The sequence below is a fragment of the Xanthomonas sp. F4 genome (genome assembly GCF_011761895.1).
Window position 1 is genome coordinate 1 of sequence record NZ_JAASQX010000004.1, and the last position, 225,084, is coordinate 225,084.

204 protein-coding genes and 2 pseudogenes (1 of these 206 only partly in view) are annotated in these 225,084 nt (G+C 69.4%); 117 read left to right on the forward strand and 89 right to left on the reverse strand.

Annotated elements, in window-relative coordinates; translation table 11 throughout:
* Window positions 1–261, forward strand: a 261-nt coding sequence (locus FHR66_RS20935) for a hypothetical protein (protein WP_208417148.1), incomplete at its 5' end; no start/stop codon positions are given.
* A gap of 486 nt (window positions 262–747) precedes the next feature.
* On the opposite strand, the gene FHR66_RS14240 is transcribed toward FHR66_RS20935, so the two are convergent.
* The 9 genes from FHR66_RS14240 to FHR66_RS14280 form a co-directional block, all read right to left on the reverse strand.
* Entirely contained in the window at window positions 748–2,064 is a 1,317-nt protein-coding gene (locus FHR66_RS14240; RefSeq protein ID WP_237475209.1) for an alginate lyase family protein, read from the reverse strand.
* Between the two features lie 470 nt (window positions 2,065–2,534).
* The gene (locus FHR66_RS14245) at window positions 2,535–3,890 is read right to left on the reverse strand and encodes a substrate-binding domain-containing protein (protein WP_160964762.1); all 1,356 of its coding nucleotides are present in this window, start codon (window positions 3,888–3,890) and stop codon (window positions 2,535–2,537) included.
* 154 nt (window positions 3,891–4,044) lie between these two features.
* A complete protein-coding gene (locus FHR66_RS14250; RefSeq protein WP_160964760.1) occupies window positions 4,045–4,920 on the reverse strand; it encodes a methylglyoxal synthase in 876 nt (291 codons plus the stop codon).
* A 107-nt stretch (window positions 4,921–5,027) separates the two neighbouring features.
* On the reverse strand, window positions 5,028–6,083 hold the full coding sequence (locus tag FHR66_RS14255; RefSeq protein WP_160964758.1) for a glycoside hydrolase family 5 protein: 1,056 nt from the start codon (window positions 6,081–6,083) through the stop codon (window positions 5,028–5,030).
* A gap of 202 nt (window positions 6,084–6,285) precedes the next feature.
* Entirely contained in the window at window positions 6,286–7,338 is a 1,053-nt protein-coding gene (locus FHR66_RS14260) for a glycoside hydrolase family 5 protein (protein WP_160964756.1), read from the reverse strand.
* A gap of 261 nt (window positions 7,339–7,599) precedes the next feature.
* The gene (locus FHR66_RS14265) at window positions 7,600–8,658 is read right to left on the reverse strand and encodes a glycoside hydrolase family 5 protein (protein ID WP_160964754.1); all 1,059 of its coding nucleotides are present in this window, start codon (window positions 8,656–8,658) and stop codon (window positions 7,600–7,602) included.
* Between the two features lie 427 nt (window positions 8,659–9,085).
* Entirely contained in the window at window positions 9,086–10,576 is a 1,491-nt protein-coding gene (locus tag FHR66_RS14270) for an FAD-dependent oxidoreductase (RefSeq protein WP_160964752.1), read from the reverse strand.
* A 115-nt stretch (window positions 10,577–10,691) separates the two neighbouring features.
* Window positions 10,692–15,146 (reverse strand): glutamate synthase large subunit, encoded by a 4,455-nt coding sequence (gene gltB / locus FHR66_RS14275; protein ID WP_160964750.1) that lies wholly within the window; start codon window positions 15,144–15,146, stop codon window positions 10,692–10,694.
* A gap of 192 nt (window positions 15,147–15,338) precedes the next feature.
* Complete coding sequence (locus tag FHR66_RS14280) at window positions 15,339–15,734, reverse strand: I78 family peptidase inhibitor (RefSeq protein WP_160964748.1); 396 nt, start codon at window positions 15,732–15,734, stop codon at window positions 15,339–15,341.
* 290 nt (window positions 15,735–16,024) lie between these two features.
* On the opposite strand from FHR66_RS14280, the gene FHR66_RS14285 reads away from it, so the two are divergent.
* The gene (locus FHR66_RS14285) at window positions 16,025–17,254 is read left to right on the forward strand and encodes a DNA topoisomerase IB (RefSeq protein ID WP_167087891.1); all 1,230 of its coding nucleotides are present in this window, start codon (window positions 16,025–16,027) and stop codon (window positions 17,252–17,254) included.
* Between the two features lie 66 nt (window positions 17,255–17,320).
* Here the strand turns inward: FHR66_RS14285 and FHR66_RS14290 are convergent, their stop codons facing one another.
* Window positions 17,321–17,677 (reverse strand): hypothetical protein, encoded by a 357-nt coding sequence (locus FHR66_RS14290; protein WP_160964744.1) that lies wholly within the window; start codon window positions 17,675–17,677, stop codon window positions 17,321–17,323.
* A gap of 139 nt (window positions 17,678–17,816) precedes the next feature.
* Between FHR66_RS14290 and FHR66_RS14295 the strand changes: the two genes are divergently transcribed.
* Both FHR66_RS14295 and FHR66_RS14300 read left to right on the forward strand, forming a co-directional pair.
* Window positions 17,817–18,050, forward strand: a complete 234-nt coding sequence (locus FHR66_RS14295; protein WP_160964742.1) for a hypothetical protein — start codon at window positions 17,817–17,819, stop codon at window positions 18,048–18,050.
* Window positions 18,051–18,120: 70 nt separating this feature from the next.
* The gene (locus tag FHR66_RS14300; RefSeq protein ID WP_160964740.1) at window positions 18,121–19,152 is read left to right on the forward strand and encodes an SDR family oxidoreductase; all 1,032 of its coding nucleotides are present in this window, start codon (window positions 18,121–18,123) and stop codon (window positions 19,150–19,152) included.
* Window positions 19,153–19,359: 207 nt separating this feature from the next.
* Here FHR66_RS14300 and ligD read toward each other — a convergent pair whose 3' ends face one another.
* The 3 genes from ligD to FHR66_RS14315 all read right to left on the reverse strand — a co-directional run bounded on the left by ligD (window position 19,360) and on the right by FHR66_RS14315 (window position 24,700).
* Window positions 19,360–21,996 carry a DNA ligase D gene (gene ligD / locus FHR66_RS14305; protein ID WP_160964738.1) on the reverse strand — a complete coding sequence of 879 codons (2,637 nt, stop codon included), beginning with the start codon at window positions 21,994–21,996 and terminating at the stop codon, window positions 19,360–19,362.
* 19 nt (window positions 21,997–22,015) lie between these two features.
* Complete coding sequence (locus tag FHR66_RS14310; protein WP_160964736.1) at window positions 22,016–22,192, reverse strand: DUF3606 domain-containing protein; 177 nt, start codon at window positions 22,190–22,192, stop codon at window positions 22,016–22,018.
* 192 nt (window positions 22,193–22,384) lie between these two features.
* The gene (locus FHR66_RS14315) at window positions 22,385–24,700 is read right to left on the reverse strand and encodes a porin family protein (protein ID WP_202394536.1); all 2,316 of its coding nucleotides are present in this window, start codon (window positions 24,698–24,700) and stop codon (window positions 22,385–22,387) included.
* A 698-nt stretch (window positions 24,701–25,398) separates the two neighbouring features.
* Here FHR66_RS14315 and FHR66_RS14320 point away from each other — a divergent pair.
* Together FHR66_RS14320 and FHR66_RS21125 are read left to right on the forward strand one after the other, a co-directional pair.
* Window positions 25,399–25,785: a BlaI/MecI/CopY family transcriptional regulator gene (locus tag FHR66_RS14320; protein ID WP_160964732.1), complete on the forward strand. Its 387-nt coding sequence runs from the start codon at window positions 25,399–25,401 to the stop codon at window positions 25,783–25,785.
* A 3-nt stretch (window positions 25,786–25,788) separates the two neighbouring features.
* Window positions 25,789–26,958, forward strand: a pseudogene (locus FHR66_RS21125) (M56 family metallopeptidase); the annotation flags it as partial.
* Between the two features lie 1,399 nt (window positions 26,959–28,357).
* Here FHR66_RS21125 and FHR66_RS14330 read toward each other — a convergent pair.
* The gene (locus FHR66_RS14330) at window positions 28,358–29,467 is read right to left on the reverse strand and encodes a ribonuclease H-like domain-containing protein (protein WP_160964728.1); all 1,110 of its coding nucleotides are present in this window, start codon (window positions 29,465–29,467) and stop codon (window positions 28,358–28,360) included.
* Window positions 29,464–31,977 carry a DEAD/DEAH box helicase gene (locus FHR66_RS14335; RefSeq protein WP_160964726.1) on the reverse strand — a complete coding sequence of 838 codons (2,514 nt, stop codon included), beginning with the start codon at window positions 31,975–31,977 and terminating at the stop codon, window positions 29,464–29,466. Before FHR66_RS14335 ends, FHR66_RS14330 begins: the two co-directional genes overlap by 4 nt.
* Window positions 31,978–32,217: 240 nt before the next feature.
* Here FHR66_RS14335 and trhA point away from each other — a divergent pair, with 240 nt between their 5' ends.
* Both trhA and FHR66_RS14345 read left to right on the forward strand, forming a co-directional pair.
* Window positions 32,218–32,880 (forward strand): PAQR family membrane homeostasis protein TrhA, encoded by a 663-nt coding sequence (trhA, locus tag FHR66_RS14340; RefSeq protein ID WP_167087893.1) that lies wholly within the window; start codon window positions 32,218–32,220, stop codon window positions 32,878–32,880.
* Window positions 32,881–32,944: 64 nt separating this feature from the next.
* The gene (locus tag FHR66_RS14345; RefSeq protein ID WP_202394535.1) at window positions 32,945–33,460 is read left to right on the forward strand and encodes a hypothetical protein; all 516 of its coding nucleotides are present in this window, start codon (window positions 32,945–32,947) and stop codon (window positions 33,458–33,460) included.
* A 49-nt stretch (window positions 33,461–33,509) separates the two neighbouring features.
* Here FHR66_RS14345 and FHR66_RS14350 read toward each other — a convergent pair whose 3' ends face one another.
* The 4 genes from FHR66_RS14350 to FHR66_RS14365 form a co-directional block, all read right to left on the reverse strand.
* A complete protein-coding gene (locus FHR66_RS14350) occupies window positions 33,510–35,207 on the reverse strand; it encodes a peptidoglycan-binding domain-containing protein (protein ID WP_160964722.1) in 1,698 nt (565 codons plus the stop codon).
* 57 nt (window positions 35,208–35,264) lie between these two features.
* Entirely contained in the window at window positions 35,265–36,233 is a 969-nt protein-coding gene (locus FHR66_RS14355; protein WP_160964720.1) for a lysozyme inhibitor LprI family protein, read from the reverse strand.
* A 308-nt stretch (window positions 36,234–36,541) separates the two neighbouring features.
* Entirely contained in the window at window positions 36,542–37,105 is a 564-nt protein-coding gene (locus FHR66_RS14360) for a DUF1311 domain-containing protein (RefSeq protein WP_160964718.1), read from the reverse strand.
* Between the two features lie 98 nt (window positions 37,106–37,203).
* Window positions 37,204–39,027, reverse strand: a complete 1,824-nt coding sequence (locus FHR66_RS14365) for a family 43 glycosylhydrolase (protein WP_208417149.1) — start codon at window positions 39,025–39,027, stop codon at window positions 37,204–37,206.
* 161 nt (window positions 39,028–39,188) lie between these two features.
* Between FHR66_RS14365 and FHR66_RS14370 the strand changes: the two genes are divergently transcribed.
* From FHR66_RS14370 to FHR66_RS14400, 7 genes are all read left to right on the forward strand, one after another.
* Complete coding sequence (locus FHR66_RS14370) at window positions 39,189–40,094, forward strand: DUF4424 family protein (RefSeq protein ID WP_160964716.1); 906 nt, start codon at window positions 39,189–39,191, stop codon at window positions 40,092–40,094.
* 159 nt (window positions 40,095–40,253) lie between these two features.
* Window positions 40,254–41,648 carry an MFS transporter gene (locus FHR66_RS14375; protein WP_160964714.1) on the forward strand — a complete coding sequence of 465 codons (1,395 nt, stop codon included), beginning with the start codon at window positions 40,254–40,256 and terminating at the stop codon, window positions 41,646–41,648.
* A 109-nt stretch (window positions 41,649–41,757) separates the two neighbouring features.
* The gene (locus FHR66_RS14380; protein ID WP_202394533.1) at window positions 41,758–42,573 is read left to right on the forward strand and encodes an EcsC family protein; all 816 of its coding nucleotides are present in this window, start codon (window positions 41,758–41,760) and stop codon (window positions 42,571–42,573) included.
* A gap of 128 nt (window positions 42,574–42,701) precedes the next feature.
* On the forward strand, window positions 42,702–43,802 hold the full coding sequence (locus FHR66_RS14385) for an alpha/beta hydrolase fold domain-containing protein (protein WP_456361771.1): 1,101 nt from the start codon (window positions 42,702–42,704) through the stop codon (window positions 43,800–43,802).
* A 106-nt stretch (window positions 43,803–43,908) separates the two neighbouring features.
* On the forward strand, window positions 43,909–44,733 hold the full coding sequence (locus FHR66_RS14390) for an NYN domain-containing protein (RefSeq protein WP_160964712.1): 825 nt from the start codon (window positions 43,909–43,911) through the stop codon (window positions 44,731–44,733).
* Window positions 44,734–44,806: 73 nt separating this feature from the next.
* The gene (locus FHR66_RS14395; protein ID WP_160964710.1) at window positions 44,807–45,409 is read left to right on the forward strand and encodes a DUF938 domain-containing protein; all 603 of its coding nucleotides are present in this window, start codon (window positions 44,807–44,809) and stop codon (window positions 45,407–45,409) included.
* Window positions 45,410–45,884: 475 nt separating this feature from the next.
* On the forward strand, window positions 45,885–46,667 hold the full coding sequence (locus tag FHR66_RS14400) for a hypothetical protein (RefSeq protein ID WP_160964708.1): 783 nt from the start codon (window positions 45,885–45,887) through the stop codon (window positions 46,665–46,667).
* Window positions 46,668–46,976: 309 nt separating this feature from the next.
* Here FHR66_RS14400 and FHR66_RS14405 read toward each other — a convergent pair whose 3' ends face one another.
* Complete coding sequence (locus tag FHR66_RS14405; protein WP_317844295.1) at window positions 46,977–47,600, reverse strand: hypothetical protein; 624 nt, start codon at window positions 47,598–47,600, stop codon at window positions 46,977–46,979.
* A 276-nt stretch (window positions 47,601–47,876) separates the two neighbouring features.
* Entirely contained in the window at window positions 47,877–51,599 is a 3,723-nt protein-coding gene (locus FHR66_RS14410; RefSeq protein WP_160964706.1) for an indolepyruvate ferredoxin oxidoreductase family protein, read from the reverse strand.
* A 190-nt stretch (window positions 51,600–51,789) separates the two neighbouring features.
* Here FHR66_RS14410 and FHR66_RS14415 point away from each other — a divergent pair, with 190 nt between their 5' ends.
* The gene (locus FHR66_RS14415) at window positions 51,790–52,401 is read left to right on the forward strand and encodes a tetratricopeptide repeat protein (RefSeq protein WP_160964823.1); all 612 of its coding nucleotides are present in this window, start codon (window positions 51,790–51,792) and stop codon (window positions 52,399–52,401) included.
* A gap of 659 nt (window positions 52,402–53,060) precedes the next feature.
* Window positions 53,061–53,975, forward strand: a complete 915-nt coding sequence (locus FHR66_RS14420; RefSeq protein WP_160964821.1) for an AEC family transporter — start codon at window positions 53,061–53,063, stop codon at window positions 53,973–53,975.
* Window positions 53,976–54,192: 217 nt separating this feature from the next.
* On the opposite strand, the gene FHR66_RS14425 is transcribed toward FHR66_RS14420, so the two are convergent.
* Entirely contained in the window at window positions 54,193–55,686 is a 1,494-nt protein-coding gene (locus FHR66_RS14425) for an AAA family ATPase (protein WP_160964704.1), read from the reverse strand.
* Window positions 55,687–55,813: 127 nt separating this feature from the next.
* On the opposite strand from FHR66_RS14425, the gene FHR66_RS14430 reads away from it, so the two are divergent.
* The 9 genes from FHR66_RS14430 to FHR66_RS14470 all read left to right on the forward strand — a co-directional run bounded on the left by FHR66_RS14430 (window position 55,814) and on the right by FHR66_RS14470 (window position 65,185).
* The gene (locus FHR66_RS14430) at window positions 55,814–56,446 is read left to right on the forward strand and encodes a ParA family protein (RefSeq protein ID WP_017913046.1); all 633 of its coding nucleotides are present in this window, start codon (window positions 55,814–55,816) and stop codon (window positions 56,444–56,446) included.
* 15 nt (window positions 56,447–56,461) lie between these two features.
* Window positions 56,462–56,938: a SixA phosphatase family protein gene (locus FHR66_RS14435; RefSeq protein WP_010340932.1), complete on the forward strand. Its 477-nt coding sequence runs from the start codon at window positions 56,462–56,464 to the stop codon at window positions 56,936–56,938.
* Window positions 56,939–57,021: 83 nt separating this feature from the next.
* Complete coding sequence (locus FHR66_RS14440; RefSeq protein ID WP_425612935.1) at window positions 57,022–57,561, forward strand: YceI family protein; 540 nt, start codon at window positions 57,022–57,024, stop codon at window positions 57,559–57,561.
* An 11-nt stretch (window positions 57,562–57,572) separates the two neighbouring features.
* Window positions 57,573–59,567, forward strand: a complete 1,995-nt coding sequence (locus tag FHR66_RS14445; RefSeq protein WP_160964819.1) for a phospholipase D family protein — start codon at window positions 57,573–57,575, stop codon at window positions 59,565–59,567.
* Window positions 59,568–59,737: 170 nt separating this feature from the next.
* A complete protein-coding gene (locus tag FHR66_RS14450) occupies window positions 59,738–60,157 on the forward strand; it encodes a hotdog fold thioesterase (RefSeq protein ID WP_160964700.1) in 420 nt (139 codons plus the stop codon).
* A gap of 113 nt (window positions 60,158–60,270) precedes the next feature.
* On the forward strand, window positions 60,271–61,065 hold the full coding sequence (locus FHR66_RS14455) for a lysophospholipid acyltransferase family protein (RefSeq protein ID WP_160964698.1): 795 nt from the start codon (window positions 60,271–60,273) through the stop codon (window positions 61,063–61,065).
* Between the two features lie 67 nt (window positions 61,066–61,132).
* A complete protein-coding gene (locus tag FHR66_RS14460) occupies window positions 61,133–62,125 on the forward strand; it encodes a YheT family hydrolase (protein ID WP_160964696.1) in 993 nt (330 codons plus the stop codon).
* A 352-nt stretch (window positions 62,126–62,477) separates the two neighbouring features.
* Window positions 62,478–64,553: a tetratricopeptide repeat protein gene (locus tag FHR66_RS14465; protein WP_160964694.1), complete on the forward strand. Its 2,076-nt coding sequence runs from the start codon at window positions 62,478–62,480 to the stop codon at window positions 64,551–64,553.
* A 20-nt stretch (window positions 64,554–64,573) separates the two neighbouring features.
* Window positions 64,574–65,185, forward strand: coding sequence for a YbhB/YbcL family Raf kinase inhibitor-like protein (locus FHR66_RS14470; protein ID WP_160964692.1), 612 nt, complete (start codon window positions 64,574–64,576; stop codon window positions 65,183–65,185).
* A gap of 76 nt (window positions 65,186–65,261) precedes the next feature.
* Here FHR66_RS14470 and FHR66_RS14475 read toward each other — a convergent pair whose 3' ends face one another.
* Entirely contained in the window at window positions 65,262–66,053 is a 792-nt protein-coding gene (locus FHR66_RS14475) for an undecaprenyl-diphosphate phosphatase (RefSeq protein WP_048491647.1), read from the reverse strand.
* A gap of 225 nt (window positions 66,054–66,278) precedes the next feature.
* On the opposite strand from FHR66_RS14475, the gene glnA reads away from it, so the two are divergent.
* From glnA to FHR66_RS14510, 7 genes are all read left to right on the forward strand, one after another.
* Window positions 66,279–67,688, forward strand: a complete 1,410-nt coding sequence (glnA, locus tag FHR66_RS14480) for a type I glutamate--ammonia ligase (RefSeq protein WP_160964690.1) — start codon at window positions 66,279–66,281, stop codon at window positions 67,686–67,688.
* Between the two features lie 325 nt (window positions 67,689–68,013).
* A complete protein-coding gene (locus FHR66_RS14485; protein WP_160962503.1) occupies window positions 68,014–68,352 on the forward strand; it encodes a P-II family nitrogen regulator in 339 nt (112 codons plus the stop codon).
* Window positions 68,353–68,371: 19 nt separating this feature from the next.
* Window positions 68,372–69,811 carry an ammonium transporter gene (gene amt, locus FHR66_RS14490; protein WP_160964688.1) on the forward strand — a complete coding sequence of 480 codons (1,440 nt, stop codon included), beginning with the start codon at window positions 68,372–68,374 and terminating at the stop codon, window positions 69,809–69,811.
* 328 nt (window positions 69,812–70,139) lie between these two features.
* On the forward strand, window positions 70,140–71,177 hold the full coding sequence (locus FHR66_RS14495) for a two-component system sensor histidine kinase NtrB (RefSeq protein WP_425612893.1): 1,038 nt from the start codon (window positions 70,140–70,142) through the stop codon (window positions 71,175–71,177).
* 10 nt (window positions 71,178–71,187) lie between these two features.
* Window positions 71,188–72,618, forward strand: a complete 1,431-nt coding sequence (gene ntrC, locus FHR66_RS14500) for a nitrogen regulation protein NR(I) (protein WP_160964684.1) — start codon at window positions 71,188–71,190, stop codon at window positions 72,616–72,618.
* Window positions 72,619–72,864: 246 nt separating this feature from the next.
* Entirely contained in the window at window positions 72,865–73,440 is a 576-nt protein-coding gene (locus FHR66_RS14505; RefSeq protein WP_160964682.1) for a superoxide dismutase family protein, read from the forward strand.
* A gap of 79 nt (window positions 73,441–73,519) precedes the next feature.
* Window positions 73,520–74,146 carry a superoxide dismutase family protein gene (locus FHR66_RS14510; protein ID WP_160964680.1) on the forward strand — a complete coding sequence of 209 codons (627 nt, stop codon included), beginning with the start codon at window positions 73,520–73,522 and terminating at the stop codon, window positions 74,144–74,146.
* Window positions 74,147–74,287: 141 nt separating this feature from the next.
* Here FHR66_RS14510 and FHR66_RS14515 read toward each other — a convergent pair whose 3' ends face one another.
* The gene (locus FHR66_RS14515) at window positions 74,288–74,854 is read right to left on the reverse strand and encodes an NADAR family protein (RefSeq protein ID WP_160964678.1); all 567 of its coding nucleotides are present in this window, start codon (window positions 74,852–74,854) and stop codon (window positions 74,288–74,290) included.
* A 240-nt stretch (window positions 74,855–75,094) separates the two neighbouring features.
* Entirely contained in the window at window positions 75,095–75,982 is an 888-nt protein-coding gene (locus tag FHR66_RS14520; RefSeq protein WP_160964676.1) for a hypothetical protein, read from the reverse strand.
* A 106-nt stretch (window positions 75,983–76,088) separates the two neighbouring features.
* Here FHR66_RS14520 and FHR66_RS14525 point away from each other — a divergent pair, with 106 nt between their 5' ends.
* Together FHR66_RS14525 and FHR66_RS14530 are read left to right on the forward strand one after the other, a co-directional pair.
* Entirely contained in the window at window positions 76,089–77,369 is a 1,281-nt protein-coding gene (locus FHR66_RS14525; RefSeq protein WP_160964674.1) for an acetyl-CoA C-acetyltransferase, read from the forward strand.
* A gap of 188 nt (window positions 77,370–77,557) precedes the next feature.
* Window positions 77,558–78,127: a hypothetical protein gene (locus tag FHR66_RS14530; protein WP_160964672.1), complete on the forward strand. Its 570-nt coding sequence runs from the start codon at window positions 77,558–77,560 to the stop codon at window positions 78,125–78,127.
* 426 nt (window positions 78,128–78,553) lie between these two features.
* Here the strand turns inward: FHR66_RS14530 and FHR66_RS14535 are convergent, their stop codons facing one another.
* The 3 genes from FHR66_RS14535 to FHR66_RS14545 all read right to left on the reverse strand — a co-directional run bounded on the left by FHR66_RS14535 (window position 78,554) and on the right by FHR66_RS14545 (window position 81,685).
* Window positions 78,554–79,822 carry a heme biosynthesis HemY N-terminal domain-containing protein gene (locus tag FHR66_RS14535; protein ID WP_160964670.1) on the reverse strand — a complete coding sequence of 423 codons (1,269 nt, stop codon included), beginning with the start codon at window positions 79,820–79,822 and terminating at the stop codon, window positions 78,554–78,556.
* Window positions 79,819–80,799, reverse strand: a complete 981-nt coding sequence (locus tag FHR66_RS14540; RefSeq protein WP_160964668.1) for a uroporphyrinogen-III C-methyltransferase — start codon at window positions 80,797–80,799, stop codon at window positions 79,819–79,821. The genes FHR66_RS14535 and FHR66_RS14540 overlap by 4 nt, the downstream gene beginning before the upstream one ends.
* A gap of 112 nt (window positions 80,800–80,911) precedes the next feature.
* Entirely contained in the window at window positions 80,912–81,685 is a 774-nt protein-coding gene (locus FHR66_RS14545; RefSeq protein WP_456361765.1) for a uroporphyrinogen-III synthase, read from the reverse strand.
* A gap of 42 nt (window positions 81,686–81,727) precedes the next feature.
* On the opposite strand from FHR66_RS14545, the gene FHR66_RS14550 reads away from it, so the two are divergent.
* The 5 genes from FHR66_RS14550 to FHR66_RS14570 all read left to right on the forward strand — a co-directional run bounded on the left by FHR66_RS14550 (window position 81,728) and on the right by FHR66_RS14570 (window position 84,799).
* Entirely contained in the window at window positions 81,728–82,198 is a 471-nt protein-coding gene (locus FHR66_RS14550; RefSeq protein ID WP_160964664.1) for a YiiD C-terminal domain-containing protein, read from the forward strand.
* Window positions 82,199–82,243: 45 nt separating this feature from the next.
* Complete coding sequence (locus tag FHR66_RS14555) at window positions 82,244–82,663, forward strand: hypothetical protein (protein WP_167087895.1); 420 nt, start codon at window positions 82,244–82,246, stop codon at window positions 82,661–82,663.
* Between the two features lie 53 nt (window positions 82,664–82,716).
* On the forward strand, window positions 82,717–83,151 hold the full coding sequence (locus FHR66_RS14560; RefSeq protein ID WP_019797227.1) for a rhodanese-like domain-containing protein: 435 nt from the start codon (window positions 82,717–82,719) through the stop codon (window positions 83,149–83,151).
* Window positions 83,152–83,236: 85 nt separating this feature from the next.
* The gene (secB, locus tag FHR66_RS14565) at window positions 83,237–83,755 is read left to right on the forward strand and encodes a protein-export chaperone SecB (protein ID WP_017907745.1); all 519 of its coding nucleotides are present in this window, start codon (window positions 83,237–83,239) and stop codon (window positions 83,753–83,755) included.
* Between the two features lie 18 nt (window positions 83,756–83,773).
* Window positions 83,774–84,799, forward strand: a complete 1,026-nt coding sequence (locus FHR66_RS14570) for an NAD(P)H-dependent glycerol-3-phosphate dehydrogenase (protein WP_160964660.1) — start codon at window positions 83,774–83,776, stop codon at window positions 84,797–84,799.
* A 179-nt stretch (window positions 84,800–84,978) separates the two neighbouring features.
* Here FHR66_RS14570 and FHR66_RS14575 read toward each other — a convergent pair whose 3' ends face one another.
* Together FHR66_RS14575 and FHR66_RS14580 are read right to left on the reverse strand one after the other, a co-directional pair.
* The gene (locus FHR66_RS14575; RefSeq protein ID WP_048490709.1) at window positions 84,979–85,551 is read right to left on the reverse strand and encodes an OmpO family porin; all 573 of its coding nucleotides are present in this window, start codon (window positions 85,549–85,551) and stop codon (window positions 84,979–84,981) included.
* A gap of 247 nt (window positions 85,552–85,798) precedes the next feature.
* Entirely contained in the window at window positions 85,799–86,395 is a 597-nt protein-coding gene (locus FHR66_RS14580) for a TetR/AcrR family transcriptional regulator (protein WP_326520380.1), read from the reverse strand.
* A 94-nt stretch (window positions 86,396–86,489) separates the two neighbouring features.
* Here FHR66_RS14580 and FHR66_RS14585 point away from each other — a divergent pair, with 94 nt between their 5' ends.
* Window positions 86,490–87,179 carry a DUF1349 domain-containing protein gene (locus tag FHR66_RS14585; RefSeq protein WP_160964658.1) on the forward strand — a complete coding sequence of 230 codons (690 nt, stop codon included), beginning with the start codon at window positions 86,490–86,492 and terminating at the stop codon, window positions 87,177–87,179.
* A gap of 24 nt (window positions 87,180–87,203) precedes the next feature.
* On the opposite strand, the gene FHR66_RS14590 is transcribed toward FHR66_RS14585, so the two are convergent.
* The 4 genes from FHR66_RS14590 to FHR66_RS14605 form a co-directional block, all read right to left on the reverse strand.
* On the reverse strand, window positions 87,204–87,611 hold the full coding sequence (locus FHR66_RS14590; RefSeq protein ID WP_160964656.1) for a DUF2000 family protein: 408 nt from the start codon (window positions 87,609–87,611) through the stop codon (window positions 87,204–87,206).
* A gap of 56 nt (window positions 87,612–87,667) precedes the next feature.
* Complete coding sequence (locus FHR66_RS14595; RefSeq protein WP_160964654.1) at window positions 87,668–88,525, reverse strand: AraC family transcriptional regulator; 858 nt, start codon at window positions 88,523–88,525, stop codon at window positions 87,668–87,670.
* A gap of 185 nt (window positions 88,526–88,710) precedes the next feature.
* A complete protein-coding gene (gene trmL, locus FHR66_RS14600; protein ID WP_160964652.1) occupies window positions 88,711–89,190 on the reverse strand; it encodes a tRNA (uridine(34)/cytosine(34)/5-carboxymethylaminomethyluridine(34)-2'-O)-methyltransferase TrmL in 480 nt (159 codons plus the stop codon).
* A 41-nt stretch (window positions 89,191–89,231) separates the two neighbouring features.
* The gene (locus FHR66_RS14605) at window positions 89,232–89,708 is read right to left on the reverse strand and encodes a hypothetical protein (protein ID WP_160964650.1); all 477 of its coding nucleotides are present in this window, start codon (window positions 89,706–89,708) and stop codon (window positions 89,232–89,234) included.
* Between the two features lie 411 nt (window positions 89,709–90,119).
* On the opposite strand from FHR66_RS14605, the gene FHR66_RS14610 reads away from it, so the two are divergent.
* The 6 genes from FHR66_RS14610 (at window position 90,120) to FHR66_RS14635 (ending at window position 97,473) form a co-directional block, all read left to right on the forward strand.
* Window positions 90,120–92,996, forward strand: a complete 2,877-nt coding sequence (locus FHR66_RS14610; protein ID WP_160964648.1) for a M16 family metallopeptidase — start codon at window positions 90,120–90,122, stop codon at window positions 92,994–92,996.
* Window positions 92,997–93,117: 121 nt separating this feature from the next.
* The gene (locus tag FHR66_RS14615; RefSeq protein WP_017907737.1) at window positions 93,118–93,435 is read left to right on the forward strand and encodes a DUF4156 domain-containing protein; all 318 of its coding nucleotides are present in this window, start codon (window positions 93,118–93,120) and stop codon (window positions 93,433–93,435) included.
* Window positions 93,436–93,537: 102 nt separating this feature from the next.
* Entirely contained in the window at window positions 93,538–94,554 is a 1,017-nt protein-coding gene (locus FHR66_RS14620) for a 3-oxoacyl-ACP synthase III (RefSeq protein ID WP_160964646.1), read from the forward strand.
* A gap of 116 nt (window positions 94,555–94,670) precedes the next feature.
* The gene (locus FHR66_RS14625) at window positions 94,671–95,753 is read left to right on the forward strand and encodes a Fic family protein (RefSeq protein WP_160964644.1); all 1,083 of its coding nucleotides are present in this window, start codon (window positions 94,671–94,673) and stop codon (window positions 95,751–95,753) included.
* A gap of 84 nt (window positions 95,754–95,837) precedes the next feature.
* On the forward strand, window positions 95,838–96,743 hold the full coding sequence (locus tag FHR66_RS14630) for an alpha/beta fold hydrolase (RefSeq protein WP_160964642.1): 906 nt from the start codon (window positions 95,838–95,840) through the stop codon (window positions 96,741–96,743).
* Window positions 96,744–96,993: 250 nt separating this feature from the next.
* The gene (locus FHR66_RS14635; protein ID WP_160964815.1) at window positions 96,994–97,473 is read left to right on the forward strand and encodes a hypothetical protein; all 480 of its coding nucleotides are present in this window, start codon (window positions 96,994–96,996) and stop codon (window positions 97,471–97,473) included.
* Between the two features lie 308 nt (window positions 97,474–97,781).
* On the opposite strand, the gene FHR66_RS14640 is transcribed toward FHR66_RS14635, so the two are convergent.
* Entirely contained in the window at window positions 97,782–98,156 is a 375-nt protein-coding gene (locus tag FHR66_RS14640; RefSeq protein WP_167087935.1) for a YkgJ family cysteine cluster protein, read from the reverse strand.
* Between the two features lie 146 nt (window positions 98,157–98,302).
* On the opposite strand from FHR66_RS14640, the gene oleC reads away from it, so the two are divergent.
* Both oleC and FHR66_RS14650 read left to right on the forward strand, forming a co-directional pair.
* Entirely contained in the window at window positions 98,303–99,964 is a 1,662-nt protein-coding gene (gene oleC / locus FHR66_RS14645; RefSeq protein ID WP_160964638.1) for an olefin beta-lactone synthetase, read from the forward strand.
* Window positions 99,965–99,973: 9 nt separating this feature from the next.
* Entirely contained in the window at window positions 99,974–101,536 is a 1,563-nt protein-coding gene (locus tag FHR66_RS14650; RefSeq protein WP_160964636.1) for a winged helix-turn-helix transcriptional regulator, read from the forward strand.
* Here FHR66_RS14650 and FHR66_RS14655 read toward each other — a convergent pair.
* Window positions 101,520–102,644, reverse strand: a complete 1,125-nt coding sequence (locus FHR66_RS14655) for a serine hydrolase domain-containing protein (RefSeq protein WP_160964634.1) — start codon at window positions 102,642–102,644, stop codon at window positions 101,520–101,522. The genes FHR66_RS14650 and FHR66_RS14655 overlap by 17 nt on opposite strands.
* Before the next feature lie 195 nt (window positions 102,645–102,839).
* Between FHR66_RS14655 and oleD the strand changes: the two genes are divergently transcribed.
* The 7 genes from oleD to FHR66_RS14690 all read left to right on the forward strand — a co-directional run bounded on the left by oleD (window position 102,840) and on the right by FHR66_RS14690 (window position 110,181).
* A complete protein-coding gene (oleD, locus tag FHR66_RS14660) occupies window positions 102,840–103,850 on the forward strand; it encodes a 2-alkyl-3-oxoalkanoate reductase (RefSeq protein ID WP_160964632.1) in 1,011 nt (336 codons plus the stop codon).
* A gap of 62 nt (window positions 103,851–103,912) precedes the next feature.
* Complete coding sequence (locus FHR66_RS14665) at window positions 103,913–104,071, forward strand: DUF1328 domain-containing protein (RefSeq protein WP_003468167.1); 159 nt, start codon at window positions 103,913–103,915, stop codon at window positions 104,069–104,071.
* Window positions 104,072–104,258: 187 nt separating this feature from the next.
* A complete protein-coding gene (locus FHR66_RS14670) occupies window positions 104,259–106,214 on the forward strand; it encodes an alpha/beta hydrolase family protein (RefSeq protein WP_167087897.1) in 1,956 nt (651 codons plus the stop codon).
* 79 nt (window positions 106,215–106,293) lie between these two features.
* Complete coding sequence (locus tag FHR66_RS14675; protein WP_160964628.1) at window positions 106,294–106,935, forward strand: ubiquinone biosynthesis accessory factor UbiJ; 642 nt, start codon at window positions 106,294–106,296, stop codon at window positions 106,933–106,935.
* Window positions 106,932–108,590 (forward strand): ubiquinone biosynthesis regulatory protein kinase UbiB, encoded by a 1,659-nt coding sequence (gene ubiB, locus FHR66_RS14680; RefSeq protein WP_160964626.1) that lies wholly within the window; start codon window positions 106,932–106,934, stop codon window positions 108,588–108,590. Before FHR66_RS14675 ends, ubiB begins: the two co-directional genes overlap by 4 nt.
* 2 nt (window positions 108,591–108,592) lie before the next feature.
* A complete protein-coding gene (locus FHR66_RS14685; protein WP_202394532.1) occupies window positions 108,593–109,192 on the forward strand; it encodes an O-methyltransferase in 600 nt (199 codons plus the stop codon).
* Window positions 109,193–109,377: 185 nt separating this feature from the next.
* Window positions 109,378–110,181 carry a pseudouridine synthase gene (locus FHR66_RS14690; RefSeq protein WP_160964811.1) on the forward strand — a complete coding sequence of 268 codons (804 nt, stop codon included), beginning with the start codon at window positions 109,378–109,380 and terminating at the stop codon, window positions 110,179–110,181.
* 87 nt (window positions 110,182–110,268) lie between these two features.
* Here FHR66_RS14690 and FHR66_RS14695 read toward each other — a convergent pair whose 3' ends face one another.
* Window positions 110,269–110,793, reverse strand: a complete 525-nt coding sequence (locus FHR66_RS14695; protein ID WP_160964624.1) for a DUF2059 domain-containing protein — start codon at window positions 110,791–110,793, stop codon at window positions 110,269–110,271.
* A 163-nt stretch (window positions 110,794–110,956) separates the two neighbouring features.
* Here FHR66_RS14695 and arfB point away from each other — a divergent pair, with 163 nt between their 5' ends.
* Window positions 110,957–111,388 carry an alternative ribosome rescue aminoacyl-tRNA hydrolase ArfB gene (arfB, locus tag FHR66_RS14700; protein WP_160964622.1) on the forward strand — a complete coding sequence of 144 codons (432 nt, stop codon included), beginning with the start codon at window positions 110,957–110,959 and terminating at the stop codon, window positions 111,386–111,388.
* Between the two features lie 51 nt (window positions 111,389–111,439).
* Window positions 111,440–111,994: a lysophospholipid acyltransferase family protein gene (locus tag FHR66_RS14705; protein WP_160964809.1), complete on the forward strand. Its 555-nt coding sequence runs from the start codon at window positions 111,440–111,442 to the stop codon at window positions 111,992–111,994.
* Between the two features lie 521 nt (window positions 111,995–112,515).
* Here the strand turns inward: FHR66_RS14705 and FHR66_RS14710 are convergent.
* From FHR66_RS14710 to FHR66_RS14720, 3 genes are all read right to left on the reverse strand, one after another.
* Window positions 112,516–115,563 (reverse strand): TonB-dependent receptor, encoded by a 3,048-nt coding sequence (locus FHR66_RS14710; RefSeq protein ID WP_160964620.1) that lies wholly within the window; start codon window positions 115,561–115,563, stop codon window positions 112,516–112,518.
* Between the two features lie 102 nt (window positions 115,564–115,665).
* Window positions 115,666–116,715 carry a FecR family protein gene (locus FHR66_RS14715; RefSeq protein ID WP_160964618.1) on the reverse strand — a complete coding sequence of 350 codons (1,050 nt, stop codon included), beginning with the start codon at window positions 116,713–116,715 and terminating at the stop codon, window positions 115,666–115,668.
* Complete coding sequence (locus FHR66_RS14720) at window positions 116,696–117,268, reverse strand: RNA polymerase sigma factor (RefSeq protein ID WP_160964616.1); 573 nt, start codon at window positions 117,266–117,268, stop codon at window positions 116,696–116,698. Before FHR66_RS14720 ends, FHR66_RS14715 begins: the two co-directional genes overlap by 20 nt.
* A gap of 350 nt (window positions 117,269–117,618) precedes the next feature.
* On the opposite strand from FHR66_RS14720, the pseudogene FHR66_RS21130 reads away from it, so the two are divergent.
* The 5 genes and pseudogenes from FHR66_RS21130 to lepB all read left to right on the forward strand — a co-directional run.
* Window positions 117,619–118,191, forward strand: a pseudogene (locus FHR66_RS21130) (cyanophycinase); the annotation flags it as partial.
* 213 nt (window positions 118,192–118,404) lie between these two features.
* A complete protein-coding gene (locus tag FHR66_RS21135; RefSeq protein WP_237475215.1) occupies window positions 118,405–119,370 on the forward strand; it encodes an isoaspartyl peptidase/L-asparaginase family protein in 966 nt (321 codons plus the stop codon).
* Window positions 119,371–119,683: 313 nt separating this feature from the next.
* A complete protein-coding gene (gene dcp / locus FHR66_RS14730) occupies window positions 119,684–121,843 on the forward strand; it encodes a peptidyl-dipeptidase Dcp (protein ID WP_167087899.1) in 2,160 nt (719 codons plus the stop codon).
* 103 nt (window positions 121,844–121,946) lie between these two features.
* Window positions 121,947–122,486, forward strand: a complete 540-nt coding sequence (locus FHR66_RS14735) for a hypothetical protein (RefSeq protein WP_167087901.1) — start codon at window positions 121,947–121,949, stop codon at window positions 122,484–122,486.
* Window positions 122,487–122,725: 239 nt separating this feature from the next.
* Complete coding sequence (gene lepB / locus FHR66_RS14740; protein WP_160964610.1) at window positions 122,726–123,355, forward strand: signal peptidase I; 630 nt, start codon at window positions 122,726–122,728, stop codon at window positions 123,353–123,355.
* Window positions 123,356–123,531: 176 nt separating this feature from the next.
* On the opposite strand, the gene FHR66_RS14745 is transcribed toward lepB, so the two are convergent.
* Both FHR66_RS14745 and FHR66_RS14750 read right to left on the reverse strand, forming a co-directional pair.
* On the reverse strand, window positions 123,532–124,461 hold the full coding sequence (locus tag FHR66_RS14745; protein WP_160964608.1) for an oxidoreductase: 930 nt from the start codon (window positions 124,459–124,461) through the stop codon (window positions 123,532–123,534).
* A complete protein-coding gene (locus FHR66_RS14750) occupies window positions 124,458–125,510 on the reverse strand; it encodes an MBL fold metallo-hydrolase (RefSeq protein ID WP_160964606.1) in 1,053 nt (350 codons plus the stop codon). The genes FHR66_RS14745 and FHR66_RS14750 overlap by 4 nt, the downstream gene beginning before the upstream one ends.
* Before the next feature lie 96 nt (window positions 125,511–125,606).
* Between FHR66_RS14750 and FHR66_RS14755 the strand changes: the two genes are divergently transcribed.
* Both FHR66_RS14755 and FHR66_RS14760 read left to right on the forward strand, forming a co-directional pair.
* On the forward strand, window positions 125,607–126,239 hold the full coding sequence (locus tag FHR66_RS14755) for a TetR/AcrR family transcriptional regulator (protein ID WP_160964604.1): 633 nt from the start codon (window positions 125,607–125,609) through the stop codon (window positions 126,237–126,239).
* A gap of 68 nt (window positions 126,240–126,307) precedes the next feature.
* On the forward strand, window positions 126,308–127,021 hold the full coding sequence (locus tag FHR66_RS14760) for a DUF4365 domain-containing protein (protein WP_048490683.1): 714 nt from the start codon (window positions 126,308–126,310) through the stop codon (window positions 127,019–127,021).
* Window positions 127,022–127,154: 133 nt separating this feature from the next.
* Here the strand turns inward: FHR66_RS14760 and FHR66_RS14765 are convergent, their stop codons facing one another.
* Window positions 127,155–127,505 (reverse strand): VOC family protein, encoded by a 351-nt coding sequence (locus tag FHR66_RS14765; protein WP_160964602.1) that lies wholly within the window; start codon window positions 127,503–127,505, stop codon window positions 127,155–127,157.
* A gap of 189 nt (window positions 127,506–127,694) precedes the next feature.
* Here FHR66_RS14765 and FHR66_RS20945 point away from each other — a divergent pair, with 189 nt between their 5' ends.
* A complete protein-coding gene (locus tag FHR66_RS20945) occupies window positions 127,695–127,841 on the forward strand; it encodes a hotdog family protein (RefSeq protein WP_202394529.1) in 147 nt (48 codons plus the stop codon).
* A complete protein-coding gene (locus FHR66_RS20950) occupies window positions 127,835–128,083 on the forward strand; it encodes a PaaI family thioesterase (RefSeq protein WP_202394528.1) in 249 nt (82 codons plus the stop codon). The genes FHR66_RS20945 and FHR66_RS20950 overlap by 7 nt, the downstream gene beginning before the upstream one ends.
* A 127-nt stretch (window positions 128,084–128,210) precedes the next feature.
* On the opposite strand, the gene FHR66_RS14775 is transcribed toward FHR66_RS20950, so the two are convergent.
* The 3 genes from FHR66_RS14775 to FHR66_RS14785 all read right to left on the reverse strand — a co-directional run bounded on the left by FHR66_RS14775 (window position 128,211) and on the right by FHR66_RS14785 (window position 130,711).
* On the reverse strand, window positions 128,211–128,513 hold the full coding sequence (locus FHR66_RS14775; RefSeq protein ID WP_237475213.1) for a TfoX/Sxy family protein: 303 nt from the start codon (window positions 128,511–128,513) through the stop codon (window positions 128,211–128,213).
* Window positions 128,514–128,947: 434 nt separating this feature from the next.
* A complete protein-coding gene (locus FHR66_RS14780) occupies window positions 128,948–129,670 on the reverse strand; it encodes a helix-turn-helix domain-containing protein (RefSeq protein ID WP_160964598.1) in 723 nt (240 codons plus the stop codon).
* Between the two features lie 72 nt (window positions 129,671–129,742).
* Window positions 129,743–130,711 carry a LysR family transcriptional regulator gene (locus tag FHR66_RS14785; RefSeq protein ID WP_160964596.1) on the reverse strand — a complete coding sequence of 323 codons (969 nt, stop codon included), beginning with the start codon at window positions 130,709–130,711 and terminating at the stop codon, window positions 129,743–129,745.
* 108 nt (window positions 130,712–130,819) lie between these two features.
* Here FHR66_RS14785 and aceB point away from each other — a divergent pair, with 108 nt between their 5' ends.
* The 4 genes from aceB (at window position 130,820) to FHR66_RS14805 (ending at window position 137,810) form a co-directional block, all read left to right on the forward strand.
* The gene (gene aceB, locus FHR66_RS14790) at window positions 130,820–132,463 is read left to right on the forward strand and encodes a malate synthase A (RefSeq protein WP_160964594.1); all 1,644 of its coding nucleotides are present in this window, start codon (window positions 130,820–130,822) and stop codon (window positions 132,461–132,463) included.
* A gap of 118 nt (window positions 132,464–132,581) precedes the next feature.
* Window positions 132,582–133,877 (forward strand): isocitrate lyase, encoded by a 1,296-nt coding sequence (gene aceA / locus FHR66_RS14795; RefSeq protein WP_160961298.1) that lies wholly within the window; start codon window positions 132,582–132,584, stop codon window positions 133,875–133,877.
* A gap of 234 nt (window positions 133,878–134,111) precedes the next feature.
* Window positions 134,112–135,155 carry a GGDEF domain-containing protein gene (locus FHR66_RS14800; RefSeq protein WP_160964592.1) on the forward strand — a complete coding sequence of 348 codons (1,044 nt, stop codon included), beginning with the start codon at window positions 134,112–134,114 and terminating at the stop codon, window positions 135,153–135,155.
* A 27-nt stretch (window positions 135,156–135,182) separates the two neighbouring features.
* Window positions 135,183–137,810, forward strand: coding sequence for a putative peptide modification system cyclase (locus FHR66_RS14805; RefSeq protein ID WP_160964590.1), 2,628 nt, complete (start codon window positions 135,183–135,185; stop codon window positions 137,808–137,810).
* Here the strand turns inward: FHR66_RS14805 and FHR66_RS14810 are convergent.
* Window positions 137,762–138,085: an NHLP-related RiPP peptide gene (locus FHR66_RS14810; protein ID WP_255421793.1), complete on the reverse strand. Its 324-nt coding sequence runs from the start codon at window positions 138,083–138,085 to the stop codon at window positions 137,762–137,764. The two genes, FHR66_RS14805 and FHR66_RS14810, sit on opposite strands and share 49 nt — an antisense overlap.
* A 173-nt stretch (window positions 138,086–138,258) precedes the next feature.
* Here FHR66_RS14810 and FHR66_RS14815 point away from each other — a divergent pair, with 173 nt between their 5' ends.
* Entirely contained in the window at window positions 138,259–139,446 is a 1,188-nt protein-coding gene (locus FHR66_RS14815; protein WP_160964586.1) for a putative peptide maturation dehydrogenase, read from the forward strand.
* 18 nt (window positions 139,447–139,464) lie between these two features.
* Here the strand turns inward: FHR66_RS14815 and FHR66_RS14820 are convergent, their stop codons facing one another.
* Window positions 139,465–139,971 carry a cupin gene (locus FHR66_RS14820; protein WP_160964584.1) on the reverse strand — a complete coding sequence of 169 codons (507 nt, stop codon included), beginning with the start codon at window positions 139,969–139,971 and terminating at the stop codon, window positions 139,465–139,467.
* A gap of 149 nt (window positions 139,972–140,120) precedes the next feature.
* Window positions 140,121–141,743, reverse strand: coding sequence for a SulP family inorganic anion transporter (locus FHR66_RS14825; RefSeq protein ID WP_160964582.1), 1,623 nt, complete (start codon window positions 141,741–141,743; stop codon window positions 140,121–140,123).
* A gap of 298 nt (window positions 141,744–142,041) precedes the next feature.
* Here FHR66_RS14825 and FHR66_RS14830 point away from each other — a divergent pair, with 298 nt between their 5' ends.
* The 4 genes from FHR66_RS14830 (at window position 142,042) to FHR66_RS14845 (ending at window position 144,934) form a co-directional block, all read left to right on the forward strand.
* Window positions 142,042–142,461 (forward strand): hypothetical protein, encoded by a 420-nt coding sequence (locus FHR66_RS14830; protein WP_160964580.1) that lies wholly within the window; start codon window positions 142,042–142,044, stop codon window positions 142,459–142,461.
* 218 nt (window positions 142,462–142,679) lie between these two features.
* Window positions 142,680–142,880 (forward strand): hypothetical protein, encoded by a 201-nt coding sequence (locus FHR66_RS14835; protein ID WP_160964578.1) that lies wholly within the window; start codon window positions 142,680–142,682, stop codon window positions 142,878–142,880.
* A gap of 41 nt (window positions 142,881–142,921) precedes the next feature.
* Window positions 142,922–144,022 carry a DUF3182 family protein gene (locus tag FHR66_RS14840; protein ID WP_160964576.1) on the forward strand — a complete coding sequence of 367 codons (1,101 nt, stop codon included), beginning with the start codon at window positions 142,922–142,924 and terminating at the stop codon, window positions 144,020–144,022.
* 3 nt (window positions 144,023–144,025) lie between these two features.
* Window positions 144,026–144,934: an alpha/beta hydrolase family protein gene (locus tag FHR66_RS14845; RefSeq protein ID WP_160964574.1), complete on the forward strand. Its 909-nt coding sequence runs from the start codon at window positions 144,026–144,028 to the stop codon at window positions 144,932–144,934.
* Window positions 144,935–145,185: 251 nt separating this feature from the next.
* Here the strand turns inward: FHR66_RS14845 and FHR66_RS14850 are convergent, their stop codons facing one another.
* Window positions 145,186–145,515 carry a hypothetical protein gene (locus tag FHR66_RS14850; RefSeq protein ID WP_160964572.1) on the reverse strand — a complete coding sequence of 110 codons (330 nt, stop codon included), beginning with the start codon at window positions 145,513–145,515 and terminating at the stop codon, window positions 145,186–145,188.
* A gap of 311 nt (window positions 145,516–145,826) precedes the next feature.
* Between FHR66_RS14850 and FHR66_RS14855 the strand changes: the two genes are divergently transcribed.
* The 8 genes from FHR66_RS14855 to FHR66_RS14890 all read left to right on the forward strand — a co-directional run bounded on the left by FHR66_RS14855 (window position 145,827) and on the right by FHR66_RS14890 (window position 155,545).
* The gene (locus FHR66_RS14855) at window positions 145,827–146,657 is read left to right on the forward strand and encodes a p-hydroxycinnamoyl CoA hydratase/lyase (protein WP_160964570.1); all 831 of its coding nucleotides are present in this window, start codon (window positions 145,827–145,829) and stop codon (window positions 146,655–146,657) included.
* Window positions 146,658–146,737: 80 nt separating this feature from the next.
* Complete coding sequence (locus FHR66_RS14860) at window positions 146,738–148,600, forward strand: feruloyl-CoA synthase (RefSeq protein ID WP_160964568.1); 1,863 nt, start codon at window positions 146,738–146,740, stop codon at window positions 148,598–148,600.
* A gap of 79 nt (window positions 148,601–148,679) precedes the next feature.
* Window positions 148,680–150,086, forward strand: a complete 1,407-nt coding sequence (locus tag FHR66_RS14865) for an alginate export family protein (RefSeq protein ID WP_202394527.1) — start codon at window positions 148,680–148,682, stop codon at window positions 150,084–150,086.
* A 14-nt stretch (window positions 150,087–150,100) separates the two neighbouring features.
* Window positions 150,101–151,423: a spinster family MFS transporter gene (locus tag FHR66_RS14870; protein ID WP_160964566.1), complete on the forward strand. Its 1,323-nt coding sequence runs from the start codon at window positions 150,101–150,103 to the stop codon at window positions 151,421–151,423.
* A gap of 138 nt (window positions 151,424–151,561) precedes the next feature.
* Window positions 151,562–152,035: a MarR family winged helix-turn-helix transcriptional regulator gene (locus tag FHR66_RS14875; protein ID WP_160964805.1), complete on the forward strand. Its 474-nt coding sequence runs from the start codon at window positions 151,562–151,564 to the stop codon at window positions 152,033–152,035.
* Window positions 152,036–152,226: 191 nt separating this feature from the next.
* Window positions 152,227–153,240 (forward strand): transporter, encoded by a 1,014-nt coding sequence (locus FHR66_RS14880; RefSeq protein WP_167087903.1) that lies wholly within the window; start codon window positions 152,227–152,229, stop codon window positions 153,238–153,240.
* 30 nt (window positions 153,241–153,270) lie between these two features.
* Window positions 153,271–154,038 carry a coniferyl-alcohol dehydrogenase gene (locus FHR66_RS14885; protein ID WP_160964564.1) on the forward strand — a complete coding sequence of 256 codons (768 nt, stop codon included), beginning with the start codon at window positions 153,271–153,273 and terminating at the stop codon, window positions 154,036–154,038.
* A 37-nt stretch (window positions 154,039–154,075) separates the two neighbouring features.
* A complete protein-coding gene (locus tag FHR66_RS14890) occupies window positions 154,076–155,545 on the forward strand; it encodes a benzaldehyde dehydrogenase (RefSeq protein ID WP_160964562.1) in 1,470 nt (489 codons plus the stop codon).
* 301 nt (window positions 155,546–155,846) lie between these two features.
* Here the strand turns inward: FHR66_RS14890 and FHR66_RS14895 are convergent, their stop codons facing one another.
* The gene (locus tag FHR66_RS14895) at window positions 155,847–156,746 is read right to left on the reverse strand and encodes a helix-turn-helix domain-containing protein (protein ID WP_160964560.1); all 900 of its coding nucleotides are present in this window, start codon (window positions 156,744–156,746) and stop codon (window positions 155,847–155,849) included.
* Window positions 156,747–156,839: 93 nt separating this feature from the next.
* Here FHR66_RS14895 and pobA point away from each other — a divergent pair, with 93 nt between their 5' ends.
* Window positions 156,840–158,018, forward strand: a complete 1,179-nt coding sequence (pobA, locus tag FHR66_RS14900; RefSeq protein ID WP_160964558.1) for a 4-hydroxybenzoate 3-monooxygenase — start codon at window positions 156,840–156,842, stop codon at window positions 158,016–158,018.
* Between the two features lie 89 nt (window positions 158,019–158,107).
* Here pobA and FHR66_RS14905 read toward each other — a convergent pair whose 3' ends face one another.
* Window positions 158,108–158,437, reverse strand: a complete 330-nt coding sequence (locus FHR66_RS14905; protein ID WP_160964556.1) for a hypothetical protein — start codon at window positions 158,435–158,437, stop codon at window positions 158,108–158,110.
* A gap of 29 nt (window positions 158,438–158,466) precedes the next feature.
* Here FHR66_RS14905 and FHR66_RS14910 point away from each other — a divergent pair, with 29 nt between their 5' ends.
* Window positions 158,467–158,955, forward strand: coding sequence for a nuclear transport factor 2 family protein (locus tag FHR66_RS14910; RefSeq protein ID WP_160964554.1), 489 nt, complete (start codon window positions 158,467–158,469; stop codon window positions 158,953–158,955).
* Between the two features lie 90 nt (window positions 158,956–159,045).
* Here FHR66_RS14910 and FHR66_RS14915 read toward each other — a convergent pair whose 3' ends face one another.
* From FHR66_RS14915 to FHR66_RS14925, 3 genes are read right to left on the reverse strand one after another with little or no spacing between them, the layout of a single operon-like run.
* Window positions 159,046–160,029, reverse strand: coding sequence for a PDR/VanB family oxidoreductase (locus tag FHR66_RS14915; protein ID WP_160964552.1), 984 nt, complete (start codon window positions 160,027–160,029; stop codon window positions 159,046–159,048).
* A 51-nt stretch (window positions 160,030–160,080) separates the two neighbouring features.
* The gene (locus FHR66_RS14920; protein WP_160964550.1) at window positions 160,081–160,830 is read right to left on the reverse strand and encodes a GntR family transcriptional regulator; all 750 of its coding nucleotides are present in this window, start codon (window positions 160,828–160,830) and stop codon (window positions 160,081–160,083) included.
* A gap of 25 nt (window positions 160,831–160,855) precedes the next feature.
* On the reverse strand, window positions 160,856–161,932 hold the full coding sequence (locus FHR66_RS14925) for an aromatic ring-hydroxylating dioxygenase subunit alpha (RefSeq protein WP_160964548.1): 1,077 nt from the start codon (window positions 161,930–161,932) through the stop codon (window positions 160,856–160,858).
* A gap of 327 nt (window positions 161,933–162,259) precedes the next feature.
* On the opposite strand from FHR66_RS14925, the gene FHR66_RS14930 reads away from it, so the two are divergent.
* From FHR66_RS14930 to pcaC, 8 genes are all read left to right on the forward strand, one after another.
* On the forward strand, window positions 162,260–162,949 hold the full coding sequence (locus FHR66_RS14930) for a 3-oxoacid CoA-transferase subunit A (protein WP_160964546.1): 690 nt from the start codon (window positions 162,260–162,262) through the stop codon (window positions 162,947–162,949).
* Window positions 162,937–163,608, forward strand: coding sequence for a 3-oxoacid CoA-transferase subunit B (locus tag FHR66_RS14935; protein ID WP_184449893.1), 672 nt, complete (start codon window positions 162,937–162,939; stop codon window positions 163,606–163,608). The genes FHR66_RS14930 and FHR66_RS14935 overlap by 13 nt, the downstream gene beginning before the upstream one ends.
* A complete protein-coding gene (gene pcaF / locus FHR66_RS14940; protein WP_160964544.1) occupies window positions 163,605–164,813 on the forward strand; it encodes a 3-oxoadipyl-CoA thiolase in 1,209 nt (402 codons plus the stop codon). Before FHR66_RS14935 ends, pcaF begins: the two co-directional genes overlap by 4 nt.
* 85 nt (window positions 164,814–164,898) lie before the next feature.
* On the forward strand, window positions 164,899–165,618 hold the full coding sequence (gene pcaH / locus FHR66_RS14945; protein WP_160964542.1) for a protocatechuate 3,4-dioxygenase subunit beta: 720 nt from the start codon (window positions 164,899–164,901) through the stop codon (window positions 165,616–165,618).
* 4 nt (window positions 165,619–165,622) lie between these two features.
* Entirely contained in the window at window positions 165,623–166,180 is a 558-nt protein-coding gene (gene pcaG, locus FHR66_RS14950) for a protocatechuate 3,4-dioxygenase subunit alpha (protein ID WP_160964540.1), read from the forward strand.
* 67 nt (window positions 166,181–166,247) lie between these two features.
* Entirely contained in the window at window positions 166,248–167,600 is a 1,353-nt protein-coding gene (locus FHR66_RS14955) for a 3-carboxy-cis,cis-muconate cycloisomerase (protein WP_160964538.1), read from the forward strand.
* A 112-nt stretch (window positions 167,601–167,712) separates the two neighbouring features.
* Window positions 167,713–168,492, forward strand: coding sequence for a 3-oxoadipate enol-lactonase (gene pcaD / locus FHR66_RS14960; protein ID WP_160964536.1), 780 nt, complete (start codon window positions 167,713–167,715; stop codon window positions 168,490–168,492).
* A gap of 39 nt (window positions 168,493–168,531) precedes the next feature.
* Complete coding sequence (pcaC, locus tag FHR66_RS14965; RefSeq protein WP_152235697.1) at window positions 168,532–168,924, forward strand: 4-carboxymuconolactone decarboxylase; 393 nt, start codon at window positions 168,532–168,534, stop codon at window positions 168,922–168,924.
* Window positions 168,925–168,941: 17 nt separating this feature from the next.
* Here pcaC and FHR66_RS14970 read toward each other — a convergent pair whose 3' ends face one another.
* Window positions 168,942–169,388 carry a winged helix-turn-helix transcriptional regulator gene (locus FHR66_RS14970; protein ID WP_160964534.1) on the reverse strand — a complete coding sequence of 149 codons (447 nt, stop codon included), beginning with the start codon at window positions 169,386–169,388 and terminating at the stop codon, window positions 168,942–168,944.
* 105 nt (window positions 169,389–169,493) lie between these two features.
* Between FHR66_RS14970 and FHR66_RS14975 the strand changes: the two genes are divergently transcribed.
* Window positions 169,494–170,798 (forward strand): MFS transporter, encoded by a 1,305-nt coding sequence (locus tag FHR66_RS14975; protein WP_237475208.1) that lies wholly within the window; start codon window positions 169,494–169,496, stop codon window positions 170,796–170,798.
* On the opposite strand, the gene FHR66_RS14980 is transcribed toward FHR66_RS14975, so the two are convergent.
* The 3 genes from FHR66_RS14980 to FHR66_RS14990 form a co-directional block, all read right to left on the reverse strand.
* Window positions 170,692–171,561: an IclR family transcriptional regulator domain-containing protein gene (locus tag FHR66_RS14980; RefSeq protein ID WP_160964532.1), complete on the reverse strand. Its 870-nt coding sequence runs from the start codon at window positions 171,559–171,561 to the stop codon at window positions 170,692–170,694. The two genes, FHR66_RS14975 and FHR66_RS14980, sit on opposite strands and share 107 nt — an antisense overlap.
* A 562-nt stretch (window positions 171,562–172,123) precedes the next feature.
* Window positions 172,124–173,161, reverse strand: a complete 1,038-nt coding sequence (locus FHR66_RS14985; protein WP_167087905.1) for an MDR family NADP-dependent oxidoreductase — start codon at window positions 173,159–173,161, stop codon at window positions 172,124–172,126.
* Window positions 173,158–174,117, reverse strand: a complete 960-nt coding sequence (locus FHR66_RS14990) for an aldo/keto reductase (protein ID WP_160964528.1) — start codon at window positions 174,115–174,117, stop codon at window positions 173,158–173,160. Before FHR66_RS14990 ends, FHR66_RS14985 begins: the two co-directional genes overlap by 4 nt.
* Window positions 174,118–174,290: 173 nt before the next feature.
* Between FHR66_RS14990 and FHR66_RS14995 the strand changes: the two genes are divergently transcribed.
* The gene (locus tag FHR66_RS14995; protein WP_160964526.1) at window positions 174,291–175,148 is read left to right on the forward strand and encodes a class I SAM-dependent methyltransferase; all 858 of its coding nucleotides are present in this window, start codon (window positions 174,291–174,293) and stop codon (window positions 175,146–175,148) included.
* 84 nt (window positions 175,149–175,232) lie between these two features.
* Complete coding sequence (locus FHR66_RS15000) at window positions 175,233–175,769, forward strand: pseudouridine synthase (RefSeq protein ID WP_160964797.1); 537 nt, start codon at window positions 175,233–175,235, stop codon at window positions 175,767–175,769.
* Between the two features lie 194 nt (window positions 175,770–175,963).
* Here the strand turns inward: FHR66_RS15000 and FHR66_RS15005 are convergent, their stop codons facing one another.
* The 3 genes from FHR66_RS15005 to hrpB form a co-directional block, all read right to left on the reverse strand.
* The gene (locus FHR66_RS15005) at window positions 175,964–176,374 is read right to left on the reverse strand and encodes a hypothetical protein (RefSeq protein ID WP_017908157.1); all 411 of its coding nucleotides are present in this window, start codon (window positions 176,372–176,374) and stop codon (window positions 175,964–175,966) included.
* A 61-nt stretch (window positions 176,375–176,435) separates the two neighbouring features.
* The gene (locus FHR66_RS15010) at window positions 176,436–176,606 is read right to left on the reverse strand and encodes a hypothetical protein (protein WP_160964524.1); all 171 of its coding nucleotides are present in this window, start codon (window positions 176,604–176,606) and stop codon (window positions 176,436–176,438) included.
* 124 nt (window positions 176,607–176,730) lie between these two features.
* The gene (gene hrpB / locus FHR66_RS15015) at window positions 176,731–179,418 is read right to left on the reverse strand and encodes an ATP-dependent helicase HrpB (protein ID WP_160964522.1); all 2,688 of its coding nucleotides are present in this window, start codon (window positions 179,416–179,418) and stop codon (window positions 176,731–176,733) included.
* Between the two features lie 97 nt (window positions 179,419–179,515).
* Between hrpB and FHR66_RS15020 the strand changes: the two genes are divergently transcribed.
* Complete coding sequence (locus tag FHR66_RS15020) at window positions 179,516–180,313, forward strand: TatD family hydrolase (protein WP_160964520.1); 798 nt, start codon at window positions 179,516–179,518, stop codon at window positions 180,311–180,313.
* Window positions 180,314–180,654: 341 nt separating this feature from the next.
* Here FHR66_RS15020 and FHR66_RS15025 read toward each other — a convergent pair whose 3' ends face one another.
* From FHR66_RS15025 to FHR66_RS15115, 19 genes are all read right to left on the reverse strand, one after another.
* Window positions 180,655–181,158 carry a hypothetical protein gene (locus tag FHR66_RS15025; protein ID WP_160964518.1) on the reverse strand — a complete coding sequence of 168 codons (504 nt, stop codon included), beginning with the start codon at window positions 181,156–181,158 and terminating at the stop codon, window positions 180,655–180,657.
* Window positions 181,159–181,332: 174 nt separating this feature from the next.
* Window positions 181,333–182,277 (reverse strand): 2-dehydropantoate 2-reductase, encoded by a 945-nt coding sequence (panE, locus tag FHR66_RS15030; protein WP_160964516.1) that lies wholly within the window; start codon window positions 182,275–182,277, stop codon window positions 181,333–181,335.
* A gap of 172 nt (window positions 182,278–182,449) precedes the next feature.
* Window positions 182,450–183,553: an OmpA family protein gene (locus FHR66_RS15035; protein WP_343160647.1), complete on the reverse strand. Its 1,104-nt coding sequence runs from the start codon at window positions 183,551–183,553 to the stop codon at window positions 182,450–182,452.
* Window positions 183,554–183,608: 55 nt separating this feature from the next.
* Complete coding sequence (locus FHR66_RS15040) at window positions 183,609–184,217, reverse strand: hypothetical protein (protein WP_160964514.1); 609 nt, start codon at window positions 184,215–184,217, stop codon at window positions 183,609–183,611.
* Entirely contained in the window at window positions 184,217–184,891 is a 675-nt protein-coding gene (locus FHR66_RS15045) for a TadE family protein (RefSeq protein ID WP_160964512.1), read from the reverse strand. The genes FHR66_RS15040 and FHR66_RS15045 overlap by 1 nt, the downstream gene beginning before the upstream one ends.
* Entirely contained in the window at window positions 184,888–185,274 is a 387-nt protein-coding gene (locus tag FHR66_RS15050) for a DUF192 domain-containing protein (RefSeq protein WP_160964511.1), read from the reverse strand. The genes FHR66_RS15045 and FHR66_RS15050 overlap by 4 nt, the downstream gene beginning before the upstream one ends.
* Complete coding sequence (locus tag FHR66_RS15055) at window positions 185,271–186,161, reverse strand: type II secretion system F family protein (RefSeq protein ID WP_160964509.1); 891 nt, start codon at window positions 186,159–186,161, stop codon at window positions 185,271–185,273. The genes FHR66_RS15050 and FHR66_RS15055 overlap by 4 nt, the downstream gene beginning before the upstream one ends.
* Entirely contained in the window at window positions 186,158–187,006 is an 849-nt protein-coding gene (locus tag FHR66_RS15060) for a type II secretion system F family protein (protein WP_160964507.1), read from the reverse strand. The genes FHR66_RS15055 and FHR66_RS15060 overlap by 4 nt, the downstream gene beginning before the upstream one ends.
* Window positions 187,006–188,733 (reverse strand): ATPase, T2SS/T4P/T4SS family, encoded by a 1,728-nt coding sequence (locus FHR66_RS15065; RefSeq protein ID WP_202394526.1) that lies wholly within the window; start codon window positions 188,731–188,733, stop codon window positions 187,006–187,008. Before FHR66_RS15065 ends, FHR66_RS15060 begins: the two co-directional genes overlap by 1 nt.
* A gap of 30 nt (window positions 188,734–188,763) precedes the next feature.
* Window positions 188,764–190,146, reverse strand: coding sequence for a type II and III secretion system protein family protein (locus FHR66_RS15070; protein WP_160964506.1), 1,383 nt, complete (start codon window positions 190,144–190,146; stop codon window positions 188,764–188,766).
* Window positions 190,147–190,379: 233 nt separating this feature from the next.
* Window positions 190,380–191,213 (reverse strand): Flp pilus assembly protein CpaB, encoded by an 834-nt coding sequence (gene cpaB / locus FHR66_RS15075; protein ID WP_160964505.1) that lies wholly within the window; start codon window positions 191,211–191,213, stop codon window positions 190,380–190,382.
* Window positions 191,214–191,251: 38 nt separating this feature from the next.
* Window positions 191,252–191,446, reverse strand: coding sequence for a hypothetical protein (locus FHR66_RS15080; protein WP_160964504.1), 195 nt, complete (start codon window positions 191,444–191,446; stop codon window positions 191,252–191,254).
* Window positions 191,443–192,135 carry a hypothetical protein gene (locus FHR66_RS15085; protein ID WP_237475207.1) on the reverse strand — a complete coding sequence of 231 codons (693 nt, stop codon included), beginning with the start codon at window positions 192,133–192,135 and terminating at the stop codon, window positions 191,443–191,445. Before FHR66_RS15085 ends, FHR66_RS15080 begins: the two co-directional genes overlap by 4 nt.
* Window positions 192,132–192,959, reverse strand: a complete 828-nt coding sequence (locus tag FHR66_RS15090; RefSeq protein ID WP_237475206.1) for a TadE family protein — start codon at window positions 192,957–192,959, stop codon at window positions 192,132–192,134. The genes FHR66_RS15085 and FHR66_RS15090 overlap by 4 nt, the downstream gene beginning before the upstream one ends.
* Before the next feature lie 11 nt (window positions 192,960–192,970).
* A complete protein-coding gene (locus FHR66_RS15095; RefSeq protein WP_237475205.1) occupies window positions 192,971–193,723 on the reverse strand; it encodes a hypothetical protein in 753 nt (250 codons plus the stop codon).
* Between the two features lie 41 nt (window positions 193,724–193,764).
* Entirely contained in the window at window positions 193,765–195,273 is a 1,509-nt protein-coding gene (locus tag FHR66_RS15100) for a pilus assembly protein TadG-related protein (RefSeq protein ID WP_237475204.1), read from the reverse strand.
* Window positions 195,274–195,446: 173 nt separating this feature from the next.
* Window positions 195,447–195,722 (reverse strand): pilus assembly protein, encoded by a 276-nt coding sequence (locus FHR66_RS15105; protein WP_160964502.1) that lies wholly within the window; start codon window positions 195,720–195,722, stop codon window positions 195,447–195,449.
* Window positions 195,723–196,402: 680 nt separating this feature from the next.
* Complete coding sequence (locus FHR66_RS15110; RefSeq protein ID WP_160964501.1) at window positions 196,403–197,218, reverse strand: ABC transporter permease; 816 nt, start codon at window positions 197,216–197,218, stop codon at window positions 196,403–196,405.
* Window positions 197,219–197,237: 19 nt separating this feature from the next.
* Window positions 197,238–198,239 carry an ABC transporter ATP-binding protein gene (locus tag FHR66_RS15115; RefSeq protein ID WP_184449929.1) on the reverse strand — a complete coding sequence of 334 codons (1,002 nt, stop codon included), beginning with the start codon at window positions 198,237–198,239 and terminating at the stop codon, window positions 197,238–197,240.
* Window positions 198,240–198,376: 137 nt separating this feature from the next.
* Here FHR66_RS15115 and FHR66_RS15120 point away from each other — a divergent pair, with 137 nt between their 5' ends.
* The 7 genes from FHR66_RS15120 to FHR66_RS15150 all read left to right on the forward strand — a co-directional run bounded on the left by FHR66_RS15120 (window position 198,377) and on the right by FHR66_RS15150 (window position 204,918).
* Window positions 198,377–199,087, forward strand: a complete 711-nt coding sequence (locus tag FHR66_RS15120; RefSeq protein ID WP_237475211.1) for an FAD-binding oxidoreductase — start codon at window positions 198,377–198,379, stop codon at window positions 199,085–199,087.
* Between the two features lie 413 nt (window positions 199,088–199,500).
* Entirely contained in the window at window positions 199,501–200,079 is a 579-nt protein-coding gene (locus FHR66_RS15125) for a hypothetical protein (RefSeq protein ID WP_160964500.1), read from the forward strand.
* A complete protein-coding gene (locus FHR66_RS15130) occupies window positions 200,076–200,276 on the forward strand; it encodes a helix-turn-helix transcriptional regulator (protein ID WP_160964498.1) in 201 nt (66 codons plus the stop codon). The genes FHR66_RS15125 and FHR66_RS15130 overlap by 4 nt, the downstream gene beginning before the upstream one ends.
* A 90-nt stretch (window positions 200,277–200,366) precedes the next feature.
* Complete coding sequence (locus FHR66_RS15135) at window positions 200,367–201,881, forward strand: alpha/beta fold hydrolase (RefSeq protein ID WP_160964496.1); 1,515 nt, start codon at window positions 200,367–200,369, stop codon at window positions 201,879–201,881.
* Window positions 201,882–201,912: 31 nt separating this feature from the next.
* On the forward strand, window positions 201,913–202,659 hold the full coding sequence (locus FHR66_RS15140; RefSeq protein ID WP_160964494.1) for an ABC transporter ATP-binding protein: 747 nt from the start codon (window positions 201,913–201,915) through the stop codon (window positions 202,657–202,659).
* Complete coding sequence (locus FHR66_RS15145; RefSeq protein ID WP_167087907.1) at window positions 202,656–203,837, forward strand: ABC transporter permease; 1,182 nt, start codon at window positions 202,656–202,658, stop codon at window positions 203,835–203,837. The genes FHR66_RS15140 and FHR66_RS15145 overlap by 4 nt, the downstream gene beginning before the upstream one ends.
* Before the next feature lie 172 nt (window positions 203,838–204,009).
* On the forward strand, window positions 204,010–204,918 hold the full coding sequence (locus FHR66_RS15150; RefSeq protein ID WP_456361766.1) for a CPBP family intramembrane glutamic endopeptidase: 909 nt from the start codon (window positions 204,010–204,012) through the stop codon (window positions 204,916–204,918).
* Between the two features lie 94 nt (window positions 204,919–205,012).
* On the opposite strand, the gene FHR66_RS15155 is transcribed toward FHR66_RS15150, so the two are convergent.
* On the reverse strand, window positions 205,013–206,017 hold the full coding sequence (locus FHR66_RS15155) for an energy transducer TonB (protein WP_160964488.1): 1,005 nt from the start codon (window positions 206,015–206,017) through the stop codon (window positions 205,013–205,015).
* Window positions 206,018–206,188: 171 nt separating this feature from the next.
* Window positions 206,189–206,797 carry a TIGR00645 family protein gene (locus FHR66_RS15160; RefSeq protein WP_160963228.1) on the reverse strand — a complete coding sequence of 203 codons (609 nt, stop codon included), beginning with the start codon at window positions 206,795–206,797 and terminating at the stop codon, window positions 206,189–206,191.
* Window positions 206,798–206,910: 113 nt separating this feature from the next.
* Between FHR66_RS15160 and FHR66_RS15165 the strand changes: the two genes are divergently transcribed.
* From FHR66_RS15165 to FHR66_RS15180, 4 genes are all read left to right on the forward strand, one after another.
* Window positions 206,911–207,600: a glutathione binding-like protein gene (locus tag FHR66_RS15165; protein WP_160964486.1), complete on the forward strand. Its 690-nt coding sequence runs from the start codon at window positions 206,911–206,913 to the stop codon at window positions 207,598–207,600.
* 70 nt (window positions 207,601–207,670) lie between these two features.
* Complete coding sequence (locus tag FHR66_RS15170; RefSeq protein WP_160964484.1) at window positions 207,671–209,902, forward strand: S9 family peptidase; 2,232 nt, start codon at window positions 207,671–207,673, stop codon at window positions 209,900–209,902.
* Between the two features lie 47 nt (window positions 209,903–209,949).
* Window positions 209,950–210,531: a cytochrome c oxidase assembly factor Coa1 family protein gene (locus tag FHR66_RS15175; protein WP_160964482.1), complete on the forward strand. Its 582-nt coding sequence runs from the start codon at window positions 209,950–209,952 to the stop codon at window positions 210,529–210,531.
* A 248-nt stretch (window positions 210,532–210,779) separates the two neighbouring features.
* Complete coding sequence (locus FHR66_RS15180) at window positions 210,780–212,597, forward strand: DUF885 domain-containing protein (RefSeq protein WP_160964480.1); 1,818 nt, start codon at window positions 210,780–210,782, stop codon at window positions 212,595–212,597.
* A gap of 70 nt (window positions 212,598–212,667) precedes the next feature.
* Here FHR66_RS15180 and FHR66_RS15185 read toward each other — a convergent pair whose 3' ends face one another.
* From FHR66_RS15185 to FHR66_RS15195, 3 genes are all read right to left on the reverse strand, one after another.
* Complete coding sequence (locus FHR66_RS15185; RefSeq protein ID WP_160964478.1) at window positions 212,668–213,021, reverse strand: hypothetical protein; 354 nt, start codon at window positions 213,019–213,021, stop codon at window positions 212,668–212,670.
* Window positions 213,022–213,282: 261 nt separating this feature from the next.
* A complete protein-coding gene (locus tag FHR66_RS15190; protein ID WP_160964476.1) occupies window positions 213,283–213,759 on the reverse strand; it encodes a hypothetical protein in 477 nt (158 codons plus the stop codon).
* A gap of 161 nt (window positions 213,760–213,920) precedes the next feature.
* The gene (locus FHR66_RS15195) at window positions 213,921–214,286 is read right to left on the reverse strand and encodes a hypothetical protein (protein ID WP_160964474.1); all 366 of its coding nucleotides are present in this window, start codon (window positions 214,284–214,286) and stop codon (window positions 213,921–213,923) included.
* Window positions 214,287–214,922: 636 nt separating this feature from the next.
* Between FHR66_RS15195 and FHR66_RS15200 the strand changes: the two genes are divergently transcribed.
* Together FHR66_RS15200 and hemB are read left to right on the forward strand one after the other, a co-directional pair.
* Window positions 214,923–215,171, forward strand: a complete 249-nt coding sequence (locus tag FHR66_RS15200; protein WP_010340624.1) for a hypothetical protein — start codon at window positions 214,923–214,925, stop codon at window positions 215,169–215,171.
* A gap of 205 nt (window positions 215,172–215,376) precedes the next feature.
* Window positions 215,377–216,369 carry a porphobilinogen synthase gene (gene hemB, locus FHR66_RS15205; protein ID WP_160964472.1) on the forward strand — a complete coding sequence of 331 codons (993 nt, stop codon included), beginning with the start codon at window positions 215,377–215,379 and terminating at the stop codon, window positions 216,367–216,369.
* A gap of 199 nt (window positions 216,370–216,568) precedes the next feature.
* On the opposite strand, the gene FHR66_RS15210 is transcribed toward hemB, so the two are convergent.
* Window positions 216,569–217,558, reverse strand: a complete 990-nt coding sequence (locus tag FHR66_RS15210; RefSeq protein WP_167087911.1) for an NAD-dependent epimerase/dehydratase family protein — start codon at window positions 217,556–217,558, stop codon at window positions 216,569–216,571.
* A 91-nt stretch (window positions 217,559–217,649) separates the two neighbouring features.
* On the opposite strand from FHR66_RS15210, the gene FHR66_RS15215 reads away from it, so the two are divergent.
* Window positions 217,650–218,537 (forward strand): LysR family transcriptional regulator, encoded by an 888-nt coding sequence (locus FHR66_RS15215; RefSeq protein ID WP_160964470.1) that lies wholly within the window; start codon window positions 217,650–217,652, stop codon window positions 218,535–218,537.
* A 124-nt stretch (window positions 218,538–218,661) separates the two neighbouring features.
* Here FHR66_RS15215 and FHR66_RS15220 read toward each other — a convergent pair whose 3' ends face one another.
* The gene (locus FHR66_RS15220) at window positions 218,662–219,417 is read right to left on the reverse strand and encodes a DNA/RNA non-specific endonuclease (RefSeq protein ID WP_160964468.1); all 756 of its coding nucleotides are present in this window, start codon (window positions 219,415–219,417) and stop codon (window positions 218,662–218,664) included.
* 196 nt (window positions 219,418–219,613) lie between these two features.
* Between FHR66_RS15220 and FHR66_RS15225 the strand changes: the two genes are divergently transcribed.
* Window positions 219,614–222,121 carry a sulfite reductase flavoprotein subunit alpha gene (locus FHR66_RS15225; RefSeq protein ID WP_167087913.1) on the forward strand — a complete coding sequence of 836 codons (2,508 nt, stop codon included), beginning with the start codon at window positions 219,614–219,616 and terminating at the stop codon, window positions 222,119–222,121.
* Between the two features lie 227 nt (window positions 222,122–222,348).
* Here the strand turns inward: FHR66_RS15225 and FHR66_RS15230 are convergent, their stop codons facing one another.
* Complete coding sequence (locus FHR66_RS15230) at window positions 222,349–223,248, reverse strand: TolB family protein (RefSeq protein ID WP_160964464.1); 900 nt, start codon at window positions 223,246–223,248, stop codon at window positions 222,349–222,351.
* Between the two features lie 52 nt (window positions 223,249–223,300).
* Here FHR66_RS15230 and aroE point away from each other — a divergent pair, with 52 nt between their 5' ends.
* The 4 genes from aroE to dinG form a co-directional block, all read left to right on the forward strand.
* On the forward strand, window positions 223,301–224,149 hold the full coding sequence (aroE, locus tag FHR66_RS15235; protein ID WP_160964462.1) for a shikimate dehydrogenase: 849 nt from the start codon (window positions 223,301–223,303) through the stop codon (window positions 224,147–224,149).
* A 49-nt stretch (window positions 224,150–224,198) separates the two neighbouring features.
* Window positions 224,199–224,525, forward strand: coding sequence for a hypothetical protein (locus FHR66_RS15240; protein ID WP_202394525.1), 327 nt, complete (start codon window positions 224,199–224,201; stop codon window positions 224,523–224,525).
* Window positions 224,526–224,555: 30 nt separating this feature from the next.
* On the forward strand, window positions 224,556–224,921 hold the full coding sequence (locus tag FHR66_RS15245; RefSeq protein ID WP_160964459.1) for a hypothetical protein: 366 nt from the start codon (window positions 224,556–224,558) through the stop codon (window positions 224,919–224,921).
* 67 nt (window positions 224,922–224,988) lie between these two features.
* Window positions 224,989–225,084: the 5' portion of an ATP-dependent DNA helicase DinG gene (dinG, locus tag FHR66_RS15250; RefSeq protein WP_160964458.1), read on the forward strand. 2,034 nt of this gene lie beyond the right edge of the window; the window shows 96 of its 2,130 coding nt (coding positions 1–96); its start codon is at window positions 224,989–224,991; the stop codon falls past the right edge of the window.

Below are 225,084 nucleotides of genomic sequence, written 5' to 3' on the forward strand. Positions count from 1 at the left end.
TGTGGCTCAAGCCATGCGAGAGTAGGTCATCGCCAGGGGCTTTACCCCAAATCCCCGTCCCAAAAGGACGGGGATTTTTTATTGCGTGAGAAAAAAGCGATTGCGCGAAAAAAACTTCGATTCATGCGATTGCTGCGTCAGTCACGCGAACGCCGCCGCGTCGGCCGTAAACCACAGCACCAGCGGCGACCTCACGCCCTCTGCTGCGACCCTGATCCTGCGCCGATCATGCAACTGGCTTCCCTCGCTGCAACGGCATGACCGCGCCGTAGAATCGGCCCAACCGCCGGAGCCACGCAGACCTGCACCCACCCAATACCTGCGACTGCCGTCGCCATCGTGGCCGCTGCTGCGGTCACGTCGTCTTCTGCACCGTGCGTTTCACAGATCGCCCTGATGGCGTTGTAAGGCAGCCGGCCCGCCTCGATGGCAAGCGCTGAACCAGTGGGGTGCGCCGGCAGGGACGGATGCGGCAAGACATGCGACGGCATCCTGGGTGTCGGTTGCCGACAGGGGGGCTCTGCGGCCTACCGAACAGATCGCCAGGGCCACCCGGAATGCACAGCGCGACAGGCTGCCGGCTCAAGGTGCAGCGTTAAACAGCCTTGCTGCCCGGCACCAGGTCCCGTGCGATCCGCCGCCATTCAATCCCATCCGAACGCCACTGCATCCTGCCGCGTCTCGCGTCCAGCCGGGCGCCCAGCGAGTCGGCGCCCGGCGCAACCGCGGCGCCACGAGGGGGCCGCGCTACCGTGCCTTGTCCGGCAACAGGCTGATCCCCAAACGCCAGGACGATGTGCCGTGGCCGAGTTGTTGGGCCAGGCGCGCGCAGGCTGGATCGTAGGCCGCCGCAAGCACCAGCAACGGTACCGCGCCCTCCGCTGCGTACGGCGCACCGATTACGTGGCCGGCTTCGCCGTTGTCCGAGCGCGCCTTGTCGAAGGGCACCTGGCTGCCGACGAACTCGGCATGGCTGCGTTCGCCGCGCAGATACGGCAGCAGCCAGTCGACGCTGCGCGCCAGCGATGCGCCGTTCGGCGCGCGCCAGTGGTACAGATCCTCGCCGCGTTCGGAGAACAGCAGCGCCAGCGTCACCAGCGGGCGCAGGTCGTAGACGTGATAGGACAGCGCATCGCGCTCGACGAAATCGACGCTGCGGCCGTCGGGCAGCAGATTGTCGGCGATCTGTTGGCGAAAGCCGGTGCGGGCGTAGTCCAGCAAGCGGGTGTCGTCGAGCGCGGCGCCGATCATGCCCACGGTCTTCAGGCGGTGACTGTGCCAGTTGTTGGTGGCGGTCTTGCGCTTGAGATCGCGCGAGCCGATCTCGGCGTCGGCGATCTTTCGCATCCACGCGTCGATTGCGCGGCGTTGCGCGTCCGGCAGCGCCGGGCGGACGATGCGGTAGGCGAAGATCGCCGGTTCCAGCCCGGTCTCGTCGATCGGGTTGCCGTTGGGCACGTTGCGCGCGGCCCATTGCGCGAGTTGGTCGCCGGCGGCCAGTGCATCTGCGCGCTCGCCCTGCAGGGCGAAGCGTAGCGCCAGTGCCTGGATACGTGGCATGTCGCCCAGGCTGGCTTCGGTCGCCGCCTTCACCGGATCGCCATGCAGGCGGCCGCCGGTGCTCAGGTTGTCGAGCGGATGCGCGCCCTGTGCGCGTGCCGCATCGGCCAGCCGGGCCTGCGTCGCCTCGACTTCGCGCCAGGTTGAGTCGGTGGCTGCCGACGCATGCAACTGTTGCCATTGTGCTGTGGTCGGCCAAAGCCGCTGTACTGCAGCGGCCGGAGTGCTGTGCGTCAGCGCGAGTCCGGCAAGCACCATGCCGAGCATGGCGTGCGATGAGCGAGGCATGGCGATCTCCAGAGGCAGTTGCGCGAGCGTTGTTGGGCGACTGTAGGCGTCGTGCGGTGAACGCCGGATGGCCCGGGTGCGGGAGCACGGTGGCCAGCATGCTCGCCGGTTCGTGTATGGCGATTGGGCGTATCGGCGCCAGCGCGGTGTCATGCGCGCCAGGCTGCTTTCTCCCGACCTGAGGCGGCGTGCGCCGAATCGTTGTGGCAGCGCCATGCGTGGCGCTGCGCGGTGCGAGGACATGGAGCAGCAGGGGCTTCGGTCTAGGCGTGCCTGTCCTGTCAGGCCCGCCCGAAGCCGCTCTATGACCGGATCGTCCAGATGAGGCGTGCTGATCCCGTTCTCGGCAGCCGGCAGCCGGCGGCCGAGAAGGCGCCGTCATGCTGGATCACCACGTCGCTTGTGGGGTATCGCCGCATGGGCACGATGGCCATTGAATGCCTGCCAAGGCGCCAAGCCTCGCATCGTCCGCCAGCGAGGGCGCTTCGCGCCCCGTACCCTCACCCCAACCCCTCTCCCGATGGGAGAGGGGCTTTCGCGTTCCGTTCTCTTCCCGGGACCGCGGCCCTTTTCGGGGAGGCGCCTCCGAAAGGGCGGATGAGGGGGCGGGCGATGTCTCGTTCGATGTTTCGTTGCATCGATGTGCCCGATCACCAGCATCCATCCACGCTCTGCAACGCACCTCCCTACCGGGCCCGATCCAGCAACCAGAGTTCGACGCGCTCGTTGCGTGCCTTGGCCTCCGCGTCCTCGCCGCCGACCAGCGGACGCAGCGCGCCGAGGCCGCGGACGCGTTCCACCGCGACGCCACGTTGCACCAGGTACGCGGCGACGACGTCGGCGCGGTCGTTGCTGGCGATGGTCGGGTACAGGCGGTTGGCGCTGTCGGGGGTAGCGAAGCCGATCACCGCCAGGGCGCGCCCATGCATCGCCGGCTGTTGCATGAAGGCGACCAGCCGGTCCAGGTCCTGGGCGCTGCGCGCTTCGTACATCCCATTGAGCGACTGCAGGCTGAAACGCAGCGTAGTGGTCAGGCGCCGGGCGCCGGTGCTTGCCTGGACATAGGCAGCGTCCGCGCGGGCAGCAGCGGTCCCGGTTTGTAGCGTGGCCGTATCCACGTCGATCGCCAGGGAGATCGGGCCGAGCCGACGCACCAGCTGTTGCGCCTGGGGGCCGATCGCATACAGGGCCAGGCTGCGGCCGAGCGCCGACATCATCTGGCCGCCATACAGGCTGTAGCGCTGGACCAGCGGATAGTCCTCGCCGCGCACTGCGGCCGCGCTCGGGGCCACGGCGACACCGCCGTCGGCGATGGCCAGCGCTCGCGTGCCGGCCGGCACCGGCGTGGTCAGTCCGACGATCGCCAGTGCCTCGGGATGGCCGGCGACGGCGCGTGCGGCCTCGGTCAGGTCGGCATGCACGACATCTCCCGGCGCGCGCAGCGCGGGCAACTCCAGACGTTCGCGCAGGAAGTCGTCGAGCCCGCCGGGCGTGGCGCGACGATGCAGCGCGATCGGCAGGTCTGCGCCGCCGACTTGCGACCAACGGGTCGCGCGTCCAATCAGGATGTCGCGCAATTGCGCCACGCTCAGCGTGGCGATGGGGTTGTCGGCGGCGACCAGGACCCGCGCACCGTCCAGGGCCACGACGAACTGCTGGTCGGGCGAGGCGAGGTCGCCGAGCTGCCAGGCGGCCTCGCGTTCGCGCGCATCGGGCTGACGCGCCAGCATCGCCAGCTCGGCGTGGCCATGTACCAGGTCGGCGATGCCGGCGGCCGAGCCGGTGCCGGCGATCTCGACCACCAGCGGCGCATCGTCGCGCACCGCGGCGATCTCCAGCGTGGTCGCATCGACGCGACGACGTTGCAGTTGCCGGTAGCCCATGCTCTGCAGCCAGGATTCCACCAGCGCCGGCATCAGCCGCGCGCCGAGGCTGTTGGAGCCGTGCACGCGCAGGCGTTCGGCCGGTTGCGCAGACGCGGATGGAAGCGCGCACAGCATGGCCGCGCCGAGCAGCAGCAGGCGCAGGGTGAAACGCAACATGGGATCCCCCCTGGGATCTGGACAGGCGCGGCAGTGTTGGCGATCGGCGTGACATCGCGGTGACTGTGCGCGCGGTCACGCACGACAACGCGGCGTCACGGCGTGACCTGTCGGCGGTCCGCGCGTGCTGCGATCGCGCGGGACCGGAGGAACGTCAGGCAGACGCGAGGCGGCGGTCGGCGGCTTGCGCCCAGCGTGCGGCGATCGCCGGCGAGGTGATGCACACCGCGCTGTCGGTGACCGTGGTCACCGCGCGCTCCAGCAACTGGATATCGGCTTCGTGCTGGCGCGCGACATGCGGATCCTCGAAGAAGATCGCGCGGTGGCAGCGCCGTTCCAGCACGCGATCGGCGATCTGCGCGTCGCCGCCCATCGGGCCGCTCTGGTAGCGGTGCACCCAGGGCTGGCCCTGCGGCCAGCCGCGGCTCCAGGCCAGTTCGTTGAGCCGCTGTCCGGTGGTGCCGGTGGCCACGCGCTCGGCGAAGCGCGACAGCAGATCGAAATGTTCGCTGGCGAAGGCCAGCATCTGCGGCTTCATCGCATCGTGCGCGATCAGCGCCAGGGTCTGCCGTTGCAGCGCGTACAGATCGTCGGCGCCGCGGTCCGGAGCCAGCGCGGCGTGGATGCGTTCCATCTCCACCCAGTCGCGGGCGCTGGCCACGGTGGAGATGAACGGCTTGCCGTGGATCACGCACTGGCGCTTGAGTGCGATCGCCTCGGGAAAGATCGAGGACGGGTCGACCGGATCGATCAGGTAGATGGCGCCGTCGAGGGTGCGCTCGGCGCCTTCCAGGCCCACGACTTCGGCCACCAACTTCATCAGTCCGCCCTCGCGGCCGAACGGGTAGCGCTTGAGGCCGGCATAGCCGTACAACAACCCGGCACGCACGATCGCCTCGTGGGTGCGGCCGACCGCATGCAGGCCGAGCTGCAGCTCGCGGATGCCGGCCTCGCTGGCATGCAGCCAGCGGAACAGCGCGGCGTCCTTGCCCTGGTGGTGCAGTCGGTTGGCGGCCAGGCCCAGGCGCATGCGTCGATCCGTGCGGGAAAGGTGCGACAGTCTGCGCCCGATCGCGGCGCAGACTCAATCGCGATGCGATCGCCGTGCCGCCGCCGCCGATCGCGGCCCCGCTGGTGTCATTGCGTGACCTGCTGCGCACGTACCGCCAGCACGTCCATCTGCGGCTTGTCGGCGCCGCTCTTGTCCGGCTGCAGGTTGAATGCATAGTCGCTGCGCCACCAGGCGCCGCCGGCCCAGGCGGTCCAGCCCAGCCATACGTCGCCGTTGGCGTGGACGTAGTCGAGCATGGTGTCGAGTGCGGCCAGGCAGGTGGCGTCGCTGCTGCCGCCGAACTCGCCGAGGAACCCGCGATAGCCGTTGGCGCGCAACCACTGGGTGAACCCCTGCAGACGGTCCGCGCCGATGCTGCTGCCGACGCAGGCGGCGCTGGTGCCGGAGGAGTCGGGATCCAGGTACTGGTGCACTTCGAACGCCAGGTTGTCGGCGGGGTCGTGCACCGTCAGCAAGGCCTGCGCGTTGGACACGCCGTACCAGGTGCTGTTCCAGCTGTGCGCGCCACTGAAGGCCGTGCCGGGCACCAGGATCAGATTGTCGGCGCCGGTGCCGCGGATCGCGTCGATCGACGCCTGTGCGATGGCGGCCCAATCGCCCGAAGCGAGGCCGTTGGGTTCGTTCATCAGCCCGAACACCACGCTGGCGTCGTTGCCGAAGACCAGCGACAGGCGCCGCCACAGATCGGCCAGCGCTGCCGCCGGGACCGCGTCGCCGCCGATGCGCACGCCGTCGTACTTGGCGTAGTTGTGCACGTCCAGGATCAGCTGCAGGTCGTAGCGCTTGGCGCGTTCGACCGCGGTGCGCAGGGCGTCGAGCTGCACGGAGTCTAGCGGGCCGTTGGCCAGCGGCTGCAGCCGCTCCCACAGGAACGGCAGGCGCACGATGTTCATGCCCTGCGCGGCGGTGTACGCATAGTCGGCGTCGGTGGGATACACATAGTCCTTGAACAGCACGCCGGGCTTCTTCGCCGAATTGAACTCGGCACCGGCCAGGTTGATGCCGGCATAGCGCAGCGTCTGCTGCGCGTGGGCGAATGGCACGCAGGCGGCAAGGAGCAGGCATAGCGCGGCGCGACGCCGCCATTGCGAGGAACGGGAAACGTGGTCGATGCGTGGCATGACGGATCCTTCGTGGGGAAGAGCGACAGGCGCCGCCGCGATGCGGCGTGCGCGGCCATCGCACACCGCTGCAACCGCCATGCCAGAGCGATCGTGGTCGTCAAGAAAGTGCGACGCATTGCACGTCGCACGTCATGTGCCGGTGCGCGCGACGCTGTCGCGTGGGTCGTCGGATGCGTTCGTCGTTGCGCCGGCGCCGCGCTCAGCGTGTGATGCGCTGCGCCCAGGGCGCGAGGATCGTCATCTGCGGACGGTCATGGCCGTCGGCGTCGGGCTGCACGTTGAACGGATAGTCGGCGCGCCACCAGGCGCCGCCGGCCCAATAGCTCCAGCCCAGCCACAGCGTCGGATGCTGCGCGATGTCGGCGAGCATGCCGTCCAGCGCGCGGCGGCAGACCGGATTGTCGGCGGCGCCGAATTCGCCGAGAAAGCCGAGATGACCGGTCTGCTGCAGCCAGCCGGTGAAGGCGCGCAGGCGTTCGGCGCCGATGTCCGCGCTCACGCAGACCGGGCTGGTGCCGCTGGAATCGGCGTCCAGGTACTGGTGCACTTCGATCGCCACGCGTTGCAGCGGGTCGTGCAGCGTGGCCAGCGCATCGGCGTTGGAGGCGCCGGCCACCGGCGTGTACCAGCTATGCGCGCCGGTCCACAGCGCGCCCGGCACCAGGATCAGGTTGCTGGCGCCGGTGCCGCGGATCGCATCGACGGCGGCCTGCGCCACGGTGGCCCACGCGGCCGGGGTGATGCCGTGCGGCTCGTTCATCAACCCGAAGACCACTGCATTGTCGCTGCCGTAGGCGCGCGCCAGACGCTGCCACAGGTCGACGAAGGCGGCGACCGGCAGACCGGTGCTGCCGATGAGGCGGCCGTCGTAGCGCGCGTAGTTGTGGATGTCCACGATCACGTACATGCCCTGCGCCTTGGCCTGCTGCACGGCGTCGTCGATCAGTGCCAGTTGCGCGGCGTCGAGCGGACCGCGCGGTTGCGGCTGCAGGCGTTCCCAGCGCACCGGCAGGCGCAGCAGGTTCATGCCCTTGCCGGCGAAATAGGTGTAGTCGCTGCTGCGCGGATAGGTGTAGTCGACACCGACCACGCCGGGAATCTTCGACGGCGCGATCTCCGCGCCGGACAGGTTGACGCCGGCGAAGCGCAGCGCTTCCTGTGCGTGCAGCGACGCCAGCGGAACGGACAGGCAAAGCAGCAGTGCGGCACGCAAGGCGTGCCGCGAACGCCGCCGCAAGGTGCGCGCGATCATGGTGGGTCTCCTTCGGCATCAGAGGGGGAACCCGGCCGAGGGAGATGCCAGGTCGGGCTGATGACTACGGTGTGCGGACACCGTAGTGCATTGCCGAGGACGAGGCGATGCCTTGCATGCGCGCATGCATGGATCTGTGCGGCTATTGGCAGCGCGAACCGGTACTGGATCGCGCTGCACCACGCGTGCAGCGCGAACGCCGTGCGCCGTGCTGCGGTGATACGCGGGGTGTTGCCGGCATGCGGCGCCGGCAACGGCGCCTCACTTCTTGCCGGTGATCTCGCGGGCGTACTTGGACAGGATCGCCATCTGCGGCTTTTCGCTGCCGTCCTTGCCGGGCTGCACATTGAACGGATAGTCGGGCTTCCACCACGCGCCGGCCGCCCACCAGGTCCAACCCAGGATCACGTCGTCGTTCTTCTGCATGTAGCTGAGCATGTTCTCCAGCGCCTGGTTGCAGGTGGGCGTGTTGGCGGTGGCGAATTCGCCGATGAAGCCGACCTTCTTGTTCTCGCGCAGCCAGCTGACGAACCCGGCCAGCTTCTCGGCGCCGGCGGTGGCGCTGACGCACTCGCCCTTGGTGCCGCTGTTGTCGCGGTCCAGGTACTGGTGCGCTTCGAACGCCATGCGGTTGCGCGGATCCTTGAGCGGCTGCAGCGCCACTGCGTTGGATGTGCCGTAGGACGTGCTGCGCCAGCTGTGCGCGCCGGTGTAGGCGGTGCCCGGCACCAGGATCAGGTTGTTGGCGCCGGCCTTGCGGATGGCGTCGATCGCCGCCTGCGCCGCGCTGGCCCAGTCGGTCGAGGACACCGCGTTGGGTTCGTTCATCAGCCCGAAGATGACGTTGTCGTCGCCCTTGAACTCCTTGGCCAGGCGCCGCCACAGATCGGCGAACACCGCGTCCGGGGCGCCTTCGCTGCCGACCAGCGCGCCGTTGTACTTGGCGTAGTTGTGCGGATCCAGGATCAGGTACAGGTGGTTCGCCTTGGCCTGCTCCACCGACTTCTTCAACAATGCCAGTTGCGCCGGGTCGAACTCGCCCTTGGCGGTGGGCTGCAGGCGCTCCCACAGGAACGGCAGGCGGATGGTGTTCATGCCCTTGCTGGCGAAGTAGCTGTAGTCGGTCGCCGTCGGGTAGGTGTAGTCCTTGTACAGCACGCCGGGCTTCTTGCCGGAGTTGAACTCGGCGCCGGACAGGTTGACGCCGGCGTACTTGAGCACGCTGCGGCCTTCGGCGGCGGCGTTGCAGGCGACGGCGGCCAGCAGCAGCGCCAGCGGCAGGGAACGCCAGCGCGGGGAACACGACGAGGAAAGCGACATGGGGGAGCTTCCTGGGGTGAGGGGAGGCGCCGTCCGTGTCGGGGGAGTGCGGGCGGCACGCGCAAGGGTGCAAGGATCGCCCCCGTGATCGCCAGCCTGCATGCACCCGTGTTAGCCCGGCATTCACCTGGCGCAGACACGCCGCGCGCGGACGTTTGCTGCGTCACGACGCGTGCGTGGTGCAGCCTGCAGCGGCGGCGTGACCGCCGTCGCGGCAATGCGTCCACCGTCTGCGCGCCAGGGCGCAGCGAAGGTTGAGCGGTGGAGGGATGTTCGCTGGAGACCAGCGATGCCGCGCGCGTCACGGATCTCGGCGAATGCGTGACACAGCGGTCCGGCGAATGCCGCTTTCGCCGCATCCGCCAGTCCTGCAAGGTCTTGCCGCCGCCGAACTGGCCTAACGCTGCCGCGATCGCGGCAGCGTCGCTCAGGCAGCGGCCTGGGTCGTCACCGGCAGACGGTTGCCGATCCATTCGGCGATGCTGGCTGCGGCGTCGCGGCCTTCGGCCACCGCGGTGACCACCAGATCGGCGCCGCGCACCGCGTCGCCGCCGGCGAACAGTTTCGGGTTGGTGGTCTGGTACGGCAGGCGGCCGCTGCCATCGGGCTCGCTGCCGCCGGCGAGGATGCGACCGTTGACGGTGCCTTCCACGCCCTGCGCGGCCAGCCACTCGGGCACGCTCGGCGAGAAGCCGAAGGCGATGATGACCACGTCCGCGTCCAGCAGCGATTCGCTGCCTTCCACCGGGACCGCCGCCTGGCGCCCGCGCGCGTCCGGCTCACCCAGACGCGTCTGCACCACGCGCACGCCGACCAGGTTGCCGGCAGCGTCGGCTTCCACCGCCAGCGGCTGGCGATTGAACAGGAAGCGCACGCCTTCCTCGCGGGCATTGGCCACCTCGCGCGCCGAGCCGGGCATGTTGGCCTCGTCGCGCCGGTAGGCGCAGGTGACCTTGGCCGCGCCCAGGCGGATCGCGCTGCGCACGCAGTCCATGCCGGTATCGCCGCCGCCCAGCACGACCACGCGCTTGCCGCTGAGGTCGGGCAGCGCGATCTTGTCTTCCCAGCCGGCGATCGGCCGGCCCCAGGGATCGTTGCCGCCGACGATGCGGCTGTTCTGCACCAGGAACGGCAGCGCCGGCAGCACGCCGGGCAGATCCTGGCCGGGCAGGCCGCCATCGGTGTAGCGATAGGCGCCGGTGCCCAGGAACACCGCGTCGTACTCGCCGAGCAACTGCTCCAGGCTCACGTCGCGGCCGATCTCCACGCCCAGCCGGAACTGCACGCCCATGCCTTCGAGCACTTCGCGGCGCTTGCCGATCACGCTCTTGTCCAGCTTGAAGCTGGGGATGCCGAACTGCAGCAGCCCGCCGATCTGCTCGTAGCGGTCGTACACCACCGCCTGGATGCCGGCGCGGGCCAGGCGATCGGCGCAGCTCAGCCCGGCCGGGCCGGCGCCGATCACCGCCACGCGCTTGCCGGTGGGCTCGACCTGGCTCAGGTCCGGGCGCCAGCCGTTGTTGAGCGCGGTATCGACGATGTACTTCTCGACCGCGCCGATGGTGACCGCACCGAACTCCTCCAGCGTGCAGCTGCCTTCGCACAGGCGATCCTGCGGGCACACCCGGCCGCACACTTCCGGCAGCGGGTTGGTGCTGTGGCACAGCGCCGCGGCCTCTTCGATGCGGTTTTCCTGCACCAGCTGCAGCCACTGCGGGATGGCGTTGTGCACCGGACACTTCCAGCTGCAGTACGGGTTGCCGCAATCCAGGCAGCGCCCGGCCTGGTACTGCGCATCGGCCTTGTCGAACTTGCCGTACAGCTCGTTCCAGTCGCCGGAGGTGCGCAGTTCCACCGGAATGCGTTGCGGCATCTGCCGCGGCAGGTCGAGGAACTGGAAGGCGTGTTTGCGGCTCATAAGGCTGGGATTCGTAATTGGGGATTGGGGATTCGCGAACCCCGGGAGAGGGCGCTGGGGTGGGACGAATCCCGAATCCCCAATGCCCAATCCCGGCCGTTGCGGCGCGCCGCCATCAGGCGGCACGCCGCAGCGACTCCGTCAGCGACTCGATGCTCGCCGCCTTCGGTTTGACCAGCCAGAACTTGCCGACGTAGTCGCGGAATTCGTCGAGGATCTGCTGCGCCCAGATGCTGCCGGTCAGCTCGCGGTGGCGGCTGATCAGTTTGTGCAGGTGCTGGCGGTGGCTCTCGAAGCCTTCGGCGGAGATGCGGTGGATGTCGATCAGTTCGTGGTTGTAGCGGTCGACGAAGTCGCGGTCCACGTCGAGCACGTAGGCCAGGCCGCCGGTGAAGCCGGCGCCGAAGTTCAGCCCGACCTTGCCCAGCACCAGCACGATGCCGTCGGTCATGTACTCGCAGCAATGGTCGCCGGCGCCCTCGATCACCGCCAGCGCGCCGGAGTTGCGCACGCCGAAGCGCTCGCCGGCGCGGCCGGCCGCATACAGCTCGCCGCCGGTGGCACCATACAGGCAGGTGTTGCCGATGATCGCGGTGCTGCGCGCCTCGAAGCGCGCCCCGCGCGGCGGTCGCACCACCAGCCGGCCGCCGGCCATGCCCTTGCCGACGTAGTCGTTGGCCTCGCCTTCCAGCTCCAACTGCAGGCCGCCGGCGTTGAACGCGCCGAAGCTCTGCCCGGCCGAGCCGCGGAAGCGCAGGGTCAGCGGCGCATCGGCCATGCCATGGTTGCCGTGGACGCGGGCGATGGCACCGGACAGGCGCGCACCGATCGAGCGGTCGGTGTTGTGGATCAGGAAGCGATGATCGCCGCCGGTCTTCTTGGCGATGGCGTCGGCGAGCAGGCCGTCCATCTGCGTGGCCAGGCTGTCCGGCGATTCGTACAGGCGCTGCGCGGCGCAGTGGCCGCCGTCGTGGCGCACGTCCTTGAGCAGCCGCGACAGGTCCACGCGCACGCCTTCGCGCGGCGACACGTCCAGTTGCTGCAGCAGTTCGGTGCGGCCGACGATCTCGTCCAGCGAGCGCACGCCCAGGTACGACAGCCACTGCCGCACTTCCTCGGCCAGCAGGCGGAAGAAATTCTCCACGCGCTCGGGCAGGCCGACGAAGTGGTTGGCGCGCAGGCGCTCGTCCTGGGTGGCCACGCCGGTGGCGCAGTTGTTGAGGTGGCAGATGCGCAGGTACTTGCAGCCGAGCACGATCATCGGCCCGGTGCCGAAGCCGAAGCTGTCCGCGCCCAGGATCGCCGCCTTGACCACGTCCAGGCCGGTCTTCAGGCCGCCGTCGGTCTGCAGGATGGTGCGCGACCGCAGATCGTTGGCGACCAGCGCCTGGTGCGACTCGGCCACGCCCAGTTCCCACGGCACGCCGGCGTAGCGGATCGAGCTGACCGGGCTGGCGCCGGTGCCGCCGTCGTGGCCGGACACGGTGATCAGGTCGGCGCCGGCCTTGACCACGCCGGCGGCGATGGTGCCCACGCCGGCATGGCTGACCAGCTTCACCGACACCAGCGCGCTGGGGTTGACCTGCTTGAGGTCGTAGATCAACTGCGCGAGGTCTTCGATCGAGTAGATGTCGTGATGCGGCGGCGGCGAGATCAGGCCGATGCCCGGCTTGGCGTAGCGCAGCCGCGCGATCAGTTCGTTGACCTTGTGCCCGGGCAGCTGGCCGCCTTCGCCGGGCTTGGCGCCCTGCGCGACCTTGATCTGCAGCACCTCGGCGTTGACCAGGTATTCGGGGGTGACGCCGAAGCGGCCGGAGGCCACCTGCTTGATCTTGGATCGCTTCTCGGTGCCGTAGCGCGCCGGGTCTTCGCCGCCTTCGCCGGAATTGCTGCGCCCGCCGAGGCGGTTCATCGCGATCGCCAGCGCCTCGTGCGCCTCCGGCGACAGCGCGCCGAGGCTGATCGCCGCGGTGTCGAAGCGGCGCAGCAGGTCCTCGGCCGGCGCCACCTCGTCCAGCGGCGTCGGCGTCGCCGCGCGCTTGAGTTGCAGCAGGTCGCGCAGGGCCGAGGCCGGGCGCCCGTGCACCGCGGCGGCGTAGGCGTCCCAGTCGGCCTGCAGGCCGCTGCGCGTGGCGCGCTGCAGGGTCAGCACCACGTCCGGGTTGTACATGTGGTACTCGCCGCCGTGCACGTACTTGAGCAGGCCGCCCACTTCCGGCTTGAGCAGGTCGTTCCAGGCGCGCGCGGCCAGTTGCCGCGCCTCGGTGTCCAGCCGCGCCAGGTTCACCCCGCCGATGCGCGCGGCGGTGTCCGGGAAGCACAGCGCCACCACGTCCGGATCCAGCCCGACGATCTCGAACAACTGCGCGCCGCGGTAGCTGGCGATGGTGCAGATGCCCATCTTGGAGATGATCTTGGACAGGCCCTTGTAGATGCCCTTGCGGTACTTGCGGCCGATCTGGGTCTGCTCGCCGCCGCTCTTGAGCAGCAGGATGCCGCGCCGGCCCAGGTCGAACAGGGTCTGGTAGGCCAGGTACGGATACACCGCGGTGGCGCCGAAGCCGAGCAGGCAGGCCATGTGGTGCGGATCGCGCGCGGTGCCGGTCTCGATGATCAGGTTGACGTCGCAGCGCAGGCCGACCCGCGAGAGGTGGTGGTGCACCGCGCCGGTGGCCAGCAGCGCATGCGCCATCGGTCGTTCCGGCACCGGGTAGCGGTCGGTCAGCAGCAGCATGACCTTGCCGTCGCGCGCGGCCTGTTCGGCCTCGGCGCAGATGCGCTTGAGCCCGGCCTCCAGGCCTTCCTCGACGCTGTAGGACAGGTCGATCTGCGCGTTGCGGGTCTGGTACTGCTCCATCTTCAGCAACTGCCGCAGCTTGCGCTGGCTGAGCACCGGCGAGTTGAGGATGACGTGGTTCACCGTCTCCGGGCCGGCATGGAAGATGTTGGTCTCCTTGCCGAGCTGGGTGGTCAGCGACATCACGCAGTCTTCCCGCAACGGGTCGATCGGCGGGTTGGTGACCTGCGCGAACGCCTGGCGGAAGTAGTCGTACAGCGGCCGGGTATGGCGGCTGAGCACCGCCATCGGCGTGTCGTCGCCCATCGAGCCGGTGGCTTCCTGCTCGGTCTCGGCCAGCGGCCGCAGCACCTGCTCCACTTCCTCGGTGCTGAGCTGGAACAGCTTGTGGTAGCTGCGCAGGGTGCGCTCGTCGAACGGCTCCTCGACCAGCGAGGGATCGATCAGCTCGGTCTGCAGGTAGGTCACGCCCTGCTGCAGCCACTGCTTGTACGGCGCGCGGCCGCGGTTGATGCGGTCGATGGCGTCCGAATCGAGCAGGTCGCCGCGCTTGAGGTCGATGGCCATCATCTCGCCGGGGCCGAGCTTGCCCTTGCGGGTGACGCGCTCGGCCGGCAGTTCCCACACGCCGGCTTCGGAGGCGACCAGGAAATGCCGGTCGGAGGTCAGCATCCAGCGGGCGGGGCGCAGGCCGTTGCGGTCGAGCATGCAGGCGGCGTAGCGGCCGTCGCAGGCGACGATGCCGGCCGGGCCGTCCCACGGCTCGGTGTTGAGCCCGTAGAACTCGTAGAACGCGGCCAGGTCGGCGTCCTTGAACTCCAGCGACTGGGTGGCCGGCGGCACCAGGATGCGCAGCGCCTGCAGCAGGTCCATGCCGCCGGCGACCAGCAGCTCGAGCATGTTGTCCAGGCTCTGCGAATCGGAGCCGTGCATGGAGATCACCGGGTCGAACTCGGCGATGTCGAAGCGCGGGGTCTGCCACACCTTGCTGCGCGCCTGCGCCCAGTGCCGGTTGCCCTCGATGGTGTTGATCTCGCCGTTGTGCGCGAGCAGGCGGAACGGATGCGCCAGCGGCCAGCGCGGCAGCGTGTTGGTGGAGAAGCGCTGGTGGAACACGATGGCGCTGGAGGCCAGGTCGTTGCGCTGCAGGTCCGGGTAGAAGGTGCTGAGCTTGTCCGGCAGCACCATGCCCTTGTAGCTGATGCCGTTGGGCGAGAGCGTGGTCACGTAGAAATCGGCGACCTCGCGCAGGCGCTGCTCGGCGCGGCGGCGCGCCAGGAACAGGGCCAGGGCGAAGGCGTCCTCGCCCTGCTCGGCGCCGGCGTCGACGAACACCTGCTCGATGCGCGGCAAGGTGTCCTTGGCCAGTTGCCCGCACACCGCATCGTCGGTGGGGGTGAGGCGCCAGCCGCAGGGCTGCGCGCCGGCACGCCGCAGTTCCTCCTCCAGCACCTGGCGGCAGCGCGCGGCATCGGCATCGTCGCGCGGCAGGAACACGTTGCCGGCGGCGAAGCGCGCGCCGACGCTCAAACCGGCCTCGCGCGCCAGCGCGCGCAGGAACGGCTCGGGTTTGCGGATCAACAGGCCGCAGCCGTCGCCGGTGAGGCCGTCGGCGGCGACGCCGCCGCGATGGGTCATGCGCGACAGCGCGGCGATGGCGGTATCCACCAGCGCCCGCGAAGGTTGGTCGTCTAGCTGCGCGACCATGCCGAAACCACAGGCATCGCGCTCGTCTTGGGGGTCGTAGAGCCCGTGGCGGTTGCGGGGGGCCATGTCTGCCTCTGAAAGCGATCCGAAGGAACGCGGCGACACTCGCCCCCGCTCTGTCCTGGAGCGCTTCTTGAGGTCACCGGAATCCCGACTAAAACATAGTTGGTGCGGTGCCGCAATACACCGTTACACCTGCAACTTCAGTGCTGGCGGCGACGCTGCCACCGTTGCCGCACCGGGGTCCTGGCCGAGCGCTCAGCCGCAGCGCACGCCGGTGATCTGGTTCTTGTCGTCGACCTCGATGTTGAGCCGTTCGCCGTTGAACTCCATGGTCACCGCCTGGTTCGGCTTGAGCACGCGCGCCATCTTGGCGCCGGTGTCGCTGCGCGCCTGATCCAGCAGGTCCGGTGCGAAGGTCTGGCCGACCAGGCCCTGCGCCTGCGAGGCATCGCAGGTCCCCACCGGCGGTGCGTCCGGGGCACTGGCCGGGTCCGGCGCGGCGGCCTGCTGCGCGGCGGCCTGGGCCTTGGCGGTCACCTGTTCCTGCTCGTCCGGCGGCGGCGCGCCGCAGGCGGCCAAGGCCAGCGCCAGGCAGGCCGTGCCGAGCAGGCCGACACGCGTGGACGCACGGGAGGAAAGGGGTGTGCTCATCGGGGCTCCTATGGATGGAGGGAAGATGGGGTGAAGCATAGAACGTGCGCCGCGCTTTGAGACCGGCCGGGGCCATCGGCGGCGAACGGCACCGCCGACACGCCGACGGCCGTTGCGGTGTCTGCCGGCGCGACGCACGTTCCAACCCAGGCAGCATCGGACACGCCGCGTTCGCCACACGTTAAGCGGCACGACCCTGCCGACATCACGCGCCGTAGCCGCTGCGCTGCCGACAATCCGGGCTCGTGGAACCGGCGGCGCGGACCGCGGTTCCGGCTTACGGAGGTCCGATGTCCAACGCGTCCCGTTCCACTGCCGCCGCCGAGGCGGCGCGTGCCCGCCAGTCCCGCCAGGCCGCCAGCAGCGCGGGCCTGGTCTACGTCAGCGATCAGGAGCCGGGCATCGCCCGTCGCCGTGCCGGCAAGGGCTTCGGCTACCGCATGCCCGATGGCAGCGCCGTGCGCGACGCGGCCACCCTGCAGCGCATCCGCCAGCTGGCGATCCCGCCGGCCTATACCGAGGTGTGGATTTGCGCGCGCGACAACGGTCATCTGCAGGCCACCGGCCGCGACGCGCGTCGGCGCAAGCAATACCGCTACCACGCCGACTGGGCGCAGGTGCGCGGCGATGGCAAGTTCGAGCGCATCGTCGCCTTCGGCCAGGCGCTGCCGCGGCTGCGCCGGCGCCTGCGTCGCGACATGGCCCTGCCCGGCTACCCGCGCGACAAGGTACTGGCGATGGTGGTCGCGCTGATGGCCGAGACACTGGTGCGCGTGGGCAATGCCGAATACGCGCGCAGCAACCGCTCCTACGGCCTGACCACGCTGCGCAACCGCCACCTGGCCTTCGTCAAGGGCGGCCGCGCTCGGCTGCAGTTCCGCGGCAAGGGCGGCCAGGAGCACGACATCGAGGTCGACGACGCGCATCTGGTCAAGCTGATCCGCGGCTGCCAGCAGCTGCCCGGGCAGGCGCTGTTCCAGTACCGCGACGACGACGGCCAGCTGCAGCCGGTGGATTCGGGCGAGGTCAACGACTACCTGCGCGAGGCGATGGGCGAGAGCTTCACCGCCAAGGACTTCCGCACCTGGGGCGGTACCCGCGCCGCGCTGCAGCGGCTGGCGGCGCTGCCGCTGCCCGACAGCGGCGGCGAGCGCGCCCTGGCGCAGGCGCAGAACGCGGTGATCCGCGAGGTGGCCGAGGCGCTGGGCAATACCCCGGCGGTGTGCCGCAAGGCCTACATCGACCCGTGCGTGTTCGACGGCTGGCGCTGCGGGCGCCTGCACGGCCTGTGCGAGGGCGTGCGCGGCGAGCGGCAGTGGGACCTGATCACGCTGAAGTACCTGGGGCGGGCGCGCACCGCGGCGCGCAAGGCGGCGAAGGCCGCCGGCCGCAGCTCGGCGAAGGCGCCGCCGCTGCGCAAGGCCGCGCGTGCCACGCGCAAGGGCGTGGCGGCGAGTGCGCAGGGCAGCGGCAGCCGGGCCAAGCGCAAGACCGCGCCCGCTGCGCGCAAGCGCGCCTGAGCGCGTGACGCTGCCGCTGCCGCTGCGCTCAGGCGCGGCGGCGGCTAGAAGGCCTGTCGGCGCGAATCAGCCGCAGTACACGGTGGTGATGTTGTTGGTCGGGCCGATCTCGATGGTGAGGCGGTCGCCGCCGGTTTCGCGGGCGCCACGGTTGGCGCTGTCCACGCCGCTGGAGGTGGCGCCGTTGTCGCTGACGCTGCTCCTGACCACCTGCACCTTGAGGCTGTCGCTGTCGACCCGGGCGCGTTCGACGGTCATGCGCGAGGCGGCCAGGCCGACCGCGCCGCGGACCTTGTCGATATGGCATTGGCCGGAGATGACGCCGTCGATCGGCTGCACCTGCGCCACCTGGGTGGTACTGCAGGCGCCGAGCAGCAGCACGGCGGCGAACGGGGCGAGGCGGGCGAGTGGGTGGCGGATCATGGGGCGTCTCCTTCGATCGATGGCGCGAGCCTGTCGCGGCGCATGTTTGCGCCGCATGAAGAGATCGCGTCGGGGGTTTCACCGGTCGTGGCCGCCGGCGGGGCCAGACTTGGGATTCCCCCAGCAACCGGAGCCGATCATGGCCACCTGCGATGTCTGCGGAAACGACGACGACCAGGCCTTCACCCTGACCCAGGGCACGCGCAGCGGCACCTTCGATTCGTTCGAGTGCGCGATCCACGCCTTCGCCCCGCACTGCAGCCACTGCGATTGCCGCATCGTCGGCCACGGCGTGCAGGCCGGCGAGCGCATGTTCTGCTGCGCGCATTGTGCCCAGCACGCCGGCGTGAGCGGTCTCGCCGACCGCGCCTGACCGGGCCCCTTCCTTCCTCTCGAGGAGGTCAGCGCGACTGTGTCCTCCTCCCGCATCCGGAGTATTGCCGATGGCCTCCCGCAAGCGTCCTGCCGCCACCCCGTCCGCCCCATCCAAGCGCAGCAGCGCCTCCTCGTCCAGCGTCAAGACTGCGCAGCAGCAACGTGCGCTGCAGCGCGCGGTCGATGCCGGCGATGCCAAGCCCAAGCCCAAGCGCGCCAAGCCGGGCGACGCCGGCCAGGCCGGGCCGCGCAAGCAGCCGCAGCGCATGCCCAAGCAGCACCTGGCCAAGCCCGGCAACGAGCACGAACTGGCGCTGCAGCCACGCTTCGAGGCGCCGGAGTACGTGGGCAGCGGCAAGCTGCGCGGCATGAGCGCGATCGTGACTGGCGCCGACTCGGGCATCGGCCGCGCGGTGGCGGTGCTGTTCGCGCGCGAGGGTGCGGATGTGGCGGTGCTGTACCTGGACGAACACGAGGATGCGCAGGTCACCCGCCAGCACGTCGAGAACGAAGGCCGCCGCTGCATCACCATCGCCGGCGACGTGAAGGATCCGGCGTTCTGCGAGGATGCGGTGGCGCAGACCGTGCGCGCCTTCGGCGGGCTCGACGTCCTGGTCAACAACGCCGCCTTCCAGTTGCATTGCGATGCGCTGGAGGACCTGAGCGAAGAGCATCTGCAGGAGACCTTGCAGACCAACATCGCCGGCTATTTCCACATGGCGCGCGCGGCGTTGCCGCATCTCAAGCGCGGCGCGGCGATCGTCAACAGCGGCTCGGAGACCGGGCTGTTCGGCAGCAAGTCGCTGCTGGACTATTCGGCGACCAAGGGCGCGATCCATGCCTTCACCATGGCCCTGGCCAGCCAGTTGCAGCCGCGCGGCATCCGCGTCAACGCGGTCGCGCCGGGGCCGGTGTGGACGCCGCTCAATCCTGCCGACAAGTCTGCGGAGGACATGGCCGAGTTCGGCAAACAGAACCCGATGGGACGCCCGGCGCAGCCGGAGGAGTTGTCGCCGGCGTATGTGTTCCTCGCCTCGCCGATCACCGCCAGCTACATCAATGGCGCGATCCTGCCGGTGATGGGTGGGCCGACGGGGTGAGGTGCTGTCGGTGGGTGTTCTGGCGCCCGTACCCTCACCCCAACCCCTCTCCCGAGGGGAGAGGGGCTATGGCTTCTCCTTCTCCCGTCGGGAGAAGGTGCCCCGCAGGGGCGGATGAGGGTACGGGTCGCTCGTGTTCATTCCCAGCGAGTCGCTTCGCGCCGGACCCTCACCCCAACCCCTCTCCCGGAGGGAGAGGGGCTTCGCTTACTCCGCTTCGGCCCAACGCGCCAGGTTTTGCTTCAGCGCGTCGATGCCGGCCCACGGATCCTTGCGCCGGCGCTTCAGCTTGGCCGGGACGTCGCGCAGCTTGAAGGCGTCGGCGCGGTGCAGCTTGGGCAGGTCGCTCCAGGCCAGTGGCATCGCCACCGGCGCGCCGGCGCGGGCGCGTAGCGAGTACGAGGCCACCGCGGTGGCGCCGCGGCCGTTGCGCAGGTAGTCGACGAAGATGCGCTGGTTGCGCAGGCGCTTGCTGGCCGTGGCGAGGAAACGGTCCGGTTGCGACTGCGCCAGCGCGTCGGCGAAGCCGTGTGCGAAGCGCTTGGTCAGATCCCAGTCGCAGCCCGGCGCCAGCGGCACCACCACGTGCAGGCCCTTGCCGCCGGACACGCGCAGGAACGACTCCAGCTCCAGTTGCGCCAGCAGCTTGCGGATGTCGGTGGCCGCGCGCTTGACCTCGGCGAAGGGTACGTCCGGGCCTGGGTCCAGGTCGAACACCACGCGATCTGCTATGTCCGGGCGCTGTGCCTTGGCACCCCAGGGATGGAATTCCAGGGCGTTGAACTGCACCAGTTCCAGCAGCCCGGCCGCGTCGTCGACCACCAGATACTCGGCCTGGGTGCCGCTCTCCTCCTTCAGTTTCACCGACGACACCAGCTCGAGCCCGGCGGTGTGGTGTTTCTGGAAGAAGCACGCACGCTCGGCGCCGGCCGGGCAGCGGATGATCGACAACGGGCGGCCGGCGATCTCCGGCAGCAAGTGGTCCATCACCGCGCTGTAGTAGTCCCAGACCTCGCGCTTGGTCGCGCCGATGTCGGGGAAGACCACGCGGCCCGGGCTGGACAGTGTCGGCGGCGTGCGTGCGCTGTCGGCGTTTGCGACGTCGCGCTTGCCGCTTCCGGCCTTGGCCACTTTCGCCGCCGTTTTGGTCGCTTTAGTCGCTTTGGCCGTCTTGTCTGTCTTCTCTGTTTTGGCCTTCCTGGCGGCCGGCGTGGCGCGTGCTGCCGCCGCGCGCGGCGCCGGGGCGGCGCTATCGCCGCCGAGGTCGGTAATGTCCTTGTCGGGGCGCACCGCCTTCAGCGAGGCTTGGCGCAGCAACTGCTGGCCACCAATGCCGCGGTAGAACACCTCCACCACGAAGCGCGGCGCGAACCAGCGCGCGCTGCGCAGGTCCGTCTCGGTGGTCGGCACGTGCACGCTGGGCGTGGCGCTGCCGGCCTTGCCGATCAGCGCGGTCAGCTCGCGCAGCAGGGCGTCGGAGAAGCCGGAGCCGACCCGCCCGACGTACAGCCAGCCGTGCTCGGGATCCGGCCGTGCCAGCAGCAGCGAGCCGAAGCCGCTGCGGCTGCCCTTGGGCGCGGTGTAGCCGACCACGGCGAACTCGTCCGAGCGCAACTGCTTGGTCTTGCGCCAGTCGTCGCTGCGGCCGCCGTGGTAGCCGCGGTCGGCACGCTTGGAGACGATGCCTTCGAAATGCTGCGCGCCGGCGAGCTGAAATGCGGCGTCGCCATCGCCGTCGATGTGCGAGCTGAAGGCCAGGTGCGCATCGGCGCCCTGCAGCAGCCGCTGCAGCAACGCCTTGCGCTCGGACAGCGGTGCGGCAGCGATGTCGATGCCGTCCAGGTGCAGCAGGTCGAACAGGGCCAGCGCCAGCTTGCCCTGGCGCTCGCCGGACAGCACCGCCTGCAGCAGGTTGAAGTCTTCCTTGGTCCCCTTGCCGGCGATCAGTTCGCCGTCCAGCGCCGCCGAACGCAGGCCCAGCGCGGCGATGGCATCGCGGATCTCGGGGATCTTGTCGGTCCACTCGATCGCGTTACGCGACCACAGCCGCACCACGCCATCGGCGACGGTGGCCAGGATCCGGTAGCCATCCCACTTGATCTCGTGGATCCAGTGTGCCCCCTGCGGCGGCGCGTCGCCAAGCCGGGCCAGTTGCGCCGCGAACGGCCCATCCGGTGCCGCGGCCGGCACCGCGCTAGGCAGCGCCTGGGCGAGCTTGGCCCAGTTCGTCCGGCGGCCCTTGCGCACCGGCGCGGCGACGACCGTAGCCTTGCGTTTGTCGGGTTTGCCGGCGCCGGCGCGCTTCACGTCCTGCGCTGGCGCCGCGGTGACATCGGCCAGCAGATCGTCGGCCTCCAAGTCGCTGGCGAAGGCGTCGTTCTCCTTGAACAGCAGCCACTGCGGTTGCCGCGCCGGCTTGCCCGAGCGCACCAGGTGCCAGCCGCCCTTGAGCTTGTCGCCGAACAGTTCGAAGCGCAGATGGCCCTTGGCCAATTGCGCCTCCGGATCGTCCGCGCTGCTCCACACGCCGTGATCGAATTGGGCGACGTGGCCGCCGCCATATTCGCCCTGCGGGATCTCGCCCTCGAACGTGGCGTAGTCCAGCGGGTGGTCTTCCACTTCCACGGCCATGCGCTTGACCTTGGGGTCGTAGCTCGGCCCCTTCGGCACCGCCCAACTCTTCAGCGCATCGCCGACCTGCAGGCGGAAATCGTAGTGGCGGCGGCTGGCGTGGTGCAGTTGCACGACGAAGATCGGCCGCTGCCCGGCCGGCACCGGCTTGCCCGGCTCCGGCTCACGGGTCTTGTCGAAGCGGCGCTTGCGGCGGTAGTCGGCAAGGCTCATGGCGCGGGTCCGGCCCGCGTCACTTGCGCAGGTGCGCGCGGACCGCCGCGGCGCTGCTGCCCACGGCCTGCACCGCCGCGCGCAACTCTTCGGCGGAGACGCCCAGCGCCTGCGTCCAGTAGCGCACTTCGTAGTCTTCGTGGAGGTTGATGCGGTCGCGATCGGGCGAACCGGTGTTGCGGGTGTCGTCGCTCATGCCGATGTCCTGTGCAGAAGCCGCTGCGGTCGTGGGGCGCACGCCGCAGCGCGGCGGCGAGGGCCGACGGACGCGGCATGCGTCGGCGGACCGATGCGGAAACTTCTAGTCGCGTCGGCGTGGCACCGCCGTGAACGCCGTGTCTGCCCCATGCATGCGCACCCGCCGGGGTGGGGCGCGCATGCCGCCGGCTCAGAACGCCAGCGAGGTACTGAACAACAGTTGCCGCGGCGCGCTGCGCTGCAGCGTCTGGTAGTCGCCGGCGAAGGCGGAGCCGGCGATGTTGGCGGTGCCGATGGTGTCGCGGTCGAGCAGGTTGCTCACGTCCAGGCGCAGTTCCAGGCCCGGCAGCCGGCTGTCCGCGCCCAGCGTGTACGCCGTGTACGCGTTGACCTGCCAGAACGCCGGCACGCGCAGATCGTTCTCGTACGTAAAGGGCTGATGCAGGTATTCGGTGCTGGTGGCGCCGAGACGCCAGTGGCGCACGTGCGCCGACAGGTCGCTGACCAGCGACACCTGCGGATAGCCTGGTTGCGCCTTGCCCCGGATCGGGTAGACGTCGCCGTCGACGACCACAGCGCGGTCGTAGACCGAACGCGCCAGCGCCACGCCCTGGTAGAACTGCAGGTGCGGGGTCAGGTCGACGGTCACGCCCAGGTCGGCGCCGAACGTGTGCATCTTCGGCATCACCTGCACCGTGTTGACCTGCGCGAACTGGGTGCCGACCGCGGCGGACAGCAAGCGGTGGCGGATGTCGCCGTAGAACACGTCCGCGGTGACGGTGGCGCGGTCGAAGCGATGGGTGCCGCCGACGGTGAGGTTCCAGTCCTGTTCCGGGCGCAGGCTGCGGGTGAGGCGGTCGAAGGCGTCCTGGTCGGGCACGGTCCAGGCCGAGGCGGTATAGCCGATGTTGCCGCGCTGGGCGACGCGGAAGCCGTTCATGGCGCTGCCCAGGTCGATGAAGCCATCGGTCTGCGCGGTCGGGCTCCAGAACAGCGACAGGTGCGGCAGGAACGCGCTCTTGGCCCGGAGCGTGCCGGATGCGGGCCGGTCCGGCGCATCGCCGACACCGCCGCCGCTGGTGCGAAAATCCACCGCCTTGGCGCCCACGCCCAACACCAGCGTGTCGTTCAGCGCGATGTCGTCGTGCACGTAGGCCTGACGCGCGCGGGTGGTCCACTGCGAGACGTTGTCGGTCTTGAACGCGGCACCGTACACGTCCCACGGCCCGGTGGTGCGCAGCGGCCGGCCCTGCCCCAGCAGCGGCTCGGAGTACCAGGACGTCGCCGCGTCGGCGCTGCCGTGCTCCTGCCAGAGGCCGGCGCTGAGGGTGTGCCGGCCAGACACATAGGTCAGGCTGAGCAGGCCGCCGGTGCGCTGCAGGTGCGGCGCCTGCACCTGCTCGGAGAACGGCGCGCCGTCGGGCGAGGGCGTGGTCGGATCGCTCAGCGTGGCGTGGGTGCGGCTGCGCGCGCTGTAGACCTGCACCCGTCCGCTGAGCGCGTCGGAGATGTGGAAGTCGTGCGCGAGCGAGGCGATGCGGTCGTCGGTGACCTGGCCGGTGTCGTACGGCAACAGCCCGGCCAGCGCGCCGCAGGTGTAGGCACCGCAGGAGGCGCTAGCGTTCTGCGGCAGGGCGATGGCATAGGCCCTGGCGTAGTCGGGATAGACGCTGTCCGCGCGCCAGCCGAGCTTGCCGAGCATGTCGAAGGACAGATTGTTGTAGCCCCACATCGCCGCATGGCTGGCGGACAGGAACACGGTGAACGTGCCCCAGGCCACGTCCTGCGTCGCCTTCAGGTCGCCGCGCAGGAAGCGCTGGGTACCTCCGCCCTGGTACTTGTCCGCTCCCAGCCGTTGCAGGTCGACCTGCACCTTCGGGCCGTTGTCGCCGAGCTGCCCGCTCTGCGCGGAGACCGTGGTGACCCGGGTCGCATCGCTGCCCACGCCCTGCTTGAGGCGCAGGCCGGGCGTGTCCTTCGGTTCGCCCAGGCGGTACTCCAGCGCGCCGCCGTTGGCGCTGCTGGAGAACACGCTCACCGGTGCCGCGCCGGGGCTGACGGTGATGGTGCCGATGGCATCCGGCACGGCGACGTTGACCACGCTGGTGCCGGTCAACGACAGGAAACCGCTGTCGTTCAGCGGCACGCCTTCAAAGGTGATGCCCATTTCGTTCATGCGGAACCCGCGGACGAACAGGCTGGTGGCGGAGACGTCCAGGCCCAGGCCATCGGTGGCCGTGTAGCTGGCGCCGGGCACGGTCTTCAGACGCGCCAGGCCGTTGCTGCCGGCGATGTCGGCGTCCATGTCGCCGGCGTTGATCACGTAGCGGTTCGGACCCACCACCTGGGTGGGCGCCACCGCCGCCGCATGCGGTGAGGCCACCACGTCCAGCGCGGACAGCGTGGTCGGCGTGGTGTCGGCGTTGGCGTTCTCGACCGCGTCCGCGGCATGCGCCGAGGACGCGGCGAGGCAAGTGGCCATCGCCGCAGACAACAACGACGGCATGCATGCCTGCATGCGGCGATGCGATGCGGACGGCGGCAGGGCGGCGGCGCGGAGACGGGAGGAGGTCGCGTGCATGGTCGGATCCGGCGTGGAGTGGGGAGCGGGGGCGCACGCGCGCACCCAGCGTAGGGCTGCGGCCTGGTGGCGGCGCCCGGCTGGCTGTGCGTTTGCGATGGCAGGGCGCTGGCGGTGCGGCGCGAATCAGGGAAGGTGGCGCGCGGCAGTTGTGGCCGTTCGCTCCGGAGCGATGGAGGCGAACGGCGCAGCTGCGACAGCGCGCTTCCCGAGGTGGGTACAGCGGCGTGAAGCGATGCAGGGAATTCTTGCATCGCATGTGCGCTTGCACCATTGCGCGTTGGTACAGCGATGCCTGCCGCGCGTATGCGGTGCGATACCTGGGTATAGGCCAGAGGTGTCGCTACGCAAACAGGATCTGATCGCCGCGAACGTCTACGGCGAATGCGAGCATGTGGGCGGTGGATGCGGACCTCGCGCCGCACGCGTGCGCGGGGCATGGGTGATCGAACGCCCAGGACCGATGCGGCATCCGCCGGGATGTGACGAGCCGCTACCACCGCGTCCCGGACGGACGTCAGCGCTAGCCTGTAGCCAACCGCCGGCCCATGACCTGCGGCCTATTGACGACACTTGTCGTCACGGGTAGGTTTGCCTACACGTGTAGTCATTGGAGTGGGCGGATGCGCCGCAAATCGATCGGGGACCAGGAGCTGGCCCTGCTGCAGTACATCGCCGAACAGAGCGATGCCAGTGTCGGCGAGGTTGCCGCCGGGTTCGGCGAGGCGCGCGGGCTGGCGCGTTCGACGGTGCTGACCATGATGGAGCGCCTGCGTGCCAAGGCCTATCTGCGACGGCGCCAGGTGCAGGGCGTGTACCGCTATGCCGCCACCAGCGGCCAGGACGACGTGGTGCGCAGCGCGGTCGGCAGCTTCGTCGAGAAGACGCTGCAGGGCTCGGTGTCGCCGTTCGTGGCGTGGATGTCGCAGCGCGCCGAGGTCAGCGATACCGAACTGGCCGAACTGGAGGCCCTGGTGGCCAAACTGCAATCGCAACGGCGGGAGGACTGAGCCATGCACAGCCTGTTGGGGACGGACGTGTTCGAGAGCCTGTTGTCGCGCTTGCTGGCGACCAGCGTGCAGACGGTGGTGCTGGTCGCGCTGATCTGGGCGCTGTGCCGCTGGCTGCCGACCTTGCCGGCGGCGACGCGTTGCCGGCTGTGGTGGCTGGTCGCCGCGCAGAGCGTGCTGGGCCTGTTGTGGGCCGGTGCGGTGCAGTTGCCGGTGCTGCCGGCAGCGCCTGCGCAGGTGGCGGCAGCACCGGTGGCCGCTACGGTGCCGGTGACGCCGGCACGTCCTGCGACCCCGCCTGTGCCTGCATCGGCGCAGGCGACGATGCAGGTCAACGTCAACGCGACTGCCGCGACCGCGGCGGCGATCACCGCCCCGCCGTCAACGGCATCAGTGGCCGCCTTGCCGTGGCCGCAGGCGCTGGTGGCGCTATGGCTGGCCGGCGTGCTGGTCTGCGCCGCGCACAGCGTCCTGGCCTACCGACGCAGCCGCCAGCGTGCACGCGAGGCGGCGCCGTGCACCGACACCGCCCTGCTCGGCGCGCTGCGCCTGGCGGCCGAGGCGCACGGCCTGCGCCAGCCACCGCAGCTGCGGCTGTGCGCGCACACCGATTCGCCGCAGCTGATCGGGCCGTGGTGGCCGGTGCTGTTGCTGCCGGCGCGGCGCATGGCCAGCCTGCGCGCCGACGATCTGGACATGGCGCTGACCCACGAACTGGTGCACCTGCAGCGCCGCGATTTGTGGTGGGGGCTGCTGCCGGCGCTGGCGCAACACCTGTTCTTCTTCCATCCGCTGGTGCACCTGGCCAACCGCGAGTACGCCCTGGCCCGCGAAGCGGCCTGCGATGCGGCCGTGGTCGCCGGCCACCGTCATTGCCGCCACGACTACGCGCGGCTGCTGGTGCGGCTGGGCGTGGCGCCGCGACCCAGCGCCGGCCTGGCCAGCGCGTCGCCGACCTTCCTAAGCCTGAAACGGAGATTGCTGATGCTGCAGACCACGTCCGCTTTTCCGCGCCTGGGCGCGGCCCTGATCCTGACCGCGGTGACCGTGCTCGGCGTGACGCCGCTGCGCCTGGTGGCCCAGCCCGGCCATGCCGTCGCGCCTGCCAGCAAGTCGGGTGCTGCCCGTGCAGCGGCGCCGACCGCCGCCGAGGCCGATACCGCAGCCGAGGCGGCCGACGCTGCAGCCGACGCAGCCGAGGCCGCTGCCGATGCGGCCGCCGAGGCAGCGGAGAAGGCGGCCGACGCCGCCGATGCGGCCGGTACGGACAATGACACGGCCATGGATGACGGCGCCGCCGCACGTGCCGCCAACGTGCCTGGTGCGCCGCTGCCGCCGCGTACGGCAACCCCCGCCACCCCCGCCACCTCTGCGACGCCGTCGCGCCGCGCGTCGGCGCCGGTCGCGCCGCTGCCGCCACCCGCGCCGCTTGCGCCGCCGGCACCGGCCGTCCCAGCCGTCCCGCCAGCCATCGGTTCGCGGATCAGCACGCGGTCGGTACAGAAGACCCGCAGCGGCCGGCTCGAACAGTCGTATGTCCGGGTCAAGGGCAGCCATTCGACGATGAGCGGCAGCAGCGACGATCTCGCCGCCATGAAGCGCGAGACCCAAGGCGATGGCCTGTGGTTCCGGCGCGGCGACAAGCGCTATGTAGTGCACGATCCTGCATTGTTGGCCCGCTTCGATGCGCTGTTCGAGCCGATGGGCAAGCTGGGCGCGCAGCAGGGCGAACTCGGCAAGCGCCAGGGCGCATTGGGCCGCGAGCAGGGCGAGTTGGGTCGGGAACAAGGCAAGCTGGCGCAGGAAGCCGCGGCGCGGGCGCTGGAGCGCATCGACATGGACGCCATCGCTGCCAAGGCGCAGGGGCATGCCCAGGCGGAACTTGCCAAGCGCCAGGACGCGCTGTCGGCGAAGATGCGCGCGCTCGGCGAACAGCAGGCCGTGCTGGGCCGGCAGCAGGGAGAACTGGGCGCGCGCCAGGGCGAATTGAGCGCCCAGGCCGATCGCGAAGTCGACCGCCTGCTCGACGCCGCCATCGCCGCGGGCAGCGCGCAGCGGCTGGAGTGATCCGGCGCACGCCGCGCGCCTGGCGCACGCGGCGTGCTCTTGCGTTGACGTTGCGCCGTCTCTAACCACGCGCAGTCCGCCGTGACACTAGGCAGGCAGTGTGGGAGCAACTTCAGCTGCGACGGACTTTACCGGTCGTCGCGACTTGGGGCATTTCAGGGCGGCAAACGCTGCAGCACGCCATCGACAGGCCACAGACTGCGCGTCGCGCGTTGATGAGGTCGCGGATTTTCGGAACGCGCCATGCGCGATCCGCTGTCGTAGGAGCGGCTTCAGCCGCGACAGCTTTACCGGTAACGCCCGTCGCGGCTGAAGCCGCTCCTACACACGTGCTTGCCAACATGACTTGACGCTTCTGACGTCATTTCGCACCGGTCGCGCCCCTGGATGCATCGCCCTTGCAAATCTCCATGCCGCGTTCGCAGCATGTCGTCTGCATCAGCGCGCTATGCTCGCGCGATGCAGCATCATTAGGTCGGCAAGGCACCACCCGAGTGCCCAGCGACTACACCGACGCAGCCGCCGCCAGCGCGCGTTCTTCGGCCTCGGCGGCGACCAGGCGCTGCAGCAGCAGCGCCAGCGTGACCACGTCCTGATGGTTGTGCGCGGCGACGCGGCGCAGGTTGCGTGCGTTGCCGCCGCGCAGGTAGCCCAGCCACGCCGCCGGGGCCTCGGATCCCGGCAGGTCGTCCTCGCGCACCACCCGCAGCAACTGCCGCTCGATGGTGGCGAGCTTGCAGTTCTCCCAGGTGCCGCGGTAGCGGCGGCGGGTGGGATGCAGCAGGTCCACGTGGTCCAGCGCCGACAGCGGATCGGCGCAGCGCGCCAGCCGGTAACGGGTCTTCAGCAGCGGCGCGTCGTAGCAGCGGCCGTTGTAGCTGGACAGCACCGTGCCCGGCCGTAGCCAGGCGCGGAACGCTTCCAGCATCGCCTTCTCCGCGCCCATCGTGGCCATCAGCAACTGGCGGATGCGCAGGCCCGGGCCATCGGCCGGGTGCACGGTCCAGTCGGCCGCACCGATCATGAAGGCGCGGGTGCCGGTGCCCCCAGCCAGGCCGGTGGTCTCGGTATCGAAGAACAGCAGGTCGGTCGGCGCCACCGCATCCTCGCGCCGGGCGAAGGCGAGCGATAGCGACGTCGCGGGAATCGGCTGCGGCAGGAACGCCTCGATCAGGTGCAGGCCGGGCGCGATCTCCACCCCGGGCAGATGCCGGTCCGGCGCCGTCGCCGGCCTGCGTACGCCCGCAGCCGCGGCGGGCGCGACGGCACGCTCGCGCAGGCCGAGCAGACGCCGCAGTGCGGACACATCGGTGCCACCGCGATCGAACGGGGCGATGGCGATGGGCGGCGCCACTGCAGTATCGGTGCCGCCGCTGCGCGGGGGAGCCGGTTGCGTGCGTGCGGTTGGCGGTGCAGTCGGACGCGATACGTCGTCGCGCGTCGCCGCCGATGATTGCCGCGACACGTGCATGGGCGTCGCCGCGGCAGCGCCCGCGCGCGACGCAGGAGCCGCGTCCGCCACGGTGCGGTTGCCAGCGGACGCCGGCGTGCGCTCCGCGCTGGCGTCGCCGGCCTGCCGACGCAGTGCGCGCAGGCGCTCCAGGCTGATGCTCATGCGCTCCACTCCGGCAGCGCGTCGGCATCGGCATCGGCGACGATCGTGGTCGCGCCGTGCGCGTCCAGCGCTGCGTCGTCCTGCCCGTCGAGCAGCAAGCGCAGCACGCGCAGCGCCAGCGCCCGGGGCGTGGTCGCGCTGGCTTCCTGCGCCGCCAGCACCGGGCCGACGCAGGCCGGGCAGCCTGCGACGCAGTCGCAGCCCTGCACCAGTTCGCGCGCGCGCTGCACCAGCTCGGCCTGGCGCCGCCACAGCGGCTCGCTCAGGCCGACGCCGCCGGGGAAGTTGTCGTACAGGTACACGGTGGGCACGAACTGCTGCAGTTCGATGCTGGCCGGCTCGCCGGTGTCGCCGCCGCGCAGCTGGCCGCGGCCCTTGGCGTCGGCTACCGCGAACCAGGCGCCGTCGCCGTCGCCCACCGCCTGCTGCAGGTCGCGCGCATCGGCCATCACCGCCACCGTGGCCACCACGTGCAGGGCGTAGGCGGCGCCGAGGAAGCCGTCCAGCGCGTCCTGCTTGCTGCCGAACGCCTTGAGCAGCGTGGCCTGCGGCAGCTGCCACCACACCGCGGTGGTGTGCAGTTCCTGGTCGGGCAGGTTGACCGGGCCGTAGCCGATGTTCTCGTGGGTGTAGTAGCGGATCTTCTTGTAGCCGGCCACGCGCCGCACCACGTGCACCTCGCCGTGGTGCGCGTCGCCGCGGCCGGCCGCGCCGCCGTCGAAGCGGTCCAGCACCTTGAGCTTGGTGAAGTCGATGCTGTCGGTGTAGTAGTCGACGTGGGTGCGGGTGACGTAGGCCTTGCGTCCTTCCCAGTCCAGCTTCTCCACCTGGTACGGCGTGCTCTGCACCATGTGGATGGCGCCTTCGTAGAGGGTCAGCGCGGCAGCGGAATAGTCCACCTCGGCGATGATCTGCTGCTTGCCGTCGGTCTTGTCCACCACCACGAAGTTGCCGTCGGCGACCGAGCGCAGGCTCACCGCGTTGGCCGGATAGCTGTCGGCGATCCATTCCCAGCGGTCGCCTTCCTGGTGCACCACCTCGCTCTCGGCCAGCGCCTCCAGGAACACCGCCGGGTCCACCGGCCCGAACGCCTCGCCGGCGACGAAGGTCAGTTCGAACGCGGCGCAGCGGATGTGGTCGAACAGGATCAGCGGCTGGTCCGGGGCGATGCGCGCATGCTCGGGCGAGGCGTCGGCGAAGAAGTCCGGGTGCCGCACCACATACTGGTCCAGCGGCTGCGAACTGGCCACCAGCACGCCCAGCGCCGGCTGCTGGCGGCGCCCGGCGCGGCCGAAGCGCTGCCAGGTGGCGGCGACGCTGCCGGGGTAGCCGTTGAGCACCACCACGTCCAGCGCGCCGATGTCCACGCCCAGCTCCAGCGCCGAGGTGGAGACGATGCCGTCGATGCTGCCGGCGCGCATCGCCCGCTCGGCCTCGCGGCGCTCGCTGGGCAGGTAGCCGCCGCGGTAGGCGCGGATGCGTGGCGGCTTGCGCGGGTCGTGGTCGAAGATGTCCTTCAGGTACTTGGTCAGCACTTCCACCATCAACCGGGTCTGCGCGAACACCAGGGTCTTGAGCCCGGACTTGATCGCGATGCGCGCGATGCGATTGCTCTGCGAGCGCGCCGAGGCGCGCAGGCCCAGGTCGGCGTTGACCACCGGCGGGTTCCACAGCAGTACGTGCTTGTCGCCGCTGGGCGCGCCGGAGTCGGTGATGGCATGCACGCGCTGCTCGATCAGCGCCTCGGCATGCGCGCGCGGGTTGCCGATGGTGGCCGAGCACAGGATGAACTGCGGCGTGACGCCATAGAACGCGCAGATGCGCTTGAGCCGGCGCAGCACGTTGGCGACGTGGCTGCCGAACACGCCGCGGTAGGTGTGGATCTCGTCGATCACCACATAGCGCAGGTTCTCGAAGAACTGCGCCCACTTGGTGTGATGCGGCAGGATCGCCTGGTGCAGCATGTCCGGGTTGCTGACCACGATGTCGCCGTGCAGGCGGATCGCCTGGCGCGCATCGCCGGGGGTGTCGCCGTCGAAGGTGAAGGCCTTCACCCCGAGGTCGCCGGCGCGGTTGAGGTCCAGCAGCTCGGCCACCTGGTCCTGCGCCAGCGCCTTGGTCGGGAACAGGTACAGCGCCTTGGCCTGCGCGGTCATCGCCGCGGCCACCACCGGCAGCGTGTAGCACAGCGACTTGCCCGAGGCGGTGGGGGTGACGATGGCCACGTGCTCGCCGCGCTGCGCCGCGTCCCAGGCCTCGGCCTGGTGGCTGTACAGCTGCGCGATGCCGCGTTCGCGCAGTGCCGCGGCCAGCGCCGGCGGCACGTCGTCCGGGATCGGCGCATAGCGGCCAGGCTGCCCGGGGATGGTGAAGCTGCCGGTGATGCGGTCGTGGTAGCGGCGCTCCAGCCGCGCGCTGAGCAGGGCGCCATCGCGCGAGGGCATCCCGTCGGTGGTGGACAGGGCGCGCTCGGCGTCCTCGGTGCGCGGGGCTAGGGCGTGGGCGGGCATCGGCGCGGCTCTCAAAGCGGAACAGGGAAGCGAAATCGCGTCTCAGGGTATGAGACGGGGCGCGCCGAGGCGAGGAAGGCAGGCTGAGCGGATTCAGGCGGCAGGCTTGCGTGTGTGCCGTTTACCCGATCGCTGACGCGCCATACGGCAACGACGCTGCCGTCGTGTGGCGCGCGTTGTCGCCATCGACAGGTATCCTGTCGTCCCCCCGGCAACGGCGGCTCCTGCCGTCTACTTCCCTTGCCCGTGTCCGCTTCCCCGATTTCCCCACACTACCGCACCGCTGCCGCCCGCCGCGCCGACCTGCTCGTGCATGCCGCCGGCCTGCTGCTGGCCGTGGTCGGCGGCGCGCTGCTGGTCTGGCGCGCGCATGCCAACGACGCGCTGATCGCAGCCACCTGCGTCTACGCGCTGGGGCTGCTGACCATGTTCGCGTGCTCGGCGGCGTACAACTTCGCCCCGCCGCAGCGCCAGCCGGTGCTGCGCAAGCTCGACCATGCCGGCATCTTCGTGATGATCGCCGGCTCCTACACGCCGTTCTTCGTGCTGGCGCTGTCCGGTGCCTGGGTCTGGTCGATGACCCTGGCGGTGTGGGGCGTGGCCTTGTTCGGCGTGTTCGCCAAGCTGTTCCTGCCCGGCATCGCCAAGGGCTTCTGGGTGGCGATCTACCTGCTGCTGGGGTGGGCGGGGATGGTCGCGGTCAAGCCGATCGTGGCCGGGCTGGACACGCCAGTGCTGTGGCTGATCGCCGCCGGCGGCGCGATCTACACAGTGGGCGTGGCGTTCTACGTGCGCAAGTCGATGCTCTACAACCGCGCAATCTGGCATACGCACGTGCTCGGCGGCGCGCTCGCACACTGGTGTGCGATCTGGTTGTGCCTGCGCCCGCTGTCGCCGACGTGAACAGCGGCGATGATGCGCTAGAGATGACCGCGCCGCGTCCGTAAGCTCGGGCGCCATGGACAGCATGGACACAGCGGATCCGATCCGCCGGCGCCTGCGCACGGTGCTGGCCGTCGCGCTACTGGCGGCGTGCACGCAGGCGCAGGCGCAACAGACGCCGCCTGCCGAGCAGGCGGCCGCACCGCCGCCGCCCTCGGTCGCCGCACCACCCGCGTCCGATGCCGCCGCGCAGCCCGACATCCAGACCCTGGGCGAAGTGCGCGCGCTGCCACCGGACGAGGGCGAGCCGTTGGATCTGTACCGCTTCAAGAATCCGGTGTCGCCCCCGCCCAACCGCTTCGACAAGGACTGGCGGCCGCCGCCCTCGGTGGAGCAGGTCAGCCAGAGCGGCGGCTACATCGCGCTCGGCGTCTACTACTTGGCCGGCAAGGCGGCCAAGGGCCTGCACGCGCTGACCGGCGGCCCCGATCAGGTCCAGGCCGCCGTCGCGCGGCCGCCACCGCAGCTGAGCGAGGCCGAACTGCAACGCGCCATGAAGGTGTGCGCGGAACAGGGCGGGGGCTGCGCGGCGGGGGAGTGAGCGCGTCGCTAGCTAGCCCAGGGTTCGGACGCCATCGGCAAGGACTGCGTCATCCCATGCTCCTGCTATTGGCCTCGCGTGTCTGTGCGTCGCGCTGTTGCTCCATGGCGACCTGTGCCTGCAGGCTGGCTTGGCGTTGCTGCTCCGACTGCGCCAAGGCGCCGAAGGACATTTCCACTGGCGTATTGATCGCCTGATCGGTCGGCATGTGTGCGCGCAAGCTGGCGGGATTGCGTGGATCGCCTTCGACGACGAAGACGTACTGGCCCGGTTCGGCCCGGCGGCCGCGTTCGCTGAGCAGCACATGGTCGACTCGTGAAAGGCCGTTGCGCGTGGCCAGCTCGGTCAGGCTGGCCTTCATGCACGCGCTCGCCATGTCGGATGCGCGGCCCAGTTGCCGGTCCAGCGCGTCGACGCCCTTGGAGCAGTCCTGATACAGCGAGCTGTGCATGGCCCCGGGTGCTGCTGGCGCCGGTGCCTGGCCTTGCCGACGATCGGGTGATGGCTCCGGCGCCGCGGGCGCTGGTGGAGCGGGTTGCGCTGGCGCCTGCTGGCGGGTCTGGTACTCGTCCCTGGTATACGGCGGCGGTTGCGGAGGCCAGTTTTCCCGACGGTCGAATTCCGTTGTCGGCGCTAGATGCTGGCTCACCGCGAACGCATTCAATTGTTGCCGCGTCTCCGTATCGGCGCGGCCGGTCTCCTGCAGGCCGTTGGCCTTCTGGAACGCACGGACGCCGGCTTCCATGTGCTCGTCGTAGAGGCGGTCGCCGTTCCAGTTCGGAGGCGCATTCTGGATGTAGCCCAAGCCTTGCAACTGCCGGCGCAGCTCATAGACGGGTTCGCCCTTCTCGCCTCGGCGGAGCTCTCCGTCCTTCAATGGGCCATACAGGTCCGTCATCGACTGGCGCTTGAATTGTGGCTGCGCCTGCAATGTATCGGCGCGCAGCTCGGCCAGCATGGCGGCATCGACGCGGCCGGTCGGCTCTGCGACGCCTTTGCTGCGCTCATACTGCTTGACCGCCTGTTCGGTACCGGCACCAAAATCGCCATCAGGTGAGATGGCCTTGCCTTTGCCATCGGTCATTCCCAACGCGGCCAGATACTGCTGTGCTTCGAATACGGTTTGATTCGCATCGCCCTTGCCGACAGACGCCGGCGCATTGGATGCAGCCGGTGGTTGTACGGGCGTCACACCTTCGCGTTGGATGCGCTCTACCAATGCAGGTACCGATGTTTCCCAGGTACGCGCGTAGCCGGCGATGGTTTGCACGCTTGCAGCGTCCCTGGGATTGATGATCGCGCGCGCCCCGGCATAGTCCTGCTTGTCTGCGTTGATATGGGCGGCTAGCGTTTGTCCCTGGACGAAGTCGCCATCGCGCATGCCGGCAACCAGAATCTTCGTCGCAATGGCGGGTTCTGCCGCCCGGCCTGGCGATTGCACGAGTTCGCGACCCAGCCCGGCCTTCTCACCGAGCTTTTCGTACAACTCGACATGGGTGAGATGCGCATAGCCGCGGCCGTAATAGGCTTCGCCACCGTGATAGGACAGCGTCACGGCCTGCTTTCGTCCCCAATCCTCTTCAGGTGCCTGGAAGTCTTTGGATTCGTGCTGTGCTGTCGCCAATACATACGCGATCTGCCGTGTGTCGGTGACACCGTGATCCAGGCAGCTACGGACGATCAGATCGACCGACTGGTCGCGTGTCAGCCCGAATCCCGCGTTTTGCTTGCCGTATCCGTCGCTCATGGGAGGTCCTTTCTCTCTGTGCAGCGCAGGCGGGAGGCACCCGCCGTGGTGACTTAGCTATTTGCAGAAATCGATGGTCTTGCTCGAATGCCGCGTCGGTGTCGTTCCACGCAGTGCAAGCGTCACCATGGTGCGCTTGCATTGTCCTTCTTCCGACCATAGGTGCAGGGTCGTGCCGTTGATGCCGGAGAGTGTGAGGTCGCGTGTCGCCTGCGCGAGCTTCTCGCTCTTCACAAAGCGCCTGGTCTTTGGATCGAATAGATAATAGGTATAGGCAGGCGCGCCGAGGCGGCCGGAAAAGTCGGTCCACAACAGCAGATCGTCGTTGCCATCGCCATTGATGTCCGAGACGATCGCGGTATAGCGCAGGCCCTCACTTTCTTCGCCCTGTTGGGCGAGGGCGCCGCGATAGGCGGCGACATACTCCTGCTGATCCGTTGTCTTGTTCAGAAAGACCAGCGACGGGACGGGGATGGACTGCCTGCCCGCCGGGTGTTGCACTACGACCGTCGCCGGCGCGCAGCGCAGTAGCAGCCCGCCGGTGTCGCGGCAATGCGCGTCTGCGACCTGCAGGCTTAGATCTCCCAGTGGAAAAGTAACCTGTCCTGCCGCATCCGGCAGTCCAGCGGCAGTGAATACCTTCGCCGCTGAGTTTGCATCGAGCGAAGGCGTCATCGGTTTGGCGGCACTGATCGACGCGACGAACCGCGGATCGTTCAGTTGGCGCAGGCGGCTGATCGTCGTGGCCAATCTGCATTGCTTCGCATCCAGGCGCATCGCCGGGCTCGCCTGATCCGCCAGCTTGCAACGGTCCTGGTAGATCTGCGCGATCCACTGGCGCTGCGCGCCTTGTAACGCTGCCCGCTCTTTTGCGGAAGGCAGGGCCGCCATTCGGGCGCGATAAGCCCGATTCAACTCACTGTCCTGATAGGCAAATTCCTCGTCGACACAGCGTTCCTCTGCGTTTTGCTGTGTCGCTTTGGAGAGGCACTGCGAATATGTCGGACGCAGCGCGTCGCTTCGCATTGCCAGCAAGTCCGCACCCGATGGCAGGGGAGGCGCCGCCGCGACCGAGGCACTCAACCCCACAGCGGACAAGGCGCCAAGGCAAAGTGCGGCCAACCGGCGTGCACCTGCCCATCGGAGCGCTGAGGAGAGGCCAGGGTGCGGCAGTTGTGCCAGCGCGCTCCGCTTGCGAATCTGGTCCCGTTGTCCCATGCCAACCTCCGTGCAACGCTTTGGAAAAAACTTGGCAGTGTCCTGGCGCCTCGGACAATCGCCAGAGCATCGCTCTTGTCGCGTATCGTCCGATAGCTTCCCGCCCTGTAGCGCCCTCAACGCCCGCCGCGCGTATAGCCTTCCAGTTCGTCGGCGCGGGAGCTGATCCGGCGCAGGGTGGCTTCGGCGCTTTGCAGGGTCGCGTCCTGGCCGCGTGCGCCGAGCGCCCGGTCCAGGTGTGCGGCCTGTTCGTTGGACTGCTGCCAGGTGTATTGCGCATCCATCAGCCGGGAACGGTCCATGCCGCTGAGGCGGTAGCGCAGCTTGTCGTAGGCGCGGTCCAGGCGCTCCTGCTGCACGCGCTGTTCGCGCTGGATGCAGCGGCGGCTCTCGTCCAGGCCCTGCGCCTGCTTGCGGCAGTCGTGGTAGGTGGCGGACAGGCCATCGCCCCGGGTGCCACCCTCGGCGCCCGTGCCGGGCGGCGGCATCTGCTGCAGTTGCTGTTGCATCTGCTGGATCTGCTCGGCCTGCTGCTGCAGCAGGCGCTGCTGTTGCTGCAGTTGCGCATCGCGCGGGTCGGTCTGCTGCGCAGCGGTGTTGCCGCACGCGCCAGCGACCATCGCGGCGATCAGCCACGCGCGCAGGCGGCGCGGGCCCTGGGTTCCCTGGTGCTGGTGCATCGTCCTTCTCCTTCGATCGGCAGCCGATCCTGCCGCGCGCCGCATCGCCGGTGCGCGGTCGAGGTGGCGCCAAGCATACGGGAAGGGCGGTGATGGCTTCATGGCACGGCGATGGGCGCGCTCAGCGGGGAGACACCGCGCTCGTCGAAGGCTTCGACCGCGAACACGTAGTCCTGGTCCAGGTTCAGCGCGCGGATCTCCAGATCGGTGCTGCGGTCGGCGAACACCTGGTAGGTGAGGGTGAGGCGGTCGGCGCGCAGGCCCCAGCGCACGTTGTAGCCGACGGCGCCGGGCACCGCCTGCCAGCGCACGCGGGCGTTGCGGCGGTCGGCGTCGCGCTGCACGGCGACGCCGGTCGGCGCCGGTGGCGGGGCGCCGTCGGCGTTGCCGAACACGCGCAGGTCGCTGATCGCCAGGTGCGCGGCGCCGACGTGGCCGTGCACGTAGCGGATGTAGCGGGTGCGCACCGGCACGGGCAACTGCAGGTAGGCGTTGGGCCGGTCGCGGCGGTCGGCGCCGTCGCCGACCTCGGCCAGCGGCAGCCAATGGCGGCCGTCGCGCGAGTGCTGCAGCCGGAACGCGGTGTAGATGTCCGGCGCATCGCCGTAGCGGCCGGCGCGGTAGTCGGCGAAGTTGACCTGTACCGCGCGCACGCTGCGTTCCCCGCCCAGGTCGACGGTGAGAGTTTCGCCTGGCGCGTTGCGCGCGGCCACCCAGTAGCTGCGCGGGTCCTCGTCGGTGGCGCGGTCGGCGTCGAAGCCGTTCAGGGTGGACGAGGCGGTGGCGGGCTTGCTGTAGGAAAGCAGCATCCAGCCGGTGAACAGCGCCTCCGGGTCGGCCACCGGCCCCTCCGGCATCCAATGCGGGAAATCGCCGAAGCGGGTGGACACCCGCATCTGCCCATCGGCGGCGAACGCGGCGGGGAACAGCACGATGCGCCGTTCGAAGGTCCAGTTGGCGCCGATCCAGGCGGTGCCGCTGTTCCACCAGTTGCCGTGCGCGTCCTGGAAGGTGGAACCGTGGCCGGCGCCCTGCATGAAACCGCCGGGCTTGTACGCCACCGGGTTGTACGCCGCATAGACGAACGGACCGAGCGGGTGCTCGCCGACGTACACGCCGTTGGCGTAGGCGTTGTACTCGCTGCCCGGCGCGCCGTACTGCAGGTAGTAGCGGCCGCCGGTCTTGGTCATCCACGCGCCTTCCAGAAAGCTGCCGATCGGGCTGCCGTCGGGGAAACGGGCGCCGCGGTGGTCGGGGCCGAAGCGCTCCCAGCCGTGCTGCGCCGGATCCAGCGCAAGCAGCGGCGTCGGCGTGCCGCGGAAGGCGAATCCCTGCGCACTGCGGTCCATGGCGATGCCGTACAGCGGATAGCGGTCCGACGAGCCCCAGTACAGGTACCACTGGCCGTCGTCGTCGATGAACAGGTCCGGGTCCCAGGGACCGGGCGGCACGTCGCTGAGCGGGCGGCCCTTCATCTCGGTGCCGATCGGCTGGGCGCGCGGCAGCTTGGGCAGCAGCCGGGTCAGGAAGTCGAGCGTGCCGCTGGCCGGATCGTGGGTCTGCAGCAGCGGGCGCGGTTCGAAGGCCGACTGCATGATCACCAGGCGGTCGCCGTCGGCGACCACCGCCGGCGCGACGATGCTCTCGAACGGCCAGCGGCTGGGCGTGACGAACCGCCAGTCGAGCAGGTTGCTGGAGCGCCAGTAGCCGTCGGCCAGGGTCTGGAACAGGTAGTAGGCATCGCCGAAGCGCACGAACACCGGGTCGGCGCCGGTGCGGTAGGAGATGCCGTCGTTGAGTTGTTCGAAGTTGTAGCGGTAGTCCAGGTCGATCGGGTTGGCGTAGCTGCGCTTGCCCGGCGCCTGCGCCGCGGCCAGCCCGGCGGATGCCAGCAGCGCCAGCGCTGCGAATGCTCTGAACATGGCGATGGCCTTCCCCCCGTGGCGGCGCCGGCTACCGTAGCAAAGGCGGTGGCGGGCTGCGATGCGGCAGGCCATGCCGCCGCGGTTACCATGGCGCCCGCCCGTTCGCCGGTGCCGCGCTGCGGCCGCGGCGCCGTCTCTCGCCGATTCCCCCGATGCCCATGACCGCCACCCTCTCGCCGCGCCGCCTGCTGCCCCTGTTGCTGTCGCTCTTGCTGTTCGCCGCCGCCGCCTTCGCCAACGACAGCAGCATCGGCGACGCCAATGGTTCGATCGAGCTGATCCGCCAGCCGGACATCCGCATGAGCAAGGAAGACCTGTTCATCAGCGAGGATCGGGTGCAGGTGGACTACGTGTTCACCAACACCAGCACGCGTGACCTGCTGGTGCCGATCGCCTTCCCGATGCCGCCGATGTACTTCGGCATGGCCGACCACAGCACGCTCACCGACTTCAAGCTGTGGGTGGACGGCAAGCCGGTGCGTACCGAGCGCAAGCTGGTGGCGAAGCTGGACGCCAGCGACATCTCGCGCGCGTGGGCGGCCAGCGGCTGGACGCCCGACGACCTGGCCGCGTACGTCGAGAGCGGCACTATCCCGGCCGGTCGCAAGCCGCTGCCGGCACGCTGGCTCGATGCGGACGGGCAGCCGCGTTTCACCCTCAGCGAGTACTTCGTCTGGCAGCAGCGCTTCCCGGCAGGCGCCGCGGTGGCGATCCGCCACAGCTATGTGCCCAGCGTCGCCACCGGCGTGCCGATGCCGGTCAGCGACCTGATCGGCGAATACGCCAAAAGCACCTGCCTGGACGCCGCCATGCAGCAGCGCATGCGCCGCCGCGCCGGCGCCGACGGCCTGGCATGGGGCAACCTGCGCTACGTGCTGCGCACCGGCGCCAACTGGAAGGGGCCGATCCAGGACTTCCACCTGACCCTGAAGAAGCGCGCGCCCGGCGACCTGCTCAGCCTGTGCTTCGACGGCGAACTGCAGCGCACCGATGCGCTGACCTTCGAGTTCCGCCAGCGCGACTTCGTGCCCGAGCGCGACCTGGACATCCTGTTCCTGCGCTGACGCGCTGCCGGTGCCCGCAGCGACCGGCCGCGCCGAAGCCGACACCCGGCTGAACGCCGATCCGGCGCGGTCGGCAGTTTTCGCCCGATGCGGTGGCGCGCGTGCGCGCGGATCGGGCAGCATGCGCCGGCGCGTCTCCTCCCCCCAGGACCTGCCCGCATGCGCGATGCCGCCGCTGCCGCTTCCGATCCCGTCGCCCTAGTGGCGGCGCGCCTGGAACGCCTGCCGCCCACCCGAACCCTGTGGCGCCTGGTCGCGCTGCTGGCGCTGGGCGGCTTCTTCGAACTGTACGACCTGTTCCAGACCGCCTACCTCAGCCCCGGCCTGCTGCGCGACGGCCTGTTCGCCGAGGGCGCGGCTGGTGTGTTCGGCATCGCCGACCAGGCCGCGTTCGCGTCGGCGACGTTCCTGGGCCTGTTCCTCGGCGCGAGCCTGCTCAGCCCGCTGGTCGATCGTTTCGGGCGCCGCGCGGTGTTCTCCTTCGCCCTGCTCTGGTACAGCGCGGCCACCGTGGCGATGGGCCTGCAGCACAGCGGGCTGGGGGTGATCCTGTGGCGCGGCGTGGTCGGCATCGGGCTGGGCATCGAATTGGTCACCATCGACACCTACCTGTCGGAAATGGTGCCGCGGCAGATGCGCGGGGCCGCGTTCGCGCTGGCGTTCTGCGTGCAGTTCCTGGCGGTGCCGGCGGTGGCGTTGAGCGCCTGGGCGCTGGTGCCGCACGCGCCGCTGGGGCTGAGCGGCTGGCGCTGGGTGGCACTGCTCAGCGGCGGCTTCGCGCTGGCGGTGTGGTGGCTGCGCAGCCGCCTGCCGGAATCGCCGCGCTGGCTGGCCACGCAGGGCCGCCACGCCGAGGCCGATGCGGTGCTGCAGCGGCTGGAGGCGCGCTGCGCCGCCGACCTGGGGCAGCCGTTGCCGGCGCCGGAGCCGACGTCGGTGCCGGCCGTGCCGACGCCGCAGCTGTCCGCGCTGTGGCAGGCCCCGTACCGGACCCGCATGGCGATGCTGGTGAGCTTCCACATCTTCCAGGCGATCGGTTTCTTCGGCTTCGGCAACTGGCTGCCGGCGCTGCTGGCGCGGCAGGGCGCCGACAGCGTGCACGGCCTCGGCTACGCCTTCGCCATCTCGCTGGCGTATCCGCTGGCGCCGCTGCTGCTGATGGGCGTGGCGCAGCGCTGGGAGAACAAGTGGCAGGTGGTGGTATCGGCGCTGGGCGCGGTGCTGTTCGGCCTGTTGTTCGCCTGGCAGCAGCAGCCGCTGCTGCTGGTCGCCTGCGGCGCGGCGGTCACCTTTTGCAATGCCTGGATGAGCTTCGCCTACCACGGCTATCAGGCGGAGCTGTTCCCCACTGCGCTGCGCGCCCGCGCCGTGGGCTTCTGCTATTCCTTCAGCCGCCTGTCCACCGCCGCCAGCAGCCTGCTGATCGGCGTGCTGCTGGACCGCACCGGCCACCGCGGCGTGCTGGGCTTCATTGCCGCCAGCCTGCTGCTGGCCGCCGCGGTGGTGGGCCGGTTCGGGCCGCGCACCCACCAGCGCGCGCTGGAGCGGATCTAGCGGGGATGTTCCGCCGATTCCTGAATGTCCTGCCGCGGTCATCGGCCCTCGACACCATGCCGCCGCCGCCCGGTGCATGCTGTCGCCTCCTTCGCCACGAGCTTCGGCCATGACCTCGCTACTGCCCGTCCCCGTGATGGATGCCGCCGACCACCGCGACCTGGCCCAGGCGCGTGCGCTGCTGGAACACCCCGGCCTGGCGGCCAAGATCGCCAATGCGGTGGGCGCGCCGATCGAGGCGTTGATCAGCAAGCGCATGCCGAAGATGCTGTCCTCGCGCATCGATGCGGTCAGCCAGCGCGCGCTGCGTGTGGCGCTGCGCTCTGCACTGCTGACCTTGCGGACGCAGGCGCCGGAGCGGGCGCGGCCGCGCCTGCACGGGGTCGCGGTGGCGGCGACCGGCGCCGCCGGCGGCTTCTTCGGCCTGCCCGGGCTGGTGGTGGAACTGCCGCTGACCACCACCTTGATGCTGCGTTCGATTGCCGACATCGCACGCGCCGAAGGCGAGCGCCTTGACGACCCGGCCACCGCCCTGGCCTGCCTGGAGGTGCTGGCGCACGGCGGCCGCAGCCAACGCGACGACGGCAGCGAATCGGGCTATTTCGCGGTGCGCGCGGCGATGGCGCAACAACTCAGCGCCGCGGCGCAGTACATCGCCGCGCATGGCCTGGGCAGCAAGGGCGCGCCGGTGCTGGTGTCGCTGCTGTCGCGCATCGCCGCCAAGTTCTCGGTCACGGTCAGCGAGAAGCTGGCGGCACAGGCAGTGCCGCTGGTCGGCGCGGCCAGCGGCGCGTTGCTCAACACGGTGTTCATCTCGCACTTCCAGGCGATGGCGCGCGGCCACTTCATCGTGCGCCGGCTGGAGCGCCGCTACGGCGAGGCGGCGGTACGCCAGGCCTACGAGGCCTTGCCGGCACGCAGATAGCGCCGCATCGGCGAAACGGCGGGATCGTGCAAAGTCGCGCCCGCGCCGCCCCGCTATCCTCGGCGATCGATCGATGCCGTGGAGGGCAGGTGGACGTGAGCGGAGCGAAGTACAAGCAAGGAGTGCGCCTGCTGGCGCTGATCGCGGGGCTGCTCCCGTCGGCCCTACAGGCCGCGGCCGATGCGCCGCAGGATGGGGTGCGGCACATGCCGGCGTTCGATCTGCCGTTGTCGCCCTTCCTCAGCCCGCAGGCGCAGGCGGCTGCGCGCAAGGACATGGCGCACGGCGATCCGCTGGGGAAGATGGACCACGCCACGCTGCGCCGCGAACTGCCGCGCATCCGCGCCGAGACGGAAGCCTGGGCGAAGACCGTGGTGGAACCCCTGCGCGAACGCTATGGGGTGACGCTGCAGCGCACTACCTGGGACGGCGTGCCGGTGACCCTGGTGCAGCCGCGCGATGCATCGCCGGCGCAACGCCAGCGGCTGCTGATCGAACTGCACGGCGGCAGCTTCGTGATGGGCAGCGCGGCCTCGTTCGGGATGATGGAGGCGATCCCGGTGGCGGCGATGACCGGCGTCACCGTGGTCAGCGTCGACTACCGGCAAGGCCCGGAACACCACTTTCCTGCCGCCAGCGAAGACGTGGCCACGGTCTACCGCGCCGCGCTCAAGCGCTACGCGTCGCAACACATCGGCCTGTTCGGCTGCTCGGCCGGCGGCGTGCTGACCGGCGAGTCGCTGGCCTGGTTCGCCAAGGAGAAACTGCCGATGCCGGCGGCGGCGGGCATGTTCTGCGCCGGCGGCGACGCGCGCTACCGCGGCGATTCGCGCTACGTGGTGGCGGCGGTGAACGACGCGCCGTTGCCCGACGCGCAGGGGGCGCTGCCGATCATGGAAGACCTGTACTACGGCGAAGGCGTGGACTTCCACGATCCGCTGGTGTCGCCGGTGTTCTCCGATGCGGTGCTGGCGCAGTTCCCGCCGCTGCTGTTCATCACCGGCACGCGCGCGGCGGAGTTGAGCAATGTCGCCTACACCCATACCCGGCTGGTCGATCTGGGTCGCGAGGCCGACCTGCACGTGTGGGACGGCATGGGCCACGCCTTCCACCTGAACACCGCATTGCCGGAAAGCCAGCAGGCGCTGCGGGTGATCGCGCGCTTCTTCCGCCGGCATCTGGACCTGCCGCCGTTGCCGGCAGCGGTGCCGGCAACGGCGCAGGACTGACCGGCGTACTGCGCGCCGCGACTGGCCGTTGTCGCGCGGCGGTGGCACAGTGGCGGCCGCTGCCTTGCGGCCGCTTTCGTCCCCGTTCTCTGCCAGGTGCTTCTCCATGAAAACCCGCCATCGTTCCGACAGCGACGACGACCAGCCGCGGCTGGCGGTGCTGATCGACGCCGACAACGCGCAGCCGTCGGTGATCGAAGGCCTGCTCGCCGAGGTCGCCAAGTACGGCCTGGCCAGCGTCAAGCGCATCTACGGCGATTTCACCAGCACGCGCATGACCCAGTGGAAGCAGGCGCTGCTGAAGCACTCGATCAGCCCGGTGCAGCAGTTCGCCTACACCAGCGGCAAGAACGCCACCGACAGCTCGCTGATCATCGATGCGATGGACCTGCTCTACACCGGCCGCTTCGACGGCTTCTGCCTGGTCTCCAGCGACAGTGACTTCACTCGCCTGGCGCAGCGCCTGCGCGAGGAAGGGCCGACCGTGTACGGCTTCGGCGAGCGCAAGACCCCGGACGCGTTCGTGCAGGCCTGCGACAAGTTCATCTACACCGAAGTGCTGCGCAGCGAGGCCAGCGCCGCCGAGCCAACCAAGCCCGCTGCCGCGGCCAAGCCGGCGGCCAAGGGCCGCAAGAAGCCGGCCGCGACGCCGGCCAAGCCCGAGCCGCCGGCAGCGCCGACCGAGACCAAGGCGGCGGCGCCGCTGACGCTGTTGCGCCAGGCCATCGAGGAAGCCTCCGACGACCAGGGCTGGGCCGGACTCGGCAGCGTCGGCAGCTATCTGAACAAGGTACGCCCGGATTTCGATCCGCGCCTGTACGGGCACAAGAAGCTCAGCGACCTGCTGCGCCGGCTGTCGGCGCACTTCGAACTGGAGGAGCGCGGCAACGAAGGCGGCGGCAAGCGCATCTTCGTGCGCTCGCGCGGATAAGCCGGCTGTCGCCGCCGCTTGCGCCGTTGCGTGGCGCCGCGGCATGGCCCAGCGCAGACAGGTGCACGACACGATGAGCGATCGACCCTACGCCCCCTCTTGCGACCGCAACCGCGATCCGATCCTGCAAGTGCTGCAGCGGCAGTTCGCCGACCGCCGCCGCGTGCTGGAGATCGGCAGCGGCACTGGCCAGCATGCGGTGCACTTCGCCGCGGCGCTGCCGCAGCTGACCTGGCAATGCAGCGAGCGCGCCGAGCACCTGCCCGGCATCGCGCAGTGGCTGGAGTCGGCGGGCCTGCCGAACACGCCACCGCCCCTGGCGCTGGACGTGCGCGAAGGGCCGTGGCCCCACACCGGCTACGATGCGGTGTTCACTTCCAACACCTTGCACATCATGGGCTGGGAGGCGGTGCAGGCCTTCTTCGCTGGCGTCGGCCACCTGCTGGCAACCAGCGCCGGCGGCATGCTGGTGGTGTACGGTCCGTTCAATTACGGCGGCGCCTTCACCAGCGACAGCAATCGCGACTTCGATGCGTGGCTGAAGGCGCGCGACCCGGCCAGCGGCATTCGCGATGCCAAGGCGGTGGACGCGCTGGCGCAGGCGCAGGGCCTGGCGTTGCAGGAGGACGTGGCGATGCCGGCCAACAACCGCTGCCTGGTCTGGCGGCGCGTCTAAGCGCGGCTGGCGGGTGTGCGAACGCTAGCGTGCGTCGTACACGCGCGTCGTCACGCATCCATGGTGGCGTGCGCACGCCGCTCGTTTCCTCTGTCGCAACGCCTCGCGGCATGCGTGCAATACGGCTGCGACAGTACGACAGTACGACAGTACGAACGTCGCCGCGGCGCTATGCAGTGTAGTGACGCTGCCGATCTGAGTGCGTCAGCAATGTCATCGCCACGTGTCTGCACGGTGGCACTTCACTGACCGCTGCCTCCTTGCCGCAGAGCGTTGGCTGCCAAGCTCCGCAACGCTGAGGCCATCGACCTGACGGGCATGCGTTGCGTCCGGGTGACGAAGACGCACTGTCTCCCTCATGGCGGGTTCACTGCAATGCCACGGCCGATTCACCGCCGGCTTGCGACTGTGCGCCGACACCAGCCGCTGCAAACCAGCAACGGCCGGCACCTTTCTTCTGCGACGGAGCGTTCCCATGCATAGCAACGACGAATCCCGCGATCTCAATCGCGACCCGATCTCCGGTACCCCGGGCTCGCATCCGGTCGGCGTCGGTATCGGCGGCACCGCCGGCGGTGTGGCCGCGGGCGCGCTGGCCGGCACCGTGTTCGGCCCGCTCGGCACCCTGATCGGCGCGGCGGTTGGCGTGGTCGCCGGCGCGGCGGCGGGCAAGGGCGTGGCCGAGCGCATCGACCCCACCGGCGAGGATGCCTACTGGCGCGAGGAATACCGCAACCGTGACTACGTCAAGGCCGATTACGACTACGACCGCGACTACGCCGCCGCCTACGGGCTGGGCCTGCAGGCACGCGAGCAGGATCCGTCACGCAGCTGGGAGGACCACGAGCGCGAGCTGTCGCACGACTGGGGCACGCGCCGTGGCGACTCGCGCCTGGAGTGGGACGAGGCGCGGCTGGCCGCGCGCGATTCCTGGCAGCGCGCCGATGCCACCTACCGCACCTACGAGGACAGCGACCGCTACTACGCCGATCGCTTCGACACCGTGGACTACCGTGGGACCGACAGCAGCTACGACGACTACCGCCCGGCCTACCGCTACGGCGTGCAGGCGCGCAGCCGTTACCGCGATCGCGTCTGGGACGATCGCCTGGAGTCGGATCTGGAAAGCGGCTGGGAACGCGTCAAGGACCGCTCGCGACTGAGCTGGGCGCAGGCCAAGGCTGCCGTGCGCGAAGCCTTCGATTCGGATCGCTACGATCGTCCCGGCCACGGCAACCCGCCCGATCCGCGGGTCTGATTTCAACGTTCGTTGAGTTGAATGCCACTCGGTCGAGTTGCCACGTGGCAGTGGCACTCGACCCAATCGCGTCTTGATACGACACAGCGGCCGCTTGCCTGGGGCCGCTGTGTCGTATGCGGAGTGTACGGAAGCAACCATGTGGGAGGGACTTGAGTCCCGACGCGCAGTCCCTTCCGTCATCGACACCATCGCGAGCGGCCGGGATCCGATTGCATGTTGCTGGCGCGTGGAATTCGCTTGCATCGGCCGCATCGTGGCCTGGTGACCTGGCAGGTCGCGGCTGAAGCCGCTCCTACGGCCTTACCCCTACAGACTGTCCGACGTCGGCGAACGATCTGGAAGTTCTTGAACCGTCGGTTGCAACGGATCATCCTCCTGCGCATCCGCCTGCGCCTCAGCCTTGGCTTGCGCCTCCGCTTCCGCGTCTTCCTTCAAGGCGGCGTCCCACCAGGCCGGAGCCGCCAGCCGTTCTTCTCCATAGCCGTTCATGCAACCTGTTCGTTGCTGCTCCAGGCGCTTGTAGTCCAGGGTGAGACGCTGCACGTCCTGCTGCTCTGGCCAATCGGTGTACGCGAAGTAGCCCTCGTACTGGTTCCTATCGATGCAGGCGATATACGCGTCGGCCCGCAGCCCGGCTGCCTGGAAGACCAACACCCGCGCTTCGCCGTTGCGATCCAGGCGGCCATGGAAGACCGTCCATTTGCCCGATGCGCAACTCGCGCCGGAGATCCCCATGTAGCTCAGGCACGGGATCGACCACACGTCCTGCAGGACGCGAATCCTCGCACCCGAGAGTGGCCGATCGGGTCCCGCCACGACACGGATCGTGATGAACCGCGGCATGATCCAGGGGCCGGCGTGCTCTGCCAGCAGGTAGAAAAGCAGAAGGGCGCCCACCAGCGCCACACATGCGAGGCTGCCCAGCTTCACGCGATGCTCCTTCGATGATGGTGCGAGCGTGGACCGATGGCGATCCGCGCAAGGTTCGGGTGGTGGCGGTCCGCAGCGAGCCACCCTGGGCGAGGCGGCAGGCCTGCGTCCTGATGGAATTCAGGTCGCGGCCGATGCCGCGCCTACGGCAGACGCAGATGCACTAGGAATCGCGGCAGCGTTGCAGGCGCGGCTTGGGCCACGCCGCGTTCCGTCGATCGCCTTCGGTGCCGCTGCTGCGACGCCGCCTCACGGTGGCGGCGCTGCGCCTCCCGCTCAGGCCGCCTGCACGATATGCAGCGCTTTCGGATTGCGCCAGGTCGCCAGCAGCCGCGCTTCGCGCTGCTTGGCTTCGTGCAGGTGCGCTTCCTTGACGTGGCCGTAGCCGCGGATGTGCTCCGGGATGCTGGCGATCTGCACCGCCAGCGCCAGGTTGTCCGCCTGCAGCCGCTGCAGCAGTTCGTCCACGGTGGCGACGTAGTCCACGATCAGCTGCCGTTCGCCGCGCCGCTCGGCGCTATAGCCGAACACGTCGAAGGTGCCGCCACGCAGGCGGCGCAGCTTGGCCAGCCACTGGAACGCGGTGAACATCCATGGGCCGTACTCGCGCTTGCGCAGCCGACCTTGCTCGTCCTTGCTCGCCAGCAGCGGCGGCGCCAGGTGGAAGCGCACGCGGTAGTCGCCTTCGAACTGCGCCTGCAACTGCTGAGCGAATGCGCCGCTGGTGTACAGCCGCGCCACTTCGTATTCGTCCTTGTAGGCCATCAGCTTGAACGCGTAGCGCGCCACCGCTTCGGTCAGCGCGGTCGAGGCCGGGGCCACGCGCTGCTCGGCGGCGCGCACGCGCTCCACCAGCGCGGTGTAGCGCGCGGCGTAGGCGGCGTCCTGGTAGTCGACCAGGAAGGCATGGCGACGCGCGATCAGCTCGTGCAGCGAGCGCGACAGGCGGCTGTCGTCCAGCGACGCGTACCCGGCCTCGCTGCTGTCGGCGCCAGCCGGCAGTTCGCGCGCCGGACGTGGATTGGATGGATTGCGCGGCGCGGCGCTGGCGCCGGCTTCGTGGCCTTCCCACTCGCCCGGCGGCAGCTGCTGCAGGCCCAGAGCGTGGCGTTCGTGCTCGTCCGCGGCAGGATCGGTGAGGCCGGCGGCACGCCGTACCGCCGGCAGGTCCAGCGCCGCCAGGCGGCCCCAGGCAAAGGCCTGCTGGTTCATCGCCACGGCCGCGCCGTTGAGTTCGATCGCGCGCATCAGCGCCGCGTGCGACAGCGGCACCAGCCCCTGCTGCCAGGCGTAGCCGAGCATGAACAGGTTGCTGGCGATGGCGTCGCCGAGCAGCGCGGTGGCCAGCTGCGTGGCGTCGAGCAGCAGTGGGTCGCGCCCGCCCAGCGCCAAGCGCACGCCGGCAATGATCTCGGCGGCGGGGAACTGCATGTCGGCATGCGTGGTGAAGGTGCCGGGCATCGCCTCGTAGGTGTTCAGCACCACCTGCGAGCGGTCGCCGCGCACCTTGGACAGCGCCCAGTAGTCGTTGACCACCACCATGTCGCAACCCAGCACCAGGTCGGCCTCGCCGGCGGCGATGCGCACCGCGTGCAGGTCCTCCGGTTGCCGCGCCAGGCGGATATGCGTGGTGACCGCGCCGCCCTTCTGCGCCAGGCCGGTCTGGTCGAGCACGCTGGCGCCCTTGCCCTCCAGGTGCCCGGCCATGCCCAGCAGCGCGCCGATGGTGACCACGCCGGTGCCGCCGACGCCGGTGATGAGGATGTTCCAGGGCTGGCTCAGGTCGCTGCGGAAGGTCGGCGCCGGCAGCTGTTCGAGCAGTGCCGCGGCGTCGGCCTTGCGGCCCTTGCGCGGCTGCCCGCCGTGCACGGTGACGAAGCTGGGGCAGAACCCGGACACGCAGGAGTAGTCCTTGTTGCAGCTGGACTGGTCGATCTGGCGCTTGCGTCCGTATTCGGTCTCCTTGGGCAGCACCGACACGCAGAAGCTCTTCTCGCCGCAATCGCCGCAGCCTTCGCAGACCAGCGAATTGACCAGCACGCGCTTGGGCGGATCGGCCAGCTTGCCGCGCTTGCGCCGGCGCCGCTTCTCGGTGGCGCAGGTCTGGTCGTAGATCAGCACGCTGGTGCCCTTGACCTCGCGCAGGCGCCGCTGCACCGCGTCCAGTTCGCTGCGGTCGTGGAAGTCCACGTCGCTGGGGAACAGCTCGCGGCGCCGCGTCCACTTGCCGATGTCGTCGCTGACCAGGGCGATGGTGTGCACGCCCTCGGCGCGCATCTGCCGGGCGATGTCGGGCACGCTGAGGGTGCCGTCCACCGGCTGCCCGCCGGTCATCGCCACCGCGTCGTTGTAGAGGATCTTGTAGGTGATGTTGACGCCGGCGGCGATCGACTGGCGGATCGCCAGCGAGCCGCTGTGGAAATAGGTGCCGTCGCCCAGGTTCTGGAACACGTGCGGGGTGTCGGTGAACGGCGCCTGCCCGGCCCAGGTGACGCCTTCGCCGCCCATGTGGGTGAAGGTGTCGGTGGCGCGGTCCATCCACGTCACCATGTAGTGGCAGCCGATGCCGCCGAGCGCGCGCGAGCCCTCCGGTACCACCGTGGAGGTGTTGTGCGGGCAGCCGGAGCAGTAGTGCGGCACGCGCGGGAAGTTGGCGCGCGGCAACGCCATCTCCGCTTCCTTGGCCTCCATCCAGCGCAGCCGCTGTTCGATCGAGTCGGTGTCGAGCGCCGTGGCCTGGGTCAGGCGCAGGATGCGCTTGCCGATCACCCCGGCGATGGTGGCCGGGGTCAGCTCGCCGGTGGACGGCAGAATCCATTCGCCGGCCTCGTCGTACTTGCCGACGATGCTCGGGCGCGGGCCGGCGCTGGCCGGCCAGTTGTAGAACTGCTCCTTCATCTGCCGCTCGATGAAGGCTTTCTTCTCCTCCACCACGACGATGTCCTGCAGCCCGCGTGCGAACGCGGCGATGCCCAGCGGCTCCAGCGGCCAGGTCATGCCGACCTTGTACACGCGGATGCCGATGCGCGCGCAGGCGTCCGCGTCCAGGCCCAGGTATTCCAGCGCCTGCAGCACGTCCAGGTAGCTCTTGCCGGTGGTGACGATGCCCAGCCGCGCCTGCGGCGCGTCCATCACCGTGCGGTCGATGCCGTTGGCGCGGGCGAAGGCCTGCGCCGCACGCACGGCATAACGATGCAGGCGCATTTCCTGGTCCAGCGGCGGATCCGGCCAGCGGATGTTGAGACCGCCGGGCGGCAGGTCGAAATCCTCCGGCAGCACGATCTGCCGCGCGAACGGGTCCACCTCCACCGAGGCCGAGGATTCCACCGTCTCGGCGATGGTCTTGAAGCCGATCCAGCGCCCGGTGTAGCGGCTCATCGCCCAGCCGAGCAGGCCCATGTCGAGGATGTCCTGCACCCCGGCCGGATTGAGCACCGGCATCATCGCGCTGACGAACTCGTCCTCCGAGCCGTGCGGCAGGGTCGAACTGCGGCAGGCGTGGTCGTCGGCGGCCAGCGCCAGCACGCCGCCGTGGCGCGAGGTGCCGGCGGCGTTGCCGTGCTTGAACACGTCCCCGCAGCGGTCCACGCCGGGGCCCTTGCCGTACCACATGGCGTACACGCCATCCACGCGTGCGCCGGGGAACAGGTTGGTCTGCTGCGTGCCCCAGACCATGGTCGCGCCCAGATCCTCGTTGAGCCCGGGCTTGAACACCACCTTGGCCGCGTCCAGATGCTTGCGCGCGCGCCACAGTTCCAGGTCGAAACCGCCCAGCGGGCTGCCACGGTAGCCGCTGACGAAGCCGCCGGTGTTCAGTCCGGCGGCGCGGTCGCGCAGTTGCTGCATCAGCGGCAGCCGTACCAGCGCCTGCACGCCGGACAGGTAGATGCGGCCGTCGGTGCGGGTGTACTTGTCTTCCAGCGTATAGCCGGTATCCACACCGTCGGTGGTCGCGGCGGCAAGGGAGGACGACGGACGCGGATCGGCGATGCGGTTCATGGCTTGCCCGGAGATGGAAGGCTGGCGGGCGCGCAGCGCCTGCCGCGCGCGATCGCCCCGATTGTATCAGTGGCGATTTTTGCGCTCGTTCTCGTCCGTGCCGGCGCGGGCGGGGTAGGATGGGACCCGGGTGAGGGGATCACTCCAGGGGATTGCAGCAGTGAAGGCATACACATACGCAGTGGCCGCGATGCTGGCCTGCATCGGTCTGGCCACCGCGGCCACCGTGCGGGCGCAGGCATTGCCGGCACCCAAAGAGTTCTATTTCGACGAAGACCGCAGCACCACGCGTCCGGTGACCGCCATCGCCGGCAGCGGCGATGCCCTGGTCGATCGCCTGGCCAGCACCGTGCAGCGCAATCCCGACGCCCACGAGGCGCGTGCGCAGCTGGCCGGCATCGCCATGGCCGGCGGCCGCCGCGAACTGGGCGAACAGCTGTACCAGGCGGCGCTGCATGGACTGCCCGCCGGCATGCAGCGGCGCCAGGTGCAATGGAACTACGGGTGGGACCTGCTGCGCGCCGGCGACCCGGGGCGCGCGTTGAGCGAGTGGAGCGCCCTGGTCAACGGCCGCCCGGCAGCGCCGGATTGGATCCCGCCGACCCTGGCGCTGGCCTTGTGGCGGTTGCAGCGCAAGGACGAGGCGGTGAAGTGGTACGCCGCGGCGGCGCGCACCTGGCCGGACAAATGGGGCGCCGGCGCCGATTTCGCCGCGTTGCTGCCGACCTGGCGCGACGACGAGCGCGCCACCCTGGCCGAGGTGCAGGCCGCCTGGAAGGCAGCGCCGCCGGCCTGGCCCTGAGACACGCGCGTCCAAGGAGCGCGGCGCGACCGGCGCAATCCTTGGCGCTGGTCGTGGCCGATCGTACAGGGCAACGTGTTGTCGCTCCCACAGGGGCTTGCGGCGAGTTCGCCGGGTGCAGTGTGGGAGGGACTTCAGTCCCGACGCATTGCGCCATCGGAAAGCGCGCCGCTTCGCGGGTCGCCGCTGCATGACAGTTGACTCCCGCATGGAGAGCCCGCCTGCCGCGAAGCGCAAGGTAGGCGCGGCTTCGGTGGCTGCATCGGCGCTCGCAGGATGCAGATCGCGTCAGGCGCCGGTCGCGGCTGAAGCTGCTTGCATCTATGGTTGTCCACGCCCAGCGCTGCATGGCGTGTGTCGTGGTTGATCGCGCTGGAGACGGCGTCATCGCTCCTGCAGGGACATGCGGCCGGCCGTCGGACGCAAGGTGGGCGTGGCATCGGCAGCGGCCGCATATAGATGCCGCGTGCGGGACGTGTCGGTCGCCGCCCGAGTCGCTGCTCCGGCTACTCGCGCCGGATCCTTGCCTGTCGTTGCCGGCCAGCGTGTGGCCAGGCCGCCACCGAGGCCTGGGTCGCTCGCCCTGCGCGACGCCTCGGCGGCCCACGCGCGCATGCCATGCGATGATGCCGCGTACCCGATGATGTCGTGCTGTGCCGATGGCTTTCGATGCGTTCGCCCTGATGTTGGTCATGCTCGCGCTCGGCAAGCTGTTCGCGCGCCAGCGCGTGCTGCCGGCCAACACCACCGAGGTGCTCAACGGGGTGGTGCTGTACCTGTGCCTGCCCGCCTCGGTGCTGATCTACGTGCCGCGCCTGCAGTTCAACCTGGAACTGCTCGGATTGATGCTGACGCCGTGGCTGCTGACCGGCGTGAGCGCGCTGGCGATGCTGGCCTTGCGCGGGCCGTTGCGGCTGCGCCGCGACCAGCAGGCGGTGCTGCTGCTGTGCGTGGCGCTGGGCAATTCCAGCTTCATCGGCTACCCGATGGTGCGCGCGCTGCTCGGCGAGGCGGCCTTGCCGTATGCGGTGGTCTACGATCAGTTCGGCACCTTCGTGCTGCTGTCCAGCTTCGGCCTGTACGTACTGGCGCGCTACAGCGGCGAGGCGCCGCCGTCACCGCGGCAGACGATGTTGCGCATGGCGCGGTTCCCGCCGCTGTGGGCGCTGTTGTTCGCGCTGACCCTGATGCCGGCGCAGCCGCCAGCGTGGATCGCCTCCGGTCTGCAGCACCTGGCCGACGCGATGCTGCCGCTGGTGATGCTGGCGGTGGGGTTCTCGATCCAGTTGCGGCTGCCGCGCGAGGAACTGGCGCCGTTGGCCGCCGGCCTGCTGTTGAAGCTGCTGGTGCTGCCGGCCCTGGCCTGGCCGCTGTCGTGGGCGCTGGGCCTGCGCGGGCAGGCGCTGCAGGCCAACGTGCTGGAATCGGCGATGCCGACCATGATCACCGCCGCGCTGCTGGCGATCTCGCATCGCCTGGCGCCGCGCCTGGCCGCCGCCCTGGTCGGCTACGGCATCCTGCTGTCGCTGGTCACTTTGCCGGCGTGGGCGTGGTTGCTGGGGGCGTTGCGGTAGCGGCGATGGCACGTCTCGCTGCAAGGTGTCGGGGCTGAAGGCGGCGCCTCGATCTGCATTGCGCGCGCGTCCGTACCCTCATCCGCCCCTTCGGGGCACCTTCCCCCGGGGGGAGAAGGAGAAGCATAAGCCCCTCTCCCCCCGGGAGAGGGGTTGGGGTGAGGGTCGGGCGCAGCCTCGTACAGCGGCATCGCCTGATCTCGCCCGCCGCCCGCAGCTAATCCGCCGGCACCGTGCGCCCGCTGGCCCAGCTGCGCAGCGCCTGCACCTGTTCGGCCATCAGGACCGACAGCGGCCGGGTATTGCGGATCTCCTGCATCAGCAGTTCGGTGTCCAGCGGTCGCTGTTCGGCGTGCGCGGCGTACAGCCCGGAGACGATCGCCTGCTCGATCTCGGCGCCGGAGAATCCATCGGCCGCGGCAGCCAGCGCCGACAGCGCGAACGCGTCCGCATGCAGCTGTCGCCGGGTCAGGTGCAGACGCAACAGCTCCACCCGGGCCTGCGCATCGGGCAGGTCGACGAAGAAGGTCTCGTCGAAGCGGCCCTTGCGCAGTAGTTCCGCCGGCAGCTCGTGCACCTGGTTGGCGGTGGCGACGATGAACACGCCGGCGCTGCCGTCGGCGTTGCCGCGTTCGGCCATCCAGGTCAGCAGCGTGCCGAGCACGCGCCGCGACACGCCGCCGTCCTCGCCGCCGCTGGCCAGGCCTTTTTCGATTTCGTCCATCCACAGCACGCACGGCGCCAGTTGCTCGACCGCGGCCAGCGCGTCGCGCAGGTTCTTCTCGGTCTCGCCGTGGTACTTGGCGTACAGCGCGCCCATGTCCAGGCGCAGCAGCGGCACGCCGAACCCGGCCGCGGTGGCCTTGGCCAGCATCGACTTGCCGCAGCCCTGCACGCCGAGCAGCAGCACGCCCTTGGGCGGGTCCAGCCCTGGCGGCGCGGTACCGGCGAATACCGCGCGGCGCTGCGCGATCCACTGCTTGAGCCGGCGCGCGCCGGCCACGTCCTCGAAGCGCGTGGCGTCGTTGTCGTACTGCAGGTGGCCGCTGCGGTTGAGCAGTTCGAACTTGAGCTTGGCCAGTTGCGGCAGGTCGGATGCGGTGAGCGCGCCGTCGGCGTAGATCAGTTGCCGGGCGATGCGCCGCGCATCGATCAGGCTGAGCCCGCGCAGGTTGCGCAGGATCTGCTTGACCGCGTCGCCGTCGACCTCGACCCGGCGTCCGCCGAACTCGCGCGCATAGCCCTGCGCCTCCTCCTGCACCATCTTCAGCAGCGCGTTGGCGTCGGGCAGGCGCGGATTGAAGCGGGTCGCCAGCGCCTCGAGTTCGGGCGGCAGTTCGATCCGCGTGCCGATCAGCACCAGCACGTGCGGCTGGCAGTGGCGGCGCTCGACGATGTCGCGCAGCAGGCGCTGGTGGCTGGCGTAGCCCAGGTACGGGGTGACGTCGAGCAGCAGGTAGATGCCGCGCTGATCGGCCTGCTTGATCGCCTGCAGCACCGCGCTGGCGTCCGGCGGCCCGCTCGGCGGGTCCTCGCGGTCCAGGTCGATGCGGCGCAGGCCCTCGGTGATCGACCAGCGGTGCAGGGCGCGCCAGACCTGGATCAGCGCCTGCCGGAACAGATCGACGATGCGCGCTTCTTCCTGCGTCTCGATCACGATCAGGGGCGTGTTGGCGCGGATCAGCGCGACCAGGTCCTGCAGCTCGCTCATGGCGTCGGTGGGGGAGAGGGGCCGCCACGATAGCAAGCCCGGCGTCGGCCGGCGTGCTGCACGTTGACTACCGGCTGACGGAGGGCCGGTGTACGCTGCGGCCTCTTCCCCCGGAAGCGAGGCGTGCATGAAGACGATCCTGGTGGCCGGCTCCAAGGGCGGCGTGGGCAAGACCACCGTCGCCACGCACCTGGCGGCGTCCTATGCGCTGGCGGGCAAGCGCACGGTGCTGGCCGATGCCGATCCGCAAGGCTCCTCGACCCGCTGGGCCGAACGCCGCGCCGGCCTGGACAGCGCGGTGCTGCCGATCGACGCCAGCCGCAAGCGCAGCTGGCGCGCGGCGCTGCCGGACGACGCGCAGCGGGTGATCGTCGACGCCGCCGCCGGCGCCATGGCCGAGGATCTGACCCATTTCCTCGACGAGGCCGACGCGGTGGTGGTGCCGGTGATGCCCTCGGCGCTGGACATCGAGGCCACCGTCGGTTTCCTCAACACCCTGGCCAAGGTGCCGCGGGTGCATCAACGCAAGCTGCCGGTCGGGCTGGTGCTCAATCGCAGCAAGCCCTGGACCAATGCCACCCAGCAGGCGCTGCAGATGCTTGCCGAATGGCCCTATCCGGTGGTGGCGCAACTGCGCGACAGCCAGGCCTACGTGGTGCTGGTGGGGCTGGGCCGCAGCCTGTTCGATTACCACTCCGTCCAGGTCCGCGACCATCAGCAGGACTGGGAACCGTTGCTCAAGTGGCTCAAGAAGGCCTGACCGATGACCATCGTTTTGCGAGAAGTGATCCTGCTGCGCCATGCCCACGCCGAACCGGCCGACACCGGCCAGGCCGATTTCGACCGGCCGCTGTCGCCGCACGGCCTGGCCGAGGCCGAGGCGGCCGGGCGCTGGCTGCTGGAACAGCGGCTGGTGCCGGACCGGGTGCTGTGTTCGCCGGCGCGGCGCGCGCGCGAGACCCTGGAGGCGGTGCTGGAGTTGACCGGTTACGTCGAGCAGCGTCTGGAGCCGCGCATCTACGAGGCCACCTCTGGCACCCTGGCCGACCTGCTGGACGGCCACCGCGACGTCGAGCGGCTGTTGCTGGTCGGTCACAATCCGGGCCTGGAGCGGCTGGCGGCGCTGATGCACAGCGGCCAGTCCGGCGACTACCGTGGCATGCCTACCGCCAGCGTCGCCGTGCTCGGGGTGCCGCACGACGCGGCGATCGAGCCGGGCGTGGCGCGGTTGACCGCGTTCTGGTGGCCCTGAGGCCGCTGCGCAGGTCCTTGCGGCCGGCGCTGTGCGCCGCGCTGCTGCCGTTGTGTCTGTTGTGCGCCATCGGCCATGCGCAGGTGGCGTCTGTGCCTGCGATTGCGCCGCTGGCGCCCGGCGAGTACGCCCTGGACCCGGCGCAATCGCGCTTCGGGTTCGAGATCCGTACCCGCTTCGGGCAGCGCATCGAAGGCTTCTTCCCGCGCTACGAGGGCACCGTGCACGTGCTGGCCGATGGCCGCCACCAGGTGCACCTGCGCCTGTTCACCGCCTACGTGGAAATCCCCGGCAAGCCGCGCTACACCGGCTGGATGCGCGGCGAGGATTTCTTCGACGCGCCGCGCTACCCGACCGTGTCCTTCGACTCGCAGCCGTTCTCGCCGCAGGTGCTGGGCAAGGGCGGACCGATCCCCGGCACGCTGAGCATCCGCGGGGTCAGCCACGCCGAGACGCTGACCGTCATGCCGGCCGCATGCACCCGTCCAGGCTATGATTGCGATGTCATCAGCCGCGGTACGGTATTGCGTGGACGTTACGGAATGGACAAGTGGGACCTGGCCTTGAGCGACCGGGTCACGTTCGTGCTGCGCGCACGCCTGACCGAGGCGGCAACTCGGTGACATCGCGGCTGATGCGGGTGCTGGTGGTGGTGGCGCTGCTGCTCGGCAGTGGCTGCGCGAGCCTGTCGCAGGCGCAGCACGGCCGTGCCGTGGCGATCGCCGAGGCCGCGCGCGACCGCCAGGTCGATTGCACGCGCAGCGACCATTGCGCGTTGGCCTCGCCGCTGCGCGGGCTGGCCGGCAAGGCCTTCGCCCAATCCGGCGACGCCGCCCCGCGCCACTACGCCACCATCCTCGACCACGGCGAAGAGGCCTTGGTGGCGCGGGTCAACCTGATCCGCAGCGCCAGCCGCAGCATCGACCTGCAGACCTACATCTTCGACAAGGACGACAGCGCGCGGCTGGTGATGGACGAATTGCTGGCCGCGGCGCGGCGCGGCGTGCAGGTGCGGGTGCTGATCGACCAGCTCTCGGCGATCTCCGACCTGCAGATCCTCGGCGCGCTGGCCGGCGCGCACGAGAACTTCTCGCTGCGCATCTACAACCCCACCTTCGGCCTGGCCAAGCCCAACTATTTCCACTACGCCGCCAGCGTGCTGTGCTGCTTCCGCCGCTTCAACCAGCGCATGCACAACAAGCTGCTGGTGATCGACGATGCGATCGGCGTGGTCGGCGGGCGCAACTACCAGGACGACTATTTCGACTGGGACGCCGAGTACAACTTCCGCGACCGCGACGTGCTGGTCGCCGGCCCGGTGGCGCGGTCGATGGCCGCCAACTTCGACGCCTATTGGGCGGCCCGGCGCAGCGTGCCGGTGGCGCGGCTCAACGACGTCGGCAAGCTGCTGCTGCGCGAGGGCGTGCCGGCGATGCCGCCGGCGCGGTTCCTGCGCCCGGAGCGGGTGCAGCGGGTCAGCGAGGAGGCGTCCGATCCGGCTTTCGTGGAGAACGCCTTCGTGCTGCCGGCGTTGCCGGTCAGGCATGTGGACTATGTCGCCGACCTGCCGCAGAAGCACCGCCGCGAACACGGCCCCAAGGCCATCTCCACCGCGCCCAAGCTCGACCGGCTGATCGCCGAGGCGCGCGAGGAGATCATCCTGCAGACGCCGTACCTGGTGCTGTCGGACCCGGCGCAGGAAATCTTCCGCGACCTGCGCAAGCGCACCCCGCCGCCACGCGTGGTGGTGGCCACCAACAGCCTGGCGGCCACCGACAACCCGGTGGTGTACGCGTTGTCCTACAAGTACAAGCGCCGCAACCTGCGCGAGCTGGGCTTCGACATCTACGAGTACAAGCCGTTCCCGCTGGACGCGCCGGTGGACTACGCCAACCTGCTGCCGGCGCCGCTGCAGGGCGAACTGCCGTCCGCGCCGGCCAGCGGCGAGAGCGGTGGCGATGCCGGCGGCGGCCGCAACAGCCTGCTGGGCGGCAGCGCCGCCGGGCGCAGTTCGCTGCTCGGCAGCGGCAGTGGCGGGCCATCCGGCGATCGCGCCGACGGCAGCCAGGTCGAGCGCCGCGTGCTGCGCACCGAAACCCGCCCGTCCTACCTGAGCCGGCGCATCGCCAACCGGCCGCTGCCGGTGACCCGCGAGGGCGCGCGCATGGGCCTGCATGCCAAGTCGCTGGTGGTGGACCGCCGCGTCGGCGTGATCGGCACCCACAACTTCGACCCGCGCAGCGAGACCTACAACACCGAGGGCGCGGTGATCGTCGACGATCCGGCGTTCGCGCAGGCGCTGGCGGCCAGCATCGGCCGCGACATCGAGCCGGAGAACTCCTGGGTGGTGGCGCCGCGGGTCAAGCCGCCGGTGCTGTCGGGCCTGAACTACAGCATGGGCAAGGTCTCCGAGGCGCTGCCGGTGCTGGACTTCTGGCCGTGGCGCTACGCCACCGACTACGAGTTCCAGCCCGGCCCCGACTGCCCGGCGCCGCTGACCCGGCGCGACCCGGGCTTCCACCGCTGCTACAGCGCGGTCGGCGACTTCCCCGAGGTCAACGTCGGCCCCAAGTGGCTGCTGGTGCGCATGTTGACCGCGTTCGGCTCGGGGCTTGTGCCGATTCTTTGAGGGGCGGGGATGATCAGCCATTCGGCTGCTGAAAAGCCGGGGAGTCGGGATTGGGGATTCGTAAAAGCGCATCCCTGCGACCGGATGTCTCGTCTTGGCGCGATAATGTCCGTGCCGGGGATGCCGCTCTTGCCAATCCCCACTCCCGAATCCCCAATCCCGGCCTCCCAATGTCCTTTCGCGAACCTGCCGATCTCGCCGTCCTCAACGCCGATTGCCGCGACACCCTGATCGCGCACCTGGGCATCGTCTTCACCGAGGCCGGGCCGGACTGGCTGCGGGCGACGATGCCGGTGGATGCGCGTACGCGGCAGCCGTACGGGCTGCTGCACGGCGGCGCGTCGGTGGTGCTGGCCGAGAGCCTGGGCAGCACCGCCGGCAACCTGTGCGTGGAGCCGGGACGCATCTGCGTGGGCCTGGAGATCAACGCCAACCACCTGCGCAGCGCGCGCAGCGGCGTGGTCACCGGCACCGCCCGGCCGCTGCACGTGGGCCGGACCACCCAGGTGTGGGAAATCCACATCGAGGACGCGGCTGGCAAGCCGGTGTGCGTGTCGCGATTGACCCTGGCGGTGGTCGACCGCGGCTGAGCCCGGTCCCGGGCTGAACCGTGCCTCGGCGGGCGCGGACGACATGTCTGCGGCGGCGTCTTCGGGCTGACACAATTGTCCGCTAGGCCCCTGCTTCCGGTACCCTTGTCCGAATGAGCGAGTTCTCCCCACCCGCCACGCGCCAATACGGTGGGGCGCTGCGCTGGGTCCGTTACGGCTACCGCGTGCCGCTGCTGGCGTTGCACGTGCTGTTGTCGCTGCCGTTCCTGCTGGTGTGCATGGCGCTGTCGCCCGGCCGCGCCGGCACCGAGTCTTTCGGCGACCGCATGGTCTGCTGGTGGTCGACCTGGCTGCTGCGCATCTTCGGCCTGCGCGTGCGCCGCATCGGCGCGCCGCTGCCCAATCCGGTGCTGTTCGTCGCCAACCACGTCAGCTGGATCGACATCGTGATGCTGCACAGCCAGCGCATGATGGGCTTCGTCGCCAAGCGCGAGATCGCCGGCTGGCCGTTGGTCGGCTGGCTGGCCGCGCGCGGGCAGACCATCTTCCACCAGCGGGGCAGCACCGAGTCGCTGGGCGGGGTGTTGCAGGCGATGCTGGAGCGGCTGCGCTCCGGATGCTCGGTCGGCGTGTTCCCGGAAGGGCGCACCCGCGGCGGCCAGGACGTCGGGCCGTTCCATGCGCGCATCTTCCAGGCCGCGGTCGAGGCCGAGGTCGCGGTGCAGCCGGTGGCCCTGCGCTACGGCGCCGGCGGTGAGGCGCAGCAGATCGTCGCGTTCGGACCGCACGAGAGCTTCTTCGCCAACTTCCTGCGCCTGCTCGGCGAGCCGGCGCGGGTGGCCGAGGTGCATTTCCTGGAGCCGATCCGGCTGCAGGACGTGGAAGGGCGCCGGCGCATCGCCGAGATCTCGCGCGCGCGTATCGTCACGGCGATGGCACAACCCTGAACACCGGGATACCGGTCGCACACCGCCTGACCGATTACTCCAGTCGGCGGGTGCAAGCTCGCTCCCCATGAACGCGACCGATTACTCCCCCCCACGCTGGCTGCGCAACCCGCACGTCCAATCGGTACTGGGTTCCAGCCTGCTGCGCGTGCGCCGTGGCGAGCAGCTGCTCGCCGCTAGCGGCGCCACCACCACCTCGCACATCCTCGACGGCGGCGACGGCGTGCGCCTGCAGGGCTGGCTGAGCGTGCCGGCCGGCGCCGCGCCGCGTGGCACCGTGCTGCTGCTGCACGGCTGGGAAGGCAGCGCCGATTCCAGCTACATGCGCCTGACCGCGGCGAAGATGCTGGCGCTCGGCTACCAGGTGTTCCGGCTCAACTTCCGCGACCACGGCGGCACCCACCACCTCAACGTGGACCTGTTCCACTCCGAGCGCCTGGACGAAGTGGTCAACGCCGCCTGCGACCTGTGGCAGCGCTTCCCCGCGCCGACCCTGCTCGCGGCCGGCTACTCGCTGGGCGGCAACTTCGCCCTGCGCCTGGCGCTACGCGCGCCGGCGGCGGGGCTGCCACTGCAGCACGTGGCCGCGGTGTGTCCGTTGCTGGACCCGGCCACCACCATGCAGCGCATCGAGAACGGCCCGCAGTTCTACGACTGGTATTTCCGCCGCAAGTGGCGGGAATCGCTGCTGCGCAAGCGCGAACTGTTCCCCGACCGCCACGGCTACGACGACGCCACCCTGGCGCTGGACATGCGCGGCCTGATGGCCTGGCTGGCCGAGCGTCATGCCGGCTTCGCCAGCCTGGATGCCTACTTCGACAGTTACTGCATCGCCGGCGAGCGCCTGCTCGGGCTGAGCGTGCCGGCCGACATCCTGATGGCCGAGGACGATCCGGTGATCCCGCTGGACGACTTCCGCAACTGGCGCCTGCCTGAGGTAGCCCGGCTGGAGATCGCGCACTGGGGCGGGCATTGCGGCTTCATCGAGAACGCGCGCGGCGACGGCTTCGCCGAACGCTGGGTGGCCGAGCGGCTGACCGAGGGGCTGGTGGAAGCCTAGCCAGCGTCACGGGATCGCCTGGCGGGTGAGCTTATTCGCTCCCCCGCGGCGGTCTTGGAGCGGCGTTTCGGGCGGGCAGGCGTGTGCCACCGTGCGGATGCACCGAGCGGCGATGATCCTCTCGCGGCTGCATGCATCCATGGTGCGGTCTTGCGCGGCGCGAGGGTCTGGTGCCGCATGCTTGGCAGCGCGCAGGCCATGCGCCGTGCGCGTCGCCGATCGTGGTGCCTTCCTGCGCGCAGCACCTCGCTACGCGATCGATCCGCAACCGGTCCGGCGCGCCGTAGGCGCCACCGCAGTGCCGCCGGGCGCTCCCGCTACAATGCGGGTTTGCCCCGAAAGCCGGACCCACATGCACCAGCCCATTCTCGACGCCCTGCGCCGCCAGGACACCGCCGACGCGCTGCGTCTCGCCCAGACCTGGGCCGCCGAGGCCGGCGACGACCCGCAGGCTCTCCGCTGGCTGGCGCTGGCGCAACAGCAGCATGGCGACACCGCCGCCGCCCTGGACAGCATCGGCCGCGCGATCGCGCTGGCGCCGGAAGACGCCAGCCTGCACCTGCTGCATGCCGGCATGCTGGTCAGCGCTAACGACCTGGCCCAGGCCGAGGACGCGCTGGCGCAGACCGCGGCGCTGGATCCCAACGAATTCCTCGCCTACGTGATGCGCGCGCACCTGGCGCTGGGCCGCGGCGACCTGGACGAAGTGGAGCGGCTGAGCCGCACTGCCGCGCGCCTGCAGCCGGAGCATCCGCAGTTGCTCGGCGTGGACGGCATGCTGGCGCTGCGCCGCGGCGATGCCGACCGCGCGCTGGCGCTGCTCTCGCGCGCCAGCAATGCGCTGCCGGACGATCCGCGCCTGCTCTACGCGCTGGGCTTCGCCTACCTGGACAAGCAGCATTTCGCGTTCGCCGAAACCGCGTTCCGCCGTGTCGCCGCGCTTACCCCGGGCACCAGTGCGGCGATGATGGCGCTGGTCGCGCAGCTGGCCTACCGCCAGGGCCGCCTGGACGATGCGATCACCGCGCTGGAAGCGGTGCTGGCCGCTCCGGCCGGCGACACCGCCAACATGCGCCGGCTGGCCGGCGAGTACGCCTTGCAGGCCGACCGCCCGGCCGAGGCGCTGGAGCATCTGCGCCGGACCCTGGCAGTGGCACCGGCCGACCGCCGCACCCTGCACGCCGCGCTGATCGCCTGGCAGCGGCTGGGCACGCTCGACGATGCCCGCGCCACCCTGGAAGCGGCGCTGGCCACCACCACCGACGCCCACGACCTGTGGCTGGCGCGGCTGGCCCTGGAGCCGGTGGGCGGCCCCGAGGCGCGCGCGCTGATCGCGCGCTGGCAGGCGGCGATGCCGGCGCACGTGCCGGCGCTGGAAGCGCAGCTGCGCGTGCACGACATGGCCGGCGAGCGCGACCAGGGCGAGGCCGTGGCGCAGCGCATCGTGGCGCTGGAACCGGGCCGGCTCAGCGGCGAGGAACGCCTGGTCGAGGCGCTGCTGGAGCGCGGCGAGCACGATGCCGCCATCGACCACGTGCGCGGCCTGATGCAGCGCCTGCCCGAACGCGACCGCACCGTGGTGCGGCCGTGGCTGGCGGCGGTGCAGGATGCGGCCGGGCGCCCGGAGGAGGCGCTGGCGACCTGGCTGGCCTTCCAGCAGGAACAACTGCCGCACCGGCTGCCGCTGCCGCCGTTGGGCCAGGCCCCGGCGCAGTGGCCGCCGCTGGGCGCGGTCGACCCGCAGAACCAGGCGCGCCCGCTGTTCGTCTGGGGTGCGCCGGGCAGCGGCGTGGAGCGGGTGATCGCGGTGATCGACGCGGCCAGCCCGGTGCTGCGCGGCGACCGCTTCGGCCCGCAGCCGCCGACCGACGGCCTGCAGCGCTTCCGCAGCGTCGAGGAACTGGACAGCGGCGCCCTCGACGGTGCGGCGCTGGTCGCCGAGTGGCGCGCGCAGCTGCCGGCGCGCGGCGTCGGCGACGGCAACATCGTCGACTGGCTGCTGTGGTGGGACAACGCGCTGCTGCGCGCGCTGCGCCCGCACCTGCCGGAAGGGCGCCTGCTGATCGTGCTGCGCGATCCGCGCGACATGCTGCTGGACTGGCTGGCCAACGGCGCCCCGGCCCCGCTGGGCCTGGCCTCGCCGGAGACCGGTGCGCAGTGGCTGGCGGCGGTGCTGGCACAGGTCGCCGACCTGCACGAACAGGATCTGTATCCGCACCATCTGGTGCGCCTGGACGGGACCGAGCACGATCCGGCCGGCGTGGCGGCGGCGCTGCAGGACGCGTTCGGCGTACCGTTCCCGGCCATTGCCTCGGTCGGCCCGCCGCGCCTGGACGCCGGCCACTGGCGTGCCTACGCCGCACCGCTGGCCGCCGCGTTCGCGTTGCTGACGCCGGTCGCGGTCCGCCTTGGCTACCCTGAAACCTGATCCCCCAAGGAGTTCTTCGCATGCGTCTTCGCAGTGACAGCCTGCAGCCGGGTCAGCCCATCGCCGCGACCTACGCGATGGGCCAGGCCGACGGCTTCGGCGGCAACCGCAATCCCCACCTGGCCTGGGACGCGGTGCCGGCCGGCACCCAGTCCTTCGTGCTGCTGTGCGTCGATCCGGACGTGCCGACCGTGGCCGAGATGGTCGGCCGCGACGACGTGCAGATCCCGGTCGAGCAGCCGCGCACCGAATTCGTGCATTGGGTGGCGGTGGACCTGCCGGCCGACCTGCGTGAAATTGCCGAGGGCAGCGCCAGCGACGGCGTGGTGGCCAAGGGCAAGCAGCAACCGCCTGGCCTGGCTGGCGCGCGCCAGGGACTGAACAGCTACACCGACTGGTTCGCCGGCGACGCGGCGATGGGCGGGGACTACTACGGCTACGACGGCCCGTATCCGCCGGCCAACGACCTGCGCGTGCACCGCTACTTCTTCCGCCTGTTCGCCCTGGACGTGGCGCGACTGGACGTCCCGGCGCGCTTCACCGCCGCCGACGCACTGCGCGCCATGCAGGGCCATGTGCTGGCCGAAGCCAGCCTGCACGGCACCTACAACCTCAATCCAGCGGCGAAGTAAGCCGCAAAGCCCCTCTCCCGCCGGGAGAGGGGTGGGGTGAGGGTACGGGGCGCGAAGCGCCTCGCCGACCTAGCCCTTACGCCGCCGGCAACCACAGCAGCAGCGCCGTGCCCAGCACGATGCGGTACACCGCGAACGCGGTGAAGCGGTGCGACTTGATGTAGCCCAGCAGCCACTTCACCACCACGAAGCCGGTGACCATCGAGGCGACGAAGGCCAGCGCCACGTCGCCCCAGTTCTCGCTGCCCAGCCCGCCGTCCTTGTACAGCTCCAGGAACGAGTAGGCGCTGGCCGCGAACATGGTCGGGATGCCGACCAGGAAAGCGAACTCGGCCGCGGCCGAGCGCTTGCTCAGGCCCAGCAGCATCGCCAGGAAGATCGTCGCCGCCGACCGCGAGGTGCCGGGGAACACGCCCGCCACCACCTGCGCTAGGCCGACCGCGATGGCCACCGTCCAGGTCACCGTCTCGCGCTCGGGCAGACGCGCGGCGAAGTACTCGGCCACCAGCATCCACACGCCGCCGATCACCAGCGCCCAGGCCACCGGCTCCACGCTGTCCGGTAGCTGCCAGCCGGCCTTGCGCACCACCAGGCCGACCACCGCGGTCACCAGGAAGGCGGCGCCCAGCTTGAACGCATAGTCGCGGTTGGCGCGGTCGCCCAGGCCGGTGGCCAGGTCCCACAGGCGCTGCCGGAACACCAGGGTGGTGGCCAGGATCGCGCCGGCCTGGATCACGATGTTGAAGAAGTCCGAACGGTGGCCGAGCCAGCGCTCGGCGATCAACAGGTGCCCGGTGCTGGAGATGGGCAGGAATTCGGTCAGGCCTTCGATGATGCCCAGCAGCAGGGCCGACAACAGATCGCTCATGGAGGGGAGGGTCGCGTTTTGGGGGAGGGGAAGCTGCGCAAGGATAGAGCATCCGCCTTGCGCACAATTTTGGTGCGTTCAGCTGTGAATGCACCACTGCGGTGCAGTGCATTTGCGTCGTTCGCGTGCACGCTTCAGCAGAATCAAAGGCTTGTGAGTGCCACACGCTTGGCATGGCGATTGCTGATACTTGCCCACGCCCTTCACAACCCGAGGTTGCATCGAATGTCTGCGGAAACTATTGAGAAGCTGGTCAAGGACAACAAGATCGAGTTCGTCGATCTGCGTTTCGTCGACATGCGCGGCGTGCAGCAGCACGTCACCTTCCCGGTCAGCATCATCGAGCCGGCGCTGTTCGAGGAAGGCAAGATGTTCGACGGCAGCTCGATCGCCGGCTGGAAGGGCATCAACGAATCGGACATGGTCCTGCTGCCCGACGCCGACACCGCCTTCGTCGATCCGTTCATGGCCGATCCGACCCTGGTGCTGACCTGCGACATCCTCGACCCGGCCACCATGCAGAGCTACGGCCGCGACCCGCGCGGCGTGGCCAAGCGCGCCGAGGCCTACCTGAAGTCCAGCGGCATCGCCGACCAGGCGTTCTTCGGCCCGGAGCCGGAATTCTTCATCTTCGACGGCGTGCGCTTCGGCAACGAAATGGGCCACACCTTCTTCAAGATCGACTCGGAAGAGGCGGCCTGGAGCAGCGGCAGCAAGATCGAAGGCGGCAACAGCGGCTACCGCCCGGCGGTCAAGGGCGGCTACTTTCCGGTGCCGCCGACCGATTCGCTGCAGGACCTGCGCGCCGAGATGTGCAAGACCCTGGAGCAGGTCGGCATCGAAGTCGAAGTGCACCACCACGAAGTGGCCACCGCCGGCCAGTGCGAGATCGGCACCAAGTTCAACTCGCTGGTGAAGAAGGCCGACGAGCTGATGATGATGAAGTACATCATCAAGAACGTCGCCTACCGCAACGGCAAGACCGCGACCTTCATGCCCAAGCCGATCGTCGGCGACAACGGCTCGGGCATGCACGTGCACCAGTCGCTGGCCAAGGGCGGCACCAACCTGTTCTCCGGCGACGGCTACGGCGGCCTGTCGCAGATGGCGCTGTGGTACATCGGCGGCATCTTCAAGCACGCCAAGGCGATCAACGCCTTCACCAACTCCGGTACCAACAGCTACAAGCGCCTGGTGCCGGGCTTCGAGGCGCCGGTGATGCTGGCCTACTCGGCGCGCAACCGTTCGGCCTCGTGCCGCATTCCGTGGGTGTCCAACCCGAAGGCGCGCCGCATCGAGATCCGCTTCCCGGATCCGCTGCAGTCCGGCTACCTGACCTTCGCCGCGCTGATGATGGCCGGCCTGGACGGCATCAAGAACCAGATCGATCCGGGCGCGCCCAGCGACAAGGATCTGTACGACCTGCCGCCGGAAGAGGAGAAGCAGATCCCGCAGGTGTGCTCCAGCCTCGACCAGGCGCTGGAAGCGCTGGATGCCGACCGTGAGTTCCTCAAGGCCGGCGGCGTGTTCAGCGACGACTTCATCGACGGCTACATCGCGCTGAAGATGCAGGAAGTGACCAAGTTCCGCGCGGCCACGCACCCGCTGGAATACCAGCTGTACTACGCCAACTGAGTTCCACGCGCGGCGATGGCGAAGGCTTCCCCTCCCTCCTTCGCCATCGCCGCCACCTGCCCGGCTGGGGAGCCGCGCCGGTGGTCCGCGCCCGCCATCGCGTCATCGATTTTCCAGGGGATGTACCGCGCAACAGAGCGCTTGCGTGCCGTGGGCCACGTTCCCTCCCACGTCGCCGTCGCCGCCGCACCTCGGGTGCGGTGGGCCACGGCGTGATCCACGGAACGCATCGCGCAGCAGCACCCGCGCCGTTCGCGGCGCGGTCGATGGGCCCAGTGCCGGTCGGCCTTCGGCGGCCGGTTCCTTCCACCAACGGGGTATGCGCATGAAACTGATCACCGCCATCATCCGGCCATTCAAGCTCGACGAGGTCCGCGAGGCCTTGTCGCAGGCTGGGGTGTCCGGCATCACCGTCACCGAGGTCAAGGGCTTCGGTCGGCAGAAGGGCCACACCGAGTTGTATCGCGGTGCCGAATACGTCGTCGACTTCCTGCCCAAGATCAAGATCGAGACCGTGGTGACCGACGAGCGTCTGGACGCCGTGGTCGAGGCGATCCAGGGCGCGGCCGGCACCGGCAAGATCGGCGACGGCAAGATCTTCGTCACCGCGATCGAACAGGTCATCCGCATCCGTACCGGCGAAATCGGCGCCGATGCGCTCTAACCCCACCTTGGAGCCCTTCATGAAGACAGGTCTGTTCGCCGGGTGGAAGGCCCGGTTCTACGCGGTATGCATGCTGATGCTGGTCAGCGCGATGGCGGTCGGCGTGCCCGGCAACGCCTTCGCCCAGGCCGAAGTCAGCCCGGCGCCGACGCCGGATGTGGTCACCGAACAACTGACGCCGCCGCCCGCGCCGGCCGCCGCGCCGGCACCGGCTGCGGCCGCGCCGGTGGTGGACAAGGGCGACGTCGCCTGGATGCTCACGTCCACGCTGCTGGTGCTGCTGATGGTGGTGCCCGGCCTGGCGTTGTTCTACGGCGGCATGGTCCGCGCCAAGAACGTGCTGTCGGTGCTGATCCAGGTCGGCGTGGTGTTCTCGCTGATCGCGGTGCTGTGGGTGGTGTACGGCTATAGCCTGGCATTCGCCGACGGCGGTCCGTTCATCGGCACGCTGCACAAGGCGCTGCTCACCGGCGTCGACACCACCACGCTGGCCGACACCTTCTCCAAGGGCTTCAAGCTGCCGGAGTACGTGTTCGTCGCCTTCCAGCTGACCTTCGCCGGCATTACCGGCGCGCTGATCGTCGGCGCCTTCGCCGAGCGGGTGAAGTTCGCCGCGGTGCTGCTGTTCGTGGTCATCTGGTTCACCTTCGGCTATCTGCCGCTGGCGCACATGGTGTGGTCGGCCCCGGGCTTCCTGTTCGGCAAGGGCGCGCTGGATTTCGCCGGCGGCACCGTGGTCCACATCAACGCCGGCGTGGCCGGCCTGGTCGGTTCCTACTTCGTCGGCAAGCGCCTGGGCTTCGGCCACACCGCGCTGAAGCCGCACAACGTGACGCTGACCTTCGTCGGCGCTTCGCTGCTGTGGGTGGGCTGGTTCGGCTTCAACGCCGGCTCGGCGCTGGAAGCCAACGCCACCGCGGCGCTGGCCTTCCTCAACACCCTGCTGGCCACCGCCGCGGCGGTGCTGGCGTGGTCGCTGACGGAGAAGGTGGTCAAGGGCAAGTCCTCGGCGCTGGGCGTGGCCTCGGGCATGGTCGCCGGCCTGGTCGGCATCACCCCGGCCGCCGGCACCGTGGGGCCGTTCGGCGCCATCGCGATCGGCGTGGCCGCCGGCGTGATCTGCGTGTGGGGCGTGACCGGGCTGAAGAAGCTGCTCAATGCCGACGACACCCTGGACGTGTTCGGGGTGCACGGCGTCGGCGGCATCGTCGGCGCGATCCTCACCGGCGTGTTCACCGACAAGGCGCTGGGCGGCATGGGCTACGCCGAGGGCGTGACCATGGGCCATCAGGTGCTGGTGCAGGCCGAAGGCGTGCTGATCACCGTCGGCTGGATCGGCGTGGTCTCGGTGGTCGGCTTCCTGATCGCAAAGCTGGTGATCGGCCTGCGCGTGCCGGAAGACGCCGAGCGCGAGGGTCTGGACATCACCTCGCATGGCGAATCGGCCTACGAGTCCTGAGGTTCGCCGGCCCGCGACGGCGGTCGCGGGCCTTGTCGCAGTGCGTGCGGCCGGCCCTGGCGGCCGGCCCTCGCAACCGCGGCCTTCGCCGGCGCTTCCTGGGGGGAAGCGCCGGCCATTCTCCAGCGATCGAGGTATTCCGCGTGGCCATTTGCCTCGCCACAGCCCCCTGTTGTCGCAACACCGCTCTCTGCGGCGCGGTCCAAGGCCGAGCAGTACCGCCAGCCGGCGCGGGAGCGTCCATACGCCGCGCCGTCCGCATGGACAGGGTGCGCGCCATGCGCCGCTCGCCCGTGCCGCCTGCCAGGCTTTGCACTACATTGGTGCAATGGCCATGAACATCACGCCGCCCCCTCTTTCCGCGCTCGGCACTCCGGTGGTCTGGGCCGATACCGACGGCCGCCTGCGCGGCGCCAATCCCGCCTTCGCACGCTGGCTCGGGGTCAGCGTGCGGCGCCTGCTCGACCAGCCGCTGGCCTCGCTGGAAGTGCAGGGCGATGCGCTGGCGCGGTTTCTGCGCAACGACGAACGCGACGTGCTGCGCCTGCATCGCATGGCCCTGGCCGTGCCCGGCGAGCCCCCACGCTTCGCCGAGGGCTGGCTGTCGCGGCTGGACGATGGCGGCTGGCTGTTGGAAGCGCATCCGGTCGACGAATTCCCCACGCTGGATCCGGCGCAGGCCCTGCCGAACGCGCTCAGCGCGGCGCTCAAGGGCCTGGCCCACGAACTGCGCAATCCGCTGGCCGGGCTCAAGGGGGCGGCGCAATTGCTGGCACGCCGCGCCCAGCACCGCGACGAGGACGAGCGCGAACTGATCGAGCTGATCGGCGCCGAGATCGAGCGCCTCAACAGCCTGCTCGACCAGTTGCTGTCGCCGGCGCCGGCGCGGCCGCACGCCATGCTCAACATCCATGCGGTGCTGGAACGGGTGCTGCGCCTGGCCGAGAACGAAGGCGGCTGGTCGGTGCGCCTGCAGCGCGACTACGACCCCAGCATCCCCGAATTCCTGGGCGATGCCGACCGCCTCACCCAGGCGGTGTGGAACCTGGTGCGCAACGCGATCCAGGCCGGCGCCGCCCAGGTCACCCTGCGCACCCGCGTCGAGCACGGCCAGCGCATCCGCGACCGCGTGCATGCGCGCGGCCTGCGCCTGGAGATCGTCGACGACGGCCGCGGCGTGCCCGAGGAACTGGCCGAACACCTGTTCCTGCCGCTGGTCAGCGGCCGCGCCGAGGGCAGCGGCCTGGGCCTGGCGCTGGCCCAGCAGGTGGCGCGCGAGCATGCCGGCTCGCTGACCTACCGCTCCCGCCCCGGCCACACCGTGTTCACCCTGCTGCTGCCGCAGCGCGCAGCGGACACCGATTAGGAGCACTGCGATGACCGATTCCCTGCAAGGAACGCAACGTATCTGGGTGGTCGACGACGACCGTTCGGTGCGCTTCGTGTTGTCCACCGCGCTGCGCGACGCCGGCTACAGCGTCGACGGCTTCGACAGCGCCGCCGCCGCGCTGCAGGCGCTGGCGCAGCGGCCCATGCCCGACCTGCTGTTCACCGACGTGCGCATGCCCGGCGACGATGGCCTGGTGCTGCTGGACAAGCTCAAGGCCGCGCATCCGCAACTGCCGGTGATCGTCATGTCCGCCTACACCGACGTGGCCAGCACCGCCGGCGCGTTCCGCGGCGGCGCCCACGAGTTCCTGTCCAAGCCGTTCGACCTGGACGATGCGGTGGCGCTGGCCGCGCGTGCGCTGCCCGATGCCGGCAGTGCCATCGCCGCGACGCCGGCGGTGGTGCCGGCCGGGCAGGGCAGCGCCGAACTGATCGGCGACACCCCGGCGATGCGCGCGCTGTTCCGCGCGATCGGCCGGCTGGCGCAGGCGCCGCTGTCGGTGCTGATCAACGGCGAGACCGGTACCGGCAAGGAACTGGTCGCGCATGCCCTGCACACCGAGTCGCCGCGCGCGCGCAAGCCGTTCGTCGCGCTCAACACCGCCGCGATTCCGGCCGAACTGCTGGAGAGCGAACTGTTCGGCCACGAGGCCGGCGCCTTCACCGGCGCCCAGCGCCGCCACATCGGCCGTTTCGAGCAGGCCGACGGCGGCACCCTGTTCCTCGACGAGATCGGCGACATGCCGTTGCCGCTGCAGACCCGGCTGCTGCGCGTGCTGGCCGAGAACGAATTCTTCCGCGTCGGCGGCCGCGAACTGATCCGGGTCGACGTGCGGGTCATCGCCGCCACCCACCAGGACCTGGAGGCGCTGGTCGAACAGGGCCGCTTCCGCGCCGACCTGCTGCATCGCCTGGACGTGGTGCGGTTGCAGTTGCCGCCGTTGCGCGAGCGCCGCGCCGACGTGCCGCAACTGGCCGAGAACTTCCTGGCGATGGCCGCGCGCAAGCTCGACACCCCGCCCAAGCGGCTGGCGCCAGCGGCGCTGGACGCGCTGCGCGCCTATCCGTGGCCGGGCAACGTGCGCGAACTGGAGAACGTGTGCTGGCGCCTGGCCGCGCTGGCGCCGGCGGAGATCATCGATGCCGGCGACGTCGAGGCCGCCCTGCTGCGCGGCGGCCGCCGCGAGCGCAGCGGCGACGGCGGCGAGTGGGACACGCAGTTGTCGGCCTGGGCGCAGCAGCGCCTGTCCGACGGCGCCGAGGGCCTGCACGCCGAAGCCCGCGAACGCTTCGACAAGGCGCTGCTGGAAGTGGCGCTGCGCTTCACCCAGGGCCGCCGCGCCGAGGCCGCCGCCCGCCTGGGCGTGGGCCGCAACACCGTCACCCGCAAGTTGGGGCCTGGGCGGCGCCGGCGCTGAGGATCGGGATTGGGAATTGGGGATTGGGGATTCGCAAAAGCGGGCGCCATGCAGCTCGGTGCACTGCCCTGTCACGCCATGCCGCAGCAAGCGTTCCATGCAGCGGGACGCACCCGCCCGCACAGCGGACATCGCCGTTGCGAATCCCCAATCCCCAATCCCGCCGATTAGACTGCGCCCCGTGCGCCTTCATGAGGTCTGCACGGCTGCCCCTCTAGTTTCGCCCTGACACAGGAGTCGATGTCGATGCGTTATGGATTGCCCCTCGCCGCGAGCGCCTTGTTGATGCTGGCCGCGTGCAGCAGCGCGCCACCCAAGGCGCCGCCACCGCCGCCCAAGGCGACGCCGTTGCCCATCGCCGGTACGGTGCAGCAGGCGCAGGCTGTGCTGGCGCCTGCCTCCGGCAGCCTGGTCAGCGGCAAGCTGTCGCTGGTCGCGGCCCCGGGTGGCGTGCGCATCACCGGCACGCTCGGCGGCCTGCAGCCCAACCGCAGCTTCGCCTTCCACGTGCACGAGCGCGGCGATTGCAGCGCGGCCGATGCCAGCAGCGCCGGCGGCCACTTCAATCCGCTCGGGGCACCGCATGGCCGCGCCGGCAACGGCCCGCACCACGCCGGCGACATGGACAACCTCAACGCCAATGCCGATGGCACCGCGCAGATCGACGCGCTGCTGCATGGCGTGGTGCTCGGCGGCGGCGCGGCCAACGACATCGTCGGCCGCGCGCTGGTGGCGCATGCCGATCCGGACGACTACCGCAGCCAACCGGCCGGCAACGCCGGCGCACGCGTGGCCTGCGGCGTGATTCGCCCGCTGCGCTGACATCGCTTCGATACTGCCGCCCGGGTCCGCCTGGGAGGTCCGTCCGCATCCTGCGGCTCTGCAACGAAGGAGAACCCCCGTGCGTCGTACCCTTCCCAGTCTGTTGTTCCTGGCCACCACCCTGGCGCTGAGCGCCTGCAAGCGCGAAGAGCCGGCAACCACGCCAGCGGCGACCCCCGAACCCGCTGCCGCCCCCGCGGCGAGCGCACCGCCGGCCACGTCCAATGCCACCGGCAGCGCCAGCGCCTCGCTCAGCCCGACCCAGGGCAACGAAGTGGCCGGCGAGGTCAAGTTCACCACCGTCGACGGCGCCGTGCACGTCACCGGCACCATCACCGGGCTCAAGCCCAACAGCGAGCACGGCTTCCACATCCACGAGTTCGGCGATTGCAGCGCGCCCGACGGCAGCAGCGCCGGCGGCCACTTCAATCCGGCCAAGACCGAGCACGGCCAGGTCGGCAGCGATCCGCACCACGGCGGCGACATGCCGAACCTCAAGGCCGATGCCGAGGGCAAGGCGACCATCGATGCGGCGGTGTCCAACAACGTCAACATCGGCAAGGGCGATGGTTTCGACATCCTCAACCACGCGGTGATCGTCCACGCCGACCCGGACGACTACAAGAGCCAGCCCACCGGCAACGCCGGCGGCCGTCTGGCCTGCGGCGTGATCAAGGGCGACGCCGCGGCTGCGCCGGCGCAGTAAGCAACCGCTGGATGGTCACGATGCCGGCGTCCGCGTGTGCGGGCGCCGGTATCCCCGGGCATTGGATGTCGACCTGCCTCAACGCCGCTGGGCAATCGGCGGCGCGGCGGGCCGCGTCTTTGTGTCGCAGCAGCGCCGCGATCAGTGATGACCTGATTCCGCCAGCTGCTGGCGAACCTGCATCAGGGCGAAGCCCAGTAGATTCTCGCCCTGCCACGTCCTCGGGTCGGCTGCGCGCGGGTCGTCCGCGGCCAGGCCGATGCCCCAGATCCGGTCGACCGGGCTGGCTTCGACCAACACGTGATCCCCGGTCCCGAGCAGGAAGGCTTTCAGCGCCGCATGTTGACCGAACTTGCCCAGGTTGCCCTCGATGACCAACTGCATGCGGGCGTCGCGCCAGGTCGGTTCATCGAAACCGTGGATCTCCCGCCCGATCGCCTTTGCTTCCTTTGGGTGGGATGCGGCCAGAATGCGGGCGCAGGCTGCGTGATCGCCGAATAGCCGCGCCTTCCCGGCCATCATGTAGTGCTCGGCCGTCGGGTAGGACACCGAATCGAGCACGAAGGGCGCCTCGAACCATTGGCTGAAGCAACTGCGGTCGATGGCGCCGGCCTGCTTCGGCGTGTGCCCCCAGAAGTAGACGCACGTGAGGTGTTCGCCCGCCTGCTGGCGTTCGCACAGCGTTTCCACGGTCAGTACGTTGTGCATGGATGTTCTCGCTAAGAATCAGGCACGGGTACACCGCGACAACGCCGCAGTGCTCAGACAATGCCACGGATGATGCGACATGCCGATGTCCGCACACATCTGGCCATGTCGCCATGTCGCCATGTCGGCTGTAGCTGGACCGGGATCGTCGTGTCGACGTAGCGCGTGTCCGCTCGAAGGGCAGGTCGGTCCGCGTGCTCCGGCCGGGCGGTGCACGTCCCGGCGCCACGCCAACGCGGCTCAGGCCGCCAACAGCGCCTGCTTCGCGTCCTGCCCGCTCTCGCAGTGCACGTACAGCACCGGCAGGCCGTGGGCCTCCAGCACCGCGGCCAGTTGCCGCTGCCGGGCCAGATACTGCTCGTAGACGCGCTGCAGGCGTTCGCAATCCTGGCGGTCGTAGGCGTAGTGCGCGCACCAACTGGCCGGATCGAACAGGGCCATGCGCACCTCGCCGCCGCGGTAGCGCAGCAGCGGCTCGGGCGGGGCCTGCAGCCATTCTTCCTGGTCCGGCGCCAGCAGTGCAGTCTCGATCAACGGCCACAGCGGCGCCAGGCCCTGATTGTCGTACTGCATCGACATCATCGCCGCCAGGTCGTTGCCTGTCAGGTAGCGGGCGTGCTCGACCTGCGCGCCAAAGCCCTGCTGCGCTAGCAGCGCGGTGTCGGCCTGGGCCATGCCCTGCGCCAGCAGCACCTCCTCCAGCGCCGCGGCCACCGCCTGCACGGTGTCGTCGGGGCCGCTGAGCAGGAAGGGCACGATCCGCAGCGCGCCGCCGCGCAGACCGGCGTCGGCCTGGAATGGCAGCGGCACACTGCCGTCGGCATCGGTGCCGAAGGCCAGCAGGCGCGGGCCATCGGCGCGGCCTGGCGCACGAGCGCTGAGTTCTTCCAGGCGCCGGTGCAGCGGCCAGCCCGGTCGCAATGCTTCGGCCGGGTCGAAATGCGCGCCGGCCAGGCTCAGCTCCAGATCGCGCACCGCCGGCACCAGCTGCGCCAGGTCGCGGCCGACCTTCTCGGCCAGCTCGGCGGCCTGGGTGTGCGGCAGCGCCGGATGCGCCGGTTCGCGCCCGGAGGACAATTCCAGGGCGATGACCCCGCGGGCATGGCTGTTGGCGAAGGCTTCGGTCATGGGGATTGGCGGTTGGCCCGTCGCGGGCGCATAGCTACACTCGCTTCATTATGCCTGCGCTAACGTGCAGGCCATGTCCCCGACTCCCCTCGCGCGAGGTAATCCCATGCCAGCAGCCCGTCCCGTCGCCATTCTCGGCGGCGTCCGCATTCCGTTTTGCCGGCAGAACACGGCGTATGCGGATGTCGGGAACCTCGGCATGTCGGTGCGCACGCTGGGCGCGCTGGTCGAGCGTTACGGCTTGCATGGGCAGCAGCTTGGCGAAGTGGCGATGGGTGCGGTGATCAAGCATTCCAGCGACTGGAACCTGGGCCGCGAGGCCGCGCTGTCCTCCGGGCTGTCGCCGCTGACCCCGGGCATCACCCTGCAGCGCGCCTGCGGCACCAGCCTGGACAGCATCATCACCGTGGCCAACAAGATCGCGCTGGGGCAGATCGAGTCGGGCATCGGCGGCGGCTCGGACACCACCTCCGAAGTGCCGATCGTCTACGGCAAGAAGCTGCGCGCGCGGCTGCTGGCGGCCAACCGCGCCAAGAGCGCGGGCGACAAGCTGCGCGCGCTGACCCGCGGCTTCAAGTTCGCCGAGCTCAAGCCCGAGTTCCCCGGGGTGGCCGAGCCGCGCACCGGCAAGAGCATGGGCGACCACTGCGAGGACATGGCCAAGCAGTGGAACATCTCCCGCGATTCGCAGGACGCCTGGGCGGTGTCCTCGCACCACAAGCTGGCCGCCGCCTACGAGCGCGGCTTCTTCGCCGACCTGATCGCGCCGTTCCGCGGCGTGGAGCGCGACAACATCCTGCGCGCGGACACCTCGCTGGAGAAGCTGGCCACGCTGAAGCCGGCGTTCGACAAGATCAGCGGCCGCGGCACCCTGACCGCGGCCAATTCGACCCCGCTGACCGACGGTGCCGCCGCGGTGCTGCTGGCCTCGGAAGAATGGGCGCAGGCGCATGGCCACGTGCCGATGGCCTATCTGCGCGATGCGCAGGTGTCGGCGGTGGATTTCGTGCACGGCGAAGGCCTGCTGATGGCCCCGACCGTGGCCGTGCCGGAGATGCTCAAGCGCCATGGCCTGCGCCTGCAGGACTTCGACATCTACGAGATCCACGAAGCTTTTGCCGCGCAGGTGCTGTGCACGTTGCGCGCCTGGGAGAGCGAGGATTACTGCCGCACCCGGCTGGGCCTGGATGCGCCGCTGGGGCAGATCGACCCGGCCAAGATCAATCCGGTGGGCTCGTCGCTGGCCACTGGCCACCCCTTTGCCGCCACCGGCGCGCGCATCGTCGGCACCGTCGCCAAGCAGTTGGTCGAACGCGGCGGTGGCCGCGCGCTGATCTCGATCTGCACCGCCGGCGGCATGGGCGTGGTGGCGATCGTCGAACGCTGAGCGCGTCCGCGGGCCGTGCGTGAGCATGCGCCCGTGCTCGTCCCACGCGCCGGCCTCGGCCGCCGGCCACTCCTGGCGCCGTCCGATCGAAGGCGCTCATGGCGTGCATCGGCCGCGCTACCATGCCCGCCGATTCGTCCGCGCCACGCGGGCGACACGGCGCGCAGGGGGCGCAGGGGGCGCAGGCCATGACCGAGCAGGGCAGTTTCAATCCATACCAGGCGCCAAGCGTCGCCACCTCGTCCAGCCTGCCGCCGCCGCTGCCGGGCGAGACGCTATGGCGCGACGGCAACGAACTGCTGTGCCTGCGCGACGCGCCGTTCCCGCCGCATTGCGTGAAGTGCGGGGTGGCGCTACGCAACGACGAGCTGAAGAAGCGCACCTTCTACTGGCACGCGCCAGGCTGGTACGCACTGATCCTGGTGAGCATCCTGGTCTATGCGATTGCGGCGTTGGTCGCGCGCAAGCGCAGCAGCCACGTGCTGGGGATGTGCGCGGAGCATCGCCGCCGGCGCAACCGGTTCATCCTGTTGAGCGCCGCTGCCTTCCTGGTGGGTCCGGTGCTGGGATTCGCCGTCGGCGACGAGGGCGGGTTCTGGCTGGGAGGCGCCGTGTTCCTGGTGATGCTGATCTGGGGCATGTTCGGCGCACGCATCCTGGTGCCACGGCGCATGGACGAGCGCTATGCGCGCTACAAGGGCTTGGCACCCGCGTTCCTGGCGCGCCTGCCGGCACTGCCGCCGGCCTTGCGGCGCTGAGCGAGCGGACGCGGGCAGTCGGCCGGTCCCATCGGGTGCTATACGGCTTCTGGCCCGGATGATCGAGGCGCGGCGGCCATGGCCACACGCCGTTAACCTTGCATCCTGCCGCGCTCCTGGGGTCGTTGCAGTTGCGCGTCGGTCCCGGAGCGATGCAGGTGTGCCGCCGCGTCTGGTGGCATCCAGCACGCGTTTTCGCCAGCGACCAGCAGGACGCGCCGGGGGTCTTGTAAGAGCGGCTTCAGCCGCGACGGGCTCTACCAGGAACGCCCGTCGCGCTAAGCAGCACATCGCATGCTGCTTGAGTGTGGCAAAGCAGGTGATCAGGGGCGCCCTTTCGCCACGGCGGGCATTCCAGATCGTACGCCTCGTGGCTGATCCCGAAGGGACGAGCGCGCCGCTCCTACGCTAGCGGTCGTACCGGACTCAGCCTTCCAGCCGCGGGAACCCATGGTCGTCGCGGCGTTCCGTGCTGTCCGGATCCGCCGCGATCGGGGTCACCAGGGCGACCGGCTCGGGTAGCGGCTGGGCGGGTTCGCCGCGCTGCACGCGCAGCGCATTGGCGTAGCAGCGCTGCGCCGCGAGCATGTCGCCGGCGTCGGCATAGCCGTCGCCGAACACTTCCCAGGCCTCGGCACCGGCGCCGAGCGCCAGCGCGCGATGCAGGAATTCCTCGGCCTGCGGCCACTGCTGCTGGTGGCGGGCCAGGCGCGCCAGGGTCAGCAGCAGCGCCGGGCTATCCGGATGCGCCTGCAGCCAGCGCTGCGCACTGGCGCGACGCGAATCGTACTTCTCCACCGGCAGGCGTCCGTACAGCGCGGCCAGGCCTTCGTCCCAGCGCGTGTCCAGCGCCTGCTCCAGGCTGCGCAGCGCCGCATCGTCCCAGCGCAGCGCCGCCGCGCGCACCGCATAGGCGGCGACCACCGCAGGCTCGCTGCGCAGCGACTTGGGCAGGCTTTCCCAGCGTTCGGCCAGGGCGTTGGCGTCGCCGGCCTGGTCCAGCGAGGCCGCGGCCAGACGCGTTTCCAGCGTGGCGATCGCCTCCAGCGGCAAGGCCTGCTGCTGGCGGATCGCGCCGAGCTGGCCGTAGGCCTCGCCGGCGCGGCCGATGCGGGTCAGCGCCTCGGTGCGCAGCAACAGCCCGCGCGGTGGCAGCGGCTGTGCCGCGGCCACGTCCAGCGCATTGATCGCATCGACCGGACGCTGTTGCTCCAGGTGCAGTTCGGCCTGCAACAGTGCATGCGCGGCGGCATCGCGTTCGCCCAGGCGCCGCAGATGGCGCTCGGTCGCCTCGCGGTCGCCACGCGCATCGGCCGCGCGCACCGCGGCGATCAGGGCGATGGCGGTGACCTCCGGGTCCTCGGCGGCAGCGTTGAGTTGCTTCTCGGCCCGCGTCCACTGGCCGGCGTGGGCGGCGGCCAGGCCATCGAGCAGGCGCGCGCGCGACTGCTTGCGGCGGCGCCGACCCCAGGCGCGGAACGGGAAGCTGAGCACGTTCCACACCAGCCACAGCGCCAGGAACGCGATCACCAGCAGCAGCGAGGCCTGTGGGAGCGAGGCGATGTAATCGGTGCCGCCGACGCGCACGATCACCTCGCCCAACTGGCGCACCTGGTCCTGCCCCAGCCATTGCGCACCGATCACGCCCAGCGCGATGACGATCAACAGCACGATCAGGGAACGGAGGGATTTCATGACGGGCTCCTTGCGTCGCGCATCGCGCGCAACTGCTGCAGGGTGGTTCCCAATTCGGGAATGGTCGGGCGCAGATCGGCGTTGGCCAGAGTGCGTAGCGCGGCGCGGCGTTCGCGCAGTTGCGGCGACTCCGGCCACAGCCGCGACAGCCAGCGCCCGGCGCCGGCCAGTGCGCTGCGATAGCCGCGCGTGTCGCCGCGTTCCAGCGCCGCGCGCGCCAGGGTCAGGTCCAGCTGCAGCGCATCGTGGGCAGCAACTCGCTCCGAGCTGGCGATCAACACGCCGCCCTGCGAGGGGCGGATCTTCACCAGCGGCGCCAGCACGCGCTGCCACAGCGGCTGTTGGGCGTTTTCCGGCAATTGCGTCGGCAGGGCGGCAAGGCTGGCAGAGAAGGCATCCAGTTGCGCCGCCAGGCGCGCCTGCGGCCCATCGCCCAGCGCGTCCAGGGCGGTGCGTTCCTGCAGCAGCGCCTGGCGCAGGTTGAGGAATTGCGGATCGTCGATGCCGTCCAGCACACCGCTGGCCAGGGCGTAGGCACGGCGCGCACCGGCCGCGTCGCCGGCCAGCAGCAGCCGCTGCTGGCCCTGGTTGAGCAGCAACTCGACCTCGTCCAGGCGCAGCGCCTGCGCACCGTGGCGGTTGGAGTCGGCAAGCTTGGCGACATTGGCCTCCAGCAGCGCGCTGCGCTGGCTCAGGCCGAGCATCTCATCGCGCAGCACGCGGTTGGTGCTGGCAGCGTCCTGCAGACGCTGCACGGTGGCGCGCTGGTCGCGGCGCAGGCTGTCCTGGGCCTGCTGCAAGGCCTGCAGTTGCTGCTGCAGGTCCGATTGCTGGGCCAGTTCGCGCGCGCTGCGCGCCTGCCACCAGTCCCAGCCACGCCAGCCGGCGAACGCCAACGCGGCCAGCGTGGCGAGTACCAGCAGCAACCAGATCCAGCGTGTGGAACGGCGAGGCGTGATCGGGATTTCGTCGGTCATCGGCAGCGTCCTGAGGGCCGTCGCCCGTCGCGAGCAAGGCGGCGGTCGGCGCGGCACCGCCGGAGCATGGCGTGATCGGCACCGCGGCCGCAACCCGGGCGCAGGTCCGCGTTCAGCGAGGTGGCAAGCGCGTTACGATCGCTGCCGCGGCGGCCACCAGTTGCTGCGGCATCGGGCCGGCCGCCTGCGCGACGTCGACGAATCCCAGGTCCGCCGCCAGGGTCGCCAGGCGCGCGCTGGCCGCGATCACCGGCCGCGCGCGCCAGGCCTTCGCCAGGTCCTCGGGCAACTGCGCCAGCACCTGTTGCAGCGCCTCGCCGCTGCTCAAGGCCAGCACCCCGGGCGGCGCCGCACGCAGGCGGGCCAGGTCGGCCGGGCGCAGTTGCACCGGTTCGCGGACATAGACGTCGGCGCGCAGCAGCGGGGTGCCGCGCGCCTGCAGATGCGCGGCGATCAGGCCGCGGCCGCCGGGGGCGGTGATCAGTCCCACCGGCAGGTCGCGCGCGGCCAGTGCCGGCAGCGCCAGCAGGCCGTCGCTGTCCATCCGCGCCGGCGTCGCCACCTCGGCGATGCCGTGCTGGCGCAGCGCGCGCGCCGTGCCGGCACCCACCGCCAGCCAGCACTGGCCTGGACGTGCCGCCAGCGGCTGCAGCGCCGCTGCCGCGCGCACCGCCGCCGGGCTGCTGACGATGACCCGCGGCGCGTCCAGCGCCGCGGCCAGGGCCGCACGGGTGGCGGGATCGGCGCGCGCCCGCAGCTGCCACGGCGACACCGCCAGCACGCGTCCGCCGCAGCGCGCCGCCGCCCGCCGCAGCGGCGCGTGCTCGCCCTGCGGGCGCAGCGAGATCAGGGTCCAGGTCGGGGCGGCGGTTGCATGCGCGCTCATGCCAGGCATTATGCGAGCCCCCACCGGCAGCACAATCGCACCATGGCAGCGGATCTTTCCTTCGAGGCGTTCCTGCAGCAGTTGCAGCGGCAGTTCCAGGCCATGCCGCCGGTGGCCGCACTGCAGGTCGCCGTGCACGGCTATGCCGACCAGCGCCTGCAGCTGGTCGCACCGCTGGCGGCCAACATCAACGACAAGGGCAACGCTTTCGGCGGCAGCCTGGGCTCGGTGATGACCCTGGCCGGCTGGGGGCTGGTCAACTGCGAACTGCACCGGGCCGGCCTGCAGGCCGACGTCTATGTCGCCGACAGCCAGGTGCGCTATCTGGCGCCGCTGTACGCCGATCTGCACGCCCAGGCCAATGCCGACCCCGAGGGCGACTGGGACGTGTTCGTGAACACCTTCCGCCAGCGCGGCCGTGCCCGCATCGGCATCCAGGCCCAGGTCGGTGTCCCCGGCGAGGCGGCGGCAGCGACCCTGAGCGGTCGCTTCGTGGCCATCGCCAAGGGGTAGGATGCGCGGATCGCGCGCCCCGCGCGCCGCCACCTGGACGCCACCATGCCTTCGATGTTCCGCGCCCTCGCGCTGCTGTTGCTGCTGGGCTGGACCGGCGCGGCCGTGGCCGGCAGCCGCGCGCAACAGCGCAAGCTCGACGACCTGCAGACCGCTTACGCCGCCGCGGTCCGCTGGAGCGAGTTCGAAACCGCCTGGCAGGTCGTGGATCCGGCCTACCGCCAGGCGCACCCGCTGACCGACCTGCAACTGGAGCGCTACCGGCAGATCCAGGTCTCCTCCTACAAGGTCGGCGGCGCCGCGGTGGGCGACGGCGAGGCGCTGCGCGAGATCGAACTGGGCGTGATCAACCGCAATACCCAGGCCGAACGCATCGTCCGCTACCGCGAGCGCTGGCGCTGGGATCCCGAGGTCAAGACCTGGTGGCTGCAGGACGGCCTGCCGGACCTGTGGAACGGCCAGTAGCGCGGTCGCCGAGCTGTGCGACAATCGGCGCCCGCTTCCCGCCCCCGAGTCCCGTGAACTTCGAAGAACTGCTGGCCTTCGCCGGCCGCAACCCGATGCTGGCCCTGGCCCTGGTGGGCCTCACCATCGCCCTGATCGTCACCGAAGTGGCGCGCCTGTTCCGTGGCTACAAGAGCCTGCGGCCGGCCGAGCTGACCCGCCTAATCAACGCCGGCAACGCGGTGCTGGTCGACCTGTCGGCCTCGGCCGATTTCGAGAAGGGTCACATTGCCGGCAGCCGCAATGCCACCGCCAGCCAGTTCGGCCCCGAGCACAAGCTGGTGGCCAACGCCAAGGCGCAGCCGGTGGTCTTGGTCTGCCGCACCGGCACCACTGCCGACGGCGCCGCCAAGCAGTTGAAGAAGGCCGGCTTCGAGCAGGTCTACGTGCTGGAGGGCGGCATCGCCGCCTGGCAGCAGGCCGAGCTGCCGCTGGTCAAGGGCCGCTGAGACCGCGTCCGGCCGGACCCGAGGGTCGCGGCCGGCGTGTGATAATCCCGTTTCTTTCTGTCACCGAATCCACCGGAGTCACGCAATGTCCGACCTCACCAACAACGGCGCCGCGGCGCCGGCCGACGCCGCGGCCGGCCCCGCTTTCACCATCGAGAAGATCTACGTCAAGGACGTGTCCTTCGAGTCCCCCAACGCGCCGTCGGTGTTCAACGACAACGCCCAGCCGGAACTGCAGCTCAACCTCAACCAGCGCGTGCAGCAGCTGAACGAGCAGGCCTTCGAAGTCGTGCTGGCCGTGACCCTGACCTGCACCGCCGGCGGCAAGACCGCCTACGTGGCCGAAGTGCAGCAGGCCGGCGTGTTCGGCCTGGTCGGCCTGGACCCGCAGGCGGTGGACGTGCTGCTCGGCACCCAGTGCCCGAGCATCCTGTTCCCGTACGTGCGTTCGCTGGTCAGCGACCTGATCCAGGCCGGCGGCTTCCCGCCGTTCTTCCTGCAGCCAATCAACTTCGAGGCCCTGTACGCCGAGACCCTGCGCCAGCGCGCGCAGCAGGGCGAAGGCCAGTCGCTGGCCGATTCGGAGCCGGCCGGCAACGCCTGAGCGCGTTCGCCGTTGCGCATGCGCGATAACGCCAAGAAGAAGATCGCCGTCCTCGGCGCCGGGTCCTGGGGCACGGCGCTGGCGTCGCTCACCGCGCGGCACGGGTATCCGACCGTGCTGTGGGGCCGCGATGCCGTGATCGCCGAGGCCATCGAGCAGCGCCACGAGAACCCGCGCTATCTGCCGGGGATCGCGCTGCCGGAGGGCCTGCAGGCCACCACCGACCTGGCGGCGGCCATCGACGGCGCCGACTGGATCCTGGTCGTGGTGCCGTCGCATGCGTTCACCGAGACCCTGCGCCAGCTGGCGCCGCTGCGCCCGTCACCAGCCGGCGTGGCCTGGGCGACCAAGGGTTTCGAGCCCGGGTCGGGGCGTTTCCTGCACGAAGTGGCGCAGGAGATCCTCGGCGAGGCGGTGCCGCTGGCGGTGGTCACCGGCCCGTCCTTCGCCAAGGAAGTGGCCCTGGACCTGCCGACCGCGGTGACCGTGCACGGCGATGCCGCGTTCGCGCAGCAGGTTGCCGACGCGATGCACGGCCCGACCTTCCGCGCCTATACCGGCGACGACATGGTCGGCGCCGAGCTGGGCGGGGCGATGAAGAACGTGCTGGCGGTGGCCACCGGCGTGGCCGACGGCATGGAGCTGGGCCTCAATGCCCGTGCCGGCCTGATCACCCGTGGCCTCAACGAGATGCTGCGGCTGGCCGCGGCGATCGGCGCCAAGCCTGAAACCCTGATGGGCCTGGCCGGACTCGGCGACCTGGTGCTCACCTGTACCGGCGACCTGTCGCGCAACCGCCGGCTGGGTCTGGCGCTGGGGCGTGGGCAGCCGCTGCAGGAGGCGGTGCGTGCGATCGGGCAGGTGGTCGAGTCGGTGCAGACCGCCGACGAGGTGATGCGCCAGGCCGAGCGCCACGGCATCGATCTGCCGATCTCCAATGCGGTGCGCGCGGTCCTGCACGGCGAACTGACCCCGGCGGTCGGCCTGCAGCAGTTGCTGGCGCGCGAACAGAAGCCCGAGTACCCGACCACCCTGTTCAGTTGATCCGGCCCACTGCCGGAAACGAAAACGCCCGGCCTGGCCGGGCGTTTGCGTATCTGCACGCCAGCGCGTAATGGACGACGGCCGGATCGACAGGCAAAAAAAAGCCCGGTCGTGGGACCGGGCTTTCCGAACCGCGCGCGGCGGGAGAGAGAGACGACGCGCGCAGCGCTAGGCAACGCTTACCAGCTGAAGCGCGGGCCGACGAACCATTCCTTGTCGCCGTTGCGGTCCATCTTCAGGTCGGCGCTCAGGCCCCAGTTCTGGTTCAGCTTGGCCTGGGCACCCAGACGGCCGTAGAACTCGCCTTCCGGATTGATGCCGTCCTTCTTCAGGTAGTCCTCGTAACCACCCAGGACATAGACTTCCAGGTACGGGTTGAACGCGGTGCGGATACCCGCTTCGGCGCTCCAGCCGTTGAACTTGGTGCCGTATTCCGGGGCGAAACGGTTGTAGGCCACGCGGGTCACCAGGTCGGTGCTGGTCGCGATCTCGTGGTTGTAGCCGGCGCCGACGCGCCACTGGTCGACGCGCACGTCGCCGAAGTCGGTCTTCTGGCGGTTGAAGTCGCCGAACACGCTGAAGTTCGGGTGGAACGCGTAGGAACCCTTCACCGCCCAACCGTCGGCGTCGCCGCCGTTGGCGTCGGTCTTGACGTAGCCGGCTTCGGCGTAGTTGTAGGAAAGGCCTTCGGCAGCCGAAGCGGCGAACGGCAGGGTGGCCAGGAGGCCGAGAGCAAGCAGAGAGGTCTTCATAATCGGGTACCTTCGTTATTGGTTGTCGGCGCTGAGGCGTGGGGCCGTTCGCTGCCGATATGTAAATTATCCGTTAGCGACCCGAACTCGCCCTGAATCCCAAACTAACTAGTGCATAAATTAAACGCCCCGTTCAGGCGGGTGAGGTGCATTGTTTGGGCGGGCATCCGGTTCTTTCAGAACAACGAAGTCCTGATTCGGGCGTGCCATCGCCGGCTGCAACGCGCTTTGCTCCCGCGACCACTCTTTACAGCGCGGCGAGCTTCTCGATCGCATCGTGCACCCGCCGTCTGTCCATGGGCACGACCGAGCGGTGGATCGTCGCGCCTTCGATGAAGGCGTCGATGGCGGCGGATGCCGTAGCGGAGAAATGCGTTTCTAGGGCCGCCCGGCTCCTGGCCATCCACTGCTGCATGATCGCGGTCATCTCCGGATGCCGGCGGGCGAAGGCATACAGCTCGTAGCTCAGCAGCAGCACGCGTGGGGACGCCGTCCCCTCGGCGAAGATGATGTTCACCACCGCCTCGCAGGCCTGCGCGTGGTTCTGCGCGGCGCGGATTTCGGCGGCGAAGTCGGTGGACACGTCCTGGGAGAAACGGGTGAACGCGGCCACCAGCAGCGCGTGCATCGAACCGAAGTAATACGTGGTGGCGCTGAGCGGAACGCCGGCTGCCTCGGCGACCTTGCGGAACGTGGTGCCCGCGACGCCGTGCTCCAGGATCACCCGCAGCGCGGCCTGCTCGATCGCTTCCTTCCGGTGCGGATCCTGGCGCCAGGTCCTGCCGCTCATGCCTGTCCAACGCTGTTTCGACGAAGGTCGATGATCGCAGTTCGCGGTTGACACCTCAATTGGAACGGATGTACAAATTCGCCAATGAGGTCGACGAAGACCATCGCAGCGATGGCGCCTCCGAAGCAGCGACGTGAGGAGCAGGACGATGGCGAATTCCGGAGAGAGGGACGTGGATATCGGCCGCCGGGCGACCTTGGGCGGCCTCGCCGCCGGTGGCGTCGTGCTGGCCACCGGGGCGCGCGCGGTGGCGCCTTCCGGTTGGGAGGCGGGCACCTGGCTCAATGCACCGAAGGTCCATCGGATCCTGCCCGGCGGCGTGCTCGAGGTCGTCACCGACAAGGGCAGCGACTTCTGGCGCGAAACCCACTACGGGTTCACCCGCGACAGCGGGCACTTCCTCGGCATCGCCGCGCCCGCGCGCTTCACCTGCCAGCTCCGCGTCCGCGGAAAATTCGAGCAGCTCTACGATCAGGCCGGCCTCATGGTCCGAGTCGACGAGCGGCGTTGGGTGAAGGCCGGTATCGAACTGAGCGATGGACGGCCGATGCTCAGCAGCGTGTTGACCGACGGCCGCTCGGACTGGGCCACCGGCCCGTACGAAGCGGACGCATCGGACTTCTGGATGCGCGCCACGGTGGACCAGGGGGTGCTGCGCCTGCAGGTCTCCCGCGACGCGAAGTACTGGCCGCTGGTGCGGTTGTGTCCGTTCCCGGTTGCGTCCTCTTACCTCGTCGGCCCGATGACCTGCACGCCGGAGCGCGAGGGATTGATCGTCCGCTTCTCCGACTGGAGCCTGGGACCGGTGCTGGGCAAGGATCTGCACGATCTCTCCTGACGCCTCGCCTGCGCCAGCGCGCGTCTAACGATGCAGTGCCAGGCCCTTGGTGGCTTTTTCGATGGCCTTCTTGGGTCCGCGCAGGCCGAGCCCCACCAGGTTCAGAGCATCGGGATCTTCCGCCGCGAACGTCTGGCGATTGGCCGCGTCATGGCCGGTCGAGAACATGGCGAAGACATACGGCAGCACGGTGATCTCGCGGGCCAACCCCACTCGGTGCGCGGCCCGAAGCCCGTCGAGATCGGCTTCGAACACCAGCATCGGCTGGCCGAGCAGGCAGCCGTAGCGATGGCCGTTGGCATCGATGTAAGGGTCGCCCATGGCGTCGGGGGCGGCCGCGGCGACGCCCGTCGCCAGGAAGGCGGCGACGTTCAGGCGCTGCCACATCGCCAGGTCGTTGCGGACGATGATGGCCACTTTGGTGTCGAACATGTGCAACTCCGCAGTCTGGATGACGCGGCCATGGTCCGAGTTGCCGCCGCCGCGTTCTAGAACGTCTGTGCAGCACCGCCGGCACATTGCCGCTGGTACGCGGCCGGTGTGAGCCGGTAGGCGCGCTTGAACCAGCGGCCCAGATGGCTCTGATCGGCGAATCCGACCTTGAGCGCCACGTCCGCCGGTTCCTGTCCATCCGCCAGCAGGGCACGGGCAACGCGCAGGCGCAGCCGGATCAGGTAGGCATGCGGCGAGAGGCCGAACGTGCGCTGGAATTGCCGGGTGAGGCGGAATCGATCCAGGTCGGCGTGGTCGGCAAGCTCATCGAGGCTGACGTCGCGTTCCATCTGCGCGTGCAGAAAATCCCTGGCGCGCGCCACCGTTGGCGTGGACGCGCACGGGCGCTGCGCCTCGGCCGACAGTTGCGGAGACAGCAGGCGCATCATGCGGTCCAGGCTCTGGTCCCGCGCCAGCCGGCCTTCGCGTTGATGGATCGCGAGGAAGGCCTGGCGTATCGCCGCGCTCAGCGCCGCGTCGTCGGCCAAGGTCGTGCGGAACGCTGGATGGAGCGCGGACATGTCCTCCTGGCCGAGGCGTTGCAGTGCGCCGGCCACCCAGCGCTGAGGCAGGTAGAGCATCGCGTAGGTGAAACCGTCCTCGGCGGGCGCATGTCCGTCGTGGACCGCGCCAGGCTCGATGAGGATGGCGCGCCCGGGCGTGCTGGTGTGCAGCGAACGATGGCAACGGAAGCGCTGCAGGCCCTGCAGGGTCACGCCGACCAGCACTTCGTCGTGATCGTGCGGATCGTAGGCATGCCCGCGGAAATGCGCATGCACGCTTTCGATGCCGGTCTCCCGGTCGCGGCGGATCCTGACCCAGTCACTGGCGTCGGGTTGGGTGTTCGATGCCATTCGCTGAACCTGGTGGGGCACGACGGGCGGCGTTCTCGCTGGATGCAGAGGATGCGCCGAGATCCAGTGTAGGAACGGAGCGTCATGGGCTTCAAGCTGGGCGCGACGCGATCGAGGGACAGGTTGAGGATGTTTTCGCTGCCCCTGGATCGAAGCATCTTCGCTTCCGGGCGCGTGCCCTACGCTCAGTCGGCGCCGGGAAATCCCAGTTGTCGCCAGGCCTCGAACACCACCACAGCCACCGCGTTGGACAGGTTGAGGCTGCGGTTGTGCGGCTGCATCGGCAGGCGCAGGCGCTGCGCGTCGGGCACTTGTTCCAGCACGGCGTCCGGCAGGCCGCGGGTTTCCGGGCCGAACAGGAAGGCGTCGCCGTCGGCGAAGGCGGGTGTGTCGTAGCGGGTGCTGCTGCGGGTGCTCAGGGCGAACAGGCGGCGCGGGGCGATGGCCTGCAGGGCCGCTTCCAACGATGCGTGGACCTGCAGTCGTGCGTATTCGTGGTAGTCCAGGCCGGCGCGCTTGAGCTGGCGGTCGCCGAGGTCGAAGCCCAGCGGCTCGATCAGGTGCAGTTGCGCGCCGGTATTGGCGCAGAGGCGGATGACGTTGCCCGTGTTGGGCGGAATCTCGGGTTGGTACAGCAGAACGTGCAGCGTTGGGGTCGCGATCATCGGCGCAGTGTACGCGCCGGCGTGGAGGGCTTGGTGCGGGTTCAGCGCACCAGGCCGACCGCCAGGTCCTGGCCCAGCTTCTGCAGGCTCGGCTGCAACTGCAGCATCGCGGTGTCCAGCGTGTCGCCGACCACGTCGCCGATCGCCAGCATGCTGCCCATGTCCGCATCCGGGCGCACCTGCACGGTGGCCAGGGTCACCACGCGCTGGCCGGCGGCCTGTTGCATGTCGCGTTCGGCCAGCTGGTCTGCCGACGGGCGCACCTGCACCGCGGCGAGAGTGGCGATGCGGCTGGACAGCTCGGCCTCGCGCTGGGCGATCTGCTCGGCGGAGGGGCGCACTTGCACCGCCGCCAGGGTGGCGATGCCGCTGGCCTGTTCGATGGTGTGCTGGGCGATCTGGTCGGCCGACGGGCGGACCTGCACGGTATCCAGGGTGGCGATCTGCGTGGCAGCGAAGGACGGCGCGGCGAACAGGGCGGCGATGGCGGCGGTCAGGAGCAGGGTGGTGGTTTTCATGGCGGGCCTCGTTGGTGTTGTTGATCAGTGGTGTTGTAGTAATGTAGTACACCTAATCAGGGGCTGCAACAGCTTTTTTGCTTTCCGCAGTTTCATTAAGCTTTCGTTCACTTACTGCTGGCATCTGTTGCGCTCGAGGATGTGTACGCATGCTGCGTGCCAACTCCAAGTAACTGTATTTGCAAGGGAATTGATTCCAATAAAGTGTCCGCGGGCGGACACCCGGGCGCTCGCGTACGCCGGACGCGGACACCGCGGCACCGTCCGCGCCGGCAGCCGGCCGCTAGTGGTGCGGCTGCGACGCAGTCGAAGAAGGACGTCAGCGACAACGGCGGAATACGCGCAGGGCGGTACGCCCGGTACGATCGGCGTTCACCGGCTGTTTACTGGCCCCAAGGAAGAAGGATCCGCATGACCGTCTCGACCCGCCCGCGTGGCGCCCTGCTGGCCGTTGCCCTGTCCGCCGCACTCGGCGCACTGAGCTACGTGCCGCCCTCGACGGCGGCCCGGCCTGCCGCCGCCACGTCGGTGGATATCGCCTACGAGCAATTCACCCTGCCGAACGGACTGCGGGTGGTGGTGCATACCGATCGCAAGGCGCCGATCGTGGCGGTCAACCTCTGGTATCACGTGGGCGCCAAGGACGAGCCGGCCGGGCGCACCGGGTTCGCGCATCTGTTCGAGCACCTGATGTTCCAGGGCAGCGAGAACCACCACGGCGAGTTCTTCGAGCCGTTCAAGCAGGTCGGCGTCACCGACCAGAACGGCACCACCAACAGCGATCGCACCAACTACTTCGAGAACGTGCCGACCACTGCGCTGGACATGGCGCTGTGGATGGAGTCGGACCGCATGGGCCACCTGCTCGGCGCCATCGACCAGGCCGCGCTGGACGAACAGCGCGGCGTGGTGCAGAACGAGAAGCGCCAGGGCGAAAACCAGCCGTACGGCCAGGCCTGGAGCCGGCTGAGCCGCGCGCTGTACCCGGCCGGCCACCCGTACCACCACACCGTCATCGGCTCGATGAACGACCTCAACGCGGCCTCGCTGGCCGACGTGAAGCAGTGGTTCCGCACCTGGTACGGGCCCAACAACGCGGTGCTGGTGCTGGCCGGCGACATCGACGTGGCCACGGCCAAGGAAAAGGTGACGCGCTACTTCGGCGACATCCCGGCCGGCCCGACCATGGCCCAGCCCAAGGTCGACGTCGCCCAGCGCAGCCAGTCCACCCGCGAGACCATGACCGACAAGGTGCCGCAGACGCGGATCTACCGCGTCTGGAACGTGGCCCAGACCGGCACCGAAGATGTCGATCGCCTGCAACTGCTGGCGCAGGTGCTGGGCGGCGCCAAGTCCTCGCGGCTGGACCGGCGCCTGGTCCACGAGGACAAGCTGGTCGACCAGATCAGTGCCTCGGTCTGGCCGTCGCAGCTCGGTTCCGGCTTCGGCATCATCGCCATGGTCAAGCAGGGCGTGGACCCGGCCAAGGTCGAGGCGGCGATCGACGAGGAAGTGCGTCGGCTGCTGGACAAGGGGCCGGACAAGGCCGAACTGGCGCGCGCCAAGACCGCCTTCCGTGCCGGCTTCATCCGCGGCGTCGAGCGCATCGGCGGCTTCGGCGGCAAGGCCGACGTGCTGGCCGAGTGCGCGGTGTACACCGGCGACCCCGGCTGCTTCCGCACCTCGCTGGCCACCATCGCCTCCACCCGCTCGCGCGACCTGACCGCGGTCGGCCGCAAGTGGCTGGGCAAGGGCGACTACACCTTGCTGGTCCAGCCGGGCGAGCGCGTGGCCCTGGCCGAGGAGCCGACCGTGCAACCGGCGCCGTTGAACCCGCCGTCGGCCGATCCCAAGTACCGCGCCCTGCCCAGCGTGGTCGACCGCAGCGCCGGCCCGCCCAAGACCACCCAGTTTCCGCAGTTGAAGTTCCCGGCGCTGCAGCGCGCCACGCTGAAGAACGGCAGCACGGTGATCCTGGCCGAGCGCCACGACGTGCCGGTGGTGCAGTTCAGCTACGAGTTCCGCGGCGGCTACAGTGCCGACCAGGGGCGCAAGCCGGGGACGGCCAGTTTCGCCATGGGCATGCTCGACGAGGGCGCCGGCGAGCGCGATGCGCTGGCGTTCGCCGATGCGGCCGATGCGCTGGGCGCGTCGCTGTCCGCCGGCGCCTCGCTGGACGGCAGCAACGCCTATCTGTCGGCGCTGAAGGAAAACCTGGCGCCGTCGCTGGCGCTGTATGCGGACATGCTGCGGCGGCCCCGCTTCGCGCCGAACGAGATCGAGCGGATCCGCGCCAGCTGGATCGCCGGCATCCGCCAGGAGAAGGCGCAGCCCAACGGCGTGGCGATGCGGGTGCTGCCGCCGCTGCTGTACGGCGCCGGCCATCCGTATGCGATCCCGTTCAGCGGCACCGGCACCGAGGCGGCGATCGCGGCCCTGCAGCGCGAGGACCTGGTCGACTTCCACCGCGACTGGGTGCGTCCGGAGAACGCCACCGTGATCGTGGTCGGCGACACCACCCTGGGCGAGATCGTGCCGCTGCTGGACGCGCAGTTCGGCGACTGGAAGGGCGAGGGCCAGGCGCCGTCGGTGCCGGCCGCGGCCAGCGTTGCGCGCCCGGCCAAGCCGCGCGTGTACCTGATCGATCAGCCCGGCGCGGTGCAGGCCAACCTGTTCGCATCGGAACTGGTGCCGCCGACCACCGATCCGGCGGCGGTCCGCTTCGACATGGCCAACGGCGTGATCGGCGGCGACTTCACCTCGCGCCTGAACATGAACCTGCGCGAGAACAAGCATTGGTCCTACGGCGCGCGCAGCGGCGCGGCCAGCGCGCTCGGCCAGCGGCCGTGGACCGCCTCGGCGCCGGTGCAGATCGACAAGACCGCGCCGGCGCTGCAGGAGATGTCCAAGGAGATCAGCGCCTTCGCCAACGGCAAGGCACCGCCGACGGCGGAAGAGGTGGCGCGCATCCGCAACATCCAGACCCTGAGCCTGCCCGGTGCCTACGAGACCGCCAGCGCGGTGATGGGTGCGATCGGCGGCATCGTCCGTTACGGCCGCCCCGACGACTACGTGTTCAAGCGCAAGGCCGAGATCGAGACGATGACCCCGGCGCAGGTGCGCGAGGCGGCGTCGATGCTCGATCCGAACAGCCTGACCTGGGTGGTGGTGGGCGACCTGAAGCAGATCGAGGCGCCGGTGCGCGCGCTGAAGCTGGGCGAGGTCACGGTGATCGATGCCGACGGGGTGCCGCAAAGCGGTGCGGCGGCGGTCCCGGCTCAGCGTTGACCGGAATGGGCGCGCGTCGGCGATGGCTGGCGCGCGCTGTGGCCGGGTGTGCGCCGGCGTTGTCATGGCGGATTCAGCGTTTTGCGGCACAATCCGGATTCACCTGCCAACGGGCTTGTCCATGCGTCTACCGATCGCTTTCGTCCTGCTCGCCACGCTCGCCGGCTGCACCTGGGTACCGATGGCGCCAGAGGGCAAGGGCGTGCGGGTCCTTCCTCCGGGGCAGGCGGCCAGCGGCTGCGAGAAGCGCGGCGAGGTGGTGGTGTCGGTGAAGAGCAGCGTCGGCTTCTACCAGCGCAACCCGCTGCGGGTGCGCGAGGAGCTGGAGACCCTGGCCCGCAACGAGGCGCCCGGCGTGGGCGCCAACACCGTGCAGGCGATGGGCGACCCGGTCGACGGCGACCAGCGCTTCACCGCCTACCAGTGTGGCGGTCGCTGAACCGCTCAGACCATACGCTTTTCGGGGATTTGTTAAAGATGCGGTAAAACGGTGTAACCGCTAGAATTGGCGCCCCCTCGCCTGACCCTGGCGTACACCTCGATGCTTTTCACCAACGTCTCGATCGCGGGACTGGCGCATATCGACGCGCCGCATACGCTGACCTCCAAGCAGATCAATGCGCGCCTGCAGCCGACCTTGGACCGGCTGCGGATCCGCGCCGACGTGCTCGGCGACATCGCCGGCGTCCACGCGCGGCGCATGTGGGACCAGGACCTGCAGGCTTCGGACGTGGCCACGCTGGCGGCGCGCAAGGCGATGGGCGATGCGGGCATCGAGGCCGGACAGGTCGGGCTGCTGGTCAATACCTCGGTCAGCCGCGATTACCTGGAGCCGTCCACCGCCAGCATCGTCGCCGGCAATCTGGGCGTGAGCGAGCAGTGCATGACCTTCGACGTCGCCAACGCCTGCCTCGCCTTCATCAACGGCATGGACATCGCGGCGCGGATGATCGAGCGTGGCGAGATCGACTATGCGATGGTGGTCGATGGCGAGACCGCCAACCTGGTGTACGAGAAGACCCTGGAGCGGATGGCCTCGCAGGACCTGACCGCCGACGCCTTCCGCGACGAAATGGCGACCCTGACCCTGGGCTGCGGTGCCGTGGCGATGGTGATGACGCGTACCGAGCTGGCACCGGATGCGCCGCGCTACCGCGGCGGCGTGACCCGCTCGGCCACGCAGTGGAACGCCTTGTGCCGGGGCAACATGGACCGCATGGTCACCGACACCCGGATGCTGCTGATCGAAGGCCTCAAGCTGGGCCAGAAGACCTTCGCCGCCGCGCGGCAGGCGCTGGGCTGGGCGGTGGACGAACTGGACCAGTTCGTCATCCACCAGGTCAGCCTTCCGCACACCAAGGCCTTCATGAAGAGCTTCGGCATCGACCAGAAGAAGGTCATGACCATCTTCGGCGAATACGGCAACATCGGCCCGGCCAGCGTGCCGATCGTGCTGAGCAAGCTGCGCGAGCTGGGCCGCCTGAAGAAGGGCGACCGGATCGCGCTGATGGGCATCGGCTCGGGCCTGAACTGCTCGATGGCCGAGGTGGTCTGGTAAGCGGAACAGGCCCTGCGGCGTTCGCGACGCAAACATGCATAATTTCTGCCTGAAATTATGCATGTCGATGCGGAAATACATCTAAACTCCGCTTTTCTTTGCATGTGGCGGCCGCGATGCCCCTCTCCGCCTTACAGCATCTGGATCCGGCCCGCTTCGACACCACGGCGATCCTGAAGCGACTCACGATCGCCAGCCGCAGTCTGGCGGAGCTGAAAGGCGTCGCAGCCAGCATTCCGAATCAGAACATCCTGATCAACACGCTGACCCTGCAGGAAGCGCGCGACAGTTCGGCGATCGAAAACATCGTCACCACCCAGGACGACCTGTATCGCGAAGACAATCCGGCCGATGCCACCGGCACTGCGATCAAGGAAGTGTTGCGCTATCGGCAAGCGCTGTGCGCGGGATTCGATCAGGTGCGGGTATCGGGGTTGCTGACCCTCAATACGATCGTCGGCATCCAGGAACAGCTCGAATGCAACCGCGCGGGTTTCCGCAGACTTCCGGGAACGGCATTGCGCGACGGGCTGGGACGTGTGGTCTACGAACCGCCGCAAGGCGCCGACGATGTCGTCCGCCTGATGGGTGAACTGGAGCGCTTCATCCACGATGCGCCGCCGTTCGCGGCGGATCCGCTGGTGAAGATGGCGCTGATCCATCACCAGTTCGAAAGCATCCATCCGTTCTACGACGGCAATGGCCGCAGCGGGCGCATCCTCAACGTGCTGTACCTGGTCAAGGAGCGCCTGCTCGACATTCCCGTGCTGTGCCTCAGCCGGCACATCGTCCGCACCAAGCCCGAGTACTACCGCCTGCTGCAGGCGGTGCGCGAAGACGATGCCTGGGAAGACTGGGTGCTGTACATGCTCGATGCCGTCGCCATCATCGCTGCCGAGACGGTCGCTACCATCGTCGCGATCACGACGCTGTTGCAGGATACCAAGCAGCGTGTTCGCGAAAACTACCGGTTCTACAGTCAGGACCTGATCAACAATTTGTTCAACCATCCGTACACGCGCGTGGAGTTCGTGCAGCGCGACCTGAGCGTCTCGCGTCTGACCGCAACCAAGTATCTCGATGTCCTCGCGCAGGACGGGGTACTGCAGAAGCGACGGGTCGGCCGCAACAACTATTATGTAAATCTCCCCCTGTTCGAATTGCTCGGGCGCGGCGCCGATACAACGGGCTCCGGCTGAAGCGTCACGGCGCCTTCGTCATTGGCGTAGGCGCCGCGAGCGATGCAACATCCACTTCGTCTCCATCCCGAGAAGCGCCGACGCATGAACTACCCCGGCTACCCCTTCACCCCGCAGCGCTTCCAGGTCCGCCCGGGGCTGCACATGTCCTATCTCGACGAGGGCCCGCGCGACGGCGAGGTGGTGCTGATGCTGCACGGCAATCCGTCGTGGAGCTATCTGTGGCGCACCTTGGTGAGCGGGTTGTCGGACCGCTACCGCTGCATCGTGCCCGACCACATCGGCATGGGCCTGTCGGACAAGCCGGACGATGCGCCGGGCGCGCGGCCGGGCTACGACTACACCCTGCAATCGCGCGTGGACGACCTCGACGCGCTGCTGCGGCATCTGCGCATCGACGGGCCGGTGACGCTGGCGGTGCACGACTGGGGCGGCATGATCGGCTTCGGCTGGGCGCTGTCGCACCACGCGCAGGTACGGCGCCTGGTCATCACCAATACCGCGGCATTCCCGCTGCCGGCGGCCAAGCCGATGCCGTGGCAGATCGCAATGGGCCGGCACTGGCGCCTGGGCGAGTGGTTCATCCGCACCTTCAATGCGTTCTCCTCGGGCGCGTCGTGGCTGGGCGTGTCGCGGCGCATGCCCGCCGACGTGCGTCGCGCCTACGTGGCGCCGTACGACAACTGGGCCAACCGCATTTCCACCATCCGCTTCATGCAGGACATTCCGCTGTCGCCGGCGGACAAGGCGTGGTCGTTGCTGGCGCGAGCCGAGCAGGCGCTGCCATCGTTCGCCGATCGTCCCGCCTTCATCGGCTGGGGCCTGCGCGACATCTGCTTCGACCATCATTTCCTGGAGGGCTTCCGCCGCGCGTTGCCGCAGGCCGAGGTGATGGCGTTCGAAGATGCCAACCACTACGTGCTGGAAGACAAGCACGAGGTACTGGTGCCGGCGATCCGCCGTTTCCTGGACGCGCATCCGCTGTCCTGAGCGCGCTCGCCGGCATGATGCCGGCGTGCAGTGCCGCATCGATGCGCAGCCCCGAGGGAGGGGCATTGCGGCGAAGTGGCGCGAGACGGCTCCGCCGCTGCGCCGCGGATCGTCTACACCGGCGCACGCAAACTGCTACCGATTGCCGTGCTGCAACATTTTGGGCTGTGTACAGTCGCGCCGATGTGCGCGGCGCGGCGCGGCGAAGCGAACGCTGCACGCAATCCAACCGGAGACGAGAGTGAAAGCGATGACGATGGCGATGCTGCTGATGGCGATGAGCGTGCCTGGCGCGCAGGCGGAAGACCTGACCACGTCCGCAGACGGCAAGACGCTGACGGTGGGATTCGGCCAGCCCACCTGGAAGCAGGTGCTGCACTACCGCAAGCTGTACGACAAGAAGCCGTTCCCCGATGCGGAGATCTACTACTACAGCAACGGCATGTACAAGATCATTTCGCAGGGCGAGAACCACTACGGCGTATACGTGCTGCAGGGCAGCTTCGACGACCAGACCTATACGGTCCGTTTCATCTCGTTGCCGTCCGAGGACTGGGGCAACAAGACCGCCTTCCACCAGTTGACCTTCATCCGCGGCGAGGACAAGAACGTCTTCATCCAGAATGCGATCGTCGACACCGGCGAGGCCATCGCCCAACAGAACGGCACCTACACCCTGGAAAAGAACACCGTGACCAATCCGCTGCCGACCGCCTGGAAGCATCGCTGAGCCGATGCGGCGTGCGGGCGCACGTGCGCCACGCCGTTCGCCGGATGCCGGCAGGCTGGGCGTCTGTACGGGTTTCCGTAGGAGTCAACTGTCATGCAGTCGCGAGGAGCGAAGGCCGACTGACACCTGCCGTCGTCGGGACTGAAGTCCCTCCCACAGTGCAGTCCTCCGACAGGGCGAGTGCCGCACCTGTGGGAGCGGCTGTCGTCCCGTTTTGTGGGATCAGCTGCGACTGGCGTTGCGGGTCACGCACGGTCGCGGCTGAAGCCACTCCCACGGCATCCCTGCCGTGCTTGCGGCGCCGTCGCTCAGGCGTCCGGCAGATTGCGTTCGACCACGCCGTCCCAGTCGGCCGGGGTCAGCAGCGGCAGCCCGTGCGCCAGCCGCGACTTGTCGCATTGCGCGCTGCGTTCGCCGAACTCCAGCGAGGCCGGCACCGCCGCGCACACCGACGGCCGCCGCTCGTGGATGCTGCAGCGGCTGTAGCGGCCGATGTCCGCGTCCAGGGCGACGCAGCGCGGCTGCGCCTGCGAGGTGCCGCGCATCACCCGCTCGTGGGTGCGCAATGGCTCGGTCAGCTCGAACGGGACCCTGCCGCCCAGCGCGGGATCGGCTTCGCTCCAGTGGAAACTGACCCGGAAGTAGGCGCAGCAGGCGCCGCAGGTGAGGCAGGGATGGGACATGGTGGCCGGGCCTTGCGCGGCGAACAGCGGTGGGGGGCGCGGCATTCTGACCGAACCGGGGCGCGCTGCAAGCACTGCGGCATTCAGCCGCGGCCGCCGCGGGTGGGCTGTCGGCTGCGGCCCGGCGCATCGGCGATAATCGGCGCATGACCACGACCTGCAACATCGCGGCCACGCTGCCGCGGCTGGCGCGCGAGCGCCCGGACCAGATCGCCATGCGCTGCCCCGGCCGGCCCGGCCCCGGTGGCATGGCCGCCTACGACGTGACCCTGAGCTATGTGCAATTGGACGCGCGCAGCGATGCCATCGCCGCCGGCCTGGGCGCCTATGGCATCGGGCGCGGCACCCGCACGGTGGTGATGGTGCGGCCGTCGCCGGAGTTCTTCCTGCTGATGTTCGCGCTGTTCAAGGTCGGCGCGGTGCCGGTGCTGGTCGATCCGGGCATCGACCGGCGCGCGCTCAAGCAATGCCTGGACGAGGCGCAGCCGGAGGCCTTCATCGGCATTCCGCTGGCGCAGCTGGCGCGGCGCCTGCTCGGCTGGGCGCGCTCGGCGAAACGGATCGTCACCGTCGGCCGGCGCTGGGCCTGGGGCGGCACCACGCTGGCGCGGATCGAGCGCGCCGGCCAGGGCGCCGGCAGCCAGCTGGCCGACACGGCCGCGGACGACGTCGCCGCGATCCTGTTCACCAGCGGCTCCACCGGCGTGCCCAAGGGCGTGGTCTACCGGCACCGCCATTTCGTCGGCCAGATCGAGCTGATGCGCAATGCCTTCGACATGCAGCCCGGCGGCATCGACCTGCCGACCTTCCCGCCGTTCGCGCTGTTCGACCCGGCGCTGGGGCTGACCTCGGTGATCCCGGACATGGACCCGACGCGTCCGGCCAAGGTCGACCCGCGCAAGCTGCACGATGCGATGCAGCGTTTCGGCGTGACCCAGCTGTTCGGCTCGCCGGCACTGATGCGGGTGCTGGCCGACTACGGCAAGCCCTTGACCAACGTGCGCTGCGCCACCTCGGCCGGTGCGCCGGTGCCGCCGGACGTGGTGGCGCGGATCCGTAGTCTGCTGCCGGAGGATGGCAAGTTCTGGACGCCCTACGGCGCCACCGAGTGTCTGCCGGTGGCGGTGATCGAGGGCCGCGCGCTGCAGGACACGCGCGCGGCCACCGAGAGCGGCGCCGGCACCTGCGTCGGTACCGTGGTGCCGCCCAACGAGGTGCGCATCATCGCCATCGACGATGCCGCCATTCCCGAGTGGAGCGGCGTGCGCGAAGTGCCGGCGGGCACGGTCGGCGAGATCACCGTGGCCGGCCCGACTGCCACCGACACCTATTTCAACCGCGACGCGGCCACGCGCCTGGCCAAGATCTGCGAACGCCTGGACGACGGCAGCGAACGCATCGTGCACCGCATGGGCGACGTCGGCTATTTCGACGCGCAGGGCCGGCTGTGGTTCTGCGGGCGCAAGACCCAGCGCGTGGAGACCGCGCAGGGGCCGTTGTACACCGAACAGGTGGAGCCGATCTTCAATGCGTTGCCGGGCATCGGCCGCACGGCTTTGGTCGGCATCGGCGAGTCGGGCCGGCAGCGCCCGGTGCTGTGCTACGAGTTGGGCGACAACGCCTGGATGGCGAGCCAACTGGAACTGGACGATCTGCTCCAGCAACTGCGCGACACCGCCGCCGCGCACGCGCACACGGCCGGCATCGTCGACTTCCTGAGCCACCCGGGCTTTCCGGTGGACATCCGCCACAACGCCAAGATCGGCCGCGAGAAGTTGGCGCTGTGGGCCGCGGAACAGGTGCGCTGAGGCGCGACGATGGCCGAGCGCTACCGGCTGGGCGATCTGCGCATCGACGCGGCGCGGCAGCGGGTCGAGCGCGATGGTGAAGTCCTGGAGGTGGGCGGGCTGAGTTTTCGCCTGCTGCATTACCTGCTGCAGCAGGGTCAGCGCGTGGTGGGGTTCGATGAACTTATCGCGCAGGTGTGGGCGCCGGCGCTGGTCAACGAGGAGACCGTCACCCAGCGCGTGCGCCTGCTGCGCCAGGCGCTGGGCGATGCCTCGCGGCAACCGCGCTATCTGCGCTCGGTGCGCGGCCAGGGGTATCAGCTGTGCCTTCCGGTACAGCCCGACGCCGATCCGGTTCCTGCCGACGCCGTACCTGCGCCGCGGCCGATGTGGCGCAGGCGTGGCGTCTGGACGATCGCGGCCGGTGCGGTGGCGATCGCCTCGGCATTGGTCGTATCGCGCTGGCAGGCAGCCGTGCCAACGCCGGCCGCGTCGCCGTTGTTGCAGCGCGCCGAGTACTACGCCGGCATCGGCCAGCGCGACAACAACACGCGTGCGATCGCGCTGTACCAGCAGCGCCTGCAGCAGGCACCGGACGAGGCGGCAGCCATGATTGGCCTGAGCCGCGCCTACAGTGCGCGCGTCTGCCAATACGACGGCGACCAGCAGGTCGCATTGCGCGCGCAGCGGTTGGCGACGCAGGTACTCGCGGCGCATCCGCGTCTGGCCGCCGCGCATGCCGCGCTCGGCTATGCGTACGATTGCCGCGGCGACAACGCCGCGGCGCTGGCCGCCTATGAGCGCGCGTTGCAACTGGACCCGCAGGCCGATGCCGTGCGTGGCTCGGCGGCCTATCTGTACGAACGCCAGGGCCGCCTGGCGCAAGCGCTTGCGGCCAACCTGCAGGTGCGCGATCCGGCGCGGGTGCGCTTCCTGCCGCTGCAGATCGCCAGCAACCTCGACCTGCTGGGCTACGTCAGCGCCGCCGAAGCGCGCTACCGCGACAGTTTCCAGCTCTATCCCGACAGCGCGTATTCCAATCTGGCGTGGCCGCGCTTCCTGTTCGTGCATGGCCGCACGGCCGATGCGCAGGCTACGCTGGATCAGGCGCTCGGGCGTGGCACCGACTCCGCCGGACTGTTCCTGCTGCAGGCGGAGGTGGCGCTGGCGCGTGGCGACCCCGCGCGGGCACGCCAGGCGAGCCTGCAGGCCATGCGTCTGCGCCCGCAAGGCAGTTTTGCCCAGGCCGTGGCCTGGACGCTGCAGGCGCAACCGCCGCTCCCGGCGCCGCAGCTGCGCGCGCGGGCGCAGACCTTGCTGGACGCCGTGGCGCGCGGCACCGACCCGCTGGATGCGCTGGATGCGGCGCTGCTGCTGCAGTTGGCCGGCGACCGGCCGGCGGCGCTGGACGCGCTGCGTCGGGCCCAGGCCGCGGGCTATCGCGACGGTGCCTACCTGCGGGTGTCGCCGCTGCTGGCACCGCTGCGCGCGGAGCCGGGTTTCGCGGCGTTGCTGGCGCGCAACGAGGCCGATGTCGCCGCGCAACGGGTACAGGCGCAGCGTGCCGGACTGGTGCCTACGGCAATGCCGTGAGCACGTAGTCGGCGAGCAGCGCCTGCGATTGCGGGTGCATCTGCGGGCGGTTGTAGGCACGCCGGGTGATCACCACCACCAGGCGTTCCTCCGGCAGCACGAACACATAGTTGCCGCCGTTGCCCGACATCGCCCAGACCCCGCGTTCGACGCCGTGGGCCTGGAAGCGGAAGCGCCACAACAGGTAGCCGTAGTCGGCATCGTCGCGGGCCTGCGCATGCACTTGGGTCATCGCCCGGATCCATGCGGCCGGCAGCACTTGCGTGCCGTGCCAGCGGCCGTCGTCAAGCAGCAACTGGCCGAACTTGGCCAGGTCGCGGCTGCGGTAGCGGGTGCCGCCACCGCCCATGCCCACGCCCTCGGCGGCGTGCAGCCAGTGCGCACCGACGATACCCAGCGGCCGCTCCAGGACCTGCGCGGCGAAGTCCTCCAGACGCTGCCCGGTGGCCTTCTCGAGCAGCGCGCCGAGCAGGAAGCTGCCGGCGGTACAGTAAGAGAAGGCGCGTCCATATGGACTCTCCTCGGGGCGGCGCATCCACGGTGCATAGCCCTTGAGCGGCAGGTCCAGTGCGAACTGCGTCCAGTCGGCACTGACGTACATGCGTTCCTCGTGGCCGCTGGAGAAGGCGTTGTCGTCGTCGCACTCCCATTGCGAACTCATCGTCAGCAGGTCTTCGACGGTGATCGCGCGCTTGCGCGGCGCATCGTGCTGCCACTGGCGGTCGCCGAAGAAGTCGTAGACGTGGGTCTGCACGCCAGGCAGACGGCCGCGCGCGATCGCCGCGCCGACCAGCAGCGCGGTCACGCTCTTGGTCGCCGAGCGGGTGTCGTGCAAGGTCTGCCGGTCGGCCCCACCGAAGTAGTGCTCGTAGACCAAGGCGCCGTCGCGCACGATCAGCACGCTGGTGGTGTCCGGCGCCGCGCCATCGGCGATGGCGCGTTCCATGGCGGCAAGCCGGTCCAGCTTCCAGCCGCTGGCGGCGGCGTCGGCGACCGGCCAGCCGTCGTCCTGCGCCGGCGGTGTGGTCGCGGCCGCTGGTGCGGCGGCGCAAGCAAACGGAACGATGAGGGAGAAGATGGCGCACAGCAGCAGTGGCAGGCGTGACATGGCGGAACTCCGGTGGAAAGGCCGGTGCACTTACGCCCATGGCATCGCTGAAGTGCCTGATGCCAGACTTAAGAATTCTGAAGGTCAGTCGGATCAAGGGCTTGCACGGCTTGTGTCGCCGGCGTCGTCATCGCGGATCGCCTTCACCGGCGGCCCCGGCTATCGTGTGCGCCCTGGTTCGATCGGTGCGACGCGATGAAGATTGTGGTGACGGGCGGTGGTGGATTCCTGGGCCAGGCGCTGTGCCGCGGGCTGGTCGCGCGGGGGCACGAGGTGGTCAGTTACAACCGCGGCCACTATCCGGAATTGCAGGCGTTGGGTGTGGCACAGGTGCGGGGCGACCTGGTCGACGCGCAGGCGCTGCAACATGCGCTGGCCGGCGCCGATGCGGTGTTCCACAACGCCGCCAAGGCCGGCGCCTGGGGCAGCTACGACAGTTACTACCAGCCCAACGTGGTCGGCACCGAGAACGTGCTGGCTGCCTGCCGCATGCAGGGCGTGTCGCGCCTGGTCTACACCTCCACGCCGAGCGTGACCCACCGCGCCACCCATCCGGTCGAGGGCCTGGGCGCGGACCAGGTGCCCTACGGCGAGAATTTCCAGGCGCCGTACGCGGCGACCAAGGCGATCGCCGAGCGCATGGTGCTGGCCGCCAACGACGCGCAGTTGGCGGTGGTGGCGCTGCGCCCGCGGCTGATCTGGGGCCCGGGCGACAATCAGATCCTGCCCAAGCTGGTGGCGCGGGCGCAGGCCGGGCGTGTGCGCCTGGTCGGTGGCGGCGACAACAAGGTCGATTCCACCTACATCGACAATGCCGCGCAGGCGCATTTCGACGCCTTCGAGCACCTGGCGGTAGGGGCGCCCTGTGCCGGCAAGGCCTACTTCATTTCCAACGGCGAGCCGTTGCCGATGCGCGAGCTGCTCAACAAGCTGCTCGCCGCGGTCGGCGCGCCGGTCGTGACCAAGACGCTCTCGTTCAAGGCCGCCTACCGCATCGGCGCCACCTGCGAAACCCTGTGGCCGTTGCTGCGCCTGCGCGGCGAGCCGCCGCTGACGCGGTTCCTGGCCGAGCAGCTGTGCACGCCGCACTGGTACAGCATGGAACCGGCCCGACGCGACTTCGGTTACGTGCCGCAGGTGTCGATCGAGCAGGGCCTGCAGCGGCTGGCGTCCTCATGGCGCAACGACACGTCCGTCACCCGCTGACGACCGCTGGTTTCCGAAGATGATGCCGCGCCGATTCGGCACGACAACTTCTGGATATTGCCATGCTGCATTACGCCATCATCTTCTTCGTGATCGCCATCATCGCCGCCGTGCTCGGTTTCAGCGGCATCGCCGGCGCGGCGACCAACATCGCCTGGATCCTGTTCGTGGTGTTCCTGATCCTGGCGGTGATCTCGATGTTCCGCCGCGGCAAGGTGTAGTCCTTTCGCGACAATCGAACGTCGATGCCTGCCCGCGACGCTTTGCGTCGCGGGCAAGTCGTTTCTGGGGCAGGGCGCCGCGATGGCGCTGGCTGACCGCACGCCGGGCCGCTTAGTGGCGCTGCGGGCTAGACGTTTCGCCTGACGCTTGTCACCATCCTCCGCTCAGGGGACAGGGGCGGATCGAATGCGAGCGTGGATCGTATGGGCAGGCCTTGCGCTTGCGGGGAGCGCGTGCGCGCAGGTGCCGCCGGTGGACCTGGCGCCATACCTGCAGCGCGATCAGTTCGAACGGGTCAAGATCTCGCCGACCGGTGCCTACTACGCCGTCACCGCGCCGCTCGAGGACCGCACCGTGCTGGCGGTCATACGACGCAGCGACAAGCAGGTCTCGGCCAAGATCATGGGCCAGGCCGATTCGGTGGTGCACGATTTCTGGTGGGCCAGCAACGAGCGCATCGTGGTATCGATGGCCGAGCGCCTGGGCGCGCTCGACCGGCCGGTGGCGATCGGTCAGCTGCATGCGGTCGACGCCGACGGCAAGAATCCGCGCTTGCTGGCCAGCCCCTACGGGCTCAACGACAGCGTCAATGGCGTCACCTACAAGGCCGGCCTGGATCCGTCGGTGTTCATGCTCGACACCTTGCCGGACGATCCGCGCTCGGTCTTGGTGTCGGTGGTGGAGCAGACCAAGGATCCCACCGTGCATGTGGACAAGCTCGACATCTACAACCACCGGCGCATGCCGGTGGCGCGCGCACCGGTGGCACGCGCGGACTTCGTCACCGACCACGGCGGCCACGTGCGCTTCGCGCAGGGTGCCGAGACCGGCAGCAACGCCAGTAAACTGTTCTACCGCAGCGACGACGCCAGCCCATGGCGGCTGATCAACGACGAGGCCAGCAGCGGACATCGCAGTTTCCCGCTGGGCTTTTCCGCGGACGACAAGATCGCCTACCTGCAGGTAGAGCAGGCCGAAGGACCCGATACGGTCGTGTCCTGGGATCCGCAAAGCGATCGCTCCACACCGCTGTTGCGCGACGCACGAGTCGATCCCTACCAGGTGCTGCGCGACCTGGACGGCCGTACCCCGATCGGCGTGTCGTTTATGAGCGACCGCGTGCACAACCGCTTCTTCGACGACAACGCACCGACGGCACGGCTGTACCGCGCGCTGGAGCAGGCCTTCAACGGCGATGCGGTGTTCATCACCTCCGCCACCGCCGATCGGCGCCTGCTGATGCTCTATGTGTGGAGCGATCGCAACAACGGCGATTACTTCCTGTTCGACACCGCGGACAAGTCGGCAAAGCGGGTGTTCAGCCGTCGCGAATGGTTCGAGCCGGATAGGGTGCCGCACACCCGCGAGGTCGCCTTCAAGGCCAGGGATGGCATGGACCTGTACGGCTATCTGACACTGCCGTTGCAGGCGCCGGCCGGCAAACCACTGCCGATGGTGCTGTTGCCGCATGGCGGACCGTTCGGTCTCTTCGATGGCTGGGAATTCGACGACGATGCGCAGGTGCTGGCCGCGGCCGGGTACGCGGTCTTGCGGGTGAACTACCGCGGCTCCGGCAACTATGGTCGAGCCTATACCCAGGCAGGCGCCCGGGAATGGGGCGGGCGCATGCAGGACGATCTCACTGATGCCACCCGCTGGGCGATCGATCAGGGCATCGCCGACAGCGCCCGCATCTGCATCTACGGCGCCAGCTACGGGGCCTATGCTGCGCTGATGGGGGCGGCGAAGGAGCCGGCGCTGTACCGCTGCGCGGCCGGTTACGTCGGCGTCTACGACCTGGAGACCATGTACCGCGACAAGGCCAGGTATGCGCGCTGGACCAAGGCCTGGGCGGGCGATTGGCTGGGCGAACGCGACAGTTTGGCGACGCGTTCGCCGGTCAACCTGGCCGAACGTATCCGCGTGCCGGTGTTTCTGGCCGCTGGCGGCAAGGACGAACGTGCCCCGATCGAACATACCGAGCGGATGGAGAAGGCATTGAAGAAGGCCGGGGTGCCAGTAGAGGCGCTGTATGTCCCCACCGAGGGTCATGGCTTCTACACCGAGGCGCATCGGCGCGCCTACTACACGCAGTTGCTGGCGTTCCTGAGCAAGCACCTGGGCGGCGCGCAGGCGCAATAGCGGCGAGCGGCGGCCTGGGTGGGGCATCTGTCTCGCCCTGCGCACGGCCTTGCGACGTGTCTGCCGCTAGAATGCGGGCATGTCTGGATCCCCCCTCGATGCTCTCAAGCCCCTGGCCGGCCGCGCGCTGGAAGCGGCGCTCAATCGCGCGCTGGCGCTGGACCCGGAAACCGGCGAGGCCCTGCGCGACCTCGATGGTCAGCGCGTGGCGCTGACCCTGGAGGCGCCCGCACTGGCCCTGCAGATCCGCGTCGATGGCTCGCAGTTGCGGGTCGGCCCGGTGGATCCGGCGCAGGAGCCGGAACTGGCGGTGCGCAGCACGCTCGGCGGGCTGCTCGCGCAGTTGCCGTTCCTGGCGCAGGCGCGGCGTACCGGCGGCCCCGGCGGACGCGTGCGGGTCTCCGGCGATGCCGAACTGGCACGACGCCTGCAGCACCTGGCGACGCGCTTCGATCCGGACTGGCAGCGGCCGTTCGTGCAGGTGTTCGGCGAGGTGCTCGGCGTGCAGGTGGCCAACACCGCGCGTTCGGCCCTGCAGCAGGCCCGGCGCAGTGCGCAGGACCTTGCGCAGAGTGCGGCCGAGTACGTCACCGAAGAGTCGCGTGACGTGGTCGCGCGCGCCGAACTGGAGGCCTTCTACGACGACGTGGACGTGCTGCGCGACGATGTCGAGCGCATGGCCGCGCGGGTGGCGCGGCTGCAGCCGGAGCGTGGCGCATGAAGGCGATGTTCCGCGCCAGCCGCATCGGCCGGGTGATCCTGCGCTACCGCCTGGACGACCTGCTCGACGGCACCCCGGCCGAACGCTGGTTGCGTCTGGCCAAACCCTTCGTGCCGCGCGCCAGCCCCGACATCGCCGCGCAATCGCGCGGGGCGCGCCTGCGCCTGGCGCTGCAGGACCTGGGGCCGATCTTCGTCAAGTTCGGGCAGATCCTGTCCACCCGCCGCGACCTGATGCCGCCGGACGTGGCCGAGGAACTGACCCTGCTGCAGGACCGGGTGCGGCCGTTCGACGGCGAGGCCGCGCGGCGCATCGTCGAGCAGGCGCTGGGGCAGCCGATCGGCGTGGCCTTCGCCAGTTTCGACACCACGCCGCTTGCCTCGGCTTCGATCGCGCAGGTGCATGCGGCGACGCTGCACGACGGCCGCGAAGTGGTGGTGAAGGTGCTGCGCCCGGACATCGAGCGGCAGATCGACGCCGACATCGCCTTGCTGAAATCGGCCGCCGCGCTGGTCGAACGCACCCATCCGCGCGCCGACAAGATCCGCCCGCGCGAGGTGGTGGCCGAGATCGAGACCACCCTGGCGGCGGAACTGGATCTGCAGCGCGAAGGCGCCAATGCCAGCGTGCTGCGCCGGTTCTGGCTGCACTCGGACGATCTGTACGTGCCGGAGGTGATCTGGACCCACACCGCCGAGCGCGCGCTGACCCTGGAGCGGGTGCGCGGCATCCCCTCCGACGACATCGCCTCGCTGGACGCCGCCGGCATCGATCGCCGCGCGCTGGCGGCCAAGGGCGTGCGAGTGTTCTACACCCAGGTGTTCCGCGACAACTTCTTCCATGCCGATGCGCACGCCGGCAACATCTGGGTCGACAGCGATCCGGCGCGCCGCGACAACCCGCGCTTCATCGCGCTGGACTTCGGCATCATGGGCCAGCTCTCGCAGGAAGATCAGTACTACCTGGCCGAGAACTTCATGGCCATCTTCAACAAGGACTACCGGCGCATGGCCGAGCTGCACGTGGAGGCCGGCTGGATGCCGGCCAACGTGCGCATCGACGAGCTGGAGGCGGCGGCGCGCTCGGTGTGCGAACCGTACTTCACCCGGCCGCTGTCGCAGATCTCGCTGGCCGAGGTGCTGATCAAGCTGTTCCGCGTGGCCCAGCGCTACCAGTTGACCCTGCAGCCGCAGCTGATCCTGCTGCAGAAGACCCTGCTCAACATCGAAGGCGTCGGCCGCCAGCTCGACCCGGAACTGGACATCTGGGCGGTGGCGCGGCCGGTACTCGAGCGCATCCTGATCGAGCGCTACAGCCCGCAGCGGGCGTTGCACGAACTGCGCAAACGCCTGCCGGAGATCATGACCCACGCCCCGGACATGCCAAGGCTGATCCACGGCTGGCTGCGCCAGCAGGTCGAGGGCCGGCACGAACTGTCGATGCGCTCGCGCGACCTGTTCGAACTCAACCTGCTGGTGCGGCGCATGCAGCGGCGGGTGGTCGCGGCGATCGCCGGCGTCGGCCTGCTCACCGTGGCCACGCTGCTGTACGCGCTCGACGCCGGCGGGCCGCAGTTGGCCGGGGTGTCGCTGTGGGCGTGGATCAGCGGTGGTGCCGGCACGGCGGCCTTGCTGTCGGCGTGGTGGCGGCGCTGAGCATGGGCGGGCTCGATCGCGCGCGGCTGCAGGCGGTGCGCGCCGAACTCGGTGCGGAAGGTCCGCGTCACGATGCCGGCCAGGCCGAGCGCGCGCAGCGTCTGCTCAACATCACCCCGGAGACGGGCGAACTGCTGGCGGTGCTGGTGCGCGCCACAGGTGCGCGGCGCGTCCTGGAGATCGGCACCTCCAACGGCTATTCCACGCTGTGGCTGGCCGAGGCCGCGGCGGCGCTGGGCGGCAGCGTGGTCACCGTGGAGCACGCCGCGCACAAGATCGCGCTGGCGCAGCGCAGCTTCGCGCGTGCCGGCGTGGAAGGTTGCGTCGACCTGGTCCACGCCGATGCCGGCGTCTGGCTGGCGGACACGGGGTCGGCCGCGTTCGACCTGCTGTTCCTGGACGCCGAGCGCACGCTGTATTGCGACTGGTGGCCGCAGTTGCGTCGCGTGTTGCGGCCGGGCGGGCTGTTGGTCGTGGACAACGCGCTGTCGCATGCGGCGGAGATGGCACCCTTCGCCGCGCTGCTGCACGCCGATGCCGCGTTCACCTGCACCACGCTGCCGGTCGGCAACGGCGAACTGCTGGCAGTCAAGGACGCGTAGGCGTCCCGCGGCGGCGTTGCGGACGTGCGGCGTGCATCGCCGGGTCACGCAACTGGATGCCCGAACTGCAGCCAGGGTGCCATCCGAGCAATGAGCGCCCTGTCGTGAGCGACATCGTGGGGGCATGGCGTCGAACGCTGCCGCTCATCGCCACCTGCCACCTGCATGCGTGGCGCATTCCTGCCATGCGCATTGTCGCGCCGCGGTACGGCGCGGATAATCCGGCGGTGAATACCGACGCCGCGCCTCTACAGATCCTCTACCAAGACCCATTGCTTGCCGTGGTCGACAAGCCCGCCGGGCTGATGGTCCACGACAGCAAGCTCGCCCGCGGCGAGGACGATTTCCTCGCCGACCGCCTGCGTGCGCAGCTGGGCCGGCCGATCTTCTTGGTGCACCGGCTCGACCGTGCCACCAGCGGCTGCCTGCTGCTGGCCTTCGACCGCGACACCGCCAGCGCACTGGGCAAGGCGCTGATGGGTGGCGAAGTGGACAAGGATTATCTGGCGATCTGCCGCGGCTGGCCGGCCGAAGACCGCTTCGACGTCGACCACGACCTCGACGGCGGCCCCGGCAAGCCGCTGAAGAAACCGGCCCAGACCCGCTTCGAGCGCCTCGCCTGCGGTGAGCTGCAGGTACCCTCGGGCGAGTTCGCCACCTCGCGCTACGCGCTATTGCGCTGCAGCCCGGTGACTGGACGCTTCCGGCAGATCCGCCGCCACCTCAAGCATCTCTCGCATCACCTGATCGGCGACACCAGCCACGGCGATGGTCGCCACAACCGCATCTTCCGCATGCAGGGCGTGCACCGCATGCTGCTGCATGCAGAACGCCTGGCGTTTCCGCATCCCGATGGACATCGGATCACGGTGACGGCGCCGTTGGATGCGGAATTCGTGCGGGCGTTCGAACTGTTCGGCTGGGATCCGGCGCCTTGGCAAATGGATGCAATGTCGGCTGGGACGCTGCAAGCCTTGCGGCTCTCGTAGGAGCGGCTTCAGCCGCGACCGGGCCTTCCCGATGCGGCCGGTCGCGGCTGAAGCCGCTCCTACGGCAGCAACGGTCGGTGCTGGGCGTTACTTCGCCGGCGGCGCGTTGACCGTCTGTTCCAGGTCCTTCTGCAGGTCGGCGAACAGCGGGGTCATCTTCTGCTGGATCGCGCCCATCAGGTTTTGCATCAGCTGCGGGGTCTTGTCGAGCAGGCTCTGGCCGGCCGGGCTCTCGTAGAACTCGGCCATCGCCAGCACGTCCTGCTTGGAGAAGGTCTGCTTGTACAGGTCGACGTAGAGCGGGCGCATTTCCTGCCAGGACAGCGCTTTGCGCACGGTGGCCTGGGTGCGCTCCTGGATCTGCTGCAGCTTCTGCTGCTGGGTGGCGTCGAGCGGGTGCTGTGCGGTGAGCTGGGCGAACTGCTGGCGCTGCATCGCCTCGATCTGCGGCAGCATGGTGTCGAGCATGTTCTGCGCACGCGAGGCCGACAGCAGGCGGTTGACGTCGGCCTCGCTGGGCGGTTCGGCCAGCGCGGGGAGGGCGACCAGGGCCAGCAGCAGGGCCAGCAGCAGGCGCTGCGGCCAACGGAAGAAGCGCGGAGTCGGGGACATGGAGCATCCTGCAGAACGATGACCGGCGGCCAGAATACGGCAATCGCCGCGATGCCGCCGCCGCACCGCGGGCGGCGCTGCGGGCGGCATTCGCTCCCTGGCCCGTTCAGGCAGCGCCGGGGCGTAAACCGGGTGGTCCGGCGGATGCCCTACAATCCGCGCCATGGGTAACGGGGCCATCCACATCTCGAGCAGCCTGGCGATTCCGGAAGACGAAATCGTCGAGCGCTTCGTGCGCGCTAGCGGCGCCGGCGGGCAGAACGTCAACAAGGTCGCCACCGCGGTCGAGTTGCGCTTCGACCTGGCCGGCTCGCCGTCGTTGCCGGAGCCGCTGCGCGCGCGCCTGCTGGCGCGCCGCGATCGCCGCATCACCGCCGACGGTGTGCTGGTGATCGATGCGCAGCGCTTCCGTACCCAGGACCGCAACCGCGACGATGCGCGCCAGCGCCTGGCCGAGTTCATCGCCGCCGGGCTGTCGGTGCCGAAGCGGCGCATCGCCACCAAACCCTCGCACGGCGCCAAGTTGCGACGCCTGGACGCCAAGCGCGAGCGCAGCCAGATCAAACGCGGCCGCTCGCCCGGCCGCTGGGAGTGACTTTTGACCGAACGCGATTACCGCCTGCCCGCAGCGCCCCCGAACATCCCGATGGTCAAGCCCAGCCGCTTCATGCGCTGGCTCGGCCGCACCGCCTTGCGGCTGACCGGCTGGCGGGTGGTGGGCGAGTTCCCGAACGAGCCGAAGCTGGTGATGATCGTGGCCCCGCATTCGTCCAACTGGGACGGTTTCGTGGGCTTCGCGGTCAAGTTCGCGGTCGGCTTCGAGGTGCGCGTGCTCGGCAAGACCCAGTTGTTCTGGTGGCCGCTGGGGCCGCTGCTGCGCAAGCTTGGCGGCATCCCGCTGGACCGCAACTCGCCGCGCGGGGTGGTGGAACAGGCCGTGGCGCTGATCCGCGGCGCCGAGCGCATGTGGTACGTGATCACCCCCGAGGGCACGCGCAAGCGCGTGGAGAAGTGGAAGACCGGGTTCTGGAAGATCGCCCACGGCGCGCAGGTGCCGATTTTTCCGGTGTATTTCGACTACCCCAGCCGCACCATCGGCCTCGGCGAAGTGGTATGGACCAGCGAGGACATGCAGGCCGACATCGCCGCGATCCGCACCTGGTACCGGCCGTGGCGCGGCAAGCATCGCGATACGTTGTGAGGATGGGCGGCGCTTGAGGGCTGCGCCGACCCGCCGTTGCACCCAACGGCGCCACCCGCTGTCGTAGGAGCGGCTTCAGCCGCGACCGGGCATCGGGAAAGCTTCGGTCGCGGCTGAAGCCGCTCCTACAAAAAAAGCGCGTCGTACTTCATCGTCGATCCCGTACGACGCCTCAGCCATGGTCGAGGTTTCAGTCGTGATCGGCTTTCCCGATGCCCGGTCGCGGCTGAAGCCGCTCCTACAGGCAGCGGATCGTGAGTCCTTGTGGGAGGGACTTCAGTCCCGACGACGGACGGTGTCAGTCCGCGTTCGGTTTCGCGCGTCGCGACGGAATTCGCTCCCACAGGGAGCCCGCGTTGCATCGATGCTGCATTGCAGGGCCGGTGGAAATGCGCTGGACATGGTGCCTGCCTGCAAAGGTCAGGTGTCTGTTGTAGGAGCGGCTTCAGCCGCGACAGGCCTTCCCGGTAACGCCCTGTCGCGGCTGAGGCCGCTCCCACACGATCGCTTCGACGCCTGCGCTACAGCGCGCTGCCGCCGAACTTCTGCGTGTATTGCAGGTACACGCTGCGGCCCACGGTGTCGAACCAGGACACGTCGTAATACGGGTACGCCGTGTAGGTGCGGTCGTGCGGCGGCATCTTGTCGAACAGGTTGGTCACCGTCAGCGACAACTGCGCGTGGTCGGTGAAGCGGTACTGCAGCGAGGCGTTGTAGCGATAGGTCGCCCCGATCCACGGGCTGTCGCCGCTCGCCGGGTCGTAGACCTGGTCGTAGGAATCCGAGGTGGGCAGCCGGCCCAGGCGCTCGCCATGCAGCGTCGCGGTCCAGGCGTTGCGCTCCCACGACACGCTGGCGCTGGCCTTGGTGCGTGGGATGTCGTAGCCGCTGTTGACCGCGAACTCGTCCACCATCGCTTCGCCGGCGTACACCTGGATGTCGTGGCGGCGCACCCAGGTGTAGTTGCCGCTCAGGCGGAAGGTGCCGATGCCGGTGTCGAGGCGGTACTGCGCGCTCAGGTCGATGCCGTTGGTGCGCTCGCGGGCGATGTTGATCGGGTTGACGTAGACCCCGTACAGGCGCCCGTCGGCGCTGCGGGTGACCCGCGCCAGCGCCTGCTGGCAGGTGGTGGACGTCGCCTGCAGCGCGCCGAGGCGGCAGTCGGCCTCGTCGCGCAGCACCTGGTCCACGCGCAGGTCCTGCACCTGGTCGCGCATGTCGATGTTGAAGTAGTCCACCGACAGGTCCAGGTCCGCCATCGGCGACCACACCAGGCCGGCGGTCCACGAGGTGCTGTTCTCCGGGTCCAGCGCGCGGTTGCCGCTGCGGCCGCGGATCACCGCTTCCTCGTTGTAGCTGCAGTCCTGGATCGCCACGCCCGGTTCCTCGCTGGCGCAGCGGTAGTAATCGACCCCGGTGGTCTCGTCGTTGCCCGGGCCGGCATACACGTAGTGCAGATCCGGCGCGCGGAACGCGGTGCCGTAGGAGGCGCGTACCAGCAGCGTGTCCACCGGCCGCCACTCCAGCCCGCCGCTGTAGGTGAACTTGCCCAGCGCGCGCCCGGCGAAGCGGTACTGGTCGTAGCGCCCGGCCAGGCTCAGCGACACCGTCGACAGCACCGGCAGGCGCAGCTCGCTGGCCAGCGCCCAGCGGTTGCGGCTGCCGTGGCCGTCGGAGTCCTTCCAGCTGTAGTAGTAGTACTGCGTGGCCAGCGGATCCGGGCGCAGGTTGTAGGCCTGGTTGCCGAACTCCGCGGTCGCGGCGATGCCGGCATCGCCGCCAGGCAGCGAGAACAGCGCGGTGTTGGTGGCGGTGAAGGCGAGGGTGTCGGTGCGCGAGCGCGGCTGGTACACCGTGCGCTGGGCGATGCTGTCGTACTCGGCGCGGCTCAGCGGCGTGTACAGGCGCTGCGGGTCGGCGTTGAAGATCGGCAGCCCCGAGTCCTCGTCCACGCCCAGCTGCGGGCCGAGGAACAGCGCGTTGGCGCGCGCGGCGACGATCTGCGGCCAGCTGATCGTGGCCTGGTACTGCGAGTGGCTGAGGCTGGCCTCGTAGTCCCAGTCCGCGCCCAGGTGGCCCTTGAAGCCGGTGGTGACGCTGAAGGTCTTCTGCCGGGTGCGGATGGTGCCGGCGTTGAGGCCGCCCATTTCTTCCGGGCTGAACTGCCGGCCCCAGGCTTCCACCTGGTCGGTGGCCTGGTTGTAGAAATAACCCTGCTCGTTGCCATCCGGGGCCATGTAGCCCCACTGCGTCACGTCGCGGAACAGCGACAGCTCGTGGTAGCCCAACTGCACGTCGGCGAACCATTCGCTGCCGTTGTCGAAGGCGTAGCGCAGCGAGGCATAGCCGTTGAGGCCGCGGCGCTTGTTGGTGATGGTGCCGTAGCCGATCGAGGCGCTGCTGCCGCAGAACGCGCCGTAGCCCTGACGCGTGGCGTAGCCGGTGCTGCCGCCGTTGAGGCTGGACACTGACGCGCAGGTGTCCGCGCCCGGGTCGAGATAGTTGTCGTCGTAGTCGGTGCGCAGGAAGGTGCGCCGCGGCACCTGCGAACGCGCGGTGGGGCCGTCCAGGGTGCTGTCCTGGCGGCTGCGCTGATAGGCCCACAGCGGCGTCTGCGACACCAGCTCGGCGCCGAACACCGCATCGAAATTGCCGCGCGACCAGCCGCTGCTGAGGCTGAGGTTGAAGCTCTCGCCGCCGCCGCGGGTGGTGTCGCCGAAGCGGTAGTCCAGCGTGGTGCCGTCGGCGTGCTTCTTGAGGATGAAGTTGACCACGCCGGAGATCGCATCCGAGCCGTAGATCGCCGAAGCGCTGCCGGTCAGGATCTCGATGCGGTCGATCATGCCCAGCGGGATGTTGGAGATGTCGGTGAAGTTGCTGCGGCCCTTGAACGGCATCGGGAAGTCGGCGATGCGGCGGCCGTTGACCAGCACCAGGGTGTGGTTGGGGCCGAGCCCGCGCAGGTCCACCTGCTGCGCCCCAGGCGAGAAGTCCGCGCCGCTGGCCGACTGCGGGCTCTGCGTCTCGCCGCCGTTCTGGGTCATCGCGCGCAGCACGTCCGGCACCGAGGTGAAGCCATTGGCCTTGATCTGCTCGGCGCTGATCACGCTGATCGGCGCGGGGCCTTCCACCTGCGTGCGCGGGATGCGCGAGCCGGTGACGCGCAGCGTGTCCAGTTGCGCCACCGGCGCATCGGCCGCCGCGGCCGGCGTCGGCGCGGCGGCACGGGCTGGCTGCGCGCGGGCCGGGGCCGGCTCCTGGCGCCGCACCAGCCAGGCGCCGGAGGCATCGCGCTGGGCGACGAAGCCGCTGCCGCGCAGCACCTGTTGCAGCGCCTGCGCCGTGTCCAACTGACCATGCGCGCCGCCGCTGCGGGCCTGGCCCAGTTGATCGGCACGGTAGATCAGTTGCGCGCCGGATTGCCGCGCCAAGGTGTCCAGCGCCGCACGCAGCGGGCCAGCGGGGACGTCCACCGCGCCGGCGGCGGCCACGGCAGCGGATTGCGCCTGCGCCGCACAGGCGCTCGCACAGGCCATGCTCAGCAGCAGGGCGCGCATCGGATACCGCATCGAGTTTTCTCCCCAAACGGGCGCGGAGCGCGCCTCCGTAGCTCCAGGACGAACGAGACCGGCAAATCCCCCCGCCACCGCGCCTCCCCGACGCGGAACGGCTCACCGGCTGTGCAACAGCACCGTGTCGCCGCGGCGCTCGGCGCGGATCGGGAACCCCTGTTCGAGCAGGCGCACGAACGCGTCGACGTTGGACCAGCGCACGTTGCCGCCGACCCGCAGCGCCGCGGCGCCGGCGTCGGCGACCTGCAGCTTGACCGTGTTGTAGCGGTTGAACTCGGCCACCGCCGCCTGCAGCGGGGTGTCGTCGAAACTCAGGTAGCCGCTGCGCCAGTCCAGCACGCGCTCGGCCTCGGCCAGCGCCACCCGGCGCACCAGCACCCCGTGCGGACCGGCCTGGGCGATGCTGCCGGCGTGCAGCAGCAGCGGCGGCGCCTGCGGCGCGCTCGCCGATTCCAGCCGCACCGTGCCCTCGGTGACCACCACGCGCAGCGCATCGGCTTCGCGGCGCACCGCGAAGCGCGTGCCCACCGCCACCACCCGGCGCGCGCCGCTGGCGACCACAAACGGCCGGTCCGGGTCCTTGCTCACCGCGAAGAACGCTTCGCCGCGCTGCAGGTCGATGTGCCGCTGCGCGTGCGACAACGCCACCGCGATCCGGCTGTCGCTGCTCAGCGTCGCCTGCGAACCATCGGCCAGGGCCACCGGGCGCAGCTGGCCGGTCACGCTGGCGTAGGCGGTCGGTACCGGCTCGAGCGCATGGCGCCAGCCCAGGCCCAGCACCGCGGCACCGATCAGCGCCGCCGCCAGCGCGGCCGGCCAGCGCCGGCGTGGCCGCGCGTGTGGACGTGGGGCGAAGCGCAGGTCGCGCAGATCCGGCGCGGCCGTGGCGGCCGGCACCGTCGTGCTGCGGCCACCCAGGCCCTGCCAGCGGCCGCGTTCGGGCACTTGCCCATCGCGTTGGCCTGCGCCCAGCGCCTGCAGGCGCCCGCTCTCCTGCCAGGCGGCCTGCAGGCGCAGGAACGCCACCCGGTGCGCGGTGGCCGCGGCCAGCCACGCGTCCAGGCGCGCCTGCCGTGCGTCGGACCAGTCGCCGCGGTCGCGCCGCGCCAGCCAGGCCGCCGCACGCGCCTCAATCCACCTGCTGTCCATCGCGTGCCCGCGCCTGCATCGGCTTCGCCGGCGCAGCCGCGCCCTCGTCGCCATGGAAATGATCGGCCAGCAGGCGCATGCCCCGGGCCACGTGCTTCTCCACGCTCTTCTCGCTGATGCCCAGGCGCACGGCCACCTCCTTCTGCGGCAGTTCCTCCACCCGCCGCAGCCAGACCACACTGCGGCAGCGGTCGGGCAACCGGTCGAAGGCCGCCGCCAGCCGGCCCAGCACCTGGCGTCCGCCGCACCAGCGTTCCGGCGACAGCTCGTCTATGAGGACGTGCATCGACTCCAGATCCCCCACCGCCTCGATCGACACCACGCGGTTGCGGCGCAGCCGGTCGGTCATCAGGTGCCGCGCGGTGGCGAACAGGAACGACTTGGGCAGGCTCGGTCGGGCCTTGCCGGCGGCCTCGTAGACGCGCACGTAGATCTCCTGGCGCAGGTCGTGCCATTCCTCGCGATGCGGCCAGCAGCGCCGCAGGTAGCCGCTGAGCGCCTGCTCGTGGACCAGGATTTCTTGGACGAACCAATCGTCGAGGGAAGCGGGCATGAATCCCACATTAGCCGATCGCCGGCGCGTGCGGGCAAGTGCCGCGCGTCGAACGTGGGAGGGTGGCGCGGCGGGGGGAAACCGTGCCGCCGTTCGTCCCCTCTCAGCAACGAGCCGCACGCTCGCCTGCCCGCCCCGTTCCCGAGGAGATCCGCATGACCCGTTCCGTCGGCATGTTCCGGCCCTGGATGTCGCTGCTGCTGGGCCTGTGCCTGGCCACGCCCGCCGTCGCGCGCGATTACCGCCAGTACCTGGTCGGCGACCCGGCCGCGCCCACGCCCGGCCCGGTGTCGCCCGGCCTGCTGCTGATGGGCGGCGGCGACCGCAACTACGACGCGCTGCGCTGGTTCATGGCCAAGGCCGGGCATGGCCACGTGGTGGTGCTGCGCGCCTCGCAGGCGGGCGAGGTGGGCGAGGAGTTCTATCGCAAGGTCGGCGGCGTGGCCTCGGTGGAGACGTTCGTGTTCAGCGGCCGCGGCGCCTCCAGCGATCCGGCGCTGCTGCGCGCGCTGGCGCAGGCCGATGGCATCTTTATCGCCGGCGGCGACCAATCGCGCTACGTGCGCTACTGGAAGAACACGCCGGTGGCCGACGCGCTGGACGCGCACGTGCGCGCCGGCAAGCCGCTGGGCGGCACCAGTGCCGGCCTGGCGATGCTCGGCGAGTACCTGTACGGCTCAATGGACGGCGGCAGCATCACCAGCCCGGCGGCGCTGGCCGATCCGCTGGGGCCGGCGGTCACCATCGAGACCGACTTCCTGCACCTGGACCTGCTCAAGCGGGTCATCACCGACACCCACTTCCGCGAGCGCGACCGCCTCGGCCGCCTGTTCGCATTCCGCGCCAAGGCCGCCACGCTGGCGCCGCAGGGCGCGCCGCTGATCGGCCTGGGCGTGGACGAAAGCGCCGCGCTGGCGGTGGAGGGCGACGGCACTGCCCGCGTCTACGCCACCGATCCGCAGGCCGTCGCCACCGTGGTCGCCGGGCCGCTGCAACCGCCGACCCCGGCCGGGCAGCCGCTGCAGGCCACACGCATCGAGACCGTCGGCGTCGGCCCCGGCTCCACCCTGCACCTGCCCGATGGCCGCGTCGATGCGCCGGTGTTCCATCGCTACTACGCGGTGCAGGACGGACGCATGCGCGAGATCCCGGCCACCACGCTGGTGATCCATGGCGGCGCCGGCGTCGAGCGCGCCAGCAGCAGCGCCGCCGACCTGGCCGAGGCGCGCGCGGCGATGGAAAAGGCGTTGCGCACCGGGCAGGCGCTGCTGGCGCAGGGCAAGTCGGCGACCGATGCAGTCGCCGCGGCGATTGCCGTGCTGGAGGATTCGCCGCAGTTCAACGCCGGCAAGGGCGCGGTGTTCACCCACGATGGCCGCAACGAGCTGGACGCGGCGATCATGGACGGCCGCACCGGCAAGGCCGGCGCGGTGGCCGGCGTGCACCGGGTCAAGAACCCGATCGCACTGGCGCGCGCGGTGATGGACCAGTCCGAGCACGTGATGCTGGTCGGCGACGGCGCCGAGATCTTCGCGCGGCAGCACGGCATCGCCCTGGTCGATCCGTCCTACTTCCGTACCGAGAAGCGCTGGCGACAACTGCAGCAGGCGCTGAAGGAAGAGGCCAACAAGCAGGCGCACGCCGACCTGGAGACGGCCAAGCACTTCGGCACGGTCGGCGCGCTGGCGCTGGACCTGCAGGGCAACCTGGCCGCCGGCACCTCCACCGGCGGCATGACCAACAAGCGCTACGGCCGCGTCGGCGATTCGCCGATCATCGGCGCCGGCACCTACGCCGACAGCCGCTGCGCGGTGTCCGGCACCGGCTGGGGCGAGTTCTACATCCGCGCGGTGGCCGCCTACGACATCTGCGCGCGGGTGAAGTACGCCGGGCAGAGCCTGGCCCAGGCCGCCGATGCGGTGATCGACAGGCAGATCCCCAAGGCCGGCGGCGACGGCGGCGCGATCGCGCTGGGCGCCGACGGCAGCGTGGCCTTCCCGTTCAACACCGAGGGCATGTACCGCGGCTGGATCGGCGCCGACGGCGTGCCGCACGTGGCCATCTTCAAGGACGAGGCGTTGCCGCTGCCCGGCGGGCAGTGAGCCGGCGCGCCGGCCCGCTCCGCGGTGCCGGCCGCTTCCTTGCGATTGGCCGGCGCCCGTACCGCCGACCGTCTTGCCCCCTGGCAGGCAAGGGTCCTTTCCGGGTCGAACGCGGTGGCCGATGCGAGGACGCCGTGGGCGAGGTGCAGGAGCGAGGTCACCCTGCCGGCGCTGGCGCCAAGCCCGCGCCCGGCGATCTGTACGCCGGCTGGCTGCCGTACCGGGCCGAGCCAATGGCACATGCCGCTGCCCGGCAAACCCGGTAACGTGGGCGGCTGTCTTGGCCCCAAGGTCCTCCCAGGAGTTCCACCTCATGTCGCGTAACGTCGTTCTGGCCGCCGCCATCAGCCTGGCGCTGGCCGCCTGTTCCGGTAAGGAGTCCACCCCCGTGCCCGCCGCCCCCGCTGCTCCGGCCGCCGCGCAGCCCGCCGCCGCCGCCAACCCGCTGCTGACCCCGAGCACGCTGCCGTTCCAGGCGCCGCCGTTCGACAAGATCAAGGACAGCGACTACCTGCCGGCCTTCGAAGAAGGCATGAAGCAGCACCTGGCCGAGATCCGCAAGATCGCCGACAACCCGGAACCGGCCACCTTCGCCAACACCCTGGAAGCGATGGAGCGCAGCGGCGAGACCCTGACCCGCGTGTCGCGCATCTTCTTCGGCCTGGTCCAGGCCGACACCAACGATGCCCGCCAGAAGATCCAGGAAGAGATCGCGCCCAAGCTGGCCGCGCACCAGGACGAGATCAGCCTGGATCCCAAGCTGTTCGCGCGCATCAAGAGCCTGTACGACCAGCGCGACACGCTGACCCTGGATCCGGAGCAGAAGCGCCTGGTCGAGTACGAATACCAGGAGTTCGTGCGCGCCGGCGCGCAGCTGTCCGACGCCGACAAGGCCACCCTGCGCAAGCTCAACGTCGAAGAGACCACCCTGGCCACGCAGTTCCACACCAAGCTGGTCGCGGCCACCGCCGCCGGTGCGGTGGTGGTGGACGACAAGGCCAAGCTCGACGGCATGTCCGACGGCGACATCGCCTCGGCCGCGCAGGACGCCACCGCGCGCAAGCTCGACGGCAAGTACCTGCTGGCCCTGCAGAACACCACCCAGCAGCCGGTGCTGGCTTCGCTGAAGGACCGCGACCTGCGTCAGCAGGTGATGGCCGCCTCGCAGTCGCGCGCCGAGAAGGGCGATGCCAACGACACCCGCCAGACCGTGCAGCGCCTGGCGCAACTGCGCGCGCAGAAGGCCAAGCTGCTCGGCTTCGACAGCTACGCCGCCTACAGCCTCAGCGACCAGATGGCCAAGACCCCGGACGCGGCGCTGAAGCTGCTCACCGACACCGTGCCCGCCGCCACCGCCAAGGCGCGCAGCGAGGCCGCGGAGATGCAGAAGGTGATCGACGCGCAGAAGGGCGGGTTCAAGCTCACCGCAGCAGACTGGGACTTCTACGCCGAGCAGGTGCGCAAGGCCAAGTACGACCTCGACGAGTCGCAGATCAAGCCGTACTTCGAACTGGACAACGTGCTGCAGAACGGCGTCTTCTACGCCGCCAACCAGCTGTACGGCCTCACCTTCAAGGAACGCACCGACATCCCCACCTACCACGACGGGATGAAGGTCTATGAAGTGTTCGACAAGGACGGCAAGTCGCTGGCGCTGTTCTACACCGACTACTTCAAGCGCGACAGCAAGTCCGGTGGCGCCTGGATGGACGAGTTCGTCGGCCAGAACGGCCTGACCGGCACCAAGCCGGTGGTCTACAACGTCTGCAACTTCACCAAGCCCGCCCCGGGCCAGCCGGCGCTGCTGAGCTTCGACGACGTCACCACCATGTTCCACGAGTTCGGCCATGCGCTGCACGGCATGTTCTCCAACGTGAAGTACCCGACCCTGGCCGGCACCGCCACCTCGCGCGACTTCGTCGAGTTCCCCTCGCAGTTCAACGAGCACTGGGCGTCGGATCCGAAGGTGTTCGCGCACTACGCCAAGCACTACCAGACCGGCGAGGCGATGCCGGCCGACCTGGTGGAGAAGATCAAGAAGTCGCGCACCTTCAACCAGGGCTACGCCACCACCGAGTACCTGTCGGCGGCGCTGCTGGACCTGTCCTGGCACACCCTGCCGGCCGACGCGCCGCTGCAGGACGTGGACAAGTACGAGGCCGACTCGCTGAAGAAGTACAAGGTGGACCTGGCCGAAGTCCCGCCGCGCTACCGCACCACCTATTTCGACCACATCTGGGGCGGCGGCTACTCGGCCGGCTACTACGCCTACTTCTGGGCGGAAGTGCTCGACGACGACGCGTTCCAGTGGTTCAAGGAGCACGGCGGCCTGACCCGCGCCAACGGCGACATCTTCCGCGCCAAGATCCTCTCGCGCGGCAACACCGTCGACCTGGCCACCCTGTACCGCGACTTCCGCGGCAAGGACCCCAGCGTCGAGCCGCTGCTGGAAAACCGCGGTTTGAAGAACTGATCGGCGCTGCGCCGATCGGGTGTGTCGAGAACGGGATGGTCTTGTGGCCATCCCGTTTTTCGTTGGGGTGTCCGGGTAATCCATCCACCACAAGGAGATGGTCATGAAGGGAAGCTGGATTGTCGGTATGGCGCTGCTGGGCGCCTGTGTTACGGCGTCCGCCGCAGGACGGTTGGACATCCGGCTGGAACACGCGCAAGCAGGCAGCAAACGAGCGGGCGCAGCGGTCATCACGATTACCCTGGTCAATGCGGGCGACCAGCCGATCGCGGTGCCGGATGCCTACGTTCCCGAGGTGGGCCGCGACGGGCAACTGCAAGCGAATCTGTTCCGAGTGCTGCAGGAAGACGGAAGCCCGGCGGACTACCTCGGCGTTTACGTGAGTCAGTTGCCGGGGTCCAGGCCCGACATGATCCTGCGCCCGGGCGAGTCAAAATCCGCGACGGTGGATCTGTCAGTTAGCTACCGGATCGTGCCCGGCCGCCGCTACATGGTGACTGCGCAGCCTTTGCTGCGGTATCGCGAACTTCCGGCGGCCACCGCCGCGCATGTTTCCGATCAGGTGGGTTCCCTCAAGGCCGCCACGTCCAACCGCATCGAGGTCACGCCGCGGGCATCGGTCGAGCCTCAATCCGATACCTAACGCAGAAGACGTAGAGACTATCGCCTGCAGTCCGTATCAAAGGTGATCATGAAGCCGATCGCCGCAGCCGGATCGTACATGGCACTCGTGTTGGGCCTCTGCCTCCCACGGTCGCTGTCGCCGCGGGTTCGCCACCGAATGCGCTATCGCCATGCCTTTCGTCACTGGCCCGCCGAGCCGCCGAGCGCGCACTGTCGCGATGACACATCCCGTGCCCCCTCGCTCACCACAGGTGCTCCATGACCCACGCCGATCCGCATGCCACCCGCCTGCAGCGCGCCGCGCGCTGGACCCGCAAGGAACTGGTGCCGATGGTGGTGATGCTGTTGCTGCTCACCGCCGCACGGTCGTCCTTCGCCAATCACTACGTTGTGCCCTCCGGCTCGATGCAGCCGACCCTGCAGCCAGGCGATCGTGTTGCCGTGGACATGAGCGCTTACGGTCTGCGCGTGCCGTTCACCGAGTACCGCGTGTTCGAGCGCGGCCGGCCGCAGCGCGGCGACGTGGCAGTGTTCGATTCCCCGCGCGATGGCACGCGCCTGATCAAGCGCGTGGTGGCGGTGGCGGGCGATCGTGTGGACGTGCGCGATGGCCATCTCTCCATCAATGGCCAGCCGCTGCAGGTGGGCGCCGCGGGCGATGCGGAGCGCTTCGGCGCCCGCATCGCGCGGCTCGACCTCGATGCGGGCGGCGGTCCGGACCTGCACGACGTGCGCGTGCCGCCCGGCGAGCTGCTGGTCATGGGTGACCATCGCGGCGACAGTTTCGACGGCCGCTACTTCGGCTTCGTCGATGCGGACAGCGTCTATGGCAAGGCGCTGGCGGTGTTCTACCGTCGGGGCGAGGGGTTGGAGTGGGCGCGGCTGTAGGACGCCTCTAGGAATGACGGGACGTGATCTGTAGGAGCGGCTTTAGCCGCGACGGGCTTTACCGGTAAGGCCTGTCGCGGCTGAAGCCGCTCCTACAAGGGGGCAACCTGATTCTGCTGGGACATGGTGAGTGCAGGCCTTCAGTCGGCGGGCAGGAGCTGCTGCCAGTGGTGCGCTCAGAACGTCACGCCCGCCAGCGTGCATGCCACCTCCCACAACCGCGCGGCCACCTGCGGATCGCGTGCCTGCCGGGCGATCCTGGCCGGTGCCGGGTCGCCTTTCAGTTCGAATAGGCCATCCGGCCCGTAGTACGCGCCACCCCGCACCTGTGGCGAGGTCGCGGCGTAGAGCGTGGGCAGCGCCCCGGCGGCCGCGGAATGACTGATCAACGGAGCCAGCCACCTGGTCGCCGTGCCCACCACGCTGCGGCGTCCGTCCGCGTCCGGGCCATTGGCGACCAGCGCGGTCTGTGCGATGCCGGGATGCGCGGCGACCGCGCACAGACCCCAGCCGCGCGCATCGCTGCGCCGCTGCAGTTCCAGCGCGAACATCAGCATCGCCAGCTTGGATTGCCCGTAGGCCTTCCAGGGCCGGTACGGGCGTTCGCTCTGCAGGTCGTCGAAGTCGATGCGGCCTTGGCGGTGCGCCAGGCTCGACAGGTTCACCACGCGTGCGGCCGGCGCGGCGCGCAGCAGCGGCAGCAACTGTGCGGTCAGCGCGAAATGGCCGATGTAGTTGCTGCCGAACTGCAGCTCCAGGCCGTCGGCGGTGGTCTGCCGCTGCGGCGGCGCCATCACCCCGGCGTTGTTGATCAGCAGGTCCAGCCGCGAGGAGCGCGCCGCGATGCGCTCGGCGAAGGCGGCCACCGAGACCAGCTGCGCCAGGTCCAGCGCTTCCACGCGTACGTCGGCCGCCGGATGCGCGGCCAGGATCGCCTGCCGCGCGGTCTCGCCCTTGGCCGGGTTGCGGGCGGCCAGCACTACGCTGGCGCCCGCGCCGGCCAGCGCCAGCGCAGTTTCGTAGCCCAATCCGCCGGGGCTGGCGCCGGTCACGATCGCGAGCTTGTCGCGCTGCGACGGCAGGTCGGCCAGGGTCCAGCGGCTCACGGCGCCACCGCCTGCGCCAGCGCACGCCACCAACGCTCTCCAGTGGCCGGCTGCGTCAGGTCGACGCGCTCGCCCATCCGCGGCGTGGCCAGCGCCACGCCGGCGGCGTCGGCCAATGCCGCGAGGCGTTCGAAGGGTTCGTGCCAGGCGTGCATGGCCAGGTCGAAGGTGCCGTTATGGATCGGCAGCAGCGTGCGTCCGCGGATGTCCCGATGCGCCTGCAGGGTCTGTTCCGGCTGCATGTGCACGTGCGGCCACTCCACGTCGTAGGCGCCGTTTTCGATCAGCGCCACATCGAAGGGACCCAGTCGCTCGCCGATCGCCTTGAAGCCATCGGAGTAGCCGCCGTCGCCGCTGAAGAACAGCTTCAGTTCCTGCGTCTCGATCGCCCACGAGCACCACAGCCGGCGCCCGCGGTCGAACATCCCGCGCCCGGAGAAGTGTTGCGCCGGGGTGGCGGTCAGCGTCACGCCGTCCACCGTGGTCGACTGCCACCAATCCAGTTGCCGCACCTTGTCCGCAGCCACGCCCCAGCGCATCAGCAGGTCGCCCACGCCCAGCGGGGTCACGAACGTCCCGACGCGCTCGGCCAGGCGGCGGATGCTGGCGCGGTCCAGGTGGTCGTAGTGATCGTGCGAGAGGATCACCCCGGCGATCGGCGGCAACGCGTCCAGCGCGATCGGCGGTGCGTGGAAGCGCCGCGGGCCGGCGAACGGAAACGGCGAGGCGCGTTCGGAAAACACCGGGTCGGTCAGCCAGAAGCGTTCGCGCAGCTTGAGCAGCACGGTGGAGTGACCGAGCCGGTACAGACTGCGGTCGGGCGCCGCCAGCAGTTGCGCGGCGGTCAGCGGCAGCACCGGCAGCGGCTGCGCTGGCACCGCCTCGGGCGACTTGCGGGTCAGCAGATGCCACATGATCCGCAGGGTCCCGGCCAGGCCGGGCATGCCGCTGGTGCCCGGGGTGGCGTTGCGGAAGCGGCCATGGCGGTACTGCGGCGAGCCCAGATGCGAGGGCGGGACACGGGACAGCGGGGGAGCGGACGCAGACATTGCAGCAATCCTTGAAAGGTGATCCGGCAAGGCAATTACACTACACAGTGTAGTTTACTTTTCGTGAAAGTAAACCGTCCGGTGTAACATCCGTCCATGGTTTCTCCTTCCACGCCCACCCCGGCACGGCTGACCGAACGCAAGCGCCAGGCGATCCTGGAGGCGGCGATCGCCGAGTTCCGTGGCCATGGCTTCGAGGCCACCAGCATGGACCGCATCGCGGCCAGCGCCGGCGTGTCCAAGCGTACCGTCTACAACCATTTCCCCAGCAAGGAAGCGCTGTTCGACGAGATCCTGGTGCAGCTATGGCAGCGCAGCCTGGACACGGTCGGCGTGCCCTACAACCCGCAGCAGCCGCTGCGCGCGCAACTGCTGCAGTTGCTGCAGCAGAAGCTGCAGATGTTCGACGATCCCGCCTTCGTCGGCCTGTCGCGGATGGCGATCGCCGAAGGCATGCGTGCGCCCGAGCGTGCGCGCGAGTTAACCGCGCGCCTGGGCAGCAAGGAGGAGGGCACCCTGGTCTGGTTGCGCGCGGCCCTGGCCGATGGCCGGCTCAAGCCGTTGCAGCCCGAGTTCGCCGCGCAGCAACTGCATGCGCTGATCAAGGGCTTCGCCTTCTGGCCACAGTTGACCATGGGCCAGCCGCCGCTCAGTCCCGCGCAACAGGCCGAGGTCGCCGCGTCGGCGACCGACATGTTCCTCGGGCATTACGCGCGGGATCCGGGTTAGCGAGAGTGCGTGGGTGTGCCCGCGCAGCACGGTTCTCTACATTCCGAGCGTGCATAAGGAGCGATGCAATGAGATACACGGAACAGCAGATCATCGGAGACCTCGGCGAACTCGCGGTCGCGCGCGCCTTCATCCGGTACTTCCGCTGGCCGTGCCGGCGCCAGACCGTCGATCTGGGCGTGGATGCCGAAGTCGAGATCACCGACGACGATTTGAACGCCACCGGCAAGATCGTCAAAGTCCAGGTCAAGGCCAGCATGAGCCCATTTGTGGATGGGAAGAACACGGTCTATCTCGAGACGCGCCATGTCGATTATTGGAAGGACTTTTCCGTGCCGGTGCTGCTGTGCGCGGTGAGCGTGGCGACCGACGAGGTGCTTTGGAAAGTGATCGCCTCCGATCGCGATTATGCGACGGGCCAGGGCGGTGCCAAGGTCGAATTCGATCGGGTCGCCGACGCCTTGTCGCCGGCGTCTCGCCACGCCATCGAACGGATCGCGGTCGAAGGCGGCGACATGATCATGCAGATCCTGGGGATCGCCGAAACGTCGATCGTGACGATGCTCGATAACGCCGGCAACCCCAGCCTCTCGCTGGACAATACCGCACAGGTCGAGCGCCATGAGTTGAATAGGAGCATCCTGAGCATGGCCTATGAGCTTCTTCGGCTGACCGGCAGACGCCCACGCGCTGGCGCCAACGCCCGCCTGGCATCGCTGCAGCGCCTATGGAATGCGATTGATCTGGAACTGGACAGGCAAAACAAAGACCAGTTCTATTGAGCGGACAGCGCCACGCAAGCAGCTGCCTCGTGTCGACAGGTGGAAGGACGCAGCACCTGCTCTTGCTGTACGTTGCTGGCTGGCCTTGCGCACCCCGCCAGTGCGCGCGTGTAGGGCATCGTCCAGACCAGGATCAGCCCTCGCACCACACCGCCAGCTCGTGGCCGTCGCGGTCGGCGAAGTGGAAGCGGCGTCCGCCCGGGAACGCGAACACAGGGCGCACGATGCGGCCGCCGGCCGCTTCGATGCGGGCCTGGGTGGCGGCGAGATCGTTGGAGTACAGCACCACCAGGGCACCGCCGGGTTGCGCGGTGCCGTGGAAGAAACCGCCGCTCAGGCGGCCGTCGCGGAACTCGCAGTAGTCCGGGCCGTAGTCCTGGAAGGTCCAGTCGAAGGCCTGGCCGTAGAAGGCCTTGGCCGCATCGATCGAGGCGACGGCGAATTCCAGGTAGTCGATGCGGTGATGCTGTTCGGCGCGGGACATGGGCGGCTCCTGTGGATGGGGCGCCAGTATCCCGCGCCGCGAAGCGCTCGGCTTGGCGAAAACGGCCACCGCGGCGGCGACTGCGTTCGACACGCGTAGCGGGAGGTGTCCCGGGCGCATGACACGCCGCGGCGCCCGCTGTACGTTCTTGGCGAATCCTCCAGGAGTCGCAGCATGGACATGTAAGCGTTGGCGCGGCAGATCTTCGACGCGCAGCCCTTCAGCCGACTGATCGGCGCGAGGCTGAGCGTGCTCGGCGACGCGCAGGCGGAGATCGTGGTCGACATGCGCGACGACCGCGTCAGCAGCACGGATTCGCGCATGGTGGCGTGCTGAGCTATCTCGCCGACAACGCCCTGACTTTCGCTGGCGGCTTGGCACTGGGCGGCGATGCGCTCACCGCCGAGTTCAAGATCAACTATTTGCGGCCGGCGCGCGGCACACGGCTGATCGCGCGTGCGCAGTCGATCGGCAAGGGCAAACGCCAGGCGGTATGCCGCTGCGACATCGTCTCGGTCGAGGAAGGCGGTGAAGGTCTGTGTGCAGTCGCGCAGGGCACCATCGTCACCGCGCGCTGAGCGCTCTGTTCTCGGCTGCGTGCTGCGCGCTGCCTTGGCGCGGCTGAGACGGTCGTGCCACACGCGGCGTTCGCGGTTCCGGGCTGGCGCGGTACGCGAGCGGCGACGAACGCGCGGCGCAGTGCGCTCACTTCGGCGGCAACGTGCGCACGAAAGCGATGGCCTCGCGCAGCAGGCGCGCGGCGAGCGCGTCGTCGGCAAAGATCTCCGGCGCGACCCGGACCCAGCCGGGCATCGCCCGGCCGCGCGATAGCATCGGCTCGATTCCCGGTATCGCCAACGCCCACGCGTCGTGACCCTTGCCGAGTCGCACCAGCACGCCATCGTCGCGCGCGCCGCACAGCAGATGGCCGTGCAGCAGCCAGGCCCAGCCACCGAACATCGGTTTTTCGGTCAGATCCCGCTGCGCACCGAGCGTGTCGCGCAGCATGTGTTCCAAGCCTGCATCTCTGGCCATGTGTCACCCAGGTCTTCGCACTTGGCGGCACGGTAGCAAACGGCGCAAGACGACAGCCTGCGCTCGCTGCAGCGCGGCGCCGGCGCCGGCGCCGGCATGCAGGCAGGCGGTTTTCGCCGTAATCCAAGCGAATGCAGGTGCGCGCGTAGGCGCGGTTCCTGGCCACTTTTTCGTGATCAGCCGCGATGGGTGTTATCGGGAATGCCTGTCGCGGCTGAAGCCGCTCCCACAGGTGCGGCACCAGCCTTGTCGGAGGACTGCACTGTGGGAGGGACTTCAGTCCCGACGACGGAGGGTGTCAGTCGGCGTTCGGCTTCGCTTGTCGCGGCTGCATGACAGGTGACTCCTACAGGGGGCCACAGCGCGCGTTTGTCGCGATCGGCGGCGCATTGCCGTTGCAGGCCCTGTCAGCGCGCGTGCCGTTGCACCAACTCGCGTGGGCTGAGCCCGGTCAGTTGCCGGCTGTCGCGCACCAGGTGCGGTGCGTCGCCGTAGCCGGCCTCCAGTGCCGCCGCGGTCAGGCTGAGATGCTGGCGGGCCAGGGCCAGGAAGCGTTGCAGGCGCAGGATGCGCTCGAGGGTCTTGGCGCCGTAGCCGAAGGCGGCGTGGCTGCGCCGCCGCAGCGTGCGTTCGCTGACGCCCAGCATGCGGGTCAGCGCGGCCAGGCGCGGTGGCGTGTCGCCGGCGAGTTGTGCGAACAACCAGGCCATCTCGCGGTCGGCCTGCAGCGGGCGGCTGGCGCACAGTGCGTGCAGGGCCGCCAGCGGGTCGGCGGCCTCTTCCAGGCGCGCCTGCCAGTGACGGCCGCGTCTGCCCCACAGCGTGTCCAGCGGTATGCGCTGGTCGGCGATGGCATGCAGCGACAGGCCGAGCAGGCTGGGCCCGGCGCCCGCAGCCAGCCGCACCGCCGTCAGCACGCTGCCCGGCGTCACTGTGGCGTCGGTGGCGCAGTGGTCCGGCCCGGCCACGAACAGCGCGCGACCGTCCCAGATCAGATCGACGCAGCCGTCGGGCAGCACCTGCGTCGCGGCGGTCTCGGCTTCGCCCTGGCGGAAACGCCAACTGCAGCGCAGGCGGTCGCGCAACGCCGGTGGTGCGTCGACTTCGGCGTAGCGGGAGGGCAGGGACATGGGCGGTCGGTGTGCAGCGAGCGTGCCGCCACCGTAGCAGAGGCAATGGCGCCGCTGTCTCGCGCGGTGTGGCTACCGCTCCGACGGCCCGCTCTCGTCGTAGCCGCGCGGGGTGAACAGGTCCGGCTGGATCAGTTCGATGAAGGCACGTGCCTGCGGCGACAGGTACTTGCCCTTGCGCACCACCACGCCATAGCTGCGCGCCGGGAAGTAATCGCCCAGGGCGCGGGTAGCCAGGCGCGCATGGTCGGCGTCGGTGAGGCAGATCGAACTGACGATGGACACGCCCATGCCCATCGCCACGTATTGCTTGATCACCTCCCAACCGCCGACTTCCAGTGCCACGGTGTAGGGCACGCGCGCCTGCTGGAATACCAGGTCGACCAGGCGGTAGGTGACCTGGCGCCGCGGCGGCAGGATCAGCGGGTAGGGCGACAGATCCTCCAGGGTCAGCTTGGGCTTGCGGGCCAATGCGTGGTCGCGCGGGGCGATCAGCAATTGCTCGAAGCGGTACACCGGGGCGTAGCTGAGGTCGGCCGGCACGTCGAGCATCGAGCCGACCGCCAGGTCCACCGCGTCCTCGCGCAGCAGGTCGGTGCCGTCGGCGCTGATCGCGTTGTGCAGGGTCAGCCGCACCTGCGGATGGCGGGCACGGAAGGCCTCCACGATCTTGGGCAGCAGATAGAGGATGGTGGAGCTGTTGGCGGCGACGTTGAGCTCGCCGGCATCCAGCCCGCGCGCCTTCTCGCGGAAGTCCGCCTCCAGCCGGTCCAGGCTCTCCACCAGCGGCTGCGCCATCTCGTACAGCAACTGGCCCTCGCGGCTGGGCACCAGGCGGCGGCCACTGCGCTCGAACAGCACCACGCCCAGCTCCCGTTCCAGCGCCTGCAACTGCAGGGTCACCGCCGGCTGGCTGACGAACAAGGCCTCCGCGGCCCGCGACACCGCGCCCAGCCGCACCGTCTGGCAGAACGCGCGCAGCGGTTTCAACCGGTCGGATTTGTAAGGAAATCGCGGGGTTGCAGTGCCGCCCGTGGCCATGACGTGATGGATATAAGTCTTGCTTATATAAAGCATTGACAAAACTGCTTTGTCAAATACATGTGCTGGAAGCACGGTGGAGCCCCGGAAACATCGAGGAATCCCCACATGTCCGCCCCCGCTTTCGCCGCCGCTCCCGACCCATCCACGCGTTCCACGCCGGGCATTGCCCTGACCACGTCGCTGGCCGGCCAGGACGCCTTGCTGCCACCGCCGCTGCTGGCCCTGCTGGTGTCGCTGCACCGGGCGATCGAGCCGGAGCGGCAGGCGCGGCTGGTGGCGCGGCGCGAGCGCCAGGCGTTCTTCGACGCCGGCGGCCTGCCGGACTTCCGTGACGACACCCGCGCCATCCGCGACGGCGACTGGCAGGTGGCGCCGCTGCCGGAGGCGCTGCAGGACCGCCGGGTCGAGATCACCGGCCCGACCGATCCGAAGATGGTCATCAACGCGCTGAACTCCGGCGCCAAGGTGTACATGGCCGACTTCGAGGACTCGACCGCGCCGACCTGGCGCAACCTGGTCGCCGGCCAGCGCGCGCTGGCCGAGGCGGTGGCCGGGACGCTGACCTTCACCGCGCCGGCCGCGCGCGACGGCAGCCCGGGCAAGCGCTACGCGCTGCGCCCCTACGAGGAACAGGCGGTGCTGATCGTGCGCCCGCGCGGCTGGCACCTGGACGAGAAGCACGTGCTGGTCGACGGCCAGCCGCTGGCCGGCGGCCTGTTCGACGCGGCGCTGTTCGCCTTCCACAACGGCCGCGCGCTGCAGGCCAAGGACCGCGGCCCGTACCTGTACCTGCCCAAGCTGCAGTCGATGGAGGAAGCGGCGCTGTGGGAGACCGCGCTGGCCCACATCGAGGACATGCTCGGCCTGCCGCAGGGCCAGATCAAGGTCACCGTGCTGATCGAGACGCTGCCGGCGGTGTTCGAGATGGACGAGATCCTGCACGCGCTGCGCGGCCGCATCGTCGGCCTGAACTGCGGCCGCTGGGACTACATCTTTTCCTACCTGAAGACCTTCCGCCGGCATCCGGACCGGGTGCTGCCCGAGCGCGGCCAGGTGACCATGACCCAGCCGTTCCTGAAGGCGTATTCGGAACTGCTGATCCGCACCTGCCACCGCCGCGGCGCGCATGCGATGGGCGGCATGGCCGCGCAAATTCCGATCAGCCACGACGAGGCGGCCAACGAGCAGGCGATGGCGCGGGTGCGCGCGGACAAGCTGCGCGAAGTCACCGCCGGCCACGACGGCACCTGGGTGGCGCACCCGGCGCTGATCCCGATCGCCCGGTCGGTGTTCGACGAGCACATGCGCACGCCGAACCAGCACGCGGTGCGCCGCGAGGACGTGCAGGCCGACCGCGACACGCTGATCGCCCCGTCTGCCGGCACCATCACCCGCGCCGGCTTCGAGGGCAACATCGAAGTGTGCGTGCGCTACCTGGCGGCGTGGCTGGACGGCAACGGCTGTGTGCCGATCCACCACCTGATGGAGGACGCCGCCACCGCCGAGATCAGCCGCAGCCAGCTGTGGCAGTGGCTGCACGTGGGCGGCCTGCACCTGGACGACGGCACCGCCATCGACTTCGCCCTGTTCGACGCCTGCCTGCGGCAGTTGCCGGCGCGGCTGGGCGAGCGCGCGCTGCTGCCGGGCGGCGCGCGCGTGGACGAGGCCATCGCCCTGCTCGACCGCCTGACCCGCGACGAAGAGCTGGCCGACTTCCTGACCTTGCCGGCCTACCAGTTGATTGATTGAACGCGGGGATTGGGGAGTCGGGATCGGGGATTCGCAAGGGCGGATGCCCGTCCTCCCCGAAGCCGACCGCGACACCCCCACCGTTTCATCGCTGCATCCATTTCGAGGAGAACGCCAGATGAGCACCACGCTGCAGACCGCCGAACAGATCCAGCGCGACTGGGACACCGATCCGCGCTGGGCCGGGATCACCCGCAACTACACCGCCGCCGACGTGGTGCGCCTGCGCGGCACGGTGCACGTGGAGCATTCGCTGGCCCGGCTCGGCGCCGAGAAGCTGTGGAAGTACCTGCACGAGAAGGACTTCGTCAACGCGCTGGGCGCGCTGACCGGCAACCAGGCGATGCAGCAGGTCAAGGCCGGGCTCAACGCCATCTACCTGTCCGGCTGGCAGGTGGCCGCCGACGCCAACCTGGCCGGGCAGATGTATCCCGACCAGTCGCTGTACCCGGCCGACTCGGTGCCGGCGGTGGTCAAGCGCATCAACAACACCCTGCTGCGCGCCGACCAGTTGCACCATGCCGAAGGCAAGGACGAGATCGATTTCCTGCAGCCGATCGTGGCCGATGCCGAGGCCGGCTTCGGCGGCGTGCTCAACGCCTTCGAACTGATGAAGGCGATGATCGAGGCCGGCGCGGCCGGCGTGCACTTCGAGGACCAGCTGGCGTCGGTGAAGAAGTGCGGGCACATGGGCGGCAAGGTGCTGGTGCCGACCCGCGAGGCGATCGAGAAGTTGAACGCCGCGCGCCTGGCCGCCGACGTCATGGGCGTGCCGACCCTGCTGGTGGCGCGCACCGATGCCGAGGCCGCCGACCTGGTGACCAGCGACATCGACCCCAACGATCGCCCGTTCACCACCGGCGAGCGCACCGTCGAAGGCTTCTTCCGCACCAACAAGGGCCTGGACCAGGCGATCAGCCGCGGCCTGGCCTATGCGCCCTACGCCGACCTGATCTGGTGCGAGACCGGCAAGCCGGACCTGGAGTTCGCGCGCAAGTTCGCCGAGGCCATCCACGCCAAGTTCCCCGGCAAGCTGCTGGCCTACAACTGCTCGCCCAGCTTCAACTGGAAGAAGAACCTGGACGACGCCACCATCGCCAAGTTCCAGCGCGAGATCGCCAGTTACGGCTACAAGTTCCAGTTCATCACCCTGGCCGGCTTCCATGCGCTGAATTACTCGATGTTCAACCTGGCGCACGGCTATGCGCGCCGGCAGATGAGCGCCTTCGTCGAACTGCAGGAGGCCGAGTTTGCCGCCGCCGATCGTGGCTTCACCGCGGTCAAGCACCAGCGCGAGGTCGGCACCGGCTACTTCGACGCGGTGACCCAGGCGATCCAGCAGGGCCAGTCCTCGACCACCGCGTTGACCGGGTCGACCGAGGAAGAGCAGTTCCACGGCGAGAAAGCGGCCTGACCTGCAGCCAGACGCTTACGACTCGCCCCTCCCTGGCAGGAGGTGGGAAGCCCGGGTTCGCCCGGGCTTTTTTTTGCGGCGCGCTGGCGCCGGCGGCGAAGCTGTCTACCGTGCGCGACAGCTGGCCGCGGCGTCTCTTTGGCGACGAGATTGGCTGTGAAACGTATCGTGAGCATCACGTGTAGGTGCTATGCTCCCCAGCCAGGGGCCAGCGACGTCACATGAGGGGGCCGGATGAGCTGCGACAGCGCCGCATCCACCGCGCGCGGCACAATTTCCAACGCTGCGGTCGCTCCGAAGCCGAACGAGCTGGCGGTGCTGACGGCCGCGGAATTGCGCCTGTTTTCCGAGTTCGGGCGCGCCCGCACGGTGCGCGCCGGCGATGTGCTGTTCCGCCGCGGCGACGGCGGCAGCGCCATGTTCGTGATCACCAGCGGCGTGATCGATCTGGATTTCGGAGAGGACCTGGTGGTCAAGCACCTGGGCCACGGCGAGTTCTTCGGCGAGCTGGGTCTGTTGATCGGCAACCACATGCGTAGCGCCGACGCGCTCGCCGCCAGCGATGGCGCCCTGGTGGAACTGGACCACGACGACTTCCAGCGCCTGGTCGACCGCGACCCGGGCGTGGTCGCCTATTTCCTGCGCCGTACCATCATGCGCGTGGTGATGAACGAGCAGACCCTGATCCGCCAGCTGCGCCGACGCAACCGCGACCTGGAAGCGGCGCTGGACAACCTCTACGCCACCACCCACCAGCTCACCCAGACCGAAGAGCTGGTGCGCACCGACGAACTCACCGGCCTGCACAACCGCCGCGGGCTGATCCTGCGCCTGCAGGAGTGCCGCCGCGACGGCCGTTCGCCCGGTCCGGGCCTGCTGCTGATCGACTGCGACCGCTTCAAGCACATCAACGACGCCCACGGCCACCTGGTCGGCGACCGCGTGCTGCAGAACGTCGCCAACATCCTGCGCTCGGTCGCCGGGCCGGACGACATCGCCTGCCGCCTGGGCGGCGACGAGTTCTGCCTGCTAGTGGCCGCCGGCACGGTCGAGGATCTGCGCCGCATCGGCGAATTCGTGCTCGCCACCGTGCAGAACCTGCTGGGCGTGCCGCACCCGGCGCCGCACATCTGCCCGGTCAGCATCGGCATCAGCCGGGTCGACCCGCATTCGGACTGGAACGACTGGTACGCCAACGCCGATGCGGCGCTGTACGAAGCCAAGCGCCAGGGCGGCAATCGCCTGTACTGGCACGACCTCGCCTCCGCCAACTGCTGAGCCACGCGCCCCCGCCGAGCCGCCGCCATGACCGACGCCCCCGCACCGCCGCCCGAGGTCCCGCAGCTCCGCACCCTGCTGCTGACCGACCTGTGCGACTCGGTGGCGCTGGTGGAAAAACTCGGCGACGCCAAGGCGGCCGAGCTGTTCAAGCAGCACGACTCGCTGGTGCTGGAGCTGCAGCAACGTTGGCGTGGCCGCCTGATCGACCGCTCCGACGGCCTGCTGCTGCTGTTCGAACGGCCCATCGACGGCCTCGGCTTCGCCCTGGACTACAGCCGCGGCCTGCACGCCCTGGGCGCGGCGCGCGCGCTGGACCTGAAGGTGCGCGCCGGCCTGCACGTCGGCGAGGTGCTGACCTGGCGCAACAGCGACGCCGCGGTGCAGGTGGGCGCCAAGCCGCTGGAAGTGGAAGGCCTGGCCAAGCCGACCGCGGCGCGGCTGATGACCCTGGCCCGGCCCGGACAGATCCTGCTCTCGGCGGTGGCCGAGTCGCTGACCCACCGCGCCGCGCGCGAACTGGGCGAGCGCGGCGAGCGCCTGCTGTGGAAATCGCACGGCCGCTGGCGCTTCAAGGGCATGCCCACCGCGCAGGAGATCTACGAAGTCGGCGAGATCGGCCACACCCCCCTGCGCGCGCCCAAGCCCACGCCCAAGGCCTGGCGCGACATCCCGCTGTGGCGCCGGCCGGCGGCGCTGGCGGCGGAAGCGGCGCTGATCGCCGCGTTCGCGCTCGGCGCCTGGTTCGTCACCCGCCCGCAGCCGGCCATCGCCTTCGCCGAGCGCGATTGGGTGGTGGTGGGGGATCTGCGCAATCTCACCGGCGATGTCGCCCTGGACGACTCGCTGCAGCAGGCCTTCCGTATCAGCCTGGAACAGTCGCGCTATGTCAACGTGCTCAGCGATTTGAAAGTGCGCGATACGCTGACGCGGATGCGCCGCGACCCAGAGCACACGCCGTTGGATCGCGCCATAGCTTCGGAGATCGCGCAGCGCGACGGCGCGCGCGCCGTGCTGCTGGCCACGGTGTCGGAAGTCGGCGGGCGGGTGCGGGTGAGTGCCGAGGTGGTCGATCCACGGACGCAGGCAACTGTCTATGCCGAGTCCCGCGACGGCCGCGGGACCGGCTCGGTGCTGGCGTCGATCGACGCGGTCACGGCATCGCTGCGCGAGCAGTTGGGCGAAGGCGAGGAGGTCATCAGGAAGAATTCGCCTCCGCTGCCGAGCGTCACCACCAGCAGCCTGGACGCCCTGAAGGCCTACGCGATCGCGACGAAGTACTTCACCCGGCGCGACTTCCGGACCGCCGATCAGTACTTCGCCAAGGCGGCGGAGATCGACAAGGATTTCGCGCTCGCCTACATGGGGTCGATGCGGGTCGAGATCTCCACCGCCAACAATCGCGCGGCGCTGCAGTATCTGGCCAAGGCCATGGCCTTGCGCGACCACCTTTCCGAACGCGATGCGCTGTACCTGGATGCATGGGCGAGCGAACTCGGCCCGCACCCGTGGCGGCAGGCCAAGCAGAAGTGGAAGATGCTGTCGGAACTGTATCCGGACTACTACGCCGGCGCGGCGCAGTTCGCCTGGGACGAGTTCACCGAAGGCAATTACGCTTCCGCCGCGCATAGCGTGCAGAAGTTCGCGGTGCCGCAGAATCCGCTGCGCGACGTGGCGGTGGAACTGCAGGGTCGCATCTACCTAGCGCAGGGCCGGTATGGCGACGCGCTGAACGCCTTCAAGCAGGCCGAGGAACTTGGTGGCTATCCGGCGACCCGACGCCATGCTGCGGCGTTCGCGGCGATGAAAGACTATCCGGCGGCTGGCAGGATCATGGCGGCGCTGGCGGCGTCGGGAACGGCGCTGACCGACCACTTCGAACAGATCTCCATTCCGCTGGACCAGGGACGTTTGCACGATGCCGCCGCTGCCGCGCAGGCGGCCGTGGCGGCGTCGGCGGATGCCGAGCCAGTGATCCGTTATCCGCTGCAGATCGCGCAGCAGGCGGTCGCCTTCGTTACCGATCCGCGCACGGTGGACAGGGCGTTGTTGGCGCGAATCGCCGGCGAAGCGTTGGAGCGCGCGGTCCACGGTGACGCCGGCGATCGCGACGACCTGATCATCGTCGCGATGTCGGCGATCCGCTTGGCGCAGCGTAGCGGCGACCGAACGCTGTACGACCTGCACGCTGCGCAGCTCGCGTCCCTGGTCGCGGAGTCGGGCTTTCCGCCCATGACCAAGCTGCTGTCCTTGCTGCAGGCGCAACAGCTCGTCGACAGCGGAAATCCCACGCGTGCGGTCGCTCTGTTACGCGAACAGATCGATGGCCGGGAGCCGTACCAGCTCCATGTCAGCCTGCGTGACGCCTTGCTCGCGGCCGGCGAGAAGAAACAGGCCATCGCCGAAAACGACTGGCTGGTCGCGCGTCGCGGCCTGGCGTACATCGAGCCGACCGGCGGACTGGTGCTGCAATCGATGAATGTCGCCGACGCGAACCTGGCGGTGCTGAGTACCACGGAAATCCTGGCCAGCCTTGGCGAGGCCGACCAGGCACGGCAGAAGGCGGAAACCTTCCGACGCGCCTGGGCCGGGCAAGCGCTACCGAACTATCTGGCGGTCAGGCTGGCGACGACGGAACCCGCCTCGAAACAGTGAACGACCGTGTGCGTACCCTCGGCGGTGAGGTAGGCCAGCAGCAATTCCAGGGCTTCCTGGATTTCTTCCTTGCTCGCCAGGTCCGACGTGCACAGGCAGGTCGGCTCCTCCAGCGCGGCAGCGGCGCGTTGCTCGGAAAGGCCGAGGCTACGCAGCGCCGCGCCCGGATCCTGCGCGAACAGCGCGCGGAAGTCGTCGTCGGTGGACAGAAGCGTGAGCAATTGCTGGGCGGTGGCGAGATCGAAGGGCGGATGCCCCTGCGGCTGATCGGTCATGATGTGGTCCCCTGTTGCGATAGCGGTGGACATGCGATGCACGCATGGTGGAGGTGCGGTTACCACGGGTGCTCGCAGGAGCGACCGGGGCCGCGACGGTATCCTAGCAGTCCGGCATCTCTCCAACGTGGCAAATCGATGCAGCGCTCCCACACCGCGGAAACGAGGGATTCATGCGCCTGAGGCGTTGCGCCGTACTGTTCGTCGAGGCGCGGGAAAGTGTGGCGTTCGACCTGGCGAGCCTGCTCCGTGGTGGTGCCGGACTGCACCGCCGGCGCGCGTGGGTCGCGCTGGCGCCGCACCTGGACAGTGAGCTCGAACTGGACCTAGCCGACCTGCCGTTGCTCGGCCAGGTCAGTCCCACGGAATGGGTCGAGCGTGCGCAACTGGCCGACCATGCGGACGACGCGATCGAGCGGGCCCTCGAACGCGGCCTGCTGATCGGCGACGACCCACGTTCTGCGGCGTTTCGCGAACGCGACGAGGCATTGCGGTCCGCGCATTGGTGGCCGGCTGCCGCCGTCGCGCACTGGGCGAGCCGTTGGCAGGGCATCGATGGGGTGACCGCGATGGAGCGCAACGGCATGGTGTCCGCCCCCGACCTGCGCCGCAAGCTGGGGGCGCCACCGCCCGAAGTGCAGGAGGTCGATTCCGGTCTCGCCAGGATTCCGCTGCCGCGGCTGGACGACGGCGCGTTCGAGGCCATGCTTGCGCGTCGCGTCACCTGCCGCAACTACGACGCTGCCCGCACGCTGCCGCATGCGCTGTTCCTGCGCATGTTGCAGCGCGTGCTGATGGCGCGGGCGACGCTGCGTGTCCAGGACGATACGGTATTCCTGAAGAAGAACGTGCCGTCCGCTGGCGGGTTGCATCCCACCGAAGCCTATCTGCTGGTGCGCCGGGTGGAAGGGATCGAGCCGGGGCTGTACCACTACCACCCGGTGGAGCATGCGTTGTCACCGTTGTCGTGCCCGGGGCCGGACATCGACGCATTCGCGCGTCTGGCGCTGGCCGGACAGCACTGGTTCGCCGATGCCCACGTGCTGGTGCTGCTGGCGCCGCGATTCAACCGGACGTTCTGGAAGTATCGCCAGCACGCCAAGGCTTACCGCGCACTGACCCTGGACGTCGGCCACATTTCGCAGGCGCTGTACTTTTCGGCGACCGATCTGGGGTTGGGCGCGTTCGTCACCTCTGCCATCAACGACGTCGATCTCGGCAAAGCACTGGGCCTGGATCCGATGCGCCAGAGCGTCATGGCGATCTGCGGCTTCGGTTGGCGGTCCGAGCACGCAGCGACGACCGAGTTCGATCCGGCGTGCGACGTCTGGGCGGCGGGGTCCGCTTCGCGGCAGGCGTGACCATGTTGGACGACGAGGTCAATCGACGGCGGTAGGCTTCAGCCAATACTCCAGCAATGGCCCATCCGCCCCGAGCAGCGGGTCACTCTGCGGAAATGGCACCTGCGCGATCCGCTGCAGCATGGCCGCCGTGGGCGGCTCCCGGCAGATGTCCCAGTCCTGGCCGGCCGGATAGGCGCCGACGACCATGAAGTCGGCGCTGGCGGACAGCCGGCAGTGGCCGGTGCCGGCCGGCAGCAACAGGGCATCGCCAGCTGCGAGCGCGACCTCGATGCCGCCGGGGCCGCCGAGCAGCACGCGGGCGCTGCCGCGGGCGACGCCGAGCACTTCGTGCGCGGTGGAGTGGTAGTGGTGGTAATCGTAGATGCCGTCGCGCCATTGCGGCGGCCAGCCGTGCGCGCCGAAGCGGCGTTCGAAGCCGTCGGCGTCGATGGCGCCGACGCAGTGCCGATAGTGCAGCACCGGCAGGAACGGATGGTTGGGCACCCAGTCGTGCGGCGGCAGTTGCCAGTGGTCCAGCGGCATCGCGGTTCTCCTGCACGGTCGTCGGCAGGCCGATGCTAATCGGTCGATGTCGTCGCCATGTCGCCACAGGAACGCAAGCGCGGTGGCGGTCGCGCGGCGTGCCTGCTGCCCACGCGATGCGCCGCATCGCTCGGTGTCCGGATTGCCCCTCAATGCAGAGGCACACTCTCCACGTCGCCGTTCTGATGCGTACCCAGTCGCCCGACCATTGCCGCACTGCTCGGGTTCAGTCCGACCACATGGACCTGCGCGCCGTGGCGGCGGAACTTCAGTACGACCTGGTCCAGTGCGCCGATGGCGCTGATGTCCCAGACGTGCGCCTGGCTCAGATCCAGGGTGACCCGCGCCGGCGCATGGGCGAAGTCGAAGGCGCCGGCGAAGCTGCCGGCCGAGGCGAAGAACAGCTGGCCGCGGATGCGGTAGGTGTGGCCGCCATCGGCGTCCTCGCTCCTGGCGATATCGAGCATGCGCCCGACCTTGCGCGCGAAGAACAGCGCCGACAGCAACACCCCGGTGAGCACGCCGCGCGCCAGGTCGTGGGTGGCCACGGTCACTACGACGGTGCCGAGCATCACCACGCTGGAGCTGGCCGGGTGGGTACGCAGCTGCACCAGCGAGCGCCAGCTGAACGTGCCCACCGAGACCATGATCATCACCGCCACCAACGCGGCCATCGGGATCTGCCGTACCCAGGCGCCGGCGAACACCACCAGCAGCAACAGCACGCTGCCGGCGACCAGCGCCGACAGGCGGCCGCGCCCGCCGGATTTCACGTTGATCACCGACTGCCCGATCATCGCGCAGCCGGCCATGCCGCCGAACAGGCCGCTGACGATGTTGGCCACGCCCTGGCCCACGCATTCGCGGTTCTTGTCGCTGGGCGTGTCGGTCATGTCGTCGACGATCTGCGCGGTCATCATCGACTCGAGCAGGCCGACCACCGCCATCGTCGCGGCGACCGGGAACACGATCCGCAGCGTCTCCAGCGTCCACGGCACGGTCGGCAACAGCAGGCTGGGCAGGCGATCGGGCAGTTGCCCCTTGTCGCCGACGGTGGGCACGTGGATGCCGAAGTACAGCGCCAGTCCGGTCAACAGCACGATGGTCACCAACGGCGGCGGTACGGCCAGCCCGCGCGTCCAGCGGTGCCCGAGCAGCAGCGCCGTCGCACCGCCCACGGCGACCGGCAGCAGCGTCCACGGCGCCATGCTACCTGCGGTCAATGCCGCGCCCAGCACCAGCAGCCACAGGCCGATGCCGGGGAAGCTGCGTCGCGACAGCCAGGGCAGGCCGTAGATCAGCAACAGCCCCAGCGCCACCAGTGGGTACACCGGCACGGGCACGCCGATCAGTTCGGGCAGTTGCGCCATGAAGATCAGGATCGCCAGCGCGTTGACGAAGCCGGTGATCACCGAGCGCGAGACGAAGCGCATCAGCGCGCCGAGCTTGAACAGTCCGGCCAGGATCTGCAGCACGCCGGTCAGCAGCGTGGCCGCCAGCAGGTAGGGCAGGCCGTGCTGTTTGACCAGACCGATCATCAGCAGCGCCATCGCGCCGGTGGCGGCGGAGATCATGCCGGGGCGTCCACCGGCGAAGGCGATGGTGACGCAGATGCAGAAGGCGGCGTACAGGCCGATCTTGGGGTCGACCCCGGCGATGATCGAGAACGCGATCGCCTCGGGAATCAGCGCCAGTGCGACGACCAGGCCGGCGAGCACGTCGCCACGGAGATTGCCGCACCAGGATTGGCGCAGGGAAGAGAAAAGCTTCAAGGTAGACACTCCCGACACCGCCCTGTCGCAGGGCAGCGCTCGCTGTATGCAATGGAAAACCAGCAACCTGCGGCCAGCCGTCGAGGCGGGCCGATGCGAGCGGCGGGGTTCAGGGTGGTGTCATGGGAAGCGCGTGGTGAGGGATCGGCGCGAGCAGAGGCGCGTCGCCAGTATACGCGACGGCTGTCGCCGCGCCCGCTGTGACCGCATCCACGCTGCCGCCATCGTGCGACTCACGTTGCGCTCACTTTCGCCGCGCAGAATGTGGCAATCGCAACGCCGCATCGTGGAGTCGGCCATGCAGGATCTACGCATCGATCATGTCGATGGCGCCTTGTCCGCCCTGGACCAGGCCGACCCGCAGTACAAGGCGGCGCTATGGCAGTGGGCGTGCCTGGAAATGCTGCACGAGACGCTCAGCGCCATGCACCAGCTCTCGCACCGCGCCGGCGTGGCCGAACTGGTCGCCGATGCCTGGCTGGCACCGGTCGATGTCATCGCGCCGGAGCAACCGTTCCTGGAGCGCGCCGCACTGGCCGATCCCCGCGTGCCGGCGTTCGCACTGGCGTTGGATGCGGCGTCGTCGCGGCAGTCGCGCGCCGAGCTGTGGCGCAGCGGCTACGCCAGTGCGGTGCAGGCCACCTTGCAGGGCATGCAGGCATTGGCCGGCAAGCACCGGATCGACGCGCGGCTGCCGCAACACGCCGCAGTTGCCTGAGCGCTGCGCGGAGCGCGCCATTCGTGCTGCTGCGCCTTCGGGCGGCCGTGATAACGCGGCACGCGTTCTGCTCGTACTGAGTCGTCTTCGTCGCTAGCCTCGGCCGTGAGCGCCGGGGCGCAGCACCGCCTCGACATTGCGCTTCGCTGGTCGCGCAATGACACGCGCCCCACATCGCGTTCACCCCCATGCGACGGCCTTCGCGACAGCCTGGGTGCATGCGCCACGACGACCGCCATCCTGCGGCTCCCCCTTCCGCGCCCTCGCCGCCACCGAGGCGCGTCCGAGACGCCAGCGGCACGTCCGAAGCCGCGGCCTGGTGGCGGCAGCTGCGTGGCAGCCGCTGGCTGGGCGCAGTCGTGGTGCTGCTGTTGCTGGCGCTGGTCGTCGTGCTCCTGCTGCGCTGGGGTGGCGCGTGAACGAGGCAGTGCGCCTTCCCGATCCGCACGGAGCATCCCACATGGCCCGATCCGCTCCCCATGCCCAGGTCCGCGCCTGCCATCTGCGCGAGGCCGCGTCCGCTGGCCATGAGGCGGCCACGCATGCCTGGGTGGCCGCCGAAGTGGCGCGCTTGATGCATCTGCCGTTGCACAAGGAAGGCTGTGCTGCCGGAGCCTGTGCGTTCTGCGTGCCGGACGAAACCCTCACCACCGCGCAGGCCGAACAGTTCGGCGTGCATGCCGCGGCCGATCTGCTTGGCGGCGTGGTGCCGCATGCCTTCGTCGCGACCAAGGCGATCAGCCATCCGCTGATCGATGCCGATGCGCAGGCGCCGGATGGCTGGCAACCGGACCTGGGCGTGGCGCTGGCGTCGGCCACGCTGCCGGGCTACACCGCCTTCAGCGCAGCGGACGCCCGGCGCGCGTATGCGCGCCTGTGCGAGGGCGGCCAGGTGCGGCTGAAGCTGCCGCATGGGGTCGGTGGACTGGGGCAGGTGTTGCTTGGCGATGCGCAGGCGCTGGATGCCGCGCTGGCGGCACTGCCCGCACAGGAGCTGAACCGGCATGGCGTGGTACTGGAACGGCATCTGCACCAGCCGACCACCTTCAGCGTCGGCGAAACCCACTGCGCCGGCGTGACCATCGCCTACTGCGGCACGCAATCGCTCACCCGTGACAGCAGCGGCCGCGAGGCGTACGGCGGCTCGGAGCTGCACGTGATCCGCGGCACCCTCGACACGCTGCTGGAGCAGCCATTGCCGCCGCGCCAGCGCACCGCGGTGATGAAAGCGCGCGATTACGATCGACTGGTGGCCGCGGCCTATCCCGGCTTCTATGCCTCGCGGCGCAACTACGACGTGATCGAGGGCCTGGTGCCCGACGGCAGCGTCGCCTGCGGCGTGCTCGAGCAGTCCTGGCGTGTCGGCGGCGCCACGCCGGCGGAACTGGCCGCGGTCGCCGCGTTCCAGCAGTCGCCGACGCTGCAGCGCGTGGTCGCCGCCACCGTCGAACGGTACGGTGCGCATCCGCCGCCGCCGGCCGGGGCGCAGGTCTACTACGTCGGCGAGGAGCCGCGCACCGGCCTGCTGACCAAGTACCGCTACATGCGCAGCGCGGCCTGATCCATGGAAGCCGAACTTTCCAGCATCGACATCGCAGTGGATGGCGCATCCCTCAGCGGCACCCTGCTGACGCCGACCAGCCGCCTGCCCGGCGTGCTGTTCGTGCATGGCTGGGGTGGCAATCAGCACCACAACCTGGTGCGCGCGCGCGAGGCGGCGGGCCTGGGCTGCGTCTGCCTGACCTTCGACCTGCGTGGCCACGAAGGTCTGGCGGCGATGCGCGAGACGGTGACGCGCGCGCAGAACCTGGACGACATCAAGGCGGCCTACGATCGCCTGGCGGCGTCGCCGCAGGTGGATCCGGAGGCGATCGCAGTGGTGGGGCTGAGCTACGGCGGCTATCTGGCCGCGTTGCTGACCCTGGAACGGCCAGTGGAGTGGCTGGCGCTGCGCTCGCCGGCGCTGTACAAGGACGCGCACTGGGATGGCCCGAAAGTCGCGCTGAACCGCGATCCGGACCTGATGCCGTACCGGCACCGCGTGGTGGCGCCGGCGGACAACCGCGCCCTGGCGGCATGCCAACGCTATCGCGGCGATGTGCTGCTGGTGGAGGCCGAGCGCGACGTGATCGTGCCCGGGCAGGTGCTGAGGAACTACGCCGCCGCGTTCTCCAACGCACGCACTCTGACCACGCGCACGATCGCCGGCGCCGATCACGCGCTGACCGAGAAGGCGCACCAGGCCGCCTACACGCGCTATTTGATCGACTGGTTGACCGACATGGTGATCGGACGTCGCGTGGCGCTGGCCAGCAGCGTGGTCGAACAGCGCAAGCAGCGGCTCAAGCACAGCGAGGGCGATGCAGCGACGGCGCCGGGCCAGGGGTCGAACGCGTTTCACGGCCGCCTCGAAGCGAAGGAGCGCAGCGCCCCGCCGCCTACTTCCACCTCGCCGCCCACTTCGTCGCGTTGAGCCGTACGCAGCGCGGGAGGCGTGTGACCGCTGCACGCGGCGCAGGCCGCGAATGTGCCGTGTGCGCGATGGTGTGCTAGCCGGTTGTCGCTGCTGCGCGGGCAGGCGGCGACCTGGGCGCTTTCAATAACGCCCGAAGACTCGTCGTGGGAGCGGCTTCAGCCGCGACAGCAGTTCCCAGTAACGCCAGTCGAGGCTGAAGCCGCTCCTACACGGGCGACGATGAGATGCCCCGCTGCGCGAGGCGCTCTTCAGTGACAACGCCCCGCATGCGCCAGGTGCTGCCAGGCATGCCGCACCAGCCAGCGCGCCTCGTCCCATGGCACCGACAGCATCGGCGCGCACTGGTGATAGGCGTCCTGCAGCACGCGGTACAACTGCGCCTCGCTGGCGCGCGGGTAGGCCAGGTACACGTCGTAGCCGATCTTCAGCAACTGCGCGTAGTCGGTGAAACCCTGATGGCCGAGGCGGCCCTCGGCGTGGGCCTGGCGCCAATACGCCATCTCCGCGTCCAGATCGACGGCGTGGCGGTGCTGATGCGCAGGATGGGCAGGCTGGGCAAATGCGGAGGCGGTGTGCATGGACGTCACTCCGATGTCGGCGATCCCCTGTGATGCCGATCCTAGCCGATGAACGAAGGCTGACCGTGAGGGAGGCGTTTGCCGGGCGTGAAGCCGCGCCGTCGTCGGCCTGAGGGCCAGTCGCGGGCTGGGATGGTCCGCACCCTGCGTCGCTTGGCCCTTTGATTGCAGGCATCTCCGGCGTCCCCTGAGGCCCGTGTGTCACGGCTGCTGGGCATGCTGCACTGCAGCTTGCGCCGAAATAATGATGATCTATAACTATTATCAGTCCTAAGTGATCCTTCCTCCCCTCCCCCCATGCAGGCCTATCCATGAGCAGCTACCAAGACCGCTGGCAGACCGTCCAGGTCGAGATCGACGCAGGCATCGCCTGGGTCACCCTGAACCGGCCGGACAAGCGCAACGCGATGAGCCCCACCCTCAATCGCGAAATGATCGACGTGCTGGAGACGCTGGAACTGGACAGCAGCGCCGAGGTGCTGGTGCTGACCGGCGCCGGCGAATCCTGGTCGGCCGGCATGGATCTGAAGGAATACTTCCGCGAGACCGACGGCAGGGAAGAGATCGTGCAGGAGCGCATGCGCCGCGACTGCTCGCAGTGGCAGTGGCGCCTGCTGCGCTTCTACAGCAAGCCGACCATCGCCGCGGTCAACGGCTGGTGCTTCGGCGGTGCGTTCTCGCCGCTGGTGGCCTGCGACCTGGCCATCGCCGCCGACGAGGCGGTGTTCGGGCTGTCGGAGATCAACTGGGGCATTCCCCCGGGCAACCTGGTCAGCAAGGCGGTCGCCGACACCATGGGCCACCGCAACGCCATGCTCTACATCATGACCGGGCGTACCTTCACCGGCACCGAGGCGGCGCAGATGGGCCTGGTCAATGCCAGCGTGCCGCGTGCGCAGCTGCGTGACGAGGTGACCAAACTGGCGCAGGAACTGCAGCAGAAGAATCCGGTGGTGCTGCGCTTCGCCAAGCACGGCTTCAAGCGCTGCCGCGAGCTGACCTGGGAGCAGAACGAGGACTACCTGTACGCCAAGGTCGACCAGTCCAATCACCGCGATCCCGAGAAGGGCCGGCAACAGGGCTTGAAGCAATTCCTGGACGACAAAACCATCAAGCCCGGTCTGCAGACCTACAAGCGCTGACCCGTCGCGTCGCCTGCGGCCCGCGGGGCCGCGGCGGCGTTACCGCACGCCGTACCGTCTCTTTCCTCCGGATGGTTCCGATGAATGCCGCTGAGTCCGTTGCCACCGCCGTGCGCTACCGTCCTGTCGGACTGAGCCACGCCGATACCGAGGTCCACCGCGATGCCGACGGTGTGCTGCGCCTGCGCGCGCGCGAACCGCTGGCGCCGCTGCCCAGGCACCTGCTGCAGCGCCTGCAGCATTGGGCGCTGCACACCCCCGATGCGACCTTCGTGGCGCAGCGCGACGAAGACGGGCAGTGGCGGCGCCTGAGCTACGCGCAGATGCTCGAGCGCACCCGCCGCATCGCCGCCCATCTGCTGGACATGGGGCTGTCGGCGCATCGGCCGCTGGCGATCCTGTCCGGCAACGACCTGGAGCACCTGCAACTGGCATTCGCGGCGATGTACGCCGGCATCCCGTACTGCCCGGTGTCGCCGGGTTATGCGCTGTTGTCGCGCGATTACGCCAAGTTGCGGCACGTGGCCGAGGTGCTGCGCCCGGGCCTGCTGTTCGCCAGCGACGGCGAGGCGTTCGCCACCGCCATCGCCGCGGTGTTTCCCACGGATGTGCCGGCCGTGTGCGTGCGCGGTGCGGTGCGCGACCGCGCCAGTCTGCGCTTCGACGACCTGCTGGCGCCGCGTGCGCTGGATGCCGCCGATGCGGCCTTCGCCGCCTGCGGCCCGGACAGCATCGCCAAGTTCCTGTTCACCTCCGGCTCCACCCTGCTGCCCAAGGCGGTGATCACCACCCAGGGCATGCTGTGCGCCAACCAGCAGATGCTGTTGCAGACCTTCCCGGTGCTCGGCGAGACGCCGGTGCTGGTCGACTGGTTGCCGTGGAACCACACCTTCGGCGGCAGCCACAACATCGGCATCGCCCTGTACAACGGCGGCAGCTTCTACCTCGACGACGGCAAGCCGACCCCGGCGCTGTTCGAGCAGACCCTGCGCAATCTGCGCGAGATCGCGCCCACCGTATACCTGAGTGTGCCGCGCGGTTGGGAGCAGCTGGCGCAGGCGCTGGAACAGGACGCGGCGCTGCGCGAGACCTTCCTGTCGCGCATGCGCATGTTCTTCTTCGCCGCCGCGGCGCTGTCGCAGGAAGTCTGGGATCGCCTGGAACGCATCGCCGAGGCGCACTGCGGCGAGCGCATCCGCATGCTCGCCGGCCTGGGCATGACCGAGTGCGCGCCGTCGTGCACCTTCACCCACGGCACCAGCAACACGCCCGGCGACGTCGGCGTGCCGGCGCCGGGCTGCGAGGTCAAGCTGGTGCCGGTCGGCGACAAGCTGGAAGCGCGCTTCCGCGGGCCGCACGTGATGCCGGGCTACTGGAACGCGCCGCAGCAGACTGCCGAGGCCTTCGACGAAGAAGGGTTCTATCGCTCCGGCGACGCGCTCAAGCCGATCGATCCGCAGTACCCCGAGCGCGGCCTGCTGTTCGACGGACGCCTGGCCGAGGACTTCAAGCTGTCCTCCGGCGTGTTCGTCAGCGTCGGCCCGCTGCGCACGCGGGTGCTGATGGAAGGCGCCGCCTACGTGCAGGACGTGGTGGTCACCGGCGCCGACCGCGACGCCATCGGCCTGCTGCTGTTCCCGCGGCTGGATGCGTTGCAGGCGCTGTCGGGGCTGCCCGCGCAGGCCGACGCGGCGCAGGTGCTGCACGCGCCGCCGGTGCGCGCCTGGCTGCAGCGGCTGCTGGACACGCTCAACCGCAGCGCCACCGGCAGCGCCAGCCATGTCGCGCGTGCGGCGTGGCTGGAGCAGCCGCCGAATCTGGAAGCGGGCGAAATCACCGACAAAGGTTCGATCAACCAGCGCAACGTGCTGCGCGCACGCGCAGCGTTGGTCGAACAGCTCTACGCCGGGACCGCGCCGGGCGCTGTCGCGGCGCCGTCATGACCGGGCCACCCCGGCGCGGCACCGCATAGGCGGATCGCGCTTCTTCGCACCACTGGCTTCGAGACTTGGGAGGGAATCGATGACTGTGCCTCTTGCGCGCACCCGGCGTGCGCCCCGTAGCGTGTGCCTGGCAATTCTGTGCAGCGTCGGCTGCGGCCAGGCCAATGCCGAACCCGACGGCCCGCAGGGCAAGCTGCTGGCCGATCAGGAAGACTATTCGGCGCTGGCGGCGCGTCCGCGCCAGGGCTGGGAGAAGTGGAAGTACATCCCGCTCGGCGATGGCTGGCTCAGCCTCGGCGGCGAGAGCCGCACGCTGTACGACTACCGCGAGCACGCCGGCTTTGGCCGCTTCGCCACCGATCCGCACGGCTACGCGCAGCAGCGCCTGCGGCTGTGGGCGGACTACCGGCCCTCGGCGTATGTGCGCCTGTTCGGCGAACTCGCCGACAGCCGGGCCGCTGGCCTGCAGACGCGGCCGGTGCAGGCCACCGACCGCAACCCGCTGGACCTGGCGCAGGGCTTCGTCGAGCTGTCCGACGGACAGCCGCAGCCGGCCTGGCGCCTGCGCGCCGGCCGCCAGCAGATCGCCTATGCCTGGCAGCGCCTGCTCGACCCGCGCGATCCGGCCAATTCGCGCATGCCGTTCGATGCGGTGCGCCTGCTGACCCGACAGCCGCGCTGGAGTGGCGGCCTGCTGTGGGGGCGCCCGGTGCTGACCCGCACCGGCAGTTTCGACGACCGCAGCAACCGCGACCAGCGCCTGTGGGGCGCGCACGCCGAAGTGCCGCTGGCGCCCAGCCAGCCGAAGGCGGCGCTGCTGGAGACGCTGTACCTGGACACCGTGCAGGACGGGCGCCGCTATGGCGGCGTGGTCGGCGAGGAGCATCGGCACACCTTGTCCACGCGCCTGAGCGGCGCCGTGCAGGGCTGGGACTACGACCTGGAACTGATCGGCCAGCGTGGCCATTTCGCCGGCCAGCGCGTGCGCGCCTGGCAAGGCACGCTGTTCGGCGGCTACACCTTCGCCGCGACGGCATGGACGCCGCGCCTGGGCTGGCGCATGGAGGCGTCCTCCGGCGACCGCGATCCGCGCGATGGCGAACTCAATACCTTCAACGGCCTGTACGCGCGCGCCTCGGTGTTCGACGGCAGCATGATCAGCAGCAACGTGCGTTCGTTCGGCCCGGAACTGGTGCTGCGCCCCAGCGAACGGCTGTGGATCGACATGTACGTGCTGAAGCTGCAACGGCAGAGCCTGCACGACGGCGTGTACGCGGCCGGCTGGCGGGTGCTGCAGCCGGGCGACGCCAACGCCGAACGCGACATCGGCACGCGCTCGGTGCTGTGGGTGAAGTACCGCTTCAACGCCTTCGCCAGCCTGGACGTGTACGCCCACTACACCCAGGCCGGGCCGTTCCTGCGCGAGGGACCGGTGCGCGGCCGCGACTATTTCTACATCGCCCCCTTCCTGACCCTGCGCTTCTGAGCCGGAGCCTTTCCATGCGCGATCCGCTGCCATCGTCTGCGCCGTACCGCCCGCTGTATGCGTGGTACGTCACCCTCGTGCTGTTGCTGGCCTACACGCTGTCCTTCGTCGACCGGCAGATCCTGGGTCTGCTGGTGCAGCCGATCAAGCGCGACCTGCAGTTGTCCGACTCGGCCTTCAGCCTGGTCCACGGCTTCGCCTTCGCGGTGTTCTACACACTGATCGGGGTAATGCTGGGTCGCGTCGCCGACCGCCGCAACCGCCGCAACCTGATCGTGCTCGGCGTGGTGGTGTGGATCGCGGCGACCGCCGCCGGTGCCTACGTCACCAGCTTCTTCACCCTGTTCCTGGCGCGGGTGTTCGTCGGCGTCGGCGAGGCCTCGCTGTCGCCGGCGGCGTACTCGATGCTGGCCGACTATTTCCCGCCGGAAAAGCGTGCGCGGGCGATGAGCGTGTACACCTCCGGCGTCTACATCGGCTCGGCGGCCGCGTTCATCGTCGGCGGCCTGGTGATCGCGGCCACCAGCAAGGAGAGCATGGTGGTGCTGCCGCTGCTGGGCAGCTTCAGGCCCTGGCAGGCGGCCTTCATCCTGGTCGCGCTGCCCGGGCTGGCGGTGATCGCGCTGATGGCCACGGTGCGCGAGCCGGCGCGGCGCGAGCAGGCCGCTGCGGTGCCCAGCGTGCGCCCGGACCTGAGCCACCTGCGCGACAACGCGCGGGTGTACGTGGCGCTGTTCCTGGCCAACGGCGTGATCGCGATGATCACCTTCGGCATCACCGCCTGGCTGCCGGCCACCTTCATCCGCCGCTGGCAGTGGACGCCGGGCGAGATCGGCCCGGCCTACGGCATCATCATCCTCACCTTCGGCATCGCCGGCATGCTGTTCAGCGGCTTCCTCGCCGACCGCCTGGCTGCGCGCGGCAACCGCGATGCGGCGCTGAAGATCTCGCTGGTCGGGGCCGTGCTGCTGGTGATCAGCAGCGCGCTGTTCGCGGTCGCGCCGGGACCGTGGCCGGCACTGGCGGCGATCGCGCTGACCACGTTCGTGCTGGGCATGCCGGTGGCGCTGGCGCCGGCGATCCTGCAGGCGGTCACCCCGAACCGGCTGCGCGGCCAGGTCACCTCGATCTACCTGCTGCTGGTCAACCTGATCGGGCTGGGCCTGGGTCCTTTCCTGGTGGCGCTGGGCACCGACCACGTGCTCGCCGACGAGCGTCAGGTCGGCCTGTCGCTGGGCGTGGTGTGCATGGGCGCGGCGCTGCTCGGCGCGCTGTGCCTGTGGACGGCGGCCGCGCCGTACCGGGCGCTGCTGCGGCGCGTGGACGCGGCGTTGTGACCATGCGCGGCCATGCCCCTACAATGCAGCTGCGACGGTGTTGCCGGCCGGCGCCGATGGATGCGTGCGCATCCGCCGTGACCTGGTCGCAGGATGCCCCATGCAGGAAGCGCAGTGAGTTCGAAACCGAGTCCCGAGATGTCCAGCAGCGCATTGCCCGCCGATCCGCATGTGGACAGCGTGGACCAGCGGCGCCTGACCAGCCTGATCGGCTACCGCATCACCCGGACAGAACTGCAGGTGCGGCGCCTGTTCCAGGATTGCGTGCGTGCCTTCGAACTGAAGCCGGTGGAGTATTCGCTGCTGGTGTTGGTGGACGCCAACCCCGGCATCAACCAGCGCCAGTTGGGCGAAGTGCTGAGCGTGTCGCCGCCGAACCTGGCGATCGTGGTCGCGCGCCTGGTCAAGCGCAAACTGCTGCGGCAGGTGCGCGGACGCCAGGATCGGCGCATGCAGCACCTGCATCTGACCGCCGCTGGCAATGCGCTGCTGGCGCAGGCCGAAGCCGAAGTGGTGCGCATGGAGCAGCAGCTCGGCACCGCGCTCGGTGCGACCTCGGCGCGCGCGCTGCTGCAGGCGCTGGACCGGCTGGACGCGCTCGAGCGTCTGTAGCGGCTCCCGGCGGCGCGGCTGGTTCCCGCCGACCGCCCCGCTTTTTCACTGATTCGCGACCCGTCGCCAGCGTCCCGCTGACGGCGCGCGTCGCCGCGTGTCCGCACCCTGCGCGCGGCCACGCCCATTCGCGTTCCTGTCTCTGTCCCCCCGCACCCCGCCGTTCCCCTTTCGCTTGGAGTGCCTGCCCCGTGAAGCGTGTTCGCCACCGTGTCCCCTCGCCGTCGCGTGCCCGTGCGCGCCTGTCCCTGCTCGCCGTGCTGGCCATCGCCTGGGTCGCCCCGGCGGCCGCGCAATCGGTGCCGCAGAGCGCCACCTTGCCGACCGGCATCAATACCGGCGGCACCAGCTTCTTCGATGGTTTCAGCAAACCCAATCCGGGCTGGACGGCGATCCAGTACCTGCGCCGCTACGACTTCGATGCGATCAAGGACGCGAACGGCGACGACGTGCCGGTGTTCCGCGATCCGCACATCGGCTCCTCGGTGTGGGTGACCCAGATGGCCTACCTCAGCGACTACAAGCTGTTCGGTGGTTCCCTCGGCATCACCGCGCTGGCCGCGCTCGTCGATCTGGACACCTCGTTCGCGTACGACAGCCCGGTGGCGCTGCGCGACAACGGCGCCGGCCTGGGCGACCTGACCATCGGCCCCTACCTGCAGATGGCGCCGGTGATCCGCGATGGCCGCCCGGTGTTCTCGCAGCGCTTCGAACTGGATGTGCTGGCGCCGATCGGCAAGTTCGACCGCAACCGCGACGTGAACCAGGGCTCGGGCTACTGGTCGGTGCTGCCGAGCTGGGCCTTCAGCATCCTGCCCACGCCGCGCTGGGAGATCAGCGGACGGCTCAACTACCTCTACAACTTCCGCGCCGACAAGGCCTCCAACGTGCCGCAGGGCGACGGCTTCGTGTTCCGCAACGGCCAGGCAGGCGACGCGGCGTGGCTCAACTTCGCCAGCTCGCTGGAAGTGGTCAAGGACCTGCACCTGGGCATCAACGGCTACTACCTCAAGCAGCTGCGCGACAACCGCACCAACGGCCAGCGCGTCGCCGACAGCAAGCAGACCCAGTTCTATCTCGGCCCGGGCCTGTCGTGGCGGATCGACCAGAAGAACATCTTCAACGCCAACTTCTACATGCCGGTGGAGGTCAAGAACGCACCTTCCGGCCACAACGTCAACCTGCAATACATCCACGTCTTCTGACGACCAACCCCGCAACGGACACGCGCTGCCATGAACCTGCACAACAAGACCCTCCTCGTCACCGGCGTGGCCTCCGGCATCGGCGCCGAGGTCGCGCGCCTGGCGCGCTTCCACGGTGCCACCGTGATCGGCATCGACCGCCAGCCGGTCAACATGACCCTGCACGGCTTCCACCAGGCCGATCTCGGCGACCCGGCCTCGATCGACGCGCTGGTGGCGCAGCTGCCCGAGCGCATCGACGCGCTGGCCAACATCGCCGGCGTGCCGGGGACCGCACCGGTGGACGTGGTGGCGAAGGTCAACTACCTGGGCCTGCGCCACCTCAGCCAGGCGTTGCTGCCGCGCATCGCGCCCGGCGGCAGCATCATCAACATCGCCTCCATTCTCGGCGCCGAGTGGCCGCAGCGGCTGGACCTGCACAAGCAACTGGCCGCCGCCGACAGCTACGCCGCCGGCAGCGACTGGCTGGCGGCGCAACCGGTGCCGCAGGCGACCTGCTACCAGTACTTCAAGGAAGCGCTGATCGTGTGGACGCTGCTGCGTTCGCGCGACTGGTTCGCCGAGCATTCGGTGCGCGTCAACAGCGTCGCGCCCGGTCCGGTGTTCACGCCGATCCTGGGCGATTTCGTCACCATGCTCGGGCCCGAGCGGGTCCAGGCCGACGCCGGCAAGATGAAGCGCCCGGCCTATGCCGACGAGGTCGCCGAGGCGGTGGTGTTCCTGGCCTCCGATGCGGCGCGCTGGATCAACGGCGTCAACCTGCCGGTGGACGGCGGCCTGGCCGCCACCGCCCTCTGAACCACTTCTTCTTCCTCTTTCCACGAGAGCACACAGCATGCACAGCACCGAACCCCTGGCCGCCGCGTCCACCTGGAGCGAGCGCATCTTCAACGGCGAGTGGGTCGCCGCCCAGGGCGGCGTCCTCGAAGTGATCGAACCGGGTAGCGGCAAGCCGTTGCACCGCGTCGGCCAGGCCAATGCGGCCGACGTGACCGCGGCGGTGGCGCAGGCACGCGAGGCGCAATGCGCCTGGGCGGCCACGCCGCCGCGCGAGCGCGCGGCCGTGTTCCATCGCGCCGCGCAGGTATTGCAGCAGCATGCGGCGGCGGCCGCGGCGCTGATCGCCCGCGAGACCGGCGGCATCCTGCCCAAGGGCGAGCACGAGGTACGCGAGGCCATCGTGCTGCTGCAGCAGGCCGCGGCGATGCCGCTGCAGGCGCAGGGCCAGGTGCTGCCGAGCGCGCCGGGCCGGCTGAGCCTGGCGCGGCGCCTGCCGCTGGGCGTGGTCGGGGTGATCTCGCCGTTCAATTTCCCGCTGGTGCTGTCGCTGCGCTCGGTGGCGCCGGCGCTGGCGGTGGGCAATGCGGTGGTGCTCAAGCCCGATCCGCGCACGCCGTATGCCGGCGGCTTCGTCATTGCCGAAGTGCTGCAGCAAGCGGGCCTGCCGAAGGGGCTGCTGCATGTGCTGCCGGGCGGCGCCGACGCCGGCCAGGCGCTGGTCGAGGCACCAGGCGTGCCGATGATCGCGTTCACCGGTTCCACCGCCGCCGGCCGCCGCATCGGCGAGCTGGCCGGCAAGCACCTGAAGAAGACCGCGCTGGAACTGGGCGGCAAGAATTCGCTGATCGTGCTCGACGATGCCGACCTGGACAAGGCGGTGTCGGCGATCGCGTTCGGCGCGTACTTCCACCAGGGCCAGATCTGCATGGCCACCGGCCGCGTGCTGGTCCAGCGCAGCATCGCCGCGGAACTGACCCGCCGCCTGGCCGAGAAGGCGCGGCACCTGCCGGTCGGCGACCCGGCTACCGCGCACGTGGCGCTCGGCCCGATCATCGACCAGCGCCAGCTGCAGCACGTCAAGGAGGTGGTCGATGCCTCGGTGGCGGCGGGCGCGGTGATCGAGGCCGGCGGTACCCACGACGGCCTGTTCTATGCCGCTACGGTGCTGTCGAACGTGCAGCCGGGCATGCCGGCGTTCGAGGAGGAAGTGTTCGGCCCGGTCGCCAATGTCATTGCCTTCGACAGCGACGACGAGGCGGTGGCACTGGCCAACCAGACCGAATACGGCCTGTCGGCCGGCATCCTCTCGGCGTCGGTCGGCCGCGCGATGGCGCTGGGCGAGCGCCTGCATACCGGTCTGCTGCACATCAACGACCAGACCGTGGCCGATGAGGTGACCAACCCGTTCGGCGGCACCGGCGCCTCCGGCAACGGCACCAGCATGGGCGGCCCGGCCGACTGGGGCCAGTACACGCACTGGCAGTGGGTGACGATCCAGGACAGTGCGCCGCAGTATCCGTTCTGAGTGTTGATTCGCCGGGCGTCGCATCGGCGCCCGGTGATGCGGTGGCACGTAGTGAGTGCAGGGAGCGGCGTTTGCTCCGTTGTGTGCAGGTCGAGGCGTACGCGGCCTGCGCGTTCGGTGTGGCACCGGCACTGCAGTGTGGGAGGGACTTCAGTCCCGACGCCTCGGCGGCGATTCACCATTGCCGCTGCGTTCGTCGCGGCTGAAGCCGCTCCTACACCGGACGACGCTGAAATATCCCTGTAAATCCTTGTAGGAGCGGCTTCAGCCGCGACCGGTCCGTCCCGACGACCCCACGCGCTCACCCTTGCGCCCGCTGCCGGAACTGGATCGGCGAACACCCTGCATGCCGGCGGAAGCAGCGGCTGAAATACGCCGCATCCGCATAGCCCAGGACTTCTGCGAGCTGCTGCACGGTCAAGGTGGTGTAGACCAGGCTGCGCCTTGCTTCGAGCATGATCCGCCGCTGCAGCAGTTCCAGCGCCGAGGCGCCGGCCAGGCGCCGGCACAGCGCATTGAGATGGCTGCGGCTCAGTCCGAGCCGGTCGGCATAACGTGCCAGCGGCCAATGTTCACGGTAATGCGCGTCGATCAGCGCGGTGTAGGCGCGCACATGGCGCGCGCCGCGGTCGGCATCGTGCGGATCGGCATGGACATGTGCCAGTGCGCCGCGTGCAGCCCAGAGCAGGGCCTGGGTCGCCAGCGCCTGCAGCATCGGCTCGCGGCCGGGGCGGCGTTGCGCGTGTTCGGCGGCGATGGCGGCGAAGCAGGCATCGAGCATCGGTTGCTGGTCGCCCGCGGGCAGGCATAGCGGCCGCGCCAGCGCTTCGTCCAGACTCGGCCACTGCGCCGACAGGCGCTGCCGCAGCGGTGCCGACACGGTCACGATGTGGCCGCGCACGTTGCGCTGGAAGCGGAAGCCGTGCACGCACAGCGGCGGCAACAGCAGCAGGCACGGGCCGCGCAGACGCTGCTGCGTTCCGTCCAAGTGCAGGCCGGCGCTGCCGCGCTGCAGATACAGCAGTTGCAGCAGGTCGTCGTGGCGGTGCGGACGGATATGCCAGTCGTGCAGACGGCTGCGCGCGGCGATGGATTCCCAGTGCAGCAGGTCCGGTGTCTCGCGATCGCCGGTCTCGCCGTACAGACGGAAGGCCGGGACCGTGACGGGCGACGCGGCAGCGGCGGAAGCAGTGCGGGGCATCGGCGAAAAGTACCGGAATCGGTCGCGATGATCCATGTCCTCGGTGCGCTGCAACCGGAACACTGTGGGTCGGTCCCATCCTCTGGAGGACATATGCGTACCCAGGTCGCCATCGTTGGCGCCGGCCCGGCCGGACTGCTGCTCGGGCAGTTGCTGCACGGCCACGGCATCGACACCGTCATTGTCGAACGGCAGACGCCCGAGCACGTGCTGTCGCGGATCCGCGCCGGTGTGCTGGAGCAGGGCACCGCCGACCTGTTGTGCGCCGCCGGTGCCGGCGCGCGCATGCAGCGCGAAGGCATCGTCCACCATGGCTTCGAACTGGCGCTGGAGCAGCGCCGCGAACGCATCGAACTGAGTGCGGCAACTGGCGGCCGTGCGGTCACCGTCTACGGCCAGACCGAAGTGACCCGCGACCTGATGGACGCACGCCAAGCGGCCGGCGCCACCACACTCTATTCCGTCGAGGATGTGCAGCTGCATGATGTCGACGGGTCGCAGCCTTGGCTGAGCTTCGTGCAGGACGGTGTCACGCAGCGCCTGGACTGCGAATACGTGGTCGGCTGCGACGGCTTCCACGGGGTCAGCCGCCGCGCGATCCCGGCCGAGGTGCTGCGCGTCTACGAGCGGGTCTATCCGTTCGGCTGGTTGGGCGTGCTGGCCGACACCCCGCCGGTGGCCGATGAGCTGATCTATGCGCGCAATGCGCGTGGCTTCGCCCTGTGCAGCATGCGTTCGCCCACCCGCACCCGTTACTACGTGCAGGTGCCGGCGGACGAGCGGGTGGAAGACTGGTCGGACGATCGCTTCTGGGACGAACTGCGCAGCCGCCTGCCCGACGACGTGGCGCAGGCGCTGGTCACCGGCCCCTCGCTGGAGAAGAGCATCGCGCCGCTGCGCAGCTATGTCGCCGAACCCATGCAGTACGGCCGCCTGTTTCTGGCCGGCGATGCCGCACACATCGTGCCGCCGACCGGGGCCAAGGGCCTGAACCTCGCCGCCGGCGACGTCGGCCTGCTCGCGCACCTGTTCGCGCAGGCGCAGCACGAAGGCAGCGACGCGCCGCTGCAGCGCTATTCGGAACTGGCGCTGCAGCGTGTGTGGAAGGCCGAGCGCTTCTCCTGGTGGATGACCACGATGCTGCATCGCTTCCCGGACGAAGACGCGTTCAGCCGCCGCCTGCACGACGCGGAGCTGGACTACCTGCTCGGCAGCGCTGCCGGGCGCGCCACCATTGCCGAGAACTATGCGGGACTGCCGTTGGCGCTTTGAGAGCGGGAATTGGGGAGTCGGGATTGGGGATTCGTCGAGCCGCGTCCCAGTCAGTCTGCGCATGTCGATCGTGCCCGTCTTCGCTTTCTTCAAATCCCGAATCCCGAATACCCACTCTCGATAGAAACGTTGTCTATCACCGCGATCGATGACGGCGATGAAAAGAGCGGATCGACGGCGGCGTAGACCGTCAGTGCGTCGCTGCGGCATGCACCGCATACGAACATTTGGGTGCGTACTGCCGCGCCATTTCTGATGTCGAGGTAACTGTGGCGGTTCTCCCAGACCAGGAAAAAAGCCGCTAAATCCGCGCGTTTTTCGTAATTTCCCGCGTCGCGCAGCCGCTGCGCATTGCTACGCTGCAGTCGCGCCGGTGCCAACGTTGCCGCGCATCGCGGCAGCGCAGCGTCATTGCGCATTCCCCTGTTCCCCCATCGGAGAGTCTTCCATGAAGATCCGCTTTCAGGCCTGTCTGCTGGCGCTGCTGCTTGCGCTCCCGGTCGCGTCCGCGTTCGCGCAGACCGCGGTCACCGCCAATCCCAACCACGAACAGTTGCTGCATGGCGAAGACTGGCGCACCACAGCCAACAAGCGCCTGGTCTACGACTTCTGGCGCATCGTGTTCGAAGCCGGGCATACCGAATATGCGCCGATGTACATGGCCAAGGACTACATCCAGCACAATCCGACCGTGGCCAACGGCCGCGATGCGTTCCTTGCGTTCCTGACGGCGTTCGTCAAGCCGACGCCGATCCAGCCGCGGGTGCAGTTGCCGCTGGTGGCGATCCTGGCCGAAGGCGACTACGTGACCCTGGTGTCGGTGCGCACGCTGCCCGATCCCAAGGACGCCAGCAAGACCTACACCACCACCTGGTTCGACATGTTCCGCATCCAGAACGGCAAGATCCAGGAGCACTGGGACGCTGCAACGAAGTGACGCCGCACGGATGAGGTTGAAAACCCGCAGGCGCCGCCCACTGCGGTGGACGGCGCCTGCGGGACGTGCGGATGACGCCGCGCGTGCGGGTCAGAACGCGTCGGCGCGGTAGCCGGTATCGATGCTTAGGCTGCCGCCCAGCGCGCGCGAGACGCAGGCGCACAGCTTGCGGTTGCTGTGGCGTTGCTCGTCGCTGAGGAACACGTCGCGATGGTCCAGCGGCGCGGCGGCCTCCAGCACCTCGACCACGCACAGGCCGCATTCGCCGCGGCGGCAGTCGGCCATGACTTCCACGCCGGCCGCGCTCAGTGCGTCCAGCAGCGATTCGTTCTCGGCGACCTGCACGGTCTTGCCCAGCGCCGGCACCTGCACCACGAACGGCTGCGCCGGTGCGTTGCCGCTGTTGCCGAAGGTCTCGAAATGCAGACGCGCGCGGGCGCGGCCGTCGTCGCGCCAGCGTTGCCGCAGTTCGTCCAGCAGCGGCAGCGGGCCGCAGGCGTAGACGTCGGCGTTGCGCGGCCACTGCGCAATCTGCGCAGCCAGCTCGAGCTGACCCAGATGCTCAGGACAGAATAGTTGCAGGCGCTCGCCGAGCAGGTCCTGCAGGTGCTCCAGGTAGGCCATGCTGGCGCGGCTGCGGCCGGCGTAGAGCAGCTGGAACGGGATGCGCCCGCGCGCCAGCCGTTGCGCCATGCCCAGGATCGGGGTGATGCCGATGCCGCCGGCGACCAGCACGATGTGCTCGGCGGTCTCGTCCAGCGCGAAGTGGTTGTTGGGCGAGGAAATGTCCAGTTGGTCACCCGGCGCCAGCGTCCACATCGCGCGTGAGCCGCCGCGGCTGTCGGGCACGGCGCGCACCGCGATGCGGTAGTGGCCGTCCGCGACAGGTTCGCCGACCAGCGAGTAGGATCGCTCGTGCCAGGCCTCGCCGATGCGCACGCGTACGTCGAGGTGGCTGCCGACGCTGAACGGGCGGCTGGCGCGGCCGGGATCGAGCACGATCTCGCGCACGTCCTGGCACGGCGTGGCGACGGCGACGACGCGGGCGGTGGTCCACTGGGTGTCTTTGCGCATGGCGGGGTCCGGCAGGCGTGGAAAGGGAAGCGGGTACGGCGTGCGCCGCGATCAGGCGGGCGAGCGGCGCCGCAGCAGGCGGCTGCCGGGGATCTGTCCCAGCGCGTTCTGGTCGTGCAGGGCGTGGTGGGCGTTGCGCTGCGCCAGCCGCGCGTGCTCGCGCATCAACGCTTCGGCGCGCGCGCCCTCGCGGCGCACGATCGCGTCCAGCACCTGGCGGTGCTGGTCCTGCGCGATCGACAGCACGGTGGCGGCCTGGCCGCGCTCGAGCACGAAGCTGCTGGGCGAGGCGAACGGCAGCTGCGCGACCCGCGCGAACTCCCGCGAGAGCAGCGCACTGCCGGCCATCTCGAACAGCAGCGCGTGCAACTGCGCGTTGCAGTCGACATAGCGTGCGAAGTCATCCTCGCTCAGCGGGCGCGTCGTCAGGACGGCGTCGATCTGGGCCAGCAGCGCCTGCGCCCGCGCCAGCAAAGCCGGCTCGGCACCGCGCTCGGCGGCACGGCGCGCGGCCAGACCCTCCAGGGTGCCGCGCAGTTCGATGGCGTCGTCCACATCCGCCTCGTCGAAGGCCTGCACCGCATAGCCGCCGCCACGCAGCGGCTGCACCAGGCCTTCTTCGGCCAGCCGCTGCAGGGCGGCGCGCACCGGCGTACGCGATGCACCGAGGCGTTCCACCAGCGCGACCTCGGACAGGCGCTCGCCGGCGGCAAGCGCGCCGGCCAGAATCAGCTCGCGCAGTTCCAGCAGGGCGCGGGTGGTCTGTGCAGCGCTGGAGCGGAACGGATGTGCGGCCTGCATGGAAGGCTCCTGTGTGTGCGGCGGCTCAGCCGACCATGCGCAGCTGCAGGTCCTGGCTGCGCTGCTCGGCGGCGATCATGCGCTCGATCAGGCGCCGCGCCCACATGCCGCCGGCATCGACATTGAGGTTGTAGAACACATGGTCCGGATGCGCATCGATGGCGCGCTGCTGCGCTTCCAGGATCAGTTCGTCCTCGCCGAACACGCCGCTGACGCCATCGCGCAGGCGCGTGGTGATCGACTGCTCGTGCAGCGAGTGATTGCGAGCGAACGCCCAGAAGTAGTGGCAGGTGCAATCGGTTTCCGGGGTGATGGTGTTGAGCACGTAGCCGTTGACCCCGCGCGAGCGGTCGCCCTGCGGCGCGCCGCTGCCGGCCACCGCCACGCCGACGTCGATGGCGATGGTGCAGGGCGCTTCGAAGCGGATGATCTGCCAGCGGTCGACCTTGCCGCGGTAGCCGTGCGCGTGTTCGATCTGCCAGGCCCAGAACGGCGGCGGGTCGATGTCCAGCATCCAGCGCGAGACCACCGTGCTGCGTTCGCCGTGGACCACGTCGAACGGCGCCTCGGCGACTTCGTCCTGGCCGATGCTGGAGCCGTGCACGAAGGTCTCGTGGGTCAGGTCCATCAGGTTGTCCAGCACCAGCCGGTAGTCGCACTTGACGTGGATGGTGCGGCCGTCGCCGGCCCAGGCCGGGTCGTCGTTCCAGTGCAGGTCCGGCACCAGCGCCGGATCGGCCAACGCCGCGTCGCCGGGCCACACCCAGACGTAGCGGTGCCGCTCCACGGTGGGAAAGCGGCGCACGCAGGCGGAAGGATTGATCGTGTCCTGCGAGGGCATGTGCACGCAGCGCCCGTTCGCGTCGTAGACCAGGCCGTGGTAGCCGCAGACCACGTCGTCGCCGCGCAGCCGGCCCATCGACAGCGGCACCAGGCGGTGCCAGCAGGCGTTCTCGAGCGCGGCCACGCGGCCGTTGCTGGTGCGGTACAGCACGATGTCCAGATTGCACACCTTGCGCGGTAGCAGCGCGTGCTTGACCTCGTGATCCCAGGCGATGGCATACCAGGCATTGAGCGGAAATGCCGGAGCGGACGACTGCATGGCGGCGACCTCGATTGTGTATACAACAGGCTGGGGGAAGGTCCTTGCGTGTTGCGGCGCACAACGGCGTAGTGGTGCCGTCGCGCCATCGCCCGATGCTCGGCGATGGACGAATGTATACAACAGGGCGGGGCAGGCGTGCCGATGCCGCCTCGTTAAATTGTTCGTTTATCGAACTATGCATCCGATAATCGGATTGACCGCCCGTCAGTGCCGGCCTAACGTGGCCTCCCGGAGCGACCTGGAGGAGGATGTCGTGGCAGACCCCGTAATGCGCCTGCGCCGCCGTGCGCTGCGCCCCCGGCCGGCGACGGCGGAGCGGCGCCGATGATCGACAAGACCCTGGCTTCGTGCGCCGACGCGGTGGCCGACATCCACGATGGCGCCACGGTGATGATCGGCGGCTTCGGCACCGCGGGCATGCCCGATGCACTGATCGATGCGCTGATCGCGCAGGGCGCACGCGAGTTGACCATCGTCAACAACAACGCCGGCAACGGCGAGACCGGGCTGGCCGCGCTGATCAAGCACAAACGCGTGCGCAAGATCGTGTGCTCGTTCCCGCGGCAGAGCGACTCGCAGCACTTCGACGCGGCCTACCGCGCCGGGGAGCTGGAACTGGAACTGGTGCCACAGGGCAACCTGGCCGCGCGCATCCATGCCGCCGGCAACGGCCTGGGCGCGATCTTCACCCCCACCGGCTACGGCACCGAACTGGCCGCCGGCAAGGAGACCCGCGAGATCGACGGCCGCCACTACGTGCTGGAGTATCCGATCCGCGCCGATTTCGCGCTGATCAAGGCGCACCACGGCGACCGCTGGGGCAACCTGGTGTACCGCAAGACCGCGCGCAACTTCGGCCCGCTGATGGCGATGGCCGCGACCTGCGCGATCGTGCAGGTGGAGCAGGTGGTGGAACTCGGCGCGCTGGACCCGGAAGCGGTGGTGACCCCGGGCATCTTCGTGCAACGCGTGGTAGCGGTGGCCACCGCACAGGAGGACGCATGCACGCACTGACCAGCCGCGGTATCGACCGCAATGCCCTGGCCGCGCGCGTGGCGCGCGACATCCCCGAGGGCGCCTACGTCAACCTGGGCATCGGCCTGCCGACCGCGGTGGCCAACTTCCTGCCGGCGGACAAGGAGATCTTCCTGCACAGCGAGAACGGCCTGCTCGGCATGGGCCCGGCGCCGCCGCCGGGGCAGGAGGACCTGGACCTGATCAACGCCGGCAAGCAGCCGGTGACGCTGCTGACCGGCGGTTGCTATTTCCACCACGCCGACTCGTTCGCGATGATGCGCAGCGGGCGCCTGGACGTGTGCGTGCTCGGCGCGTTCCAGGTGTCGGTGCATGGCGACCTGGCCAACTGGAGCACCGGCGCGGCCGACGCCATCCCCGCGGTCGGCGGCGCGATGGACCTGGCGATCGGCGCCAAGCAGGTCTACGTGATGATGGAACTGCTGACCAAGCGCGGCGAGCCCAAGCTGGTGAGCGCGTGCAGCTATCCGCTGACCGGGCTGCGCTGCGTGTCGCGGGTGTATACCGACCTGGGCGTGTTCGCGCTCGGGCCGGACGGCGCGCGCGTGCTCGAACTGGTCGAGGGCGTGAGCCTGGACGACCTGCGCCAGGCCACCGGGCTGGCGCTGACCCTGGCCGATTCCACGGAGGCGGCATGAACGAGGCCTACATCATCGACGGCATCCGCACGCCGATCGGCCGCTACGGCGGCGCCCTGGCCGGGGTGCGTGCGGACGATCTCGGTGCGGTGCCGCTGCAGGCGTTGCTGGCGCGGCATCCGCAGCTGGATCCGGCGCAGATCGACGACGTCTACCTGGGTTGCGCCAACCAGGCCGGCGAGGACAACCGCAACGTCGCGCGCATGAGCCTGTTGCTGGCCGGCCTGCCGAGCAGCGTGCCGGGCAGCACGCTCAACCGCCTGTGCGGGTCGGGTCTGGATGCGGTCGGTACGGTGGCGCGCGCGCTGCGTGCCGGCGAACTCGGCCTGGCCATCGCCGGCGGCGTGGAGTCGATGTCGCGCGCGCCGTGGGTGATGGGCAAGGCGGAGAGCGCCTTCGCCCGCAACCAGCAGCTCGAGGACACCACCATGGGCTGGCGCTTCGTCAATCCGAAGATGCAGCAGCTCTATGGCGTGGACCTGATGGGCGAGACCGCCGAGAACGTGGCCGCGCGCCACGGCATTTCGCGCGAGGACCAGGACGCCTTCGCGCTGCGCAGCCAACAGCGCACCGCCGCCGCGCAGGCGGCGGGCTTTTTCGATGGCGAGATCACGCCGGTGATCGCCCCGGGCAGGAAGCGCGGCGAGACCATCGCGGTCAGCATTGACGAGCATCCGCGCGCCGACACCACGCCCGAGGCGCTGGCCAGGCTCAAGCCGATCTTCCGTCAGCCTGGCACGGTCACCGCCGGCAATGCCTCGGGCATCAACGACGGCGCGGCAGCGCTGCTGCTGGCCAGCGCCGCACAGGTGCAGGCGCTGGGCCTGACGCCGCGCGCACGCGTGCTGGGCTTCGCCAGTGCCGGCGTGGAACCGGCGTACATGGGCATCGGCCCGGTGCCGGCCACGCGCAAGCTGCTGGCGCGGCTGGGGTTGTCCATCGGCGACTTCGATGCGATCGAACTCAACGAAGCCTTCGCCGCGCAGGGCCTGGCGTGCCTGCGCGAACTCGGCGTCGCCGACGATGCCGCCCATGTCAACGCCAACGGCGGCGCGATCGCGCTCGGCCATCCGCTGGGCATGAGCGGCGCGCGCCTCACCCTGACCCTGCTGCGCCAGCTCGAGGCCAGCGGCGGCCGCCGCGGGCTTGCGACCATGTGCGTAGGCGTCGGCCAGGGCGTGGCGCTGGCGATCGAGCGGCTGTAGCCGCTCGCCCATCGACGCTGCGCCCCGCACGCCGGCATCATTCTTCCAGCCAACCGGCTCCGCGCGGAGCCAGCGAGACCGCACGATGCACGACGACACCCCCATCGATCCCCTGCTCGGCTATCGCCGCCCGTACCCGGGCACGCAACCGGCCTATCTGCATCCGCCCTACGCCTCCACCGGCACGCGCGGCCCGACCCGCGATCCGATCGCGATTCCGCTGACCCTGTCCGAGGCCACCGGGCCGACCCTGGACCGCACCACCCTGGGCGAACACGCCGCCGATCTCACCGCCGGCTTCCCCGGCGCGCCGTTGGGCGAGCGCATCATCGTCAGCGGGCGCCTGCTCGACGAGAACGGCAAGCCGGTGCGCAACAGCGTGGTCGAGGTGTGGCAGTGCAACGCCGCCGGCCGCTACCTGCATGCCGGCGACCAGCACGACGCGCCGCTGGATCCCAACTTCACAGGCACCGGCCAGGTGCTGACCGACGACCACGGCCGCTACCGCTTCACCACCATCAAGCCGGGCGCGTATCCGTGGCGCAACCACTACAACGCCTGGCGCCCGGCGCACATCCACTTCTCGCTGCACGGCGACGGCATCGGCCAGCGCCTGGTCACGCAGATGTATTTCCCCGGCGATCCGTTGCTGGCGTTCGACCCGATCTTCAACTGCGTGGAGGACCCCAAGGCGCGCGAGCGCATGGTCTCTGCGTTCGACTGGGAGAACACCGCCAACGAGTTCGCGCTGGGCTATCGGTTCGACATCGTCCTGCGCGGACGCAAGCAGACCCCTTGGGAGTGAGGCGATGAGTTTTCAGGCAACCCCTTCGCAGACGGTCGGCCCCTACTACCGTATCGGGCTGGAGCCGCTGTACCGCACCGAGATCGCGCCGGCGCAGGCGCAGGGCACCCACGTGGAGATCGCCGGTAGCGTGTTCGACGGCAACGGTGCGCCGGTGGGCGATGCGCTGCTGGAGATCTGGCAGGCCGATGCCGCCGGCATCTACGACCATGCCGCCGATCCGCGCCGCGGCGAGCACGATCCGGCCTTCCACGGCTGGGGCCGGGTGCCGACCGACGCGCAGGGCCGTTTCGCCTTCCGCACGGTCAAGCCCGGCCGTGTCGCCGGGCCCAGGGGCCTGCAGGCGCCGCACCTGGTGGTGCTGGTGTTCATGCGCGGCCTGCTGCGTGCCGCGCCGACGCGGCTGTACTTCGGCGACGACGACCTGGACGGCGACGCGATCCTGGCGCAGGTGCCGGCCGAGCGCCGCGCCACCCTGATCGCGCAACCGCTGGCGGCGCACCGCTACCAGTGGGACGTGCGCATGCAGGGCGAGCACGAGACCGTGTTCTTCCGCTACTGAGCGCGGCAGACATGTTGCACAGGCCGCAGCGGTTACCCTGCTTGATCTCTCCACCGCGTACGAACCGATGAGCGTGTCCGAGTCCCTGTTGCGTCCATTGTTTGGCGATCCGATCGTCGATGCGGCGTTCGACGATCGCGCCCGCCTGCAGGCCATGCTCGACGTGGAAGCGGCGCTGGCGCGCGCACAGGCGCGCTGCGGGGTGATCCCGGCCAGCGCGGCGGCACCGATCGCCGCCGCCTGCGATGCCGCGCGCTACGACGTGGCCACGCTCGCCGCTGCCACCGCGCTGGCCGGCAATCCGGCGATCCCGCTGGTCAAGGCGCTCACCGCCCAGGTCGCCGCCGCCGATGAAGACGCCGCGCGCTGGGTGCACTGGGGCGCGACCAGCCAGGACGTCATCGACAGCGGCGCGGTGCTGCAGCTGCGCGCCGCGCTCGACCGCGTGGAGGCGCAACTGGACGCGCTGTGCGCGGCGCTGGCAGCGCTGGCGCAGCGCGAGCGCGACACCGGCCTGCCCGGGCGCACCCTGTTGCAGCAGGCGGTGCCGGTGACCTTCGGACTGAAGGCGGCAGGCTGGCTGGACGCGCTGCAGCGCAGCCGCCGGCGCCTGCGCGCGCTGCGCGAGGATGCGTTGGTGCTGCAGTTCGGCGGCGCCGCCGGTACCCTGGCCGCGCTGCAGTCGCAGGGCCTGGCCGTGGCCGAGGCGCTGGCCGCGGAATTGCGCCTGCCGTTGCCGGCGCTGCCCTGGCACGCGGCGCGCGACCGCATCGGCGAGATCGGCGCGGCGTTCGCGCTGCTGGCCGGCAGCCTCGGCAAGATCGGCCGCGACGTCGCCCTGCTGATGCAGTCGGAAGTGGCCGAGGCGTTCGAACCCGCCGCGGCAGGCAAGGGCGGCTCCTCGGCGATGCCACACAAGCGCAATCCGGTCGGCTGCGTGGTCGCCATCGCCGCGGCCACGCGCGTGCCGGGCCTGCTGGCGACCTTGTTCGCTGCGCTGCCGCAGGAACACGAGCGCGCGGTCGGCGGCTGGCACGCCGAATGGGAAACCCTGCCGGAGCTGGTCCGCTTGAGCGCCGGTAGCCTGGCCCAGGTGCGCGTGCTGATCGAGGGCCTGGAACTGGACCGCGCGCGCATGGCCGCGCATCTGGACAGCCACGGCGGCCTGCTCTACGCCGAGGCGGTGGCGGTGACCCTGGCCGCGCACCTGGGCAAGGCCGCCGCGCACGCGCTGGTGGAATCGGCGGTGCGCCGCGCGCTGGCCACGCGGCAGCACCTGCGCGCGGTGCTGGCCGAGGAGCCGCAGGTGAGTGCGGTGCTGACACCGGCGGATCTGGATGCGCTGTTCGCCAGCGACAGCTGGCGCGGCATGGCCACGGTGTGGATCGAGCGCGTGCTCGCCGCGCAGGCGCGCGCGTGAGCCGCCGCGCCGTGCCTGTCTGCCGCAGCGTCGGCGACACGTTCTAGACTTGCCGGTGCCGCGCGGTTCCATGCCGTGGCGGCCCAATCCATCTTCCAAGCGAGCGCCGACCATGCCGATCCTCGACCTGCCCACGCATCGTCTGCATTACCGCATCGACGGCAGCGAAGGCCGTCCGTGGCTGACCCTGTGCAATTCGCTCGGCACCGACCTGCACATGTGGGACGCGCAGATCGCGGCGCTGGCCCAGCATTTCCGCGTGCTGCGCTACGACCGTCGCGGCCACGGCGCCTCCACCGCCGCGCCGGCGCCGTACGCCATGGCCGATCTCGGCGGCGACGTGCTGGCGCTCTGGGATGCGCTGTCGATCGAACGCAGCCATTTCTGCGGCCTGTCGATCGGCGGGCTGACCGGGCAGTGGCTGGGCCTGCACGCCGGCGAGCGCCTGCTCAGCCTGACCCTGTGCGCCACCGCGGCCAGGATCGGCAGCGCCGAGAGCTGGCAGGCGCGCATCGACCAGGTCCGCGCCGAGGGACTGGCGCCGCTGTGCGAGGGCACGCGCACGCGCTGGTTCACCCCGGCCTTCGCCGAGGCGCAGCCGGCCACCGTCGAGGCGATCCTGGACAGCTTCCGCGCCACCGACGCGCAGGCCTACATCGGCTGCTGCCAGGCGCTGGCCGAGGCCGACTTCCGCGAGCGCCTGGGCGAGATCCGCGTGCCGGTGCTGGCCGTGGCCGGGCATGACGATCCGGTGTGTCCGCCTGCCGAGTTGCAGGCCATCGCCGCACAGGTGGCGCAGGGCGAGTACGCCGAAGTGCATGGCCGCCACCTGTGCAACGTGGAGTCGCCGCACGCCTTCAACGACGCGCTGCTGCGCTTCCTGCTGCAGTAGAGCGCGCCTGCCTTTCCCCACGTTTCAGGAGTCGACCCGATGGACGAGAACGAACGCTACGCCGCCGGCCTGCAGGTACGCCGCGCCGTGCTCGGCGATGCCCACGTCGACCGCTCGCTGGCCGCGCGCACGCCGTTCACCGAGGAGTTTCAGGAGTTCATCACCCGCACCGCCTGGGGCACGGTGTGGACCCGGGAGGGCCTGCCGCGGCACACGCGTTCGCTGCTGACCCTGGCGATGATGGTGGCGCGCGGCCACGACGAGGAGTTCAAGTTGCACGTGCGCGCGGCGCGCAACAACGGCGTCAGTGCCGACGAGATCAAGGAAGTGCTGCTGCAGGCGGCGATCTATTGCGGTGTGCCGGCGGCCAACCATGCCTTCGCCCTGGCCGCGCCGATCCTGGCCGAGCAGGCCGCCGAGGGCGGCGCCTAGAGCGCGCAGCGCTCCGCTCAGCGCACCTTACGCACTTCGGTGTCGGCCGGGCGCAGCCGCGTCCCGTCGGCGGCGCGCGGCTGCATGCGCGCGACCGGCTTGCCGCTGCGCGTGTCGATCAACGCCGAATGGCGCTCGCCGTGGTCGAACAGATGCCGTTCGCCCCACTGCCGCAGCGCCAGCACCACCGCGAACAGGTCCTCGCCCTTGGCGCTCAGCGCGTACTCGCGGTAGGCGCTGCCGTCGGACGCTTCGCGCGTCTCCAGGATGCCGGCTTCGACCAGCTTGCGCAGCCGGTCGGCCAGGATGTTGCGCGCCATGCCCAGGCTGCGCTGGAAGTCGCCGAAGCGACGCACGCCATCGAAGGCATCGCGCACGATCAGCAGCGACCAGCGGTCGCCGATCAGGTCGGCGCTGCGCGCCACCGGGCAGGGCGAAGCGGGTATGGCAGGGCGGGACGGCATCGGCGTTCCAGGCAGGCGCTCGGCGGTAGTGGTTGCATTTTAAAACCTATCGGCCTAGCCTGAAACAAGTTTCGTTTTGAAACCGGAACAGGCGAGCCATCGATCATGCAATCCGTCACCGCTGCGCCCGCCATGCCGCGGCGCCTGGTCTGGCTGTTCGCCATCGCCAGCGGCCTGAGCGTGGCCAATGTCTACTACGCGCAGCCGCTGCTGGACGCGCTGGCGGTGGACTTCGGCATCCGCCCGGCGGCAGTGGGCGGCGTGGTCAGCGCGGCCCAGATCGGCTGCGCGCTGGCCCTGCTGTTGCTGGTGCCGCTGGGTGACCTGGTGGAGCGCCGCCGCCTGATGGCGGTGCAGGCGCTGGGGCTGGTCGCGACGCTGGTGGTGGTGAGCGTGGCGCGGTCGGCGCCGGTATTACTGGCCGGCATGCTCGCTGTCGGCCTGCTGGGCACGGCGATGACCCAGGGCTTGATCGCCTACGCCGCCAGCGCCGCGGCGCCGCAGGAGCAAGGGCGGGTGGTCGGTGCGGCGCAGGGCGGTGTGTTCATCGGCCTGTTGCTGGCGCGGGTGTTTGCCGGCGGGGTCAGCGAACTGGCCGGCTGGCGCGCGGTCTATGCCGGCGCCGCGGTGCTGATGCTGGCGCTCGCGTGGCCGCTGTGGCGCTGGTTGCCGGTGCTGCCGGTGCCGCCGCAACCGCTGCCGTATCCGCGCCTGATCATGTCCATGCTGACGCTGCTGCGGCAGGAGCGCGTGCTGCAGGTGCGCGGCGTGCTGGCGCTGCTGATGTTCGCGGCGTTCAACATCTTCTGGAGCGCGCTGGTGCTGCCGCTGCGTGCGCCGCCCTATGCGTTTTCGCACCTTGCCATCGGCGCCTTCGGCCTGGTCGGCGTGGTTGGTGCGCTGGCGGCCGCGCGCGCCGGGCACTGGGCCGACCGCGGCCACGCCCAGCGCACCAGCGCCGTGGCGCTGGTGGTGTTGGTGCTGGCCTGGTGGCCGTTGTCGCAGTTGCCGCAGTCGCTCGCCGCGCTGGTGCTGGGAATCGTCCTGCTCGACCTGGCCGGGCAGGCGCTGCACGTCACCAGCCAGAGCATGATCCTGCGTCGCCGGCCGCAGGCGCACGGCCGGTTGATCGGCCTGTACATGCTGTTCTACGCGGTGGGCAGCGGACTGGGCGCGATCGCGACGACCGCGACCTACGCGCAGGCCGGCTGGGCGGGCGTGTGTCGCCTGGGGGCGGCGGTCAGCCTGCTGGCGTTGCTGTTCTGGTGGGCGACGCGGCGGGTTGGCGCGGCGTCGGTGGCGCTCAGTCCAGCACCCGGCTCAACTGCTGCGCCGCATGCCGCAGCGCCGGCAGCACCGTGCTCTGCAGGCTGCCCAGGGTCATGCGCGCCACCGAGCTGCCGACGTTGAGCGCGGCGACCACACGGTCCTGGCGGTTGCGCACCGGCACCGCCACCGAACGCAGGCCGATCTCCAGTTCCTGGTCAACCACCGCATGGCCGTCGCGCTGCACACGCTCGAGCAGGGCCTGGAACTGCGCGCGGTCGGTGACGGTGCGTTCGGTGCGCGGACGCAGCGGGTTGCGCTCCAGGTAGCTGTTCAAGGTGTCGCCCGGCTGCGCCGCCAGCAGCACCCGGCCCATCGAGGTGCAGTACGCCGGCAGGCGGCTGCCGGCGCGCAGGCCGATCGACATGATCCGCACCGTCTCCGCCCGCGCCACGTACAGCAGGTCGTCGCCGTCGAGTACGCCCAGCGAACAGGACTCGTGCAGGGTGTCGCGCAGCGCATCCAGCACCGGCTGCGCCGCCACCGACAGGGCGGCGGTGGACAGGTAGCCGCTGCCGATGCCCAGCGCGCGCGGCAACAGCACGTAGCCGCGGCCATGGGTGCCGGCGTAACCGAGCTTCTCCAGCGTGTACAGCACGCGCCGCACCGCCGCGCGCGGGATGCCGGTGTCGGCGCTGAGCTGGGCCATGCTGACATCGCGGCTGTGCTGGCCGAAGGCGCTGAGCACGGCCAAGCCGCGCGCCAGCGAGGTCATGAAGTTCGGGTCGCCTTCGCATTCGCCGATGCGCCGCATCAGTTCCGCGGCCAGGCCGCGCTCGGGCGGGGTGGGAGCGGTGGCGGCGCGCGCGGTGCGGCGTGCGCGAGGGGGACGCGGGGACTCGGACATGGAAGCGGCGGCGGCGGCGATGCGTCCGATGGTAGTGGCTGTATTCGCGGGCGTCGATGCTGGGGTGTGGTCGAGGGCGCCAGGCGCAAGGCGATCGTCCCCCGTCATGAAGCAGATGGGCGCTGCGGCAGCCGCTCCTACGGTTCTTTTTCGTCCGACACGCAAATCTCAAGCGAAAGCAAAGGCTTTCGCCCTTACGGGCGAGTTACTTTTCTTTGCTCGCGCAAAGAAAAGGTAACCAAAAGAAAGCGCGCCCTGCCTCGCGCCCTCCGCGCTGCGCGCTCCGGGTCCGCGTCCATCCCGGGGATCCGCGGAAGGGTCATCCTGCCCCTGCCGCGGACGGCGCACATCCATGTGCGCCGCCCTTCGGGTTTTTCCCCGCGATGGCCGCCGCTTCGGAAGGGAACCCGGTAAGTCAAAAACAAGGGCAAAAGCAACAGCCAAAGCTAAGCGATCGCGACTCCTACAGTGACTCGCGGTGATCGGTGTCCGGGCGTGATGTGGGAGGGACCTCTCGTCCCTTTTTGTGGGATTCGTCCCGACAGCCTCGGGCCTTCTCGCCTCAGTCGCCCAGCCGCACCACCAGCTTGCCGAAGTTGCCGCCGCTCAGCATGTCGATGAAGGCCTGCGGTGCGTTCTCCAGCCCGTCCACCACGTGTTCGCGGTAGCGCACGCGGCCGTCGGCCAGCCAGGTGCCCATCTCGCGCAGGAACTCCGGATACAGCTTGACGAAATCGCCGACGATGAAGCCGCGCAAGGTCAGGCGCTGGCGCAGCACCTGGCCCATCAGCGCCGGCAGTCGGTCCGGACCCGGCGGCAATGCGCCGATGGCGTTGTAGGTGGCGATGGTGCCGCACACCGGCACCCGCGCGAAATCGTTGAGCAGCGGCAGCACCGCATCGAACACGTGGCCGCCGACGTTCTCGAAATACACGTCGATGCCGTCGGTCGCGGCGGCGCGCAACTGCTCGGCGAAGTCCTTGGCGCGGTGGTCCAGGGCCACGTTCACGCCCAGTTCCTCGCGCAGGTAGCGGCATTTCTCCGCGCCGCCGGCGATGGCGATCACCTTTGCCCCGCGCAGCCTGGCGATCTGCGCCACGGTGGCGCCGACCGGGCCGGTCGCCGCGGCCACCGCGACGGTCTCGCCCGGCTGCGGTTTGCCGATCTCGTGCAGGCCGGCGTAGGCGGTGAAGCCAGGCATGCCGTACACGCCCAGCGCAGTGCTCGGCGGCAGTGGCGAGTTCGGATCGAGCTTGCGCCGCAGGCTGGCGCCGTCGACGACCAGATGGGTCTGCCAGCCGCCGTTCTGCACCAGCACCAGATCGCCCGGCGCATGGTCGGGGGAATTGGACTGCAGCACCTCTGCCACGGTGCTGCCGACCATGGTCTCGCCCAGTTGCACCGGCGGCGCGTAGGACGGTGCATCGCTCATGCGCCCGCGCATGTACGGGTCCAGCGACAGCCAGCGATTGCGCAGCAGCACCTGGCCGGGGCCGGGCGGCACCAGCGGGGCCTGTTCGGTGCGGAAGTTGTCGGTGCCCGGCGCGCCCTGCGGGCGCGAGGCGAGCACGATGCGGGTGGTGTGGGTGGGGGCGGTCATGCGGTTTCCTCACTTGCGGTATTCAATTGCGCGATGTCCTCGGCGGACAGCTGCAGGCGCGCGGCGGCGAGCAGGTCCTGCAGTTGTTCCAGGCTGGTCGCGCTGGCGATCGGCGCGACGATGCCGGGCCGCGCCATCAACCAGGCCAGCGCCACCTGCGTGGGCGTGGCCGCATGCTTGCCGGCGATGTCGTCCAGCGCGGCGAGGATGCGCAGGCCGCGCGCGTTGAGGTAGCGTGCGACCACGCTCGCGCCGCGTGCATGGCTCTTGCCGGCGTCTTCGGCCCGGCGGTACTTGCCGCTGAGGAAGCCGCTGGCCAGCGCGTAGTAGCACAGCACGCCCAGGCCCTGTTCGCGCACCAGCGGTTCCAGTTCGGCCTCGTAGCCGGCGCGGTCGTACAGGTTGTACTCCGGCTGCAGCGTCTCGTAGCGGGGCAGGCCGTACTGCGCGGAGACGTTCAGCGCTTCGCGCAGGCGCGCGGCGTTGTAGTTGGAGGCGCCGATCGCGCGCACCTTGCCCTGTTCGATCAGCCGCCCGAACGCCGCCAGCGACGCTTCCAGCGGTACCGAATCGTCGTCTTCGTGCGCCTGGTACAGATCGATGACGTCCGTCTGCAGGCGCTGCAGCGAGTCCTCCGCGGCGGCAGCGATGTTGTCGGCCGACAGGCCCGGGCGTTCGGCCCACTTGCCGACCTTGGTCGCGATCAGCACCTTGTCGCGTTTGCCGCTGCGCGTGAGCCACTGCCCGATCAGTGCTTCCGATTCGCCGCCGTGGTTGCCGGGCACCCAGGCCGAATAGATGTCGGCGGTGTCGATGAGATTGCAGCCGGCCTCGACGAAGGCATCGAGCAGGGCGAAGGAGGTCTTGGCGTCGGCGCTCCAGCCGAACACGTTGCCGCCGAACGCCAGCGGTGCCGCATGCAGGCCGGAACGGCCGAGTTCGCGCGTGTGCAGCATGGAAAACGTTCCACTGTGGGGGAGGCGACAGGATAGTCGTCAGGGGTTGGATGGCCGTCAAATACGCGAGAAAACATCGTTCTGTAGACGTGATTCGCGCTAACGGAAGTGCAACATTCGGCGCTACCGGGCCGCGTGCTAGGCTCGCGGCACCTCTCTTGCGGATGCCTGCCATGACGCTTCGTACCTCGCTCGCCTGCGCCTGTACCCTGGCCGTCGCCACCACGTTGCTCGCCCCGGCGGCGCAGGCGATCAAGCCCGCCGACACGGCCACGCTGCCGGCACCGGATGCGGCGCTGCAGACGGCGATCAACGGCAGTTGGCGCGACCGCGCCAACGTCGCCCGCGATGCCTATCGCCATCCCGGCCAGACCCTGGCGTTCTTCGGCATCAAGCCGACCCAGACGGTGATCGAGGTCACCCCGGGCGGCGGTTGGTATTCCGAGATCCTTGCGCCGTACCTGCGCGAGCGTGGCCAGTACATCGCCGCGGTGGTCGATCCGGCGGCGGTGCCGGAAGGGCGTGGCCGCGACTACCAGCAGAAGGCGCGCAGCGGCCTGGAGCAGAAGTTCGCCGCGGCGCCGGCGCAGTACGACCGCGCGCGCATCGTGGCGTATGCGCCGAACGCGCCGGTGTTCGGCCCGCCCGGCTCGGCCGACCTGGTGCTGACCTTCCGCAACGTGCACAACTGGCGCATGGCCGGCCAGGCCGAGGGCATGTTCAAGGGCTTCTACCAGGTGCTCAAGCCCGGCGGCGTGCTCGGCGTGGTCGAGCACCGCGCCAAGGCCGACGTGCCGGCCGACGACAAGAGCGGTTATGTCGGCCAGGCGCAGGTGATCGCCATGGCCGAGGCGGCCGGCTTCAAGCTGGCCGGCAAGAGCGACCTCAACGCCAACCCGCGCGACAGCAAGGACTATCCGGGCGGCGTGTGGACGCTGCCGCCGAGCAACCAGCACGACGCCGCCGACGACGCCAAGTACCAGGCGATCGGCGAGAGCGACCGCATGACCCTGAAATTCGTCAAGCGCTGACCGGCGCGCGGGCGGGGAGGCGCGAGCGCATGGGACAATGCCTGCGCCGCGCCGTGCGGCGCAGGTTTGCTGCCGTTTCCGCCGATGCTGATCGCCTTCAACAAGCCCTTCAACGTGCTGTGCCAGTTCACCGACCGCAGCACGCCGCCGCGGCGGACCCTGGCCGAGTTCGGCCTGCCCGCCGACGTGTACGCGGCCGGGCGCCTGGACTACGACAGCGAAGGCCTGCTGCTGCTGACCGACGACGGCGCGCTGGCGCACCGGCTCACCGATCCGCGGCACAAGCAACCCAAGACCTATTGGGTGATGGTGGAGGGTGCACCGCAACCGGAGCAGTTGCAGCGTCTGCGCGACGGCGTGCTGTTGAACGACGGCCCGACCGCACGGGCCGAGGTGACGTTGCTGGATGCGCCGCCATCGCTGTGGCCGCGCGATCCGCCGGTGCGCTTCCGCAAGAGCGTGCCCGATGCCTGGTTGCAGGTGGTGTTGCGCGAAGGTCGCAACCGCCAGGTGCGGCGGATGACCGCGGCGGTCGGCTTGCCGACCCTGCGCCTGGTGCGAGCGGCGATGGGCGCGCACCGGTTGGACGGGTTGGCGCCGGGGGCCTGGCGCGCGCTGTAGTGCGTGTTGTGCCGAGTGACGCGTAGGAGCGTTTCAGCCGCAACATGCGAACCTCTTTAACGCTCCGGTCGCGGTAGACGCCGTTCCTGCGTTAGAAAAGCAGGGTCGCAGCGAATCCATAAAAAAAGCGACCGGGATGTCTCCCGGTCGCTGCGTTTCATGCTGCGGCTGCCGTCAGCGGCAGTACGCGGATCTCACTCTTCGGTGGCGTCCTGCGCTGCGGCATTGCGACGCGTGCCGCGTGTGCTGGCGGCGCTGCGGCGCGCACCGACGTTGCCGCGCTTGTTGGCGGCTTCGATGCGCTGCGCGTTGCCTTCGATCGGCGCGCCCTTGTCGCGCTGGCGCTTGCGGTAGATGGCGTAGCCGAGCAGGCCCACGCCCACTGCGGCAGCGGCGATCGCGATGGCCGGGTTGCGGCGCACGGCGGTGCGCGCGACCTTGGAGCCGGTCTTCACTGCACCCATCGCTGCGCCAGCCTTGAGCGCGCCCATCGCCTTGCCCGACTGCAACCACTTGTTCGCCTGCGGGCCGAAGTGCTTGAGGCTGTCGCCGGCGTGGCTGGCGAGATCCAGGGCGCGATCGGTGATGATGGTCAGCTTGCTCATGGGCGTCCCTACTGGCAGGAATGAAGGGCTGCAGTGTCGCCCGCCTACCGTATACGGGGCGTTAGCGCAGCGCCGCGGATTCGTCTGCCGGCTGAATGCGGGGCGTGGATTTGGTCGCGCCATCGACGGCTGAGTGCGCCGCGTGGGCCTGCCACGCGCGCTGCCGTTGCCGCGTGGCGCAGCGGTGGCTGGCCATCGGGTCGAGCCGCTTGGAGCCGATTGCGGCTTTCATGACGGCCAATCGGCCTAGGTACGCGCGTGCGTGGCCGCATCGGCGCTCGGACGTGGTCCCGCTTCCCTGGCGCAACCCCGCGTAAGCATGGCATGACGCGCTTACGCGGGGCCGATGACACACGCTAGGTACCGCGCGGCTTGGCGCGGTGGCTGGCAGTGGCGGTCCAGGGGTCGTCCGGCCAGGGGTGGCGCGGGTAGCGACCCTTCATTTCCTTCTTCACTTCCGGGTAGGTGCTGGACCAGAAATTGCGCAGGTCCTGGGTGACCTGCAGCGGCCGCCCGCCGGGCGAGAGCAGGTGCAGCAGCAGCGGCACACGGCCGTCGGCGATGCGCGGGGTGTCGGCCAGGCCGAACAGCTCCTGCAGCTTGACCGCCAGCACCGGCGGCTGCGGCTGCCCGGCGTGGTCCAGGCTGTAGTCGATGCGCCGCTCCATGCCCGACGGCACCGCGATGCGCACCGGTGCGTGGCGGTCGATGGCCTGGCGTCGGTCCCACGGCAGCCGCGCTTTCAGCGCCTCGCCCAGCTCGTCCTCGCTCAGCGCATCGAGCCGGGTCTTGCCGGCAAAGGCCGGGCGCAGCCAGTCGTCGAGGCTGTCCAGCAGCGCGGCATCGCCCAGGTCCGGCAGGTCCAGTTCCGGCATCCACTGGCGCAGTCCCGCCACCCGCGCGCGCCACTGCGTCAGACCCTCGCTCCAGGGCAGCGCCTGCAGTCCGAGTTCGCGTACCGCCTCGGTCAATGCCGCGGCCGCCTGCGCCGGCTCGACGCGGCCAGCGGGGCGGCTGTCGAGCACGATGCGATCGAAGCGGGTCTCGCGCAGCGCGCTCAGCGCGCGCCGCTCGGCATCCCAGCGCACCACGTCTTCCTGCGCGAAGCGCTGCGGAAACTGCGCGCGCAGATAGGTCTCGTCCACGGGCGCGGCGCGCAGCAGTAGTGCGTCCTTGGCCTCGTGGCGCAGTTCGGTGGCGACCAGCCAGGGCTCGCCGCGCAGGTCGCTGTGCTCGAACAGGCGCACGCTGCGGCCGTTGACCAACTGGTAGCGCAGCGGATCGCTGGGGTGACGTGTACCGATGCGGTCGGGGAAGGCATGCGCCAGCAGATCGCCGAGTTCGTGCGCCTCCACGCTGTCCGGCGCTGCGGCCTCGCTGCGCAGGCGCCGCCGCCATTGCTTGGCCGCCGCGTCGATCGCCGCCAGCGCGCCGCGGTTGGCGTCGTGCGGCACGCGGCCGCGGCGGAACGCGGCCAGGGCACGCCAGCGCGCGGCCAGCGCATCGCCGCCCTGGCGCAGCGGATCGCGCGCTTCGATCAGGGCGGCGAGGTCGCAGGCCAGCGCCTGCGCGCGCGCATCGTTGGCCGCCAGCAGCATCGCCGCCAGCCGCGGATGCGTGCCCAGCGCGAGCATGCGCCGGCCGCTGGCGGTGATGGCGCCGCCGTCGGCGAGCGCGCCGAGCCGCTGCAGCAGCTCACGGGCGGCGGCCAGCGCACCGGCTGGTGGCGGATCGACGAAGCGCAGGCCATCGCTGCCCCAGGCCGCCAGCTCCAGCCCCAGCCCGGCCAGCTCCACCTGCAGGATCTCGGCGCGGCGTTGCGCCTCCAGGCGTTGCGACTGCGGCCACAGCCGGTAGGCCCAGCCGCTGGCGACGCGGCCGGCGCGACCGGCGCGCTGATCGGCCGATGACTGGGCGATGGCGGTCACGTCCAGCCGCGAGAAGCCGCTGTTGGGATCGTAGTGCGGCTCTCGCGCCAGCCCGGCATCGATCACCACGCGCACCCCGGGCAGCGTCACCGAGGACTCGGCGACATTGGTCGCCAGCACCACACGTCGTCGCCCCTGCGGATCGGGCTGCAGCACCTTGCTCTGTTGCTCCACCGGCAACTCGCCATGCAGTGGCAACACCTCCACCCCGCTCCCTTCTCCCCCCGGGAGAAGGTGGCGCGCAGCGCCGGATGAGGGTGCGTCCAAGGCGGTGCCGGCTGGGGTAACGCCAGAGGCGATGCCAACTGGGGCCATGCCCGATGCGCCATCTCCTGGCGCTATGCCCGCCACCGCACCACCGCCGACACCCGCTGCTATGCCCGCCACCGCGCCACCGCCGACACCCGCCGCTTCCAACGCCGCCTGCACCCGCCCGATCTCGCGCTGCCCGGGCAGGAACACCAGCACATCGCCCGGATGCTGCTGCAGCGCATGCTCGATCGCACGCCGGGCCTGCGCTTCCAGCGACTCCTCGCGTCGCGCCGGGAAGTGCGCGATCTCCACCGGGAAACTGCGCCCGGCGCTGGATAGCCGCGGAGCATCCAGGAACTGCGCCAGACGCTCGCCGTCCAGCGTTGCCGACATCACCACGATGCGCAGGTCCTCGCGCACCTGCGCCTGTACGTCCAGGGCCAGCGCCAGGCCCAGGTCCGCGGCCAGGTGGCGCTCGTGGAATTCGTCGAACAGCAGCGCGCCGACCCCGTCGAGCATCGGGTCGTCCTGCAGCATGCGGGTCAGGATGCCCTCGGTGACCACCTCGATACGGGTACGCGCGGACACCTTGTTCTCGAAGCGGATGCGGTAGCCCACGGTCTCGCCCGGCGCTTCGCCGCGCTGCCGGGCCATGAAGGTAGCGGCGCTGCGCGCGGCGACGCGGCGCGGTTCCAGCATCACGATGCGCCGGCCTTGCAGCCAGGGCGCGTCGAGCAGCGCCGGCGGCACCTGGGTGGTCTTGCCGGCGCCGGGCGGGGCTTCCAGCACCAGGCGCGGATGGGCGGCGAGGCTGTCGCGGATCTGCGGCAGCAGCGGGTCGATCGGAAACACGGCGGACGTCATCGGCCAAGGATACGGGGCCGCTGCGCCGCTGTAGAGCGGTGGCAGGCCCACGGCCCGTACAATCAGCCGCTTTCCCGGCTGATTCCCGCGCAACCGCATGACCCTGATCGACATCGGCGCCAACCTCACCCACGAGTCCTTCGATCGCGACCGCGACGCGGTGCTGGAGCGCGCCCGCGCCGCCGGCGTCGCGCAACTGGTGGTCACCGGCGCCAGCCGCGAGCACTCGCCGCTGGCGCTGCAGTTGGCGCGGCAGCATCCGGGCCTGCTGTACGCCACCGCCGGCGTGCATCCGCACCACGCGGTGGAATACACCGCCGAATGCGATGCCGAACTGCGCGCGCTGCATGCGCATGCCGAGGTGGTGGCGGTGGGCGAGTGCGGCCTGGACTACTTCCGCGACTTCTCGCCGCGGCCGGCGCAGCACCGCGCCTTCGAGCGGCAACTGCAGCTGGCGGTGGACACCGGCAAGCCGCTGTTCCTGCACCAGCGCGACGCTCATGCCGACTTCATGGCACTGATGCGCCAGTTCGACGGCAAGCTCGGCCCGGCGGTGGTGCATTGCTTCACCGGCAGCCGCGAGGAACTGTTCGACTACCTGGACCGCGACTGGTACATCGGCATCACCGGCTGGCTGTGCGACGAACGCCGCGGCGCGCACCTGCGCGAGCTGGTGAAGCACATTCCCGCCGAGCGGCTGATGATCGAGACCGACGCGCCGTACCTGCTGCCGCGCACGCTCAAGCCGACGCCGAAGGACCGCCGCAACGAGCCGGCGTTCCTCGCGCACATCGTCGAGGAACTGGCGCGTGACCGCGGCGAGGACGTAGCCACTGTCGCTGCTTCCAGCACTGCCGCCGCGCGGACCTTCTTCCGTTTGCCGATGCCGGCCTGAGCGGGCCGGCGCGTTGGGGTTGGGGTTGGGGATTGGCGATTCGGGATTCGGGATTCGGGATTCGTAAAACCGCGCGCTGCCCGCATCTTTTGTAGGAGCGGCTTCAGCCGCGACCGGGCACCCGTCGCGGCTGATGGTCCGTCGGCCATGCCGATCCTCTGCGCGACCCTGCCGGTCAATGCGCCGGTGGAGATCTTGGACGGAGTGGGTTGGGATTTTCTTGTGGGAGGGGCTTCAGTCCCGACGCCTGACAATGTCAATCGGCGTTGGGCTTCATTCGTCGCGGCTGAAGCCGTTCTTACGAGTGTCAGTGCGACTCGCCTGGGCAGCACCCACCCTCCTCAATCGACCTGCGCGTCCTCGCGCTTCGCTTCGGCCATCGCTTCCGGCTCCAACTCCTCGGCGCTGCGGTTGAGCTTGACGAACACGCCCCAGGCGACGAGCAGCAGTGCTGCGCACAGGCCGACCGCGGCGGCGTAGGGCAGCTTGGCCGGGTCGTCGTGCATCAGTTCGAAGATCGACACCAGGGTCTCGATCGCCAAGGCGATGACGATGACCACGAAGAACCGGGACAGATAGCGGCGCACCCTGGTCGGTCCGCTGACCTTGACGTCGCGCTGCACCTCTTCCTCGTAGATGGTCTGGCCCAGTTCCAGGGTCACCAGCGCCACGGTGAGCAGCCCGATCGCCTCCAGCACCACGTTGAAGCGGTCGCGCACCACCAGTTCGCCGCCCGGCGTCAGGCCGTGCCACAGCTCCAGCACGGCCATGCAGATCAGCCCGGCCGCGCACAGCAGGAACAGCACGATGATGAGGAAATGCCCGCCGCGGAACAGTTTTTCCATGCGCGTGCCCGTTGCCGCCCCTAAGTGGTGGGCGAGCATAGGCGCCAGGCGCGTCAGCGGCGCGCGAAGATGCATGTCCTATGGGGTAAGGGGCACCATGACTGCGGCGCGCAGCGCACCGTGGCAGGCGCGAAGGACGGGACGGCGTACCGAACCGCTTCCTCGCGGCGCCCGTCAGCGTGCGGGGAGGCCGGCCTGGTATGCCTGCAGGTGGCAGTACGCGGCCATCAACAGCGGTGCGGCGTGCCCGGCGCTGCGGGCGCGGGCGAGCATGTCGCCGACGATCTGCTGTGCTTCCACCTGCTGCCCGGCTTCCAGGTCGCGCAGCATCGATGCCTTCATCGGCGAGCCGGGCTGGGTCAGCAATTGCAGCGCGCTGGCTTGCGCCGCCTCGGGCACCGGTTCGCCGGTGGCCGCCGCCACCGCCGTGCATTCGGCATACAGGCCACGCACCAGCGTCACGCCATCGTCGCTGGCGACGATGCGCCCGATCGGCGCTCGCATCAGGCAGGTGGCCGCCGCCAGCGCGGTGAGGAAGGTGTACTTGATCCATTGTTCCTGCGCGATCCGCGGCGCAGCCAGATGATCCACTTCGGCCTGCGTGCAGGCCTCGGCCAGGGCACGCACGCGCGCGCTGTCGGCACCGCGCCCGTCGCGCTCGCCGAAGGTCAGCGAGGCCGGCTTGGCCAGGTGCTGGATCGCGCCATCGGCGTCGAGCACGGCGCTGATGAAGCACAGCCCACCGATCACCCGTTCCGCACCGAAGCGCGCATCCAGTGCCCGGTAGTGGCGCAGGCCATTGAGGATCGGCAACACGCTGGTGCCGTCCAGTACCGCCGGCGCCACCGCGTCCAGCGCACTGTCCAGGTCATAGGCCTTGCAGCTGAGCAATACCAGATCGAACGGCCGTGCCTGTGCCGCGCCGGGCAATGCTTCTACCGTGAGTGTCTTGACCGCGATCGCCGCATCGCCGCGCGGACTACGGATGCGCAGACCATCGCGTTGCAGGCGCGCGGCCCGCGCTGGTCGCACCAGGAAGCTGACATCGACGCCGGCCTGGGCCAGGCGTCCGCCAAAGTAACCGCCGGTCGCACCGGCACCGAGAATGAGGATACGCATGGGACGAGGGTCGCAAGAGAGTGGGGATGCGACCCGCTGTCGGGACGCGTACCGGCAAACGCGTGGCTGCGCGTTTGCCGGCGGTGCGACGCGAGCGGCAGTGCCGCTGTGCCACACCGAAACTGTGCAGGCAACGAGGGCGCGACCGCACGCGGCAGCGCCCCTGCGCGGCTCAGTTCTTCTTTACCAGCTCGACGCGGCGGTTCTGCGACTTGCCTTGCTCGGTCGCATTGTCCGCCACCGGATCGGCATCGCCGAAGCCCGCCGCACTCAGCCGCGACGCCTCGATGCCCTGCGCGACCAGCGCGGCGACCACCGCCTTGGCGCGCCCTTCCGACAGCGTCTTGTTGTGCGCGGCATCGCCGGTGCCGTCGGTGTAGCCATTGACGGCCAGCTTCAAAGTCGCGTCCTGCTTGAGCAATTGCACGACCTGCGCGATCTGCGGTTGCGAATCGGGCAGGATATCGGTCTTGTCGGTGGCGAAGTTGACGTGCAGCGCCACCTTGCCGGTCTTGTCGATCTGCGTCTTCAGTTCGCTGGCCGGCAGCAGGCTGGCGGTGACCTGCAGCGGCTTGGTCTCGGCGATCAGCAGGCCGCCGCCGAACTGGTAGCTGCACAGGTGGATCCAGATGTCGCGGTCGGCGCGATGCACCACGAACACCTGCACCGGGTTGTTCCAGACATCGCCCAGGCCGCTGTTGTACTTGGTGGCGAAATCCCGCGGCCATTCCTTGATCTTCTGCGTGGCCGCTTCGGGAATCCGGCCGTCGAAAATCTTTTTGCCACCGAGCGCAGTGACCATGGCCTCGATGTTGCGTTCCAGTTCGATGTCCGAGAACGTTTTACCGTCCGCCGCATTGATCTGCGCCGACCAGACCTTGCCCTCGACCGGTTGCAGGCGATCACCGGTCCAGAACGGAACTTGATCGAAGTCGGTGCCATCCGGTTTGTTACCGGTGACATATCCGCTGGGCAGGGCGATGTAGGGGAAGTCTCCCAACGGGACGTCGGACACCGGCAAGCTGGCCGGGTCGAATGTGGCACTGGTGGCAGGTTGCTGTGCGGAAGCTTCCTGCGTGCTGCCGGCGGTCGCCGCGGGGGGCGTTGCCTGATCGTCGGAATGCGCGGGCTGCTCATGCTTCTTGCAGGCACTCAGACTTGCGATGACGGCCAGGACCAACGTCGCCGCTACTGCTCTTTTCACAGAGGTACTCCTTGTCGGGGGACGAACAAAACTAGTGTAACGGGAGGTCGGCCGATCTTGCCGCAGAACCATGAATCCGCGTCGACCGGCAATGGCGACACACGTTTGGATCGCAGCATAGGCGCGATCAGTGCGTCGGGTCGGGTGGCTGGAACAGCGCGTCCGGTTGCGGGCCATAGTCGACGCGTTGGATGTCCCAGTGCTGTTGCTGTTCCATTCCGGTCTTGCCGCGATAGGCGAGCACCAGGCCGGTCTCACGGTCCAGCCACATCGTGCCTTGCCGGGTTCTGCCTGGTCCGTCCGGATTGGCCAGGCGGTACCGCCATTGCACCGCGTCGCGGCCCGCACGCAGGCCGCTGTCGCCACGCTGGCAGTCGGCGAACATCCCAAGTCCCGCGCAGGGTTGCTCCGGATCGAAGCGTAGCGGCCAGCGCATGCCGGGAACGGGCATCGCGCCGCCCTGCTGGCCGACGATCCAGCCGGTGGGCGCACCCTTTGCCAGGATCAGCGCATACGACCGACCGCTGGCATCCTGGAACTGGATGCGCAACGCGTCGTCGCGAAAGAACACCGTCGCCGGCTGCGCCGCGCCGCGCGGCTGGATCCGGCTCAGGCCGCCAAGTTCGTTGGTGCTGACCTGCGCCACGCCGGAGAACGCGGCGTCCTCGGCGCACGCCGAGCCGGCAATGATCTGGCACAGCAGTGCAACGCACGCCAGCAGCGCGAGACGGGACATCACTTGTCCAGGTTGCCCTGTTTGGCGATGGGTGACTGCATGCGCACGATGGCGTAGCTTTCGATCGGCAGGCGCCGGGTGAACGTTTGAAGGGGAGAGGACTCGAATGTGCCCGGCTTCAGATACTGGGAATTTCCACCCAAGACCCAATCGACGAAAGGAACTACCAACGGTGCGTCGTAGACCACCTTGATCTTGAGGATGTTGGCGTCCTGGACATTTACCCCACTGCTGCCGATCGCGGTGCTGCGGTAGGCCAGCGTGTCGTTGGGCAACGCATAGCTGCCGTCGTACTGGCGCTCCTTGAAGTTGTTCCATGCGGCGCGGGTTGGATTGATGACGGTGATGTGACCGTGCATCTTCAGCGTCAGATCGAGCTGGGCTGCCCGACGTGCGGTTTCCACGCCCATTAGGCTTTTGTCAGTGGCGTACAGCGGCATCATGCCCTTCTCGAAAGCGGCACGCATTTCTCCTCGATCCACCCCGCTCACCGCGCCCGCGCGCGCTGCCATAAGCGCAGCATAGTCGAGCGTGGACTTCATGCGGTACAGCAGCACCGCCTGGATGACGGCGAGCAGTAGGAACAGCAGCACCGGCGTGATGATCACCAGTTCCACCATGGATTGGCCGCGCATCGACGTGCGACTGCGGAGGGTGCGGACGCGTGCATTCATGACCGGACTCCCGGAGAGGAAGGCGCCGGCGCGGTGGCGCGCCAGTGCCAGTGTTCGCCGCGCTGCGGTTGCAGGCGGTCCAGCGCACCGCCATGGAACTCAATGGTGGCCGCGGCGCGCCGGCATAGTGCCGTGCGATACGGTCTGACGTTCTCGCGCCACTCCAGCACGGCATCGTCGTGGCCCAGGAACACCAGATCCAGCGGGTAGGCCATGCCGATGGTATGCACGCTGGCGCAGGGGCGGATCAGCAAGGCCTCCGATCCGTCCGTGGCCAGCGCCGGGCGCGCCAGCAGCCCGCGCGCGCGCGACCACCAGGTATCCGCGGCCCACACCTGCGGGATTGGGGCGCCGGCGCTGCGCTCGATGCACCCGCGTTTCACAGGATCCCCTCCTGCAGCATCTTCAAGTAGATGAAATAGCCCAGGAACAGGAAGATCAGCGGGAAGAAGAACATCACCAGCGGCAGCATCATCTTCACCGGTGCTTCCAGCGCCAGCTTCTCGGCGCGCAGGAAACGTTCCTCGCGGCGCTGGTTGGCCTGCGCGCGCAACGTGTCGCTGAGGTTGGCGCCGACCTTGTCGGCCTGGATCAGTGCGCTGGTGAAGCTGGTGATCTGCGCGATGTCCATGCGCTCGGCCATGCGCCGCAGCGCTTCGGCGCGCGGCAGGCCCGCGCGCAGATCGCGCAGCATGCGCGAGAACTCCTGCGACAGCGCGCCTGAGGGTCCCTTCGCGACGGCCTGTTCGATGCCGCCGGTGACGTTCAGGCCGGCCTCGACCGCCATGGTGATGAAGTCCAGGTAGATCGGCAGATCGCGCACCACGGTCTTCTGCCGCGCCTTGCGGCGCTCGCCCAGCCACAGGGCGGGATACAGCCAGCCGAGCACGCCGCCGAACAGCAGGCACATCAGGCCCGAGCCGATGCCGAGGTGTCCGAGCATGCCGGTGCACAGCAGGAAGAAGACAACGACAACCAACGCGCTGGCCATGCGCAGGCCATAGAACTCTTCGGGCGTCAGCGTGTAGTCCTGGCCGGCGGCCTGCAGCTGGCGGTGGGTCTGTTCCAGTTGCGCCACGCTCAAGCGCGGCGCGATGCGCCGGGTCAGCACCGTGACCAACGGCCACATGAGTTGCATCAGTCGCGGCAACGGATCGTAGTAGGTGCGGTCCTCCAGCTCGACTTCGCGGATCACCCCGCGCGTGCCGATGACCACCAGCGCGACGGCGCCAGCGGCGAGAAGCGCGACGAGGGCGAGCATCCAGGTCATACGTCGATCGTCATGATCTTCTTGCAGAGGCGGTAGCCCAGGTATTCCATGACCAGGCAGATGGTGATCACCACCCAGCCGTGCCAACTGTGGAACATCGGCTGCATGGTTTCGCTGTACATCAGACTGAGATAGCCGATCAGGAACACCGGCAGCATCGCCATGACGATGCCCTGCAGGCGGCCCTGGGCGGTCAGCGCTTTCACCTTCTTCTCCATCGTCAGGCGCCGGCGCAGCGTCTCGGCCAGGGTCGCCAGGGTCTCCGCCAGATTGCCACCGACTTCGCGCGAAATGTTGACCGCCGAGACGAACAGCTCCGCGTCGGTGATGGGGACGCGCTTGCTGAAGTTCTCCATCGCCTCTTCGGCGCGAAGCCCCATGTGTTGTTCGCGCAGCACCAGCGCCAATTCCTGCGCCAGCGGCGGTTGCCCGTCGTGGACCAAGACCTCCATCGCCGGCGCAAACCCGACGCCGGCACGCAGGCTGCTGGACAGCATCTGCAATGCGTCGGGGAGCTGCTCCTGGATCTGCTCGAGCCGGCGCTTGCGCAGGAACGCGTAGATCTTGCGTGGCGCAAAGAGCAGGAAGATGCCGATCAGTACCGCGATGATCAGGCTGCCGGTCAGCATCCACACCAGCAGCGGGACGATCACCATCACCACGGCGCTGATCATGTAGACCTGGGCCGGATCCAGGAACAGGAACATGTCCGCCAGGTTCATGCGCGCCTGGTCCATGAAGCTTTCGCGGTAGCGCTTCAGAAACTGCTCGCTGGAGCGCGCGATCAGCAGGAATGCCGTCACGGTCCCGGCGAACACCAGCAGGGCGATCAGCCACAGGGCCATCAGCGCGCGCTTCCCTGGTTGCGGAAGATGCCCAGGTCCACCGACACGCCGCGCTCGGCGAGTTCCTCGTAGAACTCGGGCACTGCACCGGTCGCGACGAAGTTGCCGGCGACCTTGCCGTCGGGGCCATGGTAGGTGGTGGGCTTGAACAGGAACAGATCCTGCATCTGGATGGTGCCGCTTTCGATGCCGGTGATCTCGGTGATGTGACTGACCTTGCGCGAGCCACAGGGATAGCGGCGCTGGTGCACGATCAGGTTCACCGCCGACGCGATCTGTTCGCGCACGACGACCATCGGCAACTCCATGCCGGCCATCATCACCATCACCTCGAGGCGCGACAGCGTCTCGCGCGGATTGTTGGCGTGCGCGGTGGTCAGCGAGCCTTCGTGGCCGGTGTTCATCGCCTGCAGCATGTCCAGACACTCGCCGCCACGGCACTCACCGACCACGATGCGATCCGGGCGCATACGCAGCGCGTTCTTGACCAGATCGCGGATAGTGATCTGGCCTTTGCCCTCCATGTTGGGCGGGCGTGCCTCCAGTGCCACCAGGTTTGGCTGCACCAGCTTGAGTTCGGCCGCGTCCTCGATGGTGACCACGCGGTCGCCATCGGGGATGAAGTTCGACAGGATGTTCAGCAGCGTGGTCTTGCCCGAGCCGGTACCGCCGGACACGACGATGTTGCGGCGCTCGCGCACCGCCATGATCAGGAACTCCAGCATCGCCTCGTTCAGCGATCCGAACTTCAGCAAGTCCTCGCCCAGCAGCCGGCGCGTGGCGAACTTACGGATGCTGATACTGGGGCCGCGTAGGGCGACTGGCGGAATCACCGCGTTGACGCGCGAGCCGTCCTTCAGGCGCGCGTCGACCAGTGGCGAGCTTTCGTCGATGCGCCGCCCCAGTGGAGTGACGATGCGCTCGATCGCGGCCAGGCAGGCGCGTTCGTTGGAGAACACCACTTCGGATTTCTGGATGCGCCCGGCACGCTCGATGAAGATGTCGTCATGGGAGTTGACCATGATTTCGGTGACGGTCGGATCGTCGATCAGGTCTTCCAGCGGCCCCAGCCCGATCGCCTCGTCCAGGACCTGCTTGGCCAGCCGGCGCGGGCTGATGTCCGCTGGCAGGTCGCTGAACTCGCGTTTGATGATGTCGTCGATCAGGTTGATGGTGCTGTCGCGCAGCGCGCTGTCATCCATGCTGCGCACGTCCATGCGGCGCAGATCCATCTGCCGCACCAGCGCCATGTGCAACTTGGTGCGCCAGGTGGCGATATCCGATGGCGGCGGCCCGGCCACCACCATGTCCGTCGCGACAGGCGCAGGCGGCTGGCGATCAGGTGCCGCGTCGGTTGCGGGCGCTACCGCCGCCGCCTCGGTCTTGACGGCCGCGCTGTCGTTGGCGGCCGGCGTCTGCCTGACGATACGTGCGTCGTCGCCGCTGACCTTCAGCATGTACTGGCCGATGCGGATCTCGTCCTTGCCGTCGATCGGCCCCTGCTTGGCCAGCACCACCTTGCCGTTGAGCGTGATCGGTTCGCGCCCACCCAAGGGCAGGATGAACACGCCTTCCTCCTCGCGCAGCAGCGTGGCGTGCTTGCCGGCGATGTTCCAGCCCTGCAGCATCACCAGGTTGGCGTCGGCGCGGCCGATGCCGCACTCGCGGTGCATGCATTTGACCTGGCGCGTATCGCCTCCCGGCGTATTGATCAGCACTGTGAACATGGCGGTGAACCTTGCGCTCCGTGGGGTGGGTTACTTGATCAACTTGTCTTGCCGTGGGCTGATCTCGTCCTGCAATTCCTTCTCGATCCCCTGGGCACGCTGCAGATCCTGCAGGTTCTCCGGCGAAGTCGGGCTGACGATGCGCGGGGTCACGAAAATGACCAGTTCGGTCTTGTTGCCACGGAAGCCATCGGAGCGGAACAGCTTGCCCAGGATCGGGATGTCGCCCAGCAGCGGCAGTTTGTCCACGGCCTTGGAGGCCTCCCGATCGAGCAGGCCGGAAATGACGATGGTCTGGCCGGCATTGACGTTCAGCTCGGTCTCCACGCGCCGGGTCAGGAAGCCGGGAACGCCCTGCACCGACACCGATGGATCGATCCGGCTGACTTCGGCCATGATCGAGGTATTCACCTGATTGGACGAGTTGACCGTCGGGTTGATGTTCAGGCGGATGCCGTATTCCTTGTACTCGATCTGGGTCTGGCCGAGGATCGACGGCACCACGATCGGCACTTCGCCGCCGACCAGGAAGGTCGCGTTGCTGCCGCTCTTGGCGCTCAGCTTGGGCTGCGCGAGCACCCAGGCCTTGCCGCGGCTCATCAGCAGGTTGATCTTCGAGGCGATGGTGGTGGCGATGCCGAAGTAGCCCTGCGGTCCGGACAGCCTGGTCGGCAACCGATCCTTGATGTCCTGGAAGGTCTGGTTCTCCTGCGGCAGCACGCGGAAGTAATCGTTTTTGGTGACGTCGCGGATCAGACCGCCGATCGGGCCGTCGATGGTGCTGTCCCAGCGGATGCCCAGATCCTCCACGGCGTTCTTGTTGAACTCCATGATCGACACGTCCATCTGCACCATCGGCCGCATGCCCACCGGGTCGGCGCCGGCGAAGTTCAGCACCTGCGGATAGATCTTCTGCAGCGCCTGGATCTTTGCCGTGGTGGCGGCGTCGATGTCGTTGCCCGAGATCACCACGTTGGAGCCGATGGCCCGCACGGTGATGCCCGGCGTATTGCCCAGCAGTTCGCGCACGGTCTCGGCCGCGCCTTCGGACTTGCTTCCCCCCACCGTCACGCTGACGTCGCGCTGGCTGCCATCGGCCATCCACAGGTGCACGTTGGTCTCGCCGGGCTTGGTACCGATCATGACCACTTCGGACTTGCCGACCGAGAAGACACTCAGGACCTCGCCGTCGCCGACCGCGATGCGCCGCAGTGCCCCGGGGACTCGCCGAACCACGGCCTCGCCGGCATAGATGCTTTGCGACGACTGGATCAACGGGGCGACCGACGGCTTCTTGTCACCGGCCAGGGCGACGCCGCCGCCACCGCCCGACGAGGCGCCGCTGCTGCCCAGTTCCTGGATCTGCGATTCCACCGATTGCTTGAACTGGTCGACCTGGCGTCCTTGCGCCATCAGGCGCGCCTGCTCGGCCGAGGGTGTATCCGCTGCCTGACCAGCCGCCGGTGCAGCCTGCGTTGCAGGCCGTGCCACCGCTGCAGCCTGCGCGGAAGACCGTGCCGCCGGTGCAGCGCTCGCGGCCTGTTGTGCCGATGCATTCCATCCCCCGATGCCCGCCAGCAACACGCCGGCCAACCATGGCGCCGATGCTCCGGCCTTGCTCCTGCGACGTGTTGCCTGCGTCATGCTTAACCCTTTCCGCCAATGATGAACTCAACGCGGCTGCTTCCGCTGCCTATGTCTGCCGAATCGCCGGAACCCAGCGACCGCAACAACTGACTCTCGCTCATGCCCGTTGCTGCGCCTGGCGATGTGTCTTTGATCTCGCGCAGCAGCACGCGCACCGCCCCTACCTTCGAGGCGACGGCCAACTGCTTGGCCTGGTACTGGTCCAGCTCCAGGGTCACGCTGGAAAAGCCGGTGGACGTATTGGCTTCCTCGCCGTCCTTCGGCGTCGGCGCCTCGCCGATGCGGCTGCCGGCGGCCAGCACCTTGACCTTCTGCAGCAGTGGGAACACCTGCGCGCCCGCGCCCTGGCCACCATTGCCGCCGGTGGTGGCGTCCTTGACGAAGAAGATGTCGATCAGGTCGCCTGGCGCGATCATGCCCGAGATCGAATTGTTCTCGTCGACACTCATCGTGTAGGCGACCTTGCCCTTGGGAATCAGCCGCGAGAACTGGTCGTACAGCGGAACCAGGGCGCTGGCGCTCAAGGGCGCACCACCGCGTGCTGGTGCACGCAGCATCCTGCCTTCGAACTGGGTGTGATTGTCGGGCGTGACCGCATCGGCGGGCGCGAACTCGGCCGGGATCGTGCGCAGGGCCAGATCGCCACCTTGCAGGATGGCGCCCTGCGGCAAATCGTTCACTGGCACCGCGACGTCGACCATCGGTCGGTTGTCCTGGGTCCGTTCCGCGACCGTGGTACGGATGTAGCTGACCGCGATGAAGGCCGCAAGGCCGGCCATGACCACGGCGATCAGGATGAAAAGAACGTTCTTGCTGAGTTTGGGTTTCTGCATTGAAGAAGTGCCGTCGGCGGGTTTGTCTCGAAAAGGATTCAGCCCGTCAGCACGTCGGAGACCGAAATGGCATAGACGAACGCGGCATAGAGTTCTTTCAGGGTGGTCACCACTTCAGTGATCACGTCGGGCTTGGCGATCAGCACGATCACCAGCGCCATGACCACCACGGTGTATTCGATCGTGGACTGGCCGCGCTGCAGGCGCCGGCCGGGCAGGGCAAGCGCGTTCATTCGACCACCGCCACGATCACGGTGCCGGTCTGCCCCCGGCTCGAGGTCACGGTGACGCGATCGTCCTGCCGGGTGAAACGGGAGACGCAGTGCGGGCTGCTCGCAGTGCAGGTCGACGAGGAGCCGTCGCGGGAATAGCCCTGACCGGCGAAGTACCGCGCGTAGTACTGCTGGTTCTGCAGCGGCGTGTAGCGGTTGAGCATGCTCAGTGTCCTGACATGACGCGGGGTGTCCATGTAGACGATGTCCTCGGCGACCTGTGTGTCGGGCAGCCGGCCGAAGCCTTTGCCGACGCCGTCGGCGGGGAGGTTTCTCTTCGGAATTTCCATCACGCCGATCTGGCCCTGCGTACGGTTGGCATCGCCACTCAGTTCCACCGTGATGTAGTAGCCGCTCTTGGTCATGTGGCCGAGTACGGTCTTGCTGCCGGCCGGCGTCGCCACGACCAGATCGCCCCATGCCTTGCGATAGAACTGCTCGACCTGCTGCGGCGACTGGGCGACGCGGAATCGGCTGGCGCGCATCGCGATGCCGTTGTAGAGCATGTGGTCGGACACGACCTCGCCGGAGGCTTCGTCCGGGACCGGGACGTCCGGCCAGTCCACCGCACGCGCCGGCTGCGCCGCCACCGCAGACAGCAGTGCGCCCAGCCCGCTGGCGAGCATGCGATGGGAGCGGCGCGCGTTCATGGCTTGCCCGGCTTGACCGGATAATTGGCCAGCTTGTCCGAGGGCACGACATCCGGCTCGATGGTGCCCAGCTCCAGGTCGCCGAGGGAGCCGACCATCGGCAGGATCGGCTTCAACGGCTTGACCATGTCGAAGATGCGATCGAGGCCGCTGAAGTAGGACACTGGCGCCAGCGGACGCACCGCGCTGACCACGCTCCGCGGTCCACTGCGTGGCCCGGACGCGTTCCAGGCATCGGTCAGCAGGGTCTGGTGGCGCTTGTCGACCAGATTGAGATTGTCCAGCGGTTCCAGAAAGCGCGCAGGTCGTCCGTCCGTCGTCTTCAGATCGCGATAGTTCAGTGTCACCTCAGCGGTGACATAGCCGTTGCGATTGGGCGGGAACGCGCCGTCGGCGAAATTCCGCGGCACGAGCCCGGCCGCGTTGTCGACATAGCCGGGCGAACTGCTGTTGGCGGTTCGCGTGATCGACAGGTCGCTCTTCTCCAGCAACTTCCGGTTGGAGAAGGTGTTGAGCATCTGGTCGGCGAACGCACCGCTGCCGTTGCCGGACGCACGGCTGGTGATCGGCGTATCGGCGTCGGCAAAGTTGCGGTCCAGCGCGCGTTGCTGCAACTGGGCGCGACTGGGCGGTTGATAGTTGTTGGCCACGCTGGCTTCCCAGGCAGCATTGCGCGCGGCTTGCATCGCCATTTGCTTGCTGTGTCCCAGTTTGGCGACGACGGGAATCAGCAGGAACAGCGGAACCAGCACGGCGGCACACACCGCCAGCTCCACCATCCCCTGTCCGTGCATCCTGCGCGGTGAAAAGAACGTCGTCTTCATCCTGCGTCCTCCTAGTTCTCTTCCTTCCCGCCCGCCACGTTGGAAGGAATCAGGCCGCTGCCGAGGCTGAACGACTTGACCTGCAGCAAGCAGCCGTTGCCGCCCTGCAGCGGTTTTGCGTCCAGTGGAATGGACTGCAGATAGTTGCCTGCGCCGTCAACCGTACAGCCGGCAACGTCCGCGGGAGAGTCGGAAAAGCCCCATTTGGTGCCGCCAGACCACATGCACACTTCCTGCTTGCCGTTTTGCCAGCGCATGCACGGCTGGCCCTTGATCTGGCTCTCGCCCGCCAACTTCCAGCCGATTGACTGAACGTTCTGACGCTCCTGGGTTCGGGCGTCGCTATCCAGCGCGGTGTACATGCCGCTCGTGTCTTCGACAGTGCTCTTGTCCGTGTGTTGCTCGAGCTTGATCATGCAGGTGGCTTGCGCGCTGTCGCCATCGACGCCAAGCGTCCAACTGACCTGATGTGCGAACTGGCGGTGGGCGTCGATCATGATCTCGACCTCGCCGGTTCCCAGCTTCGCCTCTTCTTCTGCGGAGAGCGCACGCATCGGCATGCCGGAACCGCGGCAGGCATCCAGCTTTGCCTGGTAGTTCTTGCGCTCCCAGTTTTCGCCTCCCATACGCGATTCCCATGTCAGGACCACGTGGAGTGCAGGGAGTGACTTGACGCCACTTTCGGAGGACGAAGATTCTTCGCCGCTATTGCCTTCTGTCGCGTCGTGCGATTGGCACCCGGCGGTGAACGCCAGAGATGCCATGCACACAAGTGCCAAGGGGCGAAGTCGATTGGTTGATACCATCATGGAGCAAGCACCAGGAATCTGCGGTCAGAATCGGGAGTCTTCACCAGGCGCGCCTGCCAGTACGGGCTGAACAGGCTGCCTTTTTCGAACTTTCCGTCGCCTCTGCCCCACACCGAGCGCCGGAAGGCGCTGAGTTCATAGGGCCGGTTGAAGTAGACCTGGGCGCTCGCCATCGCACGCAGTTGCTCGCCGTGCGCCTCGTCGTTGAGTTGCATGCGCCCGCTGCCGATCTTCAACGCGGAACTGGTGCGCGCCTTGGCGATCTGAGTGCCTACTTCGACGGTATAGATCGGCCCTGCGTCGGCGCCATCGGGGCTCTGCGAATAGGTGTCCTTGACATCGTGATACCTGGGGCTGATGCCATAGCGATAGCCGCTGAGGAATGCCTTGTCGCGCTTGAATTCTGGCGTGACAGCAGGGTCGCCCTCGATGAATCTGCCAGCGATATCGCTACTTCGGGTGCCGTTGTAGGCCTGGTAGCGGCGGCCGTCATAGGGCGATTTCCAACCCCGCCCATTGTTCATACCGGCGAAGAAACTCGGTTTGCGCCCGTTCACCGCCTGAGTTCCACCCCAGCCGATCGGAAACTTGAAGGTCTTCAAGAACAGGGGCAGACGGAACTGAAAGGCGTCCACACCCGACCAGCGGTCGTACTCGACCATGTCGGTGCCGCCGTTGTTGTTGAATACGCCGAATGCGGTGCCGTCGCGTGCGCGCGTGAACGTGTCGCGAGACGCCATCACGACATTGCGATAACGCTCGCCGCCCTGATTGACGCTTCTCAGGCCCGCGCCACGACCAGGATCATAGGATTGAAGTTGGTTGCCGGCCAAGCGAACGTTGTTTGCAAGTACGAACTTGCCGCCTGTCGTCAGATCGGCATCTGGCACGTTGTCCTTGACCACTTTGCTTGCCATGGTGAAGACGTTGGCTTCTGACGCAAACGTGCTTACAGCTGCCTCGGCGGCCAGCGAGTAGGGATGGTCGAGTGCCTGGTCCAGCCAGGTGGTGGTGACATTCGCGGCCTGCAGAAAGAGGATTCGGAACGCCTTGATGGCTCTATTGAGCACGGTCATCGCGCGATCGATGGCGATCAGCGCTTCGCCCAGGCCAGGCACCCAGAACAGCAGCACTTCTGCAAACTTGTTGAATTTTTCGAAGTGGACCGTGGTGGAGTGGACCATGGTCAGCCAGGAGTTGAGGCTGACGATCTGCGCGATCGCCACTTCGTTGGCGACGCGTCCGCGATTCAGATAGGCAGCGAAATTGCGCGCGCGTGCCTGTTCGACGGCGATGCTGTACGCAGCGGCATCGGCGGCATTGGTGAGTTCGACCTTCTTACCGACCACCTGGCCGGTGTTGAATGTCACCAACAGCCCCACGCACAGCACCATCAGGAATACCAGCACCATGGGCATGGCCTGCCCTCGCATCCTAGAGCGGACGCGGAGCGGCCCCGGCGCGACCATCGTGGTCGAGTGATTGGCGGCGGCGATGGTCACCATACGGCTTCCTTCGGGCAATACCACGCCGAGGGCACGACGCACGCGTCGGACCCGGCTGGTTCCATTGGATTTGGGGTGTGCTAGCTGAGCGCAGAAGCCCGCGTAGGGCTGCTGCCGACAAGATCAACGGCAGGCCACCATCTGCCCGCGCCGGGCAGATGGTGGCAAGGGCCTTACTTGTTGCCGTTGTACTTGTCCATGCCCTTGTCGTTCTGGGCCTGCTGCTGCGCCTTGCCTGCATTGGTGCCAGCGCGGCCGATCATGCCGCTGGCATCCTTGCCCGACAGTTCCTGCGCCATACCGGCGACCTGGCTGCGGACGGTGCCGCCGAAGAACGTGAACACGCCGATCGCCGCGATCGCGATCAGGGCCACGATGATGATGTACTCGGTCATGCCCTGGCCCTGCTGCTTGCGGCCGAAGCGGATGGGCTTGCGTTGGATCTTCATCTGATTCCTCTCCTTGGCTCGATCGCCCAATTACCGGCAACACACAAACGTGCCAGCGGCAACGTGTGGCGACATGGGTTCATTAAGTGAAGTCGTTCACGGAGACGAAGCTGGTCTCCGGCCCGCGCTTTACGTCCAGTAAAGAGATGGTGTGTAGCGGACGTGTGCACTGTAGCGTCGGCTTATTGCCGTTACAAGAAAAGTTGCGTTAATAAATTGGCGATAAATTTGATGTGAATCACACTATAGAGTCAAACTTTGGACGCGTGCGATCCCGTATGGAATATACAATTGTGAATTCGGTGCAGTCGCGCCGTGCGCACCGTCAGATTTGGCTGTGATGCGTGGCGGATATGTCGGCATGTTGCACGGGATGCCGTCCGCGAATGGCGCTCCGTCCGCGATCCCACGCGCGGGGCGGGGTGACCGCGGGCGGCCGGCGACGCGGGACGAGACAGTCGGCAATGTGTATCGATGCGGAGCAAGGCAGATTCGCTTGCTCCGGTCGGGCCGGTAAGGCCGCAGCATCGAATGGCGGGTGACCTGCCGCCACGCTGCTTGCAGTCAGAGGAACCGGGCGGACACGGGACGCATCCAGCGGCCCCGGCGCCTGGATGCGTCGGGCATGCGAAGGCGTGGAACCCCTGGACGCCGGGGTAGTGCGGAGAGCACGCGGGGCGTCAGCTCCGCAACCCCACCCCGCGCCGCAGCAGCCACAGCGCCAGCGCCGACAGCACCGCGACGAAGCCCAGCATCAGGCTGTAGGCCACCCACACCGGCACGTCGCTGCTGCCGAGCAGGCCGTAGCGGAAGGCGTTGACCATGTAGAAGATGGGGTTGGCGTGGGTCGCGGCCTCGGCCCAGCCGGGCAGCAGCTTGACCGAATAGAACACGCCGCCCAGATAGGTCAGCGGGGTCAGGATGAAGGTCGGCACGATCGCCACGTCGTCGAACTTCTTCGCGTAGACCGCGTTGATGAAGCCGGCCAGGGAGAAGATGGTCGCGCCCAGCAGCACCGTCGTCAGGGTCACCAGCGGGTGCGGGATGCGCACCGGGGTGAAGAACATGGCGATGATCAGCACGATCACGCCGACCATCAGCCCGCGCAGCACGGCGCCGGCGACGTAGCCCCACAGGATCACCCAGTTGGGCATGGGGCTGACCAGCAGTTCCTCGACGTGGCGGCCGAACTTGGCGCCGAAGAAGCTGGAACTGATGTTGCCGTAGCTGTTCTGGATCACGCTCATCATCACCAGGCCGGGGACGATGAATTGCATGTAGCTGTAGCCGCCCATGTCGCCCACGCGCGAGCCGATCAGGCCGCCGAAGATCAGGAAGTACAGGGTCATGGTGATCGCCGGCGGCACCAGGGTCTGGCCCCAGATGCGCAGGATGCGCTTGACCTCGCGGCGCACGATGGTGCCCAGCGCGACCCAGTTGCGCTGGGCCGGGGTGGCGTCGGAAACGGGGAGGGTGGAATCGGTCTGGGTGGTCATGGTCGTCGCCGTGGGGGCATCAGGGAGTGGCGGGCGGCGGCGTGGCGCCGGCGCTGGCCGTGGCGGCGTCGCGGTGCTCGCCGGTGAGGCGCACGAACAGTTCTTCCAGGCGATTGCTCTTGGTGCGCATGGAGCGCACGCGGATGCCGGCGTCGCCCAGTGCGGCGAACACGCGGTTGAGGTCCATCGCCCGCGGCATGTCCAGGTCCAGGGTGTGTGCGTCCTGGGCGAGCAGGGTGGTGCCTTCGATCGCCGGCAACTGCGCCGGCAGCTCGCCGTCGATGTCCAGCAGGAAGCCTTCCACGTCCAGCTTGGCCAGCAGTTCGCGCATCGGTCCCTGTTCGACGATGCGGCCGCGGTCGATGATCGCCAGGTTGCGGCACAGGCTCTCCGCTTCCTCCAGGTAGTGCGTGGTGAGGATGATGGTGGTGCCGGCGGCGTTGATCTCGCGCAGCACGCGCCACATGTCGCGGCGGATCTCGATGTCCACGCCGGCGGTGGGTTCGTCCAGGATCAGCAGGCGCGGCCGGGTCATCATCGCGCGGGCGATCATCAGCCGCCGCTTCATGCCGCCGGACAGGGTGCGGCTCATCACCTGGGCCTTCTCCCACAGGTGCGCGCGCTTGAGTTCCACTTCGGCCAGGCGCTCGGCCTCGGCGCGCGGCATGCCGTAGAAGCCGGCGTAGTTGACCAGGATGTCGAAGGGCTTCTCGAACAGGTTGAAGTTGATTTCCTGCGGCACCAGGCCGATCAGGCGCATCGCCGCGCTGCGCTGGCTGCTCAGGTCGGTGCCAAACACCTCGACCTGGCCGGCGCTGAGGTTGACCAGCGAGCTGATGATGCCGATCAGGGTCGACTTGCCGGCGCCGTTGGGGCCGAGTAGGGCGAAGAAGTCGCCGGGCAGCACGTCCAGCGACACGCCATGCAGGGCCTGCACGCCGTTGTCGTAGGTCTTGCGCAGGTCGCGCACACGCAGGGCGGGCGCCGGCGTCTGGGAAGAAAGAGCAGGTGCGGGAGTCAAGGCGGGCCTTCGCGCCGCATCGACGGCGCAGGAGAAGTGCAGCCGCTATTATAGAAGACCTCGTGGGGTCGCCCCCGGCCACAGACTGTTGCATCTCCGTGCCTGCCCAATTCCCGCTGAAACTGGTCGATCGCCACATGCTGGCCCCGGCCGTCGGCCACTACCGCTTCGTCCGCGACGACGGCCAACCCCTGCCGTTCGCGCCCGGCCAGTTCGTGCAGGTGCACTTCCACTATGCCGACGGCACGGCGACCAAGCGCAGCTATTCGCTGGCCACCCGCCACGATCCGGCGCAGCCGGCCGACGCCACGGTGGAGATCGCGGTCAGCTTCGTCGCCGGCGGCGCGGCCACGGCGCTGTTCGAGGCGCTGGAGATCGGCGGCCAGGTCTGCGCCAGCGGTCCGTACGGGCGCTTCTGCCTGCAGCCGGGCGACAGCAACCGTCGCTATCTGCTGATCGCCACCGGCACCGGCGTCACCCCGTACCGCTCGATGTTGCCGCTGCTGGAAGCGGCGATGGCCGAGCGCGGCGTGGAGGTGGTGCTGTTGCTGGGCGCGCGGACGCCGGCCGAGCTGCTGTACGGCGACGAGTTCCGCGCCTTCGCCGAGACGCATCCCGGTTTCCGCTTCGTGCCGTGTTTCTCGCGCGAGTTGCCGGAAGCGCCGCATGCCGATGTGCGGCATGGCTACGTGCAGCAGTTCCTCGGTGAATTCGCGCCCCAGGCCGAAGGCGACATCGCCTACCTGTGCGGCAATCCGAACATGGTCGATGCCTGCTTCGATGCACTGAAGGAGGCCGGCCTGCCGGTGCAGCACATCCGTCGCGAGAAGTACGTCAGCAGCAAGTAGCGGTCGGCGCCGGCGTCTCTCGTAGGAGCGGCTTCAGCCGCGACCGCCTCGCTGGGAAGGTCTGTTGCGGGTGAAGCCGCTTGCTCCATAAATGCCGAGCGCGCTTCGCGCCCGCACCCTCACCCCAACCCCTCTTCCGAGGGGAGAGGGGCTTTGGCTTCTCCCATCTCCCCTCGGGACCATTGCCCCCTTTTGGGGGGAGGTGCTCTCCGCAGGGGCGGATGAGGGACGTCCGCATCCGGGCGCCGGCGGGTCCATCGATGCTTTCATCCCGTCTGTAAAGGACGCTTGACAGGCGTCCCCGCGGCGCGCATTCTCCTGTCAAGCGTGCTTGACAGGGGGAAGGTCAACACGACAAGGGGCGCAGCCGGAACGGGCGCCGGACCGGGTTGGACTGAGATTGGGGACAGGGCATGGGCAACTGCAGGCGCAACGCGATCGTGGTGCTGTGCGCGAGTCTGGCGCTGTTGGCGGCGGGGGCCTGGTTGCCGTTCGGCGGCAGCGCCTATCTGCGTGGGGTGTGCATGGGCGTCGGCATCGGCGGCCTGTTCATGGCGGTGTTGCTGTGGTGGTCGCGGGGCAGCCTGTACGACAGCGCGCCGCGGGCGCTGGCGCGGCGCTACTACCGCGAGTTCTTCCCGCCGATGGGGGCCTATGTGGTGGTGATGCTGTTCTGGAAGCGTCTGCTCGACAGCGTCGACGTGCTCTGGCTGCGCGTGGTGGTCGCGCTGCTGCCGGCATTGATGCTGGCGCTGGTGATCCGCGCGGTGGCGCGCTTCGTGCGCGATTCCGACGAACTGCAGCGGCGCATCGAGCTGGAGTCCATCGCCATCGCCGCCGGACTGACCTGTGGCGTCTACATGGCGGCCGGGTTCCTGCAGGCGGCGCAGGTCATCGCACTGTCGGCCTCGTCGGCGATGTTGTGGGTGTTCCCCGCACTGTGCATGACCTATGGGGTGGTCAAGGTCGCGAACGCGCGCCGCTACCAATGAACAGCCGCATCCGCGAACTGCGCGAGGCGCAAGGCTGGTCGCAGGGCGAACTGGGCGAGCGGCTGGGCGTGTCGCGACAGACCATCAATGCGCTGGAGACCGGCAAGTACGATCCGAGCCTGCCGCTGGCGTTCCGTATCGCGCGGTTGTTCGCGCACAGCATCGAGCAGGTGTTCCTGTTCGATGAGGCCGAGTAACCGCGTACTCCGTTCCATGCCCCACCGGGCACCGACGACGCCATGTTCCGGCATGGCATTCTGCAAGCCATGACCTCAAGGATGCGAACCATGCGACACCCTTCCCGGCCGTTCGCCATTGCGGCGGCCACCCTGTTGCTCGCCGCCTGCCAGGCGGCCCAGGCGCCGGCGCCGCAGACGTCCGAACGCAGCTACGGCGCGCTGCGCTTCCACCCGTGCACGCTGACCAATCCGGTGGCTTCCAATAACGTGCCGGCGCAGTGCACGCGCATGGCGCTGGCCGAGAATCCGGCGGCGCCGAACGGCCGCAAGATCGAGCTCAACATCGCCTGGCTGCCGATCACCGGGGAAGGCGGCAGCGACCCGGACCCGGTGTTCTTCCTGGCCGGCGGTCCCGGCCAGGCCGCCACCCAGGTCGCCAGCATCGTCGACATGGCGCTGCGCGAGACACGCAAGCGCCGCGACGTGTTCCTGATCGACCAGCGCGGCACCGGCCAGTCCAATCCGCTGAGCTGCCTGGGCCCGGACGGGAAGGAACTACCGCTGGCCGATCCGGTGCGCGCGCCCACCGCCGCCGAACTGGTCGACTACGCGCGGCGCTGCGCGCAGTCGCTGCAGGGCCGCGCCGACCCGCGCTACTACACCACCACCCAGGCGATCGGCGATCTGGACGCGGTGCGTGCCGCGCTGGGCGTGGACAAGATCAATTTGATCGGCGGCTCCTACGGCACCCGCGTCGCCCAGCAGTACGCGCGTCGCTATGCACCGCACGTGCGCAGCGTGGTCATCGATGGCGTGGCGCCGAACGACCTGGTGGTCGGCGGCGAGTTCGCCAACACCTTCGAGGATGCGATCGCCCTGCAGGCCGAGCAATGCAAGGCCGACGTGGCCTGCGCCAAGCGCTTCCCCACCGATACCCGCGCGCAGCTGCGGGCCGTGGTGGAGCGCCTGCGGCAGGCGCCGGTGGAGGTGGACTACCGCGATCCGGCCAGCGGCCAGAGCCGCCACGATCGCGTCACCGCCGACACCGTCACCAGCCTGGCGTTCTCGTTCTCCTACGCGCCGCAGACCGCGTCGCTGTTGCCGCTGGTGCTGGACGAGGCCGCCAACGGCCGTTACGGGCCGTTGATGTCGCTGGCAAAGATGATGGGCGGGCAGCTGGACGGGCAGATGAATCGCGGCATGCAGTGGTCGGTGATCTGTGCCGAGGACGCCGACCGCTATCGCGCGCCGCAGACGCACGACACGCTGCTCGGCCCGGAGGTGGCGCAGATGTTCTTCGCCGCCTGCCCGGCCTGGCCGACCGGCACCCGCCCGGCCGACTTCACCGCGCCGTTCACCTCCAATCTGCCGGTGCTGCTGACCTCGGGCCAGCTGGATCCGGTGACGCCGCCGCGCTACGCCGAGCGCGTGCTGAAGGGCCTGCCCAACGGCCGCCACCTGGTGGTGCGCGGTCAGGGCCACGGCACCATGACCCTGGGCTGCATGCCCAAGCTGCTCGGCCAGTTCTTCGAGACCGCCGACGCCAAGCGCCTCGATGCCACCTGCCTGGACGCGATGAGCGGCGTGCCGGCCTTCACTTCATTCAACGGATGGGAACCATGAGCTGCGCATCGTTCGACAGGGAGGGGCGCGCATGATCGTCGCCGACAATCTGCACAAGGCATTCAAGACCCGCGCCGGTACCGTGCAGGCGGTGCAGGGGGTCAGCTTCCAGGCCGCCGACGGCCAGATCACCGGCCTGCTCGGTCCCAACGGCGCCGGCAAGACCACCACCTTGCGCATGCTGTACACGTTGATGGCGCCGGACCAGGGCCAGGTGCGCGTGGACGGCGTCGACGTGGGCCAGGATCCGATGGCGGTGCGGCGCGCGCTGGGCGTGCTGCCGGATGCGCGCGGCGTGTACAAGCGACTGACCGCGCGCGAGAACATCGCCTACTTCGGCGAGCTGCACGGGCTGTCGTCGGCACGCATCGCCGAGCGCACCCGGCTGCTGTCCAAGGCGCTGGACATGGACGACATCCTCGACCGCCAGACCGAAGGCTTCAGCCAGGGCCAGCGCACCAAGACCGCGATCGCCCGCGCGCTGGTCCACGACCCGCGCAACGTGATCCTGGACGAGCCCACCAACGGCCTGGACGTGATGACCACGCGCGCGCTGCGCGGCTTCCTGCGCGAGCTGCGCGAGGAAGGACGCTGCGTGATCTTCTCCAGCCACATCATGCAGGAGGTGGCGGCGTTGTGCGATCGCATCGTCATCATCGCCAAGGGCACGGTGGTGGCCGCCGGCACCGCCGACGAACTGCGCGCCCTCACCGGCGAACCCAATCTGGAAGACGCCTTCGTCAAGGCGATCGGCAGCGACGAGGGACTGCACGCATGAGCCTGCTCCGTACTGTATTCACCGTGATGCGCAAGGAATTGCGCGACCTTTCGCGCGATCGCCGCACCCTGGCGCTGGCCTTGCTGCTGGGCCCGCTGCTGTACCCGGCGTTGATCCTGGGCATGGGCGCGCTGGCCGAGAGCCGCGTGCGCACCCAGATCGACAAGCCGCTGGACATTCCGGTGATCGGCCGCGAACGCGCGCCGAACCTGGTCGCCTTCCTCGCCGCGCAGGGCCTGAACGCGGTCGCGCCGCCGAAGGACCTGACCGGAGCGATCCGCAGCCAGGACGTGGATCTTGCGCTGAAGATCGACGAGGACTACGCCAGCGCCTGGCACGAAGGGCGCCCGGCGCTGGTGGAGATCATCAAGGACAGCACCCGCCGCGACGCCGACATCCCGACCCAGCGGGTGCAGGCCGCGTTGAGCATGTACGGCCAGCAGGTCGGTGCCTTGCGCCTGCTGGCGCGCGGCATCGATTCGCAGGTGTCGCGACCGCTCGACGTGGCGTTGCAGGACCTGGCCACGCCCGAGGCCAAGCGCGGCGCATTGCTGGCGATGCTGCTGCCGGTGTTGCTGACCATCACCTCGTTCATCGGCGGTGCCTACCTGATCCTCGACGCCACCGCCGGCGAACGCGAGCGGCAATCGCTGGAGCCGCTGTTGGCCACGCCGGCCTCGCGCAGCGCCATCGTCAGCGGCAAGATCGCCGCGGCGTGCGTGGTCGGCCTGGTGTCGCTGCTGCTGACCCTGCTCGCGTTCAAGCTCAGCGCGCAGGTGGCCAGCGGCATCGGCCGCCAGCTCAACGTCAGTTTCGTGGCGATGCTGCAGATGCTGTTCGTGCTGCTGCCGATGCTGTTCATCGGCACCTCGCTGCTGACCTATCTGGCAGCCTCGGCCAAGAGCATGAAGGAAGCGCAGAGCCACATGACCTGGCTGATGCTGCTGCCGATGCTGCCCGGCTATGCGTTGATGGTGTATCCGCTGAAGACCACGCTGTGGCAGTTCGCGGTGCCGTTCCTGGCGCAGAACCAGATGCTGATGAAGATCATCCGCCGCGAAACGATCGATCCGCAGATCTGGGCGGTGTACCTGCTCACCGGCTTCGGCCTGGCCGCGGTGCTGTGGCTGGCGGCGGTGCGCCGCTACCGGCGGGAGCAGTTGGCGATCTCCAGCTGAGCAGGAGGCAGCGCGCGGGCTGGCCCGCGCGCTGCATGCCCGTCGTCGCGACGCCGCGCAAGGAATGCGATCGTGATGCACACTGCCTGCACGCGCGGCGGATGCGTCCGCCTTTTCGACGTCCCTCCGCAGCGAGCCTTGCATGTCTCCCGATCCACGCGTTGACACCGGAGTGACCGCGACCGCGGGCACGCGCCTGCTGGTACTGGGCCAGGCCCGCATCCTGCAGCCGGGGAGGGTGCGCTGGTTGCGGGCGGTGGCCTGGGCAATCGCGTTGCTCGCGCTGATGGTGGTCGTGGCAACGGCGGTGCCGCTGCTGTGCGCCAGGCTGCTTCCGCCGGGTGCAGAGCGCATCGCGCCATATGCCACGGCATTGACGGCCGCCATCCTCTACGCAGTGGCGGTCCGCCTGGGCGAGCGGCGCTGGCCGGCAGAACTCGCCTGGCGCGCGGCGCCGTCGCAGTTGGCCATTGGCCTGTTGCTGGGCGCGGCGATGTTCGCGGCGGTGATGGCGCTCATGGCGGCCTTCGGCGTGTACGCGCTCCGCTGGAGCGGGCCGGCGCCGGCGTGGGGCGCGCTCGGCAAGGCGCTGCAGGCCGGCGTGGTGGAGGAGCTGATGCTGCGCGCGATCCTGCTGCGGCTGCTGTGGCGCGCGTTCGGGCCATGGCTGGCGTTTGCACTGTCGGCGGCGCTGTTCGGCCTGGCCCATCTCGGCAATCCGAACGCGAGCGTGTTCGCCGCGCTCTGCATTGCGGCGGAGGCGGGCATCATGCTGGGCGCCTTCTACGTGCTCACCGGCCGGCTCTGGGTCTCCATCGGCGTGCATGCGGCCTGGAACTTCACCCAGGGCTATCTGTTCGGCGCGGCGGTGTCGGGGACCGACATGGGGCCGGCGATCGCGCGCAGCACGGCGCAGGCCGGGGTGCCGGACTGGCTGAGTGGGGGCGCGTTCGGACCGGAGGCCTCGCTGCCGGGCCTGCTGGTATGCACGGTGGTGGGCGCGATCGCGACCTGGGTGGCCTGGCGCAAGGGGCGCTTCGGCACGTCGGCTCGCAATGCGGGCATGACACCGACGTCCTGATCGTTCTGATCGACGTGTTGCGGTCGGCGCCAGGTTGCGCCGAGGCGTTCGCTGCGCGCCCGGCCACTGCCGGGCACGCGTGGTGTTGCGAGGCTCAGCCGCCGGGATTGAACGCCAGTGTGCGGCGGGTGGTCACCGGCGCGCCGACCGGTTCGAAGCGCCAGCGCTTGGTGGCGTTCAGCGCCTCGCGGTCGAACACCCGCGGCGGCGTGGAGCGCAGCACGCGGGCATTGGTGACCGCGCCGTCGGTACCCACGGTGATCTCCACCAGCACTTCGCCGGCCGTGCCCGAGCGCAGCGCTTCGGGCGGGTAGCGCGGGGCCGGGGTGCTGATCGGACGCAGGGTCTGTGCCGTGGCCGCCGGTGCGGCCGCGGGCGCGGCAGCCGGTGCCGGCGTCGGTTGCGCGGTGGCGGCGGGCGTGGCGGGACGCGCAGCGGCCTGGCGTTCGGCTTCCTGGCGTGCGCTCTCGCGGCGCGCGGCTTCCTGCTGTGCGGCGATCTGCTGCGCCGCCTGCGCCTCGCTGGCCTGCTGCTGCGCCTGCTTCTGTTGCTCGGCCGCCAGCTTGGCCTTCTGCTCGGCGTCTTTCTTGGCCTTGTCGGTCTCGTCCTGGCCGCGCTGGGCCACGGCCTCCATGCCCTTGCTCACGCCCTGCTTGAGCCGCGGCAGGGCCGGCGCCTGCGGGTCCATCTTCTCGATCAGGCCGATCAGGCGCTGCGCTTCCGGGAAATCCTCGCGGTTGATGCTCTGCTCGGCGGCGATCAGCGTGTACGGCATCAGGTCGGTCAGCGCGCTCTTGACCCCGGCGTCGTCCGGCTGCTTGTCGCGCAGCGCCAGGTAGTACTCGACCGCGTTGTTGCCGGCCGGCGCGTACATGCGGTTCTCGCGCAGCGCCTGGCTGGCCGAGTCGTGCAACTGTTCGGTGCCCATCGACTGCACCTTGGCCGAGACCGCCGGCGTTGCCGGTGCATTGGCCGCGGTAGTGGCCGGTGCGGCGCTGGGTGGCGCGGCCTCCTCCTGCTTGGAGCAGGCCGCCAGCGCGGCCAGCAACAGGACGGGCGCGACACGGCGCGCCTTGGCGAGTGTGGTGAGTTGCGACATGCGTCCCCCTGAATCCCCGGTGTTGGCAATCAACGATGCGACGGCGGTGCGTTCGCGGTGCTGCGGCCCCCATGCCGCCAGCGCACCCCATCGGTCAATCTAGCATCCGCGGCCGCCGCGTGCGTGGCAGCCGCTGCCATGCGGCAAAAAGCGTGACGCTGCGCGCGTCGGTCAGTGTGCCGGCCGCGCCGGCGCTGACGCGGACATGATCCGGTCGGTCCAGGCGATGCCGATCGCGGACAGGATGAAGATGCCATGGATGATGGTCTGCCACAGCACGCCGGTGGCGGTCAGCGTCGCGCAGCTCTTCAGGTCCACCGTGCCCACGGCGCTGGCCAGTTGCTCCGGCGAGCACATCGGCATGCCGCCGAGCGCGCCGACCGCGATGAAGGTCTTGAGCAGGTGGATCGAGGAGATGCCGATGATCGACAGCGCCAGCTTGACCTTGAGCACGCTGGCGTTGACGTGGCTCAGCCACTCCGGCTGGTCCGGGTGGCCTTCCAGGCCCAGCCGCGACACGAAGGTCTCGTAGCCGCCGACGATCACCATCACCAGCAGGTTGGAGATCATCACCACGTCGATCAGGCCGAGCACGATCAGCATGATCTGCTGTTCGCCCAGGCGCGGCGCCTCGTGGATCAGGTGCCACAGCTCCTTGCCGAACAGGAACACGTAGACGCCCTGGGCCACGATCAGTCCCAGGTACAGCGGCAACTGCAGCCAGCGCGAGGCGAAGATCAGGTTGGACAGGGGATGCAGGCGGGGCCGCTCGGGAGTCATGGTGTGGTCTGGAATGCTGCGTTGCGGGAGCGGCCAGGGTACCCGGCCGGCGGTGACACTGCCAAGCCGGGGGGCGCCGCTACACTCGAAGGTCCCTGTCCCGGAGCGCCGCCATGATCGATTTCTACTACTGGCCCACCCCCAATGGCCACAAGGTCGCCCTGTTTCTCGAGGAGGCCGGGCTGGACTACACGCTCAAGCCGGTCAACATCGGCGCAGGCGAGCAGTTCGCGCCCGCATTCCTGGCGATCTCGCCGAACAACAAGATGCCGGCCATCGTCGACCATGCTCCGGCCGACGGTGGCGCGCCGCAGAGCGTGTTCGAGTCCGGCGCCATCCTGCTGTACCTGGCCGAGAAGACCGGCCGCTTCCTGCCGGCCGATCCGCGCGGGCGCGTGGTCGCGTTGGAGTGGCTGTTCTGGCAGATGGCCGGCCTCGGCCCGATGACCGGGCAGATGGGCCACTTCAACGTCTATGCGCCGGAGAAGATCGGCTATGCGATCGAGCGCTACGGCAATGAGGTGCGGCGCCTGCACGGTGTGCTGGACAAGCGTCTGGCGCACAGCGCCTACCTGGCCGGCGACGACTACGGCATTGCCGACATGGCCAGCTACCCGTGGATCGAGGTGTACCCCGGCCTGACCCCCGACTACGCCGCCTTCCCGCACCTCAAGCGCTGGCACGACGCCATCGCCGCACGCCCGGCCACCCAGCGCGCCTACGCATTGAAGGAGCAGGTGAACCCGAACGCCGGCAAGCCGCTCAGCGACGCCGAGCGCAAGCACCTGTTCGGGCAGCGCTGAGCCGGCGCGCTTCTCAAATCCCGGGCGCACGCGCATCATCCGTGCGCTCGGTGCTCCATCAGGAACCTTCATGCGCTCTCTGTTCGCCGCTCTCGCCCTCATGCTCGCCACGCCCATCGTTCCCGCCCACGCCGAGAAACTGACCCTGGAGGCCATCACCGGCAGCAAGCCGCTGTCCGGGCCGACCCTGATGAAGCCCAAGGTGGCGCCGGACGGCTCGCGGGTGACCTTCCTGCGCGGCAAGGACAGCGACCGCAACCAATTGGATCTGTGGGAATACGACATCGCCAGCGGGCAGACCCGCATGCTGGTGGATTCCAAGCTGGTGCTGCCCGGTACCGAGACCCTGAGCGACGAGGAGAAGGCGCGCCGCGAGCGCCAGCGCATCGCCGCCTACACCGGCATCGTCGAATACCAGTGGGCGCCGGACGCGCAGGCGTTGCTGTTCCCGCTCGGCGGCGAGTTGTACCTGTACGACCTGCGCAAGACCGGCAGCGCCGCGGTGCGCAAGCTGACCCACGGCGAAGGCTTCGTCACCGATCCGAAGATCTCGCCCAAGGGCGGCTACGTCAGCTTCGTGCGCGGGCGCAACCTGTGGGTGATCGACCTGGCCAGCGGCCAGCAGCACCAGCTCACCCGCGACGGCAGCGAGACCATCGGCAACGGTGTGGCCGAGTTCGTCGCCGACGAGGAAATGGACCGCCACACCGGCTACTGGTGGGCACCGGACGATTCGGCGATCGCCTTCGCGCGCATCGACGAAACCGAGGTGCCGGTGCAGAAGCGCCCGGAGGTCTATGCCGACCATACCGAGGTGGTGGAGCAGCGCTATCCGCAGGCCGGCCAGCCCAACGTGAAGGTCCAGCTCGGCACGATCGCATCGCGCGCCGGCGCGCAGCCGCAGTGGATCGACCTGGGCAAGAACCCGGACATCTACCTGGCGCGGGTGGACTGGCGCGATCCGCAGCGGCTGACCTTCCAGCGCCAGTCGCGCGATCAGAAGCGCCTGGAGCTGATCGAGGCGACCCTGGCCAACGGCAAGCAGCGCGTGCTGATCACCGAGACCAGCCCGACCTGGGTGCCGCTCACCTACGACCTGCACTTCCTCAAGGACGGGCGCTTCGTCTGGGGCTCGGAGCGCAGCGGCTACGAACATCTGTACCTGGCCTCGGAAGACGGCCGCACGCTGCGTCCGCTGACCCAGGGCGAGTGGGTGGTGGACGAATTGCTGGCGGTGGACGAGGCCGCCGGCAAGGTCTATTTCTCCGCGACCAAGGAGTCGCCGACCCAGACCCAGCTCTACGCGGTGCCGCTGGCCGGCGGCGCCATCGAAAAGCTGTCCAAGCCCAACGGCACGCATGCCGCCAGCTTCGCCAAGAACGCCAGTGTCTATGTCGACAGCTGGTCCAACACCACCACGCCGCCGCAGATCGAGCTGTTCCGCGCCAATGGCGAAAAGATCGCCACCCTGCTGGTCAACGACCTGGCCGATCCGCAGCATCCCTATGCGGCCTACCGCGAGGCGCAGCGTCCGGTCGAGTTCGGCACCATGACCGCCGCCGACGGCAAGACCCAACTGCACTATCGGCTGATGAAGCCGGACGGGTTCGATCCGGGCAAGCGCTATCCGGTGGTGGTCTACGTGTACGGCGGCCCGGCCGCGCAGACCGTGGTCGACGGCTGGCCAGGTCGCGGCGATGCGCTGTTCGACCAGTACCTGGCCCAGCACGGCTATGTGGTGTTCTCGCTGGACAACCGCGGTACGCCGCGCCGCGGCCGCGATTTCGGCGGTGCGCTGTACCAGCACCAGGGCACCGTGGAAGTGGACGACCAGTTGCGCGGCGTGGCCTGGCTGAAGGCGCAGCCGTGGGTGGATGCGACGCGCATCGGCGTGTACGGCTGGTCCAACGGCGGCTACATGACCCTGATGCTGCTGGCCAAGCACAGCGAGGCCTATGCCTGCGGTGCCGCCGGCGCGCCGGTCACCGACTGGGGCCTGTACGACAGCCACTACACCGAGCGCTACATGAACCTGCCCAAGGCCAATCCCGACGGCTACCGCGACAGCCGCGTGGCCGCGCACCTGGACGGGCTGACCTCGCAACTGCTGTTGCTGCACGGCATGGCCGACGACAACGTGCTGTTCACCAATTCCACCTCGCTGATGAGCGAATTGCAGAAGCGCGGCAAGCTGTTCGAGCTGATGACCTATCCGGGCGCCAAGCACGGCCTGTCCGGCAGCAACGCACTGCATCGCTATCGCACCACCGAAGCGTTCCTGGCGCGCTGCCTGAAGCCCTGAGCGCGCCGTTTCGTATCTTCGATTTCGCACGACGAAGGAGTGACGTCATGTCGAGTCCGCCGCCGCTGCCCGGCACGCCCGGTCCCACCTCCACCACGGCGCTGCCACCGGTCAAGCGCGGCTGGTGGGCGCGCCACTGGAAGTGGGCGGTGCCGCTGATCGTGCTCGTGCTCGGCGCCCTGCTGCTGGCGTCGATCGTGGTGTTCGTGCTCGGCATCGCGCGCGTCACCAAGTCGTCCGAGCCGTACCGGGTCGGCGTGATGGCCGCACAACACGATCCGCGCGTGGCGGCCGCGCTGGGCGCGCCGATCAAGGACGGCATCATGCCCAGCGGCAGCTTCAACAGCAGCGGCGGTGGAAGCGGCAATGCCGAGCTGAGCGTGTCGCTGCACGGCAGCCGCGCCAACGGCACCCTCTACATCGAAGCCGAGCGTCATGCTGGCGAGTGGCACTACACCACCTTGCAGGTACTGCCGGATGCGGGCGAGGCGATCCCGCTGCTCGATGCGCTCGGGCAGGGCGACGAGGCCGACGACGAGGAGGCGGATGGCATGGCGGTCGAGGCGCCGCCGGTGCCCGCAACGAACGCAGACCACGCCACGTCGGCCGAGGACGCCGCAACCAAGTAAGCGGCGGCGAACGTTCTCTGCCGTCTTTGTCGTTGCGAGGTGCATGGCGCCATGGGCGTGGGACCGTTGTATCGCCCGTGTCCGCAGTGATGCACTCCGAATTGCCATCACTGCACGCGCGCTGCGCCGGCTGCAATGCAGGACCGCCCATATGCTGCACCGCCGCGTGGTGGCGGCCATGACCTCCGGCAGATGGCCGATCGGCCTGCGCCGCGTACCGTCCTGACATCATCTGTCGGAGCTGCGCCATGAAGCCACGTGTCCTTGCCATCGCCCTGACCCTGGCGCTGGCGGCGCCTTTGCCGTTCCAGGCGCTGGCGGCTCCGGCCGCACCGCCCGTTGCAGCGGCGAAGCGTGCGCCGGCCTGGGTGGAGCGCAGCAATGCGTTTGCGCAGATCCTGCTGCAGGCGCAGGCGCCGTTCCAGGCCGAGGAAGTGAGCTTCTTCGGCGTGCCCGGATTCGACGACCAGGTCTCCGATTTCGGTCCCGACAACGCGCGGCGTTTCCGCGAGGCCACCGCTGCCGCGCGCCACACGCTGCAGGAAAAGCTGCAGGTGGAGCGCGATCCGAACGTGCGCCAGGATCTGACAATCCTGATCCACGCCGCCGATCAGTCCATCGAAGGCAGCACGCTCAACGAGCGCTTGCTGCTGCCCTGGACGGATGCGCCGCAGCACGTGTTCGGCGGCATCAACAATCTTTTGTCCGAGCAGGTGCCGGCGGCGCGGCGCGCCAAGGCGCTGCTGCGGCTGCAGCGCTACGTCGGCCTGGCGCCGGGCAGTACCTCCAGCCTGCTGCTGGCGCGGCAACGCTACGAAGAAAAGCGTGCTGATGGCAGCCTGCTGCAGCCGACCAAGCGCGAGGTCGAACAGGCCTTGAGCAACGTCGAGACCTACGCCAAGGGCATCCGCGCGCTGTTTGCCGAGTACAAGATCGCCGGCGCAGACGCGGCGCTGGCGGCGATGGACCGGCAGTTCCAGGACTACGCCACCTGGACGCGCACGGTGGTGCTGCCGCAGGCGCGCGAGGATGCGCGCCTGCCGCCAGAGCTGTATGCGTTCCAGCTCAAGCAGGTGGGCATCGACATCGCACCGCAGGTGCTGATGCAGCGCGCGCAGCTGGAGTTCATGGAAACCCGCGCGACGATGCAGCAGCTGGCGCCGCTGGTGGCCGCGGCCAAGGGCCTGCGCGGCGACGATGCCCGCGACTACCGCACAGTGCTGCGCGCGCTCAAGCGCGACACCATCCCCGACGACAAGCTCGAGGCGCACTACCGCAGCGTCATCGACCGCATCGATCCGATCATCCGCCAGCAGCGCATCGTCGACGTGCCGCAGCGGCCGATGCAGATGCGCCTGGGCTCGCCGGCCGAAAGCGCCGCGCAACCGGCGCCGCATTTCCGCCCGGCACCGCTGGTCGGCAACACCGGCGAGCAGGGCACCTTCGTGCTGCCGCTGGGCAATCCGGACAGCGCCGGCAAGGGCGAGCACTACGACGACTTCAACTTCGGTGCGGCGGCGTGGACGCTGAGCGCGCACGAGGGCCGGCCCGGCCACGAACTGCAGTTCACTGCCATGGTCGAGCGCGGCGTGTCGCTGGCGCGCAGCCTGTTCGCGTTCAACTCGGTCAACGTGGAAGGCTGGGCGCTGTACGCCGAGGCCGAGATGGTGCCGTACGAACCGCTGGACGGGCAGTTGGTCGCCCTGCAGTTCCGCCTGCTGCGCGCGGCGCGAGCCATGCTCGACCCGATGCTCAACCTCGGCCTGATCGACCGCGAGCGTGCGCGCCTGGTGCTGGAGAACGAGGTCGGCCTGTCGCCGGCGATGGCGCGGCAGGAACTGGACCGCTACATGGTGCGCGCGCCTGGCCAGGCCGGCAGCTACTTCTACGGCTACAGCCGCATCCTGGAACTGCGCATGCGCACCGAACTGGCGCTGGGCGCCAAGTTCGACCGGCTGAAGTTCAACAACTTCCTGCTGGACCAGGGGCTGCTGCCGCCGGACCAGCTGCAGACGGAGGTGGAGACGCAGTTCATTGGACAAAGCGCCGGTAGCCACCAGCGCTGAGATAACCTCTCTTGGGGGCGCATCGCGTGACCGTAACGAGCACGCGATGCGCAAGCCCTCCGGCGGCGGCTCAGTGCTTGAAGGGCACCAGTTCGGGAGGCTTCTGGCCCTTCCACTTCCCTTCTTTAAACGCCCCCGGGCAGATGTCCCTGTATTGGGCGAGCGCGGCAATGGCTGTCAACGTCCATCCCACGCAGTGATTGGTCGTTGTCGGCGTTGGATAGGGGCAATACGGCGACACCGGCTCCCAACTCCCCGAGATGGGGTCAACCGGCTTCCAGTTGTAATCAGGAATGTCGCAGCCCTTCGAACAGAAGAGGAAAGGGTCGTCCATCCGGCAGACCAGGGTCTGATGAGGCGTCGATGCGCTCGCGCTGGCCGGCAGCCCGGCAGCGGCGATCAATGTCCATATCCAGCGTTTCATAACCATTCCTTCTGTCAATGACGGTGTCCACCGAATACCCGGGCCGACCAGCTGGCAGCATCTTCGGACGGTGCGCGCCAGGAGCATTGCGCCGCCACCCCAGCCCGGAAATTGTAGCCCGGGCAGTAGCTTACCAGGGGCCTGGGGCGCGCAACACCGCGAGCAGTGGCCCCTGCTGCGTACAGCACCGGCCCTAGCCGCACGGCTGGAACGACGTGGACACGCCCAGGCATCAACCGATCGCAGCGGTCGCAGGCGCGGTCAGCGTCCCTGGGGCAGTGCAGCCCCAGGCGGGGTGACAGACTGCCCCTCCGCTGGCGTCTGCGCCCCCGGCGGTACCCAGATCGCCATGCCGGCGGCGCGCTTCTGCGTGGTGGGGATGCCGATGCCCAGGCCGCCGCCGACGTGGCCGCCGTAGCTGCCCGCGCCGACCGACAGGCCGCCGCCGGAGCGTTGCGAACCCACACCCATCAGTACCACGCCATTGGCGCCGAGCTTGGCCGCGTCGCGCTTGAGCCGGGCCACCGCCGCGTCGGTCTGGCCCTGGGTGCCGAAGCCGGCCGCGCTGGAGGATTCGAGCTGGGCGATATCCACCGCGCCCGGCGGCGGCGCGGAGTAGATCTGCACCAGTGCCGGGTCGATCGGCGGGCGCGCCGCACCGACCATCACCTTGGAGGAACTGGCGCAGCCGGCCAGGGCCAGCAGCAGCGCCAGCGGCAACAACGGTCGGATGTTCATGGCCTTACCCCCGTGTTCGGATCTCACGCGATCATAGGCGGGCCGGGTGAATCGCGCCGAACCCGGCGCCGCCACCCTGGCAGGGCCGCCGTGATCCCCGTGCCAAGAGTCGGGGAGGCCGGGAGGGCAGCACGCCGCCGCGTTGTGCAGCGGCAGGAGCGTCAGTGCTCGTAGGGCACGCTTTCCGGACGCCGGCTCGGGTCCGTCCACTCGCCTTGCTTGACGGCGGCAGGGCAGATGTCTTCGTACTGCTTCACGGCCACGATCGCGGTGGGCGTCCACGCGCCGCAGTGCGAGCCGTGCTTGCAGCAGCGGACCGGACTGGGCTGCAAGCAATATCCGGGGTCTGCCTGCCAGGAGCCGCTGATCGGGTCGACCGGGCTCCAGTTCTTGTCCACGCCCTTGCAGCCTTGGGTGCAGAACACGAAGGGGTCGTTATCGCGGCACACGAGCTTCTTGTAGACGGGTGCGGCGATGGCGGGGAACGACAGCAGGCAGATCGCGAAAATACATATCCAGCGCTTCATGGGCTGCTCCTAGATGAAGACGGTCCAGGGTTTCCGTCCAGCATTAAGACGATCCAGTGCGCGCCTCCCCTACCGGATTGCCTGGGTGCTCGGTGTGCGCCGTGACCGTGGATCGGCCGCCATCCGTTGGTCGGATGACAGCGCAGTCCTGTTGCAGCACCTGACACAGGTACGCCGGTCGCCGTAGTTGGTCCTGTCGATGCGCGGCGCGTCTTGGCGTGTCTTCAACACTTCTGGGGCCGCTGTCGCCCCCCGGCTCCCGGCGACGTCCAGATCGCCACGCCCGCTGCGCATCCGCGTGATGGGGCACCAGTGCTCAGGCCGGCGCCGACGTGGCCGCCAGCGCTGCCCGCGCCGACCGACAGGCTGCTGCCGCAGCGCTCCGCGTCTACACCCTTCAAGTCCACGCCATTGGTGCCGAGCTTGGCCGCTTCGCGCTTGCGCCGCGCAACCGGGCTTCGGTTCGGTACCGCGTGTGCCGAAATCGGCCGCGTTGGCGTCATCCAGTTGGGCCATCGACCGCCTCCGGCGCCGGCCCCGAATAGACCTGCGCCAGCGCCGCACCGGCCGGCGGTCGCGCCGCGCCGGGCTGCGCAGTGCGCTATGGTGCAGGCTGACATTCGCATGGAGGCCGGCATGGGCCTGATCAGTCTGCTGTGGGGCATCGTGGCGTTGCTGTGGATGATCCTGGCCTTCATCCCGCTGCTCGGCTGGGGCAACTGGTTCCTGATCCCGTTCGCCGCGGTCGGCGCGCTGATCGCCGCGATCGGGTTGCTGTTCACCGCGGCACCCAACCGTGGCCGCGCCAAGACCGGCTTGATGCTCAATGCGCTCGTGATCGTGGTCGGGGTGATCCGGCTGAGCCTGGGAGGCGGGGTGATCTGACGCGCGTGCCGGGCGACCGGCATGCTGTGTTGCAACATCCTGCGCTGCCTGCCGCGCCGGCGGGAGTAACATACCCAGCCGACGGCGCCCGTGCGCGGGCCGCCTTGCGTTCACGCCGGTGCCGGCGGCGCGGCCCGGGTGCCTGGCGGCCTCGGACCGTGCGACTGGCGCGGCCTCCCAGATCCGCCCACCCAGGAGCCTGCACGTGGCCCATCCCCACTATCGTCCCCGGCGCATGCGCCGCGATGCCTTTTCGCGCCGCCTGATGCGCGAACACACCCTCACCGTCGACGACCTGATCTGGCCGGTGTTCGTGCACGATGTGCCCGGCCGCACGCCGATCGCTTCCATGCCCGGCGTGGAGCGGCTGTCGATCGAGGAACTGCTGAAGGAGGCCGAGGCGGCGCTGGAGCTGGGCATCCCGGTCATCGACCTGTTCCCGGTGATCGACCCGACCGGCAAGTCGCTGGACGCGGCAGAGGCCTGGAACCCGGACGGCCTGGCGCAACGCGCGGTGCGCGCGCTGAAGACGCGCTTCCCGGAGCTGGGAGTGATGACCGACGTGGCGCTGGATCCGTACACCAGCCATGGCCAGGACGGCATCATCGACGACCGCGGCTACGTGCTCAACGACATCACCGTCGAGGCGCTGGTGCAGCAGTCGCTGTCGCATGCGCAGGCCGGCGTGGACATCGTCTCGCCGTCGGACATGATGGACGGGCGCATCGGCGCGATCCGCCGCGCGCTGGATGCCGACGAGCACCTGCACGTGCGCATCATGGCGTACTCGGCCAAGTACGCCTCGGCGTTCTATGGCCCCTTCCGCGAGGCGGTGGGTAGCGCGGGCAACCTCGGCAAGGCCGACAAGACCACCTACCAGATGGACCCGGCCAACGGCGACGAGGCCTTGCGCGAGATCGCCCTGGACCTGGAAGAGGGTGCGGACATGGTGATGGTCAAGCCCGGCATGCCCTACCTGGACGTGGTGCGGCGGGTGAAGGACGAATTCCGCGTGCCCACCTTCGCCTACCAGGTCAGCGGCGAATACGCGATGCTCAAGGCGGCGATCGGCAACGGCTGGCTGGACGAACGCGCCTGCGTGCTGGAGTCGCTGATGGCGTTCAAGCGCGCCGGCGCCGACGGCGTGCTGACCTACTTCGCGCCGCAGGTGGCGCGCTGGCTGCGCGAGGCGCGCTGAGTCAGCGTCTCTCTCTGTCTGTTAGAGCCACCTCAGTCGCGACGTAGCCTTCGAAAAGCGTCGCGACTGAAGTCGCTCCTACACAGCCGCGATCTTGCGATCCATCTGCGTGGATCTCGTAGGAGCGGCTTCAGCCGCGACCGGGCTTTCCCGTTGCAGCCGGGTCGTGGTTGAAGCCGCACCCGCGCACGCGTCCGCACTACGCCGATGACGTCGCCGCCGGCAAACAACCCAGCCCACGCAGCGTTGCCTCCACCGCCACGTCCAGCGGCGTGTGCGGTTCTTCGCCAAGCAACTCCAGCAGCCGCGCATTGCGCATGCGTAGCGGGTGCCGCCACAGCGGGCGCATCTCGTGCAGTTCGCGCGCCAGCGGCCAGAACGGCTGGGCCAGGGTCAGCAGCGGCCACGGGAAGCGGCGCGTGCGTGGCGACGCCAGGCCATGGCGTTGCGCGACCCGCGCGATCGCCGCCGCCATCTGCGTGCCGTCGGCGTCCCAATGCCCGTCCATGTGCAGGCGGGCGAAGGGCGGCAGACGCGTGCGCTGTTGCAGCAGCGCCAGCATGGTCCGCGCCACATCGGGCACGTAGGCCCATTGGTGGCCGACGCCTGGAGCGCCCGGCAGGGTCACCGTCGCGACCGGCCGTCCCGGCCGCACCAGCCCCTGCGCGAACCAGCTGTTGCCCACGCGCGGGCCGAAGAAGTCGCCGGCACGTACCACGATCGCCCGCGCGCCCTGCGCGGTTGCGGCCTGCAGGCGCCGCTCCAGTTCCACCCGGATCGCACCCTTGCGGGTGAGCGGATGCTGCGGCGCGTCTTCGTCCGGCGCCGGATAGGCATCCGGGCCGTAGTTGTAGACCGTGCCCGGCAGGACCACGGTGGCGCGCTCGGCGATGGCCGCGGCGAGGGTGTTGTCGATCATCGGCAGCACCAGCTCCGACCAGCGCCGGTAACCGGGCGGATTGACCGCATGCACGATCACCGCGCAGCCCTGCGCGGCCTGCAGCACGTCGGCCCGTTGCAGCGCATCGCCGCGGCGCCAGTGGATGCCGTCGCGCTCCTCGCTGGAGTGGGCGAGGCCGCGCTGCAGGGCGCGCACCTGCCAGCCGGCGTCGCGCAACTGCCGCGCCAGTTCGCCGCCGATACCGCCGCTGGCGCCCAGCACCAGGGCCGTGGAAGAAGATGGGGACATGACAGCGCTCCGTTGAGGTCGGCGGTCAGTGTCGGTGCCGGTACCGCTGAAGAAAATTGGCGAATGTCGCCGACCGGCTATACATTTCTGTATGGACAACACGATCGGCTGGGAACTCTACCGGTCCTTCCTGGCAGTGCTGGAGGAGGGCTCGCTGTCGGCGGCGGCACGCGCGCTGGGTCTGACCCAGCCTACCGTCGGCCGCCACGTGGCGGCGCTGGAACAGGCGCTGGCGGTGCCGCTGTTCGTGCGCTCGCAGACCGGCCTGCTGCCCACCGATGCGGCCCTGGCCTTGCGTGGCCATGCGCAGGCGATGGCCAGCCTGGCCGCGTCGCTGCAGCGCGCGGCGGGCCGCCATGGCGATGCGGTGCGCGGGACGGTACGCATCGCCGCCAGCGAGGTGATCGGTGCGGAAGTGTTGCCGCCGGTGCTGGCGGCCCTGCGCCGCGCACATCCGCAGCTGCGGATGGAACTTGTGCTGAGCAACCGGATGCAGGACCTGCTGCACCGCGAGGCCGACGTGGCGGTGCGCATGAGCCGGCCGACCCAGGACGTACTGGTCGCGCGTCACGTCGGTGCGGTGGCGGTGGCGCTGTTCGCGCACCAGGACTACGTGGACCGGCACGGCCTGCCGCAGGCCATGGAGGAACTGCCGCAGCACGCGCTGATCGGCTTCGATGCGGAGACGCCTTTCCTGCGCGCGGCGCGCAGCGGCCTGCCGCTGTGGCGGCGCGAGGCGTTCGCGTTGCGCGCCGACAGCGACTTGGCGCAACTGGCATTGCTGCGTGCCGGCTGTGGCATCGGCTTCTGCCAGGTCGCGCTGGCGCGGCGCACGCCGGCACTGGTGCCGGTGCTGCCAAAGCAGGTGAATGTCGGCCTGGATAGCTGGATCGTGATGCACCAGGACGTGCGCGGCAGCGCGGCCTGCAGCGCGGTGTTCGCGGCGCTGGTCGAGGCGATGACGGCGCACACCGCCTGAGGTGCGCGCGCTTGCAGTGGCGGCCGGTTTGCGCATTCGCGCATCCGGCCGCCCCGACCCGGGCAGGGTGTCAGGACGCTGTTACGAATCCCGAATCCCCACTCCCGAATCCCGAATCCCCGCCTTACGGCAGCGTCAGCGCGATCGGATTCGCCTTCATGCTGGCGCTGATCGCCGGGAACGGATCCACGCCGGCCATGGTGATGACGTCGTTGATCGACACCACGTCGCAGTTGATGGTGCTGTCGTTGACGCACATGTAGGCGGCCGCGCCATTGCCCGGCTCGTACACCGCCTTCCACACGTAGTTCGGCACCTGCACGTTGTCGGCGCCGATGCTGCTGCGCGTGCCGCTGTCGAAGGCCGGGCCGGTGACCACGTAGACCTCGCCGCGCTGCTTGGCGAGCTGGCGCACCTGCTCCTCGATCCGCGCCCACTCGCCGGTGTTGAGCTTGTGGTCCTGCGGGACCACGTTGGCCATCGAGAAGGTTTCCTTCTCCGAGTTGGTGGTCGAGGCGTCGCCGGCCGGGGTCATGTGGCCGCGGTCGAAGCCGGAGTTGGTGTAGTCCGAGGTGTGCGAGCGGTCGGCGGCCGGGATGCCGGTCTCGTCATGGAAGGAGCCGACGCGGCCGATCGATTCGGCGCCGGCGACCTGCTGATCGGTGATGTGTTCGGCCGAGTACAGCGGACCCTTGGTCACGCCCGAGGCCATCAACACGTATTCGGTATGGCAGACCTCGGTGGTGCGGCTGGTGATCGACGTGTCGAGCGTCGGTGCCTTGCCGCCGGTGTAGAGCGTGGGGCAGCTGGTGGCGGCGCTTGCCGCCTGGGCGGCGAACAGGGCAAGCAGGGCAAGACAACCGCGCAGGGAGACGGACATTGCAGGAACCTCGGCTGGTCAGGGGAGTGAAGAAACTGGCGAGGTTCGGTGTCCGTCAGATGACCATTGGATGTGTGGCAAATGGCAACTGCGCCGCTGGTCACGCTTGGCGGTAGACGCCGCGCCACGGCGGTCAATCGCATGCGATAAGCGTTCTCATTTACAATGCGCGACCGCCCCGTCCTGCGCCTCCGCCGTGATCAAGTCGTTGTTGTTCCAGTTGCACTGGCTGCTCGGCATCAGCGCCGGGCTGGTGCTGTCGGTGATGGGGCTGAGCGGGGCCACGCTGGCCTTCGAGGACGAGATCGTGCGCCTGGCCAATCCGCCGCTGGCGGCCATCGCCGCGCGCCATGCCGCCGGCGAGCAGCCCTTGCCGCTGGCCGAGCTGGCGCGGCGCCTGGACCTGGACGGGGCGCACCGCAGCAACCGGCTGCTGATCGACCCGACCGGCACGCGGCCGTCCGCGGTGCGCCTGCCCGGTCGCGACGGCGGCCGCCTGTATTTCGATCCCTACACCGGCGCGGTGCTGCCGGCGCCGCGCCTGGATGGCTTCTTCTCCTTCGTCGAAGACCTGCACCGGCGCCTGGCCGCGGGCGAGCGCGGCAAGGCGGTCACCGGCGCCTGCGCCTTCGTGCTGATCTTCTTCTGCCTGTCCGGGCTGTACCTGCGCTGGCCGCGCCGCTGGTGGAGCTGGCGCGCCTGGTGGGCGGTGGAGTGGAACCGGCAGGGACGCAGCTTCCTGTGGAGCCTGCACTCGGTGATCGGCACCTGGTGCCTGCTGGTGTACCTGCTGATCGCCGCGACCGGGCTGTATTGGTCCTACGACTGGTACCGGCAGGGGCTGGTGGCCATGCTCGGCGGCGATGCCGCGCCCAAGGAGAAAGAGGGCGGCCGCGGCGGCAAGCCACCGGCAGTGGACTACGCGCGGCTGCAGGCGGCCCTGACGAGCGTGCCCGCCGCGCAGCGCGCCTACCTGGATCTGCGCCTGCCCGGCCGCAGCGGCCAGCCGATCGTGGCCCGTTACCTGTCGCCCGATCCGGCGCACGACCGCGCCTACGACAGCGTGGAGGTCGATCCGGCCAGCGGCCGCATCCTGCGCCGCCTGGACTACCGCGCGCAGCCGCTGGGGCGGCGCCTGCTGACCAGCATGTTCGCGCTGCACAGCGGCAGCTTCTTCGGCCTGCCCGGGCGCGTGGCGATGCTGCTGGCGAGCCTGTGCATGTCGCTGTTCTTCGTCACCGGCTGGATGCTGTACCTGGACCGCCGGCGCAAGAAGCGGGCATTGCGCGAGGCGCGGCGCGCGCTGCCGGGGCTGGTGGGCGAGGCCGCCGCCTCCTGGCTGGTGGGGTTTGCCAGCCAAAGCGGCCTGGCCGAGCGCCTGGCCTGGCAGACCGCCGCGCAACTGCAGGCGGCCGGCCTGACGGTGGACGTGCGTTCGCTGGCGCAGCTGGACCTGGCGCAGCTGCGCGGCACCCAGCGCGCGCTGTTCGTGATCAGCACCTTCGGCGACGGCGAACCGCCGGACGCCGCGCGCGGCTTCGTCCGGCGCGTGCTGCGCCAGGCGCAGGCCTTGCCGGAGCTGCGCTACGCGTTGCTCGGCCTGGGCGATCGCCAGTATCCGCAGTTCTGCGGTTTCTCGCGGGAGGTGCAGTACTGGCTGGACGCACAGGGCGCGCAGGCGCTGTTCCCGCCGCTGGAAGTGGACAACGCCGATCCGCAGGCGCTGGCGCAGTGGCAATGGCAACTGTCGGCGCTCACCGGCGTGGCGGCGTCGGCACCGGTGCTGCAGGCGCCGGAGCCGCTGGACTGGCGCCTGGTCGGCCGCGTCCTGCTCAATCCCGGCAGCGCTGGCGCCCCCGTGTGGCGCATCGACCTGGCGCCGCCGCCGCAGGCGCACTGGCATGCCGGCGACGTCCTGGAAGTGCAGCCCTGCCACGCCGCCGACACGGTCCACGCCTGGCTCGCCGTGCAGGCGCTGGACGCCGAGCAGGCGGTGCAGGCCGATGGCGTGCGGCAGCCATTGCGGGAGGCGCTGGCGGCACGCGCGCTGACGCCGCCGACGCCGGGCGACGATCTGCAGGCCTGGGTGGATGGGCTGCCGAGCCTGCCGCTGCGCGAATACTCGATCGCCTCGGTGCCGGCAGATGGCCTGTTGCAGCTCGTCGTACGCCTGACCCTGCGCGCCGACGGCAGCCCTGGCGTGGGCGCCGGCTGGCTGTGCCAGCACGCGCCGGTGGGTGCAGTGCTACGCGCGCAGGTGCGGGCCAACCCCGGGTTCCGCCGGCATGGCGATGCGCCCATGCTGCTGATCGGCAACGGCACCGGTATCGCCGGCCTGCGCAGCCTGCTGCGCGAGGCCGAGCAGGCCGGCGTGCACGGGCACTGGCTGCTGTTCGGTGAACGCAACGCCGCACACGATGCGCTGTTCTGCGACGAGTTGCAGTCCTGGCGCGACGCCGGCCATCTGCAGCGCCTGGACCTGCTGTTCTCGCGCGACCAGGCGCACAAGCGCTACGTGCAGGACGGGCTGCGCGAGGCCGCCGACGCGGTCCGCGACTGGGTCGCGCGCGGCGCCACCGTGTACGTCTGCGGCAGCCTGGAAGGCATGGCGCGCGGCGTGGATGCGGCATTGCGCGAGATCCTCGGCGAGGACGCGCTGGATGCGCTCAGCGCCGACGGGCGCTACCGGCGCGACGTATATTGAGGCGATGCGTCCAGCTGCCGTGGGTCGGGACTGACGTCCCTCCCACAACGGCCTTCTGCTACAGCTCTTGTCTGCCGGCATGGCAGCAGCGTGGGCATCCCGAGACGTTCGGTGGCGGTGCAGGACGGCGCCGGCCCGCTGCACTTCGACACGCCTCGCCATGCAGCCACCTTCCGCTCGGCAACCCGCGTGTCGCGCTCGAACGCCTCAGCGCGTGGCGTCGCCGTTCAATCGGCGGGCATGCAATCGCTGCTTCCGGTGGCCGCCGGTGCCTTGATCCGGTACAGGTCGCGCTTGCCGGCCTTCGGCGCGCGGGCGCTGCCGGACAGCAGCAGTTCGCTGGGCTTGGACGCATCCAGCAAGGCGCCGGCGGTCTGGCCGTCGCTGCCGTTGAACGACAGCGCCAGCGGCTGCGGGTCCGCGTAGCGGCCGCCGGCGCATTGCGCCAGCAGCACCTGGCTTCGCTCGCTGCCGTGGGCACGGGCGAACAGCAGCGCGCGGCCGTCGCCCAGCCAGGCGGCATCGGTGTCGTCGTCGGCGCTGTTGACCCCGGCCAGCGTCGTTGGCTGCGCGAACGTCTGGCCCCTCAGGCGCGCGACGAACAGGTCCAGGCCGCCGGCGCCGCCGCGGCCGTCGCTGGCAAACAGTAGCCGCGTGCCGTCCAGCGAGAGTGCCGGCGCGCGCTCGTTGCCCGGCGAATTCACCGCCGCGCCCAGGTTCTGCGGTGGGCCGTAGCCACCGTCGGCCAGCACCGGCGCACGGTACAGGTCGATGCCGCCGTGGCCACCGGGACGATCGGAGGCGAAGTACAGCCAGCGGCCGTCGGCGCTGAAGAACGGGTCGCTGTCCAGGTTCGGCGAGTTCACTGGTGCGGGCAGCGGCTGCGGGTCGCGCCAGCGGCCGTCGCGCAGCACCGCCTGCCACAGGTCGCCGCCACCGGGCCCGCCGGCGCGGTCGGGACTGGCCCAGACGATGCGCTGGCCGTCGGGCGCGACGCTGCCGCGGGTCTCGTCGGCGGCGGTCGACACCACGCCCATGCCCTCGATGCCGAATTCGGAAAGCGCGAACGCACACGGCGCGCAGAGTAAACTCGCGGCCAGCGCGAGCGGCAGGACAGGGGTCCGCATGTGGGATTCCATGGAATGTCGCCGCCAGTCTAAAACAACCAACGAGCGCTCCATGCCCAACTCCCGTTTTGCCGTGTTCGGCCATCCCGTCGCCCATTCGCTGTCGCCGCGCATCCACGCCGCCTTCGCCAAGCAGACCGGCATCGCCCTGCAGTACGAGGCCATTGACGTCCAGGCCGATGGCTTCGCCGCGGCGCTGGCCGCCTTCGCCGCGGCCGGTGGCGTCGGCGCCAACGTGACCCTGCCGCTGAAGGAAGCCGCCTTCGCGCTCAGCCTGGTGCACAGCGAACGCGCGCAATCCGCCGGTGCGGTCAACACGCTCAGCTATCGCGACGGCCAGTGGCACGGCGACAACACCGACGGGGCCGGCCTGGTGCGCGACCTGACCGGCCGCAATGGCCTGGATCTGCGCGGCCGCCGCGCGCTGCTGCTGGGCGCCGGCGGCGCCGCACGCGGCGTGGCGCCGGCGCTGCTGGAGGCCGGCGTGCAGCAACTGGTGGTGGTCAACCGGGCGCCGGAACGCGCCGATGCGCTGGTCGATGCGCTGGGCGAACCGGCGCGCGCGATCTCGCGCTACTGGGAGGACCTGCGCGAGCTGGGCGATTTCGAACTGATCGTCAATGCCACCACCATCGGCCGCGACCCCACCGCCAGCTTCACCCTGCCGCTGTCGCTGATCAACAGCATGACCCTGGCGGTGGACCTGAACTACGGCGAGGTCGCCATCGCGTTCCTGGCCTGGGCGCGCGCGGCGCGTTGCCGCGACACCGTGGATGGTCTGGGCATGCTGGTGGAACAGGCGGCCGAGAGCTTCGAGACCTGGCACGGCGTGCGTCCGGAGACCGATCCGGTGTACGCCGCGTTGCGCGAGCGCGACGCGGTGCTGGTCAGCGCCGACTGACACCGACCACTGCATCAAGAGGAACGACCGCGTGGACAATGGATTTGCGATGCAACTGCTGACGACCCTGCTGTTCCAGCTGCCGGTCGTGGTGATGTACGTGGTCGGCCTGGCGCTGCTGGTCACGCGGCGTCCTGGCCGGCCACGCACGTTGGCCCTGTGCGGGTTGAGCGTCATGCTGCTGGTGATGGTGCTGGGCACGGCGCTGTCGATGTTGCCGATGTTGGCGATGTCGCGCGGCGCCAGCCTTTCCGAGTTCGCCCTGTGGTTGGGGATGCTGCGCGCGGTCCTCGGCCTGATGTTGGCGGTGGGCGTGCTGCTGGTGGTGCTGGCGTTGCGCTTCGCCCTGCCGCCGCGCGTGACGCCGCCGCACTGACCGACGGAACCGGGTTCGAGGGAGGACGCGATGCTGGCGATGGGCGTGCACCCGCTTCTGGACCTGAGCGTGCTGACCGGCGCGCTGGGCCTGCTGGCGCGGCTGTTGCTGCCGCTGATCGCGCTGCTGCTGCTTCCGCGGCTGGCGCCGGGCCACGCCCGAACCCTGGCGCGGTTCGGGCTGACGGTGTTGCTGATGGGCGCGATCCTGCCGCGGCTGTTGAGTGCGGTGCTGGGCTGGGTAGCGCTAATGACACCCCAGTTCCGCAGCACCCATCCGGACGCCTCTGCGCTGGTGCATCTGCTGGACGATGCGCTGTACGTGGTCGGGCTGGGCCTGCTGCTGCGCGCGCTGTGGCTGGCGCTGCCGCGCAAGGCCGCGCCGCCGTCGGCGTAACGCTGCGCGCAACGCCGTTCAGTTCCGGCGTTTCAGTCCTTGCGACGGGACGTGAGAAAATGTCCGGATGACCGATTCCGCTTCGCCGTCGACGCCGCCCGCGTCCGGCCCGTCCCCGCGTCAGCTCACCGAACCGGTCAAGCTGGCCATCCGCGATGCCTAT

Bases quoted from the DNA above. Each gene is read 5' to 3' on its own strand.
- FHR66_RS14240 (WP_237475209.1), bottom strand. From the start codon at position 2,064: ATGGCGCTGCCACAACGATTCGGCGCACGCCGCCTCAGGTCGGGAGAA.
- FHR66_RS14245 (WP_160964762.1), bottom strand. From the start codon at position 3,890: ATGTTGCGTTTCACCCTGCGCCTGCTGCTGCTCGGCGCGGCCATGCTG.
- FHR66_RS14250 (WP_160964760.1), bottom strand. From the start codon at position 4,920: ATGCGCCTGGGCCTGGCCGCCAACCGACTGCACCACCAGGGCAAGGAC.
- FHR66_RS14255 (WP_160964758.1), bottom strand. From the start codon at position 6,083: ATGCCACGCATCGACCACGTTTCCCGTTCCTCGCAATGGCGGCGTCGC.
- FHR66_RS14260 (WP_160964756.1), bottom strand. From the start codon at position 7,338: ATGATCGCGCGCACCTTGCGGCGGCGTTCGCGGCACGCCTTGCGTGCC.
- FHR66_RS14265 (WP_160964754.1), bottom strand. From the start codon at position 8,658: ATGTCGCTTTCCTCGTCGTGTTCCCCGCGCTGGCGTTCCCTGCCGCTG.
- FHR66_RS14270 (WP_160964752.1), bottom strand. From the start codon at position 10,576: ATGAGCCGCAAACACGCCTTCCAGTTCCTCGACCTGCCGCGGCAGATG.
- gltB (WP_160964750.1), bottom strand. From the start codon at position 15,146: ATGGCCCCCCGCAACCGCCACGGGCTCTACGACCCCCAAGACGAGCGC.
- FHR66_RS14280 (WP_160964748.1), bottom strand. From the start codon at position 15,734: ATGAGCACACCCCTTTCCTCCCGTGCGTCCACGCGTGTCGGCCTGCTC.
- FHR66_RS14285 (WP_167087891.1), top strand. From the start codon at position 16,025: ATGTCCAACGCGTCCCGTTCCACTGCCGCCGCCGAGGCGGCGCGTGCC.
- FHR66_RS14290 (WP_160964744.1), bottom strand. From the start codon at position 17,677: ATGATCCGCCACCCACTCGCCCGCCTCGCCCCGTTCGCCGCCGTGCTG.
- FHR66_RS14295 (WP_160964742.1), top strand. From the start codon at position 17,817: ATGGCCACCTGCGATGTCTGCGGAAACGACGACGACCAGGCCTTCACC.
- FHR66_RS14300 (WP_160964740.1), top strand. From the start codon at position 18,121: ATGGCCTCCCGCAAGCGTCCTGCCGCCACCCCGTCCGCCCCATCCAAG.
- ligD (WP_160964738.1), bottom strand. From the start codon at position 21,996: ATGAGCCTTGCCGACTACCGCCGCAAGCGCCGCTTCGACAAGACCCGT.
- FHR66_RS14310 (WP_160964736.1), bottom strand. From the start codon at position 22,192: ATGAGCGACGACACCCGCAACACCGGTTCGCCCGATCGCGACCGCATC.
- FHR66_RS14315 (WP_202394536.1), bottom strand. From the start codon at position 24,700: ATGCCGTCGTTGTTGTCTGCGGCGATGGCCACTTGCCTCGCCGCGTCC.
- FHR66_RS14320 (WP_160964732.1), top strand. From the start codon at position 25,399: ATGCGCCGCAAATCGATCGGGGACCAGGAGCTGGCCCTGCTGCAGTAC.
- FHR66_RS14330 (WP_160964728.1), bottom strand. From the start codon at position 29,467: ATGAGCATCAGCCTGGAGCGCCTGCGCGCACTGCGTCGGCAGGCCGGC.
- FHR66_RS14335 (WP_160964726.1), bottom strand. From the start codon at position 31,977: ATGCCCGCCCACGCCCTAGCCCCGCGCACCGAGGACGCCGAGCGCGCC.
- FHR66_RS14345 (WP_202394535.1), top strand. From the start codon at position 32,945: ATGGACACAGCGGATCCGATCCGCCGGCGCCTGCGCACGGTGCTGGCC.
- FHR66_RS14350 (WP_160964722.1), bottom strand. From the start codon at position 35,207: ATGAGCGACGGATACGGCAAGCAAAACGCGGGATTCGGGCTGACACGC.
- FHR66_RS14355 (WP_160964720.1), bottom strand. From the start codon at position 36,233: ATGCGAAGCGACGCGCTGCGTCCGACATATTCGCAGTGCCTCTCCAAA.
- FHR66_RS14360 (WP_160964718.1), bottom strand. From the start codon at position 37,105: ATGCACCAGCACCAGGGAACCCAGGGCCCGCGCCGCCTGCGCGCGTGG.
- FHR66_RS14365 (WP_208417149.1), bottom strand. From the start codon at position 39,027: ATGTTCAGAGCATTCGCAGCGCTGGCGCTGCTGGCATCCGCCGGGCTG.
- FHR66_RS14370 (WP_160964716.1), top strand. From the start codon at position 39,189: ATGACCGCCACCCTCTCGCCGCGCCGCCTGCTGCCCCTGTTGCTGTCG.
- FHR66_RS14375 (WP_160964714.1), top strand. From the start codon at position 40,254: ATGCGCGATGCCGCCGCTGCCGCTTCCGATCCCGTCGCCCTAGTGGCG.
- FHR66_RS14380 (WP_202394533.1), top strand. From the start codon at position 41,758: ATGACCTCGCTACTGCCCGTCCCCGTGATGGATGCCGCCGACCACCGC.
- FHR66_RS14390 (WP_160964712.1), top strand. From the start codon at position 43,909: ATGAAAACCCGCCATCGTTCCGACAGCGACGACGACCAGCCGCGGCTG.
- FHR66_RS14395 (WP_160964710.1), top strand. From the start codon at position 44,807: ATGAGCGATCGACCCTACGCCCCCTCTTGCGACCGCAACCGCGATCCG.
- FHR66_RS14400 (WP_160964708.1), top strand. From the start codon at position 45,885: ATGCATAGCAACGACGAATCCCGCGATCTCAATCGCGACCCGATCTCC.
- FHR66_RS14410 (WP_160964706.1), bottom strand. From the start codon at position 51,599: ATGAACCGCATCGCCGATCCGCGTCCGTCGTCCTCCCTTGCCGCCGCG.
- FHR66_RS14415 (WP_160964823.1), top strand. From the start codon at position 51,790: ATGCTGGCCTGCATCGGTCTGGCCACCGCGGCCACCGTGCGGGCGCAG.
- FHR66_RS14420 (WP_160964821.1), top strand. From the start codon at position 53,061: ATGGCTTTCGATGCGTTCGCCCTGATGTTGGTCATGCTCGCGCTCGGC.
- FHR66_RS14425 (WP_160964704.1), bottom strand. From the start codon at position 55,686: ATGAGCGAGCTGCAGGACCTGGTCGCGCTGATCCGCGCCAACACGCCC.
- FHR66_RS14430 (WP_017913046.1), top strand. From the start codon at position 55,814: ATGAAGACGATCCTGGTGGCCGGCTCCAAGGGCGGCGTGGGCAAGACC.
- FHR66_RS14445 (WP_160964819.1), top strand. From the start codon at position 57,573: ATGCGGGTGCTGGTGGTGGTGGCGCTGCTGCTCGGCAGTGGCTGCGCG.
- FHR66_RS14450 (WP_160964700.1), top strand. From the start codon at position 59,738: ATGTCCTTTCGCGAACCTGCCGATCTCGCCGTCCTCAACGCCGATTGC.
- FHR66_RS14455 (WP_160964698.1), top strand. From the start codon at position 60,271: ATGAGCGAGTTCTCCCCACCCGCCACGCGCCAATACGGTGGGGCGCTG.
- FHR66_RS14460 (WP_160964696.1), top strand. From the start codon at position 61,133: ATGAACGCGACCGATTACTCCCCCCCACGCTGGCTGCGCAACCCGCAC.
- FHR66_RS14465 (WP_160964694.1), top strand. From the start codon at position 62,478: ATGCACCAGCCCATTCTCGACGCCCTGCGCCGCCAGGACACCGCCGAC.
- FHR66_RS14470 (WP_160964692.1), top strand. From the start codon at position 64,574: ATGCGTCTTCGCAGTGACAGCCTGCAGCCGGGTCAGCCCATCGCCGCG.
- FHR66_RS14475 (WP_048491647.1), bottom strand. From the start codon at position 66,053: ATGAGCGATCTGTTGTCGGCCCTGCTGCTGGGCATCATCGAAGGCCTG.
- glnA (WP_160964690.1), top strand. From the start codon at position 66,279: ATGTCTGCGGAAACTATTGAGAAGCTGGTCAAGGACAACAAGATCGAG.
- FHR66_RS14485 (WP_160962503.1), top strand. From the start codon at position 68,014: ATGAAACTGATCACCGCCATCATCCGGCCATTCAAGCTCGACGAGGTC.
- amt (WP_160964688.1), top strand. From the start codon at position 68,372: ATGAAGACAGGTCTGTTCGCCGGGTGGAAGGCCCGGTTCTACGCGGTA.
- FHR66_RS14495 (WP_425612893.1), top strand. From the start codon at position 70,140: ATGGCCATGAACATCACGCCGCCCCCTCTTTCCGCGCTCGGCACTCCG.
- ntrC (WP_160964684.1), top strand. From the start codon at position 71,188: ATGACCGATTCCCTGCAAGGAACGCAACGTATCTGGGTGGTCGACGAC.
- FHR66_RS14505 (WP_160964682.1), top strand. From the start codon at position 72,865: ATGCGTTATGGATTGCCCCTCGCCGCGAGCGCCTTGTTGATGCTGGCC.
- FHR66_RS14515 (WP_160964678.1), bottom strand. From the start codon at position 74,854: ATGCACAACGTACTGACCGTGGAAACGCTGTGCGAACGCCAGCAGGCG.
- FHR66_RS14520 (WP_160964676.1), bottom strand. From the start codon at position 75,982: ATGACCGAAGCCTTCGCCAACAGCCATGCCCGCGGGGTCATCGCCCTG.
- FHR66_RS14525 (WP_160964674.1), top strand. From the start codon at position 76,089: ATGCCAGCAGCCCGTCCCGTCGCCATTCTCGGCGGCGTCCGCATTCCG.
- FHR66_RS14530 (WP_160964672.1), top strand. From the start codon at position 77,558: ATGACCGAGCAGGGCAGTTTCAATCCATACCAGGCGCCAAGCGTCGCC.
- FHR66_RS14535 (WP_160964670.1), bottom strand. From the start codon at position 79,822: ATGAAATCCCTCCGTTCCCTGATCGTGCTGTTGATCGTCATCGCGCTG.
- FHR66_RS14540 (WP_160964668.1), bottom strand. From the start codon at position 80,799: ATGACCGACGAAATCCCGATCACGCCTCGCCGTTCCACACGCTGGATC.
- FHR66_RS14545 (WP_456361765.1), bottom strand. From the start codon at position 81,685: ATGAGCGCGCATGCAACCGCCGCCCCGACCTGGACCCTGATCTCGCTG.
- FHR66_RS14550 (WP_160964664.1), top strand. From the start codon at position 81,728: ATGGCAGCGGATCTTTCCTTCGAGGCGTTCCTGCAGCAGTTGCAGCGG.
- FHR66_RS14555 (WP_167087895.1), top strand. From the start codon at position 82,244: ATGCCTTCGATGTTCCGCGCCCTCGCGCTGCTGTTGCTGCTGGGCTGG.
- secB (WP_017907745.1), top strand. From the start codon at position 83,237: ATGTCCGACCTCACCAACAACGGCGCCGCGGCGCCGGCCGACGCCGCG.
- FHR66_RS14570 (WP_160964660.1), top strand. From the start codon at position 83,774: ATGCGCGATAACGCCAAGAAGAAGATCGCCGTCCTCGGCGCCGGGTCC.
- FHR66_RS14575 (WP_048490709.1), bottom strand. From the start codon at position 85,551: ATGAAGACCTCTCTGCTTGCTCTCGGCCTCCTGGCCACCCTGCCGTTC.
- FHR66_RS14585 (WP_160964658.1), top strand. From the start codon at position 86,490: ATGGCGAATTCCGGAGAGAGGGACGTGGATATCGGCCGCCGGGCGACC.
- FHR66_RS14590 (WP_160964656.1), bottom strand. From the start codon at position 87,611: ATGTTCGACACCAAAGTGGCCATCATCGTCCGCAACGACCTGGCGATG.
- FHR66_RS14595 (WP_160964654.1), bottom strand. From the start codon at position 88,525: ATGGCATCGAACACCCAACCCGACGCCAGTGACTGGGTCAGGATCCGC.
- trmL (WP_160964652.1), bottom strand. From the start codon at position 89,190: ATGATCGCGACCCCAACGCTGCACGTTCTGCTGTACCAACCCGAGATT.
- FHR66_RS14605 (WP_160964650.1), bottom strand. From the start codon at position 89,708: ATGAAAACCACCACCCTGCTCCTGACCGCCGCCATCGCCGCCCTGTTC.
- FHR66_RS14610 (WP_160964648.1), top strand. From the start codon at position 90,120: ATGACCGTCTCGACCCGCCCGCGTGGCGCCCTGCTGGCCGTTGCCCTG.
- FHR66_RS14615 (WP_017907737.1), top strand. From the start codon at position 93,118: ATGCGTCTACCGATCGCTTTCGTCCTGCTCGCCACGCTCGCCGGCTGC.
- FHR66_RS14620 (WP_160964646.1), top strand. From the start codon at position 93,538: ATGCTTTTCACCAACGTCTCGATCGCGGGACTGGCGCATATCGACGCG.
- FHR66_RS14625 (WP_160964644.1), top strand. From the start codon at position 94,671: ATGCCCCTCTCCGCCTTACAGCATCTGGATCCGGCCCGCTTCGACACC.
- FHR66_RS14630 (WP_160964642.1), top strand. From the start codon at position 95,838: ATGAACTACCCCGGCTACCCCTTCACCCCGCAGCGCTTCCAGGTCCGC.
- FHR66_RS14635 (WP_160964815.1), top strand. From the start codon at position 96,994: ATGACGATGGCGATGCTGCTGATGGCGATGAGCGTGCCTGGCGCGCAG.
- FHR66_RS14640 (WP_167087935.1), bottom strand. From the start codon at position 98,156: ATGTCCCATCCCTGCCTCACCTGCGGCGCCTGCTGCGCCTACTTCCGG.
- oleC (WP_160964638.1), top strand. From the start codon at position 98,303: ATGACCACGACCTGCAACATCGCGGCCACGCTGCCGCGGCTGGCGCGC.
- FHR66_RS14650 (WP_160964636.1), top strand. From the start codon at position 99,974: ATGGCCGAGCGCTACCGGCTGGGCGATCTGCGCATCGACGCGGCGCGG.
- FHR66_RS14655 (WP_160964634.1), bottom strand. From the start codon at position 102,644: ATGTCACGCCTGCCACTGCTGCTGTGCGCCATCTTCTCCCTCATCGTT.
- oleD (WP_160964632.1), top strand. From the start codon at position 102,840: ATGAAGATTGTGGTGACGGGCGGTGGTGGATTCCTGGGCCAGGCGCTG.
- FHR66_RS14665 (WP_003468167.1), top strand. From the start codon at position 103,913: ATGCTGCATTACGCCATCATCTTCTTCGTGATCGCCATCATCGCCGCC.
- FHR66_RS14670 (WP_167087897.1), top strand. From the start codon at position 104,259: ATGCGAGCGTGGATCGTATGGGCAGGCCTTGCGCTTGCGGGGAGCGCG.
- FHR66_RS14675 (WP_160964628.1), top strand. From the start codon at position 106,294: ATGTCTGGATCCCCCCTCGATGCTCTCAAGCCCCTGGCCGGCCGCGCG.
- ubiB (WP_160964626.1), top strand. From the start codon at position 106,932: ATGAAGGCGATGTTCCGCGCCAGCCGCATCGGCCGGGTGATCCTGCGC.
- FHR66_RS14685 (WP_202394532.1), top strand. From the start codon at position 108,593: ATGGGCGGGCTCGATCGCGCGCGGCTGCAGGCGGTGCGCGCCGAACTC.
- FHR66_RS14690 (WP_160964811.1), top strand. From the start codon at position 109,378: ATGCGCATTGTCGCGCCGCGGTACGGCGCGGATAATCCGGCGGTGAAT.
- FHR66_RS14695 (WP_160964624.1), bottom strand. From the start codon at position 110,793: ATGTCCCCGACTCCGCGCTTCTTCCGTTGGCCGCAGCGCCTGCTGCTG.
- arfB (WP_160964622.1), top strand. From the start codon at position 110,957: ATGGGTAACGGGGCCATCCACATCTCGAGCAGCCTGGCGATTCCGGAA.
- FHR66_RS14705 (WP_160964809.1), top strand. From the start codon at position 111,440: ATGGTCAAGCCCAGCCGCTTCATGCGCTGGCTCGGCCGCACCGCCTTG.
- FHR66_RS14710 (WP_160964620.1), bottom strand. From the start codon at position 115,563: ATGCGGTATCCGATGCGCGCCCTGCTGCTGAGCATGGCCTGTGCGAGC.
- FHR66_RS14715 (WP_160964618.1), bottom strand. From the start codon at position 116,715: ATGGACAGCAGGTGGATTGAGGCGCGTGCGGCGGCCTGGCTGGCGCGG.
- FHR66_RS14720 (WP_160964616.1), bottom strand. From the start codon at position 117,268: ATGCCCGCTTCCCTCGACGATTGGTTCGTCCAAGAAATCCTGGTCCAC.
- FHR66_RS21135 (WP_237475215.1), top strand. From the start codon at position 118,405: ATGCGCGAGATCCCGGCCACCACGCTGGTGATCCATGGCGGCGCCGGC.
- dcp (WP_167087899.1), top strand. From the start codon at position 119,684: ATGTCGCGTAACGTCGTTCTGGCCGCCGCCATCAGCCTGGCGCTGGCC.
- FHR66_RS14735 (WP_167087901.1), top strand. From the start codon at position 121,947: ATGAAGGGAAGCTGGATTGTCGGTATGGCGCTGCTGGGCGCCTGTGTT.
- lepB (WP_160964610.1), top strand. From the start codon at position 122,726: ATGACCCACGCCGATCCGCATGCCACCCGCCTGCAGCGCGCCGCGCGC.
- FHR66_RS14750 (WP_160964606.1), bottom strand. From the start codon at position 125,510: ATGTCTGCGTCCGCTCCCCCGCTGTCCCGTGTCCCGCCCTCGCATCTG.
- FHR66_RS14755 (WP_160964604.1), top strand. From the start codon at position 125,607: ATGGTTTCTCCTTCCACGCCCACCCCGGCACGGCTGACCGAACGCAAG.
- FHR66_RS14760 (WP_048490683.1), top strand. From the start codon at position 126,308: ATGAGATACACGGAACAGCAGATCATCGGAGACCTCGGCGAACTCGCG.
- FHR66_RS14765 (WP_160964602.1), bottom strand. From the start codon at position 127,505: ATGTCCCGCGCCGAACAGCATCACCGCATCGACTACCTGGAATTCGCC.
- FHR66_RS14775 (WP_237475213.1), bottom strand. From the start codon at position 128,513: ATGCTGCGCGACACGCTCGGTGCGCAGCGGGATCTGACCGAAAAACCG.
- FHR66_RS14780 (WP_160964598.1), bottom strand. From the start codon at position 129,670: ATGTCCCTGCCCTCCCGCTACGCCGAAGTCGACGCACCACCGGCGTTG.
- FHR66_RS14785 (WP_160964596.1), bottom strand. From the start codon at position 130,711: ATGGCCACGGGCGGCACTGCAACCCCGCGATTTCCTTACAAATCCGAC.
- aceB (WP_160964594.1), top strand. From the start codon at position 130,820: ATGTCCGCCCCCGCTTTCGCCGCCGCTCCCGACCCATCCACGCGTTCC.
- aceA (WP_160961298.1), top strand. From the start codon at position 132,582: ATGAGCACCACGCTGCAGACCGCCGAACAGATCCAGCGCGACTGGGAC.
- FHR66_RS14800 (WP_160964592.1), top strand. From the start codon at position 134,112: ATGAGCTGCGACAGCGCCGCATCCACCGCGCGCGGCACAATTTCCAAC.
- FHR66_RS14805 (WP_160964590.1), top strand. From the start codon at position 135,183: ATGACCGACGCCCCCGCACCGCCGCCCGAGGTCCCGCAGCTCCGCACC.
- FHR66_RS14810 (WP_255421793.1), bottom strand. From the start codon at position 138,085: ATGACCGATCAGCCGCAGGGGCATCCGCCCTTCGATCTCGCCACCGCC.
- FHR66_RS14815 (WP_160964586.1), top strand. From the start codon at position 138,259: ATGCGCCTGAGGCGTTGCGCCGTACTGTTCGTCGAGGCGCGGGAAAGT.
- FHR66_RS14820 (WP_160964584.1), bottom strand. From the start codon at position 139,971: ATGCCGCTGGACCACTGGCAACTGCCGCCGCACGACTGGGTGCCCAAC.
- FHR66_RS14830 (WP_160964580.1), top strand. From the start codon at position 142,042: ATGCAGGATCTACGCATCGATCATGTCGATGGCGCCTTGTCCGCCCTG.
- FHR66_RS14835 (WP_160964578.1), top strand. From the start codon at position 142,680: ATGCGCCACGACGACCGCCATCCTGCGGCTCCCCCTTCCGCGCCCTCG.
- FHR66_RS14840 (WP_160964576.1), top strand. From the start codon at position 142,922: ATGGCCCGATCCGCTCCCCATGCCCAGGTCCGCGCCTGCCATCTGCGC.
- FHR66_RS14845 (WP_160964574.1), top strand. From the start codon at position 144,026: ATGGAAGCCGAACTTTCCAGCATCGACATCGCAGTGGATGGCGCATCC.
- FHR66_RS14850 (WP_160964572.1), bottom strand. From the start codon at position 145,515: ATGCACACCGCCTCCGCATTTGCCCAGCCTGCCCATCCTGCGCATCAG.
- FHR66_RS14855 (WP_160964570.1), top strand. From the start codon at position 145,827: ATGAGCAGCTACCAAGACCGCTGGCAGACCGTCCAGGTCGAGATCGAC.
- FHR66_RS14860 (WP_160964568.1), top strand. From the start codon at position 146,738: ATGAATGCCGCTGAGTCCGTTGCCACCGCCGTGCGCTACCGTCCTGTC.
- FHR66_RS14865 (WP_202394527.1), top strand. From the start codon at position 148,680: ATGACTGTGCCTCTTGCGCGCACCCGGCGTGCGCCCCGTAGCGTGTGC.
- FHR66_RS14870 (WP_160964566.1), top strand. From the start codon at position 150,101: ATGCGCGATCCGCTGCCATCGTCTGCGCCGTACCGCCCGCTGTATGCG.
- FHR66_RS14875 (WP_160964805.1), top strand. From the start codon at position 151,562: ATGTCCAGCAGCGCATTGCCCGCCGATCCGCATGTGGACAGCGTGGAC.
- FHR66_RS14885 (WP_160964564.1), top strand. From the start codon at position 153,271: ATGAACCTGCACAACAAGACCCTCCTCGTCACCGGCGTGGCCTCCGGC.
- FHR66_RS14890 (WP_160964562.1), top strand. From the start codon at position 154,076: ATGCACAGCACCGAACCCCTGGCCGCCGCGTCCACCTGGAGCGAGCGC.
- FHR66_RS14895 (WP_160964560.1), bottom strand. From the start codon at position 156,746: ATGCCCCGCACTGCTTCCGCCGCTGCCGCGTCGCCCGTCACGGTCCCG.
- pobA (WP_160964558.1), top strand. From the start codon at position 156,840: ATGCGTACCCAGGTCGCCATCGTTGGCGCCGGCCCGGCCGGACTGCTG.
- FHR66_RS14905 (WP_160964556.1), bottom strand. From the start codon at position 158,437: ATGCGCAATGACGCTGCGCTGCCGCGATGCGCGGCAACGTTGGCACCG.
- FHR66_RS14910 (WP_160964554.1), top strand. From the start codon at position 158,467: ATGAAGATCCGCTTTCAGGCCTGTCTGCTGGCGCTGCTGCTTGCGCTC.
- FHR66_RS14915 (WP_160964552.1), bottom strand. From the start codon at position 160,029: ATGCGCAAAGACACCCAGTGGACCACCGCCCGCGTCGTCGCCGTCGCC.
- FHR66_RS14920 (WP_160964550.1), bottom strand. From the start codon at position 160,830: ATGCAGGCCGCACATCCGTTCCGCTCCAGCGCTGCACAGACCACCCGC.
- FHR66_RS14925 (WP_160964548.1), bottom strand. From the start codon at position 161,932: ATGCAGTCGTCCGCTCCGGCATTTCCGCTCAATGCCTGGTATGCCATC.
- FHR66_RS14930 (WP_160964546.1), top strand. From the start codon at position 162,260: ATGATCGACAAGACCCTGGCTTCGTGCGCCGACGCGGTGGCCGACATC.
- FHR66_RS14935 (WP_184449893.1), top strand. From the start codon at position 162,937: ATGCACGCACTGACCAGCCGCGGTATCGACCGCAATGCCCTGGCCGCG.
- pcaF (WP_160964544.1), top strand. From the start codon at position 163,605: ATGAACGAGGCCTACATCATCGACGGCATCCGCACGCCGATCGGCCGC.
- pcaH (WP_160964542.1), top strand. From the start codon at position 164,899: ATGCACGACGACACCCCCATCGATCCCCTGCTCGGCTATCGCCGCCCG.
- pcaG (WP_160964540.1), top strand. From the start codon at position 165,623: ATGAGTTTTCAGGCAACCCCTTCGCAGACGGTCGGCCCCTACTACCGT.
- FHR66_RS14955 (WP_160964538.1), top strand. From the start codon at position 166,248: ATGAGCGTGTCCGAGTCCCTGTTGCGTCCATTGTTTGGCGATCCGATC.
- pcaD (WP_160964536.1), top strand. From the start codon at position 167,713: ATGCCGATCCTCGACCTGCCCACGCATCGTCTGCATTACCGCATCGAC.
- pcaC (WP_152235697.1), top strand. From the start codon at position 168,532: ATGGACGAGAACGAACGCTACGCCGCCGGCCTGCAGGTACGCCGCGCC.
- FHR66_RS14970 (WP_160964534.1), bottom strand. From the start codon at position 169,388: ATGCCGTCCCGCCCTGCCATACCCGCTTCGCCCTGCCCGGTGGCGCGC.
- FHR66_RS14975 (WP_237475208.1), top strand. From the start codon at position 169,494: ATGCAATCCGTCACCGCTGCGCCCGCCATGCCGCGGCGCCTGGTCTGG.
- FHR66_RS14980 (WP_160964532.1), bottom strand. From the start codon at position 171,561: ATGTCCGAGTCCCCGCGTCCCCCTCGCGCACGCCGCACCGCGCGCGCC.
- FHR66_RS14985 (WP_167087905.1), bottom strand. From the start codon at position 173,161: ATGACCGCCCCCACCCACACCACCCGCATCGTGCTCGCCTCGCGCCCG.
- FHR66_RS14990 (WP_160964528.1), bottom strand. From the start codon at position 174,117: ATGCTGCACACGCGCGAACTCGGCCGTTCCGGCCTGCATGCGGCACCG.
- FHR66_RS14995 (WP_160964526.1), top strand. From the start codon at position 174,291: ATGACGCTTCGTACCTCGCTCGCCTGCGCCTGTACCCTGGCCGTCGCC.
- FHR66_RS15000 (WP_160964797.1), top strand. From the start codon at position 175,233: ATGCTGATCGCCTTCAACAAGCCCTTCAACGTGCTGTGCCAGTTCACC.
- FHR66_RS15005 (WP_017908157.1), bottom strand. From the start codon at position 176,374: ATGAGCAAGCTGACCATCATCACCGATCGCGCCCTGGATCTCGCCAGC.
- FHR66_RS15010 (WP_160964524.1), bottom strand. From the start codon at position 176,606: ATGAAAGCCGCAATCGGCTCCAAGCGGCTCGACCCGATGGCCAGCCAC.
- hrpB (WP_160964522.1), bottom strand. From the start codon at position 179,418: ATGACGTCCGCCGTGTTTCCGATCGACCCGCTGCTGCCGCAGATCCGC.
- FHR66_RS15020 (WP_160964520.1), top strand. From the start codon at position 179,516: ATGACCCTGATCGACATCGGCGCCAACCTCACCCACGAGTCCTTCGAT.
- FHR66_RS15025 (WP_160964518.1), bottom strand. From the start codon at position 181,158: ATGGAAAAACTGTTCCGCGGCGGGCATTTCCTCATCATCGTGCTGTTC.
- panE (WP_160964516.1), bottom strand. From the start codon at position 182,277: ATGCGTATCCTCATTCTCGGTGCCGGTGCGACCGGCGGTTACTTTGGC.
- FHR66_RS15035 (WP_343160647.1), bottom strand. From the start codon at position 183,553: ATGGTTCTGCGGCAAGATCGGCCGACCTCCCGTTACACTAGTTTTGTT.
- FHR66_RS15040 (WP_160964514.1), bottom strand. From the start codon at position 184,217: ATGTCCCGTCTCGCGCTGCTGGCGTGCGTTGCACTGCTGTGCCAGATC.
- FHR66_RS15045 (WP_160964512.1), bottom strand. From the start codon at position 184,891: ATGAATGCACGCGTCCGCACCCTCCGCAGTCGCACGTCGATGCGCGGC.
- FHR66_RS15055 (WP_160964509.1), bottom strand. From the start codon at position 186,161: ATGACCTGGATGCTCGCCCTCGTCGCGCTTCTCGCCGCTGGCGCCGTC.
- FHR66_RS15060 (WP_160964507.1), bottom strand. From the start codon at position 187,006: ATGGCCCTGTGGCTGATCGCCCTGCTGGTGTTCGCCGGGACCGTGACG.
- FHR66_RS15065 (WP_202394526.1), bottom strand. From the start codon at position 188,733: ATGTTCACAGTGCTGATCAATACGCCGGGAGGCGATACGCGCCAGGTC.
- FHR66_RS15070 (WP_160964506.1), bottom strand. From the start codon at position 190,146: ATGGCGCAAGGACGCCAGGTCGACCAGTTCAAGCAATCGGTGGAATCG.
- cpaB (WP_160964505.1), bottom strand. From the start codon at position 191,213: ATGCAGAAACCCAAACTCAGCAAGAACGTTCTTTTCATCCTGATCGCC.
- FHR66_RS15080 (WP_160964504.1), bottom strand. From the start codon at position 191,446: ATGAACGCGCTTGCCCTGCCCGGCCGGCGCCTGCAGCGCGGCCAGTCC.
- FHR66_RS15085 (WP_237475207.1), bottom strand. From the start codon at position 192,135: ATGAACGCGCGCCGCTCCCATCGCATGCTCGCCAGCGGGCTGGGCGCA.
- FHR66_RS15090 (WP_237475206.1), bottom strand. From the start codon at position 192,959: ATGAAGACGACGTTCTTTTCACCGCGCAGGATGCACGGACAGGGGATG.
- FHR66_RS15095 (WP_237475205.1), bottom strand. From the start codon at position 193,723: ATGGCATCTCTGGCGTTCACCGCCGGGTGCCAATCGCACGACGCGACA.
- FHR66_RS15100 (WP_237475204.1), bottom strand. From the start codon at position 195,273: ATGGTGACCATCGCCGCCGCCAATCACTCGACCACGATGGTCGCGCCG.
- FHR66_RS15105 (WP_160964502.1), bottom strand. From the start codon at position 195,722: ATGAAGATCCAACGCAAGCCCATCCGCTTCGGCCGCAAGCAGCAGGGC.
- FHR66_RS15110 (WP_160964501.1), bottom strand. From the start codon at position 197,218: ATGACCACCCAGACCGATTCCACCCTCCCCGTTTCCGACGCCACCCCG.
- FHR66_RS15120 (WP_237475211.1), top strand. From the start codon at position 198,377: ATGCTGGCCCCGGCCGTCGGCCACTACCGCTTCGTCCGCGACGACGGC.
- FHR66_RS15125 (WP_160964500.1), top strand. From the start codon at position 199,501: ATGGGCAACTGCAGGCGCAACGCGATCGTGGTGCTGTGCGCGAGTCTG.
- FHR66_RS15130 (WP_160964498.1), top strand. From the start codon at position 200,076: ATGAACAGCCGCATCCGCGAACTGCGCGAGGCGCAAGGCTGGTCGCAG.
- FHR66_RS15135 (WP_160964496.1), top strand. From the start codon at position 200,367: ATGCGACACCCTTCCCGGCCGTTCGCCATTGCGGCGGCCACCCTGTTG.
- FHR66_RS15140 (WP_160964494.1), top strand. From the start codon at position 201,913: ATGATCGTCGCCGACAATCTGCACAAGGCATTCAAGACCCGCGCCGGT.
- FHR66_RS15145 (WP_167087907.1), top strand. From the start codon at position 202,656: ATGAGCCTGCTCCGTACTGTATTCACCGTGATGCGCAAGGAATTGCGC.
- FHR66_RS15155 (WP_160964488.1), bottom strand. From the start codon at position 206,017: ATGTCGCAACTCACCACACTCGCCAAGGCGCGCCGTGTCGCGCCCGTC.
- FHR66_RS15160 (WP_160963228.1), bottom strand. From the start codon at position 206,797: ATGACTCCCGAGCGGCCCCGCCTGCATCCCCTGTCCAACCTGATCTTC.
- FHR66_RS15165 (WP_160964486.1), top strand. From the start codon at position 206,911: ATGATCGATTTCTACTACTGGCCCACCCCCAATGGCCACAAGGTCGCC.
- FHR66_RS15170 (WP_160964484.1), top strand. From the start codon at position 207,671: ATGCGCTCTCTGTTCGCCGCTCTCGCCCTCATGCTCGCCACGCCCATC.
- FHR66_RS15175 (WP_160964482.1), top strand. From the start codon at position 209,950: ATGTCGAGTCCGCCGCCGCTGCCCGGCACGCCCGGTCCCACCTCCACC.
- FHR66_RS15180 (WP_160964480.1), top strand. From the start codon at position 210,780: ATGAAGCCACGTGTCCTTGCCATCGCCCTGACCCTGGCGCTGGCGGCG.
- FHR66_RS15185 (WP_160964478.1), bottom strand. From the start codon at position 213,021: ATGAAACGCTGGATATGGACATTGATCGCCGCTGCCGGGCTGCCGGCC.
- FHR66_RS15190 (WP_160964476.1), bottom strand. From the start codon at position 213,759: ATGAACATCCGACCGTTGTTGCCGCTGGCGCTGCTGCTGGCCCTGGCC.
- FHR66_RS15195 (WP_160964474.1), bottom strand. From the start codon at position 214,286: ATGAAGCGCTGGATATGTATTTTCGCGATCTGCCTGCTGTCGTTCCCC.
- FHR66_RS15200 (WP_010340624.1), top strand. From the start codon at position 214,923: ATGGGCCTGATCAGTCTGCTGTGGGGCATCGTGGCGTTGCTGTGGATG.
- FHR66_RS15210 (WP_167087911.1), bottom strand. From the start codon at position 217,558: ATGTCCCCATCTTCTTCCACGGCCCTGGTGCTGGGCGCCAGCGGCGGT.
- FHR66_RS15215 (WP_160964470.1), top strand. From the start codon at position 217,650: ATGGACAACACGATCGGCTGGGAACTCTACCGGTCCTTCCTGGCAGTG.
- FHR66_RS15220 (WP_160964468.1), bottom strand. From the start codon at position 219,417: ATGTCCGTCTCCCTGCGCGGTTGTCTTGCCCTGCTTGCCCTGTTCGCC.
- FHR66_RS15230 (WP_160964464.1), bottom strand. From the start codon at position 223,248: ATGCGGACCCCTGTCCTGCCGCTCGCGCTGGCCGCGAGTTTACTCTGC.
- aroE (WP_160964462.1), top strand. From the start codon at position 223,301: ATGCCCAACTCCCGTTTTGCCGTGTTCGGCCATCCCGTCGCCCATTCG.
- FHR66_RS15240 (WP_202394525.1), top strand. From the start codon at position 224,199: ATGCAACTGCTGACGACCCTGCTGTTCCAGCTGCCGGTCGTGGTGATG.
- FHR66_RS15245 (WP_160964459.1), top strand. From the start codon at position 224,556: ATGCTGGCGATGGGCGTGCACCCGCTTCTGGACCTGAGCGTGCTGACC.